This is a genomic window from Tessaracoccus oleiagri (genome assembly GCF_900103275.1).
Taxonomy (GTDB): Bacteria; Actinomycetota; Actinomycetes; order Propionibacteriales; family Propionibacteriaceae; genus Arachnia; species Arachnia oleiagri.
The window spans coordinates 56,299-266,681 of record NZ_FNGP01000005.1 but is presented as its reverse complement, the minus strand read 5'-3'; the positions used below and the strand labels follow the sequence as shown (position 1 = coordinate 266,681).

Below are 210,383 nucleotides of genomic sequence, written 5' to 3'. Positions count from 1 at the left end.
GCCCACTGCAGCGCCAGCAGGAAGATACCGAGCACGAACGGCAGCAGCAGGGTCACCTGCACGGAGCCGCTCAGCCCACGCTCACCTCGTCGTCGCACGCCCCCATTCTTAGCCGGTCGGCCGGGTCACGCGAGCACCCCGTCGGCCGCCTGTGGACAACTCGGACGAACCAGCCGAACAAACGAAGAGGGGCCGCCGGTGATGAGCACGGAGATCAGTGCACCACCGGGAGCATCTCCCGGGCATCGGTGTACGAATAGCCGCAGAGCTCCAGGAGGTCGATGGTCATCGATCGCATCTGGGCCAGCACCACGGTGGGGGAGAGCCTGGCGTAGACCGTCACAGACGCCGACTTCTCGCCCACAGCGACGATGTCGCGCACCTTCGCAGTCGGCACTCGACCGGCGAAGAGTTCGCTGGCGCACTCGTCGACCACCTGCGCCAGGTCGTCGAGGAGGTCGAGATACTCCGGCGGCATCTCCTCGTCGCGGGCCAGTGACACCCATGCCCGCCGCGCAAGGACGCGCATGTTGCGGCAGAACCGGTCCAACGGAACCACCAGGTCCGAGATCTGCGACATCTCACGGCGCCGGCCTCGCAGGAACGGCGACACCCGGACCACCGCCATGCCCTCCTCCGCGGCCTCAAGGAGCCGTGACAGTTCCTCCTCGCTCGCCCTGGCGCGCGCGAGGCTCGCCTTCGCCTCCTTGGCGTCCCGGACGCGCAGCGCATGGGCAAGGCCCCGCAACGTGCCCGTCGCCTCGTGGAGCACCTGGGCCGCGATGATGCGCGGCTTCTGGACGGGCGAAGTGGGCACGAACAACGCGAAGACGAGGGCGACGGTGCAGCCGATCACCGCGTCGAGCCACCGGTTGAAGCCGGCGTCGACGTTCGGGAGCACGGTCATGACGGCGGCGGCCTGCAGCCCGGCCTGCATCGCCATCAGTGTCCGCTGCCCGAGCCAGATGCTGACGCTCATAGCGACGGCCACCGCGAGCATGATCTGCCACACCCCGGTGCCGAAGAAGAAGATGAAGACCTCGCCGAGGAAGACGCCGATCGCCACGCCGATCGCGATCTCGAGGATCCGCGACACTCGCTGCCCGAAGCTCAGCCCGAGGCAGACGATCGCCGCCACCGTCGCCAGGAACGGTGCCTCGTGGCCCACCACCTCGTGGGCGAGCCACCAGGCGATGCCGCCCGCGACGGCGACCTGCAGGATCAGGAACAGCTGGCTGCGCCAGCGCGAGACCCGGCGCCGCTGCGAGCGCCAGCCGCGCCGCGCCGTGCGCTCGCTGACGTCGAAGGCACGCAGCGTGGCGCGCTGGATCGATTGCTGCCAAGTCTCCGCGCCCGCCATGACACGTATCCTGCCCGACTGGCGGGGACCCGCGGGTCACGTGCCGAGGGTTGCCTTCGGGTCCAGGACGACCTTGACGCAACCGTCCTTCTTCTTCTGGAACATCTCGTAGGCGCGGGGCGCCTCGTCGAGTGGCAGTCGATGCGTGACGAGGTCGTCCACTCCCAGCGGGTCGGCGGCGTCCTCCACCAGCGGAAGGAGATCGTCGATCCAGGCCTTGACGTTGCACTGGCCCATCCGGACCTGGATCTGCTTGTCGAACAGCGTGAGCATCGGCATGGGGCTCGCGGCGCCGCCGTAGACGCCGGAGAGCGAGATGGTGCCGCCCCGGCGGACGAGGTCGATCGCCGTGTGCAGGGCCGCGAGCCGGTCCACGCCGGCGTGCTCCATCATCGCCCTGCCCGCCGCGTCGGGCAGCAGGCCGACGGCCTGGTGGGCCAACTTCGCGACGGGTGACCCGTGGGCCTCCATGCCGACCGCGTCGACGACCGCGTCCGGTCCGCGGCCGCCGGTGGCGTCGCGGATGGCCTCGATGGCCGGATCCCCGTAGTCGAAGACCTCGATCCCGTGCCTGGCCGCCATCGCCCGTCTCTCGGGCACCGGGTCGACGGCGAGGACGCGCGCCCCCAGGTGCCGGCCGATTCTGGCGCTCATCTGCCCGATCGGCCCGAGCCCGAGCACGGCGAGGGTGTCGCCCTCCGTCACGTCCGCGTACTTGACCGCCTGCCAAGCCGTGGGGAGCACGTCGCTCAGGAAGAGGTAACGATGGTCGGGAAGCTCGTCGCCCACCCGGATCGCCCCGAAGTCGGCGTGCGGCACGCGGAGGAACTCCGCCTGCCCGCCGGGCACCGACCCGTAGAGCGCCGAGTAGCCGAACAGGCGTGCCCCTGTGCCCTGTTCGCGGACCTGCGTGGTCTCGCACTGGCTGTGCAGGCCGCGCTCGCACATCCAGCAGCGTCCGCAGGCGATGTTGAACGGGATCACCACACGGTCGCCCACCGCGAGCCCCGAACCGGGTCCGGCCTCCACGACGCGGCCCATCGGCTCGTGTCCGATGATGTCACCCTTCGCCATGTAGGGCCCGAGGACCTCGTAGAGGTGGAGGTCCGAGCCGCAGATGGCGGTGGACGTCACCTCGATGATGGCGTCGGTGGGCTCCCGCAGCACGGGGTCGGGGACCGTCTCCACGCTCACGCGCCGCTTGCCCTGCCAGGTCAATGCCTTCATGGTTGCCTCCTGTCCGCCGGGGACCGCTAGTCCCAGAACGTCGTGCGGTCGTTGCGCAGGGCGCGTTGCCTTGCGTATTGGTGCACCTCGTCGAGCAGCTTCTCCTGCCCGAGGAAGGCCTCGATCAGGTCCTCGAACACCTGGGGGTCGAGGCCCAGCGCGGGGGCGTGGTCGCGGAGCGTCTGCCACACCCCGAGCTTCCCGTGGATGGCACTGCGCATGAGGTCGGCCTCCAGCAGCATGGTCATCGGGGAGCGCTCGAGAATCTTGCCGTTGCCCTTCAGCCGGCCGATCCGCTCGCCGGCCCAGGCAGCCGCCTGCCGGTGCGCCTTCCGCTGGAAGCCGAGGTCGTCGATGAGGTTGCGGAGGAAGGTGCGCTCGGCCCGGATCTCCTGCGCGAGCCTGGCGAGCTGCGGGTAGACGGGGGTGTCGACGAAGTCCTCCGCCATCCGCTCGGCGCGGTTCGCCCCCGCGGTGGCGCCGGTCAGGTGGTCGGAGAGGTAGAGCTCGAGCAACTCCTTGGAGAACTGCTCGCGCACGTCGTGCGCCGTCTCCACCTCACCGCCGGCGCTGCCCGCCTCGGCTCCCCGCTCCGCAGGCTCGCCGAGCACGGGCAGGGGCGCGTCATCGGGGGAGCGCGGCAGCAGCGGCGGGGAGGGGTGGCCGACCCCGGCCACCATGCCGTCGAGCAGTTCGGTGAGCGCCTCCGCCGCCGTGTGCAGGGGGCGCCAGCCGAGTTCGTCGACGGCCCGGTTGTTGTCCATCATCGGCACCTGCATCGCCATGTCGATCCAGCCCGCGTCGGCCGCCACGAGCCCCGCACTGTGCGCCGCGGCGACGGCGCCGCGGACCGCGGCCGGGGGCAGCTCCACGAACCGCCCGTGGTCGACGATGTCGGCGAGTTCCTTCGGCCCGAGGATGTCGTCGGCGCAGACGTTGAACGCGCCGGGGGCCCGCTTCACGACGGCGGCAGCGTAGGCCCGTCCGGCATCGTCGGCGTGGAGCGCCTGCAGCACGAGACCCTTCGGCAGCGGCAGGGCCAACGGCTTGGCCAGCTTCAGAGCCTGCACCGGAACCTTGCTGCCGAGGAAGTAACGCTGGATCTCCGACGCCGCCTCCGCCTGGAAGATCAGCGCGGTTCGCAGGCGCGTCACCACCACCTGCGGGTGGTCCGCCGCGAACTGGTCCAACACCCGCTCCTGCGCCGCCTTGTCCGCGCTGTAGTGCGAGGAGTCGACGCCGTCGGTCGCCCAACCCTCGTCCCGACGCACGACCTCGCCGCGGCTGCGCGCCTCGTCGGGGGAGTAGGCGCCCACCGAGGACGCGCTGACGAGGTGCGGTACGCCTGCTGCCGCGACGGCAGCGGCGACGCGCTCGGTGCCTTCGACATTCACGCGACGCAGCAGTTCCCGTCTGCTGTTCGGCTGGATCAGCCAAGCCAGGTGGACGACCGCGTCGGCGCCGCGGAACACGTCGGTCAATTGCTGCACCACGTCATCGGCGGTGCTGGCGGCGGCGATGTCCACCGACTCCCAACGGCATCCCGAGTAGGGCTCGACGTCCTCGCCCGGGAGCCGCCGGGCGACACCGACGATCTCGCTGACCTCCCCGGTGTCCCGCAGGGCGCGGAGCACGGCCGTGCCCACGTTTCCGGTGGCTCCGACAACGACGACTTTCATGGCATCTCCCGGGGGGTGATCGTGGACGGGGTCCGAGGGTCCAGGGCGGCCGATCGGTGTCCTCGACACTACGTCGCGCCGGGTTCACGTCTCCGGTGCCGGACGACGCGCTCCAAGTCCGGTCACGATTGCGTATCACGCAGCGTCCCGACAGGACTGGGAGCGCCGCCACCGGTTAAGGTTGGGCATCGCACCCGACCCTCAGGAGTAGCCCATGCGCGCTCGCCAACTGCTCACTCTTCTCGTCGCGCTGGCAGTCGTCCTCGTCGCCGCGTGCACGCGGCCCGAGTCCCCGCTGCCGATCGACGAGCAGGAGCCGAAGGTGCTGAACGTCGGGGCCACGGGGGAGCCCGACGGCATGGACCCCATCACCGTCACCGGCGCGGGTACGCCGTTCGTGCTCCTGTACAACGTGTACGAGACGCTGGTGAAGCTCGACCCGGAGAAGCGGCCCCAGCCGCTGCTCGCCACCGAGTGGGTGGTCTCCGAGGACGGCCTCCTCTACACCTTCACCCTCGACCGGTTGGCCAAGTTCGCGGACGGTTCCCCGGTGACCGCCGAGGCCGTCGTCAGCAGCTTCCAGCGCATCCTCGACGGCGACGCTCACGGCCAGATCCTGGCCGACTTCGCTCCGGTCGAGGAGGTGCGGGCGGTGGACGAGCGCACGGTCGAGATCGAACTGAACACCCCGTCGAACCAGTTCCTGATCGCCCTGTCGACGCCGTCGGGCATCATCGTGAACCCCGCAGCCGACCCCGCGACGCTCAACCAGACGCCTGCCGGTTCGGGCCCCTACGTCCTCGGTGAGTGGGAGCCGGGCCAGCTGGTCAAGCTGACGCGCAACACGAACTACTGGGGCACGCCCACGCACTTCGACGAGGTCAACTTCCGCTACTACGCGGACCCGAACGCCATGAACACGGCGATGCTCTCCGGCCAGCTGGACATCATCTCGAATCTCACCGTCCCGCAGGCGATCACGCAGTTCGAGGACTCCGAGGACTTCGTCGTCCTCGAGGGCTACACCGACGGCGAGGTCGTGCTCACCTACAACCACGCCAACCCCGCACTGGCCGTCAAGGAGGTCCGCCAGGCGCTGAACCACGCCGTCGACCGCCAAGCGGTGGTCGACGCCGCGTGGGGCGGAAAGGGCGAGTTGATCGGCTCCATGGTCCCGCCGACCGAGCCTTGGTACGAGGACCTCAGCGACTTCTACCCCTACGACCCCGAGCGCGCGAAGGAACTCCTCGCCGAGGCCGGCTACGCGGAGGGGCTCACCCTGCGGCTCCGCGTCCCCACGCTGCCCTACGCGCCGCTGGCGGCGCGCTCCATCCAGGCCCAGCTGCGTGAGGTGGGCGTCGAGGCCGCCGTGGAGGAACTGGAGTTCAGCACGTGGCTGGAGCAGGTCTTCGCCAACAAGGACTACGACATGACGATCGTGGCCCACGTCGAGCCGGGGGACCTGCCGATGTACGCGATGCCGAACAACTACATGAACTACGACAACCCGGTCTTCAATGAGCTCATCGCGGAGGCCGACCGCGGGACGCCGGAGGAGTTCGTCGAGAAGCAGAAGGAAGCCGCCCGGCTGCTCACCGAGGACGCCGCCGCCAACTGGCTCTGGCTGCTGCCGAACATCATCATCACCACTCCGGAGATCTCCGGCGTCCAGGAGAACCAGACCTCGCTGGCCTTCGACGTGACGACCATCGCCTCGTCCCAGTGAGCGTGCCGTGAGACGCGTGCTCATCAGGCTCGCGTGGTTCCTGGGCAGCCTGCTGCTCGCCTCGTTCCTGATCTTCGCGGCGACGAACGCGCTGCCCGGCGACATCGCGAACTTCCTGCTCGGTACCAACGCGCGGCCGGAGGAGGTCACGGCGCTGCGGGAGCGGCTCGGCCTCAACCGGCCGTTCCTCGTGCGCTACCTCGAGTGGCTGGGTGGCGTGGTCGTCGGCGACTTCGGCACCTCGCAGATCACGGGCCGCCCGGTCACCGAGATGATCCTGCCCCGGCTGGAGGTGTCCGCCTGGCTCGTCGGCCTCGCGACGATCGGGTCGCTGTTGATCGCGCTGCCCGTCGGCGCCTACGCCGCGCTGCGTCGCCGCCACCTCGACGGGGTGGCGGTCTCGGCGGTGTCGCAGTTCGGGCTCGCCGTGCCATCGTTCTGGGCGGGGATCTGGCTTGTGGTGCTGTTCGCGGTGCAGTTGCGCTGGTTCCCGGCGGGCGGCTACGTCTCGTACTGGGACTCGGTCGGCGAGTGGGCGCTGCACCTGGTGCTCCCGGTGGGTGCGCTCTCGATCGTGCAGGCGAGCGTGATCAGCCGTTACGTCCGCAGCGCCGTCATCGACGTGCTCCACACGGACTACTTCCGCACTGCCCGGGCCATCGGCTGGTCGCGGATCGGTGCCCTCTGGCGCCATGGCCTGCGCAACATCTCGATCTCGCTGCTCACCGTGATCGGCCTCCAGGTGACGACCCTGCTCGTCGGCGCCATCATCATCGAGCAGGTCTTCGCGATCCCGGGCCTGGGCTCGCGCCTGCTGCTCGCGGTGACGCAGCGGGACCTCGTCATCGTGCAGGGCATCGTCCTCGTGCTGGTCTGGGCGGTGCTGCTCATCAACTTTCTCGTCGACGTGGCGTACCAGTTCCTGGACCCCAGGCTGAAGCGGGCCGCGGCATGAGGGGCTCGTCGCTCTGGGCGGGAGCGTTCCTGATCGGCCTGGTGGCGCTCACCGCGGGCGTCGCCCTGTTCTGGACACCGTTCGACCCGACGGCCAACGGGCCCCTGCGGCTTGCGCCCCCAGGCTGGCCGCACCTGCTGGGGACCGACGCATTCGGCTCCGACGTGCTGTCGCGGCTCATGGCCGGGGCCAAGGTCGTGCTCCTCGTCGGCGTGCTCTCGGTGGTGGGGGCCGCGGTCGTCGGCGTCCCGGTGGGTATCGCCGCGGCGATGCTGCCTCGCGCCTGGGGCGAGATCCCTGCACGCCTGTCCGACATCCTCTACGGCTTCCCGGCGCTGCTGCTGGCGATTCTGTTCGCCGCCGCGCTGGGCGGCTCGACCTGGACCGCGGTCATGGCCATCGGCATCGCCACCATCCCCGCCTTCGTCCGCATCGCCCGCGCCGGCACCCTCGAGGTGCTCAGCCAGCCCTACGTCGAGGCCGCCCAGCTCGCGGGGCTCGGACCGCTGGCCATCGCCCGCCGCCACGTCCTGCCCAACATCGCGCCGCTGGTGTGGGTGCAGGCCTCCGTGAGCTTCGGCATCGCGATCCTGTCCGAGGCGGGCCTCAGCTACCTCGGCCTCGGCAGCGGGCCGGACTCCCCGACCTGGGGCCGGATGCTGCGCGAGGCCCAGGACCACCTGTTCTCCACGCCCATCCTCGCGCTGTGGCCCGGTCTGGCGGTCGCCTTCGCCACGCTCGGCTTCAACCTCCTCGGCGACGGCCTCCGGGACGTGCTCGACCCCCGGCTCCGGGAGCGCGCATGAGCTTCTTGGAAGTGGACGACCTGACCGTGCGGTTCGGCGACACCGTGGCGGTGGACCACGTCGGCTTCGCCGTCGAGGACACCGGCCGTCTCGGCATCATCGGCGCCTCCGGATCCGGCAAGTCGGTGACGTCGCTCGCCATCGCCGGCCTGCTGAGCGAAACGGCACGCGTCACCGGCAGCATCCGCCTCGACGGGCAGGAACTCGTGGGCCTGCGCGAGCGCGAGTACCGCGAACTGCGGGGCAGCAAGCTGTCGATGATCTTCCAGGAACCCATGACCGCCCTCGACCCCACGATGCGCGTCGGGCGCCAGATCGCGGAGGTCATCGCCCTGCACGAGCGCCGCTCCGGCAAGCGGCTGACCGTCGAGGCGGAACTGGCCCGGGTGGGCATCCGTGACCCGCAGCGGGTCGGCGAGTCCTTCCCGCACCAACTCTCCGGGGGCCAACGCCAGCGGGCGCTGATCGCCATGGCCATCATCAACCGGCCCGGCCTGGTCATCTGCGACGAGCCCACCACCGCCCTCGACGTGCTGGTGCAGAAGCAGATCCTGGGGCTCCTCGACGAGGTGCTCACCGACCGGGCCGCGCTGTTCGTGTCGCACGACCTCGCCGTCGTGCGGGAGGTCTGCCGCCACATCATCGTCATGGAGCACGGCCGCATCGTGGAGCAGGGCGACGTCGACGACGTCATCGCCACCCCCGAGCACGAGTACACGGCGCGCCTCGTCGCGGCCGCGAGGGGGACGCTGTGAGCCTGATCGAGATCCGCGGGGGAGCGGTCACCTACACCCGCCGCGGCGTGCCGTTCGTGGCGGTGCGCGACGTCGACCTCGCCGTCGAACCGGGCGACAGGGTGGGGATCGTCGGCGGCTCGGGCTCGGGGAAGACGACGATCGCGCGCCTCATGCTCGGACTCGTCCGCCCCTCGGCCGGCGACGTGCTGTTCCGGGGGAGGTCGATCGTCACCGGGTCGCCCGACGAACTGCGCAGGTCCGCTTCGCTGGTCTTCCAGGACCCCAACTCCTCACTCGACCCGCGGATGCGCGTCGACCGCATCATCGCCGAACCCCTGCGCCGACGGGCGACCCCCGTCGAGATCGAGGAGGCGCTCGCGTCGGTGGGCCTCGACCCGCAGCACGCGAGGCGGTTCCCCCACCAGCTCTCCGGCGGCCAGCGGCAGCGCGTCGCGATCGCCAGGGCACTCGTCGCAGACCCCAAGCTGCTCGTCGCGGACGAGCCCGTGTCCGCGCTCGACGTGCTCGTGAGGGGCCAGGTGCTCCGCCTCATCCGCGACGAGGTCACCTCCCGCAACCTGGCGCTGGTCATGATCAGCCACGACCTCACGGTGGTCCGCGAGCTGTGCAACCGGGTCTGCGTCGTCCACGACGGGCGGATCGTCGAGGCGGGCCCGGTCGAGGACGTGTTCCAGCGGCCTCGCGACGAGTACACCGTGCGCCTGCTCGAGGCCACCCTCTCCCTCTGACGGACGCGTTGCGGAGAGCCTTGCCGAGCGGGCTAGCATTCCACCTTGTGAAGGCACTGCTACTCGAAAACATCCATCCCGAGGCCGAGCGGGTGCTCGCCTCGCGCGGCTTCGAGGTCCAGACCCACTCCACGGCGCTCGGCGCCGACGAGCTGGTCCAGGCCCTCGACGGCGTGGACTACCTCGGTATCCGTTCCACCACCGACGTGACCGCCGACGTCATCGCGCAGGCGCCGTCGCTGCGGGCCATCGGCGCCTTCTGCATCGGCACGAACCAGATCGACTTGGACGCCGCCGCGGAGGCCGGGATCGCCGCCTTCAACGCCCCCTACTCGAACACGCGCTCCGTGGTCGAGCTGGCCATCGCCGAGATCATCTCCATGGCGCGCCGCCTGACCGAGAAGAACGCCAACATGCACGCCGGGCTCTGGGAGAAGACCGCGACCGGCTCCCACGAGGTCCGCGGGCGCACGCTGGGGATCGTCGGCTACGGCAACATCGGCGCCCAGCTGTCCGTCCTCGCCGAGGCGCTCGGCATGCGCGTCCTCTTCTACGACATCGCCGACCGGCTGCCGCTGGGCAACGCGCGCCGCGTCGACACGCTCGAAGAGCTGCTCAAGCAGTCCGAGACGGTGTCCGTGCACGTCGACGGCAGGGTCGAGAACACCAACCTGTTCGGCGCCCGAGAGTTCGCGCTGATGCCGCGCCGCGCGCTGTTCCTCAACCTGTGCCGCGGCCACATCGTCGACCACGAGGCGCTCCACGACGCGCTGGCCAGCGGCCACATCGCGGGCGCGGCGATCGACGTGTTCCCGCAGGAGCCCAAGAAGCGCGACGCGCACTTCGTGTCCAAGCTACAGGGCATGCCCAACGTGATCCTGACCCCGCACGTCGGCGGTTCGACGCTCGAGGCGCAGGTGGACATCGGCCGCTACGTCGCCGGCAAGCTCGCCGACTACGAGCAGACCGGCTCCACGTCGATGTCCGTGAACTTCCCCGACATCGCCGCCGGCCCCTTCCAGGCGCACCGCATCGTGCACCTGCACCGCAACGTGCCCGGCGTGCTCGCGAGCCTGAACTCGATCTTCGCGTCCAGCGACCTCAACATCGGGGCCCAGTCGCTCGCCACCCGCGGGCAGATCGGCTACGCCATCACCGACGTGCAGGGCGCCCCCCAGCCGGGCATGCTCGACGAGCTGGCCCGCATCGACGGGACCCTGAGGGTGCGACTGCTGGGCTGACTCAGTCGGTGCCGAGGTACTCGAGCACCTGCTCGTGCAGCAGCCCGTTGGTGGCCAGCGCGCCCGGCCCGCGGACGCCGTCGGTGCCGTCGAGGTTGGTGAAGCGCCCGCCCGCCTCGCGGACGATCACGTCGAGGGCGGCCATGTCGTAGAGCTCCAGCTCGGGCTCGGTGGCGATGTCCACCGCTCCCTCCGCGACGAGCATGTAGCTCCAGAAGTCGCCGTACGCGCGGGTGCGCCAGCAGTCCCGCATCAGGTTGACGAAGCCCTGGCCCCGTCCCGAGTCGACCCACCCGTCGATGGACGAGTACGACAGGGAGGCATCGCGGATCGCGGGCACCCTCGAGACGTGCAGCTGGGTGGCGTTCAGGATGTTGCGGCCCGTGAAGGCGCCGCCGTTCTTGGAGGCCCACCAGCGCCGACCCAGCGCCGGCGCGGAGACCACCGAGGCGACGACCTCGCCGTCGTCCTCGAGCGCGATGAGCGTGGCCCACACCGGCACCCCGCGCAGGTAGTTCTTGGTGCCGTCGATGGGGTCGATGATCCAACGACGGCTCGACTCGCCGGAGGAGCCCATCTCCTCGCCGAGGATCCCGTCGCGTGGGCGCGTCCGCGAGAGGGTGCGCCGCAAGGACGTCTCCACGGCGGTGTCGGCCTCCGTGACGGGCGTGTTGTCGGGCTTCGAGTTGAATTTGAGGTCCTGGGCCTTGAAGCGATTCATCGCGAGGGAGTCCGCGTCGTCGGCCATGACGTGGGCGAGGCGCAGATCGTCGTTGTAGCTCGAAACCATGGCCCCAAGGCTAGTGGATGGGTCTTGAACGACGGCGAGCGTGGGTAGAATGGCGGATTGTGGCTCAGGAAGATCTCGTAACCCGTCTGGAAGCGCTCGGCCGTTCGCTCGAATCGATCGAGGCGGTGGCCGACCTGCCCAAGCTCAGGGCGGAGATCGATGACCTCAGCGAGCAGGTCGCCGCGCCGGACCTCTGGGACGACCAGGAGAACGCGCAGCGCGTCACCTCCCAGCTGTCCGCGAAGAACGCCGAACTCGAGCGCCTCACCGAGCTGCGCACCCGCGTCGACGACGCGGACATGATGCTCGAACTCGCCCAGGAGGAGGGCGACGCCGACACCGTCGCCGAGGTCGCTGCGGAACTCGATCGGCTGCAGAAGGACATCCAGGCCCTCGAGGTCCGCACGCTCCTCTCCGGGGAGTACGACTCCCGCGACGCGCTCGTCACCATCCGGGCGGAGGCCGGGGGCGTCGACGCCGCCGACTTCGCCGAGATGCTGCTGCGCATGTACACCCGGTGGGCGGATCGCCACGGCTACAACGTCGAGATCTACGACACCTCGTACGCGGAGGAGGCCGGCCTCAAGTCGGTGACGTTCGCGGTGAAGGCGCCGTTCGCGTACGGCACTCTGTCGGTCGAGCAGGGCACCCACCGGCTGGTGCGGATCTCGCCCTTCGACAACCAGGGCCGCCGGCAGACGTCGTTCGCCGGGGTGGAGGTGCTCCCGGTGACCGAGGAGACCGACCACATCGACATCCCCGAGGCCGACATCCGCGTCGACGTGTTCCGCTCGTCGGGACCGGGCGGACAGTCGGTCAACACCACCGACTCCGCCGTGCGGATCACCCACCTGCCGACCGGGCTCGTCGTGAGCTGCCAGAACGAGAAGTCCCAGCTGCAGAACAAGGCGGCGGCGCTGCGCGTGCTCCAGTCACGGCTCCTCGAGCGGGCGCGGCAGGAGCGCGAGCAGGAGATGAACGCGCTCAAGGGCGACGGCGGCAACTCGTGGGGCGCCCAGATGCGGTCCTACGTGATGAACCCGTACCAGATGGTCAAGGACCTGCGCACCGAACACGAGGTCGGCAACCCCTCGGCCGTGTTCGACGGTGAGATCGACGACTTCATCGACGCCGGCATCCGCTGGCGGAAGCGGGCCGAAATCGCGTCCTGACCTCGCGTGTCAGGTTTCCCGAACCTTGACGCCGGTCGTAGACTCTCCCCGACCCCACTGAGAATTTCTCAGCTTCCCCACCGTGGTCGGAGATTGTCTGCGTGATCAAGTTCGAGGACGTAACCAAGTTCTATCCAGGGCAGGAGACCGCTGCCCTGCGGAACATCAACCTGGAGATCGACAAGGGCGAGTTCGTCTTCCTCGTCGGCCAGTCCGGCTCGGGCAAGTCGACGTTCCTGCGCCTCATCCTGCGCGAGTACCGGCCGACGAAGGGCAACCTCTACGTCGCCGGCAAGAACCTCGCGACCCTGAACCAGTGGAAGGTGCCCCAGTTGCGCCGCCAGATGGGGATGGTGTTCCAGGACTTCCGACTGCTGCCGGGGAAGACGGTCTACGAGAACGTGGCGTTCGCGCTCCAGGTGATCGGCAAGCCGAACAAGCTGATCCGCCGGATCGTCCCCGAGACGTTGGAGCTCGTGGGGCTCGCGGGCAAGGGCGACAGGCTGGGTGAGGAGCTCTCCGGTGGTGAGCAGCAGCGCGTCGCGATCGCGCGGGCGTTCGTCAACCGGCCGAAGATCCTGATCGCCGACGAGCCGACCGGCAACCTCGACCCCGAGACGTCCGTCGGCATCATGAAGCTGCTGGACCGGATCAACCGCACAGAGACCACCGTGATCATGGCCACCCATGACGCGTCCATCGTCGACCAGATGCGCCGTCGTGTGCTGGAGCTGCGCAATGGCGAGCTCGTGCGCGACCAGTCCAAGGGCATCTACGGCACGGCTTAGGAGTAAAGAACCACATGAGGCACACGCTGCGCGAAACCTGGTCCGGTCTTCGCCGAAACCTCGCGATGACCATCGCGGTGGTCGTCACCGTCGGGGTGTCGTTGACGCTGTTCGGCGCCGGGCTGCTGACGGCGTCGGAGGTGAACCTGGTCAAGGGCAGGTGGTACGACAAGATCGAGATCTCGGTGTTCCTGTGCACCGAGTACTCCAGCGGTGGCAACTGCGAGGCGGGCAAGGGCACCACTGAGGCGCAGCGGGCGAGCATCCAGCAGACCCTGGAGGCGAATCCGGAGGTCGAGGAGGTCTTCTACGAGTCCAAGGACGCGGCCTTCGAGGAATTCCAGCGCGTCTTCGCCGATTCCCCCATCCTCCCCTCCCGCACCGCGGAACAGATGCAGGACTCGTTCCGCATCAAGCTCGTCAACCCCGAGAACTACCAGGGCGTGGTGAGCGAGGCGAGCGGGTTGCAGGGCGTGCAGAACGTCCAGGACCTCCGCGGCGTCCTCGACCCGATGTTCCGGGGCCTGTCCGCCGTGCAATGGGCGACGATCGTGATGAGCGCGTTCCTGCTGCTCGCCGCAGCCCTGCAGATCTCCAACACCATCAGGATCGCCGCATTCACGAGGCGGCGGGAGATCGGGATCATGCGCCTCGTCGGCGCCTCGAACCTCTACATCGTGCTGCCGTTCCTCCTCGAGTCACTGGTCGCCGGCCTCATCGGCGTGCTCATCGCGGCGCTCGCGCTGTCGGTCGGCTACTACTTCATCGTCGTCCAGAACGCCCAAACCTTAATCACTGCTTTACCCTGGATTGGCTGGTCCGACGTTTTGACTGCCATTCTGATCGTGGCAGTAGTAGGAATTGCACTGGCGATCATTCCCACGTTGTTCGCAACTCGCAAATACGTACAGATCTGACGAAAGGAATCAGCGTGAGCCGGGAACTTCCCCCCAGACCCGTCCGCTTGACCATCCGATCGATGCTGGCCTCAGTGGCCGTCATGGCGGTAATCGGCACGATGGCCCCGAACGCAGCAGCCGACCAGCTCGACGACGAGCGCCGGCGCGTGGGCAACGAGATCAGCCAGCTGGGCGACCAGCGCAGCAACCTCCAGGGCCAGATCCAGAGCCAGGGCGCCGCCGTGGCGGAAGCCAATGCACAGAATCTCGCCGCCATCCAGGCGCTGCAGGAGGCGGAGGACCGACTCGCGGAGGCGGAGGCGCAACTCGCCGCCGCGGAGTCGCAGCTCAGGGCCGCCGAGGAGCTCGACGCCCAGCGCGCCGCCGAGTTGGAGGCCGCAGAGATCGCCCTCGCGAAGGCCAGGGCCGACGTCGCCGCCGCGCAAGCCGCGTACGACTCGCTCAACCGCCGCATCGACGAGGAGATCACCATCGTCACGCAGCAGCAGGGGCCGCTCGTCAACCTGGCGCTCCTGCTGACCGACACATCCGCAGCGGACCTCAACCACCGCGCCCAGCTCGGCACGACCCTGTTCGATGCATCCGCGTTGGAGCTCGACGAGGCCGAGCGCCTCCGCTTCGTGCTCGACGAGGCCAACGCACGTGCCGACGCCGCGGAGAAGGCGGCCGCGGAGGCACGCCGCATCGCGGCCGAGCAGCTGGCCGCCTCCCAGGCGGCGCGACAGAAGGCCGCCGACCTCAAGGCCCAGGTCGCCGCGCTGGTCGAGGAGCGGAACGCCGCCGCGGACGCCGCATCTCAGGCGCTGGCGCGCGAGCAGCAGATCCAGGCCGACATGGAGGCGGAGAACGCCGCCGTCGAGCAGCGCATCCAGCAGCGCATAGCGGAGGCGAACAAGCTCGACTCCCAGATCGCCGAGCGCAACCGGCGCCTCGAGGAGGAGCGCCGACAGCGCGAGGAAGAGGCGAAGCGCCAGCGCGAGGCCGAGGCGAAGCGCCAGCGGGAGGCCGCGGCGAAGGCGGCAGCCGCGAAGAAGGCGTCGCAGCCGGCCAAGAAGACCACCACGACGCGCACCAGCACGTCGCGCTCCCAGAGCCGCCCCGCGCCGAAGCCGGCGGCCGCCAGCACGTCCAGCGGGTTCGTGATGCCCTCGGGTGCCCGCATCACGTCGCGCTACGGCATGCGGGTGCACCCGGTCACGGGCATCTACAAGCTGCACGACGGCACCGACTTCGGGGCTTCCTGCGGCAGCCCCATCCGGGCCGCTGCTGACGGCGTCGTGACGGAGCGCTACTACAACGCCGGCTACGGCAACCGGCTGATGGTCGACCACGGCCGCGTGAACGGCTACAACGTGACCACCGGCTACAACCACGCCACCCGCTACACCGTCGGTGTGGGGCAGCGGGTGAAGAAGGGGCAGACCATCGGCTACGTCGGCTCCACGGGCTACTCCACCGGGTGCCACCTGCACCTGATGGTCTGGGAGAACGGCCGCGTCGTCGACCCGATGGCCCGCTGGTTCTGAGCCGTTCTGCCATACTGGGCCAATGCCCAGGAAGACCGGTGAGGCGATGATCGCCCAGAACAAGAAGGCCCGTCACGACTACCACATCGGCGACACCTTCGAGGCCGGGCTCGTACTGACGGGCACCGAGGTGAAGTCGCTGCGCAAGGGCCGGGCCACGCTCGTGGACGCGTACGCGACGATCGACGGGGGAGAGGCCTGGCTCATCAACGCCAACATCCCCGAGTACGAGTTCGGGTCCTGGCGCGGCAGCCACGCCGCCAGGCGGACGCGGAAGTTGCTCCTGCACAAGAAGGAGATCGCGAAGATGGCCCGCGAGCTCGAGGGCGCGGCGACGACGCTCATCCCGCTCTCGCTCTACTTCAAGGACGGCTACGCCAAGGTGGAGATCGCCGTGGCCACGGGCAAGAAGGACTGGGACAAGCGCCAGACCATCCGCGAGCGGGAGGCCGACCGCGAGGCCCAGCGTGCCATGGCCCACCGGAATCGCTATCGGCGTTGAGACAGGCTAAAATGGATGCACAACTCAACAGGGGGTGACCGGTTTCGACTTGGGACGGTAGTCGCAAGGGAAGCGGGCCGAGGATCCACGCTTATCTCGTTAACGATGCATGGAAACCAATAAGTGCCAACAACAACCGCACTGACTTCGCTCTCGCTGCCTGATCAGCGATCGAAGGGTCAACCCGGACGAGCCTTCGGTCCGGGACCTGGCCTCATTTAGAGGGCTTGCTGCCCAGCTTGTGTTTCAGGGGCTGGGTGGGACTTAACTGATACTGGGTCCGTTTGCGACGTGCTGACGCGAGTGCAAGGACCGAGAAGACGCCATCGTCAGCTGCGCCCGGAGAAGACTTGCTTCGCCGCTTAAGGACGCGGGTTCGATTCCCGCCACCTCCACCCCTGCGCTCCGTACTCGGGCCGCGACCCTTCAGGGCGCCCCGGCTACGGAGTTTTTCTTTTCGCGCGTCCAGCCCCGCGCCGCGTCGCCGCGGCAGCCTCTAGAGTGGGTGCCATGGACAAGCTCGGACCTCCTCGCGCCGGCCAGCTGCTGATCGCGGCCGACCCCGGCAAGGGCGGGTTCTTCGACCGGAGCGTCGTCCTCATCCTCGAGCACAACGAATCGGGCACGCTCGGCGTCGTGCTCAACCGCGTGAGCGAGATGGACGTGCCATCCCCGCTGGCCGACTGGGCACCCCTCCTGTCGCCGCCGGCGGTGCCCTTCGAGGGCGGGCCCGTGTCGGAGCAGGCCGTAGTGGCGTTGGCGCAGCTCGCCAACGCGCAAGCCGGCCCTCCCGGGTGGAAGCCGCTGTTCGACGACGTCGGCATCGTGGACCTGGACACCCCCGTCGAGCTCGTGGAGGGCGCGTTCGCCCACGTGCGCATGTACGTGGGCCTGGCCGGCTGGGAGGGCGGGCAACTCGAAGGCGAGTTGATCCGCGGCTTCTGGGTGCGCACGAAGGCCCGGTCGGAGGAGGTGTTCGGGCTGCCCACCGGCCTCTGGCGCCGCGTGCTGCGTCGTCTCGGGGGAGCGTCCGCACGGTGGTCGACCTGGACCGGCACTCCGATGTTCAACTGAGTCGCGACTGACCCCGGACCATGATTGACTGGCGTCGCCAAAACGAGGGAGGCCTGGGTGTCGGACGAATTGCTCGAAGACGAATTGCTGGCCCCGCAGGTGCTGCGGGACGCTGACGAGACCACCGAAACCCCGTCGGACACTTGGCGGTTCTCCCATGGCTTCGCCGACGCGCGGCAGGCCGTGCGCATCTGGGTCGACCGGGAGAGCCGGCGCCTGGAGCGGGTCCGCGTGTCGCCCCGTTGGCGCGACCGGCTGGCGGGTCGGCCCTTGGCCGACGCCTTCGGCGAGGCCTTCTTCCTGGCGAACGTCCGCTTCGGCACGGAGGGGGACCTGCGGATCCCCGACGAGGAGCCGGTGGACGTCGAGTACAACGGCACCTTCGACCAACTCGAGGAACGCTTCGCGTCGCTGACCGACCGCTTCAACGAGTTGGAGGCGCGCGCCCCCGAGAACGTCCGCTGGGCGGATTTCGAGGGGCAGCGGGTGACCGCCTCCAGCGCCGGCGGACGGGTCACCGTCACGCTCTCCCTCGCCGGGCTCACCGAACTCGTCGAGATCGACCGGTCGTGGCTGGCCACCGCGGAAGCGGGCGAGATCGGCGAGCACGTCCTGGCGGCGCACCGGCGTGCCTATGAACGCTACGTGCCGCCCACCTTCGTCGCGGGGGAGCGCGAGGAGCTCGCCGCCGAGTTCCGCTACCTCCAGGCGGCGCTGCACTCGCTGATGTCGAGGGGGATCGCATGACGGACCACGACCGCCAGACCCAGCCGATCGAGGACGACGTGCTCGACCAGGCACAGCAGGAGGCCCAGCTCCACTACCGCGCGGTGGCGCGACGCAAGGACGAGCGCAAGGACGCTCGCGGACCGGTGCCGCTTCCCGGCGGCTCCACCGCCGGCGGCGCCCCCGCCGGTGCTGTCGCGCCGGGTCCCGCCGCCATGCCCGCACCGTCTCCCGGCATGGGTGCGCCGGCGGCCGCGGCCTCCGCCGCCTTCGGCGCGGCAGCGGCACCGACCCCGTCGGAGGATCCGGTGCGCTTCGGCGACGAGCAGTTGACGGCCTCCCAGCCGACCGCCCCGGGTGAGGACCCGTGGGGCGCCTACGACAATCCGGACAACGTCCCCGGGCTGGCCCTTGACGACGAGGACGCCCGGGAGACCGCCTCGCCCGCCGGCATGGCGCTGCGGGGATCGGGGACGCGCGGGCGCAAGGACGCGGGCGGCGGCATGGCGCCGTTCGTCCCGATGGGCGGAGGCACCGGTGCTCCTGCCACGACCCTGCCCGGGGCGACGGTCGGGGGCGTCGGCGCCTCGTCGGGTCTCGCCGCCCAACAGCCCGCCCTCACTGTGCAGGCCGCGCTCTCGGCCGCCCAGCAGGGCAACCTCCCGCTGAACCTCGTCCAGGGCCTCGGCGCCGCCAGAGCCAGCGGCGCGCTGATGTCTCCCCCTGCCACCGGGGTGCTGGCCGCGGGCGCCGGTTCCGGCGCCGGGATCGACGGGGCCACCCTCGACGAGACCATCCGCCGCCTCGGCATCGACTCCGACCAACCCTTCGTCGTGGGCCCCGACGGCAACCTCTACCCCAATCCCTACTACGTCCAGGCGGGCACGGCCGGTCCGCTGCGCAGCTCCGCGCCCGCGGCCGCGGACCTCGACGGCGACGGTGTGGTCAGCGACTGGGAACGCACCCGTTGGGAGGCCGCCCACGACCGCACGGGCGGGTCCAGCACGACGGGCGGTGGCTCGTATCCGGGTGGCGGCGGGGGCGGTTACACGACCACCGGCGGCGGGTCGGTGTCGTCCCCGTCGGCACAGGGCGGCAGCGCAGACGGTGGGGGCTGGTCCTCCGGTGGCGGCGGCGTCTCGGGCACGGGGTGGTCCGGGGGAGGCGGTTCGCACTCCGGCTCGGGTACCGGCGGTCTCTCCGGCCAGACGGCTGGGGGCCCGTCCTACGGGAGTCCCGGAACCGGCGGCTACTCCGCGGGCGGCTACTCGTCGGGCGGGTCCGCGTCCGGCCAGGACTACTCCGTGCGGACCGACGAACTCCGCGACGAGTCGCAGGAGTGGGAGGAGATCGCGGAGCGCCAGGGACAGCTGGCGAAGGACGTCGAGTCCCTTCCCGATCCCGCGCCGACATTCGGGGTGCTGAGCGCCATGGTGCGGCCCTACGCCGCAGTGCAGGACGCCTCTGCGGAGTCTGCGCAGGAGGCCGGGACGGAATCGCAGTACACCGCCGGGGGCCTCGACCAGAACGCGGCGAGTTACGACGCCAACGAGGACGCGGGCTCTGCCATCGCCGGAAGGATCAACGACTGATGAACGAGTACGCAGGGATCCAGGCCGACGCGGCGAAGATCGACCAGCTCGTGAACACGGCGTTCGCCTTCGACCTCATCGAGATGCAACTCACGATCGCCGCCTCGGCGGCGCTGCTGTTCCCCATGCCGGGCCTGGCCGCCGCCATGGCCGCGGGTCCCCGGATCCACGCCGCCAAGGCCGAATGCGATGCCGCCACGGCGACGATCCATCGGGTCACCGACGGCTGGCTGGCCAAGAGCAGCGAGTCGCTGCGCCTGCTCGCCGAGAACGAGCGACGCTGGAGCGAGATGGCGAAGGAGGCCGAGTCGATCGGTGAACAGATCCGCGCCACGCAGGGGCTCAGTCGCGACAGCTTCTGGACCGGGGACGCGGCAGAGCAGAAGCAGGCATTCGGGGAGGATCTCCGCCGTCGCCACGTGCAACTCACCGAGGCCATGGCGAAGATGCCCGGCACGCTCTCCGGGGCGGAGCAGCTGACGAGGATGATCTTCATGCTGGTCGGCTCCACCCTGAAGCAGACGGTGCTCGGCGGGGGCACCATGGCCATGCGGGCGCCGTTCCCCAGGCCTGCCGGGTTCGGTCTGTGCACCCGGACGCCGATGTTGGCTGGGCTGCTGCGCGGCAAGGCGGCCTACCTCGAGGCGGTGGCCTCGGGCTTCCCATGGAAACCGCAGGAGTTCGCGCTGACCGCGAGCATGGTGGGCGTCAGCCAGCAGATCAACGCCAGCCGGGGCCGGGGACGCACCGGCGGCTGACGCTTCCCTCCTCGTGTGGACCCGCCCGCTAAGCTTTGCTGCACAGGAGGTGGGTCTTGACCGAGCCCAAGCGGATTCTCATCGTCGATGACGATGCTGCCCTGTCCGAGATGCTGCAGATCGTGCTGCGCCAGGAGGGCTTCGAGACGGTTCGCGCGGCCAGCGGCGACGCGGCCCTGACGGAGTTCCGCCGGTCCAGGCCCGACCTCGTCCTGCTCGACCTCATGCTCCCCGGCATCGACGGGGTGTCGGTGTGCCGCGCCATCCGGCAGCACTCCGGCGTCCCGATCGTCATGCTCACCGCCAAGTCCGACACCGCCGACGTGGTCGCGGGGCTCGAGGCGGGGGCCGACGACTACGTGGCGAAGCCCTTCAAGGTCAAGGAACTCGTCGCACGGATCTGGACCCGGCTACGGCGCGCCGCCGACGACGGCGAGGACATCCGCCGCATCGGCGACCTCACGATCTCCGTCTCGGCGCACTCCGTGAAGCGAGGCGACCAGCTGCTGCCGCTCACCCCGCTGGAGTTCGAGTTGCTGCTCGCCCTGGCGAAGCGCCCGGCGCAGGTGTTCACCCGCGAGGAGCTCCTCGACGAGGTCTGGGGGTACCGCAACGCCGCCGACACGAGGCTCGTCAACGTCCACGTCCAGCGCCTCCGCGCGAAGGTGGAGAAGGACCCGGAGAATCCGGAGATCATCATCACGGTGCGGGGCATCGGCTACCGTGCGGGCGAACCAGTCGCCGACTGAGCGGCGTCGCCGGTTGCGCAGCCTCTGGTGGTCGTCGCTGCCGGGGCGTGTGCTCATCACGACCGCCGTCTCCACGCTGGCGGTGCTCGGGCTCGCCGGCTACATCCTGCTGGAGATGGCCGCCGGCGGCATCGTCGACGCGAAGCGCCAGGCCGCGGTGAACGAGGCTGTCGGCGTGCACGCCTTCATGCAGCAGCAGCTCCGTGCGCCGGAGTCGCGCAGCGTGGCCGTGTCCGAGGCGCTGAACCGCCTCGCGGACCAGGCCGGCGCTCAGACCACGCAGTACATGATGGTCATCCAGGCGCCGACGTCGACGCTGGTCTCCCGCGGGATCACCGCGGAGTCGGTCCCCGCCGACCTGGTCGAGACCGTCACGGCGCGGGACGGTCTGTTCATCAGTCCGACGAGCGTGCGGTGGACCGACCCGGAGGTGGGCGACGAGCCGGGGCTGGCCATAGGCACCACCCTCGTGACCGCCGGTGGCGACCGGGTCCCGGTGTTCTACGTCTTCCCCATGACGTCGGAGCTGCAGGTGCTCCAGGTGCTGCAGTCCGCCGTGGCCGCCACCTTCGTGCTGCTGGCTCTCGCCATCGGGCTCATCGTCTACCTCGTCACGTGGCAGGTGGTGAGCCCGGTACGACGGGCCAGCGTCACCGCCCTGCGGCTGGCGTCGGGCCAGCTCGACGAGCGCATGAAGGTCAAGGGCTCCGACGAACTGGCCTCGCTCGCCGAGTCGATGAACCAGATGGCCGAGGAACTCCAGGCGCGGATCCGCCAGCTGGAGAGCCTCTCGGCGGTGCAGCGGCAGTTCGTGAGCGACGTCTCGCACGAACTGCGCACCCCACTCACGACGATCAAGATGGCGGCGGACATGCTCTACGAGTCCCGCGACGACCTCGGCCCCTCGGCACGCCGGACGGTGGAACTCATGTGGTTCGAGATCGAGCGGTTCGACGTGCTGCTCGCCGACCTGCTCGAGATCTCCCGCTTCGATGCCGGTGCCGCGGTGCTGGCGCTCGACGACCATGACCTGGCGGCCATCGTGGCCGACGAGATCGAGGCGCACCGGCCACTCGCCGAGCGGCAGGGGATCGAGATCCGGCTGCGTCGCACGACCGAGGACGCCACCGCGGAGATCGACGCCCGACGCGTACGCCGGATCCTGCGGAACCTGCTCAGCAATGCGATCGAGCACGGGCGCGGACGACCGGTGGACGTGACCGTGGCGGCGGACGAGGACACGGTCGCCGTGACCGTGCGCGACCACGGCGTCGGCTTCGAGGCGGAGCAGTCGGCACAGGTGTTCGACCGCTTCTGGCGCGCCGACCCCTCCAGGACACGGGTCGTCGGCGGTTCCGGGCTCGGGCTCGCCATCTCGCTCGAGGACGCCAAGCTCCACCGCGGCTGGTTGTCGGCGTGGGGACGGCCTGGCCGCGGAGCCCAGTTCCGGCTCACCCTCCCGCGCAGCCGCGACCACAAGGTGCTGGCCTCCCCGCTGCCGGTGGTGCCGGTGGACGACCAGGGGAGCAGACGATGAGGGTCTTGGTCATGTTGCTGGGGCTCCTGCTCGCCGGGTGCGCCCAGATACCCAGCAGCGGCCCCGTCGAGGAGGTCCCGATGCCCGCGGAGCCGCCGGGCATCGACATCGCACCCCAACCGCCGCAGGAAGGAGCGGACGGCAACCGGATCCTGGAGGGATTCCTGCTGGCGATGGCCGACCCGGAGTCGGACTACTCCGTGGCCCGGCAGTACCTCACCGCCGATGCGGCGCGAACCTGGCGGCCCGAGGAGTCGACGGTCGTCTACCACGGCGCGGTCGTCGAGACGCTCACCGGGTTCGGGGTCTACGGGGAACGGGTCGGCGAGCTCGACCACCGCGGCCACTTCCTCGCGGGGGGAGGCGCCATCCAGCACGACTTCGGGCTCGTCGAGACGGACGGCGAGTGGCGGGTGGGCAACCCGCCCGCCGGCGTCCTGGTGAACCGCTACCTGTTCGAGCGCTTCTACTCCCAGCTCACGATCTACTTCATGGATCGCACCGGCTCGCACGTCGTCCCTGACCTCGTGTCCGTGCCGGAGTCCCTCGTGTCGCCGGCCCGGATCGTGGACGCCCTGCTGCACGGCCCGAGCCAGCCGCTGGCGGGAGCCGTCGTCAACGCGATCCCGGTGGGCGTGCGGCTGGGCCTCGAGGGGGCGACCATCGACGACGAGGGAGTCGTCACCGTCGACCTCCGCGGGCTCAATCCGTCGATGAGCGACGAGGCCCGCCGGAGGATGGGCGCCCAGACGCTGTGGTCGCTCACCGCCATCCCGCGCGTCACGGGGCTGCGCATCACGCAGGACGGCAACGCCTTCGACCTGCCCGGGCAGAGCGCCGACGGTGTGCTCGAGCTCGCCACCCAGCAGGGTTACCAGATGCTCACCCGTGCGGTCGTCCAGGACCTCTTCGGTGTGAGCGCCGAGACCCCGGGGCGGTTCACGGAGGGCCAGGGCTTCGCGCCGCTGCGCGCCGACCTGCCGCGCGCCGCCGAGGTGTCGATCCCGCTCGACGGGAGCCAGCTCGCCATCGTCGCCGCCGACCGGCGGAGCGTCCTGATCGGGCCGCGCGACGGCTCGCTGGAGGTGGTCACCGGCTACCAGCGCATCCGGGACACCCAGTTCGTGCTGGGCCGGCTGTTCGCGCTGGCGGACGACGAGGAGGGCAACACCCGCGTGATCTCCGTGGGCCCCGGCGGTGACGTCTCCGAGGTGACGGCGGAGCTGCCCGAGGGCATGCGGTTCCACGGCCTGTCCATCGACCAGACGGGCGTCAGCGCCGCGGTGGTGGTGGAGGTGGGGGAGGAGACCCGGCTGGGACGCATGACCCTGTTCCAGGGGGTCCGACTCGACAAGTGGCGCGAGCTGCCGGTGCTGTCCCCCGGCGGGGCCCCCGTCACGGCGATCACCGACGTGCAGTGGAACTCCGAGTCCACCCTCGTCCTCGCAGGCTCCGCGGACGGCCAGCAGGACGTGTTCGTGGTGCGCGCCGACGGCTCGGAGATCGAGGAACTCGGTGGCGTGGGCGCGAACATCACCCAGGTCGCCGCCCTGCCGCGGCCCGGCGGCGGGCTGATCGCGCTGCGCTCCGGCAGCGGGGAGGTGTGGCGCTACTCGTCGCCCAACCGCTGGAGCAAGGCCGACGTGACGGTCGCGTCGATCTCCTACGCCGGCTGACCCCACCGGGGGCTGTGGACTGTGCACGCGGGGCCGGCCACGCGCCCACAGTGGGGCATGCGAATCATCGACGCCCTCGCCGACCTCCTGCTCGGCGCCCAGTGCCCCGGATGCGACGAGGCGCGCTGGGGCTTCTGCCCGTCGTGCTGGGACGCCCTCGACCAGCCGCCGTCCCTGGCGCCAAGGTTGGACGGCCTTCCCATCGTGGCGGCGAACGACTACCGGCCCATCCTGAGCTCCGGCATCCCGAGGTACAAGGACGACGGGGCGCTGCACCTCGAGCGCGCGCTGGCGATCCGGCTGGCGGTCGCGGTGGCCGCCCTCGGCCCGCCGGGCGACGCGATCCTGGTGCCGGTCCCGTCGCGCCCGGCCGCTGTGCGCAGCCGAGGCTTCGACCACGGCGCCCGCCTCGCCGGACGCGCGGCGCGGTTGCTTGGTTTGGGCAGTCGAAGGGTGCTCAGGCGGACACGCCGGGGCGCCGACCAGCAGGGGCTCGGGGCGGGCGCGCGGGCCGCCAACACGTTGGGCACCATGCGGGCGGGGCACGTCCCCGGGCCGGTGGTCATCGTCGACGACATCGTCACCACCGGCGCGTCGCTGGCGGAGGCCAACCGCGCGCTCCTAGCCGCCGGCTGCCGCGTGCTGGGCGCTGCGGTCATCGCCGATGCGGACGGAAACTGGCCGGTAGTCCGCCCACCCGTTGGGGCAAGGCGGTAACGTTGGCACATGGAGAGCCGCAGCGGTCCAGCAAATAGCTGAAAGCTGCGGTCTCGTGCTTTCTACCCCAAGGAGGAGCCATGGACGTCGTCGTCACGGGTCGTCACTGCACGATCAGCCCGGAAATGAAGGAGCAGGTCGCGGAGCGACTGAGCACCATCGAACGGTTGCGTGATCGGCTGATACGAGCCGAGGTCGAGTTCCAGTCGCGAAGCGCCACCAAGGATCCGGAGGATGCGGTCGTGGTGCAGGTCACGCTGAGGAGCAAGGGACCGGTCATCCGCTCCGAGGGTCGTTCCTCGGACAAGATGGTCGCGTTCGAGGGGGCGCTCGACAGGCTCAAGACCCAACTGCGCAAGGCGGCTGACCGTCGCAAGACCCACCGCGGCCTACGATCCCCGAACGGCGAGCTGCCCCGCTTCGAGGCGCCCGTGCCGGAGACCGACGAGGACACCGTGCCCACGCACGAGGTCGCCGGCCTCGTCGTGAAGGGTGACGGACCGCTCGTGGTGCGTGAGAAGGTCTTCGAGGCCACTCCTCTCACGCTCGCGCAGGCGCTGGACGAGATGGAACTCGTCGGGCACGACTTCTTCCTCTACGAGGACGCCGAGACGGGCCGCCCGTCGGTGGTGTACCGCCGCAAGGCGTACAACTACGGCGTGATCCACTTGGACGTCTCCAAGTAGGCGCAGCTACGCGAGGACGGCCCGGGGCTCCACCGCCCCGGGCCGTCCTCTGCTTGTCCGTACAGCCTTGCGCCCGGGCGCTAGGATGGCCGAGGCAAACATTTGCGACCGAAGGACGTACGACGTGGGTTTCATGGACTTCCTGAGTGGCCTCGGCTCCTCCGCGCAGCTGAAGAAGCTGCAGAAGGTGGCTGACCGGGTCAACCTGATCGAGGAGGACTTCCAGGCGCTCAGCGACGCCGAACTCAAGGAGGAGACCGCGAAGTTCCGGGAGCGGCTCGCGGACGGCGAGTCCCTGGACACCCTGATGCCGGAAGCGTTCGCGGCCGTGCGCGAGGCGTCCGTCCGGGTGAGTGGCAAGCGTCACTTCGACGTGCAGCTCATGGGCGGTGCCGCGCTCCACTGGGGCAACATCGCCGAGATGAAGACCGGTGAGGGCAAGACCCTCGTCGGCACCCTCCCCAGCTACCTGAACGCGCTCACGGGCAAGGGCGTGCACATCGTCACGACCAACGACTACCTCGCCAAGTACCAGTCCGAGCAGATGGGCCGCATCCACCACTTCCTCGGGCTGCGGGTTGGCGCGATCCTGGCGTCCATGTCCCCGGCCGAGCGCCGCGAGGCCTACGCCGCGGACATCACGTACGGCACGAACAACGAGTTCGGCTTCGACTACCTCCGCGACAACATGGCGCTCCGCAAGGAGGACATGGTGCAGCGCGGGCATCATTACGCGATCGTCGACGAGGTGGACTCCATCCTCATCGACGAGGCCCGGACGCCGCTCATCATCTCCGGCCCGGCCCAGGACTCGAAGGACTGGTTCCCCGTCTTCGCCCGCATGGTGAAGTCCCTGCAGCGCGACCACGACTACGAGGTCGACGAGAAGAAGCGCACCATCTCGATCCTCGCGTCGGGCATCGAGAAGGTCGAGGACCGGCTGGGCATCGACAACCTCTACGAGTCCGCGAACACCCCGCTCATCTCGTACCTCAACAACGCCATCAAGGCCAAGGAGCTCTTCAAGCGCGACAAGGACTACGTCGTGGCGGGGGACGAGGTGCTGATCGTCGACGAGCACACCGGCCGTACCCTCGAGGGCCGCCGCTACAACGACGGCCTGCACCAGTCGCTGGAGGCGAAGGAGGGCGTCCGGATCAAGGACGAGTACCAGACGCTGGCCACCATCACGCTCCAGAACTACTTCCGCATGTACGACAAGCTCGCGGGCATGACCGGCACGGCCAAGACCGAGGAGTCGGAGTTCCAGAAGATCTACGGCCTGAGCGTCATCCAGATCCCCACGAACCGCCCGATGGTCCGCATCGACCAGCCCGACCTCGTGTTCCGCACGGAGGAGGCCAAGTTCAAGGCGATCATCGACGACGTCGTCGCCCGGCACGAGGATGGCCAGCCCGTCCTGATCGGCACCGCCTCCGTCGAGAAGTCGGAACTGCTGAGCACCATGCTCAAGCGCGCCGGGGTGCCCCACAACGTCCTGAACGCGAAGTACCACGAGAAGGAAGCGTCGATCGTCGCGGAGGCGGGCCGCAAGGGCGCCGTCACCGTGTCGACGAACATGGCGGGTCGAGGCACCGACATCATGCTCGGCGGCAACCCCGAGTTCCTCGCCGATCTCCAGCTGCGCAAGCTGGGGCTCGACCCCGTCGAGACCCCCGACGAGTACGAGGCCCAGTGGCCCGACACGCTGAAGGCGCTCGAGGAGCAGGTCAAGACGGAGCACGACGAGGTCGTCGAGGCCGGCGGGCTCTATGTCGTCGGCTCCGAGCGCCACGAGTCGAGGCGCATCGACAACCAGCTGCGCGGCCGCTCAGGTCGTCAGGGCGACCCTGGCGAGTCCCGGTTCTACCTGTCGCTCAGCGACGACCTGATGCGCCTGTTCCGCCCCGAGCTGCTGGAGCGGGCCATGCTCATGCTCAACGTGCCGGACGACGTCCCGATCGACTCGAAGATGGTCTCGAAGCAGATCGAGGGCGCCCAGAAGCAGGTCGAGAGCCAGAACTTCGAGATGCGCAAGAACGTCCTCAAGTACGACGACGTCATGAACCGCCAGCGGCACGCCATCTACGGCGACCGGCGACGGGTGCTCGACGGCGCCGACGTGTCGCCGCAGCTCCGGGAGACGGCGGAGAAGGTGGTCAGCGACGTGGTCGTCGAGCACACCACCGGGATCCCGGAGGAGTGGGACCTGGAGCAGATGATCACCCAGCTGCGCACCCTGTACCCGGTCTCGATCACCGTGGACGAGCTCGACGAGGACCTCCCGGACCAGTCGGAGATGGTGCGGATGTTCGCCGAGGACGTCTCCCGCGCCTACGACGCCCGGGAGGCGGAGATCGGCGAGGACCGGATGCGCGAGCTGGAGCGCCAGGTGCTGCTGACGGTCCTCGACCGGAAGTGGCGCGAGCACCTCTACGAGATGGACTACCTCCGCGACGGCATCGGCCTTCGGGCGATGGCGCAGCGCGACCCGCTGACCGAGTACCAGCGGGAGGGCGGCGACATGTTCAAGGCCATGATGGACGCCTTCATGGAGGAGGTCGTCGGGTACCTGTTCAACCTGGAGATCCCGAAGCCGCAGCCGGACACGTCGGGAGTGCAGCTGATCAGCAGCGGCGACGGGCAGGATCCCGTCGCGCTCGCCAAGCAGGTGGCACTGGCGAAGGGACTCGAGCAGAAGGCGCCCGAGAACCTCACCTACTCCGCGCCCTCCGAGACCGGGGAAGTGGTCAAGACCAAGGAACCGGGTCCCGCCGCGGGCAACAAGCCCGGCCGCAACCAGCCCTGCTACTGCGGTTCGGGCAAGAAGTACAAGGCCTGCCACGGCCGTTCAACCGTCAGCGCCTAGCACCAGGAAGTCCGAGCAGCCCCAGTCGGAGCGGTTGTCGAGGCGCAGTACGCAGACGAGCCACCGCGTCCCCAGCGAGATCCGGATGGACACCTCGACCGCCGTCGGCGACGGCATCTGGGATCGCAGGCCGCCCATTTGCGAGCGCGTGAAGCGGCCGGAGGTCCGCAACGCCACCAGCCGTTGGAAGGAATGCGGGTCCAGCCGGCTGCGCAGGTGGTGGAGGGGGCGGCGGCCCATCATGGCCTCCACGACCGCGACGGCCAACTGCAGCGCCTGGTGCGGCGGCCGCGGCCCCGGCTGCGCTGCCGGGGGGCGAAGCACGGGCTGCGGGGCGGTGATCCGGGAAGTGAGCATGCCCACACGCTAAGCCGCCGCGGCGCGCCGGGACCAGCAACTACGAACAGTAGGACAACACTGGTTTCGCGGGCGTCCGTCAGCCGCCGAACATCAACAGCAGACCGCCGACGGTGAACGCGACCATCACCACGAGCAGTGGCAGTTGGTGCCGCGCGGTACCCACCGTCGGAGCACGCAAGGCGATGTCGTGCGTGACGAGGACGCCGAGGATGTGCCCGCCGACGATGAGCAGCACCTGGGTCCACGCGACGACCGCGGGAAAGGCGAAAAGCGTCACGTCGGGTGCCGCCTCCACGAATCCGAACAGGTTGTGGCCGCGACCCAACGGGTCGTTGAACCAGATCGCGGTGCGCTGCCCCTCGAGGTAGAACATGGTGCCGTAGTGGGCCGAGCAATAGCCCACGACGAGCGGTACGAGCCCGGTGGAGTACCGGTCCATCGTCGCGCGCAGCGAGGCGCCGTCACGCAGCGGCCGGCAACCGATGGCATACAACGCCCAGACGAGGCCCACCGCGGAGAGCAGCCCGGCGGTGCCGAGCAACCAGGCGGGAACGGCGCTGTCCTGCGTGGCCCGCACCCAGGCGGCGGAGTTCGAGAGCGCGTCGAACGCCGTGCCACCCAACAGCACGACCGCGACGGCCCACGTGCCTGACGGCGGTGCCCAACTCGCGAGGTTGCGCAGCGGACCGAGGCGGTGGATCACGCCATCGCGACGGCGCCACGGCGACATTCGGGCGACGGTGGACGCGTAGACCTCGAAGGGCTCCGCCCTCCCGATCCACGCCGTCGAGCGCAGTGCGCCTGCGAGGACCCAGACCAGCCAGATCGCCGCGGCGGCGCGGAGCACGGGCAATGTCACCCCGCCCGGGACGACCAGCTCGAGGAACAGGAAGGCCAGCAGCGCGATGGCGCCGGGGACGCGGCTGCCCCGGTCGTCGGTGTGCCTCACCGTGGCACCGCGCCACGCGAGCAGGGAGCGGACCGGGCTGGTGGCCGCGTACACCTGCCCGAACGGCAACGACACGACCACGAGGCCCACCCACAGCCACACGTAGATGAAGCCGACCGCCGGGTTGTCGATGCGGTCGGCGCCGAGGACCAGGGCAACGGCGGCCAGCAGCCACACGGCACCGACGAGGACGCGGAGCCCGAGGGCCACCGGGGGTGAGTCGACGAAGCGGGTCAGCCGTGGCATCGGGGTACCGGTGTCGTCGTCGTAACGGGGCCGACGCCAGGCGAACAGCAGGATCCAGAAGGTGAGCAGGAGGACGGCCCCGGCGCCCGCCAGCACGGCCTCGAAGGGCAGCGGCAGGTCGGAGCGCGACGCGATGCCGTGCAGCGGCGTCACGAGACGATGAGGTTCATGTAGACCTGACCGGCCTGGTGGCTCTCGATCTCGTAGCTGCCGGACATGTCGGCCTCGAAGACCTCCTCGACGGTCTCGCCGGCCGGGGTCACGATGTGCAGCTCGTAGCCGTGCACGTGCAGTTCGTCGTCCACTGCGCTGGTGATCCTGAGCGTGACCTCGGCCCCGAGGTCGACGTGCTGCTCGAGTGGCTGGGCGATGCCGGCCTCGGGCACGTCCAACTCGACGGTGACGGGGTCGGCGGTCGGTGCGGTGCACCCCACCGACAACATCGCGGTCAGAAGGACCAACAGTCTGCGCATTTCCACCTTTCCGGGTCCGAACCTACCGAATTTCGGGCAAGCATGCCCGTACGCTGGGGACCGTGCAAGGGCAACTAGTTTTCATCCCGGTGGCCTCCGACGAACTGGACGTCCTCGTGGGACGCGTTCCGGTGGAGAACCGGCGGGCGTACACCGTCACCCCCGACCTCCTGGAGGAGCTCGGCTACACGGCCGACATGGCGGAGGACGCGGAGTACGCCGCGCTGGTCCTCGCCTCCGTCGCGGGCCTCGTGGAGTTCGGGGAGCGCGTCGTCGTCGTGGCCGATGTGGATCCCGCCCTCGTGGAGCCGGGGGAGGACTCGCCGAACGGGGAATGCCTCCTCACGCGGTGCCCCCCGGAGTCGATGACCGCCTGGTTCGTGGACGCCCCCGGCGTAGACTTGCCGGAGGTGCGCAAGGGCGCCAGCATCGACGAGGCCTGGGACATGCCCGAGGTGCAGGAGCTCCTGGCAGAGCACGACCTGCTCTGGAACGACGTCGCCGAGTACCGAAGGAGCCAGTGATGCCGAGGGCCATCTGGAAGGGGTCGGTGAGCTTCGGGCTCGTGTCCATCCCCGTCAAGCTCTACAGCGCCACCGAGGACAAGGACGTGTCCTTCCGCCAGGTCCACGCCGAGGATGGCGGACGGGTGCGCTACCAGCGCGTGTGCGAGAAGTGCGGCAAGAAGGTGGAGTACTCCGAACTGGCCAAGGGGTACGAGGCCGACGACGGCCGGATGGCCATCCTCACCGACGAGGACTTCGAGAACCTGCCGCTGAAGACGCTGAAGTCCGTGGACGTGGTGCGGTTCGTCGACGAGGAGGACGTCGACCCCACCTACTTCGTCAAGACCTACTTCCTGGAGGCCGACAAGATCGGCGCCAAACCCTACGTCCTGCTCCGCGAGGCCCTCGCCCGTCGCGACAAGGCGGCCCTGGTGAAGGTCGCCCTGCGCACCCGCGAGTCGCTGGCCCTCGTGCGCGCGAGCGGCGATCTCCTGCTCCTTCACACCATGCTTTGGCCGGACGAGCTGCGCGACGGGGGATTCGCCGAGCCCCCCGAGAACGTCACCGTGTCGGAGGACGAGATCAAGCTGGCCGACCTGCTCATCGACCAGCTCGAGGGCGAGTTCGACCCGACCCTCTACACCGACGCCTACCGGGAGGCGCTGCTCAAGGTGGTCAACGCCAAGCTGGAGGGCGTGCCGGTGCCGGAGGGCGAGGAGGAGCAGGCCACCGGGGGCGACGTGATCGACCTCATGGCGGCGCTCAAGGCCTCCGTCGCGGCCATCGAGGAGCGACGCAAGGCGAAGGCCGCCAGCTGAGTCAGCGGGTCAGCCACACGTTGGCGCGCCGCTCGATGCCCTCGAAGGCGGAGATTACGAAGGGCTGCACCTGCTGCTCGACCTTCTTCCCCACCAGAGGGATCTTCACGCGCAGGTCACCCTCGTAGTTGCCGACGGTCCGATCGGCGCCCTCGGGGGTGAGCAGCCCCACAGCGTCGGCCTCGACCGGCATGCCCGGCACCCGCACGTCGACGTTCCCCGGGATCGACCCGTCGGCGCGGGGCTCGGAGAAGCGCATCGTCAGCGTCAGCTTCACGGTCCGGCCGATCACCGACGCCACGTTGCCGGGAGTGGGGATCTCCATGTCGAGCTCGGTGCGGTCGCCGAGGATGCGGATGTCGTGCGCCGTCGCCCCGGCGTGCTGGGCCACGTCGGCGATGAACTCCTCGTTGCGGAGGAGGTCCAGGACCTTGTCGGGGGAGGCGGGGAACGTCTGCTGGAAAGCGAGCTTCATGCCACCATCCTAGTGAGGCCGGGTCCTAGGATGACCACATGCGGATTGACTTGCACACCCACTCGAACGTCTCCGACGGCACCGACTCGCCGACGGCCCTGGTGCACAAGGCGATCGAGGCGGGGCTGGACGTCATCGCACTGACGGACCACGACTCGTTCGCCGGCATCGCCGAGGCGCTGGAGGCCGGCAAGCGAACGGGTCTCAAGGTGCTCGGCGGGCTGGAGATGTCCGCGAAGTACGACGACGAGTCCGTGCACCTCCTGGGCTACGGCTGCGACCCGCGCAACCGCGACCTGGCCGACGAACTCGCGCGCATCCGGGCGGCGCGCGTGGACCGGCTGCCCCGCATGGTCGACAACCTCCGTGCCGCAGGGATCGACATCCGCCTGGAGGAGGTGTACGAGCACGCCGGCGACGCCGCCGCGGTGGGGCGACCGCACGTCGCCGACATCCTGGTGCGGAAGGGCGTGGTGCGGCACCGCAAGGAGGCCTTCGACACCTGGATCGGCGTCGGGATGCCCGGGTACGCCGACCGTTACGCGTGCCCCCTCGAACGGGCCATCGACCTGGTGCACGGCGCCAAGGGCGTGGCGGTCATCGCACACCCCTGGTCGCGCGAGTCCAGGGCGGTGCTGACGGCGCCGGTGATCGAGCGACTGGTGCGCGAGTACGGCCTCGACGGGATCGAGGTCGACCACGTGGACCACGACGCGCACACCCGCGAACTCCTCTTCGAGATGGGGGGACGGCTGGGCCTGGTCAGGACCGGCTCCTCCGACTACCACGGCCTGGGCAAGCAGCACAACGACCTCGGCTCCAACGTCACCCGCCCGACGGCGTACAACGAACTCGTGGCGCGGATCCGGCGCCGCGGCGGGCTGGTCTGAGCATCGCGCGGGGGCCGCTAATCTAGGGTCCTATGACCGAAGAAGCCCAGTTCGACCCGGAAGCCTCCCTCGCGCGCTCCACCGCCCGCAGCCTCGAGATCGAGGGGGAGATCCGCGAACACCCGGAACGATTCCGCATCCTCACGGGCGACCGCCCCACCGGTAACCTCCACATCGGGCACCTGTTCGGCTCGCTGGAGAACCGGGTGCGCCTCGCGCGTGCCGGGGTGGAGACCTTCGTGCTCATCGCCGACTACCAGGTCATCACGGACCGCGACGGGCTCGGCCCCATCCGCGAGCGCGTCTACTCGCTGCTGACCGACTACCTCGCCGTCGGCCTCGATCCCGATCGCGTGACGTTCTTCACGCACTCGTCGCTGCCCGAACTGAACCAGCTGATGCTGCCTTTCCTGGCGCTCTCCACCGACGCGGAACTCCGCCGAAACCCGACCGTGAAGGCCGAGCTGGACGACACTCAGGGGCGCCCCATGTCCGGGCTGCTGCTCACCTACCCGGTCCACCAGGCCGCCGACATCCTGTTCTGCAAGGCGAACCTCGTCCCGGTCGGCAAGGACCAGCTGCCGCACCTCGAGCAGGCGCGGGTCATCGCCCGGCGCTTCGACGAGCGGTTCGGCCGGGCGGACGAGTCCCGCCCCGTCTTCCCGCAGCCGGAGGCGCTGCTGAGCAAGTCGGGAACTGTCCTCGGCCTCGACGGCACCAAGATGTCGAAGTCGAAGGGCAACACGATCGAGCTGGGGTTCACCGCGGACGAGACCGCCAAGCTGATCAAGCGCGCGGTCACCGACTCGGACCGGCACATCACCTACGACCCGGCCAACCGACCCGAGGTGTCGAACCTCGTCAACATCGCGGCACTCGCGAGCGGCCGCGACCCGTACGACGTCGCAGCGGAGCTCGGTGACGCCGGCGGTGGCGGGCTGAAGAAGCTGGCCACCGAGGCCCTCAACGAGTACCTCGCCCCGATGCGCGCCCGTCGCCAGGAGCTCTTGGCCGACGAGGGCTACCTCAGCGGCGTCCTGTCGCGCGGCAACGAGCGGGCGCGCGAAATCGCGGTGCAGACACTCGACGAAGTGCGCACCGCGATGAAGATGGTCTACTGATCGCCCTTGACCTCGACGCCGTCGACCACCCGGCGGCGGCGTCGACGGGGCTTGCTCGGCCGCTCGGTGCGCTCCGCGCGCCGACGCTCGCGATGCTGCTGCGGCTTGGCCTCGGCCTCGTGGCGGGCGGGCTTCGGAGGGACGATGCGTCCCTTGGTGCCCTCCGGGATACCGAGGTCCGAGTACAGGTGCGGCGATGAGGAGTAGGTCTCGACCGGCGTCGGGATGCCGAGGTCGAGCGCCTCGTTGATCAGCTTCCAGCGGTGGAGGTCCGCCCAGTCGACCAGCGTCACGGCGACGCCGGTGTTGCCTGCACGGCCGGTGCGGCCGATGCGGTGCACGTAGGTGGAATCGCTGTCCGGGCACTCGTTGTTGATCACGTGGCTGACGCCCGTGATGTCGATGCCGCGCGCGGCCACGTCGGTGGCGACGAGGACCCGGATCGTGCCCGCCCGGAACTTCTTCAGCGACCGCTCGCGGGCGGCCTGGTTCAGGTCACCGTGGATGGACGAGGCCGCGAACCCGCGGTCCACCAGGTCGTCGGAGAGCCGCTGCGCGGCGCGCTTGGTACGGGTGAAGATCATGATCTTCTCCGCATCCTCGGCCTGGATGATCCGGGCGATGACCTCGGGCTTGTCGAGGTCGTGCGCCTGGTACACGAACTGCTTGATGTCCGGGACGGTCGCCTGCGCGTCCTCGCCCTCGGCACGGATGTTGATGGGACGGTTCAACCGCGAACGGGCGAGCGTCAGGATCGGCGCCGGCATCGTCGCGGAGAACAGCATGGTCTGGCGGGACCTGGGCGTCTTGTCGAGGAGTCGCTCGACGTCGGGCAGGAAGCCGAGGTCCAGCATCTCGTCGGCCTCGTCGAGCACGAGCACCTGCACCTCGGAGAGGTCCAGCGCGCGCCGCTGCACGAGGTCGAGCAGCCGACCCGGGGTGCCCACGACCACGTCGACGCCCGTGGCCAGCGCGCCGAGCTGGTCGTCGTAGCTGGTGCCCCCGTAGATGGTCAGGACCCGGGTGCGGAGTTGCTTGCCGGCCACGGCGAGGTCGCGGCCCACCTGCACGGCGAGCTCGCGCGTCGGGCAGATCACCAGGCCCCGGGGCTTGCCGTGCGACGGCTCCTCCTCGGCGAGGTGCTCCATGCGGTGGAGCATGCTCACGCCGAACGCGAGCGTCTTGCCGGTGCCGGTGCGGGCCTGGCCGATCAGGTCGGTGCCCCCCAACGCGAGCGGGATCGCGAGCGTCTGGATGGGGAAGGGCCTGATGATGCCCACTTCCGCCAGCGCTTCGGCGATCGGCTCGGCGACGCCGAGATCCAGGAACGTGTCTTGTGCTACCTGCTCAGTCAGGATCAAACCTCTTGCTCGGGCGGACGGGATGTGTCCGCGACGCCTGATCCTATCAGGGAGCGACTCGGCCGGCCCTATACTGCGCCGAAGCCCACCGGCCGTGCGTGCGCGGAGCCGAGCTCGATGAACCCGACGCGCCGTGCGGGCACGAGGACCTTGCGTCCCTTCGTGTCGGTGATCTCCAGGATGCCGTCGTCGGCGAGGGCGGACTTCAACTGCGCGCCGAGCTCCTCGGCGGAGGCCTCCGTCTCGAGGCTGATCTCACGGGCGACGTCGGCGATGCCGAGCTTGATCTCCATGCAATGTTCCCTTCGTTCATGGTTCACCCTAGCGCGGCGGGGCAACCTGGAGTCGCGCCACGACGGCGGTGATGTTGTCCTTGCCGCCGGCCTCGTTCGCCCACGCGACCAGGCCCTCGGCCACGGCTTCGGGCCGCGGGTCGGTCGCGGTGTGGGCGCTGACCAGCCCGCACATGGCCTCCGGGGAGCTCGCGTAGTTCCAGAGCCCGTCGGTGCACAGCAGCAGCCATCCGTCGGTCGCCGGCTGGAAGGTGGTCACCGAAGGGGTGACGTTGGTGGCGCTGCGCCCCAGCCACTTGGTGATGGCGTGGGCGTGCGACGACTGCTCGGCGTCGTCGCGGGACATGCCCAGCATGATGCGCGCCTGGGCCATGGAGTCGTCGGTGCTCAACAGTCGGCAGCTCCCGTCGTCCCCGACCCAGTAGGCGCGGGAGTCGCCGACGTTCGCGATGGACACCGACTCGGGGGAGACCTGTGCGGCGATCAGGGTGCAGGCGGCCGGCTCGTCGCCGACCCTCGCCCCGAGCACCGCGCGGTTCGCCTCGACGAACGACTGGACGAAGGCGACGTTCTCGGGGGTGCCGGCGGAGAGCTTCTCGACGAGCGTGGCGATCACCGTCTCCGTGGCGACGAGCGACGCGAGCTCGGATCCCGCGGCCGAGGAGACGCCGTCCGCGACGGCGATCAGGGCGGCCCGCCCGGGCGACTCGCGGACGGCGATGCAGAAGGCGTCCTGGTTGGTCCGGTGGCGCGTGCCCACGTCGCTGCACCCGGCGATCCAGCTGGCCGGGGTGCGCGTGTAGTGCGCCCGCTCTGACCTGGACATGGGCTCCTCCTGTGACTTCCGACCGGACGAACTTACCGCCTCCCCGGTCCGCGGGCGAGGAAGACGCCGACGAGGCCGCAGCGCGACCGCGGCGGTGCGGTTTGTCGGTGGTGTGTGGTTGCATGGCGGGCATGTGGAGACTGCTGCCCCCGGACCCCGTGCGCGTTCCCGATCCCACTCCCCGGCAGCGGGAGGCGGCGGCACCAAGGCCGGGAGTGACCGTCGTGGTGGGGGGCCCGGGGAGCGGGAAGACCGAGACCCTCGTCGCGGCGGTGGCGGCCCGGGTGCGCGAGGGCGCCCCCCTCGCGGAGTTCGCGGTGCTGGCGGGTTCCCGGTCGGCCGCCCAGGCCGTCCGGCGGGACGTCGTCGCGCGCGTCGGACGGGCGCAGGCGTCGCCCACCGTGACCACCGTGCATGGGCTCGCGCTGGGCCTGCTTCGGCAGTTCCAGCCCGCCGACGAGGTGCCCTGGGCGCTGCTGCGCGCGCCGCAGCAGGAGCAGCGGATCCGCGACCTGCTCGCCAGCCCCCGGGTCGCATGGCCTGAGGAACTCCGCCCCGCCCTCGGCACCCGGGCCTTCGCCCGCCAGCTCAGGGAGGTGCTGGCCAGGGTGCGGCAGCGCTCCTGGGACGAGGAGCGGCTCGCGGCGATGGCGGTCGAGCGGGGCGACGCGACCCTGGCCGCGATCGCGAACTTCCTCGACGAGTACCTCGCGGTGGGCGACCTGGAGCACACCCTCGACTACGCGGAGCTCGTCTACCGCGCCCGGCTCCTGGTGCGCGACGAGGCCGTCGCGGCCTCGCTGCGCGACCGCTTCCGCGGCGTCCTCGTCGATGACGCGCACGACCTCGACCTCGCCCAGGCGGCGTTCCTGGGCGACCTCGCCGGGCTCGGCCTGCCGCTCGTGGTCTTCGGCGACCCCCAGCAGGCGGTGAGTGGTTTCCGCGGGGCGGACCCCGAGGGCATGCTGCGGCTCCTCGAGTTCCACCCCTCCACCCGGATCGACCTCGACGTGGACCACCGGCACGGCACGCAGGTGGCCGAAGCGCTGGAGTCGTTGCGAACCCGACTCGACGCGCGGCTCGCCCCGGCCCCGGCAGCCCCGCGCTCCACCGAGCCCGGGAGCGTCACGGTGCGCATCTACGACGATCCGCCCTCCGAGGCCGCGCACGTCGCCGACGAACTCCGGCGCGCGGTGGCCGACGGCGCCGATTGGGGGGACCTCGCGGTGATCATGCGGGCAGGGAGGGCCCAGCTGGCGCCCATGACCCGAGAGCTGCTGAGGCTCGGGATCCCGGTGGAGGTGGCGGCCGACGAACTCGTCCTCGCGGAGGAGGAATCAGTCGTCACCCTGTTGCTCGCGCTCGACGTCGCGGCCTCGGGCGGCGCACCCGATGCCGACCAGGCACGGCTCCTCCTCAGCTCGCCGCTGTGCGGGCTGGACGCCATCGCCCTGCGCAGGCTCGGGCGTTCGCTGCTCGCACGGCACGCGCAACTCGGCCATTCCGACCAGCTCCTCGGGCGCTGCCTCGCCGAGCCGCAGTTGCTCGAAGGGCTCCAGGTCCCCGAGGCGAAGGCGGCCGCAGGGCTGGCTGTGACGCTGCGCCACGCCGCGGAACAGCTCGGACAGGGCCAAGAGGTCCAGCACGTGCTCTGGCAACTGTGGTCCTCCACGGACTGGCCCGAGCGCCTCCGCGCGACCGCGATCGAAGGGTCACGGCGAGCCAACCACCATCTGGACGCGGTGGTCGAGCTGTTCGAGCGGGCGTCGCGCGAGCCGGTCCGGCGGGGGGCAGCGGGCGCCCGGACCTTCATCCGCGAGCTCGCGGGCGAGGAGATCCCCGCGGACACCGGGCGCGAGCTCGCGGCCCGCGGGACCGGCGTCACGCTCACCACGGCGCACCGGGCCAAGGGACGGCAGTGGCAGCGGGTGTGGGTGGTGGGTGTGCAGGAGGGCAGGTGGCCGCGCCTCACTCCCGGCGGCCTGTTGCTGGACCCGGGGCGGGTCCTCGACGGCTCGCCGCGGACACTCGGCGAGCAGCTGCGGGAGGAACGTCGGCTCTTCCACCTCGCTTGCTCGCGGGCGGCCACGCACCTCCACGTGAGCGGGGTCCGGGGGGCCGAGGGGGAGGCGAGCGAGGCGTCGCGGTTCGTCCACGAGCTCGGCGTCGTCGCCGAGTTCGTGCCCGGGCGGCCGGCCCGGCCCATGACCGCGGCCTCGCTCGTCGGAGAGCTCCGGGCCGCGGCGGCCGACGTCGAGCAGCCCGAGACGCTCCGGCGCGGCGCGGCGCGGCGCCTGGCCCACCTGGGGGAGCGGGGGCTGCACACGGCCCGTCCCGAGGCCTGGTGGGGACTGGCGCGCCCGACCACGCCCGCGCCGCGCCCCGACGGGGCGATCTGGCTGAGCGGGACCGCGTTGGCGGAGCTCACCGGCTGTCCCCGGCGCTATTTCCTCAACCGGCGCGCCAAGGCCTCACGGCCTCCCCAGTCGCGGGCCTCCATCGGCGACGTCGTGCACCTCATCGCCAAGCACGCCCAGCTCGACGGCCTCGGCCTGGCGGACATGCGAGCCGAACTCGGCAAGGTCTGGGATCGCATCCCGTTCGAGGCGGAGTGGCTGAGCGCGTCGGAGCGGGTGGAGATCGAGGCCGGGCTGGAGCGCCTCGCCAACTGGTTGGCCGAGCACGAGCGGGACCTGCTCGCCGTCGAGCAGCGGTTCGACGTCACCATCGAGGTCGAGGGCCGCCAGGTCGTGCTCCACGGCTTCGCCGACCGCATCGACCTGCTCGACCGCGACGGGGACCGGCCACGCCTGCGCATCGTCGACTTCAAGACCGGCCGCACCCGGCGCACCGCCGCCGACGTGGCCGACGACATCCAGCTCGGGGTCTACCAGTTGGCCGCAGGCGAGGGGGCCTTCGACCACCTGGCGCCGGGCGTGCGCGACGTGGAGGCTCCGGCCCTGGTGTTCCTCCGGCACGCCGTCGGCGAGTTCCCCGCGGTGGTGGAGCAGTCCACCCTTGCCGCCGTGCCCGAGTTGAAGGACGAACCGCTCGAGGTGGGGCCCACGTGGGTCCATGACCGGATCGCCCAGGCGGTGCGGACGTTGGAGGTCGGCGACTTCCCGGCCACGGAGAACCCCGCGTGCAACTACTGCCAGTTCAAGGCCGGGTGCCCGGCGTTCGTGAAGGAGATCGGCCGATGAGGCTGCGCACCACGGAGGACCTCTGCGAGGCGATCGGCATCCGCTTCAGCGACGAGCAGCTCGCCGCCATCACCGCACCGCTGGAGCCCGGTGTCATCATCGCCGGCGCGGGCACGGGGAAGACGACGGTGATGGCGGCCCGCGTCGTGTGGCTGGTGGGGAGCGGCCAGCTCCGGCCCCACGAAGTGCTGGGGCTCACCTTCACGCGCAAGGCCGCCGCGGAGTTGGCCGAACGGATCCGCGGCGCCCTGGCGCGCGCGGGCGTCCGCTCCGACGATCCCGACGAGGGCATGGAGGTGGTCTCCACCTACGACTCGTTCGCCGCTCGCCTGGTGGGGGAGTTCGGGTTGCGGGGAGGGCTGGACACCGAGCCGGTGATGATCACCGGGGCCACGCGGTTCCGGTTGGCGGAGCGCGTGGTGCGGGGCGCGCGCGGACCCTTCCACGCGCTGTCCCGGCTGAGCCACCACTCCATCCCCGAGCGGGTCCTCGGGTTGGACGCCGAGATGCAGTCGCACCTGGTCGGGGTCGAGGAGGTCGCGGCCTTCACGTCGCGGGCCGAGCAGTGGTTCCGCGACGCGCCCGGGTACGGCAAGAAGGTCGTCAAGCCCTACGCGAAGATGCTGGAGGCGGCCGCCCAGCAGCAGGAGCGGCTGGAACTCCTGCGCCTGGTGGCGGACTACCAGGAGCTGAAGCGGGAGCTGGGCGTCGTCGAGTTCGCCGACCAGCTGCGGACGGCCGAGCAACTGGCTCGCACGGTCCCGAGCATCGCCGCGGAACTGCGGCAGCGCTACGCGGTCGTGCTGCTCGACGAGTACCAGGACACCTCGTCGGCGCAGGCGAAGTTGTTGACGAGGCTCTTCGCCGGCCATGCGGTCACCGCCGTCGGGGACCCGTACCAGGCCATCTACGGCTGGCGCGGCGCGGCCGCCAGCAACATCCTCCAGTTCCCGGCCGACTTCGGCGATGGATCGGCGGGCGACTACACCCTGTCGGTCAACCGCCGGTCGCAGACCCGGATCCTCGACGTCGGCAATCGGCTGGCCAGCACGATCCCGGGGGAGAAGGGCGTCGCCCTCCGCGCCCCGGGGGGCACGGGCCCGGGATCGGTCGAAGCGGCCAGGTTCGACACGGAAGAGGCGGAGATCAGGCACCTCACCGAGCAGGTCGTCGCGCTCGGCGCGGGCTCCCGGTGGTCCGAGATCGCGGTGCTGTGCCGCCGCAACGCGACGATGTCCCCGATCTTCTCCGCGCTGCGGGCCGCCGGTGTCCCCGTCGAGATCGTGGGGCTGGGCGGGCTCCTGGGGCTGCCGGAGATCGTGCCGGTCGTGGCGACCATGCGCATCCTGGACGACGCGACGGCGAACCCCGCCGTCGCGGCGCTGCTGACGGGCGCGCGGTGGGGGATCGGCCTGGCCGACATGGCCGCGTTGGGACGGCGCGCCGAGGAACTCCTCGGCGACCGGACCGGCGACGGTGGAGCCGGTCTCTCGGATGCGCTCGAGCAGACGGTGACCGGGTCCGACCCGGGAGAGGTCGTCTGCCTCCTCGACGCGGTCGCCGATCCTCCCGCCGACCTCAGCCCCGAGGGCCGCCGGCGAATCCAGAGGTTCCACGAGGAGTTGCAGCGGCTGCGCGCCCACGCCACCGAGCCCGTCGCCGACCTCGTGCTGCGCATCATCCGCACCCTCGGTCTCGAGGAGGAGCTGCTGGCACAGGGCGAGGAGACGACGCAGTTGGGTCGCTTCGTCGCCGCGTGCACCGACTACGTCGCCGTCGACGGTGACGGCTCGCTGGCCGGCCTGATGGCGTACCTCGACGCCGAGGAGGACCGCGGGGTCGGACTCGAGCAGGCCGTGGTCAGCGATGAGAACTCCGTGAAACTGCTCACCGTGCACCGGGCGAAGGGCCTCGAATGGGACCACGTGTTCCTCCCCGGACTGTCCGACACCGTGTTCCCGGCGCAGTACCGAAGCGGCTACTGGCCGCTCAGGGCGGCGACCCTCCCCGCCCCACTGCGCGGCGACGCCGAGAGCGTGCCGCAGCTCGCCGAGTTCACCGAGGAAGGGCGCAAGCTGTACGAGGAGGAGGTCCGGACCGACCACGGGTACTCCGAGGACCGCCTCGCGTACGTCGCCGCCACCCGAGCTCGGCACCACCTCGTCGCCACCTGCCACCTGTGGTCGCCGGGCGCGAAGCGCCCCCGTAAGGAATCACGGTACTTCCGGGTGATCTGGGACGAGGCGGCCGCCCACGGGCAGACGCTCGACGAGGTGACCGACCCCGAGGTGAACCCGATCGAGAAGGTCCTGGCCACCGCTCCGTGGCCGACGAAGGCACCGCCCGAGGCGGTCGAGGCGCAGCTCGCGGCCGCGGAACTGGTCAGGGCCGCCGTCGGCACCGACGACGAGTGGGTCACCACCTCCGGCGCGCTCGCCCCCGAGGTGGAGGCCGCGTTCCGGGACTGGGACGAGTCGGCCGCCCACGTCATCGCCCACCGCGACCGCGGCGCGGCACGGGTGGTGCGGTTGCCGCGCGGCCTGTCGGCCACCGCGCTGATCGCGCTCCGTGACGATCCCCAGGCGTTCGCCGAGGGGCTGCTGCGGCGCATGCCGCGCCGGCCCTCCGGGTCGGCGCACCTGGGGACCCGGTTCCACGAATGGGTGCAGCGACGCTTCCAACTGCCCGGCGGGTTCGACGAGTTCGAGCGGCACGAGGCACCGCTGGAGGAGCTGATCTCGGCATTCGAGGCCGGCCGGTTCGCGCACCGCAGTCCGATCGCCGTCGAGGTACCGTTCGCCATGGTCGTCGGCGACTACCAGCTGCGCGGCAGGATGGACGCGGTGTACGAGTGGGACGGCGACGACTTCGACGAGATGGTCGTCGACTGGAAGACCTCCCACGGAGAGGCCGACGAGCTCCAGCTCGCGGTGTATCGTCGCGCTTGGGCCGAGGCCCGCGGCCTGGACCTCGAGCGGGTGGGGGCAGCCTTCTACTACGTCCGCACCGACCGGCTCGTCCTCGCGAAGGCGTCGCCCAGTCTCGTCGACGAAGCACTCTCACTCTGAAGGGAGCCCCGTGCGCTGGAAGCAACCATCGAGCCTGTTCCGGACCCCGGGCGACGGCCAGGGCCCGACGGCGGTGCTGGACGTGGGTCCCGACGGCGACGTGGCGCTCGAGCCGTCGCCGGGCGAGAAGCCGCGGGAGGGCGACATCCTCATCGGGCTCTACGACGGCACCGTCTGGTACGCGCGGCCGGTGCCGACGACGCCCGCTGCGGTGACGAACTTCCGCGCCACACCCAACGAACTGATCGCCACGGCGTCGTCGCTGGTGCGCTGGCACGCCTCCGGCCCGAGGTGCGAGCAGTGCCACGGCCCCACGGTCATGGAGTTCAGGGGCCAGCGCCGCCGCTGCACCGAGTGCGGCGCGTTGCTGTTCTACCGCACCGACCCGGCCGTGATCGTCGCCATCACCGATGAGGACGACCGCCTGTTGCTCGCACGGCAGCGCGCCTGGCCCGAGGGACGGGTTTCCGTGATCGCCGGCTTCGTGGAGCCCGGGGAGTCCCTGGAGCAGGCTTGTGCCCGTGAGGCGATGGAGGAGGTGGGCCTTGCGCTGACGAGCATCAACTACTTCGGCAGCCAGCCGTGGCCGTTCCCGCGTTCGCTGATGCTCGGCTTCACCGCCATCGCCACAGACCCGGGTGCGCTCGCGGTGGACGGGGAGGAAATAGTCGAGGCCAGCTTCCTCACGAGGGAGGAGCTGGCCTCGAAGCTGGGGGCGGGGAGGATCTCCCTGCCGGGGCCGGCGTCGATCGGGCGGGCCCTGATCGACGCCTGGCGCGGTTAGGACGACTGGTGCAGTTTCGACGTCTCGTCGTGGATGTGGCTCGCAACCTCGGCGAGCTTCTCCCGGTGGGCAGCCGCGTGGTGTGCACAGAAGAGCAACTCGCCGCCGCTGCGCAGGAATACGCGAAGGTAGGCCTGGGCTCCACAGCGATCGCAACGATCCAATGCTGTCAGCGTCGGGTCCGTCATCGTTTCAGTCATGTCGACCTCCTTCACAAGGGTTGTGTCCATAACAACGTACCCGGTGGGTCATAAATTCCCAGCACCTCCGGCCGCATTTCGCTGCGGGCTAATCGGTCAAGGGTCGGATAAGGTGGCGCAGTGCAGTCCTCCTCACACAGCAAGCAGCAGCGGTCCCGCGAGTACGAGGCGAAGAACCTTCTCGTCCTCGAGGGGCTCGAAGCCGTCCGCAAGCGCCCCGCCATGTACATCGGTTCCACCGACACCCGCGGCCTCATGCACTGCCTCTGGGAGATCATCGACAACGCCGTCGACGAGTCCCTCGCCGGCTACGGGGAGACGGTCGAGGTGGTGCTGGGCGGCGACGGGTCCATCACGGTCCGCGACCAGGCGCGCGGCATCCCCGTCGACATCGAGCCCAAGACCGGGCTGAGCGGCGTCGAGGTCGTCTTCACCCGACTCCACGCCGGCGGCAAGTTCGGCAACTCCTCGTACAACGCCACCGGCGGTCTGCACGGCGTCGGCGCCTCGGTCGTCAACGCGCTCAGCTCCCGCCTCGACGTCCAGGTGGACCGCGGCGGGGCGACGTGGGAGATGAACTTCCGGCGCGGCGTCCCCGGCACCTTCGATGGGGACGGCCCCGACGCCCCCTTCACCCCCGGCGGCACGCTGCGCAAGGTCGGCCGCGTCGCGAAGGGCAGGACGGGCACCCGGGTGCGGTACTGGCCCGACCGCCAGATCTTCCTGCACGACGCGGAGATCAGCCTCCAGCACCTGCAGGAGCGGGCTCGGCAGACCGCCTTCCTCGTGCCGGGGCTGGCCATCGAGGTGCACGACCTGCGCGGCGACGAGCCGACGCACGAGAACTTCCACTTCGTGGGCGGCATCACCGAGTTCGCGGAGTTCCTGTCCCACGACGCGCCGGTCACCGACGTCCTGCGGCTCCAGGGCCGCGACACGTTCACCGAGACCGTGCCGATGCTCGACGAGAACGGCGCCATGACGCCCACCGACGTGGAGCGCGAGCTCGAGGTCGACATCGCGGTGCGCTGGGGCACCGGCTACGACACCGCCGTGAAGAGCTTCGTGAACATCATCGCGACCCCGAAGGGCGGCACCCACGTGCAGGGGTTCGAGCGGGGCCTGCACCGCGCCTTCACCCGGTCGCTCGAGGGCACGCGCCTGCTCAAGAACGGCGAGGAGGTGATCAAGGACGACTGCATGGAGGGGCTCACGGCGGTGATCACCGTCCGGCTCGCCGAGCCGCAGTTCGAGGGCCAGACGAAGGAGGTCCTCGGCACCCCGCCGGTCTCCCGACTGGTGGCGCGCATCGTGGAGCAGGAGTTCTCTGAGTTCCTCACCACGACCAAGCCGGCGCTGCGCCCGATGGCCCGCACGCTGATGGAGAAGGTGGTCAACGCGTCGCGGACGCGCGTGGCTGCGAGGGCCCACAAGGAGAACCAGCGCCGCAAGACCGCGCTCGAGTCGTCCACGCTGCCGCCGAAGCTGAAGGACTGCCGCAGCAGCGACGTCGACTCCACCGAACTCTTCATCGTCGAGGGCGACTCGGCGCTCGGGACCGCCAACGTGGCCCGCAACTCCGAGTTCCAAGCACTGCTGCCGATCCGGGGGAAGATCCTCAACGTCCAGAAGGCGTCGCTCGGCGACATGCTGAAGAACGCCGAGTGCGCCGCGATCATCCAGGTCGTGGGCGCCGGGTCCGGCCGCTCGTTCGACCTCGACAACGCGCGCTACGGCAAGGTCATCTTCATGGCGGACGCCGACTCCGACGGCGCCCACATCCGCACGCTGCTCGCGACGCTGTTCTTCCGCTACATGCGTCCGATGGTCGAGGCCGGCCGCGTGTACTCCGCGGTCCCGCCGCTGCACCGCTTCGAGCTGACGAAGCCGAAGCGGGGCTACGACAAGTACATCTACACGTACTCCGACGCCGAGTACCAGCGCACGGCCGCCGAGCTCACGAAGAAGGGCATCACGTTCAAGGAGCCGCAGCGCTACAAGGGCCTGGGCGAGATGGACGCGCACCAGCTCAAGGAGACGACGATGGACCCCCGGCACCGCACGCTGCGCCGGCTCACCGTCGACGACATCGAGGCGGCCGAGCACGTGTTCGAGATGCTGATGGGCAACGACGTCGCTCCCCGCAAGGAGTTCATCGTGGAGGGCGCCTACAACCTCGAGAGCGACCGCATCGACGCCTGAGCCCATGTCCGGCGTAGCGTGGTGACCGTCCGATCGACGAGGAGGTTGCCATGCCCGCGAAGTGGAGCGCGAAGCGCGAACGCCAGTACGAGCACATCAAGGAAGGCCTCGAGGAACGCGGCGAGGACGAGGACACCGCCAAGGAGATCGCCGCGCGCACGGTCAACAAGGAACGTGCGAGGGCGGGGGAGTCCGAACAGGCCAGCAGGTCGTCCACCGACGACATCTCGTCGGGGCGCCGCGGTGGCCTCCGGTCGCACAAGGGCCCCGGCGGACGCACCCGCGACCAGCTCTACAACGAGGCGCGCCAGAAGGGGATCGAGGGCCGGTCCAAGATGAACAAGGCCGAGCTCGAGAAAGCGGTCGACGGGCGCTGAGCCCCGCCCCTCAGAGCAGCTGCTCCAGGAGGCCGGTGTCGACGTCGTACATGAACCCTCCGACCTCCGCGCGGTCCTTGATCAGCGGATGGCTGCGGATCTTCGCAACGTCGGCGTGCAGCCGCTCGATCTGGTGCGGCGACGCGCCGAAGGTGACCCAGCTGGTGTCCGACCCGATGCGCTCGGTCAGCACCTGGTGGATGTCCTTCTCCGTGCTCGAGGCCATCGCGCACTTGGTGTGGGGGACGACCAGGATGCGCGTGACGCCCAGCAGGTGGACGCTCATGATGGCGCCCTTGAGCATGGTGTCGGACACCTGGCCGCCCGGGCTGCGGAGGATCTTCGCGTCGCCGTGCCCGAGGCCGACGAGGTCGAGCGGATCGATGCGCGAGTCCATGCACGTGATCATCAGGACGCCCTTCCGGGCGATGCCGTCGAACCCCGCGTGGGGGAAGTCCTCGGCGTACTTGCGGTTTGCTTCCAGCAGGTCTTCGAAACTCACGTGCTGAAGATTACCCGCGGGCGGTGTCCCCGAGAGTCCTGCGTCCAGCCATGGCGGCGATCGGTTGGGTGGCTGGGGTGCCGGATCCGTCCCGCCGGCCGTTGGGTTCGGGCAGCGTGATCGGGCTGCCCGACGCCGCCGAGGCCACCATCGGTCGGGGCCCGATCGCGGCTGCGATGAGCCGGTTCTCGCCCTTCAGGAACCGGTGGCAGCGGACCCCGCCGGTGGCCCGTCCCTTCGCCGGGTACTCGGACATCGGTGTGACCTTCACCAGTCCGGCCTCCGTGCCGGGCAGCGAGTCCGACGAGCCGCTCACCGTCACGACGTCGTCGGTGGCCGGGTCGACCGCGCCGAACCAGACCACCCGCGCCCCGGTGGAGAGCTTGATGCCGGCGACGCCGCCGCCGGTGCGCCCCTGGGGCCGCACGAGCGACGCGGGGAAGTGGAGGAGTTGCGCGTCGGAGCTGATGAACGCCAGGTGGGGGTGCTCGTCGGGGAGCTCCACCGCGCCGACGACCTCGTCGCCGTCATCGAGCCGGATGACCTCCCACGAGTCCTTGGAGAGGATCTCCGCCTTGACGCGCTTCACGATTCCGGCGGCGGTGCCCAGAGCGAGGCCCGGGGAGCTGGGATCGAGCGTCACCACGGCCAGCGGCTGCTCGTCTCCGGCCAGCGGCCACAGCTCGGTGGCGCGGGAACCGCCCTGCAGGTTCGGGGCCTGGGCGGTCAGCGGCACCGTCGGGAGCTCGATGGCGCGGCAGCGCAGCACGCGGCCGCGGCTCGTGACGACGCCGAACTCGCCGTGGGCGGTGGTCAGGCACGAAGAGACGATCACGTCGTGCGCCGACCGGCCGCCCGCAGGTAGCGGGGCGTCGGTGTCGGTGCGGGCGACGAGGCCGGATCCGCTGAGCAGGACGCGGCAGGGCGCGTCGGGCACCTCGAGCGGTGCCACCTGCGTCGGCGACCCGGAGGACGCGAGCAGCACGGTCCGTCGGGGCGTGCCGAACCGCTTGGCCACGTCGTCGAGCTCCGTCACGAGCACGTGGTCGAGCTCGGCGGGGTCGTCGAGGATCTCCCGCAGACGCGTGATCTGCTCGCGGAGCTCCTTGGCCTCCTTCTCGAGCTCGATGGTCGAGAACTTGGTGAGGCGGCGCAGCTGCATGTCGAGGATGTAGTTGGCCTGCGTCTCGGAGAGGTCGAAGGCACCCATGAGCCGGGAGCGCGCCTCGGCGACGTCGTCGGAGCTGCGGATGATGGCGATCACGTCGTCGATGTCGAGGATGGCGATCATGAGGCCCTCGACGAGGTGGAGCCTCGCCTCGGCCTTGTCGAGCCGGTACTCGGTGCGGCGGCGGATGACCTCGCGGCGGTGCCCGAGGTAGACCTCCAGCATGTCCTTGAGGCCGAGGGTGCGGGGCTGGCCCTCCACGAGCGCGACCGCGTTGATGGAGAAGGTGTCCTCGAGCTTCGTCTGCTTGTAGAGCTGTTGCAGGAGGGCCTCGGGGTTGATGCCGTTCTTCACCTCGATGACGAGGCGGGTGCCCCGTTCGAGGTCGGTGAGGTCCTTGACGTCGGCGATGCCGGTGAGCTTCTTGTCGCTGACGCCCTTCTTTATCTGCTCGATGATCCGCTCCGGGCCGATCATGTAGGGCAGTTCGGTGATGACGATGCCCTGCCTACGGGCGGAGACCTTCTCGATCCGGGAGGTGGCGCGGATCTTGAACGACCCGCGGCCGGTCTCGTAGGCGTCGCGGATGCCGTCGAGGCCGATGATCTTGCCGCCGGTGGGGAAGTCGGGGCCGGGGATGTGCAGCATGAGCTCCTCGACGGTGATGCCGGGGTTCACGATGAGCTGCCGCAGGCCGGCGACCACCTCGATGAGGTTGTGGGGGGCGATGTTGGTGGCCATGCCGACGGCGATGCCGGTGGCGCCGTTGACCAGCAGGTTCGGGAAGGCGGCGGGCAGGACCTCGGGCTCGACCTCCTTGCCGTCGTAGTTCGGCTTGAAGTCGACGGTCTCCTCGTCGAGGCCGGTCGTCATGGCGACGGCCGGGGTGTCCATGCGGCACTCGGTGTAGCGCATGGCGGCGGGCCCGGCGTCGAGGGAGCCGAAGTTGCCGTGCCCGTCGACCAGCGGCAGGCGCATGGACCACGGTTGGGCGATGCGCACCAGCGCGTCGTAGATGGCGCCGTCGCCGTGGGGGTGGAGGGCGCCCATGACCTGCCCCACGACGCGGGCGCACTTGACGTGGCTGCGGTCGGGGCGGATGCCCATCTCGTCCATCGAGAACAGGATCCGCCGCTGGACGGGCTTCAACCCGTCGCGGGCGTCGGGGAGGGCCCTGGAGTAGATGACGGAGTACGCGTACTCGAGGAAGCTGGTCTCCATCTCCGCGGTGACGTCGATGTCGACGATGTGCTCCTCGTCGACGGTGTCGTCGTCAACCTTGGCCACGGGTTCCTCCTAGAAGCTGATGATGTCCAACTTCCGTAGCTTATCGGCCAGCCCGTCGCCGTCGGGAGCGCGAAACTCCGGCGCGGTGGTGGGATTCCAGCGATGCTCGCCGTCCTCGAGCCGGATGCCGTGCGCCAGCACCGCCTCGCCGGGGGACAGTTCGCGGATCGCTCGCGCGAGCACGTGCTCCGGCTGGAGCTCGGCGAACTCGGCATAGAGCTCCGGGTCGTGCTGCCCGTCGTCCCCGACCAGGAGCCAGCGGATGTTGGGCAGGTCACGGGCGAGTTCGCGCAGCGCCGTGCGCTTGTGGTCGGTGCCGCTGCGGAACCAGCCGGTGTTCGTGGGCCCCCAGTCGGTCAGGAGCATTGCGCCGTGGGGGATGCCGTGCCGCTTCTGGAACCGGCGGATCATCGGGTAGGTGTTGAACGCGCCGGTGGAGACGAAGATGATCGGCGCCCCGGGGTTCGCCTCCAGCATCTGCTGGTACCAGCGGGCCATGCCCGGGATCGCCTGGCGGGCCTGCTCGGTGAGCACGAACGAGTTCCACGCGGCGAGGAACGGGCGGGGCAACCAGGTGGAGAGGATGGTGTCGTCGATGTCGGAGACCACCCCGAACGTGATGTCGTCGCCGATGATCTGGACGCTGGCCACGGCGGACGCCCCGTCGGAGCCCTGGACGGTGACGCTGTGCCACCCGGGCTCGAGACCCGGGTTCTTGATCCGCACGTCGATGTAGCCGCCCCGGTCGGCGCGGACGGGCACCGTGGTGTCGCCGAAGCGCACCGAGGCCGCCGCGTCGGCCTTGCTGAAGGCGATGAAGTTGCGCCAGCCGCGGCGGTAGAGGAGCGCGTTGGCGGCCTGCACGATGCCGAACTGCTTCGACGGCTGCAGGACTATCCGGGCCAGGACCCTGATCTGCTCGCTCGTGCCGTAGCCCGTGTAGGGACGTACTGATTCCTGCCAGCCGCGGCGCTTCAGGACTCGGTTGATCACCTTCTTGAGGCGATCCTCGATCCGGGCGCCGAAGAACGGTCGGGTTCGCATGCGCCCAACCTAATGCAACACCCGAGTCGTCGGCATCCGGCCTATGATGTTCGGGTGACTGTTCGCCCCGACGTTTCCGCGGTCCTGCCCCCGACCCTTCTCGAGGAGGTCGCCGATTGCGGCTTCTACCCGTCGCTGGTCAGCCAGGCGCTCGCCGGCGCCGTGGGACGTCGTGAGGTGATCGGCTACCTCGTGCACCACGAGGCCACCTTCGCCGGGCACGAGGTCAACAGGCACATGACGGTGCTGACGCTCGTCGAGGGGGCCCTGATCATCTGCCACGCCGACGAGGGTGAGCAGGGGCGCGCCATCGTCACGACCGAGCTGGTCAAGCTGGGTGCCATCGACTCCGTGGTGCTCACCCAGTCGGTCGCGGACCCCGCGGCCCGCAAGCCCGGGCTGGCGGAGGCGTGGCTCACGGTCACCTGGGGCGCCACCCGGCGGATCGACGTGGGGCCCGGGGCCTGCGAGGACCCGAACTGCGACGCCGACCACGGGTACACCGGTGTCTCGGCGTCCGACGACTACGTGTTGCGGATGAGCCGCGACGCGGACGGCCAGGAGAGCACGCAGAAGCTCGTCGAGTTCGGGGGCCTGCTCCAGGGAGTCGTGGGTTGAGCTCCGACTTCGTGCTGGCCGACTACCACGGCAATTCGCTGAACAACCTGATCCCGAGCCTGCTGGCACGCCTCGACGGCGAGACCCCCACGATCAAGGTGCCGGAGGCCTCGCGCTACGTGGTGGTGCTGGTCGACGGGCTCGGGTCCGAACAGCTCGACCGCTTCGCCGACCACACCGATCGGCTCGCCGGCATGCGCCGCCAGCGGCTCACCTGCGGCGTGCCGTCCACCACCGCGACCTCGCTGACCAGCCTCGGCTGCGGTGTCACCCCGGGCCTCCACGGCGTCACCGGGTACACCTTCTACGAGGAGGGCTGCGACGCGGTGGTCAACGCCCTCACCTGGGAGGGCGGCCCCGAGGACATCGAGTCCTTCCGCCAGGTGCCCACCCAGTTCCGCCGCATGCGCGCCGGTGGCCGCAGCGGCGCCACGGTGACGCTCGGCCGCTTCGACGGCAGCGCCCTGACCCAGCTCGCATTCTCCGGGGCGGAGTCCTACCCGCGGGAGGACGAGGACGAGGTGGAGCGCACGGTCGACCTCGTCTCCGAATCGCTGGAACGTCACGAGATCGTCTACTGCTACGAGCGGCTGCTGGACCACCGGGGCCACGGCTACGGCGTCGGCTCCTGGCAATGGCTCGACCAGCTGGGGGCCGTCGACGACCTCGTCAGCGGGCTCGTCTCGCTCGCCTCGGAGGACGTGTGCGTCCTCGTCACGGGCGACCACGGCATGGTCAACGTGCCCGCGGACCACCGCCTCACGATCGAGGAGGTGCCCGCCCTCGACGGCTTCCACCACGTCGGTGGCGAGGGACGCTTCCGGCAGCTCTACACCGACGACCCGCGCAGGCTCGCCTGGGCATGGCGCTCCGTGCTGGGTGAGCGGGCCGAGGTGCTGGTCAAGGACGAGGCGATCGAGGCGGGCTGGTTCGGTGAGGTCGTCACGGACCCGACGCGCGCCCGCATCGGTGACGTGGTCGTCGCCATGAACGCCGACTGGGCGCTGATGTCGACCACCTTCCCAGGCGAGTTCGGCCTCGTCGGCATGCACGGTTCCCTGACTCCCGAGGAGATGTACGTCCCGCTGCTCCAGGCCGGCGGACGGGAGTGAACCGCATCCGCGTGGCCATGATCGTCGACGACTTCTTCCCGTCGTCGGGCGGCATCGGGCGCTCGGTGCAGACGCAGTTGGAGGAACTGACGGCCCTCGGCCACGAGGTGACCCTCATCGTGCCGGACCGGTTCCTGGAGAAGCCGCGCCTCGGGCGCACCATCGAGACGCCGACGTACTACCTCAACGGGTTGCCGGCCCACCTCAGCATCCTCCACCACGGCGACCGACGGGCCCGCCGTCTGGCCTCCGACACCAAGTTCGACGTCGTCCACACCCACACGGAGCGCGGTGCGCTGATCCTCGGCGCCAAGATCGCGAAGCTCCAGGGCATCCCGCACCTGCACAGCTTCCACGCGAACATCGCCGGGACCCACCAGACGGTGCACGCTGCGGTGTTCGGGACGCTGCTGTACCAAGGACTCATCATCCCCTCGCTCCGGCGGGCGGCCGGCCGGCCCCACAAGAGCCCCCGGCTGCCGAGCATGCGCGAGGAGACCGGCGGCCTGGCGGCCCGTCTCGACTGGGCGGGGTTCGCCGCGATCGCCGCGCAGGTGGACGGCTACACGGTGCCGTCACCGTTCATGCGCGACCTCATCGACACCTGCGCCCCCGAGCCGCTGCACGGCTACGTGGTCCCCACCGGCGTCAACCGGACGATGCTGGGCGCCATCCGCGAGCAGCGCCGGGACCGCATCGACGGCGGCACCCGCTTCATCTCCGTCGGACGGCTCGCGAAGGAGAAGCGCCTCGACGTGATGCTTCGGGCCTTCCGTCGCGCAGGCGTCCCCGACGCGGAACTGGTCTTCGTCGGGGACGGCGACCAGCGGACCAAACTCAAGGCGATGGCCGTCGGGCTCCCCGTCGACTTCCGCGGCCACGTGCCCAGCGTCCACCGGATCGCCTACGAGCTCGTCAACGCGGACGCCCTCGTGCTGGCCAGCTACCGTTTCGACTCACAGGCACTGGTGATCACCGAGGCGGTGGCCGCCGGGCTGCCGGTGCTCTACTGCGACGACCGGCTCACCGTCGGTCTGTCGCCCGAGAGCGCCCTGCTCACGGGGCCGGACGTCAAGTCCATGGCCGAGGGCTTCCGCGCGCTCGCGGACCGGGAGCGCCGTGAGAAGATGAGCCGCGCCACCGCCGGTCTGCTGCCCGGCCTCATGCCCGAGCGCACCGCGGACGCGACGGTGCAGGCGTACCAGGAACTGATCGAGAGGAAGATGCGTGGCTGAACTGGTCTTCCACACCGGCCCGATGGATTGCGGGAAGTCCACGCTCGCACTGCAGATGGACTACACGCAGTCCCAGCACGGCAGGAAGGGTCGTCTCTTCACCCGGCAGGACCGATCGGGACGCCCGGCGGTCACGTCGAGGCTCGGCCTGGCCCGCGAGGCACTGGAGGTGGACGACTCCTTCGACTTCTGGACCTTCGTCATCCGGGAACTCACGACCGGCAAGCGCGTCGACTACCTCATCTGCGACGAGGCACAGTTCTACCTGAGCGAGCAGGTGGACCAATTGGCGCGGATCGTCGACGAGTTGCAGATCGACGTCTACGCCTTCGGCATCCTCTCCGACTTCCGCACCAAGCTGTTCCCGGGATCCCAGCGGCTCGTGGAGCTCGCGGACCGCACCGAGACGCTACCGCTCGGGCCGCTCTGCTGGTGCGGGCAGAAGGGCACCCACAACGCCCGCACGATCGGCGGCCAGATGGTGACCGAGGGGTCCCAGGTGGCAGTGGGCGACACGGTGGGGGACGACGAGATCCGCTACGAGGTCCTCTGCCGGCTGCACCACCGGCGCAAGGTGACGAAGGCGAAGGCGAAGGCGACGTTGTCCCCCGATCCGCTGCCGTTCGACAACGAGGACTGGGCCTAGTTCGTCGGGCCGCCGAACATGATCTCGTCCCAGCTGGGGACGTGGGCGCGACGCCGCTTCCGCGGCTTGGGCCGGGGTTCCTCCTCGGCCACCTCTTCCACCAGGGAGTCCTGGACCGGCTCCGTGATCGGCTCCTGTGCAGGCCGGCCACCAGCCGTCTGCTGCTTCGCGGGCGCCGGCGGTTCCTCGTCGGCGACGACCGGGGTGACAGCCGGCGGCTCGTCGGCGTCCGTGTCCTCGTCCTCGGCCTCGTAGGCGTCCTCGGCGACGGGAGCGATGGGCCCGGCGGGCTCGTCGAAACCGGTGTAGATGCGGACGGAGTCCTCGCTGATGCCGCTCAACATGTCGTAGAGGGCGTCCAGCTCGGAGGTGTCCTCGAAGTCGTCGTACATCCCGTGGGCGGTGGGGACGTCGTCGCCGGGGGCGTCCGGCACGTGCGTGCGCTTCTCGCTGGTGGCGCGGATCAGGGCGAGCTCGTCGTCGAAGTCGACGGTGGGCTCCTCCTCCTGCGGCGCGCCCGGCGCCTGCTCACCGATCATCCAGCGGGCGTCGGTGTTGTCGGCGATGCTGAAGCGCGCCTTGTGGTCGAACACGAACTCGGCCGTGCGGGCGCCGGCGTCGTCCGCGAGCGTGCCCACGACGCGCCAGCGCAGGTCCTCCTGGCGCCACGAGTCCCACTCGATGCGGTCGGCGTCGATGCCGCGCTGCTGCAACCGTTCCCGGACGAGCTCACCGAGGCGCCGGTGGCTGCTGCCCTCGCCGCGTCGGCGCACCGTCGAGGCGAGCGCCCGCGTGACGATGTGCTCGCGCTCCGCGAGGACCGGGCCGGCGAACCCCTCGATCGCGGACTCCTCGACGCCGGCCTCGACCGCGACCTCGGCCAGCGTCGCGCCGGAGCGGATGCGTGCCTGGATCTCGCGGGGGGTGAGTGCACTGTTCATCGATGGAATCTCCCAAGTGAGCCGGTTCCGGCACAATCTACCAGCGAACACGCGTTCTCAGGGGGGAGCGGAACCTTGGTTTTCCCCGTGGGTGTGGTACACATATGCGCGAACCCCGACCGAAGGAACGCTAGATGGCAACCGATTACGACGCTCCCCGCAAGACCGAAGAGGAATTGCCCGAGGACTCCATCGAGGAGTTGAAGACGCGCCGCAACGACAAGAACTCCGGCAAGGTCGACGAGGACGAGGTCGAGGCGGCCGAGTCGTTCGAACTTCCGGGTGCGGATCTCTCGCACGAGGAGCTCACGGTTCGCGTCCTGCCCCGTCAGGCGGACGAGTTCACCTGTGCCTCCTGCTTCCTCGTGAAGTCCAAGACCCAGCTGGCCGAGACGCGTGGGCAGGAGATGTACTGCGTCGACTGTGTCTGACGCGGCACATCCCCAACCGCAGCACTACTTCTTGAGGTCCAGGAGGCTCCTGAGCTTCCCGGGCGCGGCATGACCCATGCGGCTGACCCAGCGGCGCTGGACGAACCTGTTCATCGTCAGCTGGGTCACGCCCACGCCGAGCCCGCTCGCGGCCGCCCAGATGATGGCGGTGGCCAGCGGCGCCTCGGGATCGTTCAGGTCCGGCGGATCCTCACCGGTGACCAACTCCCACACCTTGGTGATCAGCTTCTGCGCGACGAACGTGGCCAGGGCGCCGAGAATGCCTGAGTAGACATTCCAGATCGCCTTCTCCGTGATTTTCATAGAGGTCCTCCTGGGGCCCATTATGCCGGTGGAAGGTACATTTGCATTCGTGACATACGAAGAACGTGTCCCTGCCCCGGCGCTCTGGTGGGTCATCGGCCTCGGGATGGTCGCGTCCATCTCCATCGCCGTCCTCGCCTACGTGGACCTGTGGGTGGGCCTGCTGTTCTCCCTCTTCGCCGTGGCGGCCGTGGTGGTGGGGCTCCTGAGCTACACGCTCCGCATCACTGTCGCCGACGGCGTGCTCACCGTCGGCCGCAACCGGCTGGAGGGCGAGTACGTCGGTGAGGTGGCCGCCCTGCGCGGCCCCGACGCCGACCGGATCCTCGGTCCCGGCGCTGACCAGCGCAACTTCCTCGCCACCCGGCCGTACCTCCGGGACGTCGTCCGCATCGACCTCGCCGACCCCGCCGACCCCCACCCGTCCTGGCTCGTCGGCACGAGGCGCCCCGACGAACTGGCCGCCGCCGTCCGCCGTATGGGGGAGGGCGACTGATGGAAGTGCCCATCATCGGGATCCCGCCCGTCTACGCGCACCCCGGCGACGCCGGTGCGGACCTGCTCGCCGCGGAGGCGGTGACCCTGCAGCCGGGGGAGCGCCGGCTCGTCGGGACCGGTGTCCGCGTCGCGCTGCCGGAGAACACCGTCGGCCTCGTCACGCCGCGGTCGGGGCTGGCCGCCCGCGCGGGCCTGAGCATCGTCAACGCGCCCGGCGTCGTCGACTCCGGGTACCGGGGCGAGATCAAGGTGGCGCTGATCAACCACGACCCGCGCGCCCCGATCGAGATCCGCGAGGGCGACCGGATCGCGCAGTTCGTCGTCGTCCCGTTCGTGACCGCCACCTTCGTGCAGGTCGACTCCCTCGATGCGACGACCCGAGGCTCGGGTGGGTATGGTTCTACTGGCGGAAGCCAGATGTTGAGTGGAGCTTGAGAACTGTGATTTTTGGACGCAAGAAGCGCCAGGAGACCGACCAGGTCGCCGAGGAACGTCCGTCCGACGCCGCCGAGGCGGCTGACAGCGAGGATGTAGCGCAGGATGCGGCACCGTCGTCGGTGGAGCACGGCAACGCCGAGGCGATGGCGAAGGCCGAGGCCAAGTGGCTCGAGTGGGACGAGGAGTTCCAGCGCGAGGAGGGCCCCTTCGACATCGAGGAGGTCGACCTCGACGCCGACGACGTGAAGCGGCTCGACCTCGGCTCGCTCGTCGTCACCCCGTTCCCCGGGATGAACCTCCAGCTCAGCGTCAACAAGGAGCAGGTGCCGCAGGCGATCATCGTCAGCGACGGCGACTCGGCCATCGAGGTCGCGCTGTTCGGGGCGCCGGCCCGCACCGCCTACATCCCTGAGGTGCGTCGCGAGATCATCGCGGCCAGCCAGGGCAAGAACGCCCGCACGACGATCCGGAGGGGCCCGTTCGGCACCGAGATCGCGCGCGCGTTCCCCGTGCAGACCAAGGAGGGCGGGGTCGGCATGCAGATCAGCCGCACCTGGCTCGCGGAGGGGCCGTCCTGGGTGCTGCGCGGCGTCGTCTTCGGCAAGGCGGCACTCGAGCCCCAGAACGAGGACGCCACCATCACCCTCACCGAGTTCTTCGCGAACCTCGTCGTCCGTCGCGGCACCGCGCCGGTGGCGCCCGGCGCGGTCATTCCGTTCACCATTCCGGAACCGGAGCCCAAGCAGGAGTCATGAACCAATCACTCGGAGGCCGCCTGAAGCGGTGGTTCCTCCCCGATCCCCAAACCGTGCGCGATCCCTTCCAGGGAATGGACGCTACACCGATCGCCTCGGCGGCGCCGCGTACCCGCGTCACCATCGCGGGACGCGCCCACGGACTGCGCACCAACCCGGACACGGGCTGGTTCGAGGCCGAACTCACCGACGCCACGGGGACCGTCCGGATCATCTGGATGGGCCGCGGCCACCTCGAGTGCCTGCACGAGGGAGCGCTCATGAGTGCCTCCGGACGGCTGGCCCCCGAGGGCGGCGAACTGGTCCTGTTCAACCCCGAGTTCTCGGTGTTGCCGGACTAGTCCTCCGGGTTCTCCGGCTCCTCGTCGCGGGGCGCGAACATCTCGCCGAGGTCGCCCTCGGCGATGTCGGCGGTCAGGAAGAACAGCTTGTCGCCCGCCTCCAGCACGGTCCCGGGCTCCGGTGGCGTGGGCGACGTGCGCCGCACCAGCGCGACCAGCGCGACGTCCTCCGGCAGCTCGACGGACCCGAGGGTCGCCCCCACGAACGGGGACTCGGCCGCCAGCGTGACCTCCGACAGGTGCGTGTCGGACTCCTGGAACGTCAGGATCCGGACCAGGTCGCCCGCCTCGACGGCCTCCTCCACCAGCGCCGCCATCAGTCGCGGCGTCGACACGGCCGCGTCGACGCCCCACTGGTCGTCGAACAGCCACTCGTTGCCGGGGTGGTTGACCCGGGACACGGTGCGCGGGACCCCGAACTCGGTCTTGGCGAGCAGCGAGTGGACGAGGTTGACCTTGTCGTCGCCGGTCGCCGCGATCGCCACGTCGAACCGCTCCAGCCCGAGTTCCTCGAGGCTGGCCAGCTCGCACGCGTCCGCCTGCAGCCAGTGGGCGCCGAGGACCGAGTCTGGCTTGATCGCGGCGCTCTCGCGCTCGATCAGGGTCACCTGGTGGCCGTTCGCGATCAGCTCCCGTGCGATGGAGCGGCCCACCTGGCCCGCGCCGGCGATGGAAACGCGCATGTCAATGCCCCTTCGGAGGATTGCCGAGGATGATCTCCACGTTCGAGGTCTGCTCCACCTCGCACGCGGCGAAGACCAGGTCCCCGTCCTGGAACACGGTCTGGTCGGTCGGGACCATGCCGCTACCGAGTCGGCTCAGGAACGGGATCACGCACCCGGCCGCATGGGCCAGGTCGATGATCCGCCGGTTGACCCAACCGCGGTGCACCGCCACCTGGAGGAGGCGGGCCTGCCCCGACGGGTCGCGCCACACCGGCTCCGAACCCTCCGGCAGCAGCCGGCGCAGCACCTGCCCGGTCGTCCACTTGACGGGCGCGACCGTGGGGATGCCGAGCCGCTCGTAGACCTGCGCGCGCCCTTGGTCGTAGATTCGGGCCACGACGTTCTCGACCTTGTAGATCTCCTTGACCACGCGCGCGGCGAGGATGTTCGAGTTGTCGCCGCTGGAGACGGCGGCGAAACCGCCGGCGTTGCGGATCCCCGCGGCCTCGAGGACCTCACGGTCGAAACCGACTCCCTTGACCGTCAGGCCCTTGAACTGGGGACCGAGGCGTCCGAAGGCTTCGGTGTGCATGTCGATGACGGCCACCGAGTGCCCTCGCTTCTCGAGGCCCACGGCGAGCATGGCGCCCACGCGCCCGCATCCCATGATCACGATGTGCATTCGCTCTCCTAGTATCGGTTTCACGCTATCACCGATGAGACGAGGAACATTGTGTCTGTGGAGACGGTCCTGGGCGACGTGGCGCACGGCGGGGTGGTCGTGGCGCGCATCGACGGGAAGGTCACCTTCGTCACCGGGGGCCTGCCGGGCGAACGGGTCCTCGTCGACGTACGGGAGCGGGGCACCCGCTTCGACCGGGGCGTGGTCACCGAGGTGCTGGATCCGCATCCGCAGCGCGTGGTGCCGCCGTGCCCGGTCGCCGGCGTGTGCGGTGGCTGCGACTGGCAGCACGCTGACGCCGACCTGCAGCGCGAGCTGAAGCGGCGCGTCGTGGAGGAACAGCTCCGCAGGCTCGCCGGGATCGACTGGGAGGGCGAGGTGGTCGAGGTGCTGCCGCGGTGGAACTGGCGCACGCGGATGCGCTACCGCGTCGCAAACGGCAGGCCCGGGCTGCGCGCGAAGCGCAGCCACGACCTGGTGCCGCTCCCCGACGAGGGGTGCCGCATCGCCGTCACGCAGGACCCGGGCGAACGTCCGGGGGCCGGGGAACTGCAGGTCGTGGACGCCCACTCGGGGCACGTCGAGATCGTCGACGGGCGGGTCGCGGGCGAGCCGGTGGTGACGGAGCGGGCGGGCGGCCGTGACTACCGCGTCGCCGCCGAGGGCTTCTGGCAGGTGCACCCGCACGCGGCGGACGTGCTCGTCGACGCCGTGCTGCGCTCGCTCGAGCCGAGGGCGGGGGAGCGGGCGGTCGACCTCTACTGCGGGGTGGGGCTGTTCGCCGGGGCGCTCGACGGTCGCGGCTGCGACGTGCTCGGCGTGGAACTGAACAAGGAGGCGGTGGCGTACGCGCGCCGGAATGTGCCGGGCGCCCGGTTCCAGGCGGCCTCCGTGGACCGGTTCCTCGGGCGCCTCCCGAAGCGCGCGGACCTCGTCGTGCTCGATCCGCCCCGCAAGGGCGCCGGCAGGGCCGTGGTCGGGGCGGTGGCGGCCATGGGACCGCGCGCGATCAGCTACGTCGCCTGCGACCCGGCGGCGCTCGCCCGGGACCTCGCGTTCTTCGTCGCCGCGGGCTACGAGGTCACCCGCGTCGAGGCCTACGACCTGTTCCCGCAGACGTACCACATCGAATGCGTTGCGACCCTGACCCGGAATAGCCCACTACACTGACCCGTGAATGATGTAGCCGCGACAAGGAGTGCGATGAGCGTCAACAGTTTCGGGGCCAAGGCGAGCCTCGACGTAAACGGAACTTCCTACGAAATATTCAGGCTCGATGCTGTGCCTGGGCAGGAGAAGTTGCCGTACAGCCTGAAGGTATTGCTCGAGAACCTTCTCCGCACCGAGGACGGTGCGAACATCACCCGCGAGGACATCGAGTTCCTCGGCAGCTGGGATCCGAACGCGGAACCGGACCACGAGATCCAGTTCACGCCGGCGCGCGTGATCATGCAGGACTTCACCGGTGTGCCGTGCGTGGTGGACCTCGCGACGATGCGGGAGGCTGTCGCCGACCTCGGTGGGGATCCCTCGCGGATCAACCCCCTCTCCCCGGCGGAACTGGTCATCGACCACTCCGTGATCGCCGAGGTCTTCGGCATCCAGGGCGCGTTCGAGCAGAACACCGACATCGAGTACGAGCGCAACCGTGAGCGCTACCAGTTCCTGCGTTGGGGCCAGACCGCGTTCGACGACTTCAAGGTCGTCCCGCCGGGCACCGGCATCGTGCACCAGGTCAACATCGAGCACCTCGCCCGCGTGATCTTCCCGCGCACGGTGGACGGCGTGCTGCAGGCCTACCCGGACACCTGCGTCGGCACCGACTCCCACACCACCATGGTCAACGGCCTCGGCGTCGTCGGCTGGGGCGTGGGCGGCATCGAGGCAGAGGCGGCGATGCTGGGCCAGCCCGTGTCGATGCTCGTGCCCCGCGTCGTCGGGTTCAAGCTCTCCGGCGAGCTGCAGGAGGGCACCACCGCCACCGACCTGGTGCTCACGATCACCGAGATGCTGCGCCAGCACAAGGTCGTCGGCAAGTTCGTCGAGTTCTACGGCGACGGCGTCTCCGCCGTGCCGGTCGCGAACCGCGCCACCATCGGCAACATGAGCCCGGAGTACGGCTCCACCATCGCGGTCTTCCCGATCGACGACAAGACGATCGACTACATGCGCCTGACCGGCCGCGACGAGCAGCAACTCGCCCTCGTCGAGGCGTACGCCAAGGAGCAGGGCCTCTGGCACGACCCGTCCCGCGAGCCCGTCTACTCGGAGTACCTCGAGCTCGACCTCGCCACGGTCGTCCCCTCCATCGCCGGCCCGAAGCGCCCGCAGGACCGCATCCTGCTCGACCACTCGAAGAACGCCTTCCGCGAGGCGCTCGAGGTGTTCGCCCCGGACGCGAACGGCTTCGAGAAGGTCGACTGGGACAAGACCGTCGCGGACACGTTCCCCGCCTCGGACCCGACAGGCTCGAACCCGACGGACACCGACGACTCGCAGCAGCCGGTGCACTTCGGCGACGACGGTGAGCACGACCGTGAAAAGGCCGGCGTGCCGGTCAAGTTGGCCGCGGGAGAGGAGTTCAACCTCGACCACGGTGCCGTCACCGTCGCCTCCATCACCTCCTGCACCAACACGTCCAACCCGAGCGTGATGATCGGCGCGGGTCTCGTCGCGAAGAAGGCGGTGGAGAAGGGCCTCAACCGGAAGCCGTGGGTCAAGACCTCGTTGGCGCCCGGGTCCCAGGTCGTCACCGACTACTACGACAAGTCCGGACTGACGCAGTACCTCGACGCGATCGGCTTCAACCTCGTCGGCTACGGTTGCGTGACCTGCATCGGCAACACCGGCCCCCTCATCCCCGAGGTGTCGCGCGCGGTCAACGAGCACGACCTCGCAGTGACCGCGGTGCTCTCGGGCAACCGCAACTTCGAGGGCCGCATCAGCCCCGACGTGAAGATGAACTACCTCGCGTCCCCGATGCTCGTCATCGTCTACGCGCTGGCCGGGACCATGGACATCGACCTGTTCAAGGAGCCGATCGGTCAGGACAAGGACGGCAACGACGTCTACATGAAGGACATCTGGCCGTCCGAGGCGGAGATCCAGGAAGTCATCGACTCCTCCATCTCGGCCGACATGTACACGACCCGCTACGCGGACGTGTTCAAGGGCGACGAGCGCTGGGCCGCGCTCCCCACTCCCGAGGGCGACATCTTCGAGTGGGACGAGGAGTCCACCTACGTCCGCAAGCCCCCGTACTTCGAGGGCATGACCCGCGAGCCGACTCCCGTGGGGGACATCTCGGGCGCCCGCGTCCTGCTGAAGCTGGGCGACTCGGTCACCACCGACCACATCTCGCCGGCGGGCTCCATCAAGGCCGACTCCCCGGCGGGCAAGTACCTCACCGAGCACGGCGTCGAGCGCAAGGACTTCAACTCCTACGGCTCGCGCCGCGGCAACCACGAGGTCATGATCCGTGGCACCTTCGCCAACATCCGGCTCCGCAACCAGATCGCGCCCGGGACCGAGGGAGGCTTCACCCGCGACTTCACCCAGGCCGACGCTCCGGTCACCACGGTCTACGACGCCGCGATGAACTACATCGAGCAGGGCGTCCCGCTCGTCGTGCTGGCCGGTAAGGAGTACGGCTCCGGCTCGTCGCGCGACTGGGCGGCCAAGGGCACGGCGCTGCTCGGGGTGAAGTTCGTGATCGCCGAGAGCTACGAGCGGATCCACCGCTCCAACCTCATCGGCATGGGCGTCCTCCCGCTGCAGTTCCCGGAGGGCCAGAGTGCCGACTCCCTGGGGCTCACCGGTGAGGAGACGTTCTCGGTGGAGGGCGTGACGGAACTCAACGAGGGCCGCACGCCGAAGACGATGAAGGTCACCGCCACCTCGCCCGAAGGCAAGGAGACGGCCTTCGACGCCACCGTCCGCATCGACACCCCCGGGGAGCGGGCGTACTACCTCAATGGCGGCATCATGCAGTACGTGCTGCGCAGCCTCGTCGACGCCTGAGTCACCTCCGTCCCGCGGGCCGGTTCCCTCCTCCGGGAGGGGCCGGCCCGCGGGCGTCCCCAGCCCTTGAGTTTGTCGGAGATGGGGTCTTTAATTGGACGCATGTTCGACAACGACGAGGTGATCCGGGTCTACGTACCGCCGGGCTGGCCCGGCAGCGTGCGGCCGCCGGGCTCGCCGGGCTGGCTGAAGTCGGCGGAGGCGTACCTGCTGGATGCCTGCCCCTCCGAGTACCGCGGCTACGAGGTGTTGCGTCGCCACCCGGTCGTCCTGGCCCGTCTGGCGCACGGCCACGTCGAGGCCCAGTTGGCGGCCACCCGGGAGTCCGCTGCGAACGCGCGTGCGCAGCTGGCGGAGTTCGTCGACCCCTCCACCGCGACGAGGGCGGTGGAGGTGTTGCTGGCCGAGGAGGCCCGGCTCGCCCGCGTCCTGCGAGGGGTGCACCTGGTGGAGGAGGCGCTGCGCGACGTGCGGTTCGTGCCGAAGCTCTGAGTTGCGCGATGGGCCATTTGAGTGAGGGCCGCCTATGATGTTTCCCATGTCCCTCCTCGAATCCATTGCCGGTCCGCGAGATCTGCGTGCGCTGTCGCGGGCACAGTTGGAGCAACTGGCCGAGGAGATCCGGGCGTTCCTCATCACGAACGTGAGCCGTACCGGGGGACACCTGGGGCCGAACCTGGGGGTCGTCGAACTGACGATGGCGATCCACCGCGTCTTCAACTCCCCGTACGACCCGATCATCTTCGACACCGGCCACCAGAGCTACGTCCACAAGATCCTGACCGGCCGTGCCGACCAGTTCGCCACCCTGCGCCAGCAGGGCGGGCTCTCGGGGTACCCCGAGCCGGGGGAGTCCGAGCACGACTGGGTCGCCAACTCGCACGCCTCGACGTCCTTGTCATGGGCCGAGGGGATGGCCAAGGGCTACGCGCTGCGAGGTGAGGACAGGACCGTGGTAGCGGTGATCGGCGACGGCGCCCTCACCGGCGGCATGGCATGGGAGGCGCTCAACAACATCGCCGCGGAGCCCGAGCTGCGGCTGGTGATAGTCGTCAACGACAACGGGCGCTCGTACACGCCGACGGTCGGCGGCCTCGCCAACCACCTGGCAGGGCTGCGCACCGATCGTCGCTACGAGGAGACGCTCAGCGTCATCAAGCGCGTGGTCAACAAGATCCCCATGTTCGGCCGCCCCATGTACGGGCTCATGCATGGCTTCAAGACGGGCGTGAAGGACGTCGTCGCGCCCCAGGACCTGTTCTCCGACCTCGGCATCAAGTACACCGGCCCCATCGACGGCCACGACATCGCGGCGCTGACGAACCGCCTCGAGCAGGCGCGCCAGTTCGGCAGCCCGGTGATCGTCCACTGCATCACGCAGAAGGGCAAGGGCTTCCGCGCGGCGGAGGAGCACGAGGAGGACCGCTTCCACGCCGTCGGCCAGATCAACGACGTGACCGGTGAGCCGCTGTCGGCCACGCTGCAGGCCACGTGGACCGACGCCTTCGCGGAGACGATGGTGCAGCTCGGCGCGAAGGATCCCCGCATCGTCGCGCTCACCGCGGCGATGCTCCACCCCACGGGTCTGACCCGCTTCGCCGCCGCGTTCCCCGAGCGGACCTTCGACGTGGGCATCGCCGAACAGCACGCGATCACCTCGGCGGCGGGCCTCGCGAAGGCGGGCCTGCACCCGGTCGTGGCCATCTACTCCACCTTCCTGAACCGTGCGTTCGACCAGCTCCTCATGGACGTGGCGCTGCACCGCTGCGGCGTGACCGTCGTGCTCGACCGCGCGGGCGTGACGGGCGCGGACGGGCCCAGCCACAACGGCATGTGGGACATGACGCTCACGGGGATCGTCCCGGGGCTCCAGTTGGCCGCCCCCCGCGACCAGGCGAGGCTCGAGGAGACGCTTTCGCGCGCCGTCACGGTCGACGACGCGCCCACCGTCGTCCGCTTCTCCAAGGAGCGGCTCCCCGACGAACTGCCCGCGGTCGCCCGGCGGGGTGACGGACTCACCGCGGTCGACCTGCTCCACCAGGACCCCGAGGCCCGGACGCTCATCGTCGGGTACGGGCAGTTCGCGGGGCTCGCCGTGCGGGTGCACGACATGCTGGCCGCGCAGGGGATCCCCTCCACGGTGGCGGACCCCATCTGGGCGCTTCCCATCAGCCCCGAGCTGGTCTCGTTGGCGGACGAGTTCGACCACGTGGTGACCATCGAGGACAACCTCGTCGCCGGCGGACTCGGGCAGCGGCTGCGTGCCGAACTCGCGGCGAGCGGCGTGGAGGTCACGATGCAGCACTTCGGCATCCCGCAGGAGTTCCTCGCGCTCGGCAGCCGTCCCCAGGTACTCGACAGGCTCGGCCTCACGCCCAAGGCCATCGCCCAAGAGGTGCTCAGGGCCGTCCTGGCGGAGGCGGCACCCGAGCAGGTGCACGCCCGACACCAGGGCTAGTCGCCCAGCACCTCGTCGAGCAGCGCCGCGACCAGTTCCGCCTGCCACGGTCGCATTCCGGCATGTTCGAGGACGGTCTCCGTCGGACGCTCATGAGCCCACAGGACCCGTTGCAGGGCGGCGGGCGGTGTGAGCAGGCTGGGTTGCAGCCCGATCTCGCAGGCCAGGTCGTCCAGCGCGGGCCGGGCAAGGGCCCATCGCTCCGCAGCCTCGGGCCGTAGCTGGTCCCAGTTCTTCGGCGACGGCACGCCACCGTGCGAAGGGGGACGCTTGCTGGGGTAGCGGCTCTCCGGCAGTTCGCTGGCGCGGTTGAGCCCGTTCAACCAGTTCTGCAGATAGCGAGAGCCGGGGGGCCGGGAGAAGCCGGGGATGCCGAGGAGAGCCCCACGGTCGGGGAAACCGCTCCCGGCCAGCATGCCGGCGTCGACGATGGCCGCGTCGGGCAGGATGTGGCCCGGCGGCCGGTCGCGGCGCTGCGCGATGGCGTCGCGCTCCTGCCAGAGCTCGCGCGCCAGGGCGAGCCCACGCGTCGTCCGGATGGACGCGACGCGGGACAGGCGCCGCCACGGCTCCGGGCGGGGGTCGGGGGTGCGGGCGAACTGCTCCAGCTCCCAGGCGAATTCCTGCTCCGCCCAGTCGCTCCGGCCCATGTCGCGCAGTTGGCCGTCGAGCACGTCGCGCAACTCCAGGAGGAAGTCGACGTCGAGGGCGGCGTAGGTGAGCCAGGACGGCTTCAGCGGCCTCGTCGCCCAGTTCACGGCGGAGTGCGCCTTCCGGAGTTCGACGCCGAGCTCGGCGGACAGCAGTGCCCCGAGGGACACCCCCGGCTTGCCCATTAGCCGTGCCGCGAGTTCGGTGTCGAAGATGCGCGCGGGGACGACTCCCGCCTCGTACATGGACGGCAGGTCCTGGCTGGCCGCGTGGATGACCCACTCGGCCTCACCGGCGGCCGTCACGAGCCGTCCCAGCTGTTCCCGGTCGAAGCGGGTCGGGTCGATGAGCCACGTGCCGGCGCCCTCGCGGCGGAGCTGGAAGAGGTACGCGCGCGGCCAGTAGCGGTAGCCGTGGGCGCGCTCGGCGTCGAAGGCCACGGGCCCCTCGGCCCGCCGCAGTGCGTCGAGGCACGCGGAGAGCCCCGACTCGTCCTCCACCACCGGCCGGAGCGGTTCCCGGCTCTCGTCGACGAGGCTCATCGCGGCGCCAGCATGGAGACGCCCGCGGGGAGAGGCGGTTCCCCGGCGACGAGGCCGAGGAGTTCCTGCCACGCGAGCAGGTGCGGGGTGAGCGGGTGGTGGTCGTCGAGGAGCGGGGTCCACGACGAGCGCAGCTCGACCTCGGCGGTGTCGGCGTCGCCGGCCATCTCCCCGAACGAGCGGCCGTAGGAGGCGGTGACGGTCCCGGCCAGCTGCGTGGCGTCGCAGCCGTGGGCGCTCAGCGCATCCTCGAACCACGACCACGCCACCTCGGGCAACAGGGGGTCCGCCACCATCTCGAGGTCGACCTCGGCGCGGGCGTACGTCACGAGCCGGAAGGTACCGTGCCAGGCGTCGTTGCCCTGCGGGTCGTGCAACAGGATGAGACGGCCCGAGCTCACGGTCCGCTCGTCGTCGCGGAGTTCCCCGGCGATCGCGAGGGAGTGCGGGGCGATCCGCTGGGGGGAGCCGATCTCGTCGATGCTGAGCTCCCGCCTCCAGCGCATCCGGCGGAACTCCTCGAGCGCACGGTGGAACGCCTCGGGAGCGAGCGGCGTTACCTTGGACACGAGTACGACTGTACGAGCAAGCCGCCCGGGAGGCCGGCTTTGACGCGCCGCCCGGGGAAGAGTCAGACGGTGAACGCGTCGATGAAGCGGTCGAGTGCCAGGTCCGGATCGGCCGAGGCGTAGGCCTCCATGGCGACGACCCCGGTGTACCCGGCGCCGTGCAGGGCACGCGCGATGGCGGGGTAGTGGATCTCGCCCGTACCCGGCTCGCGACGGCCCGGAACGTCGGCCATCTGGATCTCGCCCACCCAGGGCAGGGCCTCGAGCGTGAGCTCGACGAGGTTCCCCTCGCCGATCTGGGCGTGGTAGAGGTCGAGGTTGAGGCGCAGGTTTGGGTGGTCGACCGAGCGGACCAGTGCCAGCGTCTCGCCCGCGCGCGCGAACGGGGTGCCGGGATGGTCGACGGTCAGGTTGAGGTTCTCCAGCGTGAACACGCGGCCGGCGTCCGCACCGAGTTCCGCGAGCGCTTCGAGCGTCCTGGCCGCGGCGAGCCAGTCGGCACCCGAGGTGGAGTGCCGCGGTCGGACCGGTAGCCCGTTCGGGGCGAGCCCTGTGCCGTGCACGTTGAGTCGGGGGACGTCGAGGCGCTCCGCAGCCTCCAGCGCGAGCCGGGCGGTGCGCAGGAGCTCCTTGGCCCCGTCGGCGTCGACCAGTTCACCGGTCAGGTAACCGGTCATCGACGTGACCGGGACTCCGGTGGCGACGATGGCGTCCAGGTCCTTCGTCGACCAGTCCCACATCTCCGCCTCGAGCCCCTTCGCGCGGATGCGGGGGAGCCGCTCCACGAACGGGAGGTCCGTGTACAGCATCTCCGCGCACGCGGCCAGCGTGAACGGGCTGATGCGCGCGGTGCTCACCGCTCGTGCAGCTTGATGCTGACGGAGTTGATGCAGTAGCGCAGGTCCGTCGGTGTGTCGTAGCCCTCGCCCTCGAAGACGTGGCCCAGGTGCCCGTCGCAGTTTGCGCAACGGACTTCGACGCGGGGACGTCCGGGGATCGAATTGTCCTGGAGGTAGCGGACGCGGTCCTCGGCCAACGGTGCGAAGAAGCTCGGCCAGCCACAGTGCGAGTGGAACTTCTCGCCGCTGGTGAACAGCTCCGCGCCGCAGCCCCGGCAGCTGTATGTGCCGGCGGTCTCGGTGTCGGTGTACTCGCCCGTGAACGCCCGCTCGGTGCCCTGCTCGCGCAGCACGTGGTACTCGAGGTCGTTCAGCTGCTCGCGCCACTTCTCGTCGGGCAGCTGGAAGGGCGCGATGTAGGTCTCTTCGCTCATGGGTACCGATTCTAGGCGGCACGCCAAGGCCGGTGCGCGGCGAGACCGCGGCGTGGCCACCGCTCAGCCGCGCCGCTTCCGGGCGCTGAGGAAGTGGTAGTCGGCGTCGACGACGACCGGCTGCGGGTGCCCGTCGAGGAGCTCCATCGCGCCGAAGGCGTAGCGGGCGAGGATCAGCTGGCTGAGGTGAGGGCTGCCGCCGATGGGCTTGGTGATCGCTATTGCGCCGGCCTTCTGCGCGGCGAGCGCGTGCGCCCGGTATGCGGGGCCGGGGGCTAGGAAGGTACCGCCGACGGCCACGAAGCGTCGGCCCTGGGCGCGCAGTGCGGCGACAGCGGCGGCGGTGGCCGACCCGTCGCCCTCCTCCACGGCCAGTTGCACCGGGAGCCGGTGGTGGGCGGACCACTGGCGGGCCCGCCGCGAGAGGAGCGCGGAGCCACGGGCGTCGCCGCCGGCCCGGGCGACGAGCACGAGACCGTCGAGTTCGAGCGCGGACCGTGCGTGCAGCGCCTCGCGCACGAGTTCGTCGAGGATGTTGAGCAGCTCGGTGGCCGGGCCGATCGGGCGCGAGACCAGCGACATGATGCCCCGTGACTTGGCTTCCTCCACCGCGACGTCGAACTCGGGCGCGTAGGCGGTGGCGGACCGGAGGTCGAGGGGCACGAACACCGCCTCGTGCACGCCGGCTTCGGCGAGACTGTCCAGCGCTTCGTCGAGGGTGGGCCGGGTGCCGAGCTCGGCCAGCGCGATGGGGAGGTCCGGGCGCCGGCGCTGCAGGAGTTCCTTGATGGTCTGCAGCGCCTGGCTCACGTCCGGGTTGCCGGTGGTGGTGTCAGCGAGGATGACCGCCGGTGCTGCCATGTTCGCCTCCTCCAGTTCCAGCCAACTGGTGGGTGATGGCGGGTTCGAACCGCCGACCTCTTCGGTGTGAACGAAGCGCGCTACCACTGCGCCAATCACCCAGCGAAGAGAAACTCTAGCGCAAGGTTGCCCAACACCGCGAACTGGAGGCCGAGCCGTGTCGCCCACGCGTGATGGAGGACCGCCATCCCCGGTTCCTTTGGGGTTCACCGTCGGTTCAACCGTCGTCCACGCGGGATTCAGGCGCCGTTCACGCTCGATTTGGCTTTCGCCGAAATGCTGCGCTATTGTTCTCAACGCGTCGGAAACGGCTCCACCCGGGACTGACGCACTGCGGACGTGGCTCAGTTGGTAGAGCATCACCTTGCCAAGGTGAGGGTCGCGAGTTCGAATCTCGTCGTCCGCTCGGAGAAGTCTCTCCCAGCTCCACATGGGGAGGTTGATCCCCTCCGGTGGAGTGGCCGAGAGGCGAGGCAACGGACTGCAAATCCGTGTACACGGGTTCAAATCCCGTCTCCACCTCGGGCGGTTGGCGCAGTGGTAGCGCGCTTCCTTGACACGGAAGAGGTCACTGGTTCAAACCCAGTATCGCCCACCATCACGTTCGGCCCCGACTGCGCGGTTCCACCCGCAGTCGGGGTCGTTTTCGTCTCCGGGGGCCCACGAGCGGCCGACGATCACGTTTCTCGAAGATGGATGCGGAATGAAGACGATGTTGGGTGCGGCCGCGTGGTTGGCCGCGGGAGTCGGGCTCGGCGTGGGGGCGCTCGCCGGGTTCACCACCTGGACGTTGAACGGGCCGCGGCGTCCCTGGCCGAACTACACCTTCACCCCGTTCGAGATGAGGGTCCACTCGGACGACGTCGCCTTCACCGCCGCCGACGGTGTCGCCCTGGCGGGCTGGTGGCTCGACCAACCGGAGTCCTCCACCGTCGTCATCTGCGCGCACGGGCACCGCGGGAACAAGTCCGACATGTTGGGGATCGGCTCCGGGCTGTGGCGGGCCGGCTACAGCGTGCTGCTCTTCGACTTCCGCGGCAACGGGGACTCCGGCGATGGTCCACAGTCCCTCGCCCATCACGAGCAACGGGACCTGACCGCGGCCGTCGACCTCGTGCGCGAGCGGCGCCCGGACGCCCGGATCGCTGTGGTGTCGTTCTCGATGGGCGCTTCCACGACCATACTGGCCGCCGCGGACGACCCCCGAATCGAGGCCATCGTCGCCGATTCCCCGTTCGCGACGCTGAGCGACGTCGTCGCGACGCGCTATCGTCGCCACCGCTTGCCGAGCGAGCCGCTCATCCCGGTGGCCGACCTCGTCAACCGGCTCCGCTACGGGTACGCCTTCGCCCAGGTTCGCCCACTCGACAAGGTCGATGCCCTCTCGCCCCGACCACTCCTGTTGCTGCACGGGACCGCCGACAAGGTGATCCCCTACGACCATGCGTTGCAGCTCGCCGAAGCCGCCGCGCCGGGGCCCGTCGAGCTCGTCGCCTTCGACGGGGCGGACCACTGCGGCGGCTACTTCACCGACCGGCCGGCCTACATCGCGCTGGTGTCAGACTTCCTTGAGCGCTCGCTGGGCACCCGCCCAGCGACGGACAGGGCCTGACGCGGGAGCGAAGAACTCCGCACACGCCTGGTCCACCAGGTCGATGGCGGCGTCGTCGATGTCCAGGTGCGTGACCCAGCGCATGGTGCCGTACCCGTCGCCGAGGATGATGCCCCTGTCGGCCAGGTGGCGGCGGAACGCGCTGACATCGACGTCCTCGTGTGGAGTCATGAAGACCATGTTCGTCCGCGCCTCGCCGGCGCCGAGAGGGGGGAAGGCACTAAGAGCCCGGGCAAGCCGGTCGGCACGTCGGTGATCGTCGCCCAGCCGGGCCACGTTGTGCTCGAGGGCGTAGATGCCCGCAGCGGCCAGCACGCCGGTCTGACGCATTCCGCCGCCGAGCATCTTCCGGATGCGCCGGGCCTTCTCGATAGTCTCCCGGGGTCCCGCGAGCAGGGACCCGACCGGAGCGCCGAGGCCTTTGGAAAGGCACAACGAGACCGTGTCGAACCACCCCGCGATCCAAGCGGGATCACGGCCGCTGGCGATGGCCGCGTTCATCATGCGTGCACCGTCGAGGTGCGTCGCGAGCCCGTGGGCGCGGGCGACGTCGGTGGCCTCCTGAAGGTAGCCGTCAGGGAGCACGCTGCCGCTGAAGGTGTCCTCCAGCGTCAGGAGCCGTGAGACCGGGTGGTGGAAGTCCGCCGGCTTGATCGCGCCGACGATCGCGTCCAGGGCGATCGTCCCGTCGGCCTCGTTCGGCAAGGGTTGCGGCTGGATCGAGCCCAGGACCGCGGCGCCGCCGCCCTCGTTCCGGTAGGTGTGGGCGTGCTGCCCGACGATGTACTCGTCGCCCCTGCCGCAGTGGGCCATGAGCCCGGCGAGGTTCGACTGGGTGCCGGTCGGGAAGAACAGTGCGGATTCCTTGCCGAGCAGCTCGGCGGCCATCGCCTCCAGCCGCTTGGTGGTGGGGCAGTCGTCGTAGACGGCATCACCAACCTCTGCGGACGCCATGGCTGCTCGCATCGCGCGGCTGGGCTTGGTCACGGTGTCGGATCGAAAATCCGCTCTGGAGGTCACCCGCGTCATCCTATTGCGTCGTCATCCTTCCGCGAGGAGCTGAGGCAGGGTGGCGAACTCGTAGCCGCGCTCGCGCAGGTCGTCGATGATGCCCTGCAGGGCGTCGGCATCGGGGGTCGAACGGTCGACCGGGTGTGCGCCGACGTGCATCAGCACGATGGCACCGGGCCGGAGTCCGTCGAGTATGCGTTGCCGCACCACGTCGGCCGTGATGCCCTCGGTGGTGCCCTTCCAGCCGACGGTGTCGATCGTCCACCGGATCGGGATGTACCCGGCGTCGTTCACCACCCGGATGTCGTAGTCCGTGCGGTCGCCGTAGGGGAATCGGAAGAGGGGAGCCGCGGCTCGCCCGCCCGCGGCGATGATCGAGTCCTCGGCCCGCCGCAGTTCTTCGCGGATCCCCTCGTCGGGGGTCTTCGAGAAGTACGGATGGGTGTCGCTGTGGTTGCCCACGGGGTGACCGGCGGCGACCATGGCGGCCACGTCGTCGGGGAAGGCCCTCGCGAACTGGCCGGTGACGAAGAAGGTGGCGGGCACGTCGTTGTCCGCGAGGGTGTCGAGGATCGGGGCGACGGCGGAGTTGTCGGCCCCTCCGTCGAAGGTGAGGGCCACGACGGGCCGCGCCACGTCGAAGCGTTCGATGTCCTGACCGCGCCAGCGGCGGACCAGGTCCGCCGAGGGTGGCGGGGCGGTCGTGGGCGTCCGGGTCGTGGGGGCCGGGGCGGCCGAGGGGGGAGTGACCGGTTCCGAAGTCGTCCGGCTCGGGGCAGGGGAGGAAACCGTCGGCGACGGCTCCGGCGGCTCGGCGGTGGCCGTCGGCGCGGCCGGCGCGGGCGACGAGACAGGAGGGGGAGGGGAGGAGACTTGGGCGACCGGGCTCGCCGGAGACGGGACCAGGGGTGCGGGGGCGCAGGCGGCGAGCGCGCAGGCGAGCGCCGCCCAGCGGAACGGTGACGATCTCATGTCGGCTCCTGGGACTACGGACCTCTCTTCAATTGTCCGCCCGGCGGGGCCTCCGAGGAGATAACGTTTTGGCAACACCGCCGCTCAAAGGCCTGCAACAACGGGGGCAACAAGTGGCACCTTGGGCGGCGACCTCGTTTCATTCTGAGAAACTCTGCGTCAAGATCCAATCCGGATCGCGCTTGCGGACGTTTCTCAAAGGAGTAGAACATGAAGCGCTCTAGGACGCTTTCACTCGGTGCCATCTCGGTCCTCGTGCTCGGCCTCGCGGCCTGCGGCGGCGGCAGCGGCGACGGTGCCGCCAGCCCCGACGCCACGGAGAACGGCGGCGGCGAGGCCTCCGGCGGCAAGACCATGCGCCTGTCGCTCAACCAGACCGAGGAGCACCCCTCGACCATCGCCCTCGAGTCGTTCAACGAGCGGCTCGCGGAAGCGACCGAGGACCGCTGGAGCATCGACGTCTACCCGAACGAGACGCTCGGCGCCCAGCAGGAGGCCCTGCAGATGGTCTCCAACGGCTCCGTCGACATGGCCATCGTCTCGGGCACCCAGCTCGAGAACCTCAACGAGGACTTCCTCGTGTTCAACATGCCGCTCGCGTTCGACAGCGTCGACCACCAGATGAGCGTCATCCAGGACCCGGAGATCGTCGGCGACCTCTTCACGTCGCTCGAGGACTCGCAGTCCATCACCGTGCTCGGCGGCTTCACGCAGGGCACGCGCTCGGTGTACAACACCGAGGGCCCGATCGAGACGCCCGCGGACCTCGCCGGCAAGAAGCTGCGCGTGCAGGAGTCCGACCTCCACCTGGCGATGGCCAAGGCCCTCGGCGCCGAGGGCACCCCGATGGCCTACGGCGAGGTCTACACCGGCCTGCAGTCCGGTGTGCTCGACGCCGCCGAGAACAACGAGGTCTCCTACTACACGGTCAAGCACTTCGAGGTGGCGCCCTACTTCTCGCGCACCAACCACCTCGTGGGGCTCGACTACCTGATCATCAACACCGACGTCCTGGCCTCGATGTCCGAGGAAGACCGCGCCACCTTCGACGAGGAGTGGAAGGCCACCATGGACGAGCACGTCCAGATGTGGAACGAGAAGACCGACGAGGCGGTCGCCCAGGCCGAGGCCGGCGGCGCGCAGTTCAACGACGTCGACACCGAGGCCTTCGCCGAGGCGCTGGCCGGGCTGCAGGACCAGTTCCTGACCACCGACTCGCAGAAGGCCCTCTGGGAAGCTGCGCGCGGCGGCGCCTGATAGATCCCCATCCCGTGCGGTGGTGACGGTCCAGCCGGGCCGTCACCACCGCATCATTGGAAGGAAACACATGACTGCAGTCAAAAAGGCGGTCGACAAGCTGCTCGCGGTCCTCGTCGCATTGCTGTTCGGCGTGCTGACCCTGGTGGTCGTCTGGCAGGTGTTCGCGCGCCAGGTCCTGAAGTCGGCACCCGCGTGGACCGGCGAGGCCGCGAACTACCTCTTCGTCTGGACGTCGATGATCGGAATCGCCTTCGTCTTCGGCGAACGCGGCCACATGGCGGTCACCTTCATCGCCGAGCGCGTCCCCAAGGCCGCTCGCTACGTCACCGCGGTGCTGATCCAGCTCATCATCATCGGCTTCGCGGTCCTGGTGCTGATCCTCGGAGGCTGGAGGAGCGCCGAGAACGCCTGGCTACAGAACTCGGTGTCCCTCCCGCTCAACATCGGTTGGACCTATGTGGTCATGCCCATCGCGGGTGTCTTCATCGTCTTCTACGCGATCATCCACATCATCGAGGACCTGCAGGGCAGGGGCCCCCTGACGGTCGACGACCCCACGAAGGCCCTGGAGCCCGAGCTGCCGGTGATCGCCGACGAGACCGTCGTCACGATGCTCGACGAGGGCCCGCAGGACACGACCACGAAGCTCGACGAGATCGAGGAAGAGAACGCCGAACGGCAGCCGCGTCGTGCCGGTGAGGCTGACCAGGAAGGGGGCCGCTGACCATGGATGCAGCAACGCTTGCCACGATCGTGCTGGTCGCGGGCGTCGTCATCGGGATCGTGATCTCGCTGCCCATCGGCGTGACCATCGGCGTCCCGTCGTTCCTGGCCATGATCGTAGTGGTCGGGGACATTTCGCTCGCCGCGGAGAACTCGGCGTCGCGGATGTTCACCGGCATCAACAACTTCACCCTGCTCGCGATCCCGTTCTTCGTCCTCGCGGGCGTCATCATGAACAAGGGCGGCATCGCCGGACGCCTGGTGGACGCCGCAAAGGTCATGGTGGGCCGCATGCCCGCCGGCCTCGCCCAGACCAACGTCGCCGCGAACGCCATGTTCGGGGCGGTGTCCGGCGCCGCGGTCGCGGCCGCCGCCGCCGTGGGCCAGGTCATGCACCCGCGCCTCGTCAAGGACGGCTACAAGCCTTCCTGGGCAGCTGCGGTGAACGTCGCTTCGGCGCCCGCCGGCATGCTGATCCCGCCGTCCAACACCTTCATCGTCTACTCGCTGGTCTCCTCCACCTCGATCGCCGCGCTGTTCATGGCCGGCGTCGGTCCGGGCCTGGTCTGGACGCTGGCCGTGGCCCTCGTGGTGCTGTTCACGTACAAGCGCAACCGCGTTGCCGACGCGGCGGCCGACGTGCACCCGACGTTCAAGCAGGCCGTGCTCGTGATCTGGCGGGCCATCCCGTCGCTGCTGATGATCTTCATCGTCGTCGGCGGCATCCTGTTCGGCTGGTTCACAGCGACGGAGTCCTCCGCGATCGCGGTCGCGTACTGCTTGGTGCTCAGCTTCGTCTACGGGACCGTCAAGGTGCGGGAGATCCCCGGCATCCTCATCGACGCGGGCCGCACCACGGCCATCGTCATGCTGCTGGTGGGCGTCTCGTCGATCCTCTCGTTCGTGATGAGCTTCGCGCAGATCCCGCAGATGATCTCCGAGGCGCTGCTGGGGCTCACCGACTCGCAGACCGTCATCCTGATCATCATGATGGTGATCCTGCTGTTCGTCGGCACCTTCATGGACCCGACCCCCGCCATCCTGATCTTCGTGCCGATGTTCATCGGCATCATCGACCAGTTCGGCATCGACCGGGTCCACTTCGGCACGATGATCGTCTACAACCTCTGCGTCGGCGTCATCACCCCGCCGGTGGGCAATGTGCTCTTCGTCGGCACCCGGGTCGCGGGCATCCGGCTCGAGCCGGTCATCGGCAAGCTGCTCTGGTTCCTGATCTCGATCATCATCGGCCTCTTCATCGTGGTCTTCGTGCCCGAGATCTCGATGTGGCTCCCGACCGTGCTCGGCCTTGTCTGAGCCATCCATCACCCGAAGGGGCGGTGTCGCTGCGGCGGCGCCGCCCCTTCGCGTCGGTAGGCTCCAGTCATGACCGACATCCGCAAGAACGAAGAAGCGCACCGGTACGAACTGCTGGTCGACGGCGAAGTGGCTGGCTTCAGCGAGTACCGCCAAGGCGTGGACAACGTGGTGGAACTGCCGCACACGGTGGTCGACCCCGCGCACGGCGGCAAGGGCTACGCCGGCGAGCTCACCCAGTTCGCACTCGACGACATCCGCGACCTGGGCGCCAAGGTGGTGCCGTCGTGCTCCTACGTGGCGCGCTACATCGAGAAGCACGACGAGTACAGGGACCTGCTGGCCTGACCCCACCGGCCCGGGTAGGCAATAATGGCAGTCGGCACCTTCGCCGACCGCCTCGACTACCAGGAGAACCAACATGAGTGGCGTCATCACCGTGCACCGCAACGAGACCGCGGAAAGCGTTGAGTTGACGACCACGACGACGGGGCTCGACCTCTTCGGCGACGACCGCTCCGTCGTGGCCATGAAGGTCGGCGGGCAGACCCTGGACCTGCAGCGCGAACTCAACGACGGGGACGTCGTAGAGCCCGTGCTCATCACTTCAGACGAGGGCCTGTCCATCCTCCGCCACTCCGCCGGACACGTGACCGCCCAGGCACTGCAGGAGATCTTCACCGAGGCCAAGCTCGGCATCGGGCCGCCCATCACCGACGGGTTCTACTACGACTTCCAGACGGAGCCGCTGACGCCCGAGGACCTCAAGGCCGTCGAGAAGAAGATGGGACAGATCATCAAGGCGCGCCAGCGCTTCGTCCGCCGGGAGGTCACCGACGAGGAGGCCCGCGCCGAGCTGGCCGGCGAGCCGTTCAAGCTCGAGCTCATCGCCGACAAGGGCTCGGCCGACGAGTCCGACGGGGCCTCCGTCGAGGTCGGCGCCGGGCAGCTCACCATCTACGACAACGTGAACCGCGACGGCTCGGTGGCGTGGAAGGACCTCTGCCGCGGACCCCACGTCCCGCACACCGGCTACATCCAGGCCGTCTCACTCATGCGTTCATCTGCCGCCTACTGGCGCGGAGACCAGCGCAACGCCAGCCTCCAGCGCGTCTACGGCACCGCCTGGGCGACGAAGGAAGACCTCAAGGCCTACCTGACCCGTCTCGAGGAGGCCGCCAAGCGCGACCACCGCAAGCTCGGCAACGAGCTGGACCTCTTCAGCTTCCCCGACGAGATCGGCTCCGGCCTCCCGGTGTTCCACCCCAAGGGCGCCATGATCCGGATGGAGATGGAGGAGTACAGCCGCAGGCGACACGTCGAGGCCGGCTACTCGTTCGTCAACACGCCACACATCACGAAGTCGAACCTGTTCGAGACCTCGCGGCACCTCGAGTGGTACGCCGAGGGCATGTACCCACCCATGCACATGGACGAGGAGCGCGACGCCGAGGGCAACATCACCCGCCAGGGTGCCGACTACTACCTCAAGCCCATGAACTGCCCGATGCACAACCTGGTGTACTCGAGCCGCGGCCGCTCGTACCGGGAGCTGCCGCTGCGGCTGTTCGAGTTTGGGCACGTGTACCGCTACGAGAAGTCCGGCGTGGTCCACGGACTCACCCGGGCCCGCGGCTTCACGCAGGACGACGCGCACATCTATTGCACCCGCGAGCAGATGAAGGAGGAGCTGACCTCGCTGCTCACCTTCGTGCTGGACCTGCTCAAGGACTACGGCATGGAGGACTTCTACCTCGAGCTCTCGACCAGGGATCCCGAGAAGTCCGTCGGCGACGACCAGACTTGGGAGGAGGCCACCCGGACGCTCGCCGAGGTGGCCGAGGCCTCCGGTCTGGACCTCGTCCCGGACCCGGGCGGCGCCGCGTTCTACGGGCCGAAGATCTCCGTCCAGGCCAAGGACGCCATCGGCCGTACCTGGCAGCTGTCGACCATCCAGCTCGACTTCTTCGAGCCGGAGCTGTTCGAACTCGAGTACACGGCCCCTGACGGTTCCCGCCAGCGGCCGGTGATGATCCACCGCGCACTGTTCGGCTCGATCGAGCGCTTCTTCGGCGTGCTGCTCGAGCACTACGCCGGCGCCTTCCCGGCGTGGCTGTCTCCCGTGCAGGTGCTGGGCATCCCGGTCGCGAGCGACTTCAACGACTACCTCGACGGGGTGCTCGGCAAGTTGCGTGCCGAGGGCATCCGCGTCGAGCTGGACGCTTCCGACGACCGCTTCGGCAAGAAGATCCGCAACGCGCAGAAGGAGAAGTTCCCGTTCATGCTGATCGCCGGCGGGGAGGACCGGGACGCGGGCAGCGTGTCGTTCCGGTACCGCGACGGTTCGCAGCGCAACGGCGTACCCGTCGACCAGGCGGTGGCGGAGATCGTCGAGTTCGTGCGGTCCCGGTCCAACCAGCCGCCCTCGGCGGGTGCCTGATGGCGCAGGAGGACAGCTCCGACTTCGCCGGCGTCCCTGACTCGTTCCAGCGGCTGTGGACCCCGCACCGGATGGTCTACATCGACGGTGAGGGCAAGCCCCGCGACGACAAGGAGTGCCCGTTCTGTGCGTCGCCGGCCCGTGACGACGAGGACGGGCTCATTGTCCACCGGGGCGAGCACGCCTACGTGGTGATGAACCTCTTCCCGTACAACCCGGGCCACCTGCTGGTCTGCCCGTACCGCCACTACGCGCGCTACATCGACTCCACCGCGGAGGAGACCCGGGAGATCGCCGAGCTCACGCAGCAGGCGATCCGGGTACTGGAGCGCGTCAGCCGGCCGAGCGGCTACAACGTCGGGATCAACCAGGGGGCCGTGGCGGGGGCAGGCATCGCCATGCACCTCCACCAGCACGTCGTGCCACGCTGGCAGGGGGACGTGAACTTCCTGCCCATCGTCGGCCAGACGAAGGCCGTACCCCAGCTGCTCTCCGACGCACGCGAGCGGCTGGCCGCCGCGTGGGGCGATGTCCGTCCCTGAGCGGATCTTCGCCCTCGGCGGCCGGCTGCCCGTGGCGGCGGCGGACGCGTTCGCCGGGGCGGTGGCGCCGCTGGCGGGGTCGCTGCCGATCCGCCCGCTACAGCAGTGGCGGGACAACGTCGAACGCGTCACCGGCACTCGCCCCGGCGCCGCGCTGACGCGTCTGGTGGTCGAGCGCTGGATGCGCAACAACCTCTGGTCCATGTCGCTGGGGCGCTGGTCCGACGCGCAGGTACTGGCCCGGGCGTCCGTCAGCGACGAGGAGGTCGACCGCCTGCGCACGTCCCTGGCCGGGAACGGGCTCGTCCTCGCCCTGCCGCACATGGGCTCCTGGGACTTCGCCGGCGCGTGGTGCGCCCGCGTCGGCATCCAGGTGGTGAGCGTCGCCGAGCGCCTGCCGAGGGGGCTGTTCGAACGGTTCCGCGACGCGCGCGCGGCCATGGGGATGACGATCTACGCCACCGACGAGCCCGACCTGTTCAGGAAGCTCTCCGACGACGTCGCCGCGGGCCGCCTCGTGTGCCTGCTCGCCGACCGGGACCTGAGTCGCCGCGGCGTGGAGGTGACGTGGCCGAGCGGCCTGCGCTCGACGATGCCGCCCGGCCCCGCGCTGCTGGCCCGCCGCACCGGCGCCGACCTGCGCGTCACGACCACCCACTTCGGCCGCCGGGACGTCCGGATCGCCGTGTCGGAGACGATTCCCGTCGACGGGGGAGCCGCGGCCACCACCCAGCGGCTCGCCGATCGGTTCGCCGCCGCGATCGCCGCCGACCCGGCCAACTGGCTGGTGCTGCAGCCGCTGGTCCGATGAGGATCGGGCTCGTCTGCCCGTACTCCCTGGATGTACCGGGAGGGGTGGCCACCCACGTCCTCGGCCTGGCGCGCTGGCTGGCGGGAGAGGGACACGACCCCTTCGTGGTCGCGCCTGGGGTGGATCCGGTTGACGCCGGTGTCGAGGTGCACCTCGTCGGCCCCGCCGTGGGCCTGCGCTTCAACGGGTCGACGGCGAACCTCGCCCTCCGGCGCCCGCAGTCGCGTCGTGCGGCCGAGTTGGTCCGTTCGGCCGAGGTGGTGCACGTCCACGAGCCACTCACCCCGGGCATCGCCTACGCGGCCGGGAGGGCGGCCCGCCGGCTGGTGGTCACCCACCACGCGCACTGGTCCGTCCCGGCGTGGGCCGGCGCGGCGCTGCGACGTCGGGCAAGGGCGCTGGGGGAGCGGACCAGCATCGCGGTGTCCCCGGCGGCCGCCGTCACCGCGCGGGCGGCGACGGGTGTCGAGCCGCTCGTGATCCCCAACGCCATCGAACTGCCGCCCCGCCGCGAGTCCCGGCCCGCGGCGCCACCAGTGGTGCTGTTCGTCGGACGCCGGGACGATCCCCGCAAGGGCTTCCGCGTGTTCGAGGGCGTGGCCTCGGAACTGGCCGCGGAGGCGCGCTTCGTCGCGGTCGGCCCCGGGCGCGGCTCGGATGCGTCGGTGGAGACGCACGGCCAGTTGTCCGCTGCGGAGCTCGCCGGATGGCTCGACTCGGCGTCGGTGGTCGTCGCGCCCAACCTCGGTGGGGAGTCGTTCGGGCTCGTCCTCGTGGAGGCGCTCGCCCACGGCTGCGCGTTGGTCGCCTCGTCGCTGCCGGCGTTCCGCGAGGTCGTGGGCGACGGGCCGGTGGTGGAGTGGTTCCCGCCGGGCGATGTGCCGGCGGCCGCCTCCGCGGTGCGGAGCATGTTGTCACACGGACGCGGCGGGGAGGCGGCGCGGGACATCGCCCGGCGCTTCTCGTGGGAGGCTGTCGGGCCCTCGGTGCTGCGCTGCTACCGGCGGGCGCTGCTCGGCTAGGGTGGAGAGGTGCAAGAGCAGGAATTCGACACGGACCGGGTCCTGACCGTCCCGAACCTCCTGTCCTTCGCGCGCCTCGCCGCCATCCCCGTGTTCACATGGTTGATCGTCGCCGAGCACAACGTGGCGGCCGTCATCATCCTGGCGGCCTCGGCGGTGACCGACTGGTTCGACGGGTTCCTCGCCCGCCGCCTGCGGCAGCGGACGCGTCTCGGCGCCCAGCTCGACCCGGTCACGGACCGTCTCTACATCCTCGCCACGATCCTCGCGATGGCGTACCGGGACATCATCCCCTGGTGGTTCGTGGCCGTGCTGCTGGCCCGGGACCTCATGCTCTTGGCGCTGCTGCCCGTCATCCGACGCGTAGGCAGGGACTCCCTGCGGGTCAACTACGTGGGCAAGGCCGGCACCTTCGCGCTCCTGCTGGCGTTCCCGCTCATCCTCCTCGGGTCGCCGGACGCGCTCGACGTCTCCGTGGCCCGCGTCGCAGGCTGGGTCATCGGACTGGTCGGCGCGGTCCTCTACTGGGCGGCGGGCTTCCTCTACCTGCGGGCGACCCGGGAGCTGGTCCACCACTCCAGGCGGTCGCAACTCGGGCAGGAGTAGCGGTGCGGCGCCCCGACGAGTCCATGAGCCTCCTCAGGAACCTCACCGAGGGGGCGCTGGAGCCGGAGTACCGGACCACGCGGGCCCCGCGGCGGACCGGCTGGGTGACGCTCGTGTCCATAGCGCTCGTGGTGTCCCTCCTGACGTACGCGCTGATCCAGACGTTCGCCACGCGCGACGTCCAGGCCGCCGAGCGGGCCCAGCTGCTCGAACAGATCGCCGAGGCCCGCGAGCGCCAGTCGTTGGTCGCCCAGGACCTCGCCGCCCTCGAGAGCGAGGTCGGCGACCTCACGTCGCGGTTCCTTCCGGACGAGGAGGGCCGTCGCGCGCTGGCCGAGGCGGAGCTGCTGTCCGGCGCCGTGCCCGTGGAGGGCCCCGGTGTCGTCGTGGTCGCCGACGATGCGCCCGACGCCACCGACTCCCAGGGCCACGTGCTGGACTCGGACCTGAACTACCTGGTCAACGGGCTGTTCGAGGCCGGGGCGGAGGCCGTCGCCGTCAACGGCCACCGGGTGACCACCCTCACGCCGATCCGCTCCGCGGGCGCCGCGATCACCGTCGACTACGTCTCCCTGAGCGCCCCCTACGTCGTCGAGGCCATCGGCGACCCCGACCTGCTGCCGGCACGCTTCGCCAACACCCGCGCCGCCGCGTGGTGGCAGTACCTGCGGCTGAACTACGGTCTTACACTCGAACTCACACCGTCCGACGACGACCTCACCCTCCCGGCGGACCCCGGGATGGGTCTCCGCTACGCAGAAGGGGGCTGACCGCCATGTTCGCTGTTCTCGGGTTGGTGGCGGGCATCGTCCTGGGGTTGCTGCTCCAGCCGACGCTGCCCCCGGTGCTCGCACCGTACTTCCCGATCGCGATCGTGGCCGCGCTGGACGCCATCCTGGGTGCCACCCGGGCGTACCTCGAGGGCAACTTCAGCGACCGGGTCTTCCTGGTCAGCTTCCTGTCGAACGTCTTCATCGCGGGGTTCATCGTCTTCGTGGGTGACCTCATCGGCGTGGGCTCGCAGCTCTCCACCGGCGTCGTCGTGGTCCTCGGCATCCGCATCTTCACCAACGCCGCCGCGGTCCGGAGGGCGATCCTGCATGCCTGAGAAGCCCCACCGCTCGCCAGGGAAGGTGCTCGCGGACTTCCTGCGTCCCAGCAAGGGCCAGTTGATCGCCGGCATCGCGCTCTTCCTCACCGCGCTGCTCATCACGTGGACGCTCCGTTCGCAGGCGCAGCAGCCCGAGTTCGCGACGGCGCGGCAGGCGGACCTCGTCCAGTTGCTGGACAGCGTCACGGGGCAGAGCCGACGCCTCGAGCAGGACCTGCGCGAGCTGGAGGAGACCCGTGACGAACTCCTGAGCGGCGCCGACCGGGCCGAGGCGGCGCGTGCGGACGCGGAGCGGCGGTTGGAGCAACTCCAGATCATCGCGGGCACGGTCCCCGCGGAGGGGCCCGGTGTCCGGATCACCATCGAGGATCCCGACGGGAACCTCACGTCCGAACTGATGCTCAACGCCATCGAGGAACTCCGCGACGCCGGCGCGGAGGTCATCGAGCTGAACGACACCGTGCGGGTGGTGATGCGCACCGCGTTCACCACCGATGACCAGGGGCGTCTCGTGGCCGGGGGTGAGGTGCTCGAGGCGCCGTACGCCATCGACGCCATCGGCGACCCGGCGACGCTGGAGGCGGGCGCCAGGTTCCGCGGGGGCCTCGTCAGCGAGGTGGAGGGCACCCGCGTCGGGGGCACGGTGACCATCGTCCAGGAGGACGAAATAAAAATCGACGCCACTGTGACCCCATCGGGCAACGAGTTTGCCCGTCCTCGATAGAGTGGGCCCAGCGATAGGGTTCATCCCTTGGGTTCGTGAGGAAAGGGACTTCGATGAGGTGCTCCAAGTGCGGGACCGAAAGCAGCGAGTCGGCGAAGTTCTGCAGCAACTGCGGAGCGCCACTCGACCGGACGGGTGACACCACATCCACCTTCGCGGTCGTCGACGACACCACGGAGTTCCAGGCCCTGCCGAAGGTGAGCACCGAGGCGAGCCACGGCCTCGCCCCGGGCAACGCGCTGCTGATGGTGCGCCTCGGCACCGGCGACGCCTCCCGCTTCCTGATCGACAGCGACGTCACCACCGTCGGCCGGCACCCCGAGTCCGACATCTTCCTAGACGACATCACCGTCTCCCGGCACCACGCGAAATTCGTCCGCGTCGGCGGCGCCCTCTACCTCGAGGACCTCGGCAGCCTCAACGGCACCTACATCAACCGCACCCTCATCGACGGGCGCGCGCAGATCCGGGCCGGCGACGAGATCCAGATCGGCAAGTATCGGGCGACGATCGCGCTGGGTGACCCCGGGGCCGCCTAATGGCACCAGGCGCGCGCACGATCGGCCGCGTGCTGGAGATGATCCGGGCGGAGTTCCCCGACATTTCCGTTTCCAAGCTGCGGTACCTGGAGGCGGAGGGACTGATTTCCCCGGATCGCCAACAGCCGTCGGGCTATCGGCGGTTCAGTGAGCGGGACGTCGAGCGACTCCTCTACGTGCTCCGCGCCCAGCGGGACCGATACCTGCCGCTGAAGGTCATCCGTGAGGAACTCGAGGCGATCGACCGCGGCGAGGATCCCGTGACGGTGCAGGAGGCCCCACCCGCCGAGCAGGCCCAGCCCGAGCCGCGGCCTGGCCCGTCCCGCAACGGCCAACCCGCCCAGCCCGGCAAGCTGCTCACCCGACGCCAAGTCCTGCAGGAGTCGGCGCTCGGCGAGGCCTCGTTCATCCACCTCGAGCGTCTGCGCCTGGTGGCCCCCCGCCATGGCTCCCAGCTGTACGGGCGTGAGGCCGTCGCCGTCGCCACGGCCGCGAAGCGCCTGGCGAACTACGGCATGGACCTTCGGCAACTCAAGGTGATCCAGCAGGCGGCGATCGCGGAGGCGGCCCTGGTGGAACAGGTGCTGGAGCCCTTCCGGCGCCGAAACGGGGCACCGGCCGACACCGTCGCCGACGTGTACCGTGTTGTACTACAGGCCCACGCCGCTCTACTGCATGGACAGATCAATGGATGACTCACACCCTTACGACCGCGGGATGGTCGACCTCGAGGTACTCGGAATCCGGGTCCTCGGAGGCGAGGACTCGCCCGTGCTGCTGCTGAACGAGAGCGGTGGCCACCGCCTGCTGCCGATCTGGATCGGACACGTCGAGGCGGCGGCGATCGCGCTCCAACTGACCGACGACCAGGCCATCGAGCGCCCGCTCACCCACGACCTCCTCGCCGAGGTGATCCACGAGTTCGCCGGCGAGGCCACGGGCCGCGCCATCATCACCGAGATGGACGAGGGCATCTTCAAGGCCCGGATCCGGGTGCTGGACCTCGACGTCGACGCCCGGCCCAGCGACGCCGTCGCGCTGGCGCTCAAGCTCGGCTGGTCCGTCCAGTGCCCGCGCGCGCTCATGGATCAAGTTGGGGTTGAGGTTGACGAGCTGCCCAGCGACGAGGTCGACGAGTTCCGCGCGTTCCTCGACTCAGTCAACGCCGACGACTTCTCTGAAGAGGAAAACGGCTAGTCAGCGCCACTTCATAATCCAGGCCCCGTGCCGGGGAAATCCCGCCCGAAAGGGTTAGACTGGTCACAGGCCGATCACGGGGGGTGGCCCGTCGGCGTGTCCGGGGATGGAACCTCGGCGGCGACGGATAGCGTTCCCCACAGGTCGTGACGGAAAAGAGGAGATCGTGGCAGAGATGCAGGACACCTTGTTCGACGGTGATTACTCGCCGCTGCCCAGCGATCAGGGATTCCGCGGCCCCGTCGCCCACCGCGTCGCCGGCATCACCTATCGCCAGCTCGACTACTGGGCCCGCACCGGACTCGTCGTCCCCTCCATCCGCAATGCCGAGGGCTCCGGCTCCCAGCGCCTCTACTCGTTCCGCGACATCCTGCTCCTGAGGGTCGTGAAGCGGTTCCTCGACGTGGGCATCTCCCTGCAGCAGATCCGTGTCGCGATCGACCACCTCCGTTCCCGCGGCGTCGAGGACGTCAGCGAGGTGACGCTGGTCAGCGACGGGTTCAGCGTCTTCGAGGTCACCAACGCCAACGAACTGTTCGACCTCTCCAAGGGCGGCCAGGGCATGTTCATGATCTCGGTCAGCTCCGTCTGGAAGGAGATCGAGGGCACGCTGATGACGCTCCCCACCGAGCGCGCCGACGGTCCGGACGCCCCCGAGCACCCCGGGGACGAGCTCGCGGCACGGCGCCGCGCCCGCGCGGTCTAGTCAGCGATCCCCGGGGCGACTAGGGTCGGAGCGTGAAAGCCACGCTCGACAAGGTCCTCAAGTGGCCGCCGATCGCGCACCTGCTCGCGGCCAACACCCGCTTCAACGTGCGGTTGGGTCCCCAGTTCGCCGGCGCCGTCACCTACTTCTCGGTGCTCTCCCTGGTTCCCATCCTCATGTTCTCCTTCGCGATGCTGGGGATGACGCTCACCGTGCTGCGGCCGGACATGCTGGCCAGCGTGCAGCGGGAGATCACCGAGCTCCTCAGCGGAGGCACCGGCGACCTGGGGGAGCAAGTGGCCGGCGTCGTCGAGAACGCCCTCAACAACTGGCGCGGCATCGGCATCTTCGCGCTCCTGACCGCCGCCTACTCCGGTTCGGGATGGGTCGGCAACCTCAAGAAGGCCGTGCGGATGATCTGGCGCGAGGTGCCGATCGACGAGGAGCGCAAGGTCAACCCTGTGCTCAACATCGCCTCCAACATCGTCATCTTCCTCGGCCTGCTGGTCGCCCTGCTCCTGGGTATCGCCGTGGCGCAGGGCGGCTCGAGCGCCTCCCGGCTGGTGGTCGACTGGCTCGGGATGGGCGACGTGCCCGGCATCGGGCTGATGCTCCGGCTCGCCAGCATCGTGATGACGTTCCTCGCGAGCTGGGTCCTGATGGGATTCCTGTTCCTCGTGCTGCCGGACGAGCGCGCGAGGTGGCGAACATGGCTCGTCGGGGTCACGATCGGGGCGGTGGGGCTCACGATCCTGCAGCAGCTGGCGGGCACCCTGATGGGACTATTCGCCGGCAACGCCGCGGCCGCGCTGTTCGGCCCCGTGATCATCGCGATGCTGCTGATGAACCTGCTCGCCACCATCGTGCTCATGACCGCCGCCTGGATCGGTGTCGACACCACCACCCAGGGCGACGTGGCCACCGCGCACAACCTCGCCGCGGAGGTCGCCGCCGCGAGGTCGGCGGAACTGCTGGCGTACGCCAGGGAGCTGGAGCCGGGTCCCGCGATGGTCCGGCAGGAGGTCGCCGAACGCGGCGTGCGCGCCGGGCTCGGGGTGGGCTACGGCGTCGGCGCCGCGACGGGCGTGGGCCTGGGGGCCGTCGTCGCGGCGACGGTGGCGCTCGTCGCCAGGCTTCTGGGCCGCCGCTGAGACCGGCAACCACAAAGGAGGCGCACCCCGATGGGGATGCGCCTCCGCGGTGGGTCCTGCCTCAGTGGGCCTGCGCCGGGGCGGGCACCTCCTGGCCGATGGAGGTCAGCATGTCGGTGTACCACTCCTGGGTGATGTCGAACGCCTTGCCGCCCTTGATGCGGTCGAAGGCGATCGCGGACAGCACGTCGCCGTTCTCCTCGTCGTGGCCGATCACGCCCGGCTCACCGCGCAGGGCGGACTCGACGGCGAGGTCGGTGCACTGCTTGATCAGGGCGAGGTCGGCCTCGTTGGCGGCGGCGGAGCGGGAGTAGTAGCCGGACTTCTGGATCATGACCTTCTCGGCACCCAGCTTGTCGGCGAACTTCGAGCCGAACCAGGCACCCGGGTTGATCTTGTCCAGCTTCACGTGGCCGAACGGATCCCTCGGGACCTCCTCGCCGGCCGCCTCCATCTCGGCGACGATCGAGTCCAGGCCCGCGCCCTCCGACAGGAAGATGGTGACGTTGCCCACCTCGTCCATGACCTTGTTGAGACGCTCGGACTCCTTGGCGATGTCGATGACGCCCTCGGGGACGTACACGCCGTGCACGTCCCACGCCTCGCGGGAGAGGCCGATCTCCGGCAGCCACTCCTGCGTGTCGAGCCACTCGCGGTACTTCTGCGCGGTGGCGGCCGTGAGCCAGCCGCAGTGGCGGCCCATGACCTCGTGCACGATCAGCATGCGCGAGCCGGAGTTGTGCTCGGCGACCACGTTCTGCGCGAAGCGGGCGCCCATCTCGGCGGCCGTCCAGGCCCCGAGGGACTGCTTGATCGGGATCACGTCGTTGTCGATGGTCTTCGGGAGGCCGACGACGGTGAGGCCGTAGTCGTGCTCGGCCAGGAAGGCCGCGAGGTCGGCGGCGGTGGTGTTGGTGTCGTCGCCGCCGATGGTGTGCAGCACGTCGACGCCGTCGGCCTCCAGGCGGTCGGCCGCCACCTTCAGCGGGTCGTCGCCCTCCTTCACGAGACCCCGCTTGACGAGGTTCTTCGCGTTGGTGAGCTTGACGCGCGAGTTGCCGATCGGAGAACCTCCGAACCGGTGCAGCAGGCTCGCGTTGGCGCGGACCTTCTCGTCGACGACGATGTAGTCGCCCGTCAGCAGGCCCTGGTAGCCGTGCTTGTAGGCGATGATCTCCACCTCAGGGGCGAGCTCGGTGTAGCGCTCGATCAAACCGCCGATCGCGGATGAGAGGCACGGCGCGAACCCACCGGCGGTGAGAATGGCGACCTTCTTGACCATGAAGAGTCCTTTCGTTCGAACTGCGCTGCCAAGCCTATTCCAACTTCTCCACAGCGTGCCGCGCGGGTCAGCCGTTGGCCCTTCCGGTTGCGAGGATGGGCGGCATGCGCGGACAACGTGGACAGGCGCCGGCAATCGAGGCGGCCGTGATCATCCCCGGCCTGGTGCTGCTCGTGGGCCTGGTGGTGGTGCTCGCCCAGGTGTCGTTGGCCCGGCAGGAGCTGCGTGCCGTCGCGGGCTCCGCGGCCCGCGCGGCGGCGCTGGAGCGCACGCCGGCCGCGGGGGAGCGGGCTGCGGGCGACATCGTCGAGGCGGGACTGGAAAGCGAGCGCCTCCGGTGCCTGCGGCACTCGTCAGCCATGGACATGGCCGGCCTCGCCGCCCCGCTCGGTGTCGAAGCAGAGGTCCGGGTCACGCTCCGCTGCGAGCTGTCGCTCCGCGACGTGACGCTGCCGTTCGTACCGGGAGGAGTAGAACTGACGGCGGAGGGCTTTTCCCCTGTCGATCGCTACCGTGCAAGGTAAGCTCCCGCACATGGTCAGTGAGCGCAGAATCGGACAGTTCCAGGTGTCGCCGATCGGGTTCGGCGCGATGCCCGTCTCCACCGGCCCGGGCCAGGGCAGACCCGTCGAGGACCCGGTCGCGACGGTGCACGCCGCCCTGGACGCAGGCATCACCCTGATCGACACGGCGGACATCTACGCACCCAGCTGGGACCAGATGGGCCACAACGAGCGCATCGTCGCGGAGGCGCTCCGCCGCTACGACGGCGACACCAACGACATCGTCGTGTGCACGAAGGCGGGCATCACCCGCGCCGAGGGCGAGCGCTGGGGCCGCAACGGCACCCCGGACTACCTGCGTGAGCGCGCCGAGCGCGCGCTCGAAGCGCTGGAGGTCGAGCAGCTGGACCTGTTGTACCTCCATCGTCCGGACCGTTCCCTCGCGTACGCCGAATCCATCGAGGGGCTGGCGACGCTCCAGTCCTACGGCATCATCAACGAGATCGGCATCTCGAACGCGAGCGTCGAGGAGATCGAGGTGGCGCTCGACGTGTTGGGGGAGGGCGGCCTCGCCGCCGTGCAGAACGAGTTCTCCCCTTGGTTCCACCACACCAGCAGGCAGGAGCTCGAGTTCTGCGGTGAGCACGGCATCGCGTTCGTCCCCTACTCGCCGGTGGGCGGCATGCGCAGGGCCACGGCTCCGCTCGACGAGAAGTTCCGCAGCATCCACCGCGCCTCGGAGGAGCTCGGGATCAGCACCCACCGCGTGATCCTCGCCTGGGAGCTGTCGCTGGGCGACCACGTCATCCCGATCCCCGGCGCCACCCGGCCGGAGTCCATCACCGACTCCGCCCGCGCCATGACGGACGAGATCCCCGAGGAACTCCTCGCGGCCATCAACAAGGAGGTGTTCTGAGTGGCACGGTACTACGACGTCCACCCGGTGAACCCGCAGCCTCGCTCCATCGCCCAGGTCGGCCAGATCATCAGGGACGGGGGGCTGGTGGCGTACCCGACAGACTCGTGCTTCGCCCTTGGCGCGGCGCTCGGCAACACGGCGGGCATCCAGCGCATCAAGCAGATACGGCAACTCGACGACAAGCACCACTTCACGCTCGTGGTGGACGACTTCGCGAAGCTCGGCCAGTACGTCGAGATGGACAACTGGGTGTTCCGGATGGTGAAGGCGTCGACCCCCGGGCCCTACACGTTCATCCTGAAGGCCACCCGCGAGGTGCCCAAGGCGATGCAGCACCCGAAGAAGCGCACCGTCGGGGTCCGCATCCCCAGTCACCCCACCGCGCACGCCCTGCTCGCCGAACTCGACGGCCCCATGCTCAGCTCGACGCTGCTGCTGCCCGGCCGCGAGGACCCCCTTGTCGAGGGCTGGGAGGTCAAGGAGTTGTTGGACCACCAGCTCGACGCGGTGCTGGACTCCGGCGACTGCGGCGTGGAGCCGACGACCGTCGTCGACCTGACGGGTGACGAGCCGGTCATCGCCCGCGTGGGTGCGGGCGACCCGTCGCCGTTCGAGCTCTAGTCGCGGGTGAAGGGGATGGCGCCCTTGTAGCGCATCTCCTGGCCCTCCAGATACTTGGTGGGGCCCTGGATGGCGCCGAGGATGGCGAACACGAAGTAGACGGCCGTGGCGATGCCGAACATCGCACCGAGCCAGCCGGAGAACATCGACGCGCCCCCCGCGATGAGCAGACGGGTCAGCGCCATGTTGAACGTCTCCTTCAAGTGCTTGTCGTAGAGGGGCTGCTTGCCCTTCTCAACGAAGAAGAAGATGAGGCCGGCGATGGGGAAGAAGGCCGAGAGCCAGGCGTTCAGGCGCAGCATGGTCACGTGGCGCTGCCGGTCCGGCGGCGGTGCGTTGTACCCGTAGCGCTGCGGCAGGTGACGCCCCGCGAACGGGTTGTACGGGTCCGATCCGTAGCTCGTGCCGTAGATGGGATCCTGCCGCGGCTGCTGCTGGCGGGGGTCCGCGTAGCGGCCACCCGCGAACGGGTTCTGCGGTCCGGTCACCGGCTGGGGACCCCAGTCCGGTTCGGAACCGCCGGTGGCTCCGTAGGGGTCGTTGTCGTATGGGTTGTTGGTCATGCGTCCCTCCGCCTAGTGACCCCTCCATGATACGCGGACGATCCGGGGGTAGGCTGCACGGGTGCAGCAAGGGTTTGATCGCGCGAAGTACCTGGCCATGCAGTCCGAACACATCGCCGCGAGGCGGGCGCAGTTCGGTGGAAAGCTCTACCTGGAGTTCGGCGGCAAGCTGTTCGACGACATGCACGCCTCCCGCGTGCTGCCGGGGTTCACGCCGGACAACAAGATCGCCATGCTGGAGACGCTCCGCGACGACGTGGAGGTCATCGTCGTGGTGAGCGCCAAGGACCTCGCCGGCAACAAGCACCGCGCGGACCACGGCATACCGTACGAGTCCGATGTACTACGGCTGATCGACGGTTTCCGGGGGCGGGACCTCCACGTGGGCAGCGTCGTGATCACCCAGGCCACCGAGGACAACGCCCAGGCCCGGGCGTTCCGTCGCAAGCTCGAGCGGCTGGGGCTGCGGGTGTACCGGCACTACCCGATCAAGGGTTACCCGAGCGACGTCCGGCACATCGTCAGCGACGCCGGGTTCGGCAAGAACGACTACATCGAGACCGAGCGCGACCTCGTCGTCATCACCGCCCCGGGCCCCGGCAGCGGGAAGATGGCCACCTGCCTGTCGCAGCTCTACCACGACCACCAGCGCGGGCTCCGGTCCGGCTACGCCAAGTACGAGACGTTCCCGATCTGGAACCTGCCGCTGGACCACCCGGTGAACATCGCCTACGAGGCTGCGACGGCGGACCTGGACGACGTGAACATGATCGACCCCTACCACCTCGCGGCGTACGGCGAGCAGGTCGTCAACTACAACCGCGACGTCGAGGTGTTCCCCGTCCTCAACCAGTTGTTCGAGACGCTGATCGGGAAGTCGCCGTACAAGTCGCCCACCGACATGGGCGTCAACATGGCGGGCTTCTGCATCAGCGACGACGAGGTGTGCCGCCGGGCGTCGCAGCAGGAGGTCATCCGTCGCTGGTACAAGGCGGCCGTCCACGAGCGGGCCGAGATGCTGGAGCCGCACGCCTCCGAGCGCATCGCCCTGCTGATGAGCCAGCTGGGCATCGCACTGGAGGACCGGCCCGTGGTGGTGCCTGCCAACAACGTGGCCCGCCGCACGAAGGCGCCGGCTGCGGCGATCGAGCTCCCGGACGGGCGGGTCGTGACGGGCAAGACGTCCGCGCTGCTCGGTGCCTCGTCCGCGATGCTGATCAACGCGCTCAAGGTGCTGGCGGGCATCGATGACGAGATCCAGCTCCTGTCGCCGGAGTCGATCGAGCCGATCCAGCAGCTGAAGACCGGCATCCTCGGCAGCCAGAATCCCCGGCTCCACACCGACGAGGTGCTCATCGCGCTCGCGGTGAGCGCGAACGCCGACGACAACGCCCGCCGGGCACTCGACCAGCTGCGGCACCTGCGCGGCTGTGACGTCCACACGACGGTGATCCTCGGATCCGTGGACGAGGGCATCTTCCGACAGCTGGGCATCCAGGTCACCTCCGAGCCCGTGTACCAGACGAACAAGCTCTACCGGAAGCGGTAAGCCTTTGCCGACCCTGCGGGCTGGCCTCCGATAGCTACTGCCATGATGGCCGGGAACACGGCGTGCTGGAGGGAGCGGGGATGCGACGAGCGCAGCCAAGCACGTGGCTGGCAGGTGCAGCCGCCGCCGCGATCGCGCTGACGGCCTGCGCGTCACCGGACGCGGTGCCGGCGGCCCATCCGCCGCCCCCGAGCCCCGAGGTCGTGACCGCCACCGCCACGGCGACGGCCACCGTCACGGTGACTGCCGCCCCGGACGGCGAGGAGTCGACATCGGATGCGGCGACCTCCGCGTCGCCGACTTCGGTCGCCTCCCCGTCCTCCAACGGCTCGGCGGGGGAGGGGCGCCTCGCGGCTGGCGTCCTGGCGCAGCTGCCCGTCAAGGGGCGCGCGCCGAAGACCGGGTACGACCGGGCAATGTTCGGCCAGCGCTGGGCGGACACCGACCGCAACGGCTGCGACACCCGCAACGACATCCTGGGCCGCGACCTCACCGGCGTGACGTTCAAGCCCGGCACCCGGGGCTGCGTGGTGCTGAGCGGCACCCTCGCCCCGGACCCGTTCACTGGAGCCACGATCGGATTCGTGCGCGGCAACGACACGTCCAACGCCGTCCAGATCGACCACGTGGTCGCCCTCTCCGACGCCTGGCAGAAGGGCGCCCAGCAGCTCGACGAAGGCACCAGGACGCTGTTCGCGAACGACCCCCTCAACCTGCTCGCCGTCGACGGCCCCGCCAACGCGCAGAAGGGCGACGGGGACGCCGCCACTTGGCTGCCGCCCAACAAGCCCTTCCGTTGCGAGTACGTCGCCCTGCAGGTGGCGGTGAAGCACCGGTACCGGCTCTGGCTGACGCAACCCGAGCACGACGCGATCGCGCGGGTGCTCGAGAGCTGCCCCGGCCAGCGGCTGCCCGGCGACGCATCCCGCTCGCCCTCTCCTGCGCCCCCGTCGGCGGTGCCGACCTCGGCGGCTCCTGCACCGGCCAAGTCGATTCCCGCGAAGGTGGTCGCGCCCTCTGTCACAGCGCGGCCACCGACTGCCGCACCCGACGCGCCCGCGCCCGTCACCGAGGCCCCCGCGCCGGTGCAGGCCGTCGCGCCGCCGCCCGTCGAGGACGTCCACTACAAGAACTGCACCGCGGCCCGGGACGCAGGCGCGGCTCCCGTTCTGGCCGGGCAGCCTGGATACGGGAAGCATCTCGACCGCGACGGCGACGGCATCGGCTGCGAGTAGGTGAACCTCCCGCCGCATTTCCGTCGCGGCTGGTCGGGCGGCGTGCAAAGCTGGGCCCATGAGTACCCAGGATTGGAACCGTACGCCGGGAGCCGGCGAAGAAGTGGACGCGCGCCAGGTCGAGGACGCGCACGTGAGGAAGTCCGAGGAGGACGCCAACCGCACCAACCCGGAAGTCGATCACGACCCGGAGTCGGAGCGCGTCTCCGAGGAAGAGGTGGAGTCCTTCAAGACCTGGGAGAAGGACGAGCAGGAGAACCCCCGCTCGTACTGATCTCGCCCAGACACGAGGTGCGGCCGGTCGCTTGACGCGACCGGCCGCACTTGTTGTGGTTGGAGGACTTCACGGGCGCCGGGCGCCGGTGGAGGTCCTAGTCGTCTTCGCCCTCGGCTTGCGAGGGGCGGTTGGTGTGTGGATCACGGGAGAAGTCATAGGCCTCGTCCCGTCGGTCCGACACATCGTCGGGCAGATCGTCCGGTTCCCCTTCCGCCTGCGACGGGCGGACCGGGTTGGGGTCCGGGTGACTTCGTGCACCTTGCGTCATCTGACCTCCTATCCACCACCGTCCAACGGTGGTCCAGGAAGTTCAAGCCTAGCTCGCAGGAGGCCCCAAAACGCAGGAACCGCGGTCAACTACTGAGGGCGGTCCGGATCCTCGCCCTCGGCCTGGGACGGCCGGTTGCTCTGGGGATCGTCGGACGTGGTGTCCGGCTCGAGGACGGAGTCGGTGCCCTCGTGCGCGTCCCCCTCGGCCTGTGATGGGCGCGTCGGGTCCGGGTCCGGATGGTTCTCGTGCTCGGTCATGATGCTCCTCTCGGTCCACCGGAGGCCCTGCGGCCCGCCGGGGCGGCCAGCCTAGTCGGGCGGCAGACCATGCGAGGCGGTTCGCCTTCGAGCAGTGCCGCTCCCGCCGCCGGCCAGGCCGTAAGGTTGCGGCATGGGAGCAACGGCACGTGAGGCGCACCCGCCCGTGAACCCGCTGATGCGGGCGATCCTGGGCCTCTTCGCCGCGCCCCGGATCAACATGCGGGAGGACTACGAGAAGGTCCGTCGCGCCCAGCGGGCGCTGTCCTGGGTGCCCCGGGATCCGGAGCGGATCTTCGACCAGTCGGTCACCGCGCACGGCGGGCACCAGATCCCGTTGCGCATCTTCCTGCCGCGGACCGCCAGCCGCAAGGGCGTGCTGCTGTTCTTCCACGGCGGGGGTTGGACCATCGGCGACATCGACACGTACGCGGGAACCTGCCGCACCATGGCCGACCTGACCGGCCAGGTCGTGTGCTCGGTCGACTACCGCCTCGCGCCCGAACACCCGTACCCGGCGGGCCTGGAGGACTGCCTCGAGGTGGCGGAGACGATCCTCGGCCACCCGGAGCTCGCCGAGGTCGACGGGCCGGAGGACATCACGCTGATCGGCGACTCGGCGGGCGGGAACCTCGCCGCGGCCGTCACGTTGGCGCTGCGGGCGCGGGGGAGTGCGCTGCCGGCGGCCCAGATCCTGCTCTACCCGGTCACGCAGTGGGACCACGACCCGCGGACCTCGCCGTTCCCGTCCGTGGCCGAGTACGGCACCGGTCTGCGGTTGACGGCTGCGGAGGTGAGCGACTACGTCGCGATGTACCAGCCGGACCCGGAGCTGCGGTCGTCGCCGCTCGTCTCGCCGCTGCTCGCCGACGACCTGTCCGGGTTGCCGCGCACGCTCATCCTCACGGCGGAGTACGACCTCCTCCGCGACGAGGGCGAGGCCTTCGGCGCGGCACTCCGGGCCGCCGGCACCCCCGTCCGGGTCGAGCGCGTCGACGGGGCGCTCCACGGCTTCATCGCGCTGCCGCGGATCTCCCGCCATGTCGGGACCGCGTACGACGTGATCAACGACTTCCTCGACGGCGGCATGACGCAGACCCGGGAGCTCGGCAGCCCGTCGGCAGGCACTCGGCGATGAGGCTGGGGGCTGCGGCGGCACGTCGGCCCTGGGTCAGACTCGACAACGCCGCCAACATCTTCCTCGCGGCCCGCAGCGACGTGGACAGCAAGGTCTTCCGCCTCGCCGCCGAGCTCGACGAGGAGGTGGACCCGGCGACGCTGCAGGAGGCGCTCGACCGCGTATTCGCCCAGTACCCGCTGTTCCAGGCGGTGCTCAGGCAGGGAGTGTTCTGGTACTACCTGCAGCAGTCCGAACTGCGGCCGGTCGTCGCCGAGGAACAGGGCCCGCCGGTCCAGCACCTCTACCACCACGAGCGCCACGAACTGCTCTTCCGCGTGCTGTACCGGGGTCGGCGGGTGTCGCTCGAGGTCTTCCACGCGCTCACCGACGGGACGGGGGCGTTGTGGTTCTTCGAGGACCTGCTCACCGAGTACGTCGGGCTCCGGCACGTCGACGAGTTCCGCGCCGCCGCCAGCGACGTGAAACAGGGGTTCACCGTCGACGCCTTCACGCACTGGTTCCGGAGCGGCTCGGGCTCGGTGCCGTTCGAGGAGGACGCCACGGCCGCCGTCGAGTCGCGGACCACGGAGCTGCCCCCCGAGGCCGAGGCTCCGGCCGGACGGGAGCAGCGGAGACGGCGTCACCGGCGGCGCGACGTCCTCCGCATCCGCGGCACCCACACCCCGGACCTGCGCACGCGGGTCGTCGAGCTCACGATGCCCGTGAAACCGGTGCTGGCGCTGGCGCGGACGGAGGGGGTCTCCCTCACCATCTACCTGCTGGCCGTGTTCTTCGAGGCGATCCGCGCGACCCGGCTGCCGGCGGGGACGACACGGACGATCACGTGCTCGGTGCCGGTCAACCTCCGGCAGTTCTTCCCGACCGAATCGGGGCGCAACTTCTTCGCCACCACCATGCTCGCGCACACCTACACCGGCGACGAGGAGGAGGACTCGGTGTCGGCGGTCTGCCGCGAGCTCGATCGCCAGTTCAAGCAGGTGCTCACCAAGGACGGGCTGGCGCGCAAGATCCGCCGGCTCGTGCGGTTCGAGCGCAACCCGGCGCTCCGCGTGGTCCCGCGGCCGCTGAAGGACCTGATCCTGGCGACGGTGAACTCGTGGGGCAATCAGGGGATCACGCTCGCGATCTCCAATCTCGGCAGGGTCGCCCTGCCCGAGCCGGTGGCGGTGCACGTCGGCCGGCTCTACCTGCAGGTGGCCGCGGTCCGCCCCCAGTTCGGGGCGGTCAGCCACGGGGACCTCCTCACGGTCTCGTTCACTGCGCCCTTCGTGGAGACCGACTACCAGGCGGCCTTCGTCCGCCACCTCACCGGCGCCGGGGTCCCCGTCGAGGTCAATGCGAGCCGCGTGACCGCCGGGGAACTGGCCGAAGTGGCCGGACCAAGAGCCGGCCGAGGGGAGGCTGGACGATGAGGCGTTGCGCCTCCTGCGGCGGTTCGATAGCGGGGGAGTGGACGCAGTGTCCGCTCTGCCGGGTGCGGCTCGAGGCCGGCCCGGACGAGGCGACGGGGACGCCCGAGGTCTTCCCGCCGGTGCCCCTGCGGTTCGACCGCCGGCAGCTGTGGGCGGCGGTCGTCGCGCTGTCCGTGCTGGTCGTCGTGGCGTCGTTCGCGGCGCAGTCCCTCGTGCCCGACCTCGTCGCCCCCGTGAGGACCGTGTGGCTGTCGGTGGCGGTGGTCTGGCTCGTGGTGGTCGCGGCCGTGCAGCGGCGTCGCAACGTCGGCAGCCTCGTCGGCTGGCTCGTGGTCCTGCTGTCGCTGGCCGCGGTGGCATGGAACGCGATCGACGGGCCGGCCTACTGGGCCACGACCTGGGTCATCCCCGCCATCTGCACGACGGCCAACCTCGCCCTTGGCGTCGTGGTCTGGATCATCCGGCAGGACCCGACGGAGCACCTCGCCAAGGCGGTGCTCGTCGCCCTGTTCGGCCTGGCGCCGGGCCTGTTCGTCCTGTTCGGCTGGGTGGTCACTCCGGTGCCCGCGCTGGTCTGCGTCGGGTTCAGCGTGCTCGTCCTCGTGTTGATGGTCGCCATCAGGCCGCGCCAGCTCGGTGCCGCGCTGCATCGTCGGCTGCACATCTGAGGCTCAGGGCCGGAGTGTCATACGGAAGTTGACGAGCTCCACGTCGCCGGCTCGGACGCGCTGCCGGGCCGTCACAAGGAATCCGTGGCGCTCGAAGAAGGGTCGCGCAGTGAGGCTGGCCTCGGTGGTCACCTCGTCCACGCCCGCTGCGGCGGCGTCCCGCAGCAGGCGGTGGAGCAGCGCGGTCGCCACCCCGCGCCGACCGTAAGCGGGGGCGACGTACAGCATCCCGATGTGCCCGGCGCCGTCGATGTCCGCGAACCCGGCCACGGCACCGTCGTACTCCGCGACGTAGGTGTGCGTGGCGACCCTCGCCGCGTGCCAGGTGTCCACGTCCCGGTCGTCGCGCCGTGCCCACGCCTCGACCTGCGCGGGGGAGTAGTCGGCGGCAGCGGTCACGGTGACAGCTTCCAGGAACACGGCCAGGGTGGGTGCCACGTCAGCGGCTACGTAGGGACGGATCTCCATGAATCCGGTGTAACACGAGGGACGGCCGTCATGCAGGCGCTATTGACAGGGGGAGTGGCCGGGTATAGACCTGAGCTACTTGGCCAGAGGGACGGGGGACCCATGGACGGCTCGGGTGGTCTGCGTGTGCGCGTCGAGAGACGGATCCGTGCGGGGAGAATCGTTGGGAGGCTTCGGTCCACCGTCTGGCTCGTGGTCGTCGCGCTGGTGGTGGCGGCCGGCGTCCAGTTCGCCCCGTCCGCGCATGCCGACGCGTTGTCGGCGCCGCCGATCCGCGGTCCCGTGAACCGCACCAGCACGACGATCAGCGTCGTGATCGACCGCGTCGCCGAGTCGATGGGCGTGTGCCAGCCGGACATCGGTTACGAGTTCAAGGGCGGCGCCTATGCCGACTGGTACGACCACGGCGGGTTCCCAAACGCCCCCTGCGACGACCCCGATCCAGGGTTCAAGTTCTCCGGCCTCGCTCCCGGCACCACCTACACATTGAGCGTGCGCGCGTACCGGATCGTCGACGGGGCCAAGACCGATTTCTCCCCGGCATCGAGCGTCACCGGCACGACGCTGGGCGATCCTGCGCCGTCTCCCAGTCCGTCACCGACTCCGTCGCCCTCGCCCTCGCCGTCACCGACGCCGACCGCGTCACCGACCCCGACCCCGACACCCGAGCCGACGACGAACCCGCAAGGCATCTCGGCACTATCGCTGACCGGTCCGACGAACCTGACCACCTCGTCGATCAGCGTGAAGCTGTACCGCTCGCCCGAGTCGGGTGGCGTGTGTCGGCCGGACATCGGCTACGAGTTCAGCAGCGGCGGTGCGTGGTCCGACGTTGGCGGCTTCAGCAGCGTGTGTGATCGGAACTACGCCGGTTACAAGTTCTCCGGCCTGGCGTCCGGCACCTCCTACACGCTCCGGGCGCGCGCCTACCGACTGGCCGAGGGAGTGAAGACCTATTCGCCGGAAGCCCAGCTCGTAGCGTCCACGTCCGGCGATCCGGCGCCCTCGCCGACGCCCAGCCCGAGCCCGACTCCGACGATCGAGCCGAGCCCGACTCCGACGATCGAGCCGAGCCCGACCCCGACCGTCGAGCCGAGCCCGACCCCGACCGTCGAGCCGAGCGGCATCTCGGCACCCGGTCTGACGGGACCCACGAACCGCACGTCCTCGACGATCAGCGTGAAGCTGTTCCGGTCGCCGGAGTCCGGTGGGGTGTGCCAACCCGACATCGGCTACGAGTTCAGCAGCGGTGGTGCCTGGGTGGACGCAGGGGGCTTCACGAGCGTCTGCGACCGCAACTATGCCGGCTACAAGTTCTCGGGCCTGGCGCCCTCGACCGTGTATGTCCTGCAGGCACGCGCGTATCGGCTCGTCGGGGGAGTCAAGACCTACTCGACTGTGGCGGAGCTCGTCGCGTCCACGTTGTAGGGGCGAGCACCTAGGATTTCCGCATGCACAATCACTTCGACGAGCAGGCCGCCACGTGGGACGAGGACCAGTCCAAGGTCGACCGTGCGCGCACCGTGGCCGAGGCGCTGGTCGGCGCCGTCCCGCTGCGGGGCGACGAACGCCTCCTCGAGTACGGCGCGGGGACCGGGCTCGTGGCGCAGGCGCTGGCGGACACCGTCGGCACGATCACCCTGGCGGACTCGTCCGCCGGGATGCGCGAGGCGATGGCCAAGAAGATCGGCGCCGGGGTACTGCCGTCGACCGCCCGCATCTGGGATCTCGACCTCACCTCCGACGACGTGCCCCGGGAGCGCTTCGACGTGATCGTCAGCAGTCTCGTACTGCACCACATCAAGGACCTGCCCCGGGTGCTCGCGGGGTTCCATGAGCTACTTGAGAGAGGCGGCCACGTTGCGATCGCCGACCTCGACCAGGAGGACGGCTCCTTCCACGAGCACGTGCACGACTTCGACGGACACAACGGCTTCGATCGCGCGCAACTGCAATCCGACTTGCTGGCAGCGGGGTTCGAGAACGTGCGCTTCGCCGAGGCGGGTGAAGTGCAGAAGGAGGGCCGGGCGTTCGGGCTCTTCCTGGCCACCGCTGTGAAGCCCTGAAGCCCAGACGGCGGCGGCCGGCCTACTATCGGTGCAGTCCGTTATGAACCGAAGGGTTCTCTAACCAACTATCCGAGGAGAGGCGGCGCAGCCCTATTTGCCGTGAGCGGTGTCTGAGCTCGAGGAAGACGGACCGACCACGCTATACGCTGTTAGATATGGAGCCGAATCTAACATCGTCTAGCGGCGTGCTGAAGAGCCCTTACACGCCAGGGGCGGGAATCAGGCCCCGCGCGCTGGCGGGCCGATCCGCCCTCCTTGAGGATGCCCGGGGCGCGCTCAGCGGCGTCAGGATGTCGGGGGAGCCCGCCTCACCGATCACGGTGTTCACCGGTTCCCGTGGACTGGGCAAGACGGTGCTGCTGCACGCCATCCGGGAGCAGGCCGAGCAGGCCGGGTTCGCCGCCGCGCACATCGCGCTGGACAAGTCCCCGCACGCCCTGCAGCGCATCGCCCAGCAGGTCGGACGAGCCGTCGCCGGCGCTGCGGGGAGCAAGACGATGTGGGAGCGGATCGGGGAGCGGCTCGCCCAGTTCTCCGTGGAGCTCTCCGCCGCCGGCATGGTGAAGCTCGCCTCCAGTTGGCGCGCCGACGACGCCCCACCCTCGGTGGTGCGCGACCAGCTTGCCGAGGTCGTGGTGGAGGCCGCCGACCTGGCCCGCGCCCACTCAGGTGCCGGACTGCTGCTGACGCTAGACGAGATCCAGGACTGCCCGAGCGGCCAGCTTGCCGGCATCGCGCACCTGATTCAGGACGCTGGTGCCGAGGAGGCCCCGCTGGCCGTGTTCATCGCCGGCCTGGCCCACACCCCGGAGACCCTGATGGCGGCTGCCTCGTTCACCGAACGCTTCCACTACGTCGAGCTGGAGCGCCTCGACCCGGGTGCGGCGCACCTGGCCCTGGTCAACCCCGCCGCGGAAGCCGGCGTGACTTGGGCGCCGGACGCGGCACGACTGGTCCTCGACGAGGCCGCCGGCTCCCCGTACTTGATCCAGCTGCTTGGTCACACCACCTGGCAAGCGGCCGCACCCATCGGCCCGAGCCGACTCGAACCCGAGCATGCCCGCACCGGCCTGGAGCAGGCGCAGAGGACCCTCAACCAAGGCTTGTTCCGCGGGCGCTGGTTGCTGGCCAGCCCTGGCGAGCGGGAGTTCCTCGCGGCGGTGGCGGGCTGCCTGACCGGAGACCAGGCGGCTGCGATGAATGAGGTGGCGGCCCTGCTGGGCAAGACCACCAAGCAGCTCAGCACCGTGCGGCAGCGGCTGATCGACAAGGGTATGGTCGAAGGACGCGGGCACAACCGGATCGGGTTCACGATGCCCGGCTTCGAGCGGTTCGTCTTGCAGCAGGACCCCGATGCGGGGACCACGCAGTGAGCGGGCACGACGGGTTTGCTGCGGCAGTTCATGGATCCGCGGCCGCCGCGATGGGGGATCGTGTACCCGGCACCAAAGTGCGCGGCCTTCGCTACGTCCCGACGCAGCAGGGTCCTCGTGAGATGACATAATGCCGCTTATCGGACTTATATGAGGTAGCCGCATCTGGTCGACCTGTGGCCACTACCATCCGACGGCGGTCAGACGTAGCCTCTCTCCATGGGGGGAAGTTCAATACGGTGGCCAGTGGCTGCCGTCATGATCCTCGCGGGTGCCGTGCTCCATGCGGTGGCCGTGTTGATCGTATGGCGTCCCTGCGCGACGGAGATGTTGAACGGCAGTATCCTCATCGGCTTCCATTACTACCGGGACTTCTCTGCGGCCTGCGCCGTGGCCATGGACACGGCACCCATATATCCGTTGCCGGCCCCGGGCGACGCTTCCGCCTCTGGTTACCTCGCCGTTGCTGCCGCAACGCTGTTCGCGCTCTCGTGGTTGGTGATCCTGCCGGCGCTGGAGGCCGATTGGTGGGTCAGTGTGCTGACGACCGCGCCCGCTGTGCTCATTCTGACCATGCTGACCCAATTGCTCGTGCTGTCGCTCGATGCTGGCGCGACCGGCACGCTCTACCCGACGCCGTGGCTGCCGCTCGTGGCGGAGCTTGCCGTGCCGGTCGCCCTCTTGATCCTGGGCTACGCCCACGTCCCGCGAGCGCTGCTGGTGAGGGCGGGAATCGTCGCCCTCACTGCGACGGCGCCAGGTCTCATGCATCTCTTCGGCGTCTACTTCTTGGCGGTCTTGGCGAGCGACGCCAACTGGGACACACCTCCCGGTACCGGCTTGGTCGTGTCGACGCTGAGCATCGCCGCCGCGGTCGGCGTCTTGGTGCTCTGGCGGGACGGCCGCGCGAAGTCGCACGCGAAGTAGGAGTGCTCCCCCGAGGGCACCCGAGCGCAGCGCGCGGGCGGACTCAGCGAATTGCCTAGTCAGCGCTCATTGAGCGTTCTTCTTAAGTCCGATCCGGAAATTTTTACGGAGGACTTGATAAAGAGGCCAAAAAAATGTAACTATGGTCCCGACCGCAGCGAAGGATACATCCAGACCGGGTCACTCGCGCGAAGTTCACTCCCCCAATCCTTCCGCAGATAGGAACTTCAATGATCAACTACCTCTTCGCTATGATCGACGCCCGCTTCGGCGGCAGTCGCGACCGCGGCGCCACGGCCGTGGAGTACGGCCTTTTGGTGGGCCTCATCGCCGTCGTTATCATCGTGGCTGTTACCGCTCTCGGTGGCACCTTGCAGGGGCTTTTCACCGATGTCAAGGATGCCCTGCCGGAGCCGACTTCCGGCGCCTCGGCGAGCACTAACGCCGGCTAGTCTCCCGAATATTTCGGTCGTCGCCAGCGCCGACTCGCTGGCGACGACCGTGTCGCCACGGCGACCCCGGTACCACTGAACTCCGAGGACTGATTTATGCAGCACATCAGGGGACATGACCGAGGAGCCTCGGCGGTCGAGTTCGCCCTTGTCGCACCCGTTTTCATCGCGATGATCTTGAGTGTCATCGCGTTCGGACACGCGTTCTTCGTCCAATCAGTGTTGTCGAACGCCGCACGAGACGGCGTCCGTGTGATGGCTTTGCAGGACACAAGCAACAACCGCGATCCGGTAGCGGAGGCAAAAAAGCGTGCCGTCGCGTCGGCGGCTCCTGGGGTGATCATCTCGGAGAACCAGGTCAGTGTGATGCCAGCAAACTGTGAAGCCGTGGACACCTCGGGCCCACTAACGGCGACCGTCACGATCAAGTATCCGATGCAGCTCCTGGGCCGAGTCGGTCAGATCACCCTCACCGGGAAAGGCACCATGCGATGCAACGGTTGAACGGGCATCCGCGCGAACGCGGCGCTGTCGCAGTCATCGCCGCGATAGTGCTGGTCATCGTGATGTCCATGGCCGCGTTGGCAATTGACGTCTCCGCGATGCACGTGGACCGCCAGCAACTTCAAACAGGTGCAGACGCTGCGGTGCTCGCCGTCGCGCAGGACTGCGCGCGAGACAGATGTTCAGAGGCCACTGCCACGACCGAGTTCCTGGCTGGCGCAAACATCAACGACGGGAATGCCGAGGGCACCATCCTGCAGATCGATGAGACGGCCGGCACTGTCACGGTCGAGACCTCCACCATTCGTGACCACTACTTTGCACCTGTGCTTGGCTTAGAAAGCACGCCGATCGCCGCTCGTGCGAGTGCCCGCTGGGGTTATCCCACCGGCGGCATCGCCGTACTCCCGCTTGCATTTTCTTGGTGTGAATTGGCCGAGCAGGTCGGGGTTACGGTGATCCGTGATTCTGAGACTGATGAAGTAGTGGGGGTCAACATTCCGTCGGACACGCCGGAGAGCACCATCTACTTTACGAAGGCGTCGGCCACCGACTGCACGGGCCCATCGAACAACTTGTTACCTGGCGGATTCGGCTGGCTCACGCCCAGCGCCACCAGTTGCAACAAGACCGAGTCGGTCATCGATGGCTGGATCGGCTCGGACAGTGGAAACAACGTGCCGTCCATCTGCACACCTGAGGCCTTCAACAAGTGGTTGGGCCAAACGATCCTTCTTCCGATCTTCGACGAGGCCAAGGGCACGGGTAGCAGTGGACAGTACAAGGTCTTCGGATACGCAGCATTCACGCTCAAGAGCTACTATTTCGCGGGCCAATTCAAGCCGCTCAACCCGCCGTGTGGCGGCGAAGAGCGCTGTATTCGCGGTAGCTTTGATCGCTTCGTCGACCTCAACGAGTACTTTGACTACAGCCCGAGCGGTCCACGACTCGGTGCTGCGGTTGTGGCGCTGACGGAGTGAGGATGCCATGTCCCGTCGATTGATAGCCAGCCTCTTGGCGCTGGTTTCCGCCGTTGTGGCGGGCCTGCTCGTGTTCACCTACGCCCAGGGCGCCGATAGTCGGGCAATGGCAGAGCTGGCCCCGGTGCCTGTCTTGGTGGTGACACAGCCGGTTCCCGCCGGAACTCCCGCAGAGGCCATGGCTGACTACGTCGCGGTGAAAGAGGTCCCAGAATCCTCTGTGACCCCCGGCGGGGTCGCTTCACTGGGTGATGTCGCCGGCCAAGTGACCGTCGCTCCCCTGGTTGCTGGTGAGCAACTGTTGGCCGCGCGCTTCGTCTCCCCTGAACTGGCTGATGCTCCGGCCTTCGAGATCCCCGATGGATTGCACCAGATCAGCATCCAGCTCGAGCCGCGCCGAGTCCTGGGTGGGCACCTCGCCGCGGGAGAGACGGTCGGTGTCTTCACGAGCGTCGAAGGGGAGACCGACCTTGTCCTCCACAAGGTGCTGGTGACCCGAGTTTCCGGTGGCGCAATTGAGGCGACCGATGAAGAGCCTGCTCAGGGTCCCGCGGAGAGCCTCATGGTCACGCTGGCTGTAAACGCCGCCGACGCTGCGAAGATCGTCTGGGCTGCGGAGTACTACCCGATCTGGCTCACGCTGGAGCCCGCCGACGCACCGGATGACAATCCGCCGGTCGTCACTGCGGAGAACGTGTTCCCATGATCCGCATCGTCCTCTCCGGCGTCGCTCCGGACTTCGAACAGCGGTTTGCCCAGGTGACGGGCAACTCGTGCCTCTCGCTCCCCCAGCCCAAGACTGGCGGAGCAAGCGCGCTAATGAATCTCCTCGAGGGCCTGCCGCCACCGGATCTTGTCGTTTTGGACGCGCGGACCGATCCCAACGCCGCGCTGGATCTGTCGCGCGAACTCACGCGTGACTATCCCGTGAGCGTTTTGCTCATCGCCGCAGAGCCAGAAACGCTGGGGCTGGCGGCCATGCGCTCGGGCGCGTCGGATGTGATCGGCGGCAACGCCGATGTTGAGGAGATTCGTCGCTCGATCGAGTCCACCATGCCCGCCGGTGCCCGTCGCGCCGAAGGCTGGACGCCGGCGCCGGAGGCACCCGCAGCGCCACGACCCACGGGGCGGGTCATCACCTTCGCCTCGCCGAAGGGGGGCGTGGGCAAGACTTTGACCTCCACCAACCTCGCCGTGGCGCTGGCACAAGCTGCTCCGGGATCGACGGTCCTCGTGGATCTGGACCTCCCCTTCGGCGATGTGGCGACGGCCCTCAGTCTGACCCACGAGTTCTCGGTGGCCGACGCCGTCGACGGCCCCGCGAGCCGGGATGCGATGGTCCTCAAGACCTACCTCGCACGGCACGCGTCCGGGCTCTATGCACTCCCTGCGCCCGACCACCCCGCCGCCGCCGAGAAGATCACCGCCGAGCAGATCCGGCACCTCTTGGAGATGCTTGCCACTGAGTTCGCCTACGTCGTCGTCGACACCTCCCCCGGGCTGATGGACCAGACCCTCGGCGCACTCGACGCCACCACAGACCTCGTCCTGCTCACCGCACTCAGCGTGCCTGGGGTGCGCGGGCTGCGGAAGGTGATCGACACCCTCAACGCGCTCAAGATGTTCTCGGCCAGGCGACAGGTGATCATCAACTTCGCCGACTCGGGCGGGGGCATGTCGAAGGCCGATGTCGAGGCGACACTCGGCGGACCGGTCGGGGGCACACTCCCCCGCTCCAAGGCCGCGCTCGCCTCCATCAACGTCGGCATCCCACTCATGCAGTCGGCCAAGCGTGACCCGCTCGTCAAGGCCCTTCGCCGGCTTGCCGGCGTCTTCATGGGTGACAAGGTGGTCGCCCGATGAGCCTCCTCGAACGGCTCCGGGCCGCCGAGGCACTACCCCCGGGCCTGGATCCGACCCCGGCCAGCCACAGCCCCGCCCCGGTGACGCCTGCCTCCGCCGTCGGACCGGGGACCGGCGCCGAACCGTCCGCCGCGGCAGCGAAACAGTCGCCCCAGGCGAAAGGCGAATCGGCGAAGGTCGCCGAGAGGGCACCCGCCGATGATGCCCTGCGCAAGCTCAAGGACAAGACCGCCAGCACGCTCTTCGAGCGAATCGGAGCCCGGCTCAACGACCCATCGCTCAGCGAGGAGCAACTCCACGCGCTGGTGCAGGCGGAGCTGAACGATGTCGTGGAAGAGGCCGCACTCCCCCTGAGTGCCGATCAGCGACGCCGGCTCACGCTCGAGGTCCGGGACGACGTCCTCGGCTATGGTCCGCTGCAGCCGTTGCTCGATGACGAGGCCATCAGCGAGATCATGGTGAACGGGCACGAGATGGTCTACATCGAGCGCGACGGGCGACTGCAGCGCGCCGATACGCGGTTCGCCTCCGAGGAGAGCCTCCGCAGGGTCATCGAGCGCATCGTCTCCCGGGTGGGCCGCCGTATCGACGAGTCTTCCCCCATGGTCGACGCGCGGCTTCCCGACGGCTCGCGCGTCAACGCGGTGATCCCGCCGCTCGCGTTCAACGGCTCCTCGCTGACCATCCGAAAGTTCAGCCGCGACCCTCTCAAGGTCGACGACCTCATCCGCTTCGGCACCATCACCCCCGAGATGGCGGACCTGTTGCACGCCTGCGTCGCCGCCAAGCTCAACATCATCGTCTCCGGCGGCACGGGCACGGGTAAGACCACGCTGCTGAACGTGCTGTCGTCGTTCATCCCCGACGACGAGCGCATCGTCACGATCGAGGACGCGGTCGAGCTCCAGCTGCAGCAGGAACACGTCGTCCGCCTCGAGTCCCGGCCCCGGAACATCGAGGGCAAGGGCGAGATCACCATCCGCGACCTCCTCCGGAACTCGCTCCGTATGCGCCCCGACCGCATCGTCGTCGGTGAGGTCCGCGGCGGCGAGAGCCTCGACATGCTCCAGGCCATGAACACCGGCCATGACGGCTCCCTCTCGACGGTGCACTCCAACTCCCCCCGCGACGCCGTCTCCCGCCTCGAGACACTGGTCCTCATGGCCGGCATGGAACTCCCCCTGCGCGCCATCCGCGAGCAGATCGCGTCGGCGGTGGACCTCATCATCCAGCTCACCCGCCTCCGGGACGGCACGCGACGAGTCACCGCGGTCACCGAGGTGCACGGCATGGAGGGCCAGACCGTCACGCTGCAGGACGTGTTCGTCTTCGACTACTCCGCGGGCGTGGACAGCAACGGACGCTTCCTCGGGAAGCCGAAGGCCACGGGTATCCGTCCCCGGTTCAGTGAGCGGTTCGAAGAACTCGGGATCAACCTTCCGGCGGGTCTGTTCGGCCGCCCCGACGGGAGCGTCCGGTGATCGACATGCTCCTGAGCCCGGTCAACCTGGCGGTGTTCTCCGCGGCGCTGTCCGTCGCGCTGGTGGTCTACCTCGTCGCCGCGCCCAAGCCTGTGCGCGTCCCCATTGAACGGCGACGCCCGGGCCTCGTCCCGGAACCGTCCGCGCTCGAGAAGGGGGCGGCGGCAGCCACGGCGCTCATCGAACGTGCCCTTCGCCGACGCGGCACCCCACCTGGTGCGTCGATGATCGAGCTGGCCGGACTCAAGATGCGCCGCCAGGACTTCATCTTCCTGGTCGGGGTTGGCGCGGTCGTCGGGGCGGCGCTGGGACTCCTGCTCGGCAGCATCCGTCTGGCCGTCGTCTTCGCGGGCATCGCGCCGGCACTGGCACGCGTCTGGCTGGGCATGAGGATCAGCAGGCGCCAGAAGCAGTTCGCCGAGCAGCTCGACGACTCGTTGGCACTGATGGCGTCGAACCTCCGCGCCGGACACAGCCTTGCGCAGGCGCTCGCGTCGGTGGCGAGCGAGTCCGAGAGTCCCACGTCGGAGGAATTCACCCGGGTGGTCAACGAGACGCGCGTCGGCCGTCCGCTCGTCGAATCGCTGATGGACACGTCGGCCCGCATGGAGAGCGAGGACTTCGCCTGGGCGGCGCAAGCCATCGGCATCAACCAGGAGGTCGGCGGCAACCTCGCCGAGATCCTCGACCAGGTCGCCAACACCATCCGGCAGCGCAACGAGATCCGCCGCCTCGTCGCCACCCTGAGCGCCGAGGGCCGGCTGTCGGCCATCATCCTCATGGCGCTGCCGTTCGTGGTCACGGGCTTCCTCATGCTCACCAACCCCGGCTACCTCGCGCCGTTCACCGAGGGCATCATCGGGCCGGCGCTGATCGTCCTGGGCATCATCATGCTCATCATCGGCGGCATCTGGCTGGCCAAGACCGTGACGATCAAGTTCTGAGGCCGGCGTGAACGAGATCATCCTTGCCGCGTCGTTGCTGGCGGCGCTCGCCGTGGGCACCGTCGTGTGGACGGTGGCAACGATCGTCGATCCGCAACGGAAGCAGTTGCTGGCCAACCTGCAGCGCGGCCCCGTCGCACGTGGCGCCACTGCCGAACCCGTGCACGGTCCGCGACCGAACCCGCTGCCCGCCCTCGCCCGGCGGCTGACTCCCCCGGTGATCGTCAAGATGCTCGAGCGCCAGTACCTGCTGGCAGGCCGCCCGATGGCGTGGCCCATCGAGAAGCTCCTCGTCCTGAAAATGGTGTGGATCCCGGTCGGCATCCTGTTCGGCTACACGATGATCAACGCCTCGGAAGCGCCGCTGATGAAGCTCATCTTCGTCATCGTCCCCATTGTGGTCTACTTCCTGCCCGAGCTGTTGTTGAACAGCCACGGCCAGAAGCGCAACGAGACCATCGAGCTCGAGCTCGCCGACACCCTCGACCAGATGATGATCTCCGTCGAGGCCGGCCTCGGCTTCGACGCCGCAATGTCGATGGCCGCGAAGAACGGCAAGGGGCCGCTGGCCGAGGAGCTGAAGCGCACCTTCCAGGACATCCAGATCGGCCGCTCAAGGCGGCAGGCCTTCGAGGCGCTGACGCACCGCACCACCGTCGCCGACCTGCGTCGCTTCGTCCGCGCCGTCATCCAGGCCGACGCCTACGGCATCTCCATCAGCGACGTGCTGCGCACCCAAGCCAGTGAGATGCGCCTCAAGCGCCGACAACGCGCCGAGGAGAAGGCGCAGAAGATCCCGGTCAAGGTGCTCATGCCGCTGATGCTCTTCATCTTGCCCGTGCTGTTCATCGTCGTGCTCGGGCCGGCGGTCATGGGCATGGTCGAGGCCTTCGGCGGCATGTGATCGGCGTGGACCTCCTCATCCTCTTACTCACAGCGCTGGCGTGCGCGCTCGTCGCCGCAGCGGTCACTCCCCTGCTCCGGCGCGAACTCACCAGTCGGGGCTGGGTCGCCTGGCTGCACGTCCCCCTCGCGGCCGCGGCCGGAGCCGGAGCGGCCGCGCTCGCCGAGACGACGCCCGAGTTGGTCGCATTCGCCGCGGCGGGAACCGTCATAGCGTTGCTAATGGTGGTGGACCTGCTCGAGCACCGGCTGCCGGACCGGCTCGTCGCCCCGGCCTGGCTCGCGCTGGTGCTGCCGCTTACGTTCACCGGGGACTGGAACGGTCTCGGCCGCGCGCTGCTGGCATCGGTGACGTGCCTCGTCGTGTATTTCGCGCTCGCATGGATCTCCCCCGCAGGGATGGGACTCGGCGACGTGAAGTTCGCCGCGGTGGTCGGCACCTTCCTCGGCTGGTTCGGTTGGTCTCACGTGTTGTGGGGCACCCTGCTGGCGTTCGCGCTCAACGCCGTGGTCTCGCTGCTCGCACTCATCCGCGGCAGGCGTGGCTCCGAACTCCCGTTCGGCCCCCTGATGGTCGTCGGCGCGATCCTGGCCGTCACGTTTCGCTGAGCCCATCCTGACGTAATTCAAGATTCATCGACTCGTAACCTGCGGCACCCGAAGCCGAAACCTGAGCCCAATTGGATGGCCTCCATGAGCATTCGTGATCTCCTGCCGTTCCTGGCTCCCGTGCACGGCAACCGTTCGTCGCTCACCTGCAAGATGAAGTGCGGCGACGCCTGCTTCCATGAGGTGCCCAACACCTCCGCCAACGAGTACTTCGGCGACGTGGTCGCCTCCGTCTCGCGCCGCGGCCTCCTCAAGGCCGGCGCCGTCGTAGGCCTCGCCGGAGCCTTCGGCGCCGTCATCACCTCCCAGCAGGGCACGCCCGCGCTGGCCGCGCCGCGACAGGCGTTCGACTTCGAGGCCATCGCCCCGCAGACCACCGACTCCGTCTTCATCCCCGAGGGCTGGGAACAGGACATCGTCATGCGCTGGGGCGACAAGCTCTTCTCCTCGGCACCGGACTTCGACCCGCAGCGCCAGACCCGCGCCGCCCAGGAGCAGCAGTTCGGCTACAACTGCGACTTCCTCGGCTTCTTCCCGCTCGACCGCGGCACCGAGCTGATGATGGTGAACCACGAGTACACCGACGAATACATCATGTTCCCGGACTTCGTCGAGGGCGTCTCCACCAAGGAGCAGACCGACGTGGCGCTCGCCGCCCACGGCCTCTCGATCGTCGCCGTGGCGAAGGAACACCGCAGCGGCCGCCTGACGCCCATCGTCGACCACCGCCTGAACCGCCGCCTCACGGCCTTCTCCGAGTTCGAGCTGACCGGTCCGGCCGCGGGCCACGACCTCCTGCGCACCTCGGAGGACCCCACCGGCACCAAGGTGCTCGGCACCCTCAACAACTGCGCCGGCGGCCTGACCCCGTGGGGCACCTGGCTGACCGCCGAGGAGAACTTCAACCAGTACTTCGCCAACGCGAACTCGGTCACCGACCCGGCCGAGCGCGCTCGCCTCGCCCGCTACGGGCTCCCGGGCGGCTCCACTGAGCGTCGCTGGGAGGAGCACTACGACCGCTTCGACATCGCCAAGGAGCCCAACGAGGTCAACCGCTTCGGCTGGGTCGTGGAGGTGGACCCGTTCGACCCCACGTCGACCCCCAAGAAGCGCACCATGCTCGGCCGGTTCAAGCACGAGGCCGGCACCGCCGTGATCTCCGCCGACGGCCGCGCGGTCGTCTACTCCGGTGACGACGAGCGCTTCGACTACCTCTACAAGTTCGTCTCCGAGGGCAAGGTGGACGTCGACGGCGGCGCCGCCGGCAACACCGACCTGCTCGACCGCGGCACCCTGTACGGCGCCCGCTTCACCGGCGACTCCCCCGCCGCCGAGATCGACGGCACCGGCAAGCTCCCCTCCGACGGCGCGTTCGACGGCAGCGGCGAGTGGATCCCGCTGGTGACCAACGACGTCTCGCACGTGCCCGGCTTCACCGCCGCGGAGGTGCTCGTCTACACCCGCCAGGCGGCGGACCAGGTCGGCGCCACCAAGATGGACCGCCCGGAGGACGTCGAGACCAACCCGGTCAACAGGCGGGTCTACATGGCGCTCACCAACAACACCCAGCGCGGCACCGCCGGGCGGGCGGGCGTCGACGAGGCGAACCCCATCACCGCCAACAAGCACGGCCACGTCATCGAGATGGTGGAAGCCGGCGACGACCCCGCGGCCACCACGTTCGCGTGGAACATCCTGCTGCTGTGCGGTGATCCGAACGATCCCAGCACCTACTTCGCCGGCTTCGACAAGTCGCAGGTCTCCCCCATCTCGTGCCCCGACAACGTCGCGTTCGACTCCGTCGGCAACCTGTGGGTCTCCACCGACGGCAACAAGCTCGGCGCCCACGACGGCCTCTACGAGGTCATCGTCGACGGCGAGCAGCGTGGCCGTGTCCGTCAGTTCCTCTCCGTGCCCAAGGGCGCGGAGTGCTGCGGCCCAGTGATCACCGACGAGCGCGTCAACATCGCCGTCCAGCACCCGGGCGAGACCGACGACTCGACGTTCGTCAACCCGTCGTCCAACTGGCCCGACGGTGGCAACTCCATCCCTCGCCCGTCGGTCGTCAGCGTCTGGCGGAAGCTCCCCGGCAAGCCGGACTTCGCGGGCCAGGGCAAGCCGTCCCACGCGGGCGAGAAGGGCAAGCCGGCGCACGCACAGGGCTGACGCCGGCAGGAAACGACGGTGGGCCCGGGATTTCTCCCGGGCCCACCGTTTCGCGTGCGAAGGTGAGCGTCAGAGGTGGATCATGTGGCCAGCGAGGCCGTGCACCGTCTCCATCAGCGCCTCCGACAGGGTCGGGTGCGCGTGGATGTTGCGGCCGATCTCGTCCGCGGTGATGTCGTAGGCCTGCGCCAGCGTCAGCTCGGGGAGCAGCTCGGTCACGTCGGGCCCGATCATGTGGGCGCCGAGGATCTCGTTGTAGTTGGCGTCCGCGACGATCTTCACGAAGCCGACGGCGTCACCGAGGCCCCACGCCTTGCCGTTGGCGGAGAACGGGAACTTCGACACCTTCACGTCGTAGCCCTTGTCCTTCGCCTGCTGCTCCGAGTAGCCGAAGGAGGCGACCTGGGGCTGACAGTAGGTGGCGCGCGGGATCATCTCGTAGTTGATCGGGTACGTCTCGGCGCCCGCGATCGTCTCGGCCGCGACGATGCCCTGCGCGGAGGCGGTGTGCGCCAGCATGAGCTTGCCGGTGCAGTCGCCCACCGCGTAGATGCCCTCGACGTTGGTGCGCATGTACTCGTCGATCTTGATCGCGCCGCGCTCGGTGAGCTCGACGCCGGTGTTCTCCAGCCCATAGCCCTCGACGCGGGGCGCGAAGCCCACGGCGGAGAGGAAGCGGTCGGCCTCGAGCACCTGCTGCTCGCCGCCCTGCGCGGGGCTCACCGTGACGCGGACGCCGGAGCCGGTGTCCTCGATGTTCTCGACCTTCGTGGAGGTGAGCACCTTGATGCCCATCTTCTTGTACGCCTTGGCGAGCTCGGCGGAGATCTCCTTGTCCTCGGTGGGCACCATGCGGTCGAGGAACTCGACGATGGTGACGTCGGCACCGTACTGGCGCAGCAGGTAGGCGAACTCCGTGCCGATGGCCCCGGAGCCGCCGACGATGATGGAGCCGGGGACCTCGTCGGCGAGGATCTGCTCCTTGTAGGTGACGACGTTGTCGGAGAGCTTGGTGCCGGGCAGCAGCTTCGTGGTGGCACCGGCGGAGATGATGCACGTGTCGAACGTGATGCGCTGGGACTCGCCGTCGTTGCCGGCGACCTCGATCGTCTTGGCGTCGACGAAGGTGCCCCAGCCGTGGATCTCCTGGATCTTGTTCTTCTTCATCAGGAAGTGGACGCCCTTGGTCATCCGCTCCGACACCTCACGGCTGCGCTTGAAAGCCTTGTCGTAATGGAAGGTGAACTCCCCCTCGATGCCGTACTTGTCGGCCTCGTTGGCGAGGATCTGGGTCAGTTCCGCGTTGCGCATCAGCGCCTTCGTCGGGATGCAGCCGACGTTCAGGCAGACACCGCCCCAGTACTCCTTCTCGATGATCGCAACTTTCTTGCCCAACTGGGCGGCGCGAATGGCGGCGACGTAACCACCTGGGCCCGCGCCGAGGACAACCGTGTCAAAGTGAGAGCTCATGCGGCCAACTCTAGCCCTCCCCGCCCGGTGCCATCACGTTGCTCCAACGGCTTGGTTTATCTCATAAATGAGATTACAGTCGTCAGAATGATGAGTGCAACGAGTGAGACCATCGGTCGGCTGATCCACGACGCCCGCATTGCCCGGGGCTGGTCGCAGCAGCGCCTGGCCGACGAGTTGGGCACCGCCCAGAGCGCCGTCCACCGTATCGAGAATGGGCAGCAGAACCTCTCGTTGAGCATGATCAACCGTCTCGCCGAGGCCCTCGAGATGCCGCTGATCCAGTCCGCCACCAAGGGCGCGATGAACTTCCGCATCGAGGGCCCGACGAAGCTCTCCGGCGAGATCGAGGTGCGGTCGTCGAAGAACGCCGCAGTGGCGCTGCTGTGCGCGTCGCTGCTGAACCGGGGCACCACCACGCTGCGCGGCATCGCGCGCATCGAGGAGGTCGACCGCATCAGCGAGGTGCTCGCCTCGATCGGCGTCGAGCTCACCTGGACCGGCGAGGGCCGGGACCTCGTGATCCGCCGCCCCGAGCGGCTCCTCCCCGAGACGATCGACGTACGCGCGGCCAAGCGCACCCGCTCGATTCTCATGTTCCTCGGCCCACTGATGCACGAGTTCGACCGCTTCGAACTTCCCTATGCCGGCGGCTGCGACCTCGGCCAGCGCACCGTCCACCCGCACATGGCGGGTCTGGGCAAGCTCGGCCTCTCCGTGGTGGCCACCGACGGGCAGTACCACGCCACCGTCGAGAAGCTCGACGACCTGAAGCGCAGTGTCACCCTCATCGAGCGCGGCGACACCGTCACCGAGAACATCCTGATGGCCGCGGCCCGCACCCCGGGCACCACCATCATCCGCAACGCCTCCGGCAACTACATGGTGCAGGACCTGTGCTTCTACCTGCAGCGCCTCGGCGTGCAGATCGAGGGTATCGGCACCACCACGCTCCGCATCGAGGGCCTGGAGGACATCGACGTCGACGTCGAGTACGACATCTCCGAGGACCCCATCGAGGCCATGAGCCTGCTCACCGCGGGCATCGTCACGAAGTCCGAGATGACCGTCCGCCGGTGCCCCGTCGAGTTCCTCGACGTGGAGCTCGCGGTCCTCGACGAGATGGGCCAGAAGCTCGAGATGAGCAACGAGTACCTGAGCCGCAACGGCCAGACCCGCCTCGTCGACATCACCCTGTACCCGTCCGAGCTGACGGCGCCGATGGACAAGATCCACCCGATGCCGTTCCCGGGCCTGAACATCGACAACTTGCCGTTCTTCGCCGTGATCTGCGCGGCGGCGGAGGGGCAGTCGCTGATCTACGACTGGGTCTACGACAACCGCGCGGTGCACCTGTCGAAGCTCGCCGACCTGGGCGCGAACATCCAGGCGCTCGACGCCCACCGGCTGCTGATCATCGGCCCCACCAAGTGGCGCGGACGCCAGATCCAGAGCCCGCCGGCACTGCGCCCCGCGGTCTGTCTGCTGCTCGCCGCGCTCGCCGCACGGGAGACCACGCACCTGATGGACGTCTACGTCATCAACCGCGGCTACGAGGACCTGCCCCAGCGCCTCAACAGGCTCGGCGCGAAGATCAACGTCTTCTGGGGCGACGCGGACGACTAGCCCTCAGCGGACTCGTCGCGCCTCGAAAGTGAACCGGGGCGCGACGATGTCGTCCTGGGCGCTCACCAGCCGGAGCTCGCGGGAATCCTGGGCGGTCGTCGCCTCCAGCACCGAGTAGACGATCGAGGCTGTGGCACCGAGCGCCTCCGCGAGGTCGCCCGAGCGGAGCCAATGGGTGAGGAACATGGCGGTGGTGAGGTCGCCGGAGCCGGTGAAGGTGCGGTCGAGGATCGGGGTCGCTACCTCGAAGACCCCTTGGTCCCCCACCGCCAGCATGCGCAGCGCGTCGAGTGCGAGGTCGTCGGCGAACACGGACGTCACCATGACCACCTCCGGCCCGCGGCTGCGAAGCTCCTGCGCGGCGTCGATGATGTCCTGCAGCGTGCTCGTCTCACGGCCGGTCAGGAAGTGCAGTTCGAACAGGTTCGGCGTCATGACGTCGGCCTTGGCCACCACGTGGTCGCGCCAGAACTCGGGGATCCCGGGGCGCGCGTAGAAGCCGCGGCCGAAGTCCCCCATGACCGGGTCGGCGCAGAACAGTGCCTCCGGGTTGTGCCGCTTCACGGTCGCCGCGGCATCGAGGATCACCTGCCCGACCTCGGGGGCTCCGAGGTAGCCGCAGAGCAGCGCGTCGACGTGGCGCATCGCGTCGCGCTCCTCCACGCCGCGCACCACGTCGCGCACGTCATCGGGCGCGATCAGGGGTCCGCGCCAGTTCTCGTAGCTGGTGTTGTTGGAGAAGGTGACGGTGTAGACGGGGATCACGTCGACGCCGGATCGCTGCAGCGGGAACACGGCGGCCGAGTTGCCCGCGTGACCGTAGGCGACGGCGGACTGGATCGAGAGCACTGTTGGCATTCACACATCTTGGCACGGGTGCATAATGGGGCGCATGGCTGCCCGAAGCGAGTACCTGAGCCCCCGGTTCATTCCGCTCGCTCACCGCGGCGGCTCCTTCCTGCCGGCCAACCTGGGCATCGAGAACACGCTGCGCGCCTTCGAGAACGCGGTCGCGCTCGGCTACGACTACCTCGAGACCGACGTGCACGTCACCCGGGACGGGCACCTGATCGCGTTCCACGACGAGAACCTGGCCCGCGTCACCGATTTCGACGGCACGCCCAGCGAACTCCTGCTGGAGGAGGCGAAGGAACTGCTCGTGGGTGAGCGCGAGGAGATCCCCACCCTCGACGAGCTGCTGGAGCGCTTCCCCGAGGTGAAGTTCAACATCGACATCAAGACCCCCGGCGCGACGGAGCCGCTGTCGGCCACGATCGACCGGCACGGCGCGCAGCACCGGGTACTCGTCGGGTCCTTCTCGTCCGCGCGCATCCACCACTTCCGGAAGCTGCAGCCGACTGTCCCGACCGCCGCGTCGCCGAAGGCCGTGATGATGCTGGCCGCGGGCCTCATCACCACGCAGGGCGACGTGTACCAGGTGCCGCTGCGCTACGAGTCCGGGCTCGTCAAGGTGGACCTCGTCACCCCCCGCACCATCGAACTCGTCCACCGCGCCCGCAAGAAGATCCACGTGTGGACCGTCGACGACGACTCGACGATGCACCGCCTCATCGACTGGGGCGTCGACGGCATCATCACCGACCGGCCCGAATTGCTCAAAGCAGTCCTGCGCATGCGGGGCATGTGGTCTACTCGGTGAGGAACATCTGACCCCGCCCGGGCGTTATGTTCGTGAGAGGAGGTAACCATGGCAGATCACGCACTACGCGGCGTCGGGCTCGGCTCGAAGACCTTCGAGGACGAGCAGGGCATCGAGTTCGCCGAACGACAAGTGCTCGGGTTCGACTGCCCCAACGGGCATCACTTCGAGGTCACCTTCGCGATTGAGGCAGACCTCCCCACTTCCTGGGAATGCAAGAAGTGCGGCAAGGAGGCGGTCCGCTCCGACGGTGTCGTGGGCGAGGAGAAGGAGGTCAAGCCGCAGCGGACCCACTGGGACATGCTGCGCGAACGCCGCTCGATCCCCGAGCTCGAGGACATCTTCCAGGAACAACTGAGCAAGAAGCGCGAGTCGGACGTCGAGTACTGACCACCGGTCGCAGGATTCACGCGGCGCCGCCCTGAAGGGCGGCGCCGCTTGTCGTCCCACCACAAGCTGCTGTCCCGAGATCGGTGCCGAACGCCACCGTCGCGGTGTAGCCTCCGATCAGAGTCGAGAAGCTGGCTCAACCACCGGCGGGTGGTGGAGCAGCGAGCGACTCTCTTTTTGTTTCACCTCCCGCCGTTCCCGAATCAGTGTTCGGCGGCGGCGCCGCATGGAGGTGAACGAGTCATGAGGTCATTCGGTGTCGAGGAGGAACTCCTCATCGTGAAGGCGCACACGCTCGTGCCCTACCCGATCGCGCAGGAGGTCGTGTCCACCCATATGGAGGATCGTCCCTCCCGTCTCATCCACACCGTGGAGACCACCCGCACCGAATGGCCGATGCCTTCGGACCACGTCCTGGTGACGGGGCTGCACCAGGAGCAACTGAAGGTCGTCGGTCCCCCGGTGGACACGTTCAACGAGCAACTGGAGGCGATTCGTCGCGGCCGTCAACTGGCCGACGCTGCGGCGACCGAGTGGGGGGCACGGGTGGTGGCGCTCGCCTCGCCGCTCTCCTCGCAGCAGCCGCACGTCACCACTGACCCGCGCCATCGGGCCATCGGGAGCAGGTACGGCCTCCTCGCCCGCGAGCAGTTGAGCTGTGGCTTCCACATCCACGTCGAGGTGGACTCCGACGACGAGGGTATCCACGTGCTCGACCGGAGCCGGGTATGGCTTCCCGTACTCCTGGCCATGAGCGCGAACTCGCCGTACTGGAACGGCACCGACTCGTCGTTCGCCAGCTATCGCTACCAGAGCTGGTGCCGTTGGCCCACCGCTGGGCCCTGCGAGCCCTACGGCTCGATCGCCGCCTACCAGCGCAGGGCCGAGGCCATGATCCGCTCGGGCGCAGCACTGGACCGGGAGATGCTCCACTACGACGCGCGCCTCTCCGAGCACTACCCGACGGTCGAGGTGCGCGTGGCCGACGTCTGTCTCGATCCCCGGGGTGCGGCGGCGCTCGCCACGCTGGTGCGGGCCTTGGTGGAGACCGCGGCCAACCAGTGGCGCGCGGGTGAGCCGGCCCCTCCGGTAGGGGCGGCCGAGTTGCGGGCCTGGAGCTGGCGGGCTGCACACGACGGCCTGGCGGGACAGCTCATGGATCCCAGGAGCGGGGCGGAGCGCCCGGCGGAGGAGGTCGTGGCGCGGTTCCTCGACCACGTCGGCGAGGCGCTGGAGGAGACCGGCGAGTGGGGGCTCGTCGTTCCGGTTGTCGCGGACCTGCTGCTGAACGGCACGGGTGCCGACTGGCAGCGCCGGGCGTACGCCGAGCGCGCCGACTTCCGCGACGTGGTCGAGGTGGCCCTGTCGATGACGCACGAGGAGGGACCACCGCCGCAGGAGCCGGCGGCCGCGCTCATGCCGCGCATCGCGTGAGCGGACTCGCCACCTTTTCAGTCGAGTGACAGGTCGCCGGCGGCGATGATCTCCTCGGCGATGTCGACGATCCTGCGGTTGCGCTTCTGGCTCTCCCAGCGCAGGAGGTTGAGTGCGGTCTCGTGCTCGATGGAGTGGCGCCCGATGAGGATGCCGAGCGCCGTGGCGATCTGCCGGTTGCTGGCCAGCGCCCGCTCCAGTTGCTCGGTGCGCTGCTGGCTGAGTGCCAGAGAGGTGGCCAACGCGGCGAAGGTGGCGGCGACCGTGCCCTCGTCGGAGGGGGCCGGTCCGAAGGCGGCCACCCCGTCCGAGTAGACGTTGAGGCCGGCCACCGTGCGTTCGCCGTCGAAGAGGTACAGGGGTCGGGCCAGGATGCTGCGGACGCCCAGGCTGCTGGCCTCGGCCGCGTACTCGGGCCACCGGTCCTCCTTCGTGAGGTCCTCGACGACGTAGGGCCGGTGGTGCCGGATGGCGTCGAGGCATGGACCCGCGGAGGTGGCGATCTGGAACTCGTCGAGTCGTTCGGCGGTGGCGTCGCTGCTCACCAGCGAGCGGAACCGGCCCGATTCCTGGACCGTGATGGTGCACCACTTGGCGCCGTCGACGAGGTCCAGCGTGGCGTCCGCCACGGCCTCCGCGAGCGGGCGGTGGTCCCGCCGCAGTCGTTCCGCGGTATCGCTGAGCCGCGCGACCACGCGGACCAGCGCGCCGGGCTCGTCGGGTGCCGGTGCCTCAGGGCTGGCGTCCATGGTCGCTCTCCGTTCCTTCGTCGTGGTCGACGACTGTTCCCTCGATCACCATCGGGTCCCGGCCGGCGCCGCCGGGCTCGTCCGCCACGACGTCGCCCCTTATCGACACCGTCTGGGCCCCGCCACCGACCGGGCGCGCCATCTTCCCCAGCCACCAGCCGAACGCGCCACGCACAAGGGGGCGGGTGAAGGGCAGCAGGAAGAGCAGCCCCACCAGGTCGGAGATGAAGCCGGGCAGCAGGAGGAGCGATGCGCCGGCCACCACGAGCCCGGTGTCCGCCAGTTCGCGGCCGCCGCCGTGACCGGTCAGCACGGCCCGCTGGACGGACTCGATCGACTTCCGGCCCTCGCGGGCGAACAGGACGAGGCCGAGCGCCGACGTCGCGGCCATGATCAGCAGCGTCCACCAGCCGATCTCGCCGGCGACCCAGATGATCGCCGCGACCTCAAGGACGACGAGCAGCACGAATGGGGCGACGACCAGGGCGAGGATCGTCGACGGTGAGAGTCCCCTCCCCCGCTCAGCCACGTCGCAACAACCGACCCACTTGGGCGATGCGGTGCTGGACGCCCCACAACGTCGTGCGGATGAGCGCCTCGATGACGATGTTGCGGTTCATCTTGGAGTCGCCGAACTCACGCTCGACGAACTCGATCGGGACCTCAACCACCTTGTAGCCGTGCTTGATGGCGCGCCACACGAGGTCTATCTGGAAGCAGTAGCCGGCCGACGCCACCTCGTCGAGGTCGATCCCGCGCAGCGTGTCCGCCTTGAACGCGTTGAACCCGCCGGTGGCGTCCTTCACGGGGATCCCGAGCCACGCCCGCGTCCACAGCGACCCGCCGCGGCTGATGAACTCGCGCGACTTCGGCCAGTTCACGACCGCACCGCCGGGGACCCAGCGGGAGCCCTTCGCCATGTCCGCGCCCTTGGCCAGCGCCTCGAGCAGCCTCGGCAGCTGCTCGGGCTGGTGGGAACCGTCGGCGTCGTGCTGGACGAGCACGCCGTAGCCGTGCTCCAGTCCCCAGTCGAAGCCGGCCAGGTAGGCGGCGCCCAGGCCCTGCTTGCCGGTGCGGTGCATGACGTGGACGTGGTCGTCGGTCTCGGCGAGCCGGTCGGCGATCTGTCCGGTGCCGTCGGGCGAGTTGTCGTCGGCGATCAGCACGTGCGCGTCCGGGACGGCCTTGCGAAGCCGGTTGGTGATCGACTCGATGTTCTGCGACTCGTTGTAGGTCGGAATGATCACCAGCACGTCGCCCAGCGCGGACAGGTCAGTCGCCATTGGTATCCCCTTCTCGGTTGGTCCACCCAAGCTTACCCGCGCGGCTGCCGTGGCGCGGGGCCACCAGGGCCACGACGAATGCCGCCGCGGCTACGACCAGCGCGGCGCGGGAGACGATCGGGCCGACCGTGACGGCCGGGCTCACGCGGTACCGCAGCGGGGTCTCGATGATCCGGGCCGCGCCCGTGAACTCGGCGGTCGGCGCGTGCTCGCCGCCGCGGGCGTCGACGTAGCCGCTCACGGAATTGAGCGTGGACACGACGAACTCGCGACCCAGTTCCTTCGCGCGGATCCGGTTCATGTTCCACTGCTGGGCGATCTGGAACGTGCCCGAGTACGTGTTCTCGTTCGACTGCGACACCAGTACCTGCGCGCCCCCGCGCACCGTGTCGTAGACGGTGTCGTCGTAGGCGAGTTCGAAGCAGATCACGTCGCCGACGAGCAGCGACGGGTAGCGCTCCGTCGGGGCCTCCACGACGCCGGCCTCCTCCCCCGGGATCCCCTGCCGTCCGATCTGCTCGAGGATGGGCAGCCTCGGCAACAGGAAGTCGCGGAACGGGATCCACTCGCCGAACGGGACGAGGTTGCGCTTGTGGTAGACGTCGCCGGGCCCCCGCTCGGGGTCCCACCAGATGCCGCTGGTCTGCCGGCTGTCAGGCAGGTCCGTCGGCAGCGTCACGGCCCCGACCAGGATCGGCACCCCCGCGAGCCGGGCGGCAAGGTCCACCTGGGTGCGGGCCGTCGCGTCGAGGTACGGGTCGTGGTCCGTCGCGCTCTCGGGCCAGACGACGAAGTCCAGTGCCCGCCCCTCGGTGCGCGCCTGCGCCAGCGCCAGCACCGTGGAGCTGAGGGCGTTGTTCGTGACGGCCCGCGGATAGGCGGCGGTGCCGTACTCGTGCCGGTTGACGTTGGGCTGCACGACCGCCACCTGCACCGTCTGCTGCGCGGGCGGGGGCGGGATGAGCAGCAGGAGCCCTCCGACGACGAACGCCACCCCGATCGCGACGGCCGCCCGGACGCGCGACCGGCGCTCGAGCAGGAGCAGGAGCCACTGCGCCACCAGCGCGACGAGCAGGGACACGCCGGCGGCGCCCACGAAGCGGAGGTACCCGCTGAGCGGCTGGTCCGTGGTGGTGAAGGCGAGGCGCGTCCACGAGAAGCCGCCGAACGGGACGTTGCCGCTCGCGAACTCGATGCCCACCCACGTGGCCGCCACCCACAAGGGCCAGAGCCGCAGCCGGCTCACCCGTGAGATGACCAGCCCCGCGAGGGCGTACCACAGCGACGTGAAGACGATCAGCCCCACCGCCACGCCGGCGCCGAGGACGCCGATCCACGAGATCGTCAGGGTGTTCATCGCGATGCCTGAGAGGAACCCGTAGAGGGCCGCGGCGCGCTTGCGCCGCCGGGACGTGAGCCACGTGAACCCGGCGATGCCGACCAGCGTCGCCGGCCAGAGCCCCATGGGGGGCTGGCCGAGACCGATCAGGAGCCCCACGACCACGGCGAGCAGGGCGGACAACCAGCGCGGCAGGTCAGGGCGTCGGGTCACGGGGGAAGCCTACCCGGCCCTCCCGCGGGGTCCCCGCGGCTGTGCCAGTATGTCGGGCGTGACCACACTCATGGCGTTCGACACCTCGTACCTCTACTTCCGCGCCTACTTCGGCGTCCCGACGACGTTCGTGTCGCCCGAGGGGCACCCGGTCAACGCGGTCCGCGGCACGTGCGACTTCATCAGCCGGCTCGTCACCCAGTACTCCCCCGGCGTCCTCGCCTGCGCCTGGGACGACGACTGGCGGCCCGGCTGGCGGGTGGAGCTCGTCCCCAGCTACAAGACCCACCGGCTCGACACCGCCGGTGGCGAGACCGTCGAGGACGACCTCGAGCGCCAGGTGCCGTGGGTCCGGGAGGCGCTCGAGGCGGTGGGGCTGCCCATCGTCGGCGTGGCCGACCACGAGGCCGACGACGTGCTCGCCTCCCTCGCGGCGCAGCACGACGGGACCTGCCTCGTCGTCACCGGCGACCGGGACCTGTTCCAGCTGGCGGACGACACCACCAGCGTGGTCTACGTCGCGCGCTCGGTCGCGAACCACGAGCTCGTCACCCCGGAACTCCTGGCGCAGAAGTACGGGCTCACCCCCGGCCGCTACGTCGACTTCTCGGTCCTCCGCGGCGATGTGTCCGACGGGTTGCCCGGCGTCAAGGGGATCGGCGAGAAGACCGCAGCCTCGCTCGTCGCGGAGTACGAGAGCCTCGAGGCCATGGTGGCCGCGGCCGCGGACCCCTCGTCGACGATGAAGCCCGCCATCCGGCGCAATCTGCTCGCGGACCCCGACTACCTGGTGAGGGCGCACAGGGTCGTGACCGCGGTCCCGACGCTGGCCCTGCCGTCGCTCGAGCGGCGCCCGGTCGACTGGGATGCCGTGGAGGAGCTCACCGGCCGGCTGTCGCTGGGGGGCTCGCTGAAGCGGCTCGCCGAGACCGTGTCAGCGGTCGGCGTGGAGCAGGTAGAGGGCTGAGCTGGCCAGCAGGTTCGCGCCCAGGTTTCCCGCGCGGTGGGCGTGGCCCTTGGCGTCGAGCGGGATGCGCCGGTCGATCTTGAACCCCATCGTGGCGAAGAGCGGCTCGAGGTCCTTGATGGACGTGTAGTGCAGGTTCGGGGTGTCGAACCACTCGAAGGGCAGGTCCTCCGAGATCGGCATGCGGCCGCGCAGCAGGCGGAGGCGGTTGCGCCACTGCACGAAGTTCGGCATCGAGACCACGGCGTGCACCGCGATCCGGCGGATCTGCGCCAGGACCTCCATGGGCTTGTGCACGGCCTGCAGGGTGCGCGACAGGATGACGACGTCGTAGGAGTCGTCGCCGAACTCGTCGAGCTGGTGGTCGATGTCGAGTTCGATGACGCTCACGCCGCTCCGGATGGCCTTGAGCACCTGGTCGGGCTCGATCTCCACCCCGGTGCCGGTGCAGCCCTTGTCCATCAGCCGCCGCAGCAGTTCGCCGTCGCCGCAGCCCAGGTCGAGCACGCGGGACCGCTCCGGGACGAGCTGGGTGATCAGGTCGTAGTCGGCGCGGGCGTTCATCGGCGCTCCCAGGCGCGGTCGAGGAACGCGCGGATCGTGGCGTGGTAGGGCTCGATCTCGAGCAGGAAGGAGTCGTGGCCCCAGGGGGACGGGATCTCCCGGAAGGTCGTGGGGAGCCGCGCACCCTCCAGGTGGCGGACGATGCGTCGCGAGTCCTTGGTCGAGTACCGCCAGTCGGAGTCGAAGCTCATCACGAGGAAGTTCACCGGGTCCTCCGTGACGAGGGCGAGGGCGTCGGGGTCGGCGAACACGTCGAAGTAGTCCATCGCGCGCGACAGGTACAGGTAGCTCAGGGCGTCGAACCGCGACAGGAACCGCTGCCCCTGGTACTCGAGGTAGCTCTCCACCGCGAAGTCGACGCCGAAGTTGCGCGTCAGTTCGCGCGACTGCGCCTGGCGGCCGAACTTCTCCGCGAACGCCTCCTCGGACAGGTAGGTGATGTGCGCCATCATCCGGGCGACGGACAACCCCCGGTCCGGCGAGGTGCCGTGCTCGTGGAACCTGCCGTCGTGGAACTGCGAGTCGCGCATGATCGCGTGCCGGCCCACCGCGGAGAAGGCGATGTTCTGGGCGGTGAGGCGCGACGACGCCGCCACGATCACCGCGTTGCGCAGGTCCTGGGGGTGCGACAGCGCCCAGTCGAGCACCTGCATGCCGCCGAGCGAACCGCCGACGGCCGCGGCCCACGTCTCGATGCCGAGGTGCTCACCCAACCGTCGGTGGACCGCGACGAAGTCCGACACCGACAGCAGCGGGAAGTCGAGCCCGTAGGGCTTGCCGGTGGCCGGGTTGGTGGACGACGGGCCGGTGGTGCCGCTGCAGCCGCCCAGGAGGTTGGAGGCGACGACGAACCAGCGGTCGGTGTCGACGGGTTTGCCGGGGCCGATGAGGTTGTCCCACCAGCCGGGCCGCGACGCGCCCGCGTGGTACCCGGCCGCGTGGGCGTCGCCGGTCAGCGCGTGGCAGATGTAGACGGCGTTCGAACGGTCGGAGTTGAGCTCGCCGTAGGTCTCAAAGGCGACGTCGACCTCGTGCAGCACGCCCCCCGACGAGGTGACCAGCGGCCGGGAGTCGTCGAAGAGTCTCGCGGTCTGGGTCTCGACGGTCCAATGCACCGGACCATTATCGCGGGTCTCAGACAATGGGCCGCTCGTCGCGCCGCTGGCTGGACGCGAGGTCGCGCACGCACAGCGTGCCGGCGACGACGGCCGAGGGCATCGCGAGGACGGCACCGCCGGGCACGATCGACGCGAGGTAGCAGGGGAAGGCGAAACCCAGGGTCATGAGCGGCCGCCCGTCGAGGGCCCGCTTCCGCTCGTCGAAGCTCCAACCGCGGGCGTCGGCGGCGAAGCCGGTCAGCTCCACCGCGAGCGCCCTGGAACCCCGGACGGCGACGAACACCGCCGCCGCCACGCTGCCCACCACGGGGATGAGCCCGATCAGCACCGCGACGGCGGAGGTGGCGAGCGCCATGCGCAGGGTGCGTGCCGCGTCGCCGACGCCCTTGCGCACCTGCTCGGTCAGGCGGAGTTGCACCTCGCCGCCGATGCCGCCCAGGGACTGCTCGGTCGTCCTCCAGATCTGTTCGTAGAACGGGCTGCCGACGAGGAGGGTGACGGTCACGAAGCTGACGATGCAGAACACGATGATGGCGATGGCCAGGGCGAGTCCCAGGGTGATCCGGAGCCCCTCCCGAAGCAGGTCGGACCAGGGGTCGGCGAAGCCGGTGAGCGCGGTGGCCCACTCGTAGGTGTTCGAGATCGACCACCAGATCAGCAGGAACATCAGCGCGCTGACGATCACCGCCGGCAGGGCGCCCAGCAACATGAGCTTCGGCCGCCGCGCCCACGTGGCCACGCCGGCGGCGAAGAACGAGAAGCCGCGGGCGAAGTCCTTCGCGAACTGCATCCGCTCAGCTGGTCCTCGGCTCGTCCGCATCCGCGGGTGCGGACGCCTCCGACGCGTCCTGCTCGCCGTCGCGCATCGCCTCCTCGGAAGCCTCCACCGCGCCGGGGAAGCGCTCGGCGAGGTACTCGAAGAAGTTGATGGCCGTCGTGATGGCGATCGTCACGTCGTTGCGCAGCTGCTGGTCCGTGACCCCGAACTCGTGGTCGGTGGTGTAGTCGGCACCGAGGATGAGCTCCCCGGACTCGTCCTGCACGCACAGCGCTCGCGGGAACGGCTGGGAGACGTTCCACTCGTTCACCGCGGCAAGGGCCTCGCCGAGCTGCTCGGGCGCCAGCCAGGCCTTCCAGCGGGCGTTGAAGGAGAACGCGATCGGGTCGTTGTCGGGGCCGGAGACGCGGAACCAGCAGGGGTTCCCCTCGAAACCTGCGACGAGGTCGCCGTCCGGGTCCTCGCCGTAGTTCACCTCCAGCGCCTCGAGCGCGGCCTCGACGCGCCGCGCGGTGATCGGGCCGAGCGTCGCCGCGTCGGCGCCCTGGAGATCGTCGGTGTCCCCGAAGATGGGCATGATGTCCCCTTTCGCTGGTGTGCCCCTAGCCTATGCCCCGCCGAGTCAGTTCGCTGTCCGTGAACGAGCGCGGACAACGCTCCATGCCCCGCGGATCGCCGCTAGCTTGTGGCCAAACGAACCCAAGGAGGGGCCCATGACTCGTCATCTCGAAACCCTTGCCGTGCAGGCGGGCCAGGAGCAGGCGGACGCCGCCACCAACGCCCGCGCGGTACCGATCTACCAGACCACGTCGTTCCTCTTCGACGACACCGAGCACGCCGCGGACCTCTTCGCGCTGCGCAAGCCCGGCAACATCTACACCCGCATCACCAACCCGACGCAGAGCGTCTTCGAGGAGCGGATCAACGCCCTCGAGGGCGGCGTCGGGGCCCTCGCGGTGGCCTCCGGGGCGGCCGCGGTGACCTACGCCGTGCTGAACGTGGCGGCGGCCGGCGACAACATCGTCGCGCTCTCCACCCTCTACGGCGGTACCTACGCCCTGCTGGCGCACACCCTCCCCCAGTTCGGGATCGAGGCGCGCTTCGTCGACCCGACGAAGCCGGAGGAGCTCGCGGCGCAGGTCGACGAGCGCACCAAGGCGGTCTTCGGGGAGATCATCGGCAACCCCGCGATCAACGTCATCGACGTCGACGCGTGGTCGGCCGCTGCACACGAGGCGGGCCTCCCGTTCATCCTGGACAACACCGTCGCGACGCCCATGCTGACGCGGGCGTTCGAGCACGGCGCGGACATCGTCGTCCACTCCGCGACGAAGTACCTCGGCGGCCACGGCACCACGCTCGGTGGTGTCATCGTCGACTCCGGCAACTTCGACTGGGCCGCGCACTCCGAACGCTTCCCGAACCTGACCCAGCCCGACGCCGCCTACCACGGCGCGGTGTGGACGGAGGCCGCCGGGCCGGCCGCCTACGTGATCCGCGCCCGCACGGTCCTGCTGCGCAACACCGGGGCGGCGATCTCCCCGATGAGCGCCTTCCTGCTGCTGCAGGGGGTGGAGACGCTGCACCTGCGCATGGAGCGCCACAGCGACAACGCCCTCAAGGTGGCCCGCTACCTCGAGGGCCACGACGCCGTCGCCTGGGTGAACTACCCGGGGCTCGAGTCCAGCGCCAGCCACGAGGTCGCGAAACGCATCCTCGTCGACGGGAAGTTCGGCGGCATCCTGTCCTTCGGGCTGAAGGCGGGCCGCGAGGCCGGCTCGAAGTTCGTCGAGTCGCTGGAGCTGTTCAGCCACTTGGCCAACATCGGCGACGCCAAGTCGCTCGTCATCCACAACGCGTCGACGACGCACTCGCAGCTCACCGAGGAGGAGCTGGAGCAGGCCGGGGTGCCCGCCGAGATGGTCCGGCTCTCCATCGGCATCGAGAACGTCGACGACCTGATCGCCGACCTGGAGCAGGCGCTGGCCAAGGCAGCCGCCTGAGCCGACGTGAAGGGGTGAGCGCCTCGGAGGAATGGGGGACCTCCGAGGCGCTCACTCGTCTTCCACGATGGTGATTACTTGGCCTTGCCGGACAGTGCCACGTCGGTGATGTCACTAGCGGTCACGGTCACCAGCTGCGGCTTGACCCCGCGTGCCGTGGACGGGTCGGACAGCGAGACCTTGTAGCGACCGGGCTCGAGTTTGAGCGACGCGAACCAGCCGGTGCCGTCGGTGACGACGGTCCTCGTGGACTCGTCGGCCAGGTTCGTGATCGTCAGCTGCGCCTGGTCGACGGACTGGCCGTCCAGCAGGTAGCGGCCGGCGATGATGCCGTCCGTGGCCTGCGTCTTCCAGGTCATCTCGGGCACGGACGCCTGCTCGGCGAAGACCTCCGCAGTGAGCCGATCGGCAAGGGCGTCGCGTTCGGCGTCCTTGACCGCCTGCGACGTGGAGGCCGTGGCATCGAGGCTGACGTTGGCGTAGCTGTAGCCGGACCAGCCGAGGCCGTATCCCACGACGTCCTTGGCCTGCTGGACGCTGCTGTCGATGTCGTTGAGGTACAGACCGGGACCGGAGACCATGGTCCGGCCAGACTCCTGCTGCACCTGCGCCAGGAACTGGTTCCACGTGTCGAACATGACGGCCTGGTCATCCATCCACTCACGCTTGTAGTTCATCGCGGTCACCGTGTCGATGATGCCCTCGGTGGCCCACCCGTACCAGTCCTGCATCACGTTGCTGTACGGGCGGGTGCCCTCCCAGGAACCGTATTCGGAGGGGCCGTAGGAGTAGGTGATGCCGTTGATGGACAGTCGGTCCGTCGGGTCGGTGTCGTACATCGTCGTGTAGATCTTCCGCACGAGGGAGGACACCTGGTCGCGGCGCCAGTCGGAGAACTGCTCGTCGGTCGGGGCCGGGACGTCGGTGCGTCCCGTGGCAGCGCGGAAGCGGGCCAGGGAGACGTCCGAGTAGCCCCAGTCGTTGACGAAGGTCCCGCCGTCGGTGACGTTGTAGTCGGGGTAGCGCACGTAGTCGAGGTTGATGCCGTCGATGTCGTAGTTCTCCTGGATGGAGCGGATGCCGTCGACGATGTACTCGACGACGCCCGGGTTGGCCGGGTCGACGAACGAGTTGTTGCCGACCTTCTCGACGCCGTCGAACCGCTTGTTGAGCCAGCGGTCCGCGCCCTCGGCGGTGAAGCCGTTGGTGTTGTAGGCATGGGTCGGGTCGGCGGGCGCGGTCGCGGAGTTCCACAGCGTGTTCACGTTCACCCACGCGTGCACTTGCAGCCCGGCCTCGTGGGCCTGCTCCACGATCTCGGCGAGCGGGTCGAACGGCTCGGGGGCGATGAACGCCCCGGTGCGGGGGTAGTTCGCCTCGTTGCAGAAGCAGTCGAAGCGGCGCACCGTCTGGACGAGCAGGACGTTGGCGTTCACGTCCAGCGCGTCGTCGACGAGCTTGCTCACCTGGTCCGCGTTGTAGATGCCGGGGTTGAAGGCATCCACCCAGTACGAGCGCCATTGGGGAGTCGACTCGGCCGACGCCTGCGGCGCCCCGAGTCCGGTCAGGGCCAGCGTCAATGCCAGCATGGTTACTACGAGTCTCTTCATTGTTCTCTCCTTCGAGGGTCGGGTGAAGAGTTCCTGCGAGCGGCCATGTCGCCCGAGGTCTAGGTGGAGCCGCGCCCTTGGGGGTGTCCGGGGCGGTCGCGCACGGCCCGCAACGTCACCTCGAGCGCCTGCTGGGAGGCGGCGAAGGTCCGTTGCGCGAGACCGACGAAGATGCAGTCGATGACGACGAGCTGGGCCAGCCGGGAGGCGGTGGCGCCGGAGCGGAACACGCTCTCCCGCGCCGCCGTGAGGAGGGTCAGGTCTGCCTCGGCCGCGAGCGGAGAGCCGGCGTTGTTGGTGACGGCGATGGTGGTGGCACCCGCATCGTGGGCGGTGCGCACCATGTCGAGGGTGTCGGCGGTGCTGCCGGAGTGCGAGATGGCGAGCGCCACGTCGCCCCGCTTCAGCAGAGCGGCGGAGGTGAGGCCGAGGTGCGCGTCGCCGTAGTTGACGGCGACGCGGCCGATGCGGGTCATCTTCTGCGCGAAGTCGGCGCCGACGATGGCGGAGGCGCCGACCCCGTAGACGTCCGTGCGGGAAGCCGCCGCGAGCGCGTCGATGACCTGTTCCAGGATCTCGATGTCGAGCAGGTCCGAGGTGTCGCGGACGGCCTGCGCGTCGAGGGCGGTGATCTTGCGCACCACCGAGCGCAGGTCGTCGCCCGCGGCGATGTCCCCCTGGGGCTCCTCGGGACGGTTGCGGACAGCCTTGTCGGCTGCGAGGGCGAGCTTCAGCTCCGGGTATCCGGGCAGCCCCAGCGACTTGCAGAACCGGATCACCGAGGACTGCGAGGCCTGTGCGATGTCCGCGAGCTGGGCGATGGGCAAGTTGGAGCGTTCCGCCGGGGCCTCGAGGATCGCCTCCGCGATCCTGCGTTGGGCGCCGGTCAACTGGTCGAGTCGACCACGGAGACGGGCGGTGATGTTGGGTGCGTTTCCGGAACTCACAGGCTCCCCTCCTGGATGATCTGGACCAGTCGGATGTCGGATCCTGACGCGGAGCCGGGCGTCGGCCACGGGGACGGCGGGGTCAGGCTGCCGAGCACGACCGGGCGATCGGCGCCCGTCGCCTGCTGGATCGTCCCCGGACGACCCGTGGCGGACAGGAAGCCCAACAGCGCGAACAAGTAGGCCTCCTTCGCGTCCGCGTCGAGGCCGAGCTCGGTGGTGGTCAGTAACGGGACGTCGAGGTGTGCGCGCAGGCGTGCGAGCAGCGCGGGGTTGCGGAGCCCGCCGCCGGAGGCGACAACCCTGTCGACCCCCGCGGCGTTGATCGCCGCGGCGACGGTGATGGCCGTCAGCTCGGTCAACGTGGCGAACAGGTCGGGGACGCTGGGGGCTTCCGTTCCCAGACGCTCCGCCACGTAGCCAGAATGGAAGTACTCCCGGCCGGTGCTCTTCGGCAGTGGCAGCCCGTAGTACGGATCGGCGAGGAGGCGACGCAGGGCGGCCTCGTCCACTCGGCCGCTCGCCGCCGTCGCCCCGTCACGATCCGCCGGTTGGCCGAGGAGTTCGAGCGCCGCTGCGTCGAGGAGGCAACTGGCGGGGCCGGTGTCCCCGCTGATCACTGGCGACCCGGTGCCGACGACGGTGATGTTGGCGATCCCGCCGAGGTTCAGTGCGGCGGTCGGTTCGTCGCCCAACCAGAGGGCGTCCAGCGTGGACGCCAGCGGCGCACCCTGTCCTCCGGCGGCGATGTCGGCGCTTCGGAGGTCGTTGATCACAGGGGTCCGCGTGGCCTCGTGGATCCACGCCGCTCCCCCGACCTGCAGGGTGCCGCGGGCGCGGCCATCGACGACCCAGTGGTGCAGCGTTTGCCCGTGGCTCGCGATGAGGTCCACCGGGCCGAACTCCTGGATGGCCCACGCCGCCGCCTCGCCGAGCGCCTGTCCCGCCTCGGCGTCGAGGCGGCACCAAGTGCCCACGTCACTACGGTTCGGCGGCAGGACGGCCAAGAGGTCCGCGCGCAGTTGGCCCGGCCAGGGCCGTTCCCCATGGGCGACGGGGCGCAGCTCGAGCACCTCGTCCCTCGTGGTGAACTCGGCGACGGCGAGGTCGATCGCATCAAGTGAAGTGCCGGAGATCATCCCGAGGACCCTCATGACGGATCCTCCAGGGGCGGGTCGGCCACCCGCCAGGCGGCGTGCCAGGCGACGAAGCGCTGCCGAAGCTTGAGCTCCTTCATCGATCTCCTCGAGCGTGCGTACTCCACCGGCCGTTTGCGGAATTTTATTCCGTGGTTCGAACCTTGCTCGGAACCGTACACCATCGCTCGGTCCGTTTGGACCCTCTTCGAGTCCGAACGTGACAGTGCCCGGAAGCCTGGGCTTCCGGGCACTGCTGGATGAGGGTCACTCGCCGGACTCGTCGTCCTCCGTCTCGGCGGTGATCTGGTGATGGCCGCTGCCGCGGGTCACGGAGACCTTCCGCGGCTTCGCCTCTTCAGCCACCGGGATGGTGAGCGTCAGCACGCCATCGTTGTAGTCCGCGGTGATGCGGTCGACGGCCAACCCGTGGCCCAGAGTGAGCTGGCGGGCGTAGGTGCCGTAGGAACGCTCACGGGTGAGCCACTCGATGTCGTCGCCCTGCACGTCGATGCTGCGTTCGGCGCGGACCGTGAGGGTCCGGTCCTCCACGTCGATGTCGATGCTCTCGGGGTCGACCCCCGGGAGGTCGATGCGGGCGACGAAGGAGTCCTTGCTGCGGAACAGGTCGAGCGGCATCGCGGCGATCGCAGGGCTGCGGAGCGTCGAGTTGAACATGCGTCCGAGCTCGCGGAACGGATCGTACTGCGTGGTCATTCGTATCTCCCTTCTACGGATGGTGGTTGGTGGTTGGACCATGAGTTGAGTCTAGCACACTCAACTCAGTTATTGAGTCGACCACGCTCAATCTTTTCTGGAGCGATATCCCATTGATTCCGGCAGGTGCCTCGTCCACGATTGGAGGGGTCGGATCCTGGAAGGAGCGATTGTGGCGATCCTGCTCGATCCCCCCGTTTGGCCCGCCCACGGGACGGAGTGGGCGCACCTCGTCTCGGACGTCTCCTACGAGGAACTCCACGACTTCGCCCGGCGCGCGGGGCTCCCGAGTCGCGCCTTCGAGCGCGATCACTACGACGTCCCGAAGGAGCGCTACCACGAGCTGCTCGCCCTCGGTGCCCAGCCGGTGCGCTCGACGGAACTGGTCCGCAGGCTGGTGGACAGCGGCCTCCGCCGCCGCAAGCACGAGGCGGGAGGAGCGGCCTGACGCGGGCGCGGCACCGATCGTTGTCCGCATGCGCCCACGTCGTGTGAGACTCGGGGGCATGAGAATCAGACATCAGGTGGTGGTCTTCGACGCCGAGGACCTCGCCGAGGAGAGCACCTTCTGGGCGGGCGTGCTGGGAGGCACGGTCGACGAGGACGACGACTGGCACATGGTGTTGGTGGACGGGCGTGCCACCATCGGCATCCAGCTGGCGCCGAACCACGTCAGGCCCGAGTGGCCCGAGGGGCAGCCGCAACAGGTGCACCTCGACCTGTGGGTGGACGACATCGACGCCGCCCACGAGGAGGTCATCGGCCTTGGGGCCCGCCTCCTGCAGGAGGCTCGTGGGGGTGACGAGCCCGACGACTTCCAGGTGTACGCCGACCCTGCCGGGCATCCGTTCTGCCTGTGCTGGTCCAAGACACACTGAGATGCCGGCGCAGTACCACTTCCTGAGCGAGTACCGGTTCCGGGGCGACCCGGAACGCCTGTGGGAGCCGCTCGTCGACGTGGAACAGTGGCCGGCCTGGTGGTCCTGGCTGAAGCGGATCGAGGTGCTCAGGCCCGCCACCGGCCCGGACGGGCTCGGGTCGTCGATCCGCAGCACCGTCCGCGCGCCGGCCGGCTACGGACTTGTCTACACCATCGAGGTCGAGTTCGTGGACCGCCCCAGGCGCATCGACATCACCTCGACCGGAGACCTCATCGGCGTCGGGCGGTTCCAACTGGGAAGTGGGCCGGAGGCCGTCGCCACGCTCGCCTTCACCTGGCTCGTGTCCACGCCGAAGCGCTGGATGTCGGCAGCGGCCCCGGTGGCGAGGCCGATGTTCGTGTGGAACCACGACCGCATGATGCGGGCCTTCGGTGAGGGACTGGCCGAGCGGTCCGGCCTCGAACTGTTGGAAGTACGCAACTCGTCGCTGCGCCCCGGCGACCCGGGCTTCCAGGTCATGCCGCCGGCGCCCGCGTGATGGGCGCCACTCCTACTCCCCCAGCCTGAGCCGCGCCTCCGCCAACTCTGCCTCGAGGAGGGCCACCCTGCGGCGCAGGTGCAGCACATGGCGCACGCCGGGCAGGGTCACGCCCTCGCCCGTGAGCTCCAGCACTTCCCGGAGGCTGGCGAGTTCGTTCAGTGAGTAGCGTCGTTGGCCGCCCGACGACCGGCCCGGGGAGACGACGTCGAGCTCGTCGAGCCGCCGCAGAGCCGCCGGCTGGATGCCCAGCAGTTCGGCCACCTGGCCGATCGTGTAGAAGGGCTGATCGGCGTGGAGTTCCGGCGGTGAGCCGGTGGCGTCGTGCCTTCTGCTCATGAGGCCCGCCTCACGGCGGGCTCGACCTCGTCGGGGAGGCCGTCGATGACGCACTGGGCGGTGTCCGCCCGCACGTTGGCCAGGTCCCTGCCGACCGGCAGTTCGGTGAGGCCGACGCTGCCGATGACCGGAGGTGTGGGCTCGACGTGGCACCTGCCCCGCACGACGTCCACCTCGAGCCCGATCGCCGTGCGCAGCATCTCGAACGGCACGGCCGCCGCCCAGGCCTGCGGGGAGCAAGACGTCGGGTACGGGACGGGCGCGGGTTGGTGGGCCCGGTCGAAGCCGCAGAACAGCTCGGGCAGTCGCCCGCGGAAGGACTCGAGCGCGTCGAGCAGTCCCTCGACCACCGTCATCGCGGCGTCCTTGTAGCCGTAGCGCGCCATGCCGGACGCGCCGAGCATCGTGTCGTGCGGCCACACGGAGCCGTTGTGGTAGCTCACCGGGTTGAACCGCCTCGCGTGCGAGGAGAGCGTGCGGATGCCGAAGCCCGTGAACATGTCGGGCGCCAGGAGCCGTTCGACGACGGTGCCCGCGGTCTCGTCGGGGATGATTCCGGTCCACAGGCAGTGCCCGACGTTCGACGCGACGGACCGCAGTTGGGCTTTGTCGGCGTCCAGGGCGAGCGCGTAGAACCCCTCGTCGGGCATCCAGAAGGCTTCGTGGAAACGCTCCTGCAGCCGCGCGGCGCGAGCGCGGAGTTCTGCCGCCGCCGAGGCGTTGCCGACGAGCACCTCCTCGAGGTCGGCGGCTGCCAGCATCGCGGCGTAGGCGTAGCCCTGCACCTCAGCGAGGGCGATCGGAGGGGCCGCGAGCCGGCCGTCGCGGTGGACCATCGAGTCTCCGCTGTCCTTCCAGCCCTGGTTCAGCAGGCCGCGGTCGCTGGTGCGGCGGTACTCGACGAAGCCGTCGCCGTCGAGGTCGCCGTAGCGGCCCAGCCACGCAACGGCGGCGTCCACCGCGGGCTTCAGCGGCAGCAGTTCACTGGGGGGGACGCCCCAGCGAAGGGCCATGCCGACGAGGGTGACGAAGAGGGGCGTCGAATCGATGGATCCGTAGTAGACGCGCTCACCGCCGAGGGCCAGTGACGCGTCGGTGCCGAGCCGGACCTCGTGCAGGATGCGGCCGGGCTGCTCCTCGCTCATGGGGTTCTCCTCGGTGCCCTGCAGCCGCGCGAGCGTGCGGAGGGTGCCCATCGCGAGTCTGGGGGCGAACGGCATGAGCATCGCGCTGGTGAGCAGCGAGTCGCGACCGAACAGCGCCATGAACCACGGCGCCCCGGCCGCCACCACGTCGTCCTCCGGATGGGCGGGGTCGGAGATCCGCAGTGCGCCAAGGTCGCGGAGGCTGGTCTCCAAGGACAGCGAGAGCACCGTGTTCTCAACCGCGATGTCCGCCACCTGGTCGCGCCAGTCGCGCATCCGACGGGCCGGTTCGGCCTGCTCCAAGGGCGTCTCGAGAGGGAACGACTGCGTGAGTTCGCTTCCGGCCACCGAGGGGCGGGCCTCGACGGTGACGTGCCAGGCGCCGCCGGCCGGGACGATCGCCTGGAACAACAGCGCCCCCGGCACCGTCCTCGCGCCCCGCGCCGCGACCCGGAGGCTGCGCTCCTGACCCTCACCACCCGAGCGGAGGGCGAGGGTCAGGCCGCCCTGGTCCGCCGAACTGTCGACGTCGAGGGCCCGTGGTGGCCGCCGCTCCTTCACCTCGAAGAGGTCCGCGAAGTCGGCCTCGACGTGCAGTGCCACGTCGACCCCGGCCGGCTCCTGGCCGTGGTTGTGGATGGTGATGTCCTCGCGGAGCCCCGTGCCGATCATGCGGTGGCGTTCCACGATCAGGGTGGGTTCGAAGTTGCCGGGGCGCGCCGGCAGGCGCCCGATGAAGCGGGCTTCGAACGGCTCGGCGGGGATGTGCGACAGCGGCTCCACCTCGGCGCCGTCGACGCGCAACTGCCACTTCGAGAGGACGCGCGTGTCGTGGACGAACAGTCCGTCGCTGTGGTGCGGCGTGATGTCGCCGTTGGTGCCCGAGACGCAGAACGTGGACCCCTCCACGAGGGTGACCTGCGTCTTCGGCTGGAACACGGGCTTGATCCCACGCGGGCGGGTGTGGCTGCTGTGCCGTTCCTGCGGCGCGGTGACCTCGGGCGGTGTGATGATGACCTCCTGCGGCGGACTAGAGATATCTTCCTGCCAGTGTTAGGCATAAAGTTACAACTGTGGTTGCAGGTATGGCAACCGCATCGACGCACATCACGACGGAAAGGCTGTACCTGCCACAGCACTTCGCATGACTTGGAGGTCGCGCATGTCTCTCATCACCGAACCGACGTTCGACGCACTGCACACCGACGGTGACTCGCTGCGCATCGGCGTGGTCGCGCCCCCCTGGTACTGCATCCCGCCGAAGGCTTACGGCGGCACCGAGGCCGTTGTCGCCGCGGTGGTCGACCAATTGGTGGCGCGCGGCCACCACGTCACCCTGGTGGCGTCCGGCGAGCCGGGCACCGCGGCCCAGCGCTACGTCCAGGTCTACGAGGAGCCTCCCTACGAACTGCTCGGCCACGACGTGATGCCGGAGCTCGTGAACGCCGCCGAGGCGCACGCGGCCCTTTCCGATCTGGACCTCGACGTGATCCACGACAACTCGGCGGCGGGGCCGCTGTCGGCACCGGCCCGGAAGTGCCCGACGGTCGTGACCACCCACGGTCCGGTCGCGGGGCCGAACGGCGACTACTACCGTCGGCTGGGCGCCACCGTCGAACTCGTGGCGATCTCGGAGGCTCAGCGTCGGCAAGCGCCCGACCTGCACTGGGCCGGGATGGTCCACAATGCCGTGGACGTCGCCTCGTTCCCCTTCAACCCCGACAAGTCCGACTACCTGCTCTGGATGGGGCGCTTCTGCCCGGACAAGGCGCCGGACCTCGCGATCGAGGTGGCGCGGCGCAGCGGGCGGCCGATCGTGTTGGCGGGCAAGCTCAACGACCAGCGGGAGCGGGAGTACTTCGAGAGCAGGGTGCGGCCGCTGCTGGGCCCGGACACGGACTACGTCGGTGAGGCCGATTCCCTGCTCAAGCGGGAGTTGTACGCCAACGCCGCGGCGTTGGTCTTCCCGATCCAGTGGGAGGAGCCCTTCGGCATGGTGATGGCGGAGGCGCTCGCATGCGGGACGCCGGTCGTCGCGACCCCCCGGGGATCCGTTCCCGAGATCGTCCGGCCCGGGCACAACGGCTTCATCGCGCGCGACGTGGAGGGCCTGGTCGACGCCGTGGCGCGGCTCGACGAGATCCGACCCGCCGACTGCCGGGCGGACGCCTTGGCGAGGTTCGACCTGCCGGTCATGGCCTCGGGCTACGAGCGCGTGTTCCGCAGGGTCATCGGTGAGGGCGGGACGGTCGCCAAGCGGCTCACCACCGCCGCCTGACCCCGGCCGCGGGGACCCCTTGCGCAGGGGTCCCCGCGGCGGGACACTTCTAGGTGGACCGGTTGCCCCGGCCCGTGGAGGAGGTCCCCATGGCCAGCAGGCGCGACCCGGCCGCGACGGCCGCCGGCCCCGAGTTCCCGATCACCCCGGCGCAGGCCGACGCGTTGACGCCGCCCACCGCGTCGGAGCGGCTGGCGAGGAACCCCAAGGCGCTGGCGGCGCTGGCGCTGGCGGCGCTGGGCGTGGTGTTCGGCGACATCGGGACCAGCCCCCTGTACGCGCTGCAGACGGTCTTCAGCGCGGAGCACAACGCGGTGGAGCCGTCCCGGGAGGACGTGTTCGGGGTCGTCTCGATGGTGTTCTGGGCGGTGACGATCGTGGTCTCGTACGGGTACGCGGCACTGATCATGCGGGCGGACAACGACGGCGAGGGAGGCATCCTCTCGTTGGTGGCGCTGCTGCGCCGCCACCTGGGCCGGCGACCGCAGACGGTGGCCGGCGCCCTGATCCTCGGCGTCGTCGGCGCAGGCCTGTTCTACGGCGACAGCCTGATCACACCCGCGATCTCCGTGATGTCGGCGATCGAGGGACTCTCGGTCGTCGACGAACGCTTCCACTCGATCGTGCTCCCACTGTCTCTGGTCATCCTCGCGGGCCTCTTCTCGGTGCAGCGATTCGGTTCCGGCCACGTCGGGCGGTTCTTCGGGCCGATCATGGCCATCTGGTTCGTCACGCTCGCGGCACTCGGGATCCCCCACGTCCTGCGGAACCCCGAGATCCTCTGGGCGGTCTCGCCGCACCACGCGCTGGTGTTCGGGTTCAGCCATCCAGGCATCGCCTTCATCGCCGCCGGGGCGGTGGTCCTCACCGTGACGGGCGTCGAGGCCATGTACGCGGACATGGGCCACTTCGGACCGCGCGCGATCCGCCTGGCCTGGTTCCTGCTGGTGTTCCCGGCACTCATGGTGAACTACATGGGCCAGGGCGCCGAGATCCTTCGCAACCCGGCCACCGCGGCCAACCCCTTCTTCCTGATGGCGCCCGAGTGGGCCCGGATCCCGCTCGTCGTCCTCGCCACCATGGCGACGATCATCGCGTCCCAGGCGGTGATCTCGGGGGCCTTCTCCGTGTCGCGGCAGGCAGTGCGCGCAGGACTGCTCCCCCGGCTGAACGTGCAACACACGTCGAAGGAGGAGGGCGGCCAGATCTACATCGGATCCATCAACTGGATCCTCTTCGTCGGTATCGCCACGTTGATCCTGGTCTTCCGCAGCGCGGAGGCCCTGGCCAGCGCCTACGGGCTCGCGGTGACCGGCACCCTCCTGATCGAGATGGGCGTCTTCCTCGTGCTCGCCCGTCTGGTCTGGGGGGTGGCGGTGTGGAAGATCGCTGCCGCTGTCGTCCTCGTCCTCGGAGTGGAGGCCGTCTTCTTCGCCGCCAACATGGCCAAGCTCCTCCACGGCGGCTGGCTGCCGCTGGCGGTCGCCGGCGCGGTCGTCACCGTGATGTTGACCTGGCGCTCGGGTTCGCGCATCGTTGAGGAGCGGCGCCGCGAGGCGGAAGGATCCCTGTCGGAGTTCATCGAGGAGATGCGTCGGCGGGCGCTACCGCGGGTGCCCGGCCTCGCCGTGTTCCCGCACTCGAACAAGGAGACGATCCCGCTGGCACTGCGCCAGAACGTCGAGTTCAACCGCGTCCTGCACGACCGGATCGCCATCGTCACGATCGTGAACGAGAACGTGCCGCACATCCGCCACGTCGATCGTGCCGTGGTGGACGACCTCGGCTACTTGGACGACGGCATCATCCACATCAGCTACCACGTCGGCTTCAACGACAGCCAGCACGTCCCCCGGGCGCTCGACTGGGCCCGGGACAAGTCACAGGAGGTCATCGATTTGGAGGAGTCCGACGCGCACTACTTCATCTCCACCCTCCGACTCACGAAGCGCGACGAGCCGACCATGCCTCGCTGGCAGCGGGCGGTCTTCCTCTGGCTCGCACGCAACTCTGCCGATCGCACGACCGTGTTCCACCTCCCCCGCGAACGCTCGGTCGTCATCGGCGGCCGGGTCGAGATCTGACGCGCGGGCGGGCGGAGACCTCATGCCCCAGTGGTTGGCCGCCGGCGGTGCCGGGTTGCTCGCCGGCTCGGCCCTGCTCCTCGGGAGCCTCATCGCCTGGTTCGTGGACGTCCCGCGGCGCATCGTTGCGGTCGTCATGTCGTTCGGTGCCGGCGTCCTCATCTCCGCCCTCTCCTTCGAGCTGGTGCTCGAGGCCGTGGACCAGGGCGGCGTGCTCGCAACCGTGCTCGGCTTCGCCGTCGGTGCGGTGGCGTTCGTCGGGTTCAACGTGCTCCTGGCACGCGCCGGCGCGCGACACCGCAAGCGCTCCGGTGGCCAGCAGCCCAGTGCCGACGAGGGAGGCGGGGCCGCCATCGCGCTCGGTGCGCTGCTCGACGGCATTCCGGAATCCATGGTGCTCGGGCTCAGTTTCCTGACCGGAGGCGGCCTGAGCGTCGCCATGCTCGGGGCGGTGTTCGTCTCGAACGTGCCCGAGGGGCTCTCCAGCACGGCCGGCATGAAGAAGGGCGGCCGCTCGCCCGCGTACGTCTTCGGGATCTGGGGCGGCATCGCGGTGGTCTCGGGGCTGGCGGCCCTCGCCGGCTACGCCTTGCTCGACGGCGCGGCCCCCACGACGATCGCGTTCGTCAACGCCTTGGCTGCGGGCGCGATCCTGGCGATGATCACCGACACGATGGTGCCCGAGGCCTTCGAGGAGGCGTCGCTGTACTCGGGGCTGATCGCCAGCATCGGCTTCCTCGTCGCCTTCAGCCTCCATGCGCTCGGCTGAGCACTGTCGGACGCGCATGGCACGCTGGTGGGCATGACTGAATCTCCCCGGATGCCCGGATCGTCGAGCCTGCACGAGGATGCCCTCGCAATCCTCCGGAGCCTGACGGGACGCGAGGAGGCGCAGTTCCATCCCGGCCAGTTCGAGGCCATCGAGGCGCTTGTCGCCCGGAAGGAGCGCGCCCTCGTCGTGCAGCGGACGGGTTGGGGCAAGTCGGCCGTCTACTTCATCGCCGCCCTCCTCCAGCGGCGCGCCGGAGCGGGACCGGCGCTCATCGTCTCCCCCCTGCTCGCCCTGATGCGCGACCAGGTGGCCGCCGCCGAGCGCGCCGGGGTGCGGGCCGTCGCGATCAACTCGGCCAACGCCACAGAATGGCGCGACGTCGAGCAGCAGTTGGCCGACGACACCGTCGACGTGCTGTTCGTCTCGCCCGAGCGGCTCGTCAACCCCAGGTTCCGCGACGAGCAACTGCCCCGGCTGGTGTCGGCGATGGGGCTCCTCGTGATCGACGAGGCGCACTGCATCAGCGACTGGGGTCACGACTTCCGACCGGACTACCGCCGTATCCGTGACCTCATCGCCGAGCTGCCTGCCGGCGTGCCCGTGCTCGCCACCACGGCCACGGCCAACGCCCGGGTCGTGGCCGACGTCGAGGAGCAGATGGGCGCCGGGGGCCGCAGCGTCTTCACTCTCCGTGGTCCGCTCGCGCGTGCGTCCCTGCGGCTGGGCGTGCTCGACCTCGGCACGACGTGGCGCAGGGTGGCCTGGCTGGCCGAGCACCTCGACTCCCTGCCGGGCAGCGGGATCATCTACTGCCTGACCGTCGCCGCGGCCGACGACACCGCCGCCGCCCTCGCCGCCGCGGGCCACGAGGTGCTCCCCTACTCGGGACGGACCGACGCCGCCGAACGGTTGCAGGTGGAGGAGGCATTGAAGGACAACCGGGTCAAGGCGCTCGTGGCCACGTCGGCGCTGGGGATGGGCTTCGACAAGCCGGACCTCGGGTTCGTGGTCCACCTCGGGGCGCCGAGCTCACCCGTCGCCTACTACCAGCAGGTGGGCCGTGCCGGGCGCGCCACGGAGAGCGCCGACGTGCTCCTCCTGCCGGGGCCCGAGGACCGGGAGATCTGGCACTACTTCGCCACCAATGCGATGCCCACGCAGGCGAGGGCCGACGCGGTGCTCGGGGAGTTGGCTTCGGCGGGAAGACCCCTCTCGGTGCCCGCACTGGAGGCCCGGGTCGACCTGCGGCGGACGCAGCTGGAACTCCTGCTGAAGGTGCTGGCCGTCGAGGGGGCCGTCGCCTACGAGCAAGGCGGATGGGTCTCCACCGGCCGCCAGTGGGTCTACGACCGCGAGCGCTACGAGCGGATCGCCGCCGCGCGCCTCGCCGAGCAGGAGGCGATGCTCACCTACCAGCGCGGCGAGTCGTGCCGCATGGCGTTCCTGACGCAGCAGCTCGACGATCCGCACTCGGCTCCTTGCGGCCGTTGTGACGTCTGCACCGCGGCGTGGTACCCCACCACCGTCACGGTCGAGCGCATGGAATCGGCGCGTGCGACGCTGGACCGGGTCGGGGTGCCGCTCGCGCCACGGGCGACGTGGCCGAGTGGCCTCGATCGGCTGGGCGTCACCGTGGAGGGGAAGGCCGTCAAGGGCAGGATCGCACCCGACGAGCAGGTGCTCGAGGGCCGTGCGCTCGCCCGCCTCACCGACCTCGGCTGGGGCGGTCGCCTCCGGGAGCTGTTCCGCAGCGATGCCGAGGGCCGTCCCGTCGACGAGGAACTCCCGCCCGAGCTCGGCGCGGCGTGCCTCCGGGTGCTCAAGGAGTGGGACTGGGAGCAGCGTCCGGTCGGTGTGGCGTGGATCCCCAGCGCCTCGAGGCCGCGGCTCGTGGGGACGCTCGCCACCGGGATCGCCACCGCCGGCCGGCTGGCGCTGCTCGGTCCGCTCTGGCTCGATCCGGCCGCAGGAGGGAAGGGTCCGGGTTCGGGAAACTCTGCCTTCCGGGTGCGCGACGTGTGGCAGCGGTTCGCCGTGCCGCCGGAGATGGGTGCCGCGCTCGCGTCGGCCCCTGGCCCGATCCTGCTCGTGGACGACCTCGCGGACTCGCGCTGGACCATGACGGTCGCGGGCCGGTTGCTCCGCCGCGCCGGGGCGCCGGCGGTGCTCCCCTTCGCCCTCGCATCGGTGGCCTGACGGATGAAGATGCCACTTCCCCTCCGGCCCGCAGGGTGAGAGAGTAGCCCGGTGATGCGCATGCCGGCTGGGGCCGACCTTCCCCGATGGAGTTCGATCCTGCGGGTCGGGCTCCTGGTCGTCTTCGCCACGGTGATGCTGTGGCTCGTGCTCTCCGTCGACATGCCGTCGATCGGCGAACTGCGCGGGTCGCTCGGTGAGTTCCGCTCGTCGCTCTCAGGCCTGGGCTGGCTGGCGCTGCCGGCGTTCGCGCTGGCGTACGCGGCCGTCGCGCTGACTCCGATCCCTGTGACCGTGATGGCGGTGTCCGCGGGGCTGCTCTTCGGGACCTTGCTCGGCAGCGCGGTGTCGGTCGTCGGCGTCCTCCTTGGGTGCTGGGGCGCCTACTGGCTCGCCCGGGTGATCGGCAAGGAAGCGGTCAGGCGGCTGCTGGGCCGACGTTCGGATCGCATCGAGGACCGGCTCGCCGATCATGGCTTTTCGGCCGTGTTCCTCTTCCGGGTGATGCCGGGCATGCCGTACTGGCCGGTCAACTACGGTGCCGGCGCGTTCGGCGTCACGCAACGGGACTTCGTCGTGGGCACCATGGTGGCCGCCGTGCCGGGCCAGCTCTCACTGGTGGCCATCGGCGCGTTCGCGGCCGAGCCGTCCCTGCTCAACGGGATCATCGTCGCTGCGGCTTGGGGTGTCGTGCTGGTCATGACGGTGTGGTCGTACCGGAGCCTCAGGGGCCTGTCGGACCGGGAACTCCCGGGCGCCAGCCTCGCCGCAGCCGGCGACGAGTGAGGGTCAGGTCCGACGAGGAGCCCGCCGCCAGCCGGCGCTGGTCTCCCCCGCTGGGCGACGCCGTAGCTGGATGATGATCCCTGCGACCGCGAGCACGAACCAAACCGCCGACCACCACCACTGCCCTGCCGGGAGGTCGCCGCTCGACATCGCTGCCCCGTCCGCGACCCCTACCAGCAGCATGGCGCCGCTGACGATGGCCGAGGCGCCGCCTGCGGCGCTGACGAGCACCAGCAGCAAGTAGGGCACCCGGGCCACCAATGCGATGACGGCGAGGAGCGCGGCGGTCCCGATCCCCACGACCGCTGCAGTGCCGGGGGTGGCGCCGACGGCGAGCGCCGCCCAGGTCCCGAGCCAGTAGCCGACGGACCCCACGGCCACCACGACGGCGAACGCGTAGAACGCATACGCCAGCCAAGCGAAGACGAGGGCGCCGACCACGGTGCCGATCCAGCTGCCCGGACCGTCGAGCCACGCTTCCCCGGCGACTGCCCCACCGATCGAGGCGCCGACGGAGAAGCCCACGAAGGCGCCCCAGAAGGCGATGACGAGACGCAGAGCGACTCCGCCCCGGAAGCACAGCAGCAGGCCGGCCAACAGGGCGAGGATCCCGAGCCAGACATCCGACATGCGCCGAGCGTACCGCCGCCCTCGGACGAGAAGCGTTTGACGGGGACTGAACGTTCCCTCTGCACAGGTCCGGAGCGTGGACGCTGGGTACTTGCGTGCCGTCTTACCTCGCATCCCTTCCCCGGCCTGCCGGTGGCGACTTACATTCGCGCTACCACGCATTCTCAGCAGAAGGGGGAACTGTATGAAGAAAATGCTCATCGCTGGGGCAGCCGCGCTCAGCCTCGTCGCAGTCAGCGCGCCATTGGCCGGGGCTGCCGAAGGGGGCGCGCCGGCCCTCCACGGCGTCGATGGCAAGACGTTCGGCAAGGTCGTGAGCGACCTCGCCAAGTCCAGCCCCGGCGCACTCGCCGACCACGTCAGCGGCCGCTGACCCGAGCCCGAAGGCCCCCGACCGCCCCGGCGGTTCGGGGGCCTTCTCGCGGTGATACGGAACGGGGTGGCGACGGCCCCAGCCAAGTGCCTTCGGTGTAGCGTTGCCGCTGCGCACGGAGTGGTGAGGTGGCGATGATCAGGGCTGAGGGGCTGACCAAGGAATTCGGTGACGGGGACGCCCGGGTCAGGGCCGTGGAGGGGCTTGAGCTGTTCGTGAACGAGGGCGAGGTCTTCGGCTTCCTTGGTCCCAACGGTGCGGGCAAGACCACCACCGTGCGCATGCTCACCACGCTGATCTCCCCCACCTCCGGCCGCGCCTGGGTCGACGACATCCCGCTCGGCAGCGGCCGGGACGGTGCTGTCCGGGCGAGGATCGGGGTGCTCACGGAATCGCCCGGGTTGTACGAGCGCCTCACGGCTCGGCGCAACCTGCAGATCTTCGCGGAGCTCTACGGATGCGAGCGGCCGCGCGAGCAGGTCGAGAAGTACTTGAAGCTCTTGGGCCTGTGGGACCGGCGCGACAGCGTCGTCGGGACGTTCTCGAAGGGCATGAAGCAGAAGTTGGCGATCGCGAGGGCACTCGTCCACGAACCCCCGGTCCTGTTCCTCGACGAGCCGACGTCCGGGCTGGACCCCGAGGCCTCGAAGACGGTGCGCGACTTCATCGATTCGCTCCGCGGTCAGGGCCGCACGATCTTCCTCTGCACCCACAATCTCGACGAGGCCGAGCGGCTCTGCGACCGGGTCGCAGTGTTCCAGCGGCGACTGATCGCCGTCGACACCCCCGGTGCGCTGCGTGCGCGCGTCTTCGGGCGGAGGACCCGGGTCCAACTTGCGCCGGGCAGTGACGCGCCGAGCCTCGCCGCCGTCCTGTCCGCCGTGCCGGGTCTCGGTCCGACGGAGACTGATGTCGGTCCGGAGGGCAGGCCGGGCTTGGTCGTGACGGTGGGTGAACCGGAAAGCCAGAACCCGCTGATCGTGAGGACGCTCGTCGAGCACGGCGCCGACGTCGAGTACGTCACCGAACTCAGCCACTCCATGGAGGAGGTCTACCTGCGCCTCCTGCACGGCGCGCCGCAGGAGGAGGTGTCGGCCCGATGAGTCCAATTGGGACGATCGTGCGGAAGGAATGGGCCGAGGTGCGCAGCAACCGGCTCGTGCTGTCGGTCGTCGTGGTCATGCCGCTGGTGATCACCGCGATCCCCGTCGTCATGCTCGCCGTGATGTCGCGGGTCGGCATCAGCGAGGCCGACTACGCCGAGTTGGGCCGGTTGTTGGAGGACCCACGGTTCGCGGGGTTGAGCCCCACGGAGGCGATGCAGTCAATCCTTGCCTCGAACATGCTGGTGCTGTTCCTGCTGATGCCCGTGATGGTGCCGCTCACGATCGCCACCTACAGCATCGTCGGCGAGAAGATCACGAGGTCGCTGGAGCCGCTGTTGGCGACCCCCATTGCGACGCATGAACTGCTCGCCGGCAAGGCCCTGGCCGCCGCCATCCCCGGAGTGCTCACCGCGTGGACCAGCTACGCCCTGTTCCTCGTCGGTGCCCGGATCTTCTCCGTGAGCGACCGCGTCTTCGCGATCTTCATCGACCCCATGTGGCTGGTCGCGCTCCTCCTTCTGGCGCCCCTCCTGACGGTGATGGCGGTGGCGGTAGGCACCATCGTGAGCAGCCGCACGACCGATCCGCGGGCGGCCGAGCAGTTGGGCAGCTTCGTGGTGCTACCACTGCTTCTCCTGGTGATCGGTGTGATGACCGGTTTCCTCCAGCTCGGCGCCGCGCTGTTCTTGGGTGCCGCAGGGCTCGTCGCACTGGTCGACGTGGTGCTCGTTCCCCTAGGCGTGCGGCTGTTCCAGCGCGAGACGATCCTCACTTGGTGGAAGTAGCGACAAGCGGCCTGACCCGGACCGGTGCGGGGCTAGGATGGCGGCCACTCAAGTGACGCTGGAGGAACCCATGTCCGAGAAGTCCGAAGTCCAGAACCTCGATGACCCCGGCGCGATGAACGAGCCGCCGCTCGACGTCACCCCCGATGCCCAGGACACCGGCCACGTCATCCACGGCGGTCCCCGGAACTACGGCGAAGAGGGCTCGGGCAGCGTCGACGAACTCCGGGACACCGACATCCACGACGAGGATGCGCCGGAGCGCTGACCCGGGGCGAACAGGCGGTTCCCACTGGGCCGTCAGGAACTGCCTCCTGATGGCCTCCGCGACGCTTAACCTGTGATCCTCATCACAGGGGGGAACCGATGAACAACACCAATTCGCGGCGTCTTGCCGCGATCATTGCGACGGGCGGACTGCTCGCTGCTTCTGCTATCGCTCCGACGGCCTCGGGGGCCCCGAGCGAACACATCGTCAACGAAATCAGCGACATGTCGTGCGTCTTCGAGACGGCGGAGACTGACCTCGTCTTCTTCGGCGCGTCCGCGTCCGCCGACGGCTCGGGCTCATTCATGTTCGTGGAGACGCTGGACTACGAACTCGTCCTGGAGGGCTTCGAGGGCAGCGCGACTTTCGGTGAGGACGGCACGTTCTCGGCCGAAGTCGAACTGATCGACGTGGAGACCGGCGAGCCGGCCGGCACGGCGACGGTGGAGGGTGTCCGGACCGTGTCCGGCGACCCGGTCACCGAGGAGGTCCGTGGCCGATCCGGCAACAGCTGGGAGGAGAAGGGCACCATCACCACCACCGACTACGACGTGGACATCACGTCGGTCACGGTGCCCGGTTACGAGGTGTTGGTGGGCGATGACGACTGCACATCGCAGGATCTCGCCTTCGACGTCAGGAGCACCAACCCTTCGGCACAGATCTACCGCGACAGCGGCTTCCAGACCGAGGTCTGCGAGCTCGAGGGCCTGGAGAACGGGGCCGTAATGCTGGAGGGCGACCTGCGAGAGCCGATGTTCGACGTCGTCATCGACGACGGGGTGAACCCACAGGAGAGCGAAGGCACGATCCGGTTGCGTGGCGGCTCCGGTGAGGCGACGACGGAACTCATCGACCTCGTCACCGGCGAACCGATCGCGGACCTGACGATCTCGGTCGACCTCGCCAGGAGCGGGACGCGGCAGATCGAGAGCGAGTCCTTCGACGGCATTACCTTCAGGATGGCAAGGACCACTTACGTGGCGACCATCGAGGTGACCACGAGCGATGGCCGCAGCGGCACTGCTGAGTGCGGTGCCGTCGAGTTCACAGAGACCATCATCATGCGGCCGGGATCCGGCGGCGACGACCACTGATACAGACGGCATGAGGGGCGGTTCGGGGCACCCGGACCGCCCCTCATCTTGCGTTCCGGATCAGCATGACTGGAGTTGGTGCTCCTCCACCCTGAGGTCGCCGCTCACGTCGGTGGACACGTCGCGTGGGTGCCAGGGGTCTTCGTCTGTCGGCTGCCATGGATCTGGTTCTGGGCAGACTCGTCCCTCGTCGGGTGGTGGGGCCGTCAGGTCTTGGAGGCGGAAGCGGCGGTGTTGTCGCGGCCTCCGGGCGGGGTCGATGTGGCGGGGTGGGACGAAGATCGGTCTGCCGGTGGCCTCGTCGATGGTGATCTCCCACTGCCACTCGGGGGCGCGCTCCGGGTCCGGCTCGACCAGCCGGTGGTGGTGCGGGCAAAGCAGCACGAGATTTTGCATCGAGGTGTCCCCGCCGGCCCACCAGGGCCGGATGTGGTGCGCTTCACACGCCGCCGGCCTGGCCGTGCAGTGCGGGAACACACACCCCTGGTTCCGGTGCGTCAACGCCGCCCGCAGGGCTCTGGGGACGAGCCGGTACTCCCGCCCTACATCCAACGGCTGCGAGTCGGACCCGAGGACCAGCGGGATCAGTCCCGCGTCGCACGCCATCCGACGCGCCTCCCCCGCCGACAACGACTCGCCGCCGAACCCGAACACTCCGGCGGCCCCGAGGCCGTCGGTAAGGAACGAGAGCGGGAGCGTGACCTGCACGTGCGGACGGTCCCCGCCCTGAGCCGGGACCTCGCCGGAGGCGGCCGCGATCCCGGCCAAACGCATCAGCGCATCCGCGCGCCGCGCCTCGGGGCTCGGGACCTCCCCCTCGTCCAAATAGGACGAGGCGGGTGGCATCAGGGCGTCGAGCTGGGCCTGCAGGAGCGCGGCGTCGGCCGTCGGGAGTTGGCCCGAGAGCCGCATGGAGCCGTGATGGTCCGGGGTGAGGCGTAACGCCCGCCCGGCCTTCGCGAGCCGTTCCTCCCGCTTGAGGCGGGTGGCTTCGAGTTCGTCGGCCCCGTCGGGGTCGAGCAGCTCCCACATCCGAAGGGCCGCGACGGTGAGCTCGGCCGGGCCGAGCTCGTCGCAGAAGGTCAGGAGATGCCGCTGGCACCGCTCGAGCTCCTGCCGGCCGAGCGCGGTCGGGAGTCGCTTCAGCCCGGTGATGATCGCCTCGGCCTGCGCCACCGAGATCGTTCCCTCGGCCAGGGCATCGGCGAGGACCCAGAACCGGTCCCCGAGGTCCCTCCCCAACCGCAGCACACCGGAGGCCTGGCCGCTCGTGGTGCGCGGCGAGTTCCGCACCTGATCGACTGCGGCCGCCGCCCCCGCAGCCTGGGCCTCGCCGATCAACTGCAGACGCAGCCCTGCCAACCGGGCCTCCGCCACCTCCAGCCGGGTCAGTACCGACTTCACCTCGGCGACGTCCTCCTCGCCGCCGATCCTGAGCGCGCGCAGATCCGTCAGGGCGGCATCGATGGCGCCCTCCAGACTCCGCAGTGAATCGCTCATGTGAACTATTCAATCAGGCACCTCTGACAGTCTTTGCGCGTCCACGCCCACCGCCAAGAAGATCCTTCGACCCTGGCTAACCTTGCCTCCATGACCCCGTCGGACCCTTCCCTCAGACAGCGCCGGATCACGATCCCGCCCTTCTCCGGTGATCTGATCGAGATGCGCCCTGGAGAGCGACTGACCATCATCGACGACGAGGGCGGACAGGTCGTCGACTTCTTCGCCGAGTCAGCCACCGAGCCCGACGAGATCCTCTCCAGCGGTGTCACGATCGACTGCAACGAGTCCCTCAGGCTGAACGTTGGGGACACGCTGTACTCGGACCGCTACCAGCCCATGTTCGACCTCATTGAGGACACCGTCGGTGAGCACGACCTGCTCCACCCCTGCTGTCGTCCGGAAATGTACGACCACTTCTACGACAACGGCGCGAACCACCCATCCTGCCTCCAGAACCTCAACACCGCTCTCGGACGCGACCGCGGGACCATCACCCCGGTCAATCTCTTCATGCACACGGTCATCCATCCCGACCTGACGATCTCCGTCGAGGAGCCCCTGTCCAAGGCCGGCGACCACGTCACCCTGGTCGCCCGGATGCATCTGCGAGTCGCGCTTGCTGCCTGCAGCGTGACCGAAAGCAAGTGCAACAGCGGTCGCTCCACTTCAGTCACCGCCATACTGGATCCAGTCGTATGACGATCGGCACGGTGCTCATCACCGGCGTCGGCCGCTCGCGAGGCATCGGCGCCGGTATTGCCTTGCACCTCGCGGAACAGGGATGGGACCTTGCCCTTGGCTATCTCCCTGACTACGACGACCGCGCCGGGCTTGAGCGCGGCCCAGACGACCCTCACGACATCGCTGAACGATGCCGGGCTGCGGGTGCCGACGTCGAACTGCTGCCAGGCGACCTCGCCGACCCCGACGTACCAGCGAAGCTCATCGCCGCCGCAAACCGACGTGGTGATCTGACGGGTCTGGTGCTCTCCCACGCTGAGAGCGTAGACTCCTCTATCCTCGACACGACCGTGGAGAGCTGGGACCGGCACTACGCGGTCAACACCCGAGCCTCTTGGCTCCTGATCAAGGCATTCGCTGAACAGTTGCCCGCGGCGGTTAGAGCCGCTCGTACCGGACGCATCGTCGCGTTGACGAGCGATCACACCGCCCACAACGTGCCCTACGGCTCAAGCAAGGGAGCTCTGGACCGGATCGTCATCGCGGCAGCGATCGAACTGGCTGCTCACGGAGTCTCAGCGAACGTGATCAACCCCGGACCCATAGACACCGGTTGGATGGACGACGAACTGCGGACCTTCCTCACCCAGCAGACACCGGCAGGCCGCCTCGGGACCCCCAAGGACACCGCCGACCTGGTCGGCTTCCTGCTTTCACCCGACGGCGGATGGATCACCGGCCAAGTGCTGCATTCCAACGGAGGCTTCGCAGCCAAATAGCCGCAATCCTGCGGTGCGGCATGAACATCTCAGTTCGGTGATTGCGATACACCTGCACAAGGGATCCGTGCCGTCGCCTCACACGCACTCGGCGGCATGACAAGATGTTGGGTCGCCGAGTACGCCTTTCCGGATGGCACTCCCAAAGGCGAGCAGCGGTCACCGGACTATTGGAAGTGACTCCGACCTGGAGCTCGCCAAAAAGCGCGATGAACTACGTGTGCATCGAACTAGTTGACGCCACGGGTTTTTCCGTCGACCCAAACCCGAAAGATGTGCAACACTTCGCCCAGGTTGAGCGGGCCGCAGTCGGCCTTGAAAATACTGCGGGAGACCCGCGCTACGTACCAGTCGTGTTCGCTGCGGATAACCTCCTGACCAAGGAACGGCTGGCCATCCTGTTGGGTCTCGTTGAGGTCGATCGAGACGCTCCATCCGGGATTGTCTAGCGTGGTGATCTTGACTCCGTAGCCATGTTCCCAATCACCGTTGGTCTGCGTCGCATACCAAGCCTGCAACCAAGTAAGCGTGCCGGGCGCCTGCTCATCCCAGAGGTCAGCCAGTGGCGGGGATGCTCGCTTGATCATGGCGAGAGCGTAACAGCCAGCGTGCGGCAGATCAGTGCGTCAGGGTAGGAGGTCGAGGTACTTCCTGCGGGCGGGAATCGCGTGGATGACCATCTCCTCGCCGCTTTCAAAGACGAGGACGACGGTCTCCAGCAGTCGCGCAGTGGTGTCGAAACCGAGGCGCAACTCCCGTTGCGGCGGCCCATCAGCGTCGAGCGGTTCGATCCACAGGGACCACTCGGCTGCTTGCACGGCGTCCTCGGAGGAGATGCCGTGCTTCAGCGCGCTGGCGTGGACCTTCACGCCGCGAAGCGGGCGAGCGCAGCCCGGATCGCCTCGGAGCGACTCATGTCGTGTTGTGAGGCGGCTGCATCCAGCGCTTCCAGTTCCTCGGCGGTCAAGCGGACAGCGACCACCTGCATCGGCTCGGCCCCGCGACCTGGACGCCCACGACCACGACGCTTCAACTCCTCGACGTCATAGCCGGCCTCGGCCTCATCCGCCCACTTCTGGATCTGCTCTTCACTCACCACATAGATATCGTATGACGAAAATGTTCCGCGTTCCAGAGCGGCACCGAGGGAAACCGGCTTCGTGTCCACCAACTTGTCTTGGGCCGGGAGGCGACCACCCCCCGCGCGGCCCGCGACCAAGCAGTATGTTCGCACGTCCGCCGCGTCTGCATCGTTCGCGCGCATCGACACGACCGCACCAGGAGCGGCATGACCGAGCGTCTCCAGCGGACATAGCGCCGTTCTCGTCATGCGAGTTGCCGGCGGGCGGGTATGGCATATTGCTGACTATGAGTGCAGACAAGTTCATTGCTCTGATCGGCGCGGCCGCGCGTGAAATCAAGGACGATTATGAGGCTGCACGAAAGCACGCGCGAAACAAAGACAGTCAACGTGCCGGCCATGAGGGCGAGGCGGCATGGGTCAATCTCATAAGCAAGTGGCTCCCCCTGGGCCAGATCGTGACGCGCAAGTACATTGTCGGGCCGAGCGGTGAGACGAACGAGATTGACTTGGTGATCCTAAGGCCCTACTTCCCACGATAGATACATTGAAAAACTGGGAGAGTACGACGATGGCGTTTTCGCTGGTCAGAGGCTACTTCACCGCTAAGTGACGTGCGTATGATGTGTGCTGCCTCCACACCAGAGTACGGCCTCACGACGTCAACCTACCAACTGCCCGATCGAAGGAAGGATCGGGCATCCGCGACCCGTGCGCACAGGACGCCTTCGCCATCGAAGCAGTCCCGGCCTCCACTTCTCCTTCTCTTGGCCTTCTGTTCGATCAGGTGGTAGTGGGGACCTGAGCGACGCCCGCCGGCCGCCCTGACGAGAGCCGAGGCCCGCCTTCGGCACTTCTCTGATTGAGGGATCCCGGCACCCCCGTTGCACGAGGCTTCTACGACACGGACTTCGCCGGTCCTATCTCAGGATCGTGAGCCACGCGGATGATCCACGGGATCAGTCGCACGAAAACCACCATGACGACCAGCTCGACCAGGGTCTGCGTGACGACCACGAGGGGCGCGAGGTCGAACGCCGCGGGCAGCGCGAGCACCAGCGGCAGCACGACGAGTGAGTTCCGGGTCGCGCCGCTGAACACGATCGCCCGTCTGCCCGGCACGTCGAGGCCCGCGACTCTGCCCGCCAGCATCCCGACCGGCACCATCACGGCGGCGAAGAGGACGTAGACCGGCACCGCGAGGAGCAGAGAGCCGAGCCGCGCGCTCACGCCAGCGATCTGCGAGGCGACGACGACCGCGAGCGTGGCGACCATGAGCGGCACCATCGCGCCCATGACCGCCTGTTCGACCCTGCGCGCGGCGCGCGATCTGGCCGCGGACAGCTGGGTCAGCGCCGCGCCCACGAGGGGCAGGGCGATGATGAGCACGAAGGCCTCGACGAACGGCGCGAACTCCACGGACCCCACGAACTCCGCTCCGACGAACAGCCATAGGTACAGCGGCAGCAGGAGCATCTGGGTGAGCATCAGCAGCGGGGCGGCTGCCAAGAGCTTCTCCTCGTCGCCGCCGGCAAGCCCGGCGAAGACGATCACATAGTCGATGCACGGGGTCAGCAGCACGAACAGCACGCCGACGAGGAGCACCTGGTCGTGGGCCACGATCCCCGACAGCAGCCAGACGACGGCGGGCACCAGCACGAAGTTCACGACGAGGATCGCGGCGAGGAAGCGCCAGTCGCGGAAGGCGTGCCCGATTCTGCCGAACGGGATGCCGAGGAACGTGGCGTAGAGCAGCAGCGCGAGCACTGGGTGGATCGCCAGCTCGGCCGGGTAGGCGACCACGGGCCAGGCCAGCCCGACGACGGCCCCGATCGCCAGCCCCGCGACATAGAGCGCGACCTGGTGCCGCTCCATCCATTCCACGCTCATCTGCATCTGTTCTCCCTCATCACGTGCAAGGGCGGGCAATCCCGCCTACAGAAAAACGTTAGACCTTGAACCCGGGTTGAAGGTCAAGCTAGCGAAGCATAGGCTCGAAGCATGAAGATCTCCGAGGTCGCCGAGCGCAGCGGAGTGCCGGCGAGCACGCTGCGCTACTACGAGCGCCTCGGCTTCCTCGCGGCGCGCCGGAGCCCGAACGGATACCGGGACTTCGACGAGGGCCACCTCGAGCGGCTCGACTTCATCGCTTCAGCCAAGCGGCTCGGACTCGAACTGCCCGAGATCCGCCGCCTCTTGGAGCTCGCCGACACGGGCACCTGCACCGGCGTCAAGGTCGCGCTGCAGCCGCTGCTGGCCGAGCAGATCGCCGCCGTCGAACGGCAGATCAGCATCCTGACCGTACTCCAGGAACAACTGAGCGCGGCGCAGGCCCACGTCGACGACTGCCCGGACAGCGACGAGCAGTGCCGGTCCGAGTGCGCGTTCCGGGCCTTCGCACGGACCGCGCCGGTGCCCGATCAGTAATAGCCAATAAGTCAGCCATTGCTGTATAGTTCAGTGCATGCTGACTATTGCTTCTCGCCTCGACGTCATGAACCGGCTGGGCCGGGCCATGGCGGACCCGACGCGCTCCCGGATCCTGATGACCCTGCTGGACGGGCCGAGCTACCCGGCCGTGCTCTCGCGCGAGCTGGAGCTGACGCGCTCGAACGTGTCGAACCACCTGACCTGTCTTCGTGACTGCGGGATCGTGGTCGCCGAGCCCGAGGGGCGGCAGACGCGCTACGAGATCGCCGACCCGCACCTCGCGGCGGCGCTCACGGCGCTGGTGGACGTGACGCTGGCCGTGGACGAGCACGCGCCGTGCGTGGACGCCGAGTGCACGGTGCCGGGCTGCTGCGGGACGGGAGCGGGCGCGTGAGCGCGGCGTGCGGCTGCGACGAGCCGGAGACCCGGGTCGGCGAGGAGGAGCGGGAGCGTCCGTGGTGGCGTGACCGCGGGATCATGGTCCCGGTGCTCTCCGGCGTCGCGTTCGGCACGGGCCTGGTCCTGGAATGGACGGGTGCGGAGATCCCGGCGCTGGCGGCGTTCTGGATCGGCCTGCTGCTGGGTGCGTCGACGTTCACCCCGGGCGCGATCCGCAAGCTCTTCAAGGGCAAGCTGGGCATCGGGCTGCTGATGACGATCAGCGCGGTGGGCGCGGTCATCCTCGGCTACGTCGAGGAGGCCGCAGCGTTGGCGTTCTTGTACTCGATCGCCGAGGCGCTGGAGGACAAGGCGATGGACCGCGCCCGTGGCGGGCTGCGGGCGCTGCTCAAGCTGGTCCCGGAGACCGCGACCATCCGGCGGGATGGCGCGTCCGTGGAGGTCGCCGCGAAGGATCTGGCCGTTGGTCAGCTGATGCTCGTGCGTCCGGGTGAGCGGATCGCGACCGACGGGATCGTCCGCACGGGCCGGTCGAGCCTGGACACCTCGGCGATCACCGGGGAGTCGATCCCGGTGGAGGTCGAGCCCGGCGACGCGGTGTCGGCCGGGGCGATCAACACTGCCGGTGCCCTGGAGGTCGAGACGACCGCGGCGGGCACCGACAACTCGCTGACCACGATTGTGGAGCTGGTCGAGCAGGCGCAGGCCGAGAAGGGCGACCGTGCCCGCCTGGCCGACCGCATCGCCCGTCCGCTCGTGCCTGGGGTGCTGATCCTCGCCGCCCTTGTTGCGGTCATCGGCTCGCTGCTGGGCGACCCGGAGCTGTGGATCACCCGCGCCCTCGTGGTGCTCGTCGCCGCGTCGCCGTGCGCGCTGGCGATCTCCGTCCCGCTGACCGTCGTCGCCGCGATCGGCTCGGCGAGCAGGTTCGGCGTGATCATCAAGTCCGGTGCCGTGTTCGAACGGTTCGGCGTGATCCGCCACGTCGCCGTCGACAAGACCGGCACCCTCACCCGCAACGAGCCCGCCGTCACCGCCGTCCTCACCACGGACGGCGTGACCGAGGCGCAGGCCCTGGCCTGGGCGGCATCCCTGGAGCAGCACAGCACCCACCCGCTGGCCGCCGCGATCACCGCCGCCGCACCCGGAGCCCCCGCCGCCCTGGAGGTCACCGAGCAGGCCGGGCACGGCATCGAGGGCACCCTCGACGGGGCCCGGGTCACCGTCGGCAGCCCTCGATGGCTGGACGCCGGGACGCTCAAGGACCAGGTCGCGGGCCTGGAGGAGCAGGGCATGACCGTCGTGATCGTGCACCGCGACGGCGTCCCGGTCGCCGCGATCGGCGTCCGCGACGAGCTGCGCCCCGAGGTCCCCGAGGTGGTCCGCACCCTCGCCGCCCAGGGCGTCGGGGTGACGATGCTCACCGGCGACAACGCCCGCACCGCCCGGGCGCTGGCCGCGCAGGCCGGGATCGAGGACGTGCGCGCCGAGCTGCGCCCGGAGGACAAGGCCGCCGCGATCAGCGAGCTGGGCAGGCACGGCTCGGTCGCGATGATCGGCGACGGCATCAACGACGCCCCCGCCCTCGCCGCCGCGGACATCGGCATCGCGATGGGCGCGACCGGCTCCGACGCCGCGATCGAGTCCGCCGACGTCGCTTTCACCGGCCACGACCTGCGGCTCCTCCCGCGCGCGTTCGACCACGCCCGCCGCGGCAGGCACATCATCAACCAGAACATCATCCTGTCCCTGCTGATAATCACCGCGCTGCTGCCGCTGGCCCTGTTCGGCGTGCTCGGCCTCGCAGCGGTGGTGCTGGTGCACGAGATCGCCGAGGTGATAGTGATCCTCAACGGGCTCCGCGCCGCCAGGACGAGGAAGACCGCCTCGTGAACGTGCCGGATGCCGTCGAGACGGCTGACGCCGGCGTCGCGGACGAGAAGGCCCCGCCTCCTCCCACCCGGCGGGCGGTCGGCGCAGCTCTCGCCGTCGGCGCGCTCGGCCTCGCTCTGGACCAGGGGACGAAGGCCCTCGCGGCCGCGCGGCTGACGCCGGGCGAACGGGTCCCGCTGCTCGGCGACTTGTTCGGCCTGTCCCTGGTCTACAACCCCGGGGCCGCGTTCTCGCTCGGCGCGGGATCGACGTGGATCTTCACGGCCGTCGGCGTCCTCGCTTCGGTGGCGGTGGTCGTGTTCGCCGTGCGGCTTCGGGGCTTGCGGTGGGGCCTTGCCCTGGGCATGGTCCTCGGCGGTGCGGTCGGCAACCTCGTCGACCGGCTCGGTAACCCGCCCGCGATCGGTCAAGGGCACGTCACGGACTTCCTCGCCTACGGGAGCCTCTTCGTCGGGAACGTCGCGGACGTCTTCGTGGTCGCCGGTGTCGGCCTGGTCTGCCTGAACCTCGCCTCGCCGAGGCCGGGCGAGAATCATCGCGTACGAAATGCCCAGCCGTGATGAAACTGGAACAGCTGAACATCGCCACCCACAGGAGATGTTTCGTCACGAAAGTGCGACCTCGGTATTCGGAGTCCGGTTCAGTTCTACTTCACCGAGTTCTTGCATCCGGCGGGGCGTATTCGATCGATGCTGGGGCCTACGTGCATTGATCAAGGCGCGTCGAAGCAACACTCATCGCGTGAAGCAGGGCCTCTATCGTTCCAGCTGGCAAACCGGGCAGAGGTGGCTCGATCGGTTCATGATCTTCTTCCGTACTATCTGCGTTCCGCAGCGCTCGCACGGGTGTCGAGCGATCCCATAGCCAGCCAGAAGGTGCACCCCGTAGCCTGCGTCCCACAATAGGAGCAATGAATTACGGGAGGTGTGACGAAGGGGTCTGAACTGTTCACCGGCGGATTCACGCCGGCGGGCGTGGTGACGTACAGTGCCTATGTTACGAGAACGGAGCCTCAGGACTTCAGCCTGAGAGGAACGGGCGCAGTCGAGGAAAGAGCCGGCCACAAGCGATCTACGGTCCAGGAAACCTCTGCCATCGACGGATGGACATTACATCCCTGCTGCGAAGACCCAGCTTCGACACCTCATTTTCGTTTGCCATCACATTCGAGCAGGTGGTCAGCGAAGATCCGGGTGATGTCCTCGCCTGTTCGCGCGTCAGCCGCAGCGCAGCTTTGCCGATCTTCTGGACGTGCACGTCGTGCACGACCGAGCCGAGCGCCTAGTCCAAGACCGAGACTCGGATCATTGTCCTGATGAGCGGGCGTCCGTCGCGTCCACTCACCTTCTCGGTACGGGCCGGAAGTCTTCCCCGCCATATTCGCCGCCAGATGATCTTGGCGCTGTAGTTTTGGCGCTCGGCGGTAGTTACGACGTCGAGTCAATCGTCCTCAGATTCCGGCAGAGTCGTGCTCACTCCGTCGTCGCGCTCGGCCGGTCGTCGGCAGAGTGCGCTTGCTCGGCGTCGCAGCAGTCTCCCTTGGCCTTCCAGATGGACATAGGACGGCGTCCGGCGAGGGTTCCGAGCAGCAGCGCGACGAACACGGCCGCGACGGACACTCCGGTCACGACGCCGACGTGCCCCTGGACCCAGTCAGACACCGAAGTTGCGACCGCGGCGACGGCATTGGTGCGGCCGAACGCTGAAGCGTCACCGGTGACGGCCGGGTACCAGTACCAGGCCAGGTAGGCCCCGGTGAGGATGAGCACGGCGGCGGTGACCCTGGGGCCATAGCGTGCCAGTGAGGCAATGCGTCGCGAGAGCGCCGTACCGGCAGCGGCAGCGGTGACGGCGACGAGCAGCAGGACGCTCGCGGATCCCGCGGCGTAGACGGCGAAGACGAGGAGCAGGCCGGCGAAGCTGGCTGTGGCCTGCGCCTGCGCGACGACGGCGAGGAACACTCCGAAGGTGCACGACAGCGACGCCGCGGCGTAGCCGACCCCGAAGACGACCATGCGTGCGGTGCTCGGCGGACGCGCCGTGACCCGGTTGGGGATGCCGGGCAGCCGGAGCGAGAACGAGCGACCGGCCAGCATCGCCGCGCCGAACAGGACGAGCACGACGCCGACGGCGAGCCCCAGTGCTGGAGCGGCCTGGATCAGGCTCCGCGCTCCGGCACTCACAGCGATACCCGCCAGCGCCAGCGTGCCTGCGAACCCGATCGTCACGGCGAGGCCTGCCCGCAGCGATCGAAGGAGGCGCACCGGGGCCGGGGAGGATGCGGCGTCGCCCAGCGCGTGGGTGATCCATGCCGGAAGCAGTGCAAAACCGCAGGGGTTGACCGGGGCGATCATTCCGGCAGCGAAGGCGAGGGCAAGGAGTCCACCCATGGCTCAGGCCCCGGCCTTTTCGAGCTCGCCGATGATCGTCTCAGCGTCGGGGTCGGTGGCGCGGAAAGTCACCCGGCCGTCGGAATCGACGATGATGAGCGTGGATAGCGCGGCGACGTCGAATCGCTGGGACAGGGTTGCGCCCTGGTCGATGGCGGCGGGGACGCGTTCAGCCTCGACGTATTTCATGAAGCCTTCGATAGTCTCCTTGGTTTCGCGCGGATCCATGTCGACGGCGAGGAATCCGGCACCGGTGCCGTTCGCTTCCGCGCTGGCGGCGGCCTCGCCGAGGGATCGGGCCCCGCCGACGCATTCGCCGCAGCCGACAGAGAAGAAGAACACCGCGGTGGGCTTCCCCGCGGCGGGCAGGCTGACCTGCCTGCCGTCGATGCTGGTCACGGCCGCGGGCGAGCCGACATCGGCTGTGGGCGCGGCGTCGTCAGATTTGCCGCAGGCGGTCAGGACCAGCGGTCCTGCGACCATGAGGCCTGCGAACGAGAGGGCCGCGCGGCGGGTGAGGGGGGTGGTCATAGGTTCTGGTCTTCCTTCGTGTCGGTGGCATGATCGGAATCAATGGTCGGGCAGCAGTCGTGGCCGGTGCGGTCGCTGCGGGTCCGGCGGTGGGCGGCGGCGAGTACGACGAGTACCACGAGCGCCATGCCGGTGCCTACCACCCAGGGGTTGGCGAGGATCCCGCCGAGGCCGGCGAGCACGCCGCCGGCGATGAGCAGCGGCAGACCGCAGCACAGTGCCATGAGGAGCACGACCCCTGCCCCGAGCACCAGGCCGCCGGGTCGGTCGTCGCGTCTGGTCGTCATCGGTGTTCTCGTTTCATTCGGGGCCCGGCTAGCAGCAGCGGTGGCAGCGGTCGGCAGTCTGGGCGTCGGCCCGGAGCCGGTCGAGCAGGTGGGAAGCGAGTTCGATGCCGATCTGATGGGCTTCGATCACCGGCACCGCTTGAGCCCCTGGGTGCTCAGCGAGCCATCCGGCGGCGTCGTCTGCAGATGTAAAGTAGTGCACCTGGTCGCAGAACGAGGAGCGGATCGAGGTGATCTGCTCCGGGTTCACCAGGGACACGACGGCGCTCGCGGGTTCGACGCGGGTGACGCCGGTGGCAGGGTCGACGTTGACGGCGACGACGATCCTCTCGCCGCTGGCCGGGGAGACAGACTCCACGCGGGCCGCCCGGTCGAGGAGGCCAGGGAAGACCAGGGTGTCCAAGGCGCACCAGGTGTAGAGCTCCTGACCGGCCACGGCGAATCGGTGCGGGGTCGGGCGCAGGGTGAGGCCCTGGCCGACGATGCGGCCCTGGTCGTCGTACTCAGTGTCGGGCACGGCGGCCAGCCCGTTGCAGACCTGCTCAGGGGTGCGGCCGGCGGCGGTGGCGAGCTGCTCGATCGTGACGGGGTCGCCGTCGACGAGCAGCCGCAGCAGCGGGACCAGCAGGCCGGGGTCGAGGCCGGTCTCCTCGGGCCTGTTGAGCCGATCGGGCAGTTGCGTGCTGAGGTCGGACATTTCGGTTTCCTCCAATTCTGAGTTCGGGCAGGTGCTGCTTCCGGGTCGGGTCAGGCGCAGCAGGACAGCTTCGAGACGTCGGCGGTGAAGGCCTTGGCGGCGATCCGGATGCCCTCGGCCATGGTCAGGTACGGGGCCCAGGCGTCGGCGACCTCCGCGACGCTCTTGCCGAGCACGTGGACTCCGGCAGCGGCGAGCTCTCCGGCGTCCTTGGCAACGGCGGTGAGGCCGAGGATCTCTCCGGTGTCCGCGTCGGCGACCATCTTGATGAACCCGCGGGTGTCCCGGTTCACCAGCGCGCGGGGCACGTACTCCAGCGGCAGCACCCGGCAGTCGCAGCGGATGCCTGCGTCGAGGACCTGCTTCTCGGTCATGCCGACCGCGCCGATGGCAGGCCCGGTGAACGTCACTCGCGGCAACCGGGCATAGTCCACCGACCTCTCGGCGTCGGCGAAGGCGTTCTCGGCGACCAGAGTGCCGTGGTGGGCGGCGACGTAGACGAATTCGGGGTGCCCGGTCACGTCGCCGGCGGCCCAGATCCGGGGGTTCGAGGACTGCAGCTGGTCGGAGACCACGATCTGCCCGGAGTCGCCGGTCTTGACCTCCACCGCCTCCAGGTTCAAGGCATCGGTCACTGGCCGGCGGCCGAGCGCGACCAGGAGCTGGTCGGCGCGGAACTCCTGCGAACCGCCGGACACGTCGGCGGCCACGATGACCTTCCCGTCGGCGCTGCGAGCCACGCTGGTCGGGACCGCTCGGCGGACCACCCGGATGCCCTCGTCGGCGAAGACCTCGGCCAGCGCCTTGGACACCTCCGGCTCCTCCTTCGAGGCCAGCCGGGAGCGCACCAGGAGGGTGACATTCGATCCGAGGCGGGCGAACAGCTGGGCCTGCTCCAGCGCCACGTATCCGCCGCCGAGCACCAGCAGCGACTCGGGGACCTCGGTCAGTTCCATCGCCGTCGTGGAGGTCAGGTACCCGGCCTCCTCCAGCCCGTCGATCGGCGGGGCCCAGGGATGGGAGCCTGTGGCGACCAGGTACTGGGCGGCCTCGATCGTCTCGACAGCGCCCTCGACAGACCGAACCTCGAGGACCGGCGCTTCAGGGGTGCCGGCGAACGCGGCTTCGCCCTGCCGTACGTGCCAGCCGTACGACTCGGCGACGTCCACGTACTTCTCACCCCGCAAGCCTTCGACGAGGTCCTGCTTCCCGCCGATCAGCGTCGGCATGTCCACCGGTCCCGCGGCCGTGGCGATGCCGGGGAACCGCTGCGAGGCGTCTACGGCAACATGCCGGGCATCAGCGGCGGCGATGAGCGCCTTCGACGGCACGCAGCCGGTGTTCACGCACGTGCCGCCGAAGGTCCCGCGCTCGATCATCGCCACCGACTTGCCGAGCGTGGTCGCGCGGATGGCGGCGGCGAACGCGCCGCCTCCGGATCCGATGATGGCGAGGTCGTACTTGGTAGGCATCGCTGCTCCTGTCAGTCCTTGGATTTCTGCTCCGTCTCAGCCATACTGGACCTTCCAGTACAGAGGAAGGTCAAGTGCGGCCGCGACACGGATGGAGGAGGCCATGAGGATCGGGGAATTCGCCGAGGCGGCCGGCACCACGGCGAAGACGCTGAGGTTCTACGAAGAGCAGGGGCTGCTCCCCCCGCCCGACAGGACGTCGTCGGGGTACCGCGACTACCCGCCGGACGCAATCGCGCGCGTCGACTTCGTCCACCGCGGCCAGGCTGCCGGCCTCACGCTCGCCCAGATCCGCCAGATTGTGGACATCCGCGACGCCGGCCACGCCCCGTGCGCCCACGTCCGAGACCTGCTCGACGCGCGCCTGCGCGACATCGAGCAGCAGATCGCCCAGCTCACCGCCTTGCGCGACACCATCGCCAACCTCCGGGACGACGCGGCGCACCCCGAGCCCGAGACCTGCAGCGCGGACCAGGTCTGCCGGTACGTATAGACAAGAGAGCCGCGACCGGCGAATCCGACAGACCGCTGTTCCAGGGCGCACGACGATGCGCAGTTGCGCAACGATGCTGCCCCCTTCAGGGATGGCGGCAGGGACGATGGCCAGAGGAGCCGTTCTGGCATCGACATCTCGGTTTGGTCGATTGGCGAGCACCACGTCAGGACACGAGGACAGACCGGTTCAGAAGGGCCGGATCTGTTCACTCGGGACTCGCCGAGCTAGCAGAGCTGACCGCGGTCCACCATCCACGGCGATGAGACTCGCTATATATCTATGTACAGCGGATCGAGCCGAACCCCACTGCGACCGCGGTCCGCCTGCAACTCGAGAGACGACCTCTCGACTAGCGTTTCCGCTGGCAGAGCGGGCAAGAATAGCTCGACCCGTTCATCAACTACTCCCGCACGATCGGCGTCCCGCAGCGCCTGCAGGGCCGGCCGGCACGACCGTAGGCATTCAGGCTGCGGGCAAAATACCCGCTGCTGCCGGCCACGTCGACATAGAGGGAATCGAACGACGTTCCGCCCTGAACGAGCGCTGCATCCATGACCTCCCGCGCGGCATCGATCAGCGCAGATATCCTTGGCTTGCTCAACGACGATGCCGCCGTCTCCCCGTGCACCTTGGCAGCCCAGAGCGCCTCGTCGGCGTAGATGTTCCCGATACCGGACACCACCCTCTGATCCAGCAGCACGCGCTTGATCCCGGTGCGCCTGGTCTTGATCCGCGCGACCGCTGCCGCCTGGTCGAACAGCGGATCGAACGGATCCCGCGCAATGTGGGCAATCGGCGAAGGCAGCACCGCACCGCCCTCGTCGTACATCAGATGCCCGAACGTGCGCTGGTCTTCGAACCGCAGATCATGGCCGCCGTCGGTGAAGGTGAACCGAGCCCGCTCGTGAGTAGCGACTGCCGCCTCCGGCGAGGTGATGAGCATCTGCCCGCTCATCCCCAGATGCGCGAGCAGCGCGTCCTCGCCGTCCAGGACCAGCCACAAGTACTTACCGCGTCGCGCAGTCCCGGTGATCATCGCACCGACCAACCGCACTGCCAGATCCCCCGGACCGCCCACATGACGGCGGGCCGCACGCGGATGCAGAATAGTGGCCGAGGCGATCGTACGGCCACGGGCATGATCGTCGAGTCCACGGCGCACGACCTCGACCTCAGGAAGTTCAGGCACGGCTAGCACCTCGCATGATCCGGGACCCGGAGTTACGGCGGTGCGCTACTGAGCATGTCGGGCCTGGTCAGACCGGGAAACGACTCGTTGACGTCGGGCCACTGTCCGGCACTGCCATGCGGGATCTTTGCGCGTGCGACTTGCTTCGACCCGCTTTACATGAATGTAGAAGGGGCCCGACTACCCAAGTGCGCTGACCGACCAACCGACGGTCCTGATAAGCGGCGTCTTAGCGGCTTTCTCGTGCAAGTTGACGCTGAGGAAGAAGGACATCCTGGACGCTCTTGAACAGAAGCGGATGATCAACTCGGTTGCGGGAACGTTCGGCAGCGCTTGGCCCGAGGTAATGACCGGGCCAGTTCCCTTTGGCCTCCTGAGCCAATCGACGGGGTTGATGCCTTCATCCCAAGATCCCAGAGGCGACTTCAGAACCCTCTATGATGATCTTGTTCATAGCGTCGACGGGTACGCTGTCGGACATCCGAGCGAAGAGTTGGACGCTCTCCTAATCGCCGACCGAGGATTCTGGAGCACGAGCTTCTCCGCACTTGCCCCCAAACTCCAACCCGATGGAACCTATAAGCATCTTCCTATGACTGCTTTCTTGGAGCACGCGCCGGGAAAAGAATTGGGCGGCTACCCACTTGTGCAGTTTCTGACATGGCTCTCAGCGCGCTGCAGCAGTGGCGTGTCCTCGCTGTCGGCTCTACGTCCGGTGTACGGTCTGGATCAGCAATCGGGGACTATGATTTTCTGGGAAGGTTCCATCTACCCTGAGCACATTCAGGCGAATCCGACCGTACTGCTCAACGAGTATGGGCATAGCAAGGTGCTTTAGGGCACAGTGCATGAGCGCATCTTCCGCGGCACGACGAGTCGCACGTCCACAGCGCCTTCCCCAGTTAACACCTAACCGATGCCTGCCGGAGGACGTCCGCTGTCGTTCCAAGGGGAGTTCGGGATGATGGTGCCGTCGCCCGCTCATCGGCATGAGCGCGCGCATCTCAAACGTTGCGCGGCGAGACGTAGCCCAGCATCCTGATGCGCCTTCCTGCGCTCCGATCGATATTCCTGGTCTGCTTCCCGCGGTGGCGTCACCACGTCGGCCGGAGCGGATAACCGCTCGAACCATCGGCAGCAGTGCGCACCGCAAGCACTTGGTGCAGCTGGACGTGGTTCCGCTCGAAGCTGAGCCGCGACCCGGCCATGTACAGGCCCCACGCTCGAGCGGTGGGCTCACCCACCTCCGCGACGCACGAGTCCCAGTTGTCGACGAGGTTGCGGCACCACTCGGTCAGCGTGCGGGCGTAGTGCGGGCGGAAGTTCTCCTCGTGCATCACCTCGAGTCCGACGTCCTGGATCTCCTTGATGATCGTGCCGGAGCCGGCCATTTCGCCGTCGGGGAAGATGTAGCGGTCCAGGAAGGGGCCCATGTCGGCCCGTCGGTTGTGAGGGAGCGTGATGCAGTGGTTGAGCAGCCGGCCCTCGGGGCGGAGGCGGTCGCGGAGGAAGGCGAAGTACGCGGCGTAGTGGCGCACGCCGATGTGCTCGGTGAGCCCGATCGAGCTGATCCCGTCGAACCCGCCCTCCGCGACGTCGCGGTAGTCGGCGTGGCGAACCTCCGCCAGGTCTGTGAGCCCCTCCTCCGCGATGGCCCCCGCAGCCCAACTCGCCTGCTCCCGGGACAGCGTCACTCCGAGGGCGCGCACGCCGTAGTGCTTCGCCGCGTGCCGGACCATGCCTCCCCACCCACAGCCCACGTCCAGCAGCCGCATGCCGGGTCGCAACCCGAGCTTCCGGCAGACGAGGTCGTGCTTCTCGGCCTGGGCCTCCTCGAGGGTCGCCGCTTCAGATGGGTACACGGCGCACGTGTAGGTCATCGAGGGGCCGAGGACCCGCTCGTAGAACGCGTTGGAGACGTCATAGTGGTGCGAGACCGCGGCGGAGTCACGCGCCTTCGAATGACGAAGCCCCAGCACGGCCCACCGCCACGCCGGCGGCTGCTCGATGCTCGGTGGGGAGGGCGGCCTCAGCAGGGAGGGGCCGAGTCGTCGTGCCAGGTCCAGCCCCTCTGATGGTGACGGAATCCTCAACTCGAGTCGGTCGCGCACCAACCTGAGGATCTCGTACGGGTCCCCCGGATGGACCCCTTCCAGTTCCAGGTCGCCGGACAGGTACGCGCGGACGAGTCCCAGTTCCCCGGGGGCGGTGAGGAGGAACGACAGCCCGCGCGGGCTGCGGAGCGCCAGACCCAATTCTGAGGCCTCTGGGCCGGCGGTGCTTCCGTCGTATGCGGTGAAGCGCACAGGGAGGGGCTCGCGGAGCAACGAGGTGACCACCTCCGCGATGGTCGGTGCATGGGCTCGATCGGTTTTCATCTCTGCTCCACTGCCTTCTCGTACAAACTGGTCAGCCGGTTGTCAGGGTCGTACTGGGACTTCACTGCGGCGAGGTTGGAGGCTCCGTAGAGCTCGTCGAACGCCTCTGGTGAGTAGAAGGCCTCGGAGTAGAGCGACTTGTGACCGCCCAGCGCCGTCACCTTCTCCTCGACCTCCCTGTTCGTCCTGCCCCGCGGGCCCCGTGGGTCCCCCGGCACGGTCCCCCAGAAACCGACGTTGACGTAGGTGGTGCCACTCACCATCGGGTAGGTGGGCCAGGGACGACGGCCCGGTTCGGCCTGCGCCCGCCACCGCAGTGGGCAGAGCCACACCGGACGAAGCCCGACGGCTTCGTCGAACCACGTCAGGAACTCCGACAGTCGGTCCACGGGCACCTCCACGTCCTGGATGACCCGCTCCCGAACGGGCCGGCCCGCGCGCTCGTCCAGTCGGTCGGTGAGGTGGAGACGACGATCGAGCGCCATGAGCCGGTGGTACACGTCGGAGCGACGCCAACGCCGCGGCCACAGCCGCCGCACGAGGGGGTGCTGTGCCCCGAAGGGCCTCGAGCACCAGAACCAGTCGGTGTCCCAGCGCCACAGGTAGTCGTGGAGGGTGAGCTGGTCGGTGCTTCGGCTCCTGATGGACCGGTAGTAGATTTGTTGGCCGGTGTAGTCACTGGGCGGGGCATCCAGCCTTTCCGTCCAGGTGGCGACGGTGAGATAGTACTCCCCCGGCTGGAAGGCAACGCCGTCCAGGGCGTCCACGCGGGTGCCCTGATGCGCACGGGTGGCGACGATCTCCTCCACGGCATCGGCGAGTGCGGAGGCATCGCGGAACGGCACGTGCCGCAGCGTCACGTAGCGCGGGACCTCCTCGAGTTCGATCAGGAGGCGGGTGGCGTACCCGAGCGAGCCGTACGAGTTCGGGAATGCGTCGAACAACGGCTCCCCCGGCCGTGTGGTCACGATCTCACCGGAGCCGGTGAATACGTCCATCTCGAGGACCGACTCGTGCGGCATGCCATTGCGGAAGCTCGTGGACTCGACGGCGAGGCCGCTCACGGCGCCGCCGAGCGTGATCGTTTTCAGTTGCGGGACGACGGGCGGTATGAGGCCGTGCGCGAGCGTCGCGTCGACGAGCCGCTCGTAGGTGCACATGCCCTGGACCTCAGCGGTGCGCCCGACGGGATCCACCGACAGCACACTGGTGAGGCCCGATGCATCCAGCCCCGGTGCCCCGGTACCCGATCTCGGCCGGAACAGGTTCGACGTGGGCTTCGCGAGCCGGACCGGCCGCCCGGCCGGTATGGCGTCGTATGACGATCGCAGCCTCGCGATGGCCCGATCATGGCCCTCGCGGGCGCGTGACGTGCTCACGAAGCCACGATAACCCGGGAGCCCCGGCTCCGCCGGACCTCGCTGCAAAGCGCCCGATGTGCTGCCTTAACTCCCGGGCTCGTCCGATGCCGCGGGCAGTTCCGGATCCAGCAACTGGCGGATGGTTTCGACCCCGTCGGTGTTCACGGAGTACCAGGTCTGTCGCCCCTGCCGCTCGCGGCACACGAAGCCGGCGTCGTACAGCGCTCCGAGATGGTGCGTGATCGTCGGCTGCGTGAGCCCCAGTCGGTCGGAGAGGTCGACGGTGGCCGTGCGGCCCCCGTCGGCGCGACGGATGAGGCTCAGCAGCCGTAGCCGGGCCGGATCCGCCAACACCTTGAGCGCGCGCGCCAACTGCTGCGCCTCGTCGGCATTCAACTCCGCCTGGAGCACGGGCGAGCAGCACAGATCCGCCACCGCCTGTCGGGGAACCACTTGACTCATAGACATACATCTATCATATCGACCATTGTCGATCAATCGACGGCCATCTATGAATCGGGGAAACGTGCAAGACTCAGCCGCCCTTCTAGTTTCGGTAGCCGGAGACGTGTGGGCAACACTCTCCAAGAACTGGCCGTATCTCGTGCTCAGCACGGTCATCGCGTCGTGGATCCAGACGTACGTCGACCAGCAGCACCTAGCGCATTGGCTGCGTCGACGGGGCTGGGTCGCCGTTGCGGCTGCCGTGGCAGTGGGTGCCTTGACGCCGTTCTGCTCCTGCGGGACCACGGCCATCGTGCTCGGTGCCCTGGCCTCCTCCGTGCCCTGGGCGCCAGTCGTGGCGTTCATGGCGTCCTCGCCCCTCACGAGCCCCTCCGAGTTCGTCCTGTCTGTGGGCCTCTTCGGGTCGCCGTTCGCCCTCACCTATCTCCTGTCATCGGTGGGCGTCGGAGTGCTCGGTGGCCTTGCGGCATGGTGGCTGGAACGCCGCGGCCTGCTCGACGGGCAGGCACGGATGAGCTCGATGCCGGTCCCCATGCCGATCGGTGCCAAGAGCCTCGGAGTGACGACGGAGCCGCCGTCACCGAGCGGTCGCTCGCTCCTCGCGCTCGCGGAACCGCGGACGCGCGCGGTGGCCCATGATCTCCGGGTCCGGCGTCTCGTCAACGCGCTCTGGTCGAACATGCGGAAGGTCGCGTTGTTCTTCCTCGCCTTCGCCTTCGTCGGGTACCTCATCATCCGCATCGTCCCCGCGCATTTCCTGACCGAATGGCTGGGGCAGGGCAACCCGCTGTGGTCCGTCCCGCTCGCGGCGCTGCTCGGCGTCCCCGTCTACCTCAACAGCGACGCATCGCTGCCGTTGGTTGCCGGCCTCGTCGAGGGCGGAATGAGCCCGGGGGCCGCCATCGCCTTCCTGACCACGGGCGCCGGCACCAGCATCGGCAGCATCACAGGCATGCTCGTGATCGCTCGTTGGCGGGTCGTCGCACTGGTGGTGGCCACGTTGTTCGTGACAGGCGTCGTCACAGGATGGCTTGCCGCATTCTGGCTATGACGTGCGTCGTGACATGTATTGATCCGGGCATGGAAACGGGGCAGTTCGAAGTCCTCGAACTGCCCCGCTCTGGCCTATCGGTCGGGCTGACAGGATTTGAACCTGCGACCCCTTGACCCCCAGTCAAGTGCGCTACCAAGCTGCGCTACAGCCCGCCGAGCCCTTGTGGGCCCGAGGAAGAACACTAGCGCATGCGCGCCGGTGCGTGCCAATCATGCCTCAGCTGAGCGCCAGCCGGAAGTGGTGCGCGGTGATCTCCATGCGCTCCTTGAGCAGGAACCGGTGCGTGTCGAACCGGTCCACCGCGGCGTTGAGTTCGACGGTGTCGCAGCGCAACTCCTTCGCCCGGGCCACGAGCATCCGGAACAGCCGGGTACCGTGCCCCTCGTTCCGGTGCTCGGGATCGGTGACGATCGCGTCGATGTAGAACCGTCGCAGCGCCGTCGTGGAGGCCATCACGCGCCACGCGGCAACCGCGAAACAGGTGTCGCCCTGGACCACCGCGGTGAATCGCAGTCCCTGGGGCGCGCCTTCGGAAAGCAACTGATCGAGCTTCGCACGATCGAGGTGGGGACGCAGCGACTGCAGCACCGGCAGGGCTCGGTCCCACAGCGGGTCCCCCAGCGACAACTCAATGAAGTTCGTTTCCGACATAGAAAAAGTCTGCCACTGGACGGTCCCGGCCGTTCCCGAACGCTGCAGCCGCCCGAATTTCAGAACAGCACTTCGAAGCTCGCCGGTTGTGCCCGTACAATCTCCCGGCCGGCCCGGTAGGACGCCACCACCTGCGACCCGAAGCTCAGCGCCTCGTACCAGCTGGGCGCGTCGAGCACGATGAAGTTCGCCGGGTTGCCGACCTCGATGCCGTACCCGTCCAGGTGCAGCGTCCGGGCCGCGTTGTGCGTCACGAAGCGGTAGCTGTCGAGGATCTCGGCGTGACCCATCATCTGCGTCACGTACAGCCCGTTCAGCACGACGTCGCGGAGGTTGCCGGTGCCGAGCGGGTTCCACGGATCGACGATGTCGTCCTGGCCGAAGCTCACGTTCAGTCCCGCCTCCGTCAGTTCCTTCACCCGGGTCACTCCCCTGCGCTTGGGGTAGGTGTCCGTCCGCCCCTGGAGGTGGGTGTTGACGAGCGGGTTGGAGACGAAGTTGATGCCGCTCAGCTTCAGCAGGCGCAGCAGCCGGATGAAGTAGGCGTTGTTGTAGGAGTGCATGGCGGTGGTGTGGGAGGCGGTCACCCGCTCGCCGATCCCCGCCTCGTACGCCCGGGTGGCGAGGGTCTCGAGCCCCCGCGAGTCCTCGTCGTCGATCTCGTCGCAGTGCACGTCGACGAGCAGCCCGAACTCCTGGGCGAGCTCCACGGCGAAGTCGAGCGAGCTGACCGAGTACTCGCGCGTGAACTCGAAGTGCGGGATCGCGCCGATGGCGTCCACCCCCATCTCCGCCGCCCGGCGCATCAGCTGCCGACCGTCGGGGAACGACTCGATGCCCTCCTGCGGGAACGCCACGAGTTGCAGCGTCACGGAGTCCGCCAACTCCTCCCGCAGCTCGAGCAACGCCCGCAGCGCCGTGAGTTCCGGATCGGTCACGTCGACGTGGCTGCGCACGTACTGGATGCCGAACCGAGCCTGTTGCCTCACCGCACGCCGGACGCGATCCTTCACGTCCTCGACGGTGAGCGTCCGCTTGCGCTCGCTCCAGATCTCGATGCCCTCGAACAGGGTGCCCGACTCGTTGTACCGCGGCTCCCCGGCGGTCAGGGCCGAGTCCAGGTGGACGTGCGACTCGATGAAGGGCGGCAGCGCGAGGCGGCCACCGTGGTCGACGACGGCCTCGCCGGGGTTGGGGTCCAGGTGGGTGTCGATCTCGGCGAAACGGCCGTCGACGATGCGGATGTCGCTGGTCCCCTGCTGGTTCTCGATGCGTACGTTGCGGACGAGGAGGTTCATCGACGGACCGCCTTCTCGACGCTCAGCCCCACGAAGTAGATCGCCAGTGCGGCGGCCACCGCGTTGAGCGAGGTGATGCCCCACGTGACCGTCCAACCGACGATCGCGCCGCCGACCACTCCCGCGACGGCCGCCCAGACGACGGCGTGGCGGGGCCCGCTGCCCGGCCGGTACTCGTCGCGGTGCGCGAAGTAGCCCGCGATCAGGATCGCGCCGATGGGCGGCAGGGTGGCGTTCAGGAAGGAGAGCCAGCCCACGAAGTTGTCGTAGAGCCACAGCGCCAGCAGGGTGCCGAACGTGCCGGCGACGACGACCAGCGGCTTCTTGCTGATCTTGGTGATGTTCGCGTAACCGAGGCCGGTGGTGTAGAGCGCGTTGTTGTTGGTGGTCCAGATGTTCGCGCCGAGCACCAGCAGCGCCGGGATTGCGAGACCCTGGGCGATCATCACGTAGAAGATGTCGTCCTTGCCGGTGAAGGCGCCGCCGACGGCCCCGAAGCTGAACATCAGGGTGTTGCCCAGGAGGAACGCGACCACGGTGGTGACCACGGCCGAACGCGTCGTCTTCGCGAACCGCGTGAAATTGGGCGTGGCGGAACCGCCCGAGATGAACGACCCGACGACGAGCCCGACCGCCACCATCAGCGGCATGCCCTCGGACCTCGCGAACACCTCGGCGAGTCCCCCGCCGCCGTCGACGGCCAGCACCATGGAGTAGGTGCCGAGCAGCGCGATCAACGGGACGGAGATGAAGCTCACGATCTCGATGGCGCGGATGCCGTAGTAGGCGGAGGCGGTCATCGCGGCGCCCGCGACGAGCACGATCGGCCAGGCGCCGATGCCCAGGAGTTCCCCGGTCGGGATGGCGAACATCGCCACGCCCACGCCGAACCAGCCCATCTGCGTGAACGAGATGAGCGCCGACGGCAGGTAGCTGCCCACCCGGCCGAAGGACCGCTGGGCGAGGAGGTCGAAGCCCAGCCCGGTCTTCGCCCCGAGGTAGCCGAGCAGCCCGGTGTAGGCGGCGAGAATGGCCCCGCCGATCACGACGGCGGCGACGAAGCCGCCCAGGTCGAGCCCGTTGCCGAGACGGGCCCCGACGCTCATCGAGGCGGAGAAGAAGGTGAAGCCCAGCATGACAAAGCCGACGGCCCAGAAGGAACGTCGGCTTTGGAGTGGAACGGCTTCGAAGGAGAAATCGTCGTCGTGTCGTGGTTCGCGCGTGATGGTTTCGGTGCTCATAGTCCGCCCTCGAAAGTTGACCAAATTGCCGGAAGCATACGGCCGCAGGGAGCCGCGTCGCAACGCGAGCCGGAGAAATGGACACCCGGCGGCAACTCACGTGATGGAGGCTGGGCAGGATCGATCTATCGAGTTACGATAGGTAAGTCTCGTAACACGATAGGAGTGGGCAGTGCACAAGTGGTTGATCGTCGCGTTGAGGGTGATCCTCGTCTGCGGCCTGGCCGGGTCGCTCTTCGTGCAGGTCTGGATGGTGCCGCTGGTGGCCGTCGACCTCGCCGAGGCATCTGCGCCACCGGCGATACGTCTCTGGCTCCCGGTGATCCTCGTGGCAGGGATCGCGACGATCCAGGTCACGATGGTCTGCGTCTGGCGACTCCTCAGCATGGTGGCGCGCGGCACGGTGTTCACCCCGCGGGCCCTCCGGTGGGTCGATGTGATCATGGGCTCGGTCCTGGTCGCCGCACTGCTGCTCTTCGCACTCGGCGCCCTGCTCGCGCCGACCGACGTGCCGCCGGGCCTGGTGCTCCTCGTCGGCGGCGCGGGCGGCCTCGTGCTGGGGGTCGCGCTGCTCGTCGGCGTCCTGCGTGCGCTGCTGGTGCAGGCGTCGGGCCTCAAGCACGAGCTCGACGAGGTGATCTGATGCCCATCGTGGTGGACATCGACGTGATGCTGGCGCGGCGCAAGATGTCGGTCGGTGAACTCGCCGACCGCGTCGGGATCACCCCCGCGAACCTCGCCGTGCTCAAGAACGGCCGCGCGAAGGCGGTCCGTTTCACGACGCTCGCCGCGCTCTGCGAGGCTCTGGACTGCCAGCCCGGCGACCTGCTCCGCTGGGAGCCGGAGGAGCCCGTCGACCCCTCGGTGGACGCGTGACCCCACGGCCGGTCCCGTCCTGTGCTTGGCTGGAACCATGGCACACCGCAACGACCCCGACACGATCCGCCGACTCCTGACGACCCCCGGGCGCTGGGCGGTGGTCGGCCTCTCGGACAATCCCGAGCGCGTCGCGTACGGCATCGCGAAGTACGTCCAGCGGCTCGGCATGGAGATCGTCGCCGTGCACCCCAAGGCCGAGTCCGTCCACGGTGCCCCCGGCTACGCCAGCCTCGCCGACGTCCCGGGCCGGATCGACGTCGTCGACGTGTTCGTCCGCTCCGAGCTGGCCGGGGCGGTCGTCGACGAGGCCATCGCGGTCGGGGCGGGCGCAGTCTGGCTCCAGCTCGGGGTGATCGACGAGGACGCCGCGGCCCGCGCCGCTGCCGCCGGCCTGGACGTCGTCATGGACACCTGCCCCGCGATCGATGCGCCGAGGCTGGGGATCGCGTAGCGACTAGGTGCGCTCGCTGCGCTTCGCGCGGGCCCGCACCTCGACGTGCACCGGCGAGCCGCTGAAGCCGAAGTCCTCGCGGAGCCGTCGCTCGACGAAGCGCGTGTACTGCGGGTCGAGTTGGCCGCTGGTGAACAGCACGAAGGTGGGCGGGCAGTTGTGCGCCTGCGTGCCGAACAGGATGCGCGGCTGCTTCCCGCCACGGACCGGGTGCGGGTGCGCGGCGGCGAGCCGGCCGAGGAACGCGTTGAACTTGCCGGTGGAGATGCGGGTCTCCCAGCCCTCGGCCGCCTCCTCGATCGCCTTGCTGAGCTTGTCGACGTTCCGGCCGGTCAGCGCGGAGATGTTCACCGTCGGCGCCCACCGGAACGCGACGAGGTCGCGCTCGATCTCGCGCTCCAGGTAGTGGCGGCGCTCCTCGTCGGTCAGGTCCCACTTGTTGAAGGCGATGACGAGCGCGCGGCCGCCGTCCTCGATGGAACTGAGGATGCGGAGGTCCTGGTCGGTGATCGGCTCGGAGGCGTCGATCACCATCACGCACACCTCCGCCCGCTCGATGGCGGCCTGCGTGCGCAGGCTGGCGTAGTACTCGTGCCCGCTGGCCTCCTTCACCCGGCGTCGGATGCCCGCGGTGTCGATGAAGTGGTAGATGTTGCCGGCGACCTCGACGATCTCGTCGACCGGGTCCACCGTGGTGCCGGAGATGTCGGAGACCACGGAGCGCTGCTGTCCGGCGAGCTTGTTGAGCAGGGACGACTTGCCGACGTTCGGCTTCCCGACGATCGCGACCCGCCTGGGCCCGGACTGCTCGACGTAGGTGGAGGGCGGGGCCTCGGGCAGCACGTCGAGGATCGCGTCCAGCAGGTCCCCGGAGCCGCGGCCGTGCAGCGCCGAGACGGCGTACGGCTCCCCCAGCCCGAGGTTCCACATCGTTGCGGCCATGGCCTCGTGGCGCTGGTCGTCGACCTTGTTCGCGGCCAGGATCACCGGCTTGTTGGAGCGGCGCAGCACGCGCACGACGGCCTCGTCCTCGTCCAACGTGCCGACGGTGGCGTCCACGACGAACACCACCGCGTCCGCGGCGGCGATGGCGAGTTCGGCCTGCTCCGCGATCATCGCGGCCATGCCCTTGGCGTCGGAGATCCAGCCGCCCGTGTCGACGACGATGAAGTCCCTGCCGTTCCAGTTGGCGTCGTAGCTGACCCGGTCGCGCGTCACGCCCGGCTCGTCCTGGACGACGGCGGCGCGCCGCCCGAGGATGCGGTTGACCAGCGTCGACTTGCCGACGTTGGGGCGACCCACCACAGCCACCACGGGCTTGACGGCGGTCTCCTCCACCTCGGCGAGAAATTCTTCGGTCACGACGCTCCTCCACGGATCCCTGCTTGGCGACCGCCCATTCTATCGGTTACCTTGTTGCTGACCTATTGTCGACGATTGGACCTGCAGGTGTACCTCGCTCCGCGCGACTGAACCGCCGTCGAGCAACCGCTCCGGCGCTCAACAACGACCGCAGGAGCCACCATGCCCATCCATCTCAACGACCTCTCATTCGCGTTCGACCCGCAGGGTCCGGCGCTCCTCAGCGACATCACGCTCGGTATCAGCGCCCCAAGGGTCGGCATCGTCGGCCGCAACGGCTCGGGCAAGTCCACACTGCTCAGGCTCATCGCCGGCGACCTCTCCCCCACCCGGGGCACGATCACCGTCGACGGGCGCGTCGCCCGCCTGCGGCAGGACCTGCTGCAGGCGGAGGACCTCACCGTCGCCGGCCTCCTCGGCATCGACGGGAAGATCGCCGCCCTCGCCGCCATCGAGACCGGCAGCCTCGACCAGCACCACTACGACACCCTCGGCGACGACTGGGACGTCGAGTCGAGGGCGGAGGCGGTCCTCGCCCGCCGGGTGCCGTCGCTGGCGCTCGACGGTGCGTTGCACCGGCCGACGAGCACGCTCTCCGGTGGCGAACTGGTCCAGCTGGGCCTCGCCGCGCTCGAGCTGGAGGGCGCAGCGGTCGCGCTGCTCGACGAGCCGACCAACAACCTGGACCGCCGGTCGAGGGAGACGCTGTACGCTGCCGTCGCCTCATGGCCGGGCCAGGTGGTCGTCGTCAGCCACGACGTCGCACTGCTCGACCGGATGGACGCCATCGTGGAGCTGCACGGCGGCGTCGCGCGCGTGTTCGGGGGCAACTTCACCGACTACCGGGCCCAGCTGGCGGTGGAGGCCGCCGCAGCGGCCCAGTCCGTCCGCGCTGCGCACCAGAAGGTGCGCGCCGAGCAGCGGGAGCGCGACCACGTTCAGACCGCCATGGCACGCCGCGAGCAGCAGGGCAAGAAGGCGGCGCGGGAGAAGCGGGCGCCCGGGATCATCCTCAACACCTGGAAGGACCGGTCGCAGAAGAGCCGAGGCGCCGAGCAGATCCGCGCGGCGGAGAAGGTGGAGGCTGCGCGCGAGCGGCTGGCCGAGGCCGAGTCGCTGGTCCGCGACGACGCCTCCATCCGCATCCCCCTCGTCGACCCCGGCCAGGCCCGCGGGCGGCGCCTCGTCGAACTCCGCGACGCGGACCGGACGCTGGTCATGCAGGGCGGCGACCGTTGGGCACTCGTCGGTGACAACGGCGTCGGCAAGACGACGCTGCTGCGCGGCCTCACGCCGTTCACGCCGCGGGTCGGCCACCTCGACCAGCGGCTGGACCTGCCGCCCGGGACGGTGCTCGACGTGGTGCGCGGCTCCGCCCCGGACCGGCCCGCCCACGACACCCACGCGCTCCTGGCGCGGTTCCTGCTGCGCGGCGAGGTGGTGCACCGTCACGTCGATTCCCTCTCCGGAGGGGAACGGTTCCGGGTGGCGCTGGCGCGCATCCTGTTGGCGGACCCTCCGCCGGAGCTGATCGTCCTCGACGAGCCGACGAACAACCTGGACCTGGACTCGATCGACCAGCTGGTCGACGCGCTCACGGCCTACCGGGGCGCGCTGCTCGTCGTGAGCCACGACCAGTCGCTGCTCGACCGGCTCGGCCTCGACCGCGTGGTGGAGCTGACGAGGGAGGGGACGCTCGTGGGCTAGGAGGCCTCGTTGCGCACGACGTGGAAGGCCGGCTCCTCGTAGGGGTGCGCCCGGCGGAGCGCGGCGACGACCCGCTCGCGCAGCGCGCGCGGGAAGGTCAGCTCGACCCGGTTCTCCTCGACGAACTCGAGTTGCCCGACCGTCCCGATCGTCGGGTTCGCCTCGCCGACCGGCCGGAACTGGCCGGTGCCGCGGGAGACGAACGCGCACTGCTCGTACTCCCCGATGGCCCCGGCGCCCGCCTCGAAGAGCGGCCCCAGCACGGCCTGGGTGTCGTCCACCGGTACGTAGAAGACCAGCACGTCGAGGGGCTCAGCCATGGCGCGGGAACAGCCCCTCGATGCGGGCCACCACCTCGTCGGGGGTGAGGAACGTGGAGTCGATCACCGTGACGCCCTCCGCCGCGTCGGTGAAGTTGGACACCGTCGAGTCGTCGCGGTCGCGCCGCAGCACCTGGTCCTGCACCGCCTCGCGGTCGGCCTTCCCCGCGAGCTCGGCCTCGCGGCGGGCGACACGGGCGTCCGGGTCGGCGATCAGCAGGACGCGCACGTCGGCGTCCGGCGCCACCACCGTGGTGATGTCGCGGCCCTCGACGACGATCCGGCGGCCGTGCTCGTCGATGATGCGGCGCATCCGTGACGTCAGGATCTCGCGCACCTCGAGGTTCGTGGCCACCCGCGACACGGCGGCCGAGATGCGCGGCTCGCGGATCTCGGCGGTCACGTCGCGGCCGTTGATGGTGAGGGTGTTGCCGTCGCTGCTCGTGACGATGCGCAGGTCTGCGCCGCGCACGTAGTCGGCCACGCCGTCGTCGTCGACGTCCTCGGCGAGGACCCCGGCGGTGGCGGCGCGGTACATGGCACCGGTGTCGAGGTAGCCGAGGCCGAGCTTCGCCGCGAGCAGGCGCGACGTCGTCGACTTGCCCGAGCCGCTCGGCCCGTCGATCGCGATCAGGAGCGATTCCATCATGTCCCTTCCTTGGCGCCCGAGAAGGCCACCCAGCCGCGCGCCTCGAGCGTCTCGCGCAGCTGCTCCGCGACCTCGCTCTCGACGGCAATCGTGAGGTAGCCGATCTGGCGCACGGGGTCGTGCTGCAGTTCGAAGTCCTCGACGTTGAACCCGGCTTCGCCGATGTCGCCGAAGAGGTGCCCGAGCGCGCGGGGCTCGTCGGGGATCTCGACGGTCACCTCGCGGACGTCCAGAGGCTCCAGGCCGTGCTTGACGAGCAGCGCCCGGGCGCCCGCCTGCCCGAGGCCGAGGAAGGCCTCGAGCTTCTCCGGGTTGTCGAGGACGCTCATCAGGTACTTCAGGTCCTCGGCCACCTCGTCGAGCTCGGAGCGGATTGCGGCCGAGTTGGCGGTGATGATCTGCCGCCACAGTCCGGGGTCGGACCCGGCGATCCGGGTGACGTCGCGGATGCCCTGGCCCGCGAGCCTGAGGTTCTCCCCCGGCACGGCGCGCAGGTGCGACGCGGTGAGGATGCTCATGAGGTGCGGCACGTGGCTCACCTGGGCGACGGCCTCGTCGTGCTGCTGCGGGGCCATGACGATGACCCGGGCCCCGGTGCGCTCCGCCATGTCGACGATGGCCGAGATGCTCGCCACGGAGTTGTCCTCGACGGGGGTGACCACCCAGGTGCGGTCCACGAAGAGGTCCGCGCGGGAGGTCAGCGGCCCGGTGAACTGCGATCCGGCCATCGGGTGCGACGGCACGTAGCGTCCCGCCAGCGCCGGTGCCAGGTCGGCGACGGTGAGCGCGAGCGGGCTCTTCACGGATCCCACGTCGGTGACGACCGCGCTCGGGAACCGCTGCAGCGAGTCCACCACGACGGCGGGGATCACCGCGGGCGGGGTGGCGACCACGACGATGTCCACGTCGTCGCCCTCGGGCGCACCCACCTGCCCGGCCCCCATCCCGGCCGCGACGAGCGCGTGCGAGGCGACCGAGTCGCTGAGGAACACCTCGCAACCGGCCTTTGTCAGCGCGAGCCCGAGCGAGCTGCCGATCAGGCCCGCACCGATGATGAGCACCCTCGGCTCAGCCATGGAGCAACTCCTCCACCAAAGTCCGGTCGAGTCGCCGGAAGCGACGGCGCCGGTCGGTGGAGCGCTCGAGCAGCGCGACCTCGAGCTGGTGCGCGCCGAGCGGTGCCGAGGCGGAGAGTGACCCCGCGGCCAGTCGCACGGTGTCGGCGAGCGGCATCGTCGCGGCGTAGGCGCCCTCGATGTGGTTCGCGAGCCGCTCCGCGTCGCCGCCGATCACCGAGAAGGAGCGCTCGTCGTTGATCACGCCGTCGTAGCTGATCCGGTAGAGGACGTCCTCCTCAGCCTGCGCCGCCACCTCGGCGACGATCAGCTCCACCTCGAACGGTTTGTCCACCGACGACGCGAACGCGGCGCCCAACAGCTGCGAGTAGGCGCCGGCCAGGCTGCGGGCGGTCACGTCGGCGCGGTCGTAGGAGTAGCCGCGCATGTCCGCGTGGCGGATCCCCGCGATCCGCAGCGACTCGAACTCGTGGTAGCGGCCCACGGCCGCGAAGCCGATGTGGTCGTAGATCTCGGAGACCTTGTGCAGCGTCGAGCTGTGGTTCTCGGCGACGAACACGATGCCGGGCCCGGACTTGAGCACGGCCACCGAGCGACCGCGGGCGATGCCCTTGCGGGCGAACTCGGCCCGGTCCAGCATCTGCTGCTCCGGCGAGACGTAGAACGGCATGCTCACAGGGCGCCTCCCTTCGGGCCGCCGTGGCGCCGGGCGCGGGCGGCGACGATGTCCTCCGCCACCGCGCGGACGCGGTCGGGGTCCCAGCGGACCACGCCGTCGGCCGAGGCGCGCATCACGACCGGCATGACGCCCCGGGTCAGGTCGAGGCCCGAGGTGGCGGCGTCGTCGTCGGCCGCGTCGAACAGCGACTGCAGCAGCACGGTCACGGTGGTCAGTTCGTCGGCGTCGGGGTCGTGCAGCTTCTTGAGGGCGCTGCGGGCGTAGGCGGCGCCGGAGCCGAGCGCGGCGTGCCGGTGCTCCTCGTAGCGGCCGCCGGTGGGGTCGTAGGTGAACATCCGCCCCGCGGCCGCGGTCCGGTCCCAGCCGGCGAACAGGGGCAGGACCGTGAGCCCCTGCATCGCGGAAGGGAGGTGGGCGCGGAGCAACGCACCCAACCGGTTGGCCTTGCCCTCGAAGCTGAGGCGGGTGCCCTCGACCTTCTCGAAGTGCTCGAGCTCCACTTGGAAGAGCTTCACGAGCTCCTTCGCGACGCCGGCCGACCCGGCGATCCCGATGATCGACTCCTCGTCGGCGGCGAACACCTTCCGCACGTCGTGCAGGGCGATGACGTTGCCCATGGTGGCGCGACGGTCGCCGGAGATCACCACGCCGTCGGCGTAGCTCGCGGCGACGATGGTGGTCCCGTGCGGGCCGCCGGCGTCGGCGGGCACGCCGGGCGGCGTTCCCTCGGTCCGGAGCAGCTCCGCGAAGGAGGCGCTGCCGCCGGCCAGAAAGTTCGCCGGGAATCCCGGATGAGTTTCCATCGCTTCCTCACTTATAGTGGCCGACATGATGCGCGTCGTGCCGCTGGCAGTAGATCTCGTCTTCGTCCTCATCTTCGCGGCGATCGGGCGGGCGAGCCACGGGCTGAGCGCTCTAGGCATCCTATCCACCGCGTGGCCGTTCATGCTCGCCTGCATCACCGGCTGGATCGTCGTCGCCGCGCTGGGCGAGCGCGGGTTCGGGGTGCGCTCCGCGCTCGTCGTCTGGCTCGTCACCTGGCTGGGCGGGATCGCCATCCGGCTGACCGCGGGCGACACGGCCGAGACCGCGTTCATCCTCGTCGCCGCGCTCGTCCTCGCCCTACTCCTGTGGGGCTGGCGGCTGGCCTACCACTTCTTCCACCGGTCCCGTCGCCCCGCCAAGTGACGGCGGCACGTTGAGCGGGCGCGGGCCCGTGTAGTCGGCGCCGTACGCGCCGGGCGCGGGCCGCCGCTTGCGCATGGGTGCCCGCTGCCCCGGAGCCAGCCTGCGGCTGGTGAGCAGGAAGCCGGTGTGGCCCGTCGTGCCGTGTCCCGGGCGGATGGCCAGCCCCTCCGCGTGCCAGTCCCGGACGGTCGTCTCGGTGGCGTGCGGTTCCGTGAAGCCGCCGTGGGCGCGCAGGGTGTCGGCCACCCGGCCCAACTGGGTGGCGGTGGCGACGTAGCAGCAGATCATGCCGCCGGCGACGAGGCGCTCCCCCACCGCGTCGATGCACTCCCACGGCGCCAGCATGTCGAGGATCGCGCGGTCGATCGGCTCGTCCGAGATGGACTCCACGAGGTCGCCGACGGTCAGCGTCCAGGCCGGGTGCGGTCCGCCCAGGAAGGTCTCGACGTTGCGCCTGGCGACGTCGGCGAACTCTTCCCGGCGCTCGTAGCTGCTCAACCTGCCCTCCGGGCCGATCGCGCGCAGCAGCGCAAGGGTCAGCGCCCCCGACCCGACGCCCGCCTCCAGGACGCGCGCGCCGGGGAAGATGTCGGTCCACATCACGATCTGCGCAGCGTCCTTCGGGTAGATGACCGCCGCCTCGCGGGGCATCGTCACCATGAACTCGTGCAGCAGCGGCCGGAACGCCAGGTACTCCATGCCCCCCACCGACCGGATGGTGACCCCCTCGGGGCCGTCGATCAGGTCGTCGTGGGAGACGGCGCCCTTCGTGGTGTGCCACACGGCCCCGCGGCGCAGGACGAGCGACTTGCGCCGCCCCTTGGTGTCGGTGAGCGTGACGCGCTCACCTTCCTGCAGCGGGCCGGACTTCACTCCGGAGTATTGCAACTGGTCTCCTTGAGGGTTCGCCAGACGTAGGTCAGATCCGCGAGACTAGTGGTCTCGAGGGCGTCGGGCGAAATGTGCATGCGCGGATGCGGCGGCAGCTTCACGAACTGCGGCACCGCGAACACCAGGCCGCCGGCGTCGAGCGCGGCCCGGCTGCCCGGGACGGAGTCCTCCAGGATGATCGCGTCGAGCGGGTGGATGCCGAGCCGCTCGAAGGCCATCAGGTAGGGGTCCGGGTGCGGCTTGCTGCGGGGCACGTCGTCCGCGGTGATGATGAACTCGAACACCTTCGGCAGCCGCTCCTTGGCGGCGTCGATGATCTGGCCGTTGCTGGCCGTCACGACCGCCGCGCGGGTGCCGGTGCGGTCGAGTTCGTGCACGAGCGACCGCACGCCCGGGAGGAACGGGAGTTCCTCGCTGCGTATCCTCTCGGCGATCCTGCGGTGCAGCTCGTCGTAGAAGGCCTGCGTCTCGTCGGGGCGGCCGGCGGCCTGGGCCATCTGCTTCGCGGACAGGGTGGCCGGCTGACCGATCTTGGCGCGCATCATCTCGTCGCTCCAGATGACGCCGTACTCGGCCATCATCTCCTGTTCGGTCCCGGCCCAGATCGGCTCGGTGTCGACGAGGGTGCCGTCGAAGTCCCAGATGACGGCGGTGGGGGCTGCTGGACTAGGCACTGAAGTACTTCGCTTCCGGGTGGTGCAGCACGAAGGCATCCGTGGACTGCTCGGGATGGAGCTGCAGTTCCTCGCTGAGCTCCACTCCGATCCTAGAGGGGTCCAGCAGTTCCACGAGCTTCGCCCTGTCCTCCAGCGACGGGCAGGCGGGGTACCCGAACGAGTACCGGGACCCGCGGTAGCCCTGCTTGTGCAGCGCCTCGTCGCGGGTGCGCTCCTCGTGGCTGTAACCGAGCTCGTCGCGGATGCGCCAGTGCCAGTACTCGGCGAGCGCCTCGGTGAGCTGCACGGACAGGCCGTGGAGCTCGAGGTAGTCGCGATACGCGTTGGCCTCGAACAGCTTCGCAGTGGCCTTCGCCACCTCCGAACCCATCGTGACGAGCTGCATCGGGAGCACGTCCGGGCCCAGTTCGGCGGCCTCCTCCTTGTCGCGGAAGAAGTCGGCGATGCACAGCTTCCTGTCGCGCCGCTGACGCGGGAACGTGAACCGCGTGATCTCCCGCTCCGGGTCGTCGGGGTCGCCGACGATGAGCGTCTCGTTCTCGGAGTGGACCGGGTAGTAGCCGTAGACGACGCCGAAGTTGCCGAGCGACTCGGTCTTGATGCGGTCCAGCCACATCCTGAGTCGCGGCAGCGCCTCCTGCTCGACGATCTCCTCGAACGTCATCCCGTCGCGCTGCCCGCGCAGGCCCCAACGGCCCATGAACGTGGCCCGGTGGTCGAGCCACTCGAGGATGTCGGCCAGCGGGATGCCCTTCACGACGCGGCTGCCCCAGAACGGCGGGGTGGGGACGGGCAGCCCGCGGGCGACGTCGGAGCGGACACCCAGGACCGGCTCCTCGATCTCCACCAGCGACGTGGTCGCGGCCACACGGCGGGGCTTGGGTTCGGGCAGCTTGGCTCCGGGGACCCCCTGCTTCACGGCCATCACCGCGTCCATGAGGGCGAGGCCCTCGAACGCGTCCTTGGCGTAGCGCACCTCGCCCTCGAACAGCTCGCCGAGGTCGTGCTCGACGTAGGCGCGGGTGAGGGCGGCGCCGCCGAGGAGGACGGGGTACTTCTGGGCGAGTCCGAGGCGGTTGAGCTCGGCCAGGTTGTCCTTCATGACGAGCGTCGACTTCACGAGCAGCCCGGACATGCCGATGGCGTCGGCGTTGTGCTGCTCCGCCGCCTCGACGATGGCCTGGATGGGCTGCTTGATGCCGATGTTGATGACCGTGTAGCCGTTGTTGCTCACGATGATGTCGACCAGGTTCTTGCCGATGTCGTGCACGTCGCCGCGCACGGTGGCGAGCACGAGCGTGCCCTTGCCGGAGCCGTCGGTCTTCTCCATGTGCGGCTCGAGGTACGCGACGGCGGTCTTCATGACCTCCGCGGACTGCAGCACGAACGGCAGCTGCATCTGCCCGGAGCCGAACAGCTCACCGACCACCTTCATGCCGGCGAGCAGGTCGTCGTTGATGATGTCGAGGGCCGGCTTGTCGGCCAGCGCCTCGTCGAGGTCGGCCTCGAGACCCTTGGCCTCGCCGTCGATGATGCGGCGCTGCAGCCGCTCCGACAGCGGGAGTGCCGCGAGCTCGGCAGCGCGGGACGCGCGGGCCGACGCGGCCGTGACGCCCTCGAACATCTCGAGGAAGCGGTTCAGCGGGTCGTAGCCCTCGCGGCGGCGGTCGTAGATCAGGTCGAGGGCGACCTCCCGCTGGTCCTCGGGGATGCGGTCCATCGGGAGGATCTTCGCCGAGTGGACGATCGCCGAGTCGAGGCCCGCCTGGACGCACTCGTGCAGGAACACGGAGTTCAGGACGATGCGGGCGGCCGGGTTGAGGCCGAACGAGACGTTGGAGACGCCCAGCGTGGTGCGCACCCCGGGGTACTTCCGCTTGAGCTCGCGGATGGCGTTGATGGTCTCGAGCCCGTCGCGCCGGGTCTCCTCCGCGCCGGTGGCGATCGGGAATGTCAGGGTGTCGACGAGGATGTCGCCGACGTTCATGCCCCAGCGGCCGGTGAGGTCGTCGATCAGGCGCGACGCCACGCGCACCTTCCACTCGGCGGTGCGGGCCTGCCCCTCCTCGTCGATCGTCAGCGCGACCACCGCGGCCCCGTGCTCGCGGACCATCGGCATGATGCGGGCGTAGCGGCTCTCGGGGCCGTCGCCGTCCTCGAAGTTGACGGAGTTGATGATGCAGCGTCCGGCCAGCTTCTCGAGCCCGGCGCGCAGCACCTCGGGCTCCGTGGAGTCGAGCACGACGGGCAGCGTCACCGAGGTCGCCAGCCGGCCCGCGATCTCCTCCATGTCCGCGGCACCGTCGCGGCCGACGTAGTCGACGCACAGGTCGAGGACGTGGGCGCCGTCACGCGCCTGCGCCTTCGCGATCTCGATGCAGTCGTCGATGCGGCCCTCGAGGAGTGCCTCGCGGAAGGCCTTGGAGCCGTTGGCGTTGGTGCGCTCGCCGATGCTGAGGTAGCTGGCGTCCTGCGCGAAGGGCACCTCGACGTAGAGCGAGCTGGCCGCCTCCTCGGGTTGCGGGGTCCTCGGCTCGACGGCTCGGCCGCCGAAGCGCTCGACCAGCAGGCGGATGTGCTCGGGGGTGGTCCCGCAGCAGCCGCCGATGAGGCCCAGACCGTAGTCGTCGAGGAACGTGCCCAGCGCGTCGGCGAGCTCGTCGGGCTTCAGCGGGTAGACGGCGCCGTCGGGGGTGAGCTCGGGCAGGCCCGCGTTCGGCATGGCGGCGACGACGCGGCCGAAGCGGCGCGACAGGTGCCGAAGGTGCTCGCTCATCTCGGCGGGACCGGTGGCGCAGTTGAGGCCGATCGAGTCCACGCCGAGGGCGTCGAGGGTGATGAGCGCGGCGCCGATCTCGGAGCCCAGGAGCATGGTGCCGGTGGTCTCCACCGTGACGTTGACCAGGATCGGGAGTTCGATGCCGGCCTCGCTGCGGGCGCGTTTCGCGCCGATCACGGCCGCCTTCGCCTGCAGCAGGTCCTGCGCCGTCTCGATGAGGACCGCGTCGATGCCGCCGCGGATCATGGCGGCCACCTGCCGTTGGTAGGCGTCGCGCACGTCGGCGAACCGGACGTGGCCCAGAGTGGGGAGCTTGGTGCCCGGCCCGACGGAGCCGAGGACGAAGCGCGGCTTGTCGGTGTACTCGTCCGCGACGGAGCGGGCGATGCGGGCGGCCGCCTCGGCGAGCTCCTCCAGCCGGTCGACGATGTCGTACTCGGCGAGGGCGGCGAGGTTGGTGCCGAAGGTGTTCGTCTCCACGCAGTCGGCGCCGGCGTCCAGGTAGGAGCGGTGGATCTCGGCGACCACGTCGGGCCGGGTGACGTTCAGGATCTCGTTGCAGCCCTCGAGACCCTGGAAGTCCTCCTCGACCGTTAAGTCCGTGTAGCCCTGCAGCATGGTCCCCATCGCGCCGTCAGCGATGAGGACCTGTTTGCCGAGAACGTCTTGAAGCCGAATTTCCATGCAGGCCACCTTAACCCGCGCGGAACACGGCCCCGCCGCGGCGACGGCGCGGTGGACGCCCGCGCTACATTAGGGGAATGCAGTTCGAACCTCTGACCGATCTCCGCGACCCCGCCGTCGTGATCGCCTTCAGCGGGTGGAACGACGCGGCCAACGCCGCGAGCGATCTGGCGGAGCGCCTGATCGACGGACTGCCCGGCGACGAGATGCAGCCGATCGACGACGAGAACTTCTTCGACTTCCAGGCGACGCGCCCCGTGCTCAAGCGCGAGGCCGACGGGCCCTGGATCCAGTGGCCGGGCATCCGCCTGCGCCGCGTCCGGCACCCCGAGCGCGACATCGTGGTGGTGCTCGGCCCGGAGCCCAACCTGCGTTGGCGCAGCTTCTGCCAGCTGATGGTGGAGCGCCTCAGCGAGCTGGAGCCGACCCTGGTGGTGGCGGTGGGCGCGATGCTGTCCGACACCCCCCACTCCCGACCGTTCCCGCTCGGCCTGTACGCGGCCAGCGAACAGCTCCAGGACAGGCTCGGCTTCGAGACCTCCGACTACTCCGGTCCCACCGGCATCGTCGGCGTCCTCACCCAGGCGCTGGCGCAGGCCGGCCTGCCCACCGCGTCGCTGTGGGTCTCGGTCCCGCACTACGTCGCGAACCCCCCGAACCCGAAGGCCCAGCTGCAGCTGATGGAGCGGCTGGAGACGGTGCTCGGCGTGACGCTCGACCGCGGCGACCTCCACCAGCAGGCGGAGCAGTGGGTGACCGCCGTCGACGAGCTGGCCGGGCAGGACCCGGACATCGAGCACTACATCGAGCAGCTCGAGGAGGCGCGCGACCAGGAGGTCGTCGAGGAGAACTCCGGCGACAGGATCGCCGCCGAGTTCGAGCGCTACCTGCGGGGCCGCAACGACCGCTGATCGGCCTTCGGCAGCGTCAGTGGCTGCAGGCCCGCACGGCGAGTGCACGGAGCTCGTCGACCATGGCGTTCGGGTCCTCGGCCCGGTAGACCGCCGAACCGGCGACGAACACGTCGGCGCCGGCCTCGGCGCAGCGCTCGATCGTCTCGGTGGAGACCCCGCCGTCCACTTGGACGCTGATGTCGCGCGACCCGATCAGCTTGCGCAGCTGCCTGATCTTCGGGAGGACGAGGTCGAGGAACTTCTGGCCCCCGAAACCCGGCTCGACGGTCATCAGGAGCACCATGTCGACCTCGTCGAGCATGGTCGCCACCGACTCCACCGGGGTGGCGGGGTTGAGCGCGGCCGACGAGCGGGCCCCGAGCCTGCGCAGTTCCCGGGCCAGCCGGACGGGTGCCCGGGCGGCCTCGATGTGGAAGGTCACCGACTGCGCGCCGGCCTCGGCGTACTGGGGCGCCCACACGTCGGGGCTCTCGATCATCAGGTGCATGTCGAGCGGGAGGTCGGTGTGCTTGAGCAGCGACTCGACCACCGGCAGCCCGATGCTGAGGTTGGGGACGAAGTGGCCGTCCATCACGTCGACGTGGACCATGTCGGCATTCGAGATGCGGCCGACCTCGGAGGCGAGGTTCGCGAGGTCGGCGTTCAGGATGCTCGGCGTGATCTTCATGACCGCCAGCCTATCGCGGCGGCCTCCTCAGCGGGTTCGCCGGATGAGGGCGAGGAACATGGCGTCGGTGCGGTGGCGGTGCGGCCACAGCTGGACGAAGTCGCCGTCCGCCGCGTCGGGGACCTCCGGCAGGTGCGCGGGCGCGTCCAGCAGCTCGACGTCGTCGCGGGCCCCCATCACGGACGCGACGATGTCGCGCGTCTCGGCGCGGTGGGGCGAGCAGGTCGCATAGGCCACCACTCCCCCGGGCGCAACGGAGTCGATGGCGGAGTCGAGCAGGCCGCGCTGCAACCCACCGAGGACCTCGACGTCCGCCGACGAGCGGCGCCACCTGGATTCGGGGCGACGGCGCAGCGCCCCCAGTCCGGTGCACGGCACGTCGGCCATGACCCTCGCGAAGGTGCCGGCACGCCAGGCGGGGCGTGTCCCGTCGGCGACCACCACGGGCGCGTCCGGGTAGGCCTGGAGCGCACCACGAACCAGCGTGGCGCGGTGCTCCTGGACCTCGTTGGCGAGCAGCCAGGTGCCGGCCTCCCGGGCGAGCCCGGTCAGCAGGGCCGCCTTGCCGCCCGGGCCGGCGCAGACGTCCAGCCAGGGGCCGGCGGGCGCCGCCGCCCGGGACAACGCCAGGGCGACGAGCTGCGACCCCTCGTCCTGGACGCCGGCGCGCCCCTCCCGGACCGCCGGCACGTCACCGGGCGCCCCGGCGACGGTGGCGCCGAAGGGCGAGTACGCCGTCGGTTCCCCGCCCAGTTCGTCGACGGTGGCCAGCCCCGGGCGGACGACCAACGTCGGGACCGGGGCCACGTTGTCGGCGGCCAGCGCCGCCTCCAGTTCCCCGGCGGGCAGCACGTCGGCGAAGGCCTCCGCCACCCACACCGGATGGTGCCCGCGGATGGCGGCCGCGGTGAGTTCGTAGGCGCCGGAGGCGGCGTCGGCGAGCCACTCGTCGAGGCTGCGTCGGGCGATCTTCCGCAGGACCGCGTTCACGAGGCCGCTCACGCGGGCGCCGATCCTCTTCTTCGCCAGGTCGACGGTGGCGCCGACGGCGGCGTGCGGCGGGATGCGCATGCTGAGGATCTGGTGCGCGCCGAGGCGCAGCACGTCCACGACCGCGGGCTGGAGGGTACCGAGCCGGCGTCCGGCGGCCGCCTCGATCACCAGGTCGTAGCTGCCCATCAGCCGGCAGGTCCCGGACACGAGCTCGGTGACGAACGCCGCATCGCGGCTGGGGAGCTGCGCCGTGGCCAGGCGCTTGGACAGCGCGAGGTTGGCGTAGGCGCCCTCGGCGGTCACCTGCCGCAGCACGTCGAAGGCGACGGCGCGGCTCACGAGAGCACCCCGGACACGCCGCCGCGAGCCCAGTCGACGGCTGCCATCCGGCGCTTGCCCGGTGCCTGGACCTCGAGGAGCTCGACCGCCCCGTCGGCGGTGCCCGCGAACACCTGGCGCTTCGTGACGACGAGTTCCCCGGGGGCGGCGGACACCCCCTCCGCGACGCTCGCGCGGTAGAGCTTCAACCGGGTGCCGTCGAGTTCGCACCAGGCGCCGGGATCCGGCGAGCACCCCATGATGTGGTTGCGCACCTCGGCGGCGGTGCGCGCGAAGTCGACGCGTGCGTCGTCGCTCGTGAGCTTCGCGGCGACGGTGACGCCCTCCTCGGCCTGCGGCACCGGCTCGGCACCGCCTTCGATGGCGTCCATGACGCGGACGAGCTGGCGCGCCCCCGACACCGCGAGGCGGGCCAGCAGTTCGCCGGCCGTCTCGTCGGGCATGGGGACGGACTCGACCTCGTACACGGGGCCGGCGTCGAGCGCGCGGACGATCCGGAAGCAGGTGGTCCCCGTCTCGGCATCGCCCGCCATGATGGCCCGCTGCACCGGCGCGGCTCCGCGCCAGCGCGGGAGCAGGGAGAAGTGGAGGTTGACCCAGCCGCGGGCGGGGATGTCGAGCGCCGACTGCGGCAGCAGCGCCCCGTAGGCCACCACCGGGCAGACGTCGGGGGCCAGGTCCCGCAGCTGCCGCTGGAAGTCCTCGTCGCGGGGGTGCGCCGGCTTCAGCACGGGCAGTCCGAGCTCCACGGCCTTCGCGGCCACGGGCGACGCCGTGAGCCGGCGTCCCCGCCCCGCCGGGGCGTCCGGTCGCGTGATCACTCCGACCACCTCGTGCCCGGACGCCGCCAGTGCCTCGAGCGACGGCACCGCCACGTCGGGGGTCCCCGCGAACACCAGTCTCATTGCATGACCTCCGGATCGACCTGGTAGTGCAGGACACCGCCCTGCTTCTTGGCGGACCGGATGGCGGCCGCCGACTTGACCTGTGCGACGAACGCCCGCCCCTGCCGCAGGTCGGCGCGCAGCAGCGCCGCCCACCGTTCCGGCCCCACCTCGGTGGGCCCGAGGACCTCGGCCTCGTCCCAGGAAACATTACGCAGGAACGCGCGCAGGGGCTCCGGTTCGCCGGTGACGCGGGCTGTGCGCACCGTGGGCGAGAGCCTCGCCGAGGCGCGGTCGGCGAGCTCGCGCTCCGCGAGGGCCACCGCGTCGAGCCGGGCGAGCGCCTGGACCGCCGGGTGCAGCTCCGCGCCGACGATCAGCCCGCTGCCGCCCTCCGTCGCGGGCCGTACGAGCGCCAGTGCGTTGAGCCAGCGCCGCATGGCCTCCTCGGGTGCGCGGATGTCAGCCCGGGCGAGCGTCGCGTCGGCGTCGAGCACGAGGAGCCCGGCGTAGCCGCCGGGGACGCGCGGCTCGGCGCCCGGGGTCGCGACGACGAGGGCGGACTCGTCGGGGGCCTCGTCGCGGATGCGGTCCTGGGAGCTGTTGATCGCGAGGACCCCCGGGAACGCGCGGGCCAGCTCCTCGGCCGTGCGCTGGGCGCCCGGGAGCGGGGTGCGGAGCCTGGTGCCGTGGCACTCGCGGCATTCCCACCGCACCGGTCGGTGCCCGCACATGGTGCACTCGGGCTCGTCGCGGCGCCGGGCTCGGAGCATGGAGTCGCATCGCGGGCAGCGGGCGAGGTTGCGGCACCGTTCGCAGGCGAGCGCGGCGGCGTGGCCGGACATGGGCACCTGGACGAGGACGGGTCCCACGGGCAGCTGTGCGCGCAGGAAGCGGAACGCCGCGGAGGGGATGCGCAGCCTGGCCGCCGTGGGGTCGCGCTCGCGGTCCTGCTCGCTCACGGTCCGGACCGGCGCGCAGAGGCGGCGGAGCTCGGCCGGCGGGCGGCGCAGTTCGTGCAGCCACTCCCGCTCCACCAACGCGTGGGTGTCGACCGGGCGGCCGTGGCTCGCGAGGAGCAGCCCCGTGCCCTCCAGCGACGAGCGCAGGATCGCGACGGTGCGGGCGTGGAAGTAGGGGGCACGGAGTTCGACGTGCAGGTCCGAGCCCTCGTCGATCACGACGACCAGTCCGGGATCCGGCACCGGCGCGAAGACGGCGCTGCGCGTCCCCACGACGATGCGGGCCTGGCCCCGGACCAGGGCGAGGTAGTTGCGGTAGCGCGGCGACCGGCCGTGCTCCGCCGCGAGGGTGGCGACGGCCTGCGCGCCGAAGGCCGCCTGGAACCTGGGCAGCGCGCGGTCGAGTTCGCGGATCGTCGGGACGACCACCACGACGCCCCTGCCGGAGGCGAGGGTGGCGGCGGCGGCCTCGATGGCCCCCTCGACGAGGTCGGCGCGCCCCTCGACGGGTGCGGCCTGCCACGCGGCCCGCGGCGACTTCCCGTCGGCGAGCGCTGCCAGGAAGCCGTCGCCCGTCGGGTACTCCGCGAGGACGCCCACCGGCTCCGGCGCCAGCGGGGCCGGCCACTCCCGCTGCGGCGCCTTCTCGGTGGTGGAGTGGCGTGGGGGCACCGCGAGCCGGGCGACGTCCCACCAGACGCCCGCGTAGTGGTCCGCGACCGCACGGATGAGACGGTTCGTCGACGGGGTGAGGACGGGCTCCGACGAGACCACCTTGAGCAGCCGGTCCAGCTCACCGTCGAAGGCGCTGCTCTCGCCGAGCTCGACCACCCAGCCATCGCGCACCAGCCCCGCGAACCGGATCTTCACGCGGCAGCCGGGGACCACGGTCTCGGCGATCGCCTCGGGGACGGCGTAGTCGAACAGCCGGTCGAGGTGCGGGAGGGCGTTGTCGACGGCGACCCTCGCCACCCGACGCCCCGGCACCTCGACCAGCGGGACGGTCATCCTCAGCCCTTGACCGCGGCCGCCAGACGATCGGCGCGGTCGGTACGCTCCCAGGTGGCGTTCGGCACCTCGCGGCCGAAGTGGCCGTACACGGTGAACTCGCTGTAGATCGGGCGCAGCAGGTCGAGGTCGTGGATGATCGCGGCCGGGCGGAGGTCGAACACCTCGAGCACCGCCTCCTCGATCTGCGACTCCGGGACCTTGCCGGTGCCGAACGTGTCGATGTAGAACCCGACGGGCTCCGCCTTGCCGATGGCGTACGCCACCTGCGCCTCGGCGCGGTCCGCCAGGCCGGCGGCGACGACGTTCTTCGCCACCCAGCGCAGCGCGTACGCGGCCGAGCGGTCCACCTTGGAGGGGTCCTTGCCGGAGAAGGCGCCACCGCCGTGGCGGGCCATGCCGCCGTAGGTGTCGACGATGATCTTGCGGCCGGTGAGCCCGGCGTCTCCCATCGGGCCGCCGATCACGAACTTCCCGGTGGGGTTGACGATGATGCGGGGATCATGGCCGTCGAAGCCCAGCCGCTCGAGGACCGGCGTGATGACGAGCCGCTCGATGTCCGGGCGGATCTGCGTGTCGAGGTCGACGCCCGGGTCGTGCTGGGTGGAGACGAGGACGGTGTCGATCCCCTCGGGTCGGCCGTGCTCGTCGTAGCGGACGGTGACCTGCGTCTTACCGTCGGGGCGCAGGTAGTCCAGCGCCTCGCGCTTGCGCACGGACGCGAGTTCCTCGGCCATCCGGTGGGCGATCTCGATGGGCAACGGCATCAGCGACGGGGTCTCGTTGCAGGCGTAGCCGAACATGAGGCCCTGGTCGCCCGCGCCCTGTTGGGCGAAGGCGTCGACGCTGCCGCTGCGGCTCTCGATCGCGTGGTCGACGCCCTGGGCGATGTCGGGCGACTGGGCACCGATCGCCACCGACACGCCGCAGGACGCGCCGTCGAAGCCGACCTTCGAGGAGCGGTACCCGATGCTCGTTATGCGGTCGCGGACGATCTGCCCGACGTTGGCGTAGGCCTCGGTGGTGACCTCACCAGCGACCACCACGAGGCCGGTGGTGATCAGGGTCTCGACCGCCACGCGAGAGGTGGGGTCCTGCGCGATGAGGGCGTCCAGGACGGCGTCGGAGATGGAATCCGCGATCTTGTCCGGGTGACCCTCTGTGACTGATTCGGACGTGAACAGTCGGCTCATGATGGAGCTCCTTCTGCGGCCACAAGCCGCTCGTAACTTTTTGCGGTGGCAACAAGCCACCAAACCCGGCGACGCCGGGAAGTCTGTCAGATCAGGAGGCGGGGTCGGTGTCGTCGAACGGGTTGACGAAGCTGAATGCAGCCTCTTCCGACGGGCGCTCGGCCAGCTCGGCCTCCGGGTCGATCTCCGTGTACTGGAGCATCCCCTCGCGGATCTCGCGCAGCGCGATGCTGAGCGGCTTCTCCTCGGGGGTGGCCGGCACCATGGGGCCGACGTTCTCGAGCAGGCCCTCGCCGAGCTGCGAGTAGTACGCGTTGATCTGGCGGGCGCGCTTGGCCGCGAACAGCACCAGTCGGTACTTCGAGTCGATGTTGTCGATCAGCTCGTCGACCGGCGGATTGGTAATGCCTTCAGTAATGTTCAAGGTGACCTTCTGGCTAGTGGTGATCACAATCCCAGCAAGCTTACCAAAGCCTTCACCGTTTCCCCGACCGTGACGTTCTCGATCACGTGGTCGGCCTCGGAGATCGAGGCCATCTCCTCCCGGGCGGTCTCGAGGCGGCGCGCCCGTCCCGCCTCGTCCTCGGTGCCGCGACCGACGAGCCGGTTGACCAGCTCGTCCCAGGACGGCGGCGTCAGGAACACGAGCTGCGCCTCGGGCATCCGCTCCTTGACCTGGCGCGCTCCCTGCAGGTCGATCTCGAGGATCACGTGCCGCCCGGCCGCGATGGCCTCGTCGACGGGGCGGCGGGGGGTGCCGTATCGGTGGGTGCCGTGCACGACGGCCCACTCGAGGAACTGGTTGTCCGCCACCAGGTCGTCGAACTCCTCCGCGCTGATGAAGTGGTAGCTCTCCCCCGGGATCTCCCCCGGCCGCGGCGGCCGGGTGGTGGCAGAGACGGAGTAGAAGGGTTCTGAGTGCAAATGACGGAGCCGAGCGCAGACGGTTCCCTTACCGACTGCGCTCGGCCCCGAGATGATCCAGAGCTTGGCGGCATTCACCCGCGCAAGTCTAGGCGAAGAACTCCGAGAGCCGCTCGACCTGGTGCCGGCCGAGGCCCCGGATGCGGCGGTTGGCCGAGATCTGCGCCGACTCCAGGATCTCGCCCGCACGGGTGACCCCGACCCGCGGCACGGCCCTGAGGAGGTCGACGACCTTGATCCGCGAAAGCGTCTCGTCGCCCTGGGCCTTCTCGAGTGCCTCCATGAAGGAGAGCTCCTGGTTCTTGACCTGATCCTTGAGTTCTGCACGGGTGCGCCGTGCTTCGGTAGCCGAAGCCCGGGCAGCTGCCAACTGCTCGCTGCTTAGCTTGGGGATCGCCATGAAGATGCTCCAATCCGCCTCTGCGTGGTGCGTAGTTCGTTGTCACGTGGATAGTCCATTGTCATCGCACTGAGGTGCACTAACCGTAGTGCCTGACAGGACAATTACGATAGCAACTCTTCGAACCGCGAGAAAAGCTCTTCCGGTCCGCCCCCGATCACCTGCCGGCTCGCGGTTGGCAGGACGTTGCCGAGGGCGGCGCCGAAGGTGCGGGCGAGGTCACCCATCGTGGCTCCCTGCGCCCCGATGCCCGGTGCGAGGATCGATCCGGTGAAGCCCGAGGGGTCGCAGCCGAGGTCGTGGTGCGTCGCTCCGAGCACGGCGCCGAGGAGCCCGTCGTGCTCCGGGTTGAGGCGGTCGAGCTCGTCGAGGACGTGCTGCGCCACCGACGTGCCGGCGTCGGTGATCGCCCCCTGGACGTGGCCCCCGCCTGGGTTCGAGGTGCGTGCGAGCACGTAGATCCCGCGACCGTGCACCTTGGCCAGCTCGAACGCGGGCGTCAACGTCCGCACGCCGAGGTAGGGGCTGAGCGTGATGGCGTCGGCGGCGAGCGGGGCGCCCTCGGCGAGGTAGGCCGTCGCGTAACCGTCCATGGAGGAACCGATGTCGCCGCGCTTCACGTCGAGGATGGACAGCGCCCCCGCCTCGCGGATGTCCGCCAGGACCCGCTCGAGCACGGCGATCCCGGCTGAGCCGAAGGGCTCGAAGAACGCCGACTGCGGCTTGAACACCGCCGCGCGCGTGCCGAGGCGTTCGACGATGCCGCGCGCCACCCGCTCCAGCCCGTTCACGTCGGCGGCGACGCCCCAGGCGGCGAGCACCGACGGCATGGGGTCGATCCCCACGCAGAGGTTCCCGCGCGCGGAGACCGCCGCTCCGAGGCGCTGTCGATAGGTCATGAGGCTCCCCACTCCTGGATTCCACGGACGAGGGCGGGTCCCTCGTAGATGAAGCCGGTGTAGAGCTGGAGCAGCGCCGCGCCGGCGTCGAACATGCGGGCCCCGTCGCGGGGGGCCATGATGCCCCCGACGCCGATCACCGGTAGGTCCGTCTTCTTGGTGACCCGCTCGACGAACGCCAGTGCGCGCGCGGTCAGCGGCGCCCCGCTCAACCCACCGGCTTCGGACCGCAGCGCGGCGTCGGCGCCCGCGAGGCCTTCGCGCGACAGCGTGGTGTTGGTGGCGATGACGCCGGCCGCGCCGCAGGCGCTGATCACCCGGAGCGTGTCGGCGAGGGCTGCGGCGTCCAGGTCGGGTGCCAGTTTCACGAAGACGGGCAGGTCGTTGAGGGTCGCCGCAGCCGACGTGATGGCGGTGAGCAGCGCCTCCATCTCCGCCGCCGCCTGGAGGGAGCGCAGGCCGGGCGTGTTGGGGCTCGAGACGTTGACGGCCACGTAGTCGGCCACCGGGGCCACGGCTCGAAGGGAGGTGAGGTAGTCGTCGGTGGACTCCTCCAGCGGCACCACCTTGGTCTTCCCGATGGAGACCCCGATCGGAATGCCGAGGGCGAGGTTGCCGCGCGCGGCGCCGTACCCCCGCAGCCGGGCGGCGAGCGCCTCGGCGCCGGCGTTGTTGAACCCCATCCGGTTGACGATCGCCCGCGAGGCCGGGCCGCGGAACAGCCTCGGCCGCTCGTTGCCCGGCTGCGGGCGGGCGGTCACGGTCCCCAGCTCGGCGAAACCGAACCCGAACCGTGCCCAGACGCGGGCGGCGATCCCGTCCTTGTCGAGGCCGGCCGCCAGCCCGACCCGGTTGGGGAAGCGGATGCCGGCGATCGTGACCGGATCGGCCTCGACGGCCCGCCGGGTGGCGGGGAGCGCGCCCAGTGCGTCGATCATCCGCTCATGGACGACCTCGGGGTCGACGCGGAACAGGCCCGTGCGCGCCAGCCGGTACCCGTCGCGCAGCAGCCTGGTCGGGATCCGCATGGCTCAGCGCCAGTCCTGCAGCGAGCGCACGTCGATCTCGCCCCGCTGCTTCGCCTCGATCCCCTGCGCGGCGGCCGCGAGGCCGGGCACGGTGGTGATCAGGGGGACGTCGGCGAGGACCGCGGCCGTGCGGATGAAGTAGCCGTCCTCCCGGGTGCTCTCCCCGGCGCTGCCGCCGTCGGGGGTGTTGAAGATCAGGTCGATCTCCCCCGAGGTGATCAGCTCGGTGATGCTCGGCCGCTGCTCGTCGGCGGTCCGCTCCGAGAGCTTGGTGACCTCCTCGACCTCGACCCCGTTGCGCCGCAGGACCGACGCGGTGCCACGGGTGGCCAGCAGCTTGAAGCCGAGGTCGACGAAGCGGCGCAGCGGCCAGATCGCGTGGCGCTTGTCGCGGTCGGCGATCGAGACGAACAGGGTTCCGCCGGTGGGCAGCGGCCCGCCGCCGGCCGCCTGCGACTTGGCGTAGGCGGTGCCGAAGTTGTCGGAGAGCCCCATCACCTCGCCGGTGGAGCGCATCTCGGGGCCGAGGAGCGTGTCGACGAAGGCACCGCTGCTGGTGCGGAAGCGGTTGAACGGCATGACGGCCTCCTTGACCGCGACCGGACCCCGCGGGTCCATCGTGCTGCCGTCCCCCTCGGCGTCCAGCCAGCCCTCGCTGCGCAGCTGCGCGATCGAGCGGCCCATCATCAGCAGGGCGGCGGCCTTCGCGAGCGACGTGTCCGTCGCCTTGGACACGAACGGCACCGTCCGCGACGCCCGCGGGTTGGCCTCCAGCACGTAGAGCCGGTCGGAGAGCAGCGCGAACTGGATGTTGATCAGCCCCCGCACCCCGACGCCCTCGGCGATGGCCAGCGTCGCCTCGCGGATCTGCCGGATGGCGGCGTCCCCGAGCGTGATCGGCGGGAGCGCGCACGCGGAGTCGCCGGAGTGGATGCCGGCCTCCTCGATGTGCTCCATGATGCCGCCGATGTAGAGCTCCTCGCCGTCGTAGAGCGCATCCACGTCGATCTCGACGGCGTCGCCCAGGAAGCGGTCCACCAGGACCGGCTTGTCCTCGGAGACCTCGGTGGCCTCCTGGATGTAGCGGGCCATCGACTCGTCGTTGTAGACGATCTTCATGCCGCGGCCGCCGAGCACGTAGCTGGGACGCACCAGGACCGGGTAGCCGATCTCGGCGGCGATGGACTTCGCCTCCTCGAAGGAGTGGGCCATGCCGTGCTTCGGGGCCGTGAGCCCGGCGCGTTCGAGCACGCGGCCGAAGGCGCCGCGCTCCTCCGCCAGGTCGATGGCCTCGGGGCTGGTGCCGACGATCGGCACGCCGGCGTCCTTGAGCGTCTGGGCGAGCTTGAGCGGCGTCTGCCCGCCCAGCTGGCAGATGACGCCGGCGACGGGGCCGGCCGCCAGCTCGGCGTGGTAGACCTCGAGGACGTCCTCGGCCGTGAGCGGCTCGAAGTAGAGCCGGTCGGCGGTGTCGTAGTCCGTGGAGACGGTCTCGGGGTTGCAGTTGACCATGACGGTCTCGTAGCCGGCCTCCCGCAGCGCCATCGTCGCGTGCACACACGAGTAGTCGAACTCGATGCCCTGCCCGATGCGGTTGGGGCCCGAGCCGAGGATCAGGACCGCCTCCTTGGTGCGCGGGGGCACCTCGGTCTCCTCGTCGAACGTGGAGTACAGGTAGGGGGTCAGCGCCTCGAACTCCGCGGCGCAGGTGTCGACGGCCTTGTAGACCGGGCGGATTCCCAGGGCGTGCCGGACGCCGCGCACGACGTCGGTGCTGAGGCTCCGCAGCGAGGCGACCTGCTGGTCCGAGAGGCCGTACCGCTTGGCGCGGCGCAGCAGCGCCGGGGTCAGGTCCTTCGCGGACTGCACCTCGCGCGCCACCTCGAGGATGAGCATGAGCTGGTCCAGGAACCACGGGTCGATCTTGGTGGCCTCGAAGACCTGCTCGACGGTGGCCCCGGCCCGGAGCGCCAGCATCACCTTTGCGAGCCTGCCGTCGTGGGGACGGGCGATCTCGGTGAGCAGCTCGTCGACGTCGCCGGGGTCGGACACGAAGTCGAATGGCGCCTTGGGATCTTCCAGCGAGCGCAGCGCCTTGCCGAGGGCCTCGGCGAAGTTGCGGCCGATGCCCATGACCTCGCCGACGGACTTCATGTGGGTGGTGAGCGTCGACTCGGCGGCGGGGAACTTCTCGAAGGCGAAGCGGGGGATCTTGACGATCACGTAGTCGAGCGTCGGCTCGAAGCTCGCCGGCGTCTCCCCCGTGATGTCGTTGGGGATCTCGTCGAGGGTGTAGCCGACGGCGACCTTCGCGGCGATCTTCGCGATCGGGAAGCCGGTGGCCTTCGACGCGAGGGCGGAACTCCGCGAGACGCGGGGGTTCATCTCGATGACGATCATGCGGCCGTCGTCGGGGTTGACGGCGAACTGGATGTTGCAACCGCCGGTCTCGACGCCGACCTCGCGGATGACTGCGATGCCGATGTCGCGCATCCGCTGGAACTCGCGGTCGGTGAGCGTCATGGCCGGCGCTACCGTGATCGAGTCGCCGGTGTGGACGCCCATGGGGTCGAAGTTCTCGATGGAGCAGACGATCACGACGTTGTCCGCCTTGTCGCGCATGACCTCGAGCTCGTACTCCTTCCAGCCGAGGATCGACTCCTCGATCAGGACCTCGGTGACGGGGCTCGCCGCAAGCCCGGCGCCCGCGATGGAGCGCAGTTCGCGCTCGTCATGCGCGAAGCCCGAGCCGACGCCACCCATCGTGAAGCTCGGCCGCACGACCACCGGGTAGCCGAGTTCCTCGGCGGCGGCGATCACCTCGTCCATCGTGTGGCAGATCTGGGACTTGGCCACCTCCGGCGCCCCGCCGGCGATGTAGTCCATCCCCAGGACGATCTCCTTGAAGCGCTCGCGGTCCTCGCCGCGCTGGATCGCCTCGACGGAGGCCCCGATCAGCTCCACGCCGTACTTCTCCAGCACACCGTTGTCATGGAGGGCGACGGCGGTGTTGAGCGCGGTCTGGCCGCCGAGGGTGGCCAGGACTGCGTCGGGGCGTTCCTTCGCGATGACCTTCTCGACGAACTCCGGCGTGATCGGCTCTACGTAGGTGGCGTCGGCGAAGTCGGGGTCGGTCATGATGGTGGCCGGGTTGGAGTTCACGAGGACGACGCGGTAGCCCTCCTCGCGCAGCACGCGGCAGGCCTGCGTGCCCGAGTAGTCGAACTCACAGGCCTGGCCGATGACGATCGGCCCGGAACCGATGACGAGGATCGAGGAGATGTCGGTGCGGCGAGGCATCAGGCATCCTTTCGCATGACGTCGACGAAGCGGTCGAAGAGGTAGTTGGCGTCGTGGGGTCCCGCCGCCGCCTCGGGGTGGTACTGCACGGAGAAGCCGACGAGGTCGCCGTCGCGCCGGAGCTCGAGGCCCTCGACCACTTGGTCGTTGAGGCCGACGTGGCTGACGGTCACCTCACCGTAGGGGGTCCCGACGCTGCCCTCGAGCGGCGCGTCGACCGCGAACCCGTGGTTGTGCGCGGTGACCTCCACCCGGCCCGTGGTCCGGTCGAGCACCGGCTGGTTGATGCCGCGATGGCCGAACTTCAATTTGTACGTGCCCAGGCCGAGGGCGCGGCCGAAGAGCTGGTTGCCGAAGCAGATGCCGAAGAAGGGGATCTCCGCGTCGAGTACGTCGCGCAGCACGGCGACGGGGCCGTCGGCCGCCGCCGGGTCGCCGGGACCGTTGGAGAAGAACACCCCGTCCGGCTCCACGCCCGCGATGTCCTCGTAGGAGGCGTGCGAGGGCAGGACGTGGACCTCGATCCCGCGCGCCGCGAGCTGGTTGGGCGTCATCGACTTGATGCCGAGGTCCAGGGCGACGACGGTGAACCGCTTCTCCCCCACCGCCTCCACGACGTACCCGGCCTTCGTGGACACCTCCGACGCCAGGTCCGCGCCGGTCATGACGGGTTGTGACAGCACGCGCTCCAGCAGCTGCGCCTCGTCGAGGGTGGTGGTGGAGATCCCGACCCGCATGGCGCCCCGGTCGCGGATGTGCCGCGTGAGCGCCCGGGTGTCGATGTCGGAGATGCCGACGATCCCCTGCTCGGCCAGGGCCGCGTCGAGGCTGCGGGTGGAGCGCCAGTTCGAGGGGCGCGGGGCCGGGTCGCGGACGATGAAGCCGGCCACCCAGATCTGGCCGGACTCCGCGTCGTCATCGTTCCAGCCCGTGTTGCCGATGTGTGGGGCGGTCATCAGGACCACCTGCCCGCGGTAGCTGGGATCGGTCAGCGTCTCCTGGTAACCGGACATGCCGGTGTTGAAGACGAGTTCGCCGAACGTCTCCCCCTCAGCGCCGAACGATTGACCACGGAACACGCGTCCATCCTCTAGGACAAGGATCGCTTCAGCACTCATGAGGTACCTCTCGTCAGGTGGCGGTGGGCTTGCGACGGACGGCCCTGGCGAGCAGCCCGTTCAGGAAGGCCGGCGAGTCGTCGGTCGACAGCCAGGATGCGAGTTCGATGATTTCCGAGATCACGACCGAGTCCGGGGTGTCGGTGTGGTCGATCTCGAACAGGCCGATGCGCGCGAGACAACGGTCGACGCGCGGCATCCGCTCAAGCGGCCAGCCGGCGTCGGTGGACTCGGCGATGCGCTGGTCGATGTCGCGCTGGTGCTCGGCCACTCCCTGCACGATGCCGACGGTCAGCTCACGGTAGGGGTGCTCGGCGTAGCCCTGCTGTTCCAACAGGGCGTCGGCAGGATCCTGGCCGCGCATGTCGGCCTGGAACAGGATGTCCAGGGCCGCCTTGCGGGCCTTCGTCTGCGTGGAGAACCGGGGGTCGACGTCGCTCACGCTCAGACGCGACCCAGGTACGAGCCGTCGCGGGTGTCCACCTTGACGCGCTCACCGGTGGTGATGAACAGTGGGACCTGGATCTCCTTGCCCGTCTCCAGCGTGGCGGGCTTGGTGCCGCCGGTGGAGCGGTCGCCCTGCAGGCCCGGCTCGGTGTAGGTGATCTCGAGCTCGACCGAGGCCGGGAGCTCGATGAACAGCGGGGTGGCGTCGTGGAGCGCGACTATGGCGGTCTGGTTCTCGAGGAGGTAGTCCTTGGCGTCGCCGACGGTCTCCGTCGGCACGTAGACCTGGTCGTAGGTGTTGTTGTCCATGAAGACGTAGTCGTTGCCGTCCATGTACAGGTACTGCATCTCGCGGCGGTCGACGGTGGCGGTGTCGATCTTGGTGTCGGCCGGGAACGTGCGGTCGACGATCTTGCCGGTCAGCACGTGCTTGATCTTGGAGCGGACGACGGTGTTGCCCTTGCCCGGCTTGTGGTGCTGGAACCAGACGACCTGCCACAACTGACCGTCGAGGTCGAGCACCATTCCGTTCTTGAAATCATTTGTCGAAACCATGAGAGCTCTCCTCGCGTAGTCCTGCAGCCAGCGTTGGATTCTACCGGCTCCGCCACGTCCCCGGGAAATGCGTCCAATTGGGCGGCGCGTCCAGCGCCGGATCGCGGCCCGGGCCTGATGACCCGACCCGCTTGTATTGTTAGTTTCACTAACGGTCGACCAGCGGCCGTGACGTGAAAGGAGCCACTCATGGGTCTTGGAGACAAGTTCGAGCACAAGGCGGAAGAAATGAAGGGCAAGGCCAAGGAGGGCATCGGCGAGGCCACCGACAACGAGCGCCTCGAGGCCGAGGGCAAGGTCGAACAGGGGCAGGCGAAGTTCAAGCAGGGCGTCGACGACGTCAAGGACTCCGCCGCGGAGGCCTTCAACGATGCCACTGATCGCCACAACCACTGATCACGGCGGAGACGGCGGGTACCCGGGAACGGGTGCCCGCCGTCTCTCATTCCTCCAGGAGGCCGAGCCGCACCGCCGCGGACCGGATGTGGGCCGACATGTGGTCGGACGCGGCCACGCTGTCGCGGCGGGCGATCGCGTCGAAGATCGCGCGGTGCTGCGTAGCCAGTTCATGGCGGAACACGGACCATTCCGGCATCCGCACGGACGCGTCGAGGATCGGCTTCCTCAGCGCCTCCCGGATCGCGGCGGTGAGGTCGCCGATGAGCGGGTTCTCGGCGATCGCGGCGATGGCGACATGGAACTGGGTGTCGAGTTCGTTGAAGGTGGCGAGTTCTTGCGTGGCGTCCATCTCGTCGAGGATCCGCTCCAGGCCAGCGAGCCCCTCGGCCCGCCAGTGCAGTGCGGCGAGCGCCGCCGTGCCGCCCTCGAGCGCGATGCGCGCGACGTAGAGGTCCTTCACCGAGGTGGTCGCGATCGCGAGATGCAACCGGAACATGCGCGACAGCGCCTCGGTCTGGCCCGAAGTGATCCGCGTGCCGCGGCCGGGCCCGGGCAGCGACTCGACGATCCCCTGCGCGCGGAGTTCGCGGATCGCCTCACGCACCGCCCCCCTGCTCACGCCGAGTTGGATCGCGAGGTCGCGCTCGGGGGGTAGTTGCATTCCGACCGGCATCTCTCCGTTGAGAATCGCCGTCTCGAGATATTCGAGGGCCGAACGGTGTGCCCTCGCGTCATCGATGGTCATCTCCCCATGATGCCAGCAAAATGCACCCCCGGTTGCTATTGGTCCAACCCAATGCCGTAGGTTCGCCCTATTAGGTAGTACCATCCGGAACAGGTGCCCTCGGGACACCCGTCTTCCGGACCGAACGATGGAGTTCTTGCGATGTTCCAACCGCAAATCGACCCGGTGGGCGGAAGCCTGCTCTGGTCAGCCCTGGTAGCCATGCTCCCGCTGCTGGTGATGTTCATCACCCTGGGTGGCCTGAGGTGGAAGGCGCACTGGGCCGGCCTCGCCTCCCTCGGCACGGCCATACTGGTGGCGATCTTCGCCTTCCAGATGCCCTGGGACCTGACCCTCCTCTCGGCGACGCAGGGAGCGGTCTTCGGCCTCTTCCCGATCACCTGGATCGTGCTCACGGCCATCTGGCTCTACCAGACCACGGTCGTGAGCGGCCGGTTCGAGGACCTCCGTGCCACGTTCCACCTCATCTCCGACGATCCGCGCGTGCTGGCGATCCTCATCGCCTTCTGCTTCGGCGGCCTCCTCGAGGCGCTGGCCGGCTTCGGCGCACCCGTCGCCATCACCGCCGTCATGCTGATGGCCGTGGGCTTCTCCGCGCTCCGCGCCGCCATGGTCGTCCTCCTCGCGAACACCGCACCCGTCGCCTTCGGCGCCATCGCCATCCCGATCATCACCGCGGGCAACCTGACCGGCATCGACTACCACCAGATCGGCGCCTACGTCGGTCACCAGACCCCCGTGCTCGCCTTCTTCGTCCCCGCCCTCCTCGTGCTCGTGGCCGACGGCTGGCGCGGACTCAAGCAGACGTGGCCGGCGACCCTGGCCATCGGCACCGGCTTCGCCATCGCCCAGTGGGTCTCCGCCACCTACCTGTCGGTGGAACTGGCCGACGTCATCGCCTCGCTGACCGGCCTGGCCGTCGGCGTGCTCCTGCTGCGCTTCTGGAAGCCGAAGGGCGGTGAAGCGGCGTCCGAGCGGATGCTCGCCGAGCGTCGCACCGAGAACACCGCGGCCGTGGCCGCCGAGGCCCCCGCGGGCGGCAACATCGGCGCCGGTCGCATCTTCATGGCGCTGTTCCCCTACCTGCTCGTCATCGTGATCTTCTCCCTTGCGAAGCTCGTCCCTGCGATCACCGCCTGGCTCGCCTCGACCGACGTCAAGATCCAGTGGCCCGGCCTGTACGGCAACCTCCTCAACTCCGCCGGCGAGCCGTCAGCCTCCGCCATCTACAACTTCCAGTGGCTCTCCGGGCCGGGCAGCCTGCTCGTCATCACGACACTGATCACCGCGGCCGTGTACCGCGTGGGTCCCAAGGCGCTGTTCGGTGAACTGTGGGCCACCGTGTACAAGCTGCGTTGGACGTTCCTCACCATCGGCTCGGTGCTCTCGCTCGCCTACGTCATGAACTTTTCCGGGCAGACGGTCACGATCGGCACCTGGATCGCGGGCGTGGGCACCGCCTTCGCGTTCTTCAGCCCGGTCCTCGGCTGGATCGGCACCGCCGTGACCGGCTCGGACACGTCGGCCAACGCCCTCTTCGCCACCCTCCAGCAGACCACCGCCGAGAACACCGGTCTGGACCCCATCCTGCTGGTGTCCGCCAACACCTCCGGTGGCGTGCTCGGCAAGATGATCAGCCCGCAGAACCTGGCCATCGCGGCGACGTCCGTGGGGCTGCTGGGCGGCGAGTCCATCCTGTTCCGCCGCATGATCTGGTGGAGCCTCGGCATGCTCGTCGCCATGTGCCTGCTGATCGGGCTCCAGTCCACGCCGGTCCTCGGCTGGATGCTCCCGAACTTCTGATCCGCCGCCCAGCGAAGGAGAACGATGAAACCCGGAGACGGAAAGACGGTGGCGCTGTTCGCCACCTGCATCAACGACACGATGTTCCCCACGACGCCCCAGGCCGTGGTGACGGTGCTGGAGCGGCTCGGCTGCAAGGTGGTGTTCCCGAAGTCGCAGACGTGCTGCGGGCAGATGCTCACCAACACGGGCTACTACGACGAGGCCGTGCCGAGTGTCCGCAACTACGTGAGGACCTTCGAGGACTACGACTACATCGTCGGGCCATCGGGGTCGTGCATCGGGGCGGTCCGCCACCAGCACCCGATGCTGGCCGAGCACGCGGGTGACAAGGCGCTCAAGTCGGTGTCGGAGGAGGTCGTGAAGCGGACGTACGACTTCAGCGAGTTCCTCGTCGACGTCCTGGACGTCACCGACGTCGGTGCCTACTTCCCGCACCGGGTGACGTTCCACCCCACCTGCCACTCGCTCCGCGTGGCCAAGGTGGGCGACCGGCCCATGCAACTGCTCCGGGCGGTCAAGGGGATCACGATCCTCGACCTGCCCGACGCCGAGCAGTGCTGCGGCTTCGGCGGCACGTTCTCCGTGAAGAACTCGGAGGTCTCCGTGGCCATGGCGACGGACAAGGCCCGCAATGCCGTGTCCACGGGCGCCGAGTACGTCGTGGCCGGGGACAACGCCTGCCTGATGAACATCGGCGGCGTCCTGCACCGGGGCAACACCGGCGTGAAGCCGATCCACCTGGCCGAGATCCTGGCCCAGACCGAGGAGGCAGCGATCGCATGAGCATCGACCACAGGACCGAGGGGAGCGTCGCGAAGCCGCGACTCACCCCCGCACCGCCGACGGGCAGCTACCTGGGCATGCCCGCCTTCCCGAAGGGGGTGAAGAAGGAGCTCGAGAACCAGCAACTGCGGCGCAACCTGCGCCACGCCACGACGACGATCCGCGGCAAGCGTGCGCTGCGCGCGGCCGAGGTGCACGACTGGGAGGAGCTGCGGGTCGCCGGCGAGCAGATCAAGAACCGCGTCGGCCGCCACCTGGACCACTACCTGGTGCAGGCCGAGGAGGCCATGACCCGCGCCGGGATAACGGTCCACTGGGCCCGCGACGCCGAGGAGGCCAACCGCATCGTCGTGGAGATCGCCAAGTCCAAGGGCACCGACGAGGTCGTGAAGATCAAGTCGATGGTGACCCAGGAGACGGAGCTCAACGAGGCGCTCGAGGAGGCCGGCATCGCCGCGTGGGAGACGGACCTCGCCGAGCTGATCGTCCAGCTCGGGCACGACCGCCCCAGCCACATCCTCGTGCCTGCCATCCACCGCAACCGCTCCGAGGTCCGGGAGATCTTCCTCGAGGAGATGGGCAACTGGGGCACCCCGGCGCCGCCGGACATCAGCGACGACCCGCCGGAGTTGGCAGCCGCCGCGCGCACCCACCTGCGGGAGAAGTTCCTCCGCGCGAAGGTGGCGATCTCGGGCGGCAACTTCATCGTCGCCGAGACCGGTTCGGTGGTCATCGTGGAGTCCGAGGGCAACGGGCGCATGTGCCTCACGCTCCCGGAGACGCTCATCTCGGTGGTCGGCATCGAGAAGCTCCTTCCCACGTTCGAGGACCTCGAGGTGTTCCTCCGGCTGCTCCCCCGGTCCTCCACGGGCGAGCGGATGAACCCCTACACGTCAATCTGGACGGGCGTGACCGAGGGCGACGGACCGCAGGACCTGCACGTCGTGCTTCTCGACAACGGCCGTACGAACGTGCTCGCCGACCCGGTGGGCCGCGAGGCGCTGCGGTGCATCCGCTGCTCCGCCTGCATGAACGTCTGCCCCGTCTACGAACGGGTCGGCGGGCACGCCTACGGCTCGGTCTATCCCGGCCCGATCGGCTCGATCCTCACCCCGCAGCTGCGCGGCGTCGCGAGCCCGATCGACCAGTCGCTACCGTTCGCCTCGTCGCTCTGCGGCGCGTGCAACGACGTCTGCCCGGTGCGGATCCCGATCTCGGACATCCTCGTCCACATGCGCCACAAGGTCGTCGAATACAAGCGCAAGACGCACAAGCTGCCCACGGGCGAGAGCCTCCTGTTCAAGGGCATCGGCTGGATGATGGGCAAGGGCCAGCGGCTGGCCGGCGCCCAGGTGGCCACGCAGGCGGCCGCCCGGCTGATGAAGCGCCGCAAGTACATCGGGCCGCTGCCGATCCCGGGCTACCCGTCGGCCTGGACCAACGCCCGCGACCTCCCCATGCCGCCGGCGCAGACCTTCCGCGAGTGGTGGGACGCAAGAGAGGAACAGAGATGAGCGCGCGCGAGGAGATCCTGGAGCGGATCCGCCGGGCCACGGCCGACATACGCGAGAAGGACCCGGTGAGGGATGTCCCGGTCGACTGGGCCTATGGTCGCCCCACGCCCGTGGGCGACGTGCTCGACACGTTCGTCGAGAACATCGAGGACTACAAGGCGCGCATCGTCCGCACCGGCGCCGACGGCACCGGTCGGGCGATCGTCGAGGCCCTCACCGAGCTCGGCGCGAAGTCCGTGCTCGTGCCGTCCGGTGTCCAGGACACCTGGGTGGCGGCTCTGGAGGCCGGGGGCTTCACCGTCGTCCGGGACGAGCCCGTGCTGAGCCACGCCGAACTGAACGAGGTCGACGCGGTCCTCACGGGCGCCCGGGTGGCCGCTGCGGAGACCGGGACCATCTGCCTCGACCACGACGACGACCAGGGTCGCCGCGCGCTCACGCTGGTGCCCGACCGGCACGTCTGCGTCGTGCGCGAGGACCAGGTGGTCTCCGACATCCCGGAGGCGGTGGCGCGGCTGCGGCCGGCGGTCGAGGCCCGGCGGCCCATCACGTGGATCAGCGGCGGTTCCGCGACGAGCGACATCGAGCTCGCCCGCGTGGAGGGCGTCCATGGCCCCCGCAACCTGTTCGTCGTGTTGGAGGCTCAGCCGAGCTCGCGGTAGGCGGACTCGAGCACGCGCTCGTCGGCCCCGGCGATGATCGTCGGCCGGCCGACGGCGCGCAGGCCCACCAGCCGGAGCGTGTTGCCACGCGCCTTCTTGTCGAGGCTCATGATCGCCCGCAGCGACGCGTAGTCCGCGCCCGGGTAGCGCAGCGGCAGCCCCAGGTCCGACAGCAACTCGTCGTGTTGGGCCACCACCTCGTCGGCGAGGCCGAGGAGGCTGCGGGAGACCCGCGCGATCCAGGCCATGCCCACCGAGATCGCCTCGCCGTGGCGCCACGTGTAGCCGGCGTGCGCCTCGATCGCGTGGCCCAGCGTGTGGCCGTAGTTGAGTGCCTCCCTGCCCACCCGGTCGCCGGAGGACGTGGCCTCGCGGAGATCCGCCGCCACGACCGCAGCCTTCACTGCGACCGCGCGGCGCACCAGCTCGGCGAAGGTGAGTGAGCCGGGCTCGAGGCGGTCGTCGCGGTCGGCGAGGTCCAGGATCGCGGGGTCGGCGATGAAGCCACACTTGATGATCTCGGCGAACCCGGCTCGCAGGTCCGCGCCGGGCAGTGACTCGAGCAGCCGGAAGTCGCAGATCACTCCGGCGGGCTCGTAGAAGGCGCCGACGAGGTTCTTGCCCGCCGGCAGGTTGATTCCGGTCTTGCCCCCGACCGCAGCGTCCACCATCGCGAGCACGGTCGTCGGGACGGAGACGTAGCGCACGCCGCGCAGCCAGGTGGCAGCGACGAAGCCGGCGAGGTCGGTCGTCGTGCCGCCTCCGATGCCCACGACCAGGTCGTTGCGCGTGAAGCCCGCCTCGGCGAGGCGGCTCCAGCACGTCGCCAGGACGTCCGCGGTCTTCGCGGCTTCGGCGTCCGGGACGGCAACGCGCAGGACGGGTGCGTCCACCAGAGCGGCCACCTCGTCGGCGAGGCGGGGCAGCGACTCGGGATGGATCACCGCCACGCGGCCGGCGTCCCCGACGAGCGCGGGCAGGCGCTCGAGCGCCCCGTGGCCGAGGTGCACGTCGTAGGGCCCGAGCTGGGAGGGCACGTGGACGGTGGTCACGCCATGCGCTCCGCGGCGAGCTCGTCGGCGACCTCGGCAGAGCCGCGGCCATCGGTCTCCACGACCTTGGTGGCCACCTCCTCGTAGAGCGGGGTGCGTTCGCGCATGAGCTCGATGAGTTTCCCCCGCACGTTGCCGAGCAGCAGGGGGCGGACGGTGTTCATGCCGACGCGGCGGGACGCCTGTCCCGCTGACACCTTGAGCCAGATCACCTCGTGGTCCTTGAGCGCCTCGCGGATGCGGGGGTTCATGACCGCGCCTCCACCCAGCGAGAGCACCTCGGTGCTCTCCAGCAGTTCGAGCGTCGCCTCCTCCTCGGCCTGCCGGAAGTAGGTCTCGCCCTCGTCGGCGAAGATCTCGGGGATGGTCTTCCCGAGCACCTGCTCGATCCGCTCGTCCACGTCGACGAACGCCATCCCGAGCTTCTTCGCGAGCCTCCGGCCGACGGAGGTCTTGCCGGCGCCCGGGGCGCCCACCAGCACGATGCTCATCGGATCTCCAATCCTCGGGCGGCGACGTCGGCGAGGTACGCCTCGGCGTTGCGCCTGGTCTCGGCGACGGAGTCGCCGCCGAACTTCTCGAGCGCGGCCTCCGCCAGCACGAGTGCGACCATCGCCTCGGCGACGACGCCCGCGGCCGGCACCGCGCACACGTCGCTGCGCTGGTGGTGCGCCCGTGCCTCCTCGCCGGTGGCGACGTCGATGGTCCGGAGCGCGCGGGGCACGGTGGCGATCGGCTTCATGGCGGCCCGGACCCGCAGGACCTCACCCGTGGACATGCCGCCCTCGGTGCCGCCGGACCGGCCGCTCGCGCGGGAGATGCCGGGCAGGATCTCGTCGTGCGCCAGGGAGCCGCGGCGGCGGGCGAGCTCGAAGCCGTCGCCGACCTCGACACCCTTGATCGCCTGGATGCCCATCAAGGCGCCGGCGAGGCGGGCGTCGAGGCGCCGGTCGCCCTGGACGTGGGAGCCGAGGCCCGGCGGAACCCGGTAGGCGAGGACCTCGACCACGCCGCCGAGCGTGTCGCCCTCCTTGTGGCAGGCGTCGATCTCGGCCTGCATGGCGGCGGACGCGTCGGGGTCGAAGCAGCGGACCGGGTCGGCGTCGATGGCGTCCAGGTCCTCGATCGTGGGCAGATGGTCCTTCGACGTGCCGATGCCGCCGAGCTCGACGACGTGGCTGAGGATCGTGATGCCAAGCGCCTGCTCGAGAAACGCTGCGGCCACTGTGCCGAGGGCGACGCGGGCCGCGGTCTCGCGGGCGGAGGCCCGCTCGAGGATGGGTCGCGCCTCGTCGAAGTCGTACTTCTGCATGCCGACGAGGTCGGCGTGCCCGGGCCGGGGCCGCGTCAGCGGCGCGTTGCGGGCCTGCTTGGCCAGCTCGTCGGCGTCGACCTCTCCGGGGGCCATCACCTGCTCCCACTTGGGCCATTCCGTGTTGCCGATCTCGATGGCGATCGGGGAGCCCAGCGTCTCGCCGTGGCGGAACCCGCCGAGGAGGCGCAGCTCGTCGGCCTCGAACTTCATCCGGGCCCCCCGGCCCGCTCCGAGACGTCGCCGGGCCAGGTTCCTCGCGATCTCCTTCTCCCCGACCCGGACATGGGCCGGGATGCCCTCCATCGTCGCGATCAGGGAACGGCCGTGGGACTCGCCGGCGGTCAGGTAACGAAGCATGTCGGCCATTCTTTCAGAGACCCTGCCGGCGGCCCAGCTCCCGCCCGGCTGCTGAACGGCAGGCCTCGAAGGTGACGCGGCGCCCGGTGAGCAGGAAGAACTGGTCGACCGCCTGCCCGGCGAGCAGGTCGAGCCCGTTGAGGTCCAGCAGGCCGGCGTCCTGCGCGGCGGTACCGAGCGGCGTGGGCCACGGGTCGTACACGACGTCGAAGACTGCCCCTGCGTTCGCCACCCAGCGCCGCGCGTGGCCCGTCGTGGCGGCC

At 69.5% G+C, this 210,383-nt stretch carries 215 protein-coding genes, 5 tRNA genes, 1 other RNA gene and 1 pseudogene (1 of these 222 running past the window's edge); 128 read left to right on the top strand and 94 right to left on the bottom strand.

What is annotated here, in order from left to right:
* Positions 1-214: 214 nt before the first annotated feature.
* Genes BLR46_RS13615 through BLR46_RS13605 form a run of 3 tightly spaced genes read right to left on the bottom strand, consistent with a single transcriptional unit; the run spans position 215 to position 4,266 of the window.
* The gene (locus tag BLR46_RS13615; RefSeq protein WP_093253236.1) at positions 215-1,360 is read right to left on the bottom strand and encodes an FUSC family protein; all 1,146 of its coding nucleotides are present in this window, start codon (positions 1,358-1,360) and stop codon (positions 215-217) included.
* Positions 1,361-1,396: 36 nt separating this feature from the next.
* Positions 1,397-2,587, bottom strand: coding sequence for a zinc-dependent alcohol dehydrogenase (locus tag BLR46_RS13610; RefSeq protein WP_093253233.1), 1,191 nt, complete (start codon positions 2,585-2,587; stop codon positions 1,397-1,399).
* 26 nt (positions 2,588-2,613) lie between these two features.
* A complete protein-coding gene (locus BLR46_RS13605) occupies positions 2,614-4,266 on the bottom strand; it encodes an NAD-dependent epimerase/dehydratase family protein (protein ID WP_093253230.1) in 1,653 nt (550 codons plus the stop codon).
* A 214-nt stretch (positions 4,267-4,480) separates the two neighbouring features.
* Between BLR46_RS13605 and BLR46_RS13600 the strand changes: the two genes are divergently transcribed.
* Genes BLR46_RS13600 through serA form a run of 6 tightly spaced genes read left to right on the top strand, consistent with a single transcriptional unit; the run spans position 4,481 to position 10,480 of the window.
* Positions 4,481-5,992 (top strand): ABC transporter substrate-binding protein, encoded by a 1,512-nt coding sequence (locus BLR46_RS13600; protein WP_093253228.1) that lies wholly within the window; start codon positions 4,481-4,483, stop codon positions 5,990-5,992.
* Between the two features lie 7 nt (positions 5,993-5,999).
* Entirely contained in the window at positions 6,000-6,947 is a 948-nt protein-coding gene (locus tag BLR46_RS13595; protein WP_093253227.1) for an ABC transporter permease, read from the top strand.
* A complete protein-coding gene (locus tag BLR46_RS13590) occupies positions 6,944-7,753 on the top strand; it encodes an ABC transporter permease (protein ID WP_093253225.1) in 810 nt (269 codons plus the stop codon). Before BLR46_RS13595 ends, BLR46_RS13590 begins: the two co-directional genes overlap by 4 nt.
* Complete coding sequence (locus tag BLR46_RS13585; RefSeq protein WP_093253224.1) at positions 7,750-8,508, top strand: ABC transporter ATP-binding protein; 759 nt, start codon at positions 7,750-7,752, stop codon at positions 8,506-8,508. Before BLR46_RS13590 ends, BLR46_RS13585 begins: the two co-directional genes overlap by 4 nt.
* Complete coding sequence (locus BLR46_RS13580) at positions 8,505-9,239, top strand: ABC transporter ATP-binding protein (protein WP_093253222.1); 735 nt, start codon at positions 8,505-8,507, stop codon at positions 9,237-9,239. The genes BLR46_RS13585 and BLR46_RS13580 overlap by 4 nt, the downstream gene beginning before the upstream one ends.
* Before the next feature lie 47 nt (positions 9,240-9,286).
* Positions 9,287-10,480, top strand: coding sequence for a phosphoglycerate dehydrogenase (serA, locus tag BLR46_RS13575; protein ID WP_093253220.1), 1,194 nt, complete (start codon positions 9,287-9,289; stop codon positions 10,478-10,480).
* Position 10,481: 1 nt separating this feature from the next.
* Here the strand turns inward: serA and hisN are convergent, their stop codons facing one another.
* The gene (gene hisN / locus BLR46_RS13570) at positions 10,482-11,270 is read right to left on the bottom strand and encodes a histidinol-phosphatase (RefSeq protein WP_093253217.1); all 789 of its coding nucleotides are present in this window, start codon (positions 11,268-11,270) and stop codon (positions 10,482-10,484) included.
* Positions 11,271-11,329: 59 nt separating this feature from the next.
* Between hisN and prfB the strand changes: the two genes are divergently transcribed.
* The 16 genes from prfB to secA all read left to right on the top strand — a co-directional run bounded on the left by prfB (position 11,330) and on the right by secA (position 28,562).
* Positions 11,330-12,442: a peptide chain release factor 2 gene (gene prfB / locus BLR46_RS13565; protein WP_245701717.1), complete on the top strand. Its 1,113-nt coding sequence runs from the start codon at positions 11,330-11,332 to the stop codon at positions 12,440-12,442.
* A gap of 101 nt (positions 12,443-12,543) precedes the next feature.
* A complete protein-coding gene (gene ftsE / locus BLR46_RS13560; RefSeq protein WP_093253212.1) occupies positions 12,544-13,230 on the top strand; it encodes a cell division ATP-binding protein FtsE in 687 nt (228 codons plus the stop codon).
* Positions 13,231-13,244: 14 nt separating this feature from the next.
* Entirely contained in the window at positions 13,245-14,147 is a 903-nt protein-coding gene (gene ftsX / locus BLR46_RS13555; protein WP_093253209.1) for a permease-like cell division protein FtsX, read from the top strand.
* Between the two features lie 62 nt (positions 14,148-14,209).
* Positions 14,210-15,676 (top strand): M23 family metallopeptidase, encoded by a 1,467-nt coding sequence (locus BLR46_RS13550; protein WP_143008310.1) that lies wholly within the window; start codon positions 14,210-14,212, stop codon positions 15,674-15,676.
* A gap of 22 nt (positions 15,677-15,698) precedes the next feature.
* Positions 15,699-16,178, top strand: a complete 480-nt coding sequence (gene smpB / locus BLR46_RS13545) for an SsrA-binding protein SmpB (RefSeq protein ID WP_093253206.1) — start codon at positions 15,699-15,701, stop codon at positions 16,176-16,178.
* 30 nt (positions 16,179-16,208) lie between these two features.
* Positions 16,209-16,576: a transfer-messenger RNA gene (ssrA, locus tag BLR46_RS13540) on the top strand.
* 112 nt (positions 16,577-16,688) lie between these two features.
* The gene (locus BLR46_RS13535) at positions 16,689-17,252 is read left to right on the top strand and encodes a YqgE/AlgH family protein (RefSeq protein WP_093253205.1); all 564 of its coding nucleotides are present in this window, start codon (positions 16,689-16,691) and stop codon (positions 17,250-17,252) included.
* 57 nt (positions 17,253-17,309) lie between these two features.
* Positions 17,310-17,999 (top strand): YbaB/EbfC family nucleoid-associated protein, encoded by a 690-nt coding sequence (locus BLR46_RS13530; RefSeq protein ID WP_093253202.1) that lies wholly within the window; start codon positions 17,310-17,312, stop codon positions 17,997-17,999.
* Positions 17,996-19,570 carry a hypothetical protein gene (locus BLR46_RS13525; protein WP_093253199.1) on the top strand — a complete coding sequence of 525 codons (1,575 nt, stop codon included), beginning with the start codon at positions 17,996-17,998 and terminating at the stop codon, positions 19,568-19,570. The genes BLR46_RS13530 and BLR46_RS13525 overlap by 4 nt, the downstream gene beginning before the upstream one ends.
* Positions 19,570-20,328, top strand: a complete 759-nt coding sequence (locus tag BLR46_RS13520; protein ID WP_093253197.1) for a hypothetical protein — start codon at positions 19,570-19,572, stop codon at positions 20,326-20,328. Before BLR46_RS13525 ends, BLR46_RS13520 begins: the two co-directional genes overlap by 1 nt.
* 56 nt (positions 20,329-20,384) lie before the next feature.
* The gene (gene mtrA, locus BLR46_RS13515; RefSeq protein ID WP_281230858.1) at positions 20,385-21,077 is read left to right on the top strand and encodes an MtrAB system response regulator MtrA; all 693 of its coding nucleotides are present in this window, start codon (positions 20,385-20,387) and stop codon (positions 21,075-21,077) included.
* A gap of 13 nt (positions 21,078-21,090) precedes the next feature.
* Entirely contained in the window at positions 21,091-22,614 is a 1,524-nt protein-coding gene (gene mtrB, locus BLR46_RS13510) for an MtrAB system histidine kinase MtrB (protein ID WP_245701716.1), read from the top strand.
* Positions 22,611-24,290 carry an LpqB family beta-propeller domain-containing protein gene (locus BLR46_RS13505; protein WP_093253195.1) on the top strand — a complete coding sequence of 560 codons (1,680 nt, stop codon included), beginning with the start codon at positions 22,611-22,613 and terminating at the stop codon, positions 24,288-24,290. Before mtrB ends, BLR46_RS13505 begins: the two co-directional genes overlap by 4 nt.
* A 57-nt stretch (positions 24,291-24,347) precedes the next feature.
* On the top strand, positions 24,348-25,007 hold the full coding sequence (locus BLR46_RS13500) for a ComF family protein (protein ID WP_093253191.1): 660 nt from the start codon (positions 24,348-24,350) through the stop codon (positions 25,005-25,007).
* 80 nt (positions 25,008-25,087) lie between these two features.
* Positions 25,088-25,693 carry a ribosome hibernation-promoting factor, HPF/YfiA family gene (gene hpf, locus BLR46_RS13495; protein WP_093253189.1) on the top strand — a complete coding sequence of 202 codons (606 nt, stop codon included), beginning with the start codon at positions 25,088-25,090 and terminating at the stop codon, positions 25,691-25,693.
* 124 nt (positions 25,694-25,817) lie between these two features.
* On the top strand, positions 25,818-28,562 hold the full coding sequence (gene secA / locus BLR46_RS13490; RefSeq protein WP_483887618.1) for a preprotein translocase subunit SecA: 2,745 nt from the start codon (positions 25,818-25,820) through the stop codon (positions 28,560-28,562).
* Here the strand turns inward: secA and BLR46_RS13485 are convergent.
* The 3 genes from BLR46_RS13485 to BLR46_RS13475 form a co-directional block, all read right to left on the bottom strand.
* Positions 28,545-28,919 carry an Rv3235 family protein gene (locus tag BLR46_RS13485; protein WP_143008309.1) on the bottom strand — a complete coding sequence of 125 codons (375 nt, stop codon included), beginning with the start codon at positions 28,917-28,919 and terminating at the stop codon, positions 28,545-28,547. The genes secA and BLR46_RS13485 overlap by 18 nt on opposite strands.
* Before the next feature lie 79 nt (positions 28,920-28,998).
* The gene (locus tag BLR46_RS13480) at positions 28,999-30,270 is read right to left on the bottom strand and encodes a hypothetical protein (protein ID WP_093253187.1); all 1,272 of its coding nucleotides are present in this window, start codon (positions 30,268-30,270) and stop codon (positions 28,999-29,001) included.
* Positions 30,267-30,590 (bottom strand): hypothetical protein, encoded by a 324-nt coding sequence (locus tag BLR46_RS13475; RefSeq protein ID WP_143008308.1) that lies wholly within the window; start codon positions 30,588-30,590, stop codon positions 30,267-30,269. The genes BLR46_RS13480 and BLR46_RS13475 overlap by 4 nt, the downstream gene beginning before the upstream one ends.
* A 62-nt stretch (positions 30,591-30,652) precedes the next feature.
* Here BLR46_RS13475 and BLR46_RS13470 point away from each other — a divergent pair, with 62 nt between their 5' ends.
* Both BLR46_RS13470 and ku read left to right on the top strand, forming a co-directional pair.
* On the top strand, positions 30,653-31,114 hold the full coding sequence (locus BLR46_RS13470; protein ID WP_143008307.1) for a DUF6912 family protein: 462 nt from the start codon (positions 30,653-30,655) through the stop codon (positions 31,112-31,114).
* A complete protein-coding gene (ku, locus tag BLR46_RS13465; protein ID WP_093253184.1) occupies positions 31,114-31,914 on the top strand; it encodes a non-homologous end joining protein Ku in 801 nt (266 codons plus the stop codon). Before BLR46_RS13470 ends, ku begins: the two co-directional genes overlap by 1 nt.
* A gap of 1 nt (position 31,915) precedes the next feature.
* Here the strand turns inward: ku and BLR46_RS13460 are convergent, their stop codons facing one another.
* Entirely contained in the window at positions 31,916-32,389 is a 474-nt protein-coding gene (locus tag BLR46_RS13460; RefSeq protein ID WP_093253183.1) for a DUF2505 domain-containing protein, read from the bottom strand.
* 38 nt (positions 32,390-32,427) lie between these two features.
* Here BLR46_RS13460 and BLR46_RS13455 point away from each other — a divergent pair, with 38 nt between their 5' ends.
* Both BLR46_RS13455 and trpS read left to right on the top strand, forming a co-directional pair.
* Positions 32,428-33,279, top strand: coding sequence for a PHP domain-containing protein (locus BLR46_RS13455; RefSeq protein ID WP_093253181.1), 852 nt, complete (start codon positions 32,428-32,430; stop codon positions 33,277-33,279).
* A gap of 32 nt (positions 33,280-33,311) precedes the next feature.
* Entirely contained in the window at positions 33,312-34,400 is a 1,089-nt protein-coding gene (gene trpS, locus BLR46_RS13450) for a tryptophan--tRNA ligase (RefSeq protein WP_093253178.1), read from the top strand.
* Here the strand turns inward: trpS and BLR46_RS13445 are convergent.
* Genes BLR46_RS13445 through BLR46_RS13435 form a run of 3 tightly spaced genes read right to left on the bottom strand, consistent with a single transcriptional unit; the run spans position 34,394 to position 36,880 of the window.
* Positions 34,394-35,803, bottom strand: coding sequence for a DEAD/DEAH box helicase (locus BLR46_RS13445; RefSeq protein WP_093253175.1), 1,410 nt, complete (start codon positions 35,801-35,803; stop codon positions 34,394-34,396). The two genes, trpS and BLR46_RS13445, sit on opposite strands and share 7 nt — an antisense overlap.
* A gap of 26 nt (positions 35,804-35,829) precedes the next feature.
* The gene (locus tag BLR46_RS13440) at positions 35,830-36,054 is read right to left on the bottom strand and encodes a DUF3107 domain-containing protein (RefSeq protein WP_093253173.1); all 225 of its coding nucleotides are present in this window, start codon (positions 36,052-36,054) and stop codon (positions 35,830-35,832) included.
* 28 nt (positions 36,055-36,082) lie between these two features.
* A complete protein-coding gene (locus BLR46_RS13435) occupies positions 36,083-36,880 on the bottom strand; it encodes a PP2C family protein-serine/threonine phosphatase (RefSeq protein WP_093253171.1) in 798 nt (265 codons plus the stop codon).
* A 131-nt stretch (positions 36,881-37,011) separates the two neighbouring features.
* On the opposite strand from BLR46_RS13435, the gene BLR46_RS13430 reads away from it, so the two are divergent.
* Genes BLR46_RS13430 through nudC form a run of 3 tightly spaced genes read left to right on the top strand, consistent with a single transcriptional unit; the run spans position 37,012 to position 43,935 of the window.
* Positions 37,012-40,083 carry an ATP-dependent helicase gene (locus BLR46_RS13430; protein WP_176761784.1) on the top strand — a complete coding sequence of 1,024 codons (3,072 nt, stop codon included), beginning with the start codon at positions 37,012-37,014 and terminating at the stop codon, positions 40,081-40,083.
* Positions 40,080-43,151 carry an ATP-dependent helicase gene (locus tag BLR46_RS13425; RefSeq protein ID WP_093253166.1) on the top strand — a complete coding sequence of 1,024 codons (3,072 nt, stop codon included), beginning with the start codon at positions 40,080-40,082 and terminating at the stop codon, positions 43,149-43,151. The genes BLR46_RS13430 and BLR46_RS13425 overlap by 4 nt, the downstream gene beginning before the upstream one ends.
* 10 nt (positions 43,152-43,161) lie before the next feature.
* Positions 43,162-43,935: an NAD(+) diphosphatase gene (gene nudC, locus BLR46_RS13420; protein WP_176761783.1), complete on the top strand. Its 774-nt coding sequence runs from the start codon at positions 43,162-43,164 to the stop codon at positions 43,933-43,935.
* On the opposite strand, the gene BLR46_RS13415 is transcribed toward nudC, so the two are convergent.
* Positions 43,932-44,135 carry a DUF7455 domain-containing protein gene (locus BLR46_RS13415; RefSeq protein WP_093253315.1) on the bottom strand — a complete coding sequence of 68 codons (204 nt, stop codon included), beginning with the start codon at positions 44,133-44,135 and terminating at the stop codon, positions 43,932-43,934. The genes nudC and BLR46_RS13415 overlap by 4 nt on opposite strands.
* A 120-nt stretch (positions 44,136-44,255) precedes the next feature.
* Between BLR46_RS13415 and BLR46_RS13410 the strand changes: the two genes are divergently transcribed.
* Together BLR46_RS13410 and BLR46_RS13405 are read left to right on the top strand one after the other, a co-directional pair.
* Positions 44,256-46,337 (top strand): DNA gyrase/topoisomerase IV subunit B, encoded by a 2,082-nt coding sequence (locus BLR46_RS13410; RefSeq protein WP_093253161.1) that lies wholly within the window; start codon positions 44,256-44,258, stop codon positions 46,335-46,337.
* 50 nt (positions 46,338-46,387) lie between these two features.
* Positions 46,388-46,714, top strand: a complete 327-nt coding sequence (locus BLR46_RS13405) for a plasmid stabilization protein (protein ID WP_093253158.1) — start codon at positions 46,388-46,390, stop codon at positions 46,712-46,714.
* 10 nt (positions 46,715-46,724) lie between these two features.
* Here BLR46_RS13405 and BLR46_RS13400 read toward each other — a convergent pair whose 3' ends face one another.
* From BLR46_RS13400 to BLR46_RS13390, 3 genes are all read right to left on the bottom strand, one after another.
* Positions 46,725-47,216, bottom strand: a complete 492-nt coding sequence (locus BLR46_RS13400) for a beta-class carbonic anhydrase (protein ID WP_245701715.1) — start codon at positions 47,214-47,216, stop codon at positions 46,725-46,727.
* 10 nt (positions 47,217-47,226) lie between these two features.
* Positions 47,227-49,605: a DNA gyrase/topoisomerase IV subunit A gene (locus BLR46_RS13395; protein WP_093253310.1), complete on the bottom strand. Its 2,379-nt coding sequence runs from the start codon at positions 49,603-49,605 to the stop codon at positions 47,227-47,229.
* Between the two features lie 75 nt (positions 49,606-49,680).
* A complete protein-coding gene (locus tag BLR46_RS13390) occupies positions 49,681-50,715 on the bottom strand; it encodes an App1 family protein phosphatidate phosphatase (protein ID WP_093253157.1) in 1,035 nt (344 codons plus the stop codon).
* A 54-nt stretch (positions 50,716-50,769) separates the two neighbouring features.
* On the opposite strand from BLR46_RS13390, the gene BLR46_RS13385 reads away from it, so the two are divergent.
* From BLR46_RS13385 to BLR46_RS13370, 4 genes are read left to right on the top strand one after another with little or no spacing between them, the layout of a single operon-like run.
* Positions 50,770-51,333 carry a DUF5998 family protein gene (locus BLR46_RS13385; RefSeq protein WP_218118469.1) on the top strand — a complete coding sequence of 188 codons (564 nt, stop codon included), beginning with the start codon at positions 50,770-50,772 and terminating at the stop codon, positions 51,331-51,333.
* On the top strand, positions 51,330-52,445 hold the full coding sequence (locus BLR46_RS13380; protein ID WP_176761782.1) for an alkaline phosphatase family protein: 1,116 nt from the start codon (positions 51,330-51,332) through the stop codon (positions 52,443-52,445). The genes BLR46_RS13385 and BLR46_RS13380 overlap by 4 nt, the downstream gene beginning before the upstream one ends.
* Positions 52,442-53,680 (top strand): glycosyltransferase, encoded by a 1,239-nt coding sequence (locus tag BLR46_RS13375; RefSeq protein WP_093253155.1) that lies wholly within the window; start codon positions 52,442-52,444, stop codon positions 53,678-53,680. The genes BLR46_RS13380 and BLR46_RS13375 overlap by 4 nt, the downstream gene beginning before the upstream one ends.
* On the top strand, positions 53,673-54,326 hold the full coding sequence (locus tag BLR46_RS13370; RefSeq protein ID WP_093253154.1) for a thymidine kinase: 654 nt from the start codon (positions 53,673-53,675) through the stop codon (positions 54,324-54,326). Before BLR46_RS13375 ends, BLR46_RS13370 begins: the two co-directional genes overlap by 8 nt.
* Here BLR46_RS13370 and sepH read toward each other — a convergent pair.
* Positions 54,323-55,267, bottom strand: coding sequence for a septation protein SepH (gene sepH / locus BLR46_RS13365; RefSeq protein ID WP_093253153.1), 945 nt, complete (start codon positions 55,265-55,267; stop codon positions 54,323-54,325). The two genes, BLR46_RS13370 and sepH, sit on opposite strands and share 4 nt — an antisense overlap.
* Before the next feature lie 134 nt (positions 55,268-55,401).
* Here sepH and BLR46_RS13360 point away from each other — a divergent pair, with 134 nt between their 5' ends.
* The gene (locus tag BLR46_RS13360; protein WP_093253152.1) at positions 55,402-55,698 is read left to right on the top strand and encodes a DUF4193 domain-containing protein; all 297 of its coding nucleotides are present in this window, start codon (positions 55,402-55,404) and stop codon (positions 55,696-55,698) included.
* Between the two features lie 24 nt (positions 55,699-55,722).
* Here BLR46_RS13360 and BLR46_RS13355 read toward each other — a convergent pair whose 3' ends face one another.
* The gene (locus BLR46_RS13355) at positions 55,723-56,022 is read right to left on the bottom strand and encodes a DUF4235 domain-containing protein (protein WP_093253151.1); all 300 of its coding nucleotides are present in this window, start codon (positions 56,020-56,022) and stop codon (positions 55,723-55,725) included.
* 49 nt (positions 56,023-56,071) lie between these two features.
* On the opposite strand from BLR46_RS13355, the gene BLR46_RS13350 reads away from it, so the two are divergent.
* The 4 genes from BLR46_RS13350 to BLR46_RS13335 are packed head-to-tail and all read left to right on the top strand — an operon-like array spanning position 56,072 to position 58,054.
* Entirely contained in the window at positions 56,072-56,518 is a 447-nt protein-coding gene (locus BLR46_RS13350; protein WP_176761781.1) for a DUF3093 domain-containing protein, read from the top strand.
* The gene (gene dut / locus BLR46_RS13345; RefSeq protein ID WP_093253148.1) at positions 56,518-56,955 is read left to right on the top strand and encodes a dUTP diphosphatase; all 438 of its coding nucleotides are present in this window, start codon (positions 56,518-56,520) and stop codon (positions 56,953-56,955) included. Before BLR46_RS13350 ends, dut begins: the two co-directional genes overlap by 1 nt.
* 5 nt (positions 56,956-56,960) lie before the next feature.
* Entirely contained in the window at positions 56,961-57,713 is a 753-nt protein-coding gene (locus BLR46_RS13340) for a DUF3710 domain-containing protein (RefSeq protein WP_245701713.1), read from the top strand.
* Complete coding sequence (locus tag BLR46_RS13335; protein WP_093253146.1) at positions 57,710-58,054, top strand: OB-fold nucleic acid binding domain-containing protein; 345 nt, start codon at positions 57,710-57,712, stop codon at positions 58,052-58,054. Before BLR46_RS13340 ends, BLR46_RS13335 begins: the two co-directional genes overlap by 4 nt.
* Here the strand turns inward: BLR46_RS13335 and BLR46_RS13330 are convergent.
* Positions 58,051-58,737, bottom strand: coding sequence for a potassium channel family protein (locus BLR46_RS13330; protein WP_093253145.1), 687 nt, complete (start codon positions 58,735-58,737; stop codon positions 58,051-58,053). The genes BLR46_RS13335 and BLR46_RS13330 overlap by 4 nt on opposite strands.
* A gap of 1 nt (position 58,738) precedes the next feature.
* Positions 58,739-59,401, bottom strand: coding sequence for a potassium channel family protein (locus tag BLR46_RS13325; RefSeq protein ID WP_093253143.1), 663 nt, complete (start codon positions 59,399-59,401; stop codon positions 58,739-58,741).
* Between the two features lie 51 nt (positions 59,402-59,452).
* Here BLR46_RS13325 and BLR46_RS13320 point away from each other — a divergent pair, with 51 nt between their 5' ends.
* From BLR46_RS13320 to dxs, 4 genes are all read left to right on the top strand, one after another.
* Positions 59,453-60,571 carry a class I SAM-dependent RNA methyltransferase gene (locus BLR46_RS13320; RefSeq protein WP_093253141.1) on the top strand — a complete coding sequence of 373 codons (1,119 nt, stop codon included), beginning with the start codon at positions 59,453-59,455 and terminating at the stop codon, positions 60,569-60,571.
* A 33-nt stretch (positions 60,572-60,604) separates the two neighbouring features.
* Positions 60,605-63,421, top strand: coding sequence for an aconitate hydratase (locus BLR46_RS13315; RefSeq protein WP_093253138.1), 2,817 nt, complete (start codon positions 60,605-60,607; stop codon positions 63,419-63,421).
* A 102-nt stretch (positions 63,422-63,523) separates the two neighbouring features.
* Positions 63,524-63,913, top strand: a complete 390-nt coding sequence (locus tag BLR46_RS13310; RefSeq protein WP_093253135.1) for a hypothetical protein — start codon at positions 63,524-63,526, stop codon at positions 63,911-63,913.
* 46 nt (positions 63,914-63,959) lie between these two features.
* Entirely contained in the window at positions 63,960-65,879 is a 1,920-nt protein-coding gene (gene dxs / locus BLR46_RS13305; protein WP_093253133.1) for a 1-deoxy-D-xylulose-5-phosphate synthase, read from the top strand.
* Here dxs and BLR46_RS13300 read toward each other — a convergent pair.
* The 6 genes from BLR46_RS13300 to BLR46_RS13275 form a co-directional block, all read right to left on the bottom strand.
* On the bottom strand, positions 65,876-67,072 hold the full coding sequence (locus tag BLR46_RS13300) for an HRDC domain-containing protein (protein WP_093253130.1): 1,197 nt from the start codon (positions 67,070-67,072) through the stop codon (positions 65,876-65,878). The two genes, dxs and BLR46_RS13300, sit on opposite strands and share 4 nt — an antisense overlap.
* On the bottom strand, positions 67,069-67,641 hold the full coding sequence (locus BLR46_RS13295; RefSeq protein ID WP_093253127.1) for a DUF3000 domain-containing protein: 573 nt from the start codon (positions 67,639-67,641) through the stop codon (positions 67,069-67,071). Before BLR46_RS13295 ends, BLR46_RS13300 begins: the two co-directional genes overlap by 4 nt.
* A 62-nt stretch (positions 67,642-67,703) precedes the next feature.
* Positions 67,704-68,498: a TIM barrel protein gene (locus BLR46_RS13290; protein ID WP_245701711.1), complete on the bottom strand. Its 795-nt coding sequence runs from the start codon at positions 68,496-68,498 to the stop codon at positions 67,704-67,706.
* A complete protein-coding gene (gene msrB, locus BLR46_RS13285; RefSeq protein WP_093253125.1) occupies positions 68,495-68,914 on the bottom strand; it encodes a peptide-methionine (R)-S-oxide reductase MsrB in 420 nt (139 codons plus the stop codon). Before msrB ends, BLR46_RS13290 begins: the two co-directional genes overlap by 4 nt.
* A gap of 63 nt (positions 68,915-68,977) precedes the next feature.
* Complete coding sequence (locus BLR46_RS13280; protein WP_093253123.1) at positions 68,978-69,775, bottom strand: sirohydrochlorin chelatase; 798 nt, start codon at positions 69,773-69,775, stop codon at positions 68,978-68,980.
* 26 nt (positions 69,776-69,801) lie between these two features.
* Positions 69,802-69,876, bottom strand: a tRNA-Val gene (locus tag BLR46_RS13275).
* 232 nt (positions 69,877-70,108) lie between these two features.
* Here BLR46_RS13275 and BLR46_RS13270 point away from each other — a divergent pair.
* From BLR46_RS13270 to BLR46_RS13255, 4 genes are all read left to right on the top strand, one after another.
* Positions 70,109-70,181 (top strand) — tRNA-Gly (locus BLR46_RS13270).
* A gap of 45 nt (positions 70,182-70,226) precedes the next feature.
* Positions 70,227-70,297: transfer RNA gene (locus BLR46_RS13265), tRNA-Cys, on the top strand.
* A gap of 1 nt (position 70,298) precedes the next feature.
* A tRNA-Val gene (locus BLR46_RS13260) sits at positions 70,299-70,373 on the top strand.
* Positions 70,374-70,478: 105 nt separating this feature from the next.
* Positions 70,479-71,387 carry an alpha/beta hydrolase gene (locus BLR46_RS13255; protein WP_218118468.1) on the top strand — a complete coding sequence of 303 codons (909 nt, stop codon included), beginning with the start codon at positions 70,479-70,481 and terminating at the stop codon, positions 71,385-71,387.
* Here the strand turns inward: BLR46_RS13255 and ltaE are convergent.
* Together ltaE and BLR46_RS13245 are read right to left on the bottom strand one after the other, a co-directional pair.
* A complete protein-coding gene (gene ltaE, locus BLR46_RS13250; protein WP_176761780.1) occupies positions 71,334-72,416 on the bottom strand; it encodes a low-specificity L-threonine aldolase in 1,083 nt (360 codons plus the stop codon). The genes BLR46_RS13255 and ltaE overlap by 54 nt on opposite strands.
* A 12-nt stretch (positions 72,417-72,428) precedes the next feature.
* Entirely contained in the window at positions 72,429-73,370 is a 942-nt protein-coding gene (locus BLR46_RS13245; RefSeq protein WP_093253118.1) for a polysaccharide deacetylase family protein, read from the bottom strand.
* Between the two features lie 210 nt (positions 73,371-73,580).
* Between BLR46_RS13245 and BLR46_RS13240 the strand changes: the two genes are divergently transcribed.
* The 17 genes from BLR46_RS13240 (at position 73,581) to BLR46_RS13160 (ending at position 87,519) form a co-directional block, all read left to right on the top strand.
* Positions 73,581-74,627, top strand: a complete 1,047-nt coding sequence (locus BLR46_RS13240; protein ID WP_093253115.1) for a TRAP transporter substrate-binding protein — start codon at positions 73,581-73,583, stop codon at positions 74,625-74,627.
* Positions 74,628-74,697: 70 nt separating this feature from the next.
* Complete coding sequence (locus tag BLR46_RS13235) at positions 74,698-75,354, top strand: TRAP transporter small permease (protein ID WP_093253113.1); 657 nt, start codon at positions 74,698-74,700, stop codon at positions 75,352-75,354.
* Between the two features lie 2 nt (positions 75,355-75,356).
* Positions 75,357-76,670, top strand: coding sequence for a TRAP transporter large permease (locus BLR46_RS13230; protein ID WP_093253112.1), 1,314 nt, complete (start codon positions 75,357-75,359; stop codon positions 76,668-76,670).
* Positions 76,671-76,739: 69 nt separating this feature from the next.
* Positions 76,740-77,018 (top strand): GNAT family N-acetyltransferase, encoded by a 279-nt coding sequence (locus tag BLR46_RS13225; RefSeq protein ID WP_093253111.1) that lies wholly within the window; start codon positions 76,740-76,742, stop codon positions 77,016-77,018.
* 73 nt (positions 77,019-77,091) lie between these two features.
* Entirely contained in the window at positions 77,092-79,110 is a 2,019-nt protein-coding gene (thrS, locus tag BLR46_RS13220) for a threonine--tRNA ligase (protein WP_093253110.1), read from the top strand.
* Positions 79,110-79,652, top strand: coding sequence for an HIT family protein (locus BLR46_RS13215; protein ID WP_093253109.1), 543 nt, complete (start codon positions 79,110-79,112; stop codon positions 79,650-79,652). Before thrS ends, BLR46_RS13215 begins: the two co-directional genes overlap by 1 nt.
* On the top strand, positions 79,639-80,463 hold the full coding sequence (locus BLR46_RS13210; protein ID WP_093253108.1) for an LpxL/LpxP family acyltransferase: 825 nt from the start codon (positions 79,639-79,641) through the stop codon (positions 80,461-80,463). Before BLR46_RS13215 ends, BLR46_RS13210 begins: the two co-directional genes overlap by 14 nt.
* Positions 80,460-81,485 (top strand): glycosyltransferase family 4 protein, encoded by a 1,026-nt coding sequence (locus BLR46_RS13205; protein WP_093253107.1) that lies wholly within the window; start codon positions 80,460-80,462, stop codon positions 81,483-81,485. The genes BLR46_RS13210 and BLR46_RS13205 overlap by 4 nt, the downstream gene beginning before the upstream one ends.
* Positions 81,486-81,494: 9 nt before the next feature.
* A complete protein-coding gene (locus tag BLR46_RS13200) occupies positions 81,495-82,091 on the top strand; it encodes a CDP-alcohol phosphatidyltransferase family protein (protein ID WP_093253104.1) in 597 nt (198 codons plus the stop codon).
* Positions 82,092-82,093: 2 nt separating this feature from the next.
* Complete coding sequence (locus BLR46_RS13195; RefSeq protein WP_093253102.1) at positions 82,094-82,861, top strand: DUF881 domain-containing protein; 768 nt, start codon at positions 82,094-82,096, stop codon at positions 82,859-82,861.
* A 5-nt stretch (positions 82,862-82,866) separates the two neighbouring features.
* A complete protein-coding gene (locus BLR46_RS13190; RefSeq protein WP_093253099.1) occupies positions 82,867-83,199 on the top strand; it encodes a small basic family protein in 333 nt (110 codons plus the stop codon).
* Positions 83,192-83,926: a DUF881 domain-containing protein gene (locus BLR46_RS13185; protein WP_093253096.1), complete on the top strand. Its 735-nt coding sequence runs from the start codon at positions 83,192-83,194 to the stop codon at positions 83,924-83,926. The genes BLR46_RS13190 and BLR46_RS13185 overlap by 8 nt, the downstream gene beginning before the upstream one ends.
* A gap of 53 nt (positions 83,927-83,979) precedes the next feature.
* Positions 83,980-84,465 (top strand): FHA domain-containing protein, encoded by a 486-nt coding sequence (locus BLR46_RS13180; protein WP_093253094.1) that lies wholly within the window; start codon positions 83,980-83,982, stop codon positions 84,463-84,465.
* 29 nt (positions 84,466-84,494) lie between these two features.
* Positions 84,495-85,160, top strand: coding sequence for a transcriptional regulator FtsR (gene ftsR / locus BLR46_RS13175; protein ID WP_281230857.1), 666 nt, complete (start codon positions 84,495-84,497; stop codon positions 85,158-85,160).
* Positions 85,153-85,662 (top strand): bifunctional nuclease family protein, encoded by a 510-nt coding sequence (locus BLR46_RS13170; RefSeq protein ID WP_176761779.1) that lies wholly within the window; start codon positions 85,153-85,155, stop codon positions 85,660-85,662. Before ftsR ends, BLR46_RS13170 begins: the two co-directional genes overlap by 8 nt.
* Positions 85,663-85,837: 175 nt before the next feature.
* On the top strand, positions 85,838-86,368 hold the full coding sequence (locus tag BLR46_RS13165) for a MerR family transcriptional regulator (RefSeq protein WP_245701727.1): 531 nt from the start codon (positions 85,838-85,840) through the stop codon (positions 86,366-86,368).
* Between the two features lie 32 nt (positions 86,369-86,400).
* On the top strand, positions 86,401-87,519 hold the full coding sequence (locus BLR46_RS13160) for a YhjD/YihY/BrkB family envelope integrity protein (protein WP_093253083.1): 1,119 nt from the start codon (positions 86,401-86,403) through the stop codon (positions 87,517-87,519).
* Positions 87,520-87,580: 61 nt separating this feature from the next.
* Here BLR46_RS13160 and BLR46_RS13155 read toward each other — a convergent pair whose 3' ends face one another.
* Complete coding sequence (locus BLR46_RS13155; protein WP_093253081.1) at positions 87,581-88,801, bottom strand: pyrophosphate--fructose-6-phosphate 1-phosphotransferase; 1,221 nt, start codon at positions 88,799-88,801, stop codon at positions 87,581-87,583.
* 104 nt (positions 88,802-88,905) lie between these two features.
* On the opposite strand from BLR46_RS13155, the gene BLR46_RS13150 reads away from it, so the two are divergent.
* The 3 genes from BLR46_RS13150 to BLR46_RS13140 are packed head-to-tail and all read left to right on the top strand — an operon-like array spanning position 88,906 to position 90,844.
* Positions 88,906-89,325, top strand: coding sequence for a pilus assembly protein TadG-related protein (locus tag BLR46_RS13150; RefSeq protein ID WP_093253080.1), 420 nt, complete (start codon positions 88,906-88,908; stop codon positions 89,323-89,325).
* 10 nt (positions 89,326-89,335) lie between these two features.
* Entirely contained in the window at positions 89,336-90,220 is an 885-nt protein-coding gene (locus BLR46_RS13145) for an aldo/keto reductase (RefSeq protein WP_093253078.1), read from the top strand.
* A complete protein-coding gene (locus BLR46_RS13140; protein WP_093253077.1) occupies positions 90,221-90,844 on the top strand; it encodes an L-threonylcarbamoyladenylate synthase in 624 nt (207 codons plus the stop codon).
* Here BLR46_RS13140 and BLR46_RS13135 read toward each other — a convergent pair.
* Complete coding sequence (locus tag BLR46_RS13135) at positions 90,841-91,407, bottom strand: DUF4870 domain-containing protein (protein WP_093253074.1); 567 nt, start codon at positions 91,405-91,407, stop codon at positions 90,841-90,843. The genes BLR46_RS13140 and BLR46_RS13135 overlap by 4 nt on opposite strands.
* A 61-nt stretch (positions 91,408-91,468) precedes the next feature.
* On the opposite strand from BLR46_RS13135, the gene BLR46_RS13130 reads away from it, so the two are divergent.
* From BLR46_RS13130 to BLR46_RS14925, 3 genes are all read left to right on the top strand, one after another.
* Complete coding sequence (locus BLR46_RS13130; RefSeq protein WP_093253073.1) at positions 91,469-92,956, top strand: DUF1846 domain-containing protein; 1,488 nt, start codon at positions 91,469-91,471, stop codon at positions 92,954-92,956.
* Positions 92,957-93,036: 80 nt separating this feature from the next.
* On the top strand, positions 93,037-94,191 hold the full coding sequence (locus BLR46_RS15630) for a GmrSD restriction endonuclease domain-containing protein (protein ID WP_093253070.1): 1,155 nt from the start codon (positions 93,037-93,039) through the stop codon (positions 94,189-94,191).
* Positions 94,192-94,249: 58 nt separating this feature from the next.
* Entirely contained in the window at positions 94,250-94,465 is a 216-nt protein-coding gene (locus tag BLR46_RS14925; protein WP_143008305.1) for a hypothetical protein, read from the top strand.
* Positions 94,466-94,825: 360 nt separating this feature from the next.
* Here BLR46_RS14925 and BLR46_RS15135 read toward each other — a convergent pair whose 3' ends face one another.
* Positions 94,826-94,996 carry a hypothetical protein gene (locus BLR46_RS15135; protein WP_176761778.1) on the bottom strand — a complete coding sequence of 57 codons (171 nt, stop codon included), beginning with the start codon at positions 94,994-94,996 and terminating at the stop codon, positions 94,826-94,828.
* Positions 94,997-95,129: 133 nt separating this feature from the next.
* Here BLR46_RS15135 and BLR46_RS13120 point away from each other — a divergent pair, with 133 nt between their 5' ends.
* The 3 genes from BLR46_RS13120 to BLR46_RS13110 all read left to right on the top strand — a co-directional run bounded on the left by BLR46_RS13120 (position 95,130) and on the right by BLR46_RS13110 (position 98,217).
* Positions 95,130-96,134, top strand: a complete 1,005-nt coding sequence (locus BLR46_RS13120) for an alpha/beta hydrolase (RefSeq protein WP_093253068.1) — start codon at positions 95,130-95,132, stop codon at positions 96,132-96,134.
* Entirely contained in the window at positions 96,131-97,549 is a 1,419-nt protein-coding gene (locus BLR46_RS13115) for a condensation domain-containing protein (RefSeq protein ID WP_093253065.1), read from the top strand. Before BLR46_RS13120 ends, BLR46_RS13115 begins: the two co-directional genes overlap by 4 nt.
* A 62-nt stretch (positions 97,550-97,611) precedes the next feature.
* Positions 97,612-98,217 carry a DUF6320 domain-containing protein gene (locus BLR46_RS13110; protein WP_093253063.1) on the top strand — a complete coding sequence of 202 codons (606 nt, stop codon included), beginning with the start codon at positions 97,612-97,614 and terminating at the stop codon, positions 98,215-98,217.
* 3 nt (positions 98,218-98,220) lie between these two features.
* Here BLR46_RS13110 and BLR46_RS13105 read toward each other — a convergent pair whose 3' ends face one another.
* Positions 98,221-98,685: a GNAT family N-acetyltransferase gene (locus BLR46_RS13105; protein ID WP_093253060.1), complete on the bottom strand. Its 465-nt coding sequence runs from the start codon at positions 98,683-98,685 to the stop codon at positions 98,221-98,223.
* A 192-nt stretch (positions 98,686-98,877) separates the two neighbouring features.
* Here BLR46_RS13105 and BLR46_RS15130 point away from each other — a divergent pair, with 192 nt between their 5' ends.
* The 14 genes from BLR46_RS15130 (at position 98,878) to BLR46_RS13030 (ending at position 112,956) form a co-directional block, all read left to right on the top strand.
* Complete coding sequence (locus tag BLR46_RS15130; RefSeq protein WP_176761770.1) at positions 98,878-100,113, top strand: hypothetical protein; 1,236 nt, start codon at positions 98,878-98,880, stop codon at positions 100,111-100,113.
* A 23-nt stretch (positions 100,114-100,136) separates the two neighbouring features.
* Positions 100,137-100,751, top strand: a complete 615-nt coding sequence (locus BLR46_RS13090; RefSeq protein ID WP_093253052.1) for a class I SAM-dependent DNA methyltransferase — start codon at positions 100,137-100,139, stop codon at positions 100,749-100,751.
* 188 nt (positions 100,752-100,939) lie between these two features.
* Positions 100,940-102,127, top strand: a complete 1,188-nt coding sequence (locus BLR46_RS13085; RefSeq protein ID WP_176761777.1) for an AAA family ATPase — start codon at positions 100,940-100,942, stop codon at positions 102,125-102,127.
* Between the two features lie 258 nt (positions 102,128-102,385).
* Entirely contained in the window at positions 102,386-103,054 is a 669-nt protein-coding gene (locus tag BLR46_RS13080) for a hypothetical protein (protein ID WP_093253048.1), read from the top strand.
* Between the two features lie 230 nt (positions 103,055-103,284).
* Positions 103,285-103,506, top strand: coding sequence for a Flp family type IVb pilin (locus tag BLR46_RS13075; protein ID WP_093253046.1), 222 nt, complete (start codon positions 103,285-103,287; stop codon positions 103,504-103,506).
* A 96-nt stretch (positions 103,507-103,602) separates the two neighbouring features.
* Positions 103,603-104,010, top strand: a complete 408-nt coding sequence (locus tag BLR46_RS13070) for a TadE/TadG family type IV pilus assembly protein (protein WP_093253043.1) — start codon at positions 103,603-103,605, stop codon at positions 104,008-104,010.
* Positions 103,998-104,990 carry a pilus assembly protein TadG-related protein gene (locus tag BLR46_RS13065; protein ID WP_093253040.1) on the top strand — a complete coding sequence of 331 codons (993 nt, stop codon included), beginning with the start codon at positions 103,998-104,000 and terminating at the stop codon, positions 104,988-104,990. The genes BLR46_RS13070 and BLR46_RS13065 overlap by 13 nt, the downstream gene beginning before the upstream one ends.
* A 7-nt stretch (positions 104,991-104,997) precedes the next feature.
* Entirely contained in the window at positions 104,998-105,696 is a 699-nt protein-coding gene (gene cpaB, locus BLR46_RS13060; protein WP_093253037.1) for a Flp pilus assembly protein CpaB, read from the top strand.
* Positions 105,693-106,853, top strand: coding sequence for a CpaE/TadZ family protein (locus BLR46_RS13055; protein WP_093253035.1), 1,161 nt, complete (start codon positions 105,693-105,695; stop codon positions 106,851-106,853). Before cpaB ends, BLR46_RS13055 begins: the two co-directional genes overlap by 4 nt.
* A complete protein-coding gene (locus tag BLR46_RS13050; protein ID WP_093253032.1) occupies positions 106,850-108,334 on the top strand; it encodes a TadA family conjugal transfer-associated ATPase in 1,485 nt (494 codons plus the stop codon). The genes BLR46_RS13055 and BLR46_RS13050 overlap by 4 nt, the downstream gene beginning before the upstream one ends.
* 5 nt (positions 108,335-108,339) lie before the next feature.
* Entirely contained in the window at positions 108,340-109,278 is a 939-nt protein-coding gene (locus BLR46_RS13045; protein ID WP_093253298.1) for a type II secretion system F family protein, read from the top strand.
* Between the two features lie 7 nt (positions 109,279-109,285).
* The gene (locus tag BLR46_RS13040; RefSeq protein WP_093253029.1) at positions 109,286-110,182 is read left to right on the top strand and encodes a type II secretion system F family protein; all 897 of its coding nucleotides are present in this window, start codon (positions 109,286-109,288) and stop codon (positions 110,180-110,182) included.
* Positions 110,183-110,187: 5 nt separating this feature from the next.
* Positions 110,188-110,790, top strand: coding sequence for a prepilin peptidase (locus tag BLR46_RS13035; RefSeq protein ID WP_093253295.1), 603 nt, complete (start codon positions 110,188-110,190; stop codon positions 110,788-110,790).
* 84 nt (positions 110,791-110,874) lie between these two features.
* Positions 110,875-112,956, top strand: coding sequence for a PhoX family protein (locus tag BLR46_RS13030; RefSeq protein WP_218118465.1), 2,082 nt, complete (start codon positions 110,875-110,877; stop codon positions 112,954-112,956).
* Between the two features lie 69 nt (positions 112,957-113,025).
* Here BLR46_RS13030 and lpdA read toward each other — a convergent pair whose 3' ends face one another.
* Positions 113,026-114,426, bottom strand: coding sequence for a dihydrolipoyl dehydrogenase (lpdA, locus tag BLR46_RS13025; RefSeq protein ID WP_093253023.1), 1,401 nt, complete (start codon positions 114,424-114,426; stop codon positions 113,026-113,028).
* Positions 114,427-114,513: 87 nt separating this feature from the next.
* On the opposite strand from lpdA, the gene BLR46_RS13020 reads away from it, so the two are divergent.
* Entirely contained in the window at positions 114,514-116,052 is a 1,539-nt protein-coding gene (locus BLR46_RS13020) for a helix-turn-helix domain-containing protein (RefSeq protein WP_093253021.1), read from the top strand.
* A gap of 3 nt (positions 116,053-116,055) precedes the next feature.
* On the opposite strand, the gene pdxY is transcribed toward BLR46_RS13020, so the two are convergent.
* Positions 116,056-116,910 carry a pyridoxal kinase PdxY gene (gene pdxY, locus BLR46_RS13015; RefSeq protein WP_093253018.1) on the bottom strand — a complete coding sequence of 285 codons (855 nt, stop codon included), beginning with the start codon at positions 116,908-116,910 and terminating at the stop codon, positions 116,056-116,058.
* Between the two features lie 34 nt (positions 116,911-116,944).
* On the opposite strand from pdxY, the gene BLR46_RS13010 reads away from it, so the two are divergent.
* The 3 genes from BLR46_RS13010 to BLR46_RS13000 all read left to right on the top strand — a co-directional run bounded on the left by BLR46_RS13010 (position 116,945) and on the right by BLR46_RS13000 (position 119,536).
* Positions 116,945-117,712 carry a glycerophosphodiester phosphodiesterase family protein gene (locus BLR46_RS13010; protein WP_176761776.1) on the top strand — a complete coding sequence of 256 codons (768 nt, stop codon included), beginning with the start codon at positions 116,945-116,947 and terminating at the stop codon, positions 117,710-117,712.
* A 48-nt stretch (positions 117,713-117,760) separates the two neighbouring features.
* Positions 117,761-118,102, top strand: a complete 342-nt coding sequence (locus BLR46_RS13005; protein WP_093253012.1) for an RNA polymerase-binding protein RbpA — start codon at positions 117,761-117,763, stop codon at positions 118,100-118,102.
* A 243-nt stretch (positions 118,103-118,345) separates the two neighbouring features.
* Positions 118,346-119,536 carry a glutamate--cysteine ligase gene (locus BLR46_RS13000; protein WP_093253010.1) on the top strand — a complete coding sequence of 397 codons (1,191 nt, stop codon included), beginning with the start codon at positions 118,346-118,348 and terminating at the stop codon, positions 119,534-119,536.
* 17 nt (positions 119,537-119,553) lie between these two features.
* Here the strand turns inward: BLR46_RS13000 and BLR46_RS12995 are convergent, their stop codons facing one another.
* From BLR46_RS12995 to lnt, 4 genes are read right to left on the bottom strand one after another with little or no spacing between them, the layout of a single operon-like run.
* A complete protein-coding gene (locus BLR46_RS12995) occupies positions 119,554-120,285 on the bottom strand; it encodes a GAF and ANTAR domain-containing protein (RefSeq protein WP_093253007.1) in 732 nt (243 codons plus the stop codon).
* The gene (locus BLR46_RS12990; protein WP_093253005.1) at positions 120,269-120,814 is read right to left on the bottom strand and encodes an FxsA family protein; all 546 of its coding nucleotides are present in this window, start codon (positions 120,812-120,814) and stop codon (positions 120,269-120,271) included. The genes BLR46_RS12995 and BLR46_RS12990 overlap by 17 nt, the downstream gene beginning before the upstream one ends.
* Positions 120,807-121,568, bottom strand: a complete 762-nt coding sequence (locus BLR46_RS12985; protein WP_093253002.1) for a polyprenol monophosphomannose synthase — start codon at positions 121,566-121,568, stop codon at positions 120,807-120,809. The genes BLR46_RS12990 and BLR46_RS12985 overlap by 8 nt, the downstream gene beginning before the upstream one ends.
* Positions 121,558-123,120, bottom strand: coding sequence for an apolipoprotein N-acyltransferase (gene lnt, locus BLR46_RS12980; RefSeq protein WP_093253000.1), 1,563 nt, complete (start codon positions 123,118-123,120; stop codon positions 121,558-121,560). Before lnt ends, BLR46_RS12985 begins: the two co-directional genes overlap by 11 nt.
* A gap of 49 nt (positions 123,121-123,169) precedes the next feature.
* On the opposite strand from lnt, the gene BLR46_RS12975 reads away from it, so the two are divergent.
* Positions 123,170-124,087, top strand: coding sequence for a 5'-3' exonuclease (locus BLR46_RS12975; RefSeq protein WP_425441403.1), 918 nt, complete (start codon positions 123,170-123,172; stop codon positions 124,085-124,087).
* Here the strand turns inward: BLR46_RS12975 and metW are convergent.
* From metW to BLR46_RS12955, 4 genes are read right to left on the bottom strand one after another with little or no spacing between them, the layout of a single operon-like run.
* Entirely contained in the window at positions 124,055-124,651 is a 597-nt protein-coding gene (metW, locus tag BLR46_RS12970; protein ID WP_093252997.1) for a methionine biosynthesis protein MetW, read from the bottom strand. The genes BLR46_RS12975 and metW overlap by 33 nt on opposite strands.
* Positions 124,648-125,766, bottom strand: a complete 1,119-nt coding sequence (gene metX, locus BLR46_RS12965) for a homoserine O-acetyltransferase MetX (RefSeq protein WP_425441402.1) — start codon at positions 125,764-125,766, stop codon at positions 124,648-124,650. Before metX ends, metW begins: the two co-directional genes overlap by 4 nt.
* Positions 125,767-125,785: 19 nt before the next feature.
* Entirely contained in the window at positions 125,786-126,559 is a 774-nt protein-coding gene (locus BLR46_RS12960; RefSeq protein ID WP_176761775.1) for an EI24 domain-containing protein, read from the bottom strand.
* A gap of 4 nt (positions 126,560-126,563) precedes the next feature.
* On the bottom strand, positions 126,564-127,124 hold the full coding sequence (locus BLR46_RS12955) for a type III secretion system chaperone family protein (RefSeq protein WP_093252989.1): 561 nt from the start codon (positions 127,122-127,124) through the stop codon (positions 126,564-126,566).
* Between the two features lie 136 nt (positions 127,125-127,260).
* Here BLR46_RS12955 and BLR46_RS12950 point away from each other — a divergent pair, with 136 nt between their 5' ends.
* Positions 127,261-128,550, top strand: coding sequence for an O-acetylhomoserine aminocarboxypropyltransferase/cysteine synthase family protein (locus BLR46_RS12950; protein ID WP_093252986.1), 1,290 nt, complete (start codon positions 127,261-127,263; stop codon positions 128,548-128,550).
* 74 nt (positions 128,551-128,624) lie between these two features.
* Here the strand turns inward: BLR46_RS12950 and BLR46_RS12945 are convergent, their stop codons facing one another.
* From BLR46_RS12945 to BLR46_RS12930, 4 genes are all read right to left on the bottom strand, one after another.
* Positions 128,625-130,160 (bottom strand): family 10 glycosylhydrolase, encoded by a 1,536-nt coding sequence (locus BLR46_RS12945; protein WP_093252984.1) that lies wholly within the window; start codon positions 130,158-130,160, stop codon positions 128,625-128,627.
* Between the two features lie 59 nt (positions 130,161-130,219).
* Positions 130,220-131,107, bottom strand: a complete 888-nt coding sequence (locus BLR46_RS12940) for a MurR/RpiR family transcriptional regulator (protein ID WP_218118464.1) — start codon at positions 131,105-131,107, stop codon at positions 130,220-130,222.
* Positions 131,104-132,261 carry an anhydro-N-acetylmuramic acid kinase gene (locus BLR46_RS12935; protein WP_093252983.1) on the bottom strand — a complete coding sequence of 386 codons (1,158 nt, stop codon included), beginning with the start codon at positions 132,259-132,261 and terminating at the stop codon, positions 131,104-131,106. The genes BLR46_RS12940 and BLR46_RS12935 overlap by 4 nt, the downstream gene beginning before the upstream one ends.
* 249 nt (positions 132,262-132,510) lie before the next feature.
* Positions 132,511-132,960 (bottom strand): Hsp20/alpha crystallin family protein, encoded by a 450-nt coding sequence (locus BLR46_RS12930; RefSeq protein ID WP_093252982.1) that lies wholly within the window; start codon positions 132,958-132,960, stop codon positions 132,511-132,513.
* A gap of 172 nt (positions 132,961-133,132) precedes the next feature.
* On the opposite strand from BLR46_RS12930, the gene BLR46_RS12925 reads away from it, so the two are divergent.
* From BLR46_RS12925 to BLR46_RS12915, 3 genes are read left to right on the top strand one after another with little or no spacing between them, the layout of a single operon-like run.
* Positions 133,133-133,408 (top strand): DUF4031 domain-containing protein, encoded by a 276-nt coding sequence (locus BLR46_RS12925; RefSeq protein ID WP_093252981.1) that lies wholly within the window; start codon positions 133,133-133,135, stop codon positions 133,406-133,408.
* Positions 133,409-133,466: 58 nt separating this feature from the next.
* The gene (locus tag BLR46_RS12920; protein WP_093252980.1) at positions 133,467-133,838 is read left to right on the top strand and encodes a VOC family protein; all 372 of its coding nucleotides are present in this window, start codon (positions 133,467-133,469) and stop codon (positions 133,836-133,838) included.
* Between the two features lies 1 nt (position 133,839).
* Positions 133,840-134,379 carry an SRPBCC family protein gene (locus BLR46_RS12915; protein WP_093252979.1) on the top strand — a complete coding sequence of 180 codons (540 nt, stop codon included), beginning with the start codon at positions 133,840-133,842 and terminating at the stop codon, positions 134,377-134,379.
* A gap of 12 nt (positions 134,380-134,391) precedes the next feature.
* Here BLR46_RS12915 and BLR46_RS12910 read toward each other — a convergent pair whose 3' ends face one another.
* Entirely contained in the window at positions 134,392-134,718 is a 327-nt protein-coding gene (locus tag BLR46_RS12910) for a MerR family transcriptional regulator (RefSeq protein ID WP_093252978.1), read from the bottom strand.
* Positions 134,715-136,802: an amylo-alpha-1,6-glucosidase gene (locus tag BLR46_RS12905; protein ID WP_143008301.1), complete on the bottom strand. Its 2,088-nt coding sequence runs from the start codon at positions 136,800-136,802 to the stop codon at positions 134,715-134,717. Before BLR46_RS12905 ends, BLR46_RS12910 begins: the two co-directional genes overlap by 4 nt.
* A 223-nt stretch (positions 136,803-137,025) precedes the next feature.
* Here BLR46_RS12905 and BLR46_RS12900 point away from each other — a divergent pair, with 223 nt between their 5' ends.
* From BLR46_RS12900 to BLR46_RS12880, 5 genes are all read left to right on the top strand, one after another.
* Complete coding sequence (locus BLR46_RS12900) at positions 137,026-138,141, top strand: glycosyltransferase family 4 protein (protein WP_093252974.1); 1,116 nt, start codon at positions 137,026-137,028, stop codon at positions 138,139-138,141.
* Positions 138,142-138,230: 89 nt separating this feature from the next.
* On the top strand, positions 138,231-140,225 hold the full coding sequence (locus tag BLR46_RS12895; RefSeq protein WP_093252971.1) for a potassium transporter Kup: 1,995 nt from the start codon (positions 138,231-138,233) through the stop codon (positions 140,223-140,225).
* 22 nt (positions 140,226-140,247) lie between these two features.
* On the top strand, positions 140,248-140,994 hold the full coding sequence (locus BLR46_RS12890; protein ID WP_093252968.1) for a ZIP family metal transporter: 747 nt from the start codon (positions 140,248-140,250) through the stop codon (positions 140,992-140,994).
* A gap of 33 nt (positions 140,995-141,027) precedes the next feature.
* Positions 141,028-143,193, top strand: a complete 2,166-nt coding sequence (locus BLR46_RS12885) for a RecQ family ATP-dependent DNA helicase (RefSeq protein ID WP_093253289.1) — start codon at positions 141,028-141,030, stop codon at positions 143,191-143,193.
* 54 nt (positions 143,194-143,247) lie between these two features.
* Positions 143,248-143,979 carry a TVP38/TMEM64 family protein gene (locus BLR46_RS12880; protein WP_218118463.1) on the top strand — a complete coding sequence of 244 codons (732 nt, stop codon included), beginning with the start codon at positions 143,248-143,250 and terminating at the stop codon, positions 143,977-143,979.
* 3 nt (positions 143,980-143,982) lie between these two features.
* Here BLR46_RS12880 and BLR46_RS12875 read toward each other — a convergent pair whose 3' ends face one another.
* Entirely contained in the window at positions 143,983-144,609 is a 627-nt protein-coding gene (locus BLR46_RS12875; RefSeq protein ID WP_093252965.1) for a hypothetical protein, read from the bottom strand.
* Between the two features lie 184 nt (positions 144,610-144,793).
* Here BLR46_RS12875 and BLR46_RS12870 point away from each other — a divergent pair, with 184 nt between their 5' ends.
* The 5 genes from BLR46_RS12870 (at position 144,794) to BLR46_RS12850 (ending at position 148,238) form a co-directional block, all read left to right on the top strand.
* The gene (locus tag BLR46_RS12870; protein WP_143008300.1) at positions 144,794-144,982 is read left to right on the top strand and encodes a hypothetical protein; all 189 of its coding nucleotides are present in this window, start codon (positions 144,794-144,796) and stop codon (positions 144,980-144,982) included.
* A gap of 134 nt (positions 144,983-145,116) precedes the next feature.
* Entirely contained in the window at positions 145,117-146,085 is a 969-nt protein-coding gene (locus tag BLR46_RS12865; RefSeq protein ID WP_093253284.1) for an ABC transporter ATP-binding protein, read from the top strand.
* Positions 146,082-146,873 (top strand): ABC transporter permease subunit, encoded by a 792-nt coding sequence (locus tag BLR46_RS12860; protein ID WP_093252959.1) that lies wholly within the window; start codon positions 146,082-146,084, stop codon positions 146,871-146,873. Before BLR46_RS12865 ends, BLR46_RS12860 begins: the two co-directional genes overlap by 4 nt.
* 70 nt (positions 146,874-146,943) lie before the next feature.
* A complete protein-coding gene (locus BLR46_RS12855) occupies positions 146,944-147,141 on the top strand; it encodes a hypothetical protein (RefSeq protein WP_143008299.1) in 198 nt (65 codons plus the stop codon).
* A gap of 98 nt (positions 147,142-147,239) precedes the next feature.
* Positions 147,240-148,238, top strand: coding sequence for a hypothetical protein (locus BLR46_RS12850; protein ID WP_143008298.1), 999 nt, complete (start codon positions 147,240-147,242; stop codon positions 148,236-148,238).
* Between the two features lie 60 nt (positions 148,239-148,298).
* Here the strand turns inward: BLR46_RS12850 and BLR46_RS12845 are convergent, their stop codons facing one another.
* Positions 148,299-149,738 carry an HNH endonuclease signature motif containing protein gene (locus BLR46_RS12845; protein ID WP_093252951.1) on the bottom strand — a complete coding sequence of 480 codons (1,440 nt, stop codon included), beginning with the start codon at positions 149,736-149,738 and terminating at the stop codon, positions 148,299-148,301.
* 90 nt (positions 149,739-149,828) lie between these two features.
* Between BLR46_RS12845 and BLR46_RS12840 the strand changes: the two genes are divergently transcribed.
* Together BLR46_RS12840 and BLR46_RS12835 are read left to right on the top strand one after the other, a co-directional pair.
* On the top strand, positions 149,829-150,440 hold the full coding sequence (locus tag BLR46_RS12840; RefSeq protein WP_093252948.1) for a DUF1989 domain-containing protein: 612 nt from the start codon (positions 149,829-149,831) through the stop codon (positions 150,438-150,440).
* Positions 150,437-151,201, top strand: a complete 765-nt coding sequence (locus tag BLR46_RS12835; RefSeq protein ID WP_093252946.1) for an SDR family oxidoreductase — start codon at positions 150,437-150,439, stop codon at positions 151,199-151,201. Before BLR46_RS12840 ends, BLR46_RS12835 begins: the two co-directional genes overlap by 4 nt.
* A 230-nt stretch (positions 151,202-151,431) precedes the next feature.
* On the opposite strand, the gene BLR46_RS12830 is transcribed toward BLR46_RS12835, so the two are convergent.
* The 3 genes from BLR46_RS12830 to BLR46_RS12820 are packed head-to-tail and all read right to left on the bottom strand — an operon-like array spanning position 151,432 to position 152,369.
* Entirely contained in the window at positions 151,432-151,788 is a 357-nt protein-coding gene (locus BLR46_RS12830) for an immunity 53 family protein (RefSeq protein ID WP_093252943.1), read from the bottom strand.
* A gap of 39 nt (positions 151,789-151,827) precedes the next feature.
* Positions 151,828-152,070 (bottom strand): toxin, encoded by a 243-nt coding sequence (locus BLR46_RS12825; protein WP_093252940.1) that lies wholly within the window; start codon positions 152,068-152,070, stop codon positions 151,828-151,830.
* Positions 152,067-152,369, bottom strand: a complete 303-nt coding sequence (locus tag BLR46_RS12820) for a DUF6290 family protein (protein ID WP_245701707.1) — start codon at positions 152,367-152,369, stop codon at positions 152,067-152,069. The genes BLR46_RS12825 and BLR46_RS12820 overlap by 4 nt, the downstream gene beginning before the upstream one ends.
* Before the next feature lie 200 nt (positions 152,370-152,569).
* On the opposite strand from BLR46_RS12820, the gene BLR46_RS14915 reads away from it, so the two are divergent.
* Positions 152,570-152,824 carry a DUF6602 domain-containing protein gene (locus BLR46_RS14915; RefSeq protein WP_143008297.1) on the top strand — a complete coding sequence of 85 codons (255 nt, stop codon included), beginning with the start codon at positions 152,570-152,572 and terminating at the stop codon, positions 152,822-152,824.
* 355 nt (positions 152,825-153,179) lie between these two features.
* Here BLR46_RS14915 and BLR46_RS12815 read toward each other — a convergent pair whose 3' ends face one another.
* Positions 153,180-154,172, bottom strand: a complete 993-nt coding sequence (locus tag BLR46_RS12815; RefSeq protein ID WP_218118462.1) for an arsenic resistance protein — start codon at positions 154,170-154,172, stop codon at positions 153,180-153,182.
* Positions 154,173-154,283: 111 nt separating this feature from the next.
* Between BLR46_RS12815 and BLR46_RS12810 the strand changes: the two genes are divergently transcribed.
* Genes BLR46_RS12810 through BLR46_RS12795 form a run of 4 tightly spaced genes read left to right on the top strand, consistent with a single transcriptional unit; the run spans position 154,284 to position 157,564 of the window.
* Positions 154,284-154,709: a MerR family transcriptional regulator gene (locus BLR46_RS12810; RefSeq protein ID WP_093252937.1), complete on the top strand. Its 426-nt coding sequence runs from the start codon at positions 154,284-154,286 to the stop codon at positions 154,707-154,709.
* A gap of 37 nt (positions 154,710-154,746) precedes the next feature.
* Entirely contained in the window at positions 154,747-155,106 is a 360-nt protein-coding gene (cmtR, locus tag BLR46_RS12805; RefSeq protein WP_007633539.1) for a Cd(II)/Pb(II)-sensing metalloregulatory transcriptional regulator CmtR, read from the top strand.
* Positions 155,103-157,004 (top strand): heavy metal translocating P-type ATPase, encoded by a 1,902-nt coding sequence (locus BLR46_RS12800; protein WP_176761785.1) that lies wholly within the window; start codon positions 155,103-155,105, stop codon positions 157,002-157,004. Before cmtR ends, BLR46_RS12800 begins: the two co-directional genes overlap by 4 nt.
* Positions 157,001-157,564: a signal peptidase II gene (locus BLR46_RS12795; RefSeq protein ID WP_093252934.1), complete on the top strand. Its 564-nt coding sequence runs from the start codon at positions 157,001-157,003 to the stop codon at positions 157,562-157,564. Before BLR46_RS12800 ends, BLR46_RS12795 begins: the two co-directional genes overlap by 4 nt.
* A gap of 195 nt (positions 157,565-157,759) precedes the next feature.
* On the opposite strand, the gene BLR46_RS15470 is transcribed toward BLR46_RS12795, so the two are convergent.
* From BLR46_RS15470 to merA, 6 genes are all read right to left on the bottom strand, one after another.
* Positions 157,760-157,885 (bottom strand): zinc finger domain-containing protein, encoded by a 126-nt coding sequence (locus tag BLR46_RS15470; protein WP_223289965.1) that lies wholly within the window; start codon positions 157,883-157,885, stop codon positions 157,760-157,762.
* 591 nt (positions 157,886-158,476) lie between these two features.
* Positions 158,477-159,358, bottom strand: coding sequence for a cytochrome c biogenesis CcdA family protein (locus BLR46_RS12785; protein ID WP_245701705.1), 882 nt, complete (start codon positions 159,356-159,358; stop codon positions 158,477-158,479).
* A gap of 39 nt (positions 159,359-159,397) precedes the next feature.
* Entirely contained in the window at positions 159,398-159,925 is a 528-nt protein-coding gene (locus tag BLR46_RS12780; RefSeq protein ID WP_093252926.1) for a TlpA family protein disulfide reductase, read from the bottom strand.
* Entirely contained in the window at positions 159,922-160,212 is a 291-nt protein-coding gene (locus tag BLR46_RS12775; protein ID WP_093252924.1) for a hypothetical protein, read from the bottom strand. Before BLR46_RS12775 ends, BLR46_RS12780 begins: the two co-directional genes overlap by 4 nt.
* A gap of 28 nt (positions 160,213-160,240) precedes the next feature.
* Positions 160,241-160,909, bottom strand: coding sequence for an organomercurial lyase MerB (merB, locus tag BLR46_RS12770; RefSeq protein WP_093252920.1), 669 nt, complete (start codon positions 160,907-160,909; stop codon positions 160,241-160,243).
* Positions 160,910-160,959: 50 nt separating this feature from the next.
* Positions 160,960-162,381 carry a mercury(II) reductase gene (gene merA / locus BLR46_RS12765; protein ID WP_093252918.1) on the bottom strand — a complete coding sequence of 474 codons (1,422 nt, stop codon included), beginning with the start codon at positions 162,379-162,381 and terminating at the stop codon, positions 160,960-160,962.
* A 103-nt stretch (positions 162,382-162,484) separates the two neighbouring features.
* Here merA and BLR46_RS12760 point away from each other — a divergent pair, with 103 nt between their 5' ends.
* The gene (locus BLR46_RS12760) at positions 162,485-162,874 is read left to right on the top strand and encodes a heavy metal-responsive transcriptional regulator (RefSeq protein ID WP_009378277.1); all 390 of its coding nucleotides are present in this window, start codon (positions 162,485-162,487) and stop codon (positions 162,872-162,874) included.
* Between the two features lie 403 nt (positions 162,875-163,277).
* On the opposite strand, the gene mutM is transcribed toward BLR46_RS12760, so the two are convergent.
* Positions 163,278-164,066, bottom strand: coding sequence for a bifunctional DNA-formamidopyrimidine glycosylase/DNA-(apurinic or apyrimidinic site) lyase (gene mutM / locus BLR46_RS12755; RefSeq protein ID WP_176761774.1), 789 nt, complete (start codon positions 164,064-164,066; stop codon positions 163,278-163,280).
* 250 nt (positions 164,067-164,316) lie between these two features.
* On the opposite strand from mutM, the gene BLR46_RS14910 reads away from it, so the two are divergent.
* Positions 164,317-164,904 carry a hypothetical protein gene (locus BLR46_RS14910; RefSeq protein WP_143008296.1) on the top strand — a complete coding sequence of 196 codons (588 nt, stop codon included), beginning with the start codon at positions 164,317-164,319 and terminating at the stop codon, positions 164,902-164,904.
* A gap of 256 nt (positions 164,905-165,160) precedes the next feature.
* Here the strand turns inward: BLR46_RS14910 and BLR46_RS12750 are convergent, their stop codons facing one another.
* The 3 genes from BLR46_RS12750 to BLR46_RS12740 all read right to left on the bottom strand — a co-directional run bounded on the left by BLR46_RS12750 (position 165,161) and on the right by BLR46_RS12740 (position 168,267).
* Entirely contained in the window at positions 165,161-166,444 is a 1,284-nt protein-coding gene (locus BLR46_RS12750) for a class I SAM-dependent methyltransferase (protein WP_093252915.1), read from the bottom strand.
* On the bottom strand, positions 166,441-167,823 hold the full coding sequence (locus BLR46_RS12745; RefSeq protein ID WP_218118461.1) for an FAD-binding oxidoreductase: 1,383 nt from the start codon (positions 167,821-167,823) through the stop codon (positions 166,441-166,443). Before BLR46_RS12745 ends, BLR46_RS12750 begins: the two co-directional genes overlap by 4 nt.
* Before the next feature lie 66 nt (positions 167,824-167,889).
* Positions 167,890-168,267: a helix-turn-helix domain-containing protein gene (locus BLR46_RS12740; protein ID WP_245701703.1), complete on the bottom strand. Its 378-nt coding sequence runs from the start codon at positions 168,265-168,267 to the stop codon at positions 167,890-167,892.
* A gap of 106 nt (positions 168,268-168,373) precedes the next feature.
* Here BLR46_RS12740 and BLR46_RS12735 point away from each other — a divergent pair, with 106 nt between their 5' ends.
* Entirely contained in the window at positions 168,374-169,321 is a 948-nt protein-coding gene (locus BLR46_RS12735; RefSeq protein ID WP_245701701.1) for a permease, read from the top strand.
* Positions 169,322-169,402: 81 nt separating this feature from the next.
* Here BLR46_RS12735 and BLR46_RS12730 read toward each other — a convergent pair.
* The 4 genes from BLR46_RS12730 to codB form a co-directional block, all read right to left on the bottom strand.
* Positions 169,403-169,476 (bottom strand) — tRNA-Pro (locus BLR46_RS12730).
* Between the two features lie 64 nt (positions 169,477-169,540).
* The gene (locus BLR46_RS12725) at positions 169,541-169,975 is read right to left on the bottom strand and encodes a GNAT family N-acetyltransferase (RefSeq protein WP_093252906.1); all 435 of its coding nucleotides are present in this window, start codon (positions 169,973-169,975) and stop codon (positions 169,541-169,543) included.
* A gap of 59 nt (positions 169,976-170,034) precedes the next feature.
* Positions 170,035-171,273, bottom strand: a complete 1,239-nt coding sequence (gene codA / locus BLR46_RS12720) for a cytosine deaminase (RefSeq protein ID WP_093252902.1) — start codon at positions 171,271-171,273, stop codon at positions 170,035-170,037.
* Entirely contained in the window at positions 171,270-172,514 is a 1,245-nt protein-coding gene (codB, locus tag BLR46_RS12715; protein WP_093252899.1) for a cytosine permease, read from the bottom strand. Before codB ends, codA begins: the two co-directional genes overlap by 4 nt.
* Positions 172,515-172,686: 172 nt before the next feature.
* Here codB and BLR46_RS12710 point away from each other — a divergent pair, with 172 nt between their 5' ends.
* The 3 genes from BLR46_RS12710 to BLR46_RS12700 are packed head-to-tail and all read left to right on the top strand — an operon-like array spanning position 172,687 to position 173,844.
* Entirely contained in the window at positions 172,687-173,157 is a 471-nt protein-coding gene (locus tag BLR46_RS12710) for a DUF2975 domain-containing protein (protein WP_093252898.1), read from the top strand.
* Positions 173,157-173,390, top strand: a complete 234-nt coding sequence (locus tag BLR46_RS12705) for a helix-turn-helix domain-containing protein (protein WP_093252896.1) — start codon at positions 173,157-173,159, stop codon at positions 173,388-173,390. The genes BLR46_RS12710 and BLR46_RS12705 overlap by 1 nt, the downstream gene beginning before the upstream one ends.
* 37 nt (positions 173,391-173,427) lie before the next feature.
* Positions 173,428-173,844: a CoA-binding protein gene (locus BLR46_RS12700; RefSeq protein ID WP_093252894.1), complete on the top strand. Its 417-nt coding sequence runs from the start codon at positions 173,428-173,430 to the stop codon at positions 173,842-173,844.
* 3 nt (positions 173,845-173,847) lie between these two features.
* Here the strand turns inward: BLR46_RS12700 and der are convergent, their stop codons facing one another.
* A complete protein-coding gene (gene der, locus BLR46_RS12695; RefSeq protein ID WP_093252889.1) occupies positions 173,848-175,206 on the bottom strand; it encodes a ribosome biogenesis GTPase Der in 1,359 nt (452 codons plus the stop codon).
* A 162-nt stretch (positions 175,207-175,368) separates the two neighbouring features.
* Between der and BLR46_RS12690 the strand changes: the two genes are divergently transcribed.
* Positions 175,369-176,913: an ABC-F family ATP-binding cassette domain-containing protein gene (locus BLR46_RS12690; protein WP_093252886.1), complete on the top strand. Its 1,545-nt coding sequence runs from the start codon at positions 175,369-175,371 to the stop codon at positions 176,911-176,913.
* On the opposite strand, the gene BLR46_RS12685 is transcribed toward BLR46_RS12690, so the two are convergent.
* The 5 genes from BLR46_RS12685 to prcB are packed head-to-tail and all read right to left on the bottom strand — an operon-like array spanning position 176,910 to position 180,440.
* The gene (locus tag BLR46_RS12685) at positions 176,910-177,233 is read right to left on the bottom strand and encodes a YqfO family protein (protein ID WP_093252883.1); all 324 of its coding nucleotides are present in this window, start codon (positions 177,231-177,233) and stop codon (positions 176,910-176,912) included. The genes BLR46_RS12690 and BLR46_RS12685 overlap by 4 nt on opposite strands.
* A complete protein-coding gene (cmk, locus tag BLR46_RS12680; protein WP_425441405.1) occupies positions 177,226-177,879 on the bottom strand; it encodes a (d)CMP kinase in 654 nt (217 codons plus the stop codon). Before cmk ends, BLR46_RS12685 begins: the two co-directional genes overlap by 8 nt.
* On the bottom strand, positions 177,879-178,958 hold the full coding sequence (locus tag BLR46_RS12675) for a prephenate dehydrogenase (RefSeq protein ID WP_093252877.1): 1,080 nt from the start codon (positions 178,956-178,958) through the stop codon (positions 177,879-177,881). Before BLR46_RS12675 ends, cmk begins: the two co-directional genes overlap by 1 nt.
* Positions 178,951-179,628 (bottom strand): proteasome subunit alpha, encoded by a 678-nt coding sequence (prcA, locus tag BLR46_RS12670; RefSeq protein WP_245701722.1) that lies wholly within the window; start codon positions 179,626-179,628, stop codon positions 178,951-178,953. The genes BLR46_RS12675 and prcA overlap by 8 nt, the downstream gene beginning before the upstream one ends.
* Before the next feature lie 2 nt (positions 179,629-179,630).
* On the bottom strand, positions 179,631-180,440 hold the full coding sequence (gene prcB, locus BLR46_RS12665; RefSeq protein ID WP_218118460.1) for a proteasome subunit beta: 810 nt from the start codon (positions 180,438-180,440) through the stop codon (positions 179,631-179,633).
* A gap of 25 nt (positions 180,441-180,465) precedes the next feature.
* Here prcB and BLR46_RS12660 point away from each other — a divergent pair, with 25 nt between their 5' ends.
* Positions 180,466-180,825 (top strand): DUF3054 domain-containing protein, encoded by a 360-nt coding sequence (locus tag BLR46_RS12660; protein WP_093252871.1) that lies wholly within the window; start codon positions 180,466-180,468, stop codon positions 180,823-180,825.
* Here BLR46_RS12660 and BLR46_RS15625 read toward each other — a convergent pair.
* Both BLR46_RS15625 and metH read right to left on the bottom strand, forming a co-directional pair.
* Positions 180,760-182,390 (bottom strand): annotated as a pseudogene (locus BLR46_RS15625) (HAD-IA family hydrolase). The gene BLR46_RS12660 and the pseudogene BLR46_RS15625 overlap by 66 nt on opposite strands.
* Positions 182,383-185,856, bottom strand: a complete 3,474-nt coding sequence (gene metH / locus BLR46_RS12650) for a methionine synthase (RefSeq protein ID WP_093252868.1) — start codon at positions 185,854-185,856, stop codon at positions 182,383-182,385. The pseudogene BLR46_RS15625 and the gene metH overlap by 8 nt, the downstream one beginning before the upstream one ends.
* 77 nt (positions 185,857-185,933) lie before the next feature.
* Between metH and BLR46_RS12645 the strand changes: the two genes are divergently transcribed.
* Positions 185,934-186,767 (top strand): PAC2 family protein, encoded by an 834-nt coding sequence (locus BLR46_RS12645; protein WP_093252866.1) that lies wholly within the window; start codon positions 185,934-185,936, stop codon positions 186,765-186,767.
* Positions 186,768-186,783: 16 nt separating this feature from the next.
* On the opposite strand, the gene rpe is transcribed toward BLR46_RS12645, so the two are convergent.
* The 14 genes from rpe to efp all read right to left on the bottom strand — a co-directional run bounded on the left by rpe (position 186,784) and on the right by efp (position 201,487).
* Complete coding sequence (gene rpe / locus BLR46_RS12640; protein WP_093252863.1) at positions 186,784-187,437, bottom strand: ribulose-phosphate 3-epimerase; 654 nt, start codon at positions 187,435-187,437, stop codon at positions 186,784-186,786.
* Between the two features lie 27 nt (positions 187,438-187,464).
* Positions 187,465-188,802, bottom strand: a complete 1,338-nt coding sequence (locus BLR46_RS12635; RefSeq protein WP_093253276.1) for an RsmB/NOP family class I SAM-dependent RNA methyltransferase — start codon at positions 188,800-188,802, stop codon at positions 187,465-187,467.
* Positions 188,766-189,674, bottom strand: coding sequence for a methionyl-tRNA formyltransferase (gene fmt, locus BLR46_RS12630; RefSeq protein WP_093253274.1), 909 nt, complete (start codon positions 189,672-189,674; stop codon positions 188,766-188,768). Before fmt ends, BLR46_RS12635 begins: the two co-directional genes overlap by 37 nt.
* Positions 189,671-191,623, bottom strand: coding sequence for a primosomal protein N' family DNA-binding protein (locus BLR46_RS12625; RefSeq protein WP_093252862.1), 1,953 nt, complete (start codon positions 191,621-191,623; stop codon positions 189,671-189,673). Before BLR46_RS12625 ends, fmt begins: the two co-directional genes overlap by 4 nt.
* Before the next feature lie 2 nt (positions 191,624-191,625).
* Positions 191,626-192,816: a methionine adenosyltransferase gene (gene metK, locus BLR46_RS12620; RefSeq protein ID WP_176761773.1), complete on the bottom strand. Its 1,191-nt coding sequence runs from the start codon at positions 192,814-192,816 to the stop codon at positions 191,626-191,628.
* 91 nt (positions 192,817-192,907) lie between these two features.
* Positions 192,908-193,270, bottom strand: a complete 363-nt coding sequence (rpoZ, locus tag BLR46_RS12615) for a DNA-directed RNA polymerase subunit omega (protein WP_425441404.1) — start codon at positions 193,268-193,270, stop codon at positions 192,908-192,910.
* Positions 193,264-193,818, bottom strand: coding sequence for a guanylate kinase (gene gmk / locus BLR46_RS12610; RefSeq protein WP_093252859.1), 555 nt, complete (start codon positions 193,816-193,818; stop codon positions 193,264-193,266). Before gmk ends, rpoZ begins: the two co-directional genes overlap by 7 nt.
* 10 nt (positions 193,819-193,828) lie before the next feature.
* Positions 193,829-194,140: an integration host factor, actinobacterial type gene (mihF, locus tag BLR46_RS12605; protein ID WP_093252858.1), complete on the bottom strand. Its 312-nt coding sequence runs from the start codon at positions 194,138-194,140 to the stop codon at positions 193,829-193,831.
* A 104-nt stretch (positions 194,141-194,244) separates the two neighbouring features.
* On the bottom strand, positions 194,245-195,039 hold the full coding sequence (gene pyrF / locus BLR46_RS12600; protein ID WP_093253267.1) for an orotidine-5'-phosphate decarboxylase: 795 nt from the start codon (positions 195,037-195,039) through the stop codon (positions 194,245-194,247).
* Positions 195,036-196,067, bottom strand: a complete 1,032-nt coding sequence (locus BLR46_RS12595) for a quinone-dependent dihydroorotate dehydrogenase (protein ID WP_093252856.1) — start codon at positions 196,065-196,067, stop codon at positions 195,036-195,038. Before BLR46_RS12595 ends, pyrF begins: the two co-directional genes overlap by 4 nt.
* A gap of 3 nt (positions 196,068-196,070) precedes the next feature.
* Positions 196,071-199,367, bottom strand: a complete 3,297-nt coding sequence (gene carB / locus BLR46_RS12590) for a carbamoyl-phosphate synthase large subunit (protein ID WP_093252855.1) — start codon at positions 199,365-199,367, stop codon at positions 196,071-196,073.
* Positions 199,367-200,485, bottom strand: a complete 1,119-nt coding sequence (carA, locus tag BLR46_RS12585; RefSeq protein ID WP_093252853.1) for a glutamine-hydrolyzing carbamoyl-phosphate synthase small subunit — start codon at positions 200,483-200,485, stop codon at positions 199,367-199,369. Before carA ends, carB begins: the two co-directional genes overlap by 1 nt.
* A gap of 13 nt (positions 200,486-200,498) precedes the next feature.
* Entirely contained in the window at positions 200,499-200,927 is a 429-nt protein-coding gene (gene nusB, locus BLR46_RS12580; RefSeq protein ID WP_093252852.1) for a transcription antitermination factor NusB, read from the bottom strand.
* Positions 200,928-200,929: 2 nt separating this feature from the next.
* Positions 200,930-201,487 carry an elongation factor P gene (gene efp, locus BLR46_RS12575; protein WP_093252850.1) on the bottom strand — a complete coding sequence of 186 codons (558 nt, stop codon included), beginning with the start codon at positions 201,485-201,487 and terminating at the stop codon, positions 200,930-200,932.
* Between the two features lie 189 nt (positions 201,488-201,676).
* Between efp and BLR46_RS12570 the strand changes: the two genes are divergently transcribed.
* Positions 201,677-201,883 (top strand): CsbD family protein, encoded by a 207-nt coding sequence (locus BLR46_RS12570; RefSeq protein ID WP_093252849.1) that lies wholly within the window; start codon positions 201,677-201,679, stop codon positions 201,881-201,883.
* 46 nt (positions 201,884-201,929) lie between these two features.
* Here BLR46_RS12570 and BLR46_RS12565 read toward each other — a convergent pair whose 3' ends face one another.
* Entirely contained in the window at positions 201,930-202,631 is a 702-nt protein-coding gene (locus tag BLR46_RS12565) for a FadR/GntR family transcriptional regulator (protein WP_093252847.1), read from the bottom strand.
* Positions 202,632-202,772: 141 nt separating this feature from the next.
* Between BLR46_RS12565 and BLR46_RS12560 the strand changes: the two genes are divergently transcribed.
* Genes BLR46_RS12560 through BLR46_RS12545 form a run of 4 tightly spaced genes read left to right on the top strand, consistent with a single transcriptional unit; the run spans position 202,773 to position 207,396 of the window.
* A complete protein-coding gene (locus tag BLR46_RS12560) occupies positions 202,773-204,434 on the top strand; it encodes an L-lactate permease (RefSeq protein ID WP_093252845.1) in 1,662 nt (553 codons plus the stop codon).
* A 24-nt stretch (positions 204,435-204,458) separates the two neighbouring features.
* Positions 204,459-205,220 carry a (Fe-S)-binding protein gene (locus tag BLR46_RS12555; protein WP_093252843.1) on the top strand — a complete coding sequence of 254 codons (762 nt, stop codon included), beginning with the start codon at positions 204,459-204,461 and terminating at the stop codon, positions 205,218-205,220.
* Positions 205,217-206,734 (top strand): LutB/LldF family L-lactate oxidation iron-sulfur protein, encoded by a 1,518-nt coding sequence (locus tag BLR46_RS12550; protein ID WP_093252841.1) that lies wholly within the window; start codon positions 205,217-205,219, stop codon positions 206,732-206,734. The genes BLR46_RS12555 and BLR46_RS12550 overlap by 4 nt, the downstream gene beginning before the upstream one ends.
* Positions 206,731-207,396 (top strand): LutC/YkgG family protein, encoded by a 666-nt coding sequence (locus BLR46_RS12545; protein WP_093252839.1) that lies wholly within the window; start codon positions 206,731-206,733, stop codon positions 207,394-207,396. Before BLR46_RS12550 ends, BLR46_RS12545 begins: the two co-directional genes overlap by 4 nt.
* Here BLR46_RS12545 and aroB read toward each other — a convergent pair.
* The 4 genes in view from aroB to BLR46_RS12525 are tightly spaced (at most 13 nt apart) and all read right to left on the bottom strand, a layout consistent with a single transcriptional unit that may run on beyond the window.
* Entirely contained in the window at positions 207,378-208,448 is a 1,071-nt protein-coding gene (gene aroB, locus BLR46_RS12540) for a 3-dehydroquinate synthase (protein WP_093252837.1), read from the bottom strand. The two genes, BLR46_RS12545 and aroB, sit on opposite strands and share 19 nt — an antisense overlap.
* On the bottom strand, positions 208,445-208,939 hold the full coding sequence (locus BLR46_RS12535) for a shikimate kinase (RefSeq protein WP_093252834.1): 495 nt from the start codon (positions 208,937-208,939) through the stop codon (positions 208,445-208,447). Before BLR46_RS12535 ends, aroB begins: the two co-directional genes overlap by 4 nt.
* Positions 208,936-210,120, bottom strand: coding sequence for a chorismate synthase (gene aroC, locus BLR46_RS12530; protein WP_093252832.1), 1,185 nt, complete (start codon positions 210,118-210,120; stop codon positions 208,936-208,938). Before aroC ends, BLR46_RS12535 begins: the two co-directional genes overlap by 4 nt.
* A gap of 13 nt (positions 210,121-210,133) precedes the next feature.
* A protein-coding gene (locus tag BLR46_RS12525; protein ID WP_093252829.1) for a shikimate dehydrogenase family protein crosses the window boundary here: on the bottom strand, positions 210,134-210,383 show its final stretch. The gene runs 560 nt beyond the window's last position; only the last 250 of its 810 coding nucleotides appear in the window; its start codon lies beyond the right edge, outside the window — the gene reads right to left on this strand; its stop codon occupies positions 210,134-210,136.

Excerpts from the sequence above, each read along its gene's own strand:
- BLR46_RS13615 (WP_093253236.1), bottom strand. The coding sequence starts at position 1,360 with ATGGCGGGCGCGGAGACTTGGCAGCAATCGATCCAGCGCGCCACGCTG.
- BLR46_RS13610 (WP_093253233.1), bottom strand. The coding sequence starts at position 2,587 with ATGAAGGCATTGACCTGGCAGGGCAAGCGGCGCGTGAGCGTGGAGACG.
- BLR46_RS13605 (WP_093253230.1), bottom strand. The coding sequence starts at position 4,266 with ATGAAAGTCGTCGTTGTCGGAGCCACCGGAAACGTGGGCACGGCCGTG.
- BLR46_RS13600 (WP_093253228.1), top strand. The coding sequence starts at position 4,481 with ATGCGCGCTCGCCAACTGCTCACTCTTCTCGTCGCGCTGGCAGTCGTC.
- BLR46_RS13590 (WP_093253225.1), top strand. The coding sequence starts at position 6,944 with ATGAGGGGCTCGTCGCTCTGGGCGGGAGCGTTCCTGATCGGCCTGGTG.
- BLR46_RS13585 (WP_093253224.1), top strand. The coding sequence starts at position 7,750 with ATGAGCTTCTTGGAAGTGGACGACCTGACCGTGCGGTTCGGCGACACC.
- hisN (WP_093253217.1), bottom strand. The coding sequence starts at position 11,270 with ATGGTTTCGAGCTACAACGACGATCTGCGCCTCGCCCACGTCATGGCC.
- ftsX (WP_093253209.1), top strand. The coding sequence starts at position 13,245 with ATGAGGCACACGCTGCGCGAAACCTGGTCCGGTCTTCGCCGAAACCTC.
- BLR46_RS13550 (WP_143008310.1), top strand. The coding sequence starts at position 14,210 with ATGCTGGCCTCAGTGGCCGTCATGGCGGTAATCGGCACGATGGCCCCG.
- smpB (WP_093253206.1), top strand. The coding sequence starts at position 15,699 with ATGCCCAGGAAGACCGGTGAGGCGATGATCGCCCAGAACAAGAAGGCC.
- BLR46_RS13535 (WP_093253205.1), top strand. The coding sequence starts at position 16,689 with ATGGACAAGCTCGGACCTCCTCGCGCCGGCCAGCTGCTGATCGCGGCC.
- BLR46_RS13525 (WP_093253199.1), top strand. The coding sequence starts at position 17,996 with ATGACGGACCACGACCGCCAGACCCAGCCGATCGAGGACGACGTGCTC.
- BLR46_RS13520 (WP_093253197.1), top strand. The coding sequence starts at position 19,570 with ATGAACGAGTACGCAGGGATCCAGGCCGACGCGGCGAAGATCGACCAG.
- BLR46_RS13505 (WP_093253195.1), top strand. The coding sequence starts at position 22,611 with ATGAGGGTCTTGGTCATGTTGCTGGGGCTCCTGCTCGCCGGGTGCGCC.
- BLR46_RS13500 (WP_093253191.1), top strand. The coding sequence starts at position 24,348 with ATGCGAATCATCGACGCCCTCGCCGACCTCCTGCTCGGCGCCCAGTGC.
- hpf (WP_093253189.1), top strand. The coding sequence starts at position 25,088 with ATGGACGTCGTCGTCACGGGTCGTCACTGCACGATCAGCCCGGAAATG.
- BLR46_RS13485 (WP_143008309.1), bottom strand. The coding sequence starts at position 28,919 with ATGCTCACTTCCCGGATCACCGCCCCGCAGCCCGTGCTTCGCCCCCCG.
- BLR46_RS13475 (WP_143008308.1), bottom strand. The coding sequence starts at position 30,590 with ATGCGCAGACTGTTGGTCCTTCTGACCGCGATGTTGTCGGTGGGGTGC.
- ku (WP_093253184.1), top strand. The coding sequence starts at position 31,114 with ATGCCGAGGGCCATCTGGAAGGGGTCGGTGAGCTTCGGGCTCGTGTCC.
- BLR46_RS13460 (WP_093253183.1), bottom strand. The coding sequence starts at position 32,389 with ATGAAGCTCGCTTTCCAGCAGACGTTCCCCGCCTCCCCCGACAAGGTC.
- BLR46_RS13455 (WP_093253181.1), top strand. The coding sequence starts at position 32,428 with ATGCGGATTGACTTGCACACCCACTCGAACGTCTCCGACGGCACCGAC.
- trpS (WP_093253178.1), top strand. The coding sequence starts at position 33,312 with ATGACCGAAGAAGCCCAGTTCGACCCGGAAGCCTCCCTCGCGCGCTCC.
- BLR46_RS13440 (WP_093253173.1), bottom strand. The coding sequence starts at position 36,054 with ATGGAGATCAAGCTCGGCATCGCCGACGTCGCCCGTGAGATCAGCCTC.
- BLR46_RS13435 (WP_093253171.1), bottom strand. The coding sequence starts at position 36,880 with ATGTCCAGGTCAGAGCGGGCGCACTACACGCGCACCCCGGCCAGCTGG.
- BLR46_RS13430 (WP_176761784.1), top strand. The coding sequence starts at position 37,012 with ATGTGGAGACTGCTGCCCCCGGACCCCGTGCGCGTTCCCGATCCCACT.
- BLR46_RS13425 (WP_093253166.1), top strand. The coding sequence starts at position 40,080 with ATGAGGCTGCGCACCACGGAGGACCTCTGCGAGGCGATCGGCATCCGC.
- BLR46_RS13415 (WP_093253315.1), bottom strand. The coding sequence starts at position 44,135 with ATGACTGAAACGATGACGGACCCGACGCTGACAGCATTGGATCGTTGC.
- BLR46_RS13405 (WP_093253158.1), top strand. The coding sequence starts at position 46,388 with ATGCCCGCGAAGTGGAGCGCGAAGCGCGAACGCCAGTACGAGCACATC.
- BLR46_RS13395 (WP_093253310.1), bottom strand. The coding sequence starts at position 49,605 with ATGGAGACCAGCTTCCTCGAGTACGCGTACTCCGTCATCTACTCCAGG.
- BLR46_RS13390 (WP_093253157.1), bottom strand. The coding sequence starts at position 50,715 with ATGCGAACCCGACCGTTCTTCGGCGCCCGGATCGAGGATCGCCTCAAG.
- sepH (WP_093253153.1), bottom strand. The coding sequence starts at position 55,267 with ATGAACAGTGCACTCACCCCCCGCGAGATCCAGGCACGCATCCGCTCC.
- BLR46_RS13360 (WP_093253152.1), top strand. The coding sequence starts at position 55,402 with ATGGCAACCGATTACGACGCTCCCCGCAAGACCGAAGAGGAATTGCCC.
- BLR46_RS13355 (WP_093253151.1), bottom strand. The coding sequence starts at position 56,022 with ATGAAAATCACGGAGAAGGCGATCTGGAATGTCTACTCAGGCATTCTC.
- dut (WP_093253148.1), top strand. The coding sequence starts at position 56,518 with ATGGAAGTGCCCATCATCGGGATCCCGCCCGTCTACGCGCACCCCGGC.
- BLR46_RS13335 (WP_093253146.1), top strand. The coding sequence starts at position 57,710 with ATGAACCAATCACTCGGAGGCCGCCTGAAGCGGTGGTTCCTCCCCGAT.
- BLR46_RS13330 (WP_093253145.1), bottom strand. The coding sequence starts at position 58,737 with ATGCGCGTTTCCATCGCCGGCGCGGGCCAGGTGGGCCGCTCCATCGCA.
- BLR46_RS13325 (WP_093253143.1), bottom strand. The coding sequence starts at position 59,401 with ATGCACATCGTGATCATGGGATGCGGGCGCGTGGGCGCCATGCTCGCC.
- BLR46_RS13315 (WP_093253138.1), top strand. The coding sequence starts at position 60,605 with ATGAGCGTCAACAGTTTCGGGGCCAAGGCGAGCCTCGACGTAAACGGA.
- BLR46_RS13310 (WP_093253135.1), top strand. The coding sequence starts at position 63,524 with ATGTTCGACAACGACGAGGTGATCCGGGTCTACGTACCGCCGGGCTGG.
- dxs (WP_093253133.1), top strand. The coding sequence starts at position 63,960 with ATGTCCCTCCTCGAATCCATTGCCGGTCCGCGAGATCTGCGTGCGCTG.
- BLR46_RS13300 (WP_093253130.1), bottom strand. The coding sequence starts at position 67,072 with ATGAGCCTCGTCGACGAGAGCCGGGAACCGCTCCGGCCGGTGGTGGAG.
- msrB (WP_093253125.1), bottom strand. The coding sequence starts at position 68,914 with ATGAGCGAAGAGACCTACATCGCGCCCTTCCAGCTGCCCGACGAGAAG.
- BLR46_RS13280 (WP_093253123.1), bottom strand. The coding sequence starts at position 69,775 with ATGGCAGCACCGGCGGTCATCCTCGCTGACACCACCACCGGCAACCCG.
- BLR46_RS13255 (WP_218118468.1), top strand. The coding sequence starts at position 70,479 with ATGAAGACGATGTTGGGTGCGGCCGCGTGGTTGGCCGCGGGAGTCGGG.
- ltaE (WP_176761780.1), bottom strand. The coding sequence starts at position 72,416 with ATGACGCGGGTGACCTCCAGAGCGGATTTTCGATCCGACACCGTGACC.
- BLR46_RS13245 (WP_093253118.1), bottom strand. The coding sequence starts at position 73,370 with ATGAGATCGTCACCGTTCCGCTGGGCGGCGCTCGCCTGCGCGCTCGCC.
- BLR46_RS13240 (WP_093253115.1), top strand. The coding sequence starts at position 73,581 with ATGAAGCGCTCTAGGACGCTTTCACTCGGTGCCATCTCGGTCCTCGTG.
- BLR46_RS13235 (WP_093253113.1), top strand. The coding sequence starts at position 74,698 with ATGACTGCAGTCAAAAAGGCGGTCGACAAGCTGCTCGCGGTCCTCGTC.
- BLR46_RS13230 (WP_093253112.1), top strand. The coding sequence starts at position 75,357 with ATGGATGCAGCAACGCTTGCCACGATCGTGCTGGTCGCGGGCGTCGTC.
- BLR46_RS13225 (WP_093253111.1), top strand. The coding sequence starts at position 76,740 with ATGACCGACATCCGCAAGAACGAAGAAGCGCACCGGTACGAACTGCTG.
- thrS (WP_093253110.1), top strand. The coding sequence starts at position 77,092 with ATGAGTGGCGTCATCACCGTGCACCGCAACGAGACCGCGGAAAGCGTT.
- BLR46_RS13215 (WP_093253109.1), top strand. The coding sequence starts at position 79,110 with ATGGCGCAGGAGGACAGCTCCGACTTCGCCGGCGTCCCTGACTCGTTC.
- BLR46_RS13210 (WP_093253108.1), top strand. The coding sequence starts at position 79,639 with ATGTCCGTCCCTGAGCGGATCTTCGCCCTCGGCGGCCGGCTGCCCGTG.
- BLR46_RS13205 (WP_093253107.1), top strand. The coding sequence starts at position 80,460 with ATGAGGATCGGGCTCGTCTGCCCGTACTCCCTGGATGTACCGGGAGGG.
- BLR46_RS13190 (WP_093253099.1), top strand. The coding sequence starts at position 82,867 with ATGTTCGCTGTTCTCGGGTTGGTGGCGGGCATCGTCCTGGGGTTGCTG.
- BLR46_RS13185 (WP_093253096.1), top strand. The coding sequence starts at position 83,192 with ATGCCTGAGAAGCCCCACCGCTCGCCAGGGAAGGTGCTCGCGGACTTC.
- BLR46_RS13180 (WP_093253094.1), top strand. The coding sequence starts at position 83,980 with ATGAGGTGCTCCAAGTGCGGGACCGAAAGCAGCGAGTCGGCGAAGTTC.
- BLR46_RS13170 (WP_176761779.1), top strand. The coding sequence starts at position 85,153 with ATGGATGACTCACACCCTTACGACCGCGGGATGGTCGACCTCGAGGTA.
- BLR46_RS13165 (WP_245701727.1), top strand. The coding sequence starts at position 85,838 with ATGCAGGACACCTTGTTCGACGGTGATTACTCGCCGCTGCCCAGCGAT.
- BLR46_RS13155 (WP_093253081.1), bottom strand. The coding sequence starts at position 88,801 with ATGGTCAAGAAGGTCGCCATTCTCACCGCCGGTGGGTTCGCGCCGTGC.
- BLR46_RS13150 (WP_093253080.1), top strand. The coding sequence starts at position 88,906 with ATGCGCGGACAACGTGGACAGGCGCCGGCAATCGAGGCGGCCGTGATC.
- BLR46_RS13145 (WP_093253078.1), top strand. The coding sequence starts at position 89,336 with ATGGTCAGTGAGCGCAGAATCGGACAGTTCCAGGTGTCGCCGATCGGG.
- BLR46_RS13135 (WP_093253074.1), bottom strand. The coding sequence starts at position 91,407 with ATGACCAACAACCCATACGACAACGACCCCTACGGAGCCACCGGCGGT.
- BLR46_RS15630 (WP_093253070.1), top strand. The coding sequence starts at position 93,037 with ATGCGACGAGCGCAGCCAAGCACGTGGCTGGCAGGTGCAGCCGCCGCC.
- BLR46_RS14925 (WP_143008305.1), top strand. The coding sequence starts at position 94,250 with ATGAGTACCCAGGATTGGAACCGTACGCCGGGAGCCGGCGAAGAAGTG.
- BLR46_RS15135 (WP_176761778.1), bottom strand. The coding sequence starts at position 94,996 with ATGACCGAGCACGAGAACCATCCGGACCCGGACCCGACGCGCCCATCA.
- BLR46_RS13120 (WP_093253068.1), top strand. The coding sequence starts at position 95,130 with ATGGGAGCAACGGCACGTGAGGCGCACCCGCCCGTGAACCCGCTGATG.
- BLR46_RS13115 (WP_093253065.1), top strand. The coding sequence starts at position 96,131 with ATGAGGCTGGGGGCTGCGGCGGCACGTCGGCCCTGGGTCAGACTCGAC.
- BLR46_RS13105 (WP_093253060.1), bottom strand. The coding sequence starts at position 98,685 with ATGGAGATCCGTCCCTACGTAGCCGCTGACGTGGCACCCACCCTGGCC.
- BLR46_RS13090 (WP_093253052.1), top strand. The coding sequence starts at position 100,137 with ATGCACAATCACTTCGACGAGCAGGCCGCCACGTGGGACGAGGACCAG.
- BLR46_RS13080 (WP_093253048.1), top strand. The coding sequence starts at position 102,386 with ATGATCCTCGCGGGTGCCGTGCTCCATGCGGTGGCCGTGTTGATCGTA.
- BLR46_RS13075 (WP_093253046.1), top strand. The coding sequence starts at position 103,285 with ATGATCAACTACCTCTTCGCTATGATCGACGCCCGCTTCGGCGGCAGT.
- BLR46_RS13070 (WP_093253043.1), top strand. The coding sequence starts at position 103,603 with ATGCAGCACATCAGGGGACATGACCGAGGAGCCTCGGCGGTCGAGTTC.
- BLR46_RS13065 (WP_093253040.1), top strand. The coding sequence starts at position 103,998 with ATGCAACGGTTGAACGGGCATCCGCGCGAACGCGGCGCTGTCGCAGTC.
- cpaB (WP_093253037.1), top strand. The coding sequence starts at position 104,998 with ATGTCCCGTCGATTGATAGCCAGCCTCTTGGCGCTGGTTTCCGCCGTT.
- BLR46_RS13055 (WP_093253035.1), top strand. The coding sequence starts at position 105,693 with ATGATCCGCATCGTCCTCTCCGGCGTCGCTCCGGACTTCGAACAGCGG.
- BLR46_RS13050 (WP_093253032.1), top strand. The coding sequence starts at position 106,850 with ATGAGCCTCCTCGAACGGCTCCGGGCCGCCGAGGCACTACCCCCGGGC.
- BLR46_RS13045 (WP_093253298.1), top strand. The coding sequence starts at position 108,340 with ATGCTCCTGAGCCCGGTCAACCTGGCGGTGTTCTCCGCGGCGCTGTCC.
- BLR46_RS13030 (WP_218118465.1), top strand. The coding sequence starts at position 110,875 with ATGAGCATTCGTGATCTCCTGCCGTTCCTGGCTCCCGTGCACGGCAAC.
- lpdA (WP_093253023.1), bottom strand. The coding sequence starts at position 114,426 with ATGAGCTCTCACTTTGACACGGTTGTCCTCGGCGCGGGCCCAGGTGGT.
- BLR46_RS13020 (WP_093253021.1), top strand. The coding sequence starts at position 114,514 with ATGATGAGTGCAACGAGTGAGACCATCGGTCGGCTGATCCACGACGCC.
- pdxY (WP_093253018.1), bottom strand. The coding sequence starts at position 116,910 with ATGCCAACAGTGCTCTCGATCCAGTCCGCCGTCGCCTACGGTCACGCG.
- BLR46_RS13010 (WP_176761776.1), top strand. The coding sequence starts at position 116,945 with ATGGCTGCCCGAAGCGAGTACCTGAGCCCCCGGTTCATTCCGCTCGCT.
- BLR46_RS13005 (WP_093253012.1), top strand. The coding sequence starts at position 117,761 with ATGGCAGATCACGCACTACGCGGCGTCGGGCTCGGCTCGAAGACCTTC.
- BLR46_RS13000 (WP_093253010.1), top strand. The coding sequence starts at position 118,346 with ATGAGGTCATTCGGTGTCGAGGAGGAACTCCTCATCGTGAAGGCGCAC.
- BLR46_RS12995 (WP_093253007.1), bottom strand. The coding sequence starts at position 120,285 with ATGGACGCCAGCCCTGAGGCACCGGCACCCGACGAGCCCGGCGCGCTG.
- BLR46_RS12985 (WP_093253002.1), bottom strand. The coding sequence starts at position 121,568 with ATGGCGACTGACCTGTCCGCGCTGGGCGACGTGCTGGTGATCATTCCG.
- BLR46_RS12975 (WP_425441403.1), top strand. The coding sequence starts at position 123,170 with ATGTCGGGCGTGACCACACTCATGGCGTTCGACACCTCGTACCTCTAC.
- metW (WP_093252997.1), bottom strand. The coding sequence starts at position 124,651 with ATGAACGCCCGCGCCGACTACGACCTGATCACCCAGCTCGTCCCGGAG.
- BLR46_RS12960 (WP_176761775.1), bottom strand. The coding sequence starts at position 126,559 with ATGCAGTTCGCGAAGGACTTCGCCCGCGGCTTCTCGTTCTTCGCCGCC.
- BLR46_RS12955 (WP_093252989.1), bottom strand. The coding sequence starts at position 127,124 with ATGCCCATCTTCGGGGACACCGACGATCTCCAGGGCGCCGACGCGGCG.
- BLR46_RS12950 (WP_093252986.1), top strand. The coding sequence starts at position 127,261 with ATGACTCGTCATCTCGAAACCCTTGCCGTGCAGGCGGGCCAGGAGCAG.
- BLR46_RS12945 (WP_093252984.1), bottom strand. The coding sequence starts at position 130,160 with ATGAAGAGACTCGTAGTAACCATGCTGGCATTGACGCTGGCCCTGACC.
- BLR46_RS12935 (WP_093252983.1), bottom strand. The coding sequence starts at position 132,261 with ATGAGGGTCCTCGGGATGATCTCCGGCACTTCACTTGATGCGATCGAC.
- BLR46_RS12930 (WP_093252982.1), bottom strand. The coding sequence starts at position 132,960 with ATGACCACGCAGTACGATCCGTTCCGCGAGCTCGGACGCATGTTCAAC.
- BLR46_RS12920 (WP_093252980.1), top strand. The coding sequence starts at position 133,467 with ATGAGAATCAGACATCAGGTGGTGGTCTTCGACGCCGAGGACCTCGCC.
- BLR46_RS12915 (WP_093252979.1), top strand. The coding sequence starts at position 133,840 with ATGCCGGCGCAGTACCACTTCCTGAGCGAGTACCGGTTCCGGGGCGAC.
- BLR46_RS12910 (WP_093252978.1), bottom strand. The coding sequence starts at position 134,718 with ATGAGCAGAAGGCACGACGCCACCGGCTCACCGCCGGAACTCCACGCC.
- BLR46_RS12900 (WP_093252974.1), top strand. The coding sequence starts at position 137,026 with ATGTCTCTCATCACCGAACCGACGTTCGACGCACTGCACACCGACGGT.
- BLR46_RS12895 (WP_093252971.1), top strand. The coding sequence starts at position 138,231 with ATGGCCAGCAGGCGCGACCCGGCCGCGACGGCCGCCGGCCCCGAGTTC.
- BLR46_RS12890 (WP_093252968.1), top strand. The coding sequence starts at position 140,248 with ATGCCCCAGTGGTTGGCCGCCGGCGGTGCCGGGTTGCTCGCCGGCTCG.
- BLR46_RS12885 (WP_093253289.1), top strand. The coding sequence starts at position 141,028 with ATGACTGAATCTCCCCGGATGCCCGGATCGTCGAGCCTGCACGAGGAT.
- BLR46_RS12880 (WP_218118463.1), top strand. The coding sequence starts at position 143,248 with ATGCGCATGCCGGCTGGGGCCGACCTTCCCCGATGGAGTTCGATCCTG.
- BLR46_RS12875 (WP_093252965.1), bottom strand. The coding sequence starts at position 144,609 with ATGTCGGATGTCTGGCTCGGGATCCTCGCCCTGTTGGCCGGCCTGCTG.
- BLR46_RS12870 (WP_143008300.1), top strand. The coding sequence starts at position 144,794 with ATGAAGAAAATGCTCATCGCTGGGGCAGCCGCGCTCAGCCTCGTCGCA.
- BLR46_RS12865 (WP_093253284.1), top strand. The coding sequence starts at position 145,117 with ATGATCAGGGCTGAGGGGCTGACCAAGGAATTCGGTGACGGGGACGCC.
- BLR46_RS12860 (WP_093252959.1), top strand. The coding sequence starts at position 146,082 with ATGAGTCCAATTGGGACGATCGTGCGGAAGGAATGGGCCGAGGTGCGC.
- BLR46_RS12855 (WP_143008299.1), top strand. The coding sequence starts at position 146,944 with ATGTCCGAGAAGTCCGAAGTCCAGAACCTCGATGACCCCGGCGCGATG.
- BLR46_RS12850 (WP_143008298.1), top strand. The coding sequence starts at position 147,240 with ATGAACAACACCAATTCGCGGCGTCTTGCCGCGATCATTGCGACGGGC.
- BLR46_RS12845 (WP_093252951.1), bottom strand. The coding sequence starts at position 149,738 with ATGAGCGATTCACTGCGGAGTCTGGAGGGCGCCATCGATGCCGCCCTG.
- BLR46_RS12840 (WP_093252948.1), top strand. The coding sequence starts at position 149,829 with ATGACCCCGTCGGACCCTTCCCTCAGACAGCGCCGGATCACGATCCCG.
- BLR46_RS12835 (WP_093252946.1), top strand. The coding sequence starts at position 150,437 with ATGACGATCGGCACGGTGCTCATCACCGGCGTCGGCCGCTCGCGAGGC.
- BLR46_RS12830 (WP_093252943.1), bottom strand. The coding sequence starts at position 151,788 with ATGATCAAGCGAGCATCCCCGCCACTGGCTGACCTCTGGGATGAGCAG.
- BLR46_RS14915 (WP_143008297.1), top strand. The coding sequence starts at position 152,570 with ATGAGTGCAGACAAGTTCATTGCTCTGATCGGCGCGGCCGCGCGTGAA.
- BLR46_RS12815 (WP_218118462.1), bottom strand. The coding sequence starts at position 154,172 with ATGAGCGTGGAATGGATGGAGCGGCACCAGGTCGCGCTCTATGTCGCG.
- BLR46_RS12810 (WP_093252937.1), top strand. The coding sequence starts at position 154,284 with ATGAAGATCTCCGAGGTCGCCGAGCGCAGCGGAGTGCCGGCGAGCACG.
- cmtR (WP_007633539.1), top strand. The coding sequence starts at position 154,747 with ATGCTGACTATTGCTTCTCGCCTCGACGTCATGAACCGGCTGGGCCGG.
- BLR46_RS12785 (WP_245701705.1), bottom strand. The coding sequence starts at position 159,358 with ATGATCGCCCCGGTCAACCCCTGCGGTTTTGCACTGCTTCCGGCATGG.
- BLR46_RS12780 (WP_093252926.1), bottom strand. The coding sequence starts at position 159,925 with ATGACCACCCCCCTCACCCGCCGCGCGGCCCTCTCGTTCGCAGGCCTC.
- BLR46_RS12775 (WP_093252924.1), bottom strand. The coding sequence starts at position 160,212 with ATGACGACCAGACGCGACGACCGACCCGGCGGCCTGGTGCTCGGGGCA.
- merB (WP_093252920.1), bottom strand. The coding sequence starts at position 160,909 with ATGTCCGACCTCAGCACGCAACTGCCCGATCGGCTCAACAGGCCCGAG.
- merA (WP_093252918.1), bottom strand. The coding sequence starts at position 162,381 with ATGCCTACCAAGTACGACCTCGCCATCATCGGATCCGGAGGCGGCGCG.
- BLR46_RS12760 (WP_009378277.1), top strand. The coding sequence starts at position 162,485 with ATGAGGATCGGGGAATTCGCCGAGGCGGCCGGCACCACGGCGAAGACG.
- BLR46_RS12750 (WP_093252915.1), bottom strand. The coding sequence starts at position 166,444 with ATGAAAACCGATCGAGCCCATGCACCGACCATCGCGGAGGTGGTCACC.
- BLR46_RS12740 (WP_245701703.1), bottom strand. The coding sequence starts at position 168,267 with ATGAGTCAAGTGGTTCCCCGACAGGCGGTGGCGGATCTGTGCTGCTCG.
- BLR46_RS12725 (WP_093252906.1), bottom strand. The coding sequence starts at position 169,975 with ATGTCGGAAACGAACTTCATTGAGTTGTCGCTGGGGGACCCGCTGTGG.
- codA (WP_093252902.1), bottom strand. The coding sequence starts at position 171,273 with ATGAACCTCCTCGTCCGCAACGTACGCATCGAGAACCAGCAGGGGACC.
- codB (WP_093252899.1), bottom strand. The coding sequence starts at position 172,514 with ATGAGCACCGAAACCATCACGCGCGAACCACGACACGACGACGATTTC.
- BLR46_RS12705 (WP_093252896.1), top strand. The coding sequence starts at position 173,157 with ATGCCCATCGTGGTGGACATCGACGTGATGCTGGCGCGGCGCAAGATG.
- BLR46_RS12700 (WP_093252894.1), top strand. The coding sequence starts at position 173,428 with ATGGCACACCGCAACGACCCCGACACGATCCGCCGACTCCTGACGACC.
- BLR46_RS12690 (WP_093252886.1), top strand. The coding sequence starts at position 175,369 with ATGCCCATCCATCTCAACGACCTCTCATTCGCGTTCGACCCGCAGGGT.
- BLR46_RS12685 (WP_093252883.1), bottom strand. The coding sequence starts at position 177,233 with ATGGCTGAGCCCCTCGACGTGCTGGTCTTCTACGTACCGGTGGACGAC.
- cmk (WP_425441405.1), bottom strand. The coding sequence starts at position 177,879 with ATGGAATCGCTCCTGATCGCGATCGACGGGCCGAGCGGCTCGGGCAAG.
- BLR46_RS12675 (WP_093252877.1), bottom strand. The coding sequence starts at position 178,958 with ATGGCTGAGCCGAGGGTGCTCATCATCGGTGCGGGCCTGATCGGCAGC.
- prcA (WP_245701722.1), bottom strand. The coding sequence starts at position 179,628 with ATGCCGTTCTACGTCTCGCCGGAGCAGCAGATGCTGGACCGGGCCGAG.
- prcB (WP_218118460.1), bottom strand. The coding sequence starts at position 180,440 with ATGGAAACTCATCCGGGATTCCCGGCGAACTTTCTGGCCGGCGGCAGC.
- BLR46_RS12660 (WP_093252871.1), top strand. The coding sequence starts at position 180,466 with ATGATGCGCGTCGTGCCGCTGGCAGTAGATCTCGTCTTCGTCCTCATC.
- metH (WP_093252868.1), bottom strand. The coding sequence starts at position 185,856 with ATGGAAATTCGGCTTCAAGACGTTCTCGGCAAACAGGTCCTCATCGCT.
- BLR46_RS12645 (WP_093252866.1), top strand. The coding sequence starts at position 185,934 with ATGCAGTTCGAACCTCTGACCGATCTCCGCGACCCCGCCGTCGTGATC.
- rpe (WP_093252863.1), bottom strand. The coding sequence starts at position 187,437 with ATGAAGATCACGCCGAGCATCCTGAACGCCGACCTCGCGAACCTCGCC.
- fmt (WP_093253274.1), bottom strand. The coding sequence starts at position 189,674 with ATGAGACTGGTGTTCGCGGGGACCCCCGACGTGGCGGTGCCGTCGCTC.
- BLR46_RS12625 (WP_093252862.1), bottom strand. The coding sequence starts at position 191,623 with ATGACCGTCCCGCTGGTCGAGGTGCCGGGGCGTCGGGTGGCGAGGGTC.
- metK (WP_176761773.1), bottom strand. The coding sequence starts at position 192,816 with ATGAGCCGACTGTTCACGTCCGAATCAGTCACAGAGGGTCACCCGGAC.
- mihF (WP_093252858.1), bottom strand. The coding sequence starts at position 194,140 with ATGGCGATCCCCAAGCTAAGCAGCGAGCAGTTGGCAGCTGCCCGGGCT.
- pyrF (WP_093253267.1), bottom strand. The coding sequence starts at position 195,039 with ATGACCTATCGACAGCGCCTCGGAGCGGCGGTCTCCGCGCGCGGGAAC.
- BLR46_RS12595 (WP_093252856.1), bottom strand. The coding sequence starts at position 196,067 with ATGCGGATCCCGACCAGGCTGCTGCGCGACGGGTACCGGCTGGCGCGC.
- carB (WP_093252855.1), bottom strand. The coding sequence starts at position 199,367 with ATGCCTCGCCGCACCGACATCTCCTCGATCCTCGTCATCGGTTCCGGG.
- carA (WP_093252853.1), bottom strand. The coding sequence starts at position 200,485 with ATGAGTGCTGAAGCGATCCTTGTCCTAGAGGATGGACGCGTGTTCCGT.
- efp (WP_093252850.1), bottom strand. The coding sequence starts at position 201,487 with ATGGTTTCGACAAATGATTTCAAGAACGGAATGGTGCTCGACCTCGAC.
- BLR46_RS12570 (WP_093252849.1), top strand. The coding sequence starts at position 201,677 with ATGGGTCTTGGAGACAAGTTCGAGCACAAGGCGGAAGAAATGAAGGGC.
- BLR46_RS12565 (WP_093252847.1), bottom strand. The coding sequence starts at position 202,631 with ATGACCATCGATGACGCGAGGGCACACCGTTCGGCCCTCGAATATCTC.
- BLR46_RS12560 (WP_093252845.1), top strand. The coding sequence starts at position 202,773 with ATGTTCCAACCGCAAATCGACCCGGTGGGCGGAAGCCTGCTCTGGTCA.
- BLR46_RS12555 (WP_093252843.1), top strand. The coding sequence starts at position 204,459 with ATGAAACCCGGAGACGGAAAGACGGTGGCGCTGTTCGCCACCTGCATC.
- BLR46_RS12550 (WP_093252841.1), top strand. The coding sequence starts at position 205,217 with ATGAGCATCGACCACAGGACCGAGGGGAGCGTCGCGAAGCCGCGACTC.
- BLR46_RS12545 (WP_093252839.1), top strand. The coding sequence starts at position 206,731 with ATGAGCGCGCGCGAGGAGATCCTGGAGCGGATCCGCCGGGCCACGGCC.
- BLR46_RS12535 (WP_093252834.1), bottom strand. The coding sequence starts at position 208,939 with ATGAGCATCGTGCTGGTGGGCGCCCCGGGCGCCGGCAAGACCTCCGTC.
- aroC (WP_093252832.1), bottom strand. The coding sequence starts at position 210,120 with ATGCTTCGTTACCTGACCGCCGGCGAGTCCCACGGCCGTTCCCTGATC.